The sequence below is a fragment of the Paraburkholderia sp. SECH4 genome, from assembly GCF_030511745.1.
In the GTDB taxonomy this organism is placed as follows: domain Bacteria; phylum Pseudomonadota; class Gammaproteobacteria; order Burkholderiales; family Burkholderiaceae; genus Paraburkholderia; species Paraburkholderia madseniana.
Genome location: NZ_JALOCP010000016.1, coordinates 1 through 186,684, shown reverse-complemented (window position 1 = coordinate 186,684; position 186,684 = coordinate 1). Strand labels below are relative to the sequence as shown.

General features: G+C 61.2%; 134 protein-coding genes and 5 pseudogenes. 53 read left to right on the top strand and 86 right to left on the bottom strand.

What is annotated here, in order from left to right; all coding sequences use genetic code 11:
- Positions 1 to 401 precede the first annotated feature (401 nt).
- The 3 genes from M0D67_RS22080 to M0D67_RS22070 all read right to left on the bottom strand — a co-directional run bounded on the left by M0D67_RS22080 (position 402) and on the right by M0D67_RS22070 (position 1,504).
- Positions 402 to 674, bottom strand: a complete 273-nt coding sequence (locus M0D67_RS22080; protein WP_171929366.1) for a hypothetical protein — start codon at positions 672 to 674, stop codon at positions 402 to 404.
- Positions 675 to 971: 297 nt separating this feature from the next.
- Positions 972 to 1,256 (bottom strand): H-NS family nucleoid-associated regulatory protein, encoded by a 285-nt coding sequence (locus M0D67_RS22075; protein WP_154564025.1) that lies wholly within the window; start codon positions 1,254 to 1,256, stop codon positions 972 to 974.
- A 5-nt stretch (positions 1,257 to 1,261) separates the two neighbouring features.
- Complete coding sequence (locus M0D67_RS22070; protein WP_154564023.1) at positions 1,262 to 1,504, bottom strand: hypothetical protein; 243 nt, start codon at positions 1,502 to 1,504, stop codon at positions 1,262 to 1,264.
- A 114-nt stretch (positions 1,505 to 1,618) separates the two neighbouring features.
- Between M0D67_RS22070 and M0D67_RS22065 the strand changes: the two genes are divergently transcribed.
- Positions 1,619 to 3,538 (top strand): recombinase family protein, encoded by a 1,920-nt coding sequence (locus M0D67_RS22065; RefSeq protein ID WP_266239629.1) that lies wholly within the window; start codon positions 1,619 to 1,621, stop codon positions 3,536 to 3,538.
- A 70-nt stretch (positions 3,539 to 3,608) separates the two neighbouring features.
- Positions 3,609 to 4,502: a hypothetical protein gene (locus M0D67_RS22060; RefSeq protein ID WP_154564021.1), complete on the top strand. Its 894-nt coding sequence runs from the start codon at positions 3,609 to 3,611 to the stop codon at positions 4,500 to 4,502.
- A 5-nt stretch (positions 4,503 to 4,507) separates the two neighbouring features.
- Here M0D67_RS22060 and M0D67_RS22055 read toward each other — a convergent pair whose 3' ends face one another.
- On the bottom strand, positions 4,508 to 4,870 hold the full coding sequence (locus tag M0D67_RS22055; protein WP_154564019.1) for a hypothetical protein: 363 nt from the start codon (positions 4,868 to 4,870) through the stop codon (positions 4,508 to 4,510).
- A gap of 278 nt (positions 4,871 to 5,148) precedes the next feature.
- Between M0D67_RS22055 and M0D67_RS22050 the strand changes: the two genes are divergently transcribed.
- Entirely contained in the window at positions 5,149 to 5,319 is a 171-nt protein-coding gene (locus M0D67_RS22050; protein WP_154564017.1) for a hypothetical protein, read from the top strand.
- 570 nt (positions 5,320 to 5,889) lie between these two features.
- Here M0D67_RS22050 and M0D67_RS22045 read toward each other — a convergent pair.
- The 5 genes from M0D67_RS22045 to M0D67_RS22025 all read right to left on the bottom strand — a co-directional run bounded on the left by M0D67_RS22045 (position 5,890) and on the right by M0D67_RS22025 (position 13,646).
- Entirely contained in the window at positions 5,890 to 7,542 is a 1,653-nt protein-coding gene (locus M0D67_RS22045; RefSeq protein WP_266239628.1) for an AMP-binding protein, read from the bottom strand.
- Between the two features lie 14 nt (positions 7,543 to 7,556).
- Entirely contained in the window at positions 7,557 to 8,321 is a 765-nt protein-coding gene (locus M0D67_RS22040; protein WP_154564089.1) for a nitroreductase, read from the bottom strand.
- An 82-nt stretch (positions 8,322 to 8,403) separates the two neighbouring features.
- A complete protein-coding gene (locus M0D67_RS22035; RefSeq protein ID WP_154564013.1) occupies positions 8,404 to 9,762 on the bottom strand; it encodes an aromatic acid/H+ symport family MFS transporter in 1,359 nt (452 codons plus the stop codon).
- Positions 9,763 to 10,386: 624 nt separating this feature from the next.
- Entirely contained in the window at positions 10,387 to 12,075 is a 1,689-nt protein-coding gene (locus M0D67_RS22030) for a tannase/feruloyl esterase family alpha/beta hydrolase (protein ID WP_154564011.1), read from the bottom strand.
- Positions 12,076 to 12,629: 554 nt separating this feature from the next.
- The gene (locus M0D67_RS22025; protein ID WP_154564087.1) at positions 12,630 to 13,646 is read right to left on the bottom strand and encodes an AraC family transcriptional regulator; all 1,017 of its coding nucleotides are present in this window, start codon (positions 13,644 to 13,646) and stop codon (positions 12,630 to 12,632) included.
- Between the two features lie 367 nt (positions 13,647 to 14,013).
- Here M0D67_RS22025 and M0D67_RS22020 point away from each other — a divergent pair, with 367 nt between their 5' ends.
- Positions 14,014 to 14,781, top strand: coding sequence for an SDR family NAD(P)-dependent oxidoreductase (locus M0D67_RS22020; RefSeq protein WP_168435853.1), 768 nt, complete (start codon positions 14,014 to 14,016; stop codon positions 14,779 to 14,781).
- A gap of 152 nt (positions 14,782 to 14,933) precedes the next feature.
- Positions 14,934 to 16,142, top strand: coding sequence for an acetyl-CoA C-acyltransferase (locus tag M0D67_RS22015; RefSeq protein ID WP_154564009.1), 1,209 nt, complete (start codon positions 14,934 to 14,936; stop codon positions 16,140 to 16,142).
- A gap of 746 nt (positions 16,143 to 16,888) precedes the next feature.
- Here the strand turns inward: M0D67_RS22015 and M0D67_RS22010 are convergent.
- From M0D67_RS22010 to M0D67_RS22000, 3 genes and pseudogenes are all read right to left on the bottom strand, one after another.
- Complete coding sequence (locus tag M0D67_RS22010) at positions 16,889 to 17,140, bottom strand: hypothetical protein (RefSeq protein WP_154564007.1); 252 nt, start codon at positions 17,138 to 17,140, stop codon at positions 16,889 to 16,891.
- Positions 17,141 to 17,172: 32 nt separating this feature from the next.
- Positions 17,173 to 17,372: pseudogene (locus tag M0D67_RS22005) on the bottom strand (DsbA family protein); the annotation flags it as partial.
- A gap of 356 nt (positions 17,373 to 17,728) precedes the next feature.
- Entirely contained in the window at positions 17,729 to 17,905 is a 177-nt protein-coding gene (locus M0D67_RS22000) for a hypothetical protein (RefSeq protein WP_166618250.1), read from the bottom strand.
- A 672-nt stretch (positions 17,906 to 18,577) separates the two neighbouring features.
- On the opposite strand from M0D67_RS22000, the gene M0D67_RS21995 reads away from it, so the two are divergent.
- Positions 18,578 to 19,051: a hypothetical protein gene (locus tag M0D67_RS21995; RefSeq protein WP_154564005.1), complete on the top strand. Its 474-nt coding sequence runs from the start codon at positions 18,578 to 18,580 to the stop codon at positions 19,049 to 19,051.
- Between the two features lie 122 nt (positions 19,052 to 19,173).
- Here M0D67_RS21995 and M0D67_RS21990 read toward each other — a convergent pair whose 3' ends face one another.
- The 7 genes from M0D67_RS21990 to M0D67_RS21960 all read right to left on the bottom strand — a co-directional run bounded on the left by M0D67_RS21990 (position 19,174) and on the right by M0D67_RS21960 (position 24,098).
- Positions 19,174 to 20,103, bottom strand: coding sequence for a winged helix-turn-helix domain-containing protein (locus tag M0D67_RS21990; protein WP_171929474.1), 930 nt, complete (start codon positions 20,101 to 20,103; stop codon positions 19,174 to 19,176).
- 502 nt (positions 20,104 to 20,605) lie between these two features.
- On the bottom strand, positions 20,606 to 21,097 hold the full coding sequence (locus M0D67_RS21985) for a hypothetical protein (protein ID WP_154563995.1): 492 nt from the start codon (positions 21,095 to 21,097) through the stop codon (positions 20,606 to 20,608).
- 15 nt (positions 21,098 to 21,112) lie between these two features.
- Entirely contained in the window at positions 21,113 to 22,627 is a 1,515-nt protein-coding gene (locus M0D67_RS21980; RefSeq protein WP_266239626.1) for an IS66 family transposase, read from the bottom strand.
- A gap of 59 nt (positions 22,628 to 22,686) precedes the next feature.
- On the bottom strand, positions 22,687 to 23,034 hold the full coding sequence (gene tnpB / locus M0D67_RS21975) for an IS66 family insertion sequence element accessory protein TnpB (protein ID WP_154563997.1): 348 nt from the start codon (positions 23,032 to 23,034) through the stop codon (positions 22,687 to 22,689).
- A complete protein-coding gene (locus M0D67_RS21970; protein WP_266239625.1) occupies positions 23,028 to 23,450 on the bottom strand; it encodes a hypothetical protein in 423 nt (140 codons plus the stop codon). The genes tnpB and M0D67_RS21970 overlap by 7 nt, the downstream gene beginning before the upstream one ends.
- A gap of 54 nt (positions 23,451 to 23,504) precedes the next feature.
- Entirely contained in the window at positions 23,505 to 23,789 is a 285-nt protein-coding gene (locus M0D67_RS21965) for a hypothetical protein (RefSeq protein WP_266239624.1), read from the bottom strand.
- Positions 23,790 to 23,867: 78 nt separating this feature from the next.
- Positions 23,868 to 24,098: a hypothetical protein gene (locus M0D67_RS21960; RefSeq protein ID WP_171929472.1), complete on the bottom strand. Its 231-nt coding sequence runs from the start codon at positions 24,096 to 24,098 to the stop codon at positions 23,868 to 23,870.
- Positions 24,099 to 24,208: 110 nt separating this feature from the next.
- On the opposite strand from M0D67_RS21960, the gene M0D67_RS21955 reads away from it, so the two are divergent.
- The gene (locus M0D67_RS21955; RefSeq protein ID WP_154563993.1) at positions 24,209 to 24,511 is read left to right on the top strand and encodes a hypothetical protein; all 303 of its coding nucleotides are present in this window, start codon (positions 24,209 to 24,211) and stop codon (positions 24,509 to 24,511) included.
- Between the two features lie 98 nt (positions 24,512 to 24,609).
- Here M0D67_RS21955 and M0D67_RS21950 read toward each other — a convergent pair whose 3' ends face one another.
- The 4 genes from M0D67_RS21950 to M0D67_RS21935 all read right to left on the bottom strand — a co-directional run bounded on the left by M0D67_RS21950 (position 24,610) and on the right by M0D67_RS21935 (position 29,545).
- On the bottom strand, positions 24,610 to 25,272 hold the full coding sequence (locus M0D67_RS21950) for a DUF1345 domain-containing protein (protein WP_154563991.1): 663 nt from the start codon (positions 25,270 to 25,272) through the stop codon (positions 24,610 to 24,612).
- Between the two features lie 481 nt (positions 25,273 to 25,753).
- Complete coding sequence (locus M0D67_RS21945; RefSeq protein ID WP_171929475.1) at positions 25,754 to 27,220, bottom strand: DUF4331 domain-containing protein; 1,467 nt, start codon at positions 27,218 to 27,220, stop codon at positions 25,754 to 25,756.
- Positions 27,221 to 27,236: 16 nt separating this feature from the next.
- The gene (locus tag M0D67_RS21940) at positions 27,237 to 28,376 is read right to left on the bottom strand and encodes a HupE/UreJ family protein (RefSeq protein ID WP_154563989.1); all 1,140 of its coding nucleotides are present in this window, start codon (positions 28,374 to 28,376) and stop codon (positions 27,237 to 27,239) included.
- Complete coding sequence (locus tag M0D67_RS21935; protein WP_154563987.1) at positions 28,373 to 29,545, bottom strand: tetratricopeptide repeat protein; 1,173 nt, start codon at positions 29,543 to 29,545, stop codon at positions 28,373 to 28,375. Before M0D67_RS21935 ends, M0D67_RS21940 begins: the two co-directional genes overlap by 4 nt.
- Before the next feature lie 1,234 nt (positions 29,546 to 30,779).
- On the opposite strand from M0D67_RS21935, the gene M0D67_RS21930 reads away from it, so the two are divergent.
- Positions 30,780 to 31,358 (top strand): hypothetical protein, encoded by a 579-nt coding sequence (locus M0D67_RS21930; protein ID WP_154563985.1) that lies wholly within the window; start codon positions 30,780 to 30,782, stop codon positions 31,356 to 31,358.
- Positions 31,359 to 32,080: 722 nt separating this feature from the next.
- On the top strand, positions 32,081 to 33,124 hold the full coding sequence (locus M0D67_RS21925; RefSeq protein ID WP_154563983.1) for a lyase: 1,044 nt from the start codon (positions 32,081 to 32,083) through the stop codon (positions 33,122 to 33,124).
- A gap of 71 nt (positions 33,125 to 33,195) precedes the next feature.
- Here the strand turns inward: M0D67_RS21925 and M0D67_RS21920 are convergent, their stop codons facing one another.
- Complete coding sequence (locus M0D67_RS21920) at positions 33,196 to 33,615, bottom strand: DUF1810 domain-containing protein (RefSeq protein WP_154563981.1); 420 nt, start codon at positions 33,613 to 33,615, stop codon at positions 33,196 to 33,198.
- Between the two features lie 856 nt (positions 33,616 to 34,471).
- On the opposite strand from M0D67_RS21920, the gene M0D67_RS21915 reads away from it, so the two are divergent.
- From M0D67_RS21915 to M0D67_RS21905, 3 genes and pseudogenes are all read left to right on the top strand, one after another.
- A complete protein-coding gene (locus M0D67_RS21915) occupies positions 34,472 to 35,281 on the top strand; it encodes an MOSC domain-containing protein (protein ID WP_266239623.1) in 810 nt (269 codons plus the stop codon).
- A 118-nt stretch (positions 35,282 to 35,399) separates the two neighbouring features.
- Positions 35,400 to 35,566: pseudogene (locus M0D67_RS21910) on the top strand (rubredoxin).
- A 566-nt stretch (positions 35,567 to 36,132) separates the two neighbouring features.
- Complete coding sequence (locus M0D67_RS21905; RefSeq protein WP_266239622.1) at positions 36,133 to 37,578, top strand: IS1182 family transposase; 1,446 nt, start codon at positions 36,133 to 36,135, stop codon at positions 37,576 to 37,578.
- Between the two features lie 442 nt (positions 37,579 to 38,020).
- On the opposite strand, the gene M0D67_RS21900 is transcribed toward M0D67_RS21905, so the two are convergent.
- Positions 38,021 to 39,589 (bottom strand): winged helix-turn-helix domain-containing protein, encoded by a 1,569-nt coding sequence (locus tag M0D67_RS21900; RefSeq protein ID WP_154559448.1) that lies wholly within the window; start codon positions 39,587 to 39,589, stop codon positions 38,021 to 38,023.
- Between the two features lie 267 nt (positions 39,590 to 39,856).
- Here M0D67_RS21900 and M0D67_RS21895 point away from each other — a divergent pair, with 267 nt between their 5' ends.
- Positions 39,857 to 40,777, top strand: coding sequence for a LysR family transcriptional regulator (locus tag M0D67_RS21895; protein WP_171929456.1), 921 nt, complete (start codon positions 39,857 to 39,859; stop codon positions 40,775 to 40,777).
- A gap of 266 nt (positions 40,778 to 41,043) precedes the next feature.
- On the opposite strand, the gene M0D67_RS21890 is transcribed toward M0D67_RS21895, so the two are convergent.
- From M0D67_RS21890 to M0D67_RS21870, 5 genes and pseudogenes are all read right to left on the bottom strand, one after another.
- Entirely contained in the window at positions 41,044 to 42,204 is a 1,161-nt protein-coding gene (locus M0D67_RS21890; protein WP_266239621.1) for an IS30 family transposase, read from the bottom strand.
- A 456-nt stretch (positions 42,205 to 42,660) separates the two neighbouring features.
- Complete coding sequence (locus M0D67_RS21885) at positions 42,661 to 43,830, bottom strand: IS91 family transposase (protein ID WP_266239620.1); 1,170 nt, start codon at positions 43,828 to 43,830, stop codon at positions 42,661 to 42,663.
- A 21-nt stretch (positions 43,831 to 43,851) separates the two neighbouring features.
- A pseudogene (locus tag M0D67_RS21880) lies at positions 43,852 to 44,016 on the bottom strand (tyrosine-type recombinase/integrase); the annotation flags it as partial.
- Positions 44,017 to 44,397: 381 nt separating this feature from the next.
- Complete coding sequence (locus M0D67_RS21875; protein ID WP_266239619.1) at positions 44,398 to 45,606, bottom strand: IS91 family transposase; 1,209 nt, start codon at positions 45,604 to 45,606, stop codon at positions 44,398 to 44,400.
- An 8-nt stretch (positions 45,607 to 45,614) separates the two neighbouring features.
- Positions 45,615 to 46,493 carry a site-specific integrase gene (locus tag M0D67_RS21870; RefSeq protein WP_266239618.1) on the bottom strand — a complete coding sequence of 293 codons (879 nt, stop codon included), beginning with the start codon at positions 46,491 to 46,493 and terminating at the stop codon, positions 45,615 to 45,617.
- A 392-nt stretch (positions 46,494 to 46,885) separates the two neighbouring features.
- Between M0D67_RS21870 and M0D67_RS21865 the strand changes: the two genes are divergently transcribed.
- From M0D67_RS21865 to M0D67_RS21845, 5 genes are all read left to right on the top strand, one after another.
- The gene (locus M0D67_RS21865; protein WP_154568006.1) at positions 46,886 to 48,151 is read left to right on the top strand and encodes an IS256 family transposase; all 1,266 of its coding nucleotides are present in this window, start codon (positions 46,886 to 46,888) and stop codon (positions 48,149 to 48,151) included.
- 103 nt (positions 48,152 to 48,254) lie between these two features.
- Entirely contained in the window at positions 48,255 to 48,545 is a 291-nt protein-coding gene (locus tag M0D67_RS21860) for a hypothetical protein (RefSeq protein ID WP_199203107.1), read from the top strand.
- Between the two features lie 50 nt (positions 48,546 to 48,595).
- Positions 48,596 to 49,477, top strand: a complete 882-nt coding sequence (locus M0D67_RS21855; protein ID WP_216675307.1) for a site-specific integrase — start codon at positions 48,596 to 48,598, stop codon at positions 49,475 to 49,477.
- Complete coding sequence (locus M0D67_RS21850; RefSeq protein WP_171929576.1) at positions 49,474 to 50,418, top strand: tyrosine-type recombinase/integrase; 945 nt, start codon at positions 49,474 to 49,476, stop codon at positions 50,416 to 50,418. Before M0D67_RS21855 ends, M0D67_RS21850 begins: the two co-directional genes overlap by 4 nt.
- On the top strand, positions 50,415 to 51,413 hold the full coding sequence (locus tag M0D67_RS21845; RefSeq protein ID WP_154566833.1) for a site-specific integrase: 999 nt from the start codon (positions 50,415 to 50,417) through the stop codon (positions 51,411 to 51,413). Before M0D67_RS21850 ends, M0D67_RS21845 begins: the two co-directional genes overlap by 4 nt.
- Here M0D67_RS21845 and M0D67_RS21840 read toward each other — a convergent pair.
- Together M0D67_RS21840 and M0D67_RS21835 are read right to left on the bottom strand one after the other, a co-directional pair.
- Positions 51,348 to 52,244, bottom strand: coding sequence for a site-specific integrase (locus M0D67_RS21840; protein ID WP_266239617.1), 897 nt, complete (start codon positions 52,242 to 52,244; stop codon positions 51,348 to 51,350). The genes M0D67_RS21845 and M0D67_RS21840 overlap by 66 nt on opposite strands.
- Positions 52,245 to 52,543: 299 nt before the next feature.
- Complete coding sequence (locus M0D67_RS21835; RefSeq protein ID WP_266239616.1) at positions 52,544 to 53,344, bottom strand: substrate-binding domain-containing protein; 801 nt, start codon at positions 53,342 to 53,344, stop codon at positions 52,544 to 52,546.
- Between the two features lie 247 nt (positions 53,345 to 53,591).
- On the opposite strand from M0D67_RS21835, the gene M0D67_RS21830 reads away from it, so the two are divergent.
- The gene (locus M0D67_RS21830; RefSeq protein WP_266239637.1) at positions 53,592 to 54,383 is read left to right on the top strand and encodes an IclR family transcriptional regulator; all 792 of its coding nucleotides are present in this window, start codon (positions 53,592 to 53,594) and stop codon (positions 54,381 to 54,383) included.
- Between the two features lie 19 nt (positions 54,384 to 54,402).
- On the opposite strand, the gene M0D67_RS21825 is transcribed toward M0D67_RS21830, so the two are convergent.
- Positions 54,403 to 55,737 carry an MFS transporter gene (locus tag M0D67_RS21825; protein ID WP_266239615.1) on the bottom strand — a complete coding sequence of 445 codons (1,335 nt, stop codon included), beginning with the start codon at positions 55,735 to 55,737 and terminating at the stop codon, positions 54,403 to 54,405.
- Positions 55,738 to 55,986: 249 nt separating this feature from the next.
- On the opposite strand from M0D67_RS21825, the gene M0D67_RS21820 reads away from it, so the two are divergent.
- From M0D67_RS21820 to M0D67_RS21810, 3 genes are all read left to right on the top strand, one after another.
- Positions 55,987 to 56,769 (top strand): enoyl-CoA hydratase/isomerase family protein, encoded by a 783-nt coding sequence (locus M0D67_RS21820; RefSeq protein ID WP_266239614.1) that lies wholly within the window; start codon positions 55,987 to 55,989, stop codon positions 56,767 to 56,769.
- Positions 56,770 to 56,807: 38 nt separating this feature from the next.
- Positions 56,808 to 58,898, top strand: a complete 2,091-nt coding sequence (locus M0D67_RS21815; protein ID WP_266239636.1) for an acetate--CoA ligase family protein — start codon at positions 56,808 to 56,810, stop codon at positions 58,896 to 58,898.
- Between the two features lie 466 nt (positions 58,899 to 59,364).
- Positions 59,365 to 60,693 carry an FAD-binding oxidoreductase gene (locus M0D67_RS21810; RefSeq protein ID WP_266239613.1) on the top strand — a complete coding sequence of 443 codons (1,329 nt, stop codon included), beginning with the start codon at positions 59,365 to 59,367 and terminating at the stop codon, positions 60,691 to 60,693.
- Positions 60,694 to 61,277: 584 nt separating this feature from the next.
- Here the strand turns inward: M0D67_RS21810 and M0D67_RS21805 are convergent.
- Complete coding sequence (locus M0D67_RS21805; protein ID WP_266239612.1) at positions 61,278 to 61,847, bottom strand: hypothetical protein; 570 nt, start codon at positions 61,845 to 61,847, stop codon at positions 61,278 to 61,280.
- A gap of 1,601 nt (positions 61,848 to 63,448) precedes the next feature.
- Here M0D67_RS21805 and M0D67_RS21800 point away from each other — a divergent pair.
- Positions 63,449 to 64,150, top strand: a complete 702-nt coding sequence (locus M0D67_RS21800; RefSeq protein WP_266239611.1) for a response regulator transcription factor — start codon at positions 63,449 to 63,451, stop codon at positions 64,148 to 64,150.
- A gap of 90 nt (positions 64,151 to 64,240) precedes the next feature.
- On the opposite strand, the gene M0D67_RS21795 is transcribed toward M0D67_RS21800, so the two are convergent.
- Positions 64,241 to 65,644, bottom strand: a complete 1,404-nt coding sequence (locus M0D67_RS21795) for a HAMP domain-containing sensor histidine kinase (protein ID WP_266239610.1) — start codon at positions 65,642 to 65,644, stop codon at positions 64,241 to 64,243.
- Between the two features lie 954 nt (positions 65,645 to 66,598).
- On the opposite strand from M0D67_RS21795, the gene M0D67_RS21790 reads away from it, so the two are divergent.
- Positions 66,599 to 66,913 (top strand): hypothetical protein, encoded by a 315-nt coding sequence (locus M0D67_RS21790; RefSeq protein WP_266239609.1) that lies wholly within the window; start codon positions 66,599 to 66,601, stop codon positions 66,911 to 66,913.
- Between the two features lie 401 nt (positions 66,914 to 67,314).
- On the opposite strand, the pseudogene M0D67_RS21785 reads toward M0D67_RS21790, so the two are convergent.
- Positions 67,315 to 68,116: pseudogene (locus M0D67_RS21785) on the bottom strand (transposase); the annotation flags it as partial.
- A 304-nt stretch (positions 68,117 to 68,420) separates the two neighbouring features.
- Here M0D67_RS21785 and M0D67_RS21780 point away from each other — a divergent pair.
- The gene (locus tag M0D67_RS21780; RefSeq protein ID WP_154559450.1) at positions 68,421 to 68,702 is read left to right on the top strand and encodes a hypothetical protein; all 282 of its coding nucleotides are present in this window, start codon (positions 68,421 to 68,423) and stop codon (positions 68,700 to 68,702) included.
- Between the two features lie 38 nt (positions 68,703 to 68,740).
- Positions 68,741 to 69,145, top strand: a complete 405-nt coding sequence (locus tag M0D67_RS21775; RefSeq protein ID WP_154559451.1) for a DUF2471 domain-containing protein — start codon at positions 68,741 to 68,743, stop codon at positions 69,143 to 69,145.
- A gap of 57 nt (positions 69,146 to 69,202) precedes the next feature.
- On the opposite strand, the gene M0D67_RS21770 is transcribed toward M0D67_RS21775, so the two are convergent.
- Positions 69,203 to 69,478, bottom strand: coding sequence for a hypothetical protein (locus M0D67_RS21770; protein ID WP_266239608.1), 276 nt, complete (start codon positions 69,476 to 69,478; stop codon positions 69,203 to 69,205).
- 215 nt (positions 69,479 to 69,693) lie between these two features.
- Between M0D67_RS21770 and M0D67_RS21765 the strand changes: the two genes are divergently transcribed.
- Positions 69,694 to 71,301 (top strand): methyl-accepting chemotaxis protein, encoded by a 1,608-nt coding sequence (locus M0D67_RS21765; RefSeq protein ID WP_154559454.1) that lies wholly within the window; start codon positions 69,694 to 69,696, stop codon positions 71,299 to 71,301.
- A gap of 65 nt (positions 71,302 to 71,366) precedes the next feature.
- Here M0D67_RS21765 and M0D67_RS21760 read toward each other — a convergent pair whose 3' ends face one another.
- From M0D67_RS21760 to M0D67_RS21730, 7 genes are all read right to left on the bottom strand, one after another.
- Entirely contained in the window at positions 71,367 to 72,608 is a 1,242-nt protein-coding gene (locus M0D67_RS21760) for a glycosyltransferase (RefSeq protein ID WP_154559456.1), read from the bottom strand.
- Positions 72,609 to 72,755: 147 nt separating this feature from the next.
- On the bottom strand, positions 72,756 to 73,640 hold the full coding sequence (locus M0D67_RS21755; protein WP_154559457.1) for a polysaccharide deacetylase family protein: 885 nt from the start codon (positions 73,638 to 73,640) through the stop codon (positions 72,756 to 72,758).
- Positions 73,641 to 73,749: 109 nt separating this feature from the next.
- Positions 73,750 to 75,003 (bottom strand): NAD(P)-binding domain-containing protein, encoded by a 1,254-nt coding sequence (locus tag M0D67_RS21750; RefSeq protein WP_266239607.1) that lies wholly within the window; start codon positions 75,001 to 75,003, stop codon positions 73,750 to 73,752.
- A gap of 98 nt (positions 75,004 to 75,101) precedes the next feature.
- A complete protein-coding gene (locus M0D67_RS21745; RefSeq protein WP_308112585.1) occupies positions 75,102 to 76,292 on the bottom strand; it encodes a carboxylate--amine ligase in 1,191 nt (396 codons plus the stop codon).
- A 238-nt stretch (positions 76,293 to 76,530) separates the two neighbouring features.
- On the bottom strand, positions 76,531 to 77,694 hold the full coding sequence (locus M0D67_RS21740) for a hypothetical protein (protein WP_171926951.1): 1,164 nt from the start codon (positions 77,692 to 77,694) through the stop codon (positions 76,531 to 76,533).
- Between the two features lie 114 nt (positions 77,695 to 77,808).
- Positions 77,809 to 80,154, bottom strand: a complete 2,346-nt coding sequence (locus M0D67_RS21735; RefSeq protein ID WP_171926950.1) for a polysaccharide biosynthesis tyrosine autokinase — start codon at positions 80,152 to 80,154, stop codon at positions 77,809 to 77,811.
- A gap of 307 nt (positions 80,155 to 80,461) precedes the next feature.
- Positions 80,462 to 81,679, bottom strand: coding sequence for a glycosyl hydrolase (locus M0D67_RS21730; RefSeq protein ID WP_266239606.1), 1,218 nt, complete (start codon positions 81,677 to 81,679; stop codon positions 80,462 to 80,464).
- Positions 81,680 to 82,850: 1,171 nt separating this feature from the next.
- Here M0D67_RS21730 and glf point away from each other — a divergent pair.
- The 3 genes from glf (at position 82,851) to M0D67_RS21715 (ending at position 87,006) form a co-directional block, all read left to right on the top strand.
- Entirely contained in the window at positions 82,851 to 83,942 is a 1,092-nt protein-coding gene (gene glf / locus M0D67_RS21725) for a UDP-galactopyranose mutase (RefSeq protein WP_154559527.1), read from the top strand.
- The gene (locus tag M0D67_RS21720) at positions 83,939 to 84,910 is read left to right on the top strand and encodes a glycosyltransferase family 2 protein (protein ID WP_154559463.1); all 972 of its coding nucleotides are present in this window, start codon (positions 83,939 to 83,941) and stop codon (positions 84,908 to 84,910) included. Before glf ends, M0D67_RS21720 begins: the two co-directional genes overlap by 4 nt.
- A gap of 305 nt (positions 84,911 to 85,215) precedes the next feature.
- A complete protein-coding gene (locus M0D67_RS21715) occupies positions 85,216 to 87,006 on the top strand; it encodes a PQQ-binding-like beta-propeller repeat protein (RefSeq protein WP_266239605.1) in 1,791 nt (596 codons plus the stop codon).
- Positions 87,007 to 87,164: 158 nt separating this feature from the next.
- Here the strand turns inward: M0D67_RS21715 and M0D67_RS21710 are convergent, their stop codons facing one another.
- The 4 genes from M0D67_RS21710 to M0D67_RS21695 all read right to left on the bottom strand — a co-directional run bounded on the left by M0D67_RS21710 (position 87,165) and on the right by M0D67_RS21695 (position 92,263).
- A complete protein-coding gene (locus tag M0D67_RS21710; protein WP_266239604.1) occupies positions 87,165 to 88,310 on the bottom strand; it encodes a hypothetical protein in 1,146 nt (381 codons plus the stop codon).
- Between the two features lie 36 nt (positions 88,311 to 88,346).
- A complete protein-coding gene (locus M0D67_RS21705) occupies positions 88,347 to 89,582 on the bottom strand; it encodes a flippase (protein WP_266239603.1) in 1,236 nt (411 codons plus the stop codon).
- 214 nt (positions 89,583 to 89,796) lie between these two features.
- Entirely contained in the window at positions 89,797 to 90,969 is a 1,173-nt protein-coding gene (locus tag M0D67_RS21700; protein ID WP_266239602.1) for a glycosyltransferase family 4 protein, read from the bottom strand.
- A 136-nt stretch (positions 90,970 to 91,105) separates the two neighbouring features.
- A complete protein-coding gene (locus M0D67_RS21695; protein ID WP_266239601.1) occupies positions 91,106 to 92,263 on the bottom strand; it encodes a glycosyltransferase family 1 protein in 1,158 nt (385 codons plus the stop codon).
- Positions 92,264 to 92,882: 619 nt separating this feature from the next.
- On the opposite strand from M0D67_RS21695, the gene M0D67_RS21690 reads away from it, so the two are divergent.
- Positions 92,883 to 94,544 carry a beta-glucosidase gene (locus M0D67_RS21690; protein ID WP_266239600.1) on the top strand — a complete coding sequence of 554 codons (1,662 nt, stop codon included), beginning with the start codon at positions 92,883 to 92,885 and terminating at the stop codon, positions 94,542 to 94,544.
- 52 nt (positions 94,545 to 94,596) lie between these two features.
- Here the strand turns inward: M0D67_RS21690 and wbaP are convergent, their stop codons facing one another.
- The 3 genes from wbaP to M0D67_RS21675 all read right to left on the bottom strand — a co-directional run bounded on the left by wbaP (position 94,597) and on the right by M0D67_RS21675 (position 99,016).
- On the bottom strand, positions 94,597 to 96,078 hold the full coding sequence (wbaP, locus tag M0D67_RS21685) for an undecaprenyl-phosphate galactose phosphotransferase WbaP (RefSeq protein WP_266239599.1): 1,482 nt from the start codon (positions 96,076 to 96,078) through the stop codon (positions 94,597 to 94,599).
- A 45-nt stretch (positions 96,079 to 96,123) separates the two neighbouring features.
- On the bottom strand, positions 96,124 to 97,344 hold the full coding sequence (locus M0D67_RS21680) for a glycosyltransferase family 4 protein (RefSeq protein WP_266239598.1): 1,221 nt from the start codon (positions 97,342 to 97,344) through the stop codon (positions 96,124 to 96,126).
- 184 nt (positions 97,345 to 97,528) lie between these two features.
- Positions 97,529 to 99,016 carry a lipopolysaccharide biosynthesis protein gene (locus M0D67_RS21675; protein WP_266239597.1) on the bottom strand — a complete coding sequence of 496 codons (1,488 nt, stop codon included), beginning with the start codon at positions 99,014 to 99,016 and terminating at the stop codon, positions 97,529 to 97,531.
- A 283-nt stretch (positions 99,017 to 99,299) separates the two neighbouring features.
- On the opposite strand from M0D67_RS21675, the gene M0D67_RS21670 reads away from it, so the two are divergent.
- Positions 99,300 to 99,557: a hypothetical protein gene (locus M0D67_RS21670; RefSeq protein WP_266239596.1), complete on the top strand. Its 258-nt coding sequence runs from the start codon at positions 99,300 to 99,302 to the stop codon at positions 99,555 to 99,557.
- 35 nt (positions 99,558 to 99,592) lie between these two features.
- Here the strand turns inward: M0D67_RS21670 and M0D67_RS21665 are convergent, their stop codons facing one another.
- Entirely contained in the window at positions 99,593 to 100,402 is an 810-nt protein-coding gene (locus M0D67_RS21665) for a Crp/Fnr family transcriptional regulator (protein ID WP_154559477.1), read from the bottom strand.
- Positions 100,403 to 101,116: 714 nt separating this feature from the next.
- Here M0D67_RS21665 and M0D67_RS21660 point away from each other — a divergent pair.
- A complete protein-coding gene (locus tag M0D67_RS21660; protein WP_302273501.1) occupies positions 101,117 to 102,625 on the top strand; it encodes a mannose-1-phosphate guanylyltransferase/mannose-6-phosphate isomerase in 1,509 nt (502 codons plus the stop codon).
- 5 nt (positions 102,626 to 102,630) lie between these two features.
- Here M0D67_RS21660 and M0D67_RS21655 read toward each other — a convergent pair whose 3' ends face one another.
- The gene (locus M0D67_RS21655) at positions 102,631 to 104,130 is read right to left on the bottom strand and encodes a sigma-54 dependent transcriptional regulator (RefSeq protein ID WP_266239634.1); all 1,500 of its coding nucleotides are present in this window, start codon (positions 104,128 to 104,130) and stop codon (positions 102,631 to 102,633) included.
- Between the two features lie 633 nt (positions 104,131 to 104,763).
- Here M0D67_RS21655 and M0D67_RS21650 point away from each other — a divergent pair.
- The gene (locus M0D67_RS21650; RefSeq protein WP_171926942.1) at positions 104,764 to 105,390 is read left to right on the top strand and encodes a phosphatase PAP2 family protein; all 627 of its coding nucleotides are present in this window, start codon (positions 104,764 to 104,766) and stop codon (positions 105,388 to 105,390) included.
- Positions 105,391 to 105,406: 16 nt separating this feature from the next.
- On the opposite strand, the gene M0D67_RS21645 is transcribed toward M0D67_RS21650, so the two are convergent.
- A complete protein-coding gene (locus M0D67_RS21645; RefSeq protein ID WP_266239595.1) occupies positions 105,407 to 107,293 on the bottom strand; it encodes an alpha/beta fold hydrolase in 1,887 nt (628 codons plus the stop codon).
- Positions 107,294 to 107,577: 284 nt separating this feature from the next.
- Here M0D67_RS21645 and M0D67_RS21640 point away from each other — a divergent pair.
- From M0D67_RS21640 to M0D67_RS21620, 5 genes and pseudogenes are all read left to right on the top strand, one after another.
- Positions 107,578 to 107,757: pseudogene (locus M0D67_RS21640) on the top strand (DUF2471 family protein); the annotation flags it as partial.
- Positions 107,758 to 108,058: 301 nt separating this feature from the next.
- Positions 108,059 to 109,249: a type III secretion system cytoplasmic ring protein SctQ gene (gene sctQ, locus M0D67_RS21635; protein WP_266239593.1), complete on the top strand. Its 1,191-nt coding sequence runs from the start codon at positions 108,059 to 108,061 to the stop codon at positions 109,247 to 109,249.
- Positions 109,250 to 109,252: 3 nt separating this feature from the next.
- A complete protein-coding gene (gene sctR / locus M0D67_RS21630; RefSeq protein ID WP_154559481.1) occupies positions 109,253 to 109,921 on the top strand; it encodes a type III secretion system export apparatus subunit SctR in 669 nt (222 codons plus the stop codon).
- Positions 109,918 to 110,724 (top strand): lytic transglycosylase domain-containing protein, encoded by an 807-nt coding sequence (locus tag M0D67_RS21625; protein WP_171926939.1) that lies wholly within the window; start codon positions 109,918 to 109,920, stop codon positions 110,722 to 110,724. Before sctR ends, M0D67_RS21625 begins: the two co-directional genes overlap by 4 nt.
- 221 nt (positions 110,725 to 110,945) lie before the next feature.
- On the top strand, positions 110,946 to 126,227 hold the full coding sequence (locus M0D67_RS21620; RefSeq protein ID WP_266239592.1) for an LWXIA domain-containing protein: 15,282 nt from the start codon (positions 110,946 to 110,948) through the stop codon (positions 126,225 to 126,227).
- 57 nt (positions 126,228 to 126,284) lie between these two features.
- Here M0D67_RS21620 and M0D67_RS21615 read toward each other — a convergent pair whose 3' ends face one another.
- The 14 genes from M0D67_RS21615 to M0D67_RS21550 all read right to left on the bottom strand — a co-directional run bounded on the left by M0D67_RS21615 (position 126,285) and on the right by M0D67_RS21550 (position 140,558).
- Positions 126,285 to 127,316 (bottom strand): EscU/YscU/HrcU family type III secretion system export apparatus switch protein, encoded by a 1,032-nt coding sequence (locus tag M0D67_RS21615; protein WP_266239591.1) that lies wholly within the window; start codon positions 127,314 to 127,316, stop codon positions 126,285 to 126,287.
- Positions 127,317 to 127,323: 7 nt separating this feature from the next.
- Positions 127,324 to 128,127: a type III secretion system export apparatus subunit SctT gene (gene sctT / locus M0D67_RS21610; RefSeq protein ID WP_266239590.1), complete on the bottom strand. Its 804-nt coding sequence runs from the start codon at positions 128,125 to 128,127 to the stop codon at positions 127,324 to 127,326.
- Positions 128,121 to 128,690, bottom strand: coding sequence for a hypothetical protein (locus M0D67_RS21605; RefSeq protein ID WP_266239589.1), 570 nt, complete (start codon positions 128,688 to 128,690; stop codon positions 128,121 to 128,123). The genes sctT and M0D67_RS21605 overlap by 7 nt, the downstream gene beginning before the upstream one ends.
- Positions 128,683 to 130,092 carry a FliI/YscN family ATPase gene (locus M0D67_RS21600; protein WP_171926937.1) on the bottom strand — a complete coding sequence of 470 codons (1,410 nt, stop codon included), beginning with the start codon at positions 130,090 to 130,092 and terminating at the stop codon, positions 128,683 to 128,685. Before M0D67_RS21600 ends, M0D67_RS21605 begins: the two co-directional genes overlap by 8 nt.
- Complete coding sequence (gene sctL / locus M0D67_RS21595; protein WP_154559488.1) at positions 130,089 to 130,718, bottom strand: type III secretion system stator protein SctL; 630 nt, start codon at positions 130,716 to 130,718, stop codon at positions 130,089 to 130,091. The genes M0D67_RS21600 and sctL overlap by 4 nt, the downstream gene beginning before the upstream one ends.
- Positions 130,700 to 131,389: a SctK family type III secretion system sorting platform protein gene (locus M0D67_RS21590; RefSeq protein ID WP_308112586.1), complete on the bottom strand. Its 690-nt coding sequence runs from the start codon at positions 131,387 to 131,389 to the stop codon at positions 130,700 to 130,702. The genes sctL and M0D67_RS21590 overlap by 19 nt, the downstream gene beginning before the upstream one ends.
- Positions 131,390 to 131,487: 98 nt before the next feature.
- Positions 131,488 to 132,363 carry a type III secretion system inner membrane ring lipoprotein SctJ gene (sctJ, locus tag M0D67_RS21585; RefSeq protein WP_154559490.1) on the bottom strand — a complete coding sequence of 292 codons (876 nt, stop codon included), beginning with the start codon at positions 132,361 to 132,363 and terminating at the stop codon, positions 131,488 to 131,490.
- Between the two features lie 48 nt (positions 132,364 to 132,411).
- The gene (locus M0D67_RS21580) at positions 132,412 to 132,921 is read right to left on the bottom strand and encodes a hypothetical protein (protein WP_154559491.1); all 510 of its coding nucleotides are present in this window, start codon (positions 132,919 to 132,921) and stop codon (positions 132,412 to 132,414) included.
- 100 nt (positions 132,922 to 133,021) lie between these two features.
- Positions 133,022 to 133,228, bottom strand: a complete 207-nt coding sequence (locus M0D67_RS21575; protein ID WP_154559492.1) for a hypothetical protein — start codon at positions 133,226 to 133,228, stop codon at positions 133,022 to 133,024.
- Between the two features lie 166 nt (positions 133,229 to 133,394).
- The gene (sctD, locus tag M0D67_RS21570) at positions 133,395 to 134,774 is read right to left on the bottom strand and encodes a type III secretion system inner membrane ring subunit SctD (RefSeq protein WP_266239588.1); all 1,380 of its coding nucleotides are present in this window, start codon (positions 134,772 to 134,774) and stop codon (positions 133,395 to 133,397) included.
- Entirely contained in the window at positions 134,755 to 136,797 is a 2,043-nt protein-coding gene (gene sctC, locus M0D67_RS21565) for a type III secretion system outer membrane ring subunit SctC (RefSeq protein ID WP_266239587.1), read from the bottom strand. Before sctC ends, sctD begins: the two co-directional genes overlap by 20 nt.
- On the bottom strand, positions 136,797 to 137,075 hold the full coding sequence (sctS, locus tag M0D67_RS21560) for a type III secretion system export apparatus subunit SctS (RefSeq protein WP_154559495.1): 279 nt from the start codon (positions 137,073 to 137,075) through the stop codon (positions 136,797 to 136,799). The genes sctC and sctS overlap by 1 nt, the downstream gene beginning before the upstream one ends.
- Positions 137,075 to 139,282 carry a type III secretion system export apparatus subunit SctV gene (gene sctV / locus M0D67_RS21555; protein ID WP_266239586.1) on the bottom strand — a complete coding sequence of 736 codons (2,208 nt, stop codon included), beginning with the start codon at positions 139,280 to 139,282 and terminating at the stop codon, positions 137,075 to 137,077. Before sctV ends, sctS begins: the two co-directional genes overlap by 1 nt.
- Positions 139,283 to 139,766: 484 nt before the next feature.
- On the bottom strand, positions 139,767 to 140,558 hold the full coding sequence (locus M0D67_RS21550) for an autoinducer binding domain-containing protein (RefSeq protein ID WP_266239633.1): 792 nt from the start codon (positions 140,556 to 140,558) through the stop codon (positions 139,767 to 139,769).
- Between the two features lie 302 nt (positions 140,559 to 140,860).
- Between M0D67_RS21550 and M0D67_RS21545 the strand changes: the two genes are divergently transcribed.
- Positions 140,861 to 141,724, top strand: a complete 864-nt coding sequence (locus tag M0D67_RS21545; RefSeq protein WP_233464796.1) for a LuxR family transcriptional regulator — start codon at positions 140,861 to 140,863, stop codon at positions 141,722 to 141,724.
- A gap of 106 nt (positions 141,725 to 141,830) precedes the next feature.
- Here the strand turns inward: M0D67_RS21545 and M0D67_RS21540 are convergent, their stop codons facing one another.
- Positions 141,831 to 142,736: a LysR family transcriptional regulator gene (locus tag M0D67_RS21540; RefSeq protein WP_171926935.1), complete on the bottom strand. Its 906-nt coding sequence runs from the start codon at positions 142,734 to 142,736 to the stop codon at positions 141,831 to 141,833.
- Positions 142,737 to 142,834: 98 nt separating this feature from the next.
- Here M0D67_RS21540 and M0D67_RS21535 point away from each other — a divergent pair, with 98 nt between their 5' ends.
- The 3 genes from M0D67_RS21535 (at position 142,835) to M0D67_RS21525 (ending at position 148,381) form a co-directional block, all read left to right on the top strand.
- Complete coding sequence (locus M0D67_RS21535; protein WP_266239585.1) at positions 142,835 to 146,422, top strand: indolepyruvate ferredoxin oxidoreductase family protein; 3,588 nt, start codon at positions 142,835 to 142,837, stop codon at positions 146,420 to 146,422.
- A gap of 286 nt (positions 146,423 to 146,708) precedes the next feature.
- Positions 146,709 to 147,296, top strand: a complete 588-nt coding sequence (locus M0D67_RS21530) for a hypothetical protein (protein ID WP_233464797.1) — start codon at positions 146,709 to 146,711, stop codon at positions 147,294 to 147,296.
- Between the two features lie 233 nt (positions 147,297 to 147,529).
- Positions 147,530 to 148,381 (top strand): hypothetical protein, encoded by an 852-nt coding sequence (locus tag M0D67_RS21525; RefSeq protein ID WP_266239632.1) that lies wholly within the window; start codon positions 147,530 to 147,532, stop codon positions 148,379 to 148,381.
- Positions 148,382 to 148,428: 47 nt separating this feature from the next.
- On the opposite strand, the gene M0D67_RS21520 is transcribed toward M0D67_RS21525, so the two are convergent.
- Together M0D67_RS21520 and M0D67_RS21515 are read right to left on the bottom strand one after the other, a co-directional pair.
- The gene (locus tag M0D67_RS21520) at positions 148,429 to 149,508 is read right to left on the bottom strand and encodes a glycosyltransferase (RefSeq protein ID WP_266239631.1); all 1,080 of its coding nucleotides are present in this window, start codon (positions 149,506 to 149,508) and stop codon (positions 148,429 to 148,431) included.
- Complete coding sequence (locus M0D67_RS21515; protein WP_171926932.1) at positions 149,508 to 150,761, bottom strand: oligosaccharide flippase family protein; 1,254 nt, start codon at positions 150,759 to 150,761, stop codon at positions 149,508 to 149,510. The genes M0D67_RS21520 and M0D67_RS21515 overlap by 1 nt, the downstream gene beginning before the upstream one ends.
- A gap of 349 nt (positions 150,762 to 151,110) precedes the next feature.
- Between M0D67_RS21515 and M0D67_RS21510 the strand changes: the two genes are divergently transcribed.
- Entirely contained in the window at positions 151,111 to 152,301 is a 1,191-nt protein-coding gene (locus M0D67_RS21510; protein WP_266239584.1) for a glycosyltransferase, read from the top strand.
- A gap of 72 nt (positions 152,302 to 152,373) precedes the next feature.
- On the opposite strand, the gene M0D67_RS21505 is transcribed toward M0D67_RS21510, so the two are convergent.
- Positions 152,374 to 153,528, bottom strand: coding sequence for an acyltransferase (locus M0D67_RS21505; RefSeq protein WP_266239583.1), 1,155 nt, complete (start codon positions 153,526 to 153,528; stop codon positions 152,374 to 152,376).
- A gap of 282 nt (positions 153,529 to 153,810) precedes the next feature.
- Here M0D67_RS21505 and M0D67_RS21500 point away from each other — a divergent pair, with 282 nt between their 5' ends.
- Together M0D67_RS21500 and M0D67_RS21495 are read left to right on the top strand one after the other, a co-directional pair.
- The gene (locus tag M0D67_RS21500; protein ID WP_266239582.1) at positions 153,811 to 155,304 is read left to right on the top strand and encodes an O-antigen ligase; all 1,494 of its coding nucleotides are present in this window, start codon (positions 153,811 to 153,813) and stop codon (positions 155,302 to 155,304) included.
- The gene (locus M0D67_RS21495; RefSeq protein WP_266239581.1) at positions 155,301 to 156,518 is read left to right on the top strand and encodes a glycosyltransferase; all 1,218 of its coding nucleotides are present in this window, start codon (positions 155,301 to 155,303) and stop codon (positions 156,516 to 156,518) included. The genes M0D67_RS21500 and M0D67_RS21495 overlap by 4 nt, the downstream gene beginning before the upstream one ends.
- Positions 156,519 to 156,569: 51 nt before the next feature.
- Here M0D67_RS21495 and M0D67_RS21490 read toward each other — a convergent pair whose 3' ends face one another.
- Both M0D67_RS21490 and M0D67_RS21485 read right to left on the bottom strand, forming a co-directional pair.
- Positions 156,570 to 158,312, bottom strand: a complete 1,743-nt coding sequence (locus tag M0D67_RS21490) for an FAD-dependent oxidoreductase (RefSeq protein WP_266239580.1) — start codon at positions 158,310 to 158,312, stop codon at positions 156,570 to 156,572.
- Positions 158,313 to 158,541: 229 nt separating this feature from the next.
- Complete coding sequence (locus M0D67_RS21485) at positions 158,542 to 159,162, bottom strand: putative colanic acid biosynthesis acetyltransferase (RefSeq protein ID WP_171926926.1); 621 nt, start codon at positions 159,160 to 159,162, stop codon at positions 158,542 to 158,544.
- 176 nt (positions 159,163 to 159,338) lie between these two features.
- On the opposite strand from M0D67_RS21485, the gene M0D67_RS21480 reads away from it, so the two are divergent.
- The gene (locus M0D67_RS21480) at positions 159,339 to 159,836 is read left to right on the top strand and encodes a hypothetical protein (RefSeq protein WP_171926925.1); all 498 of its coding nucleotides are present in this window, start codon (positions 159,339 to 159,341) and stop codon (positions 159,834 to 159,836) included.
- Positions 159,837 to 159,867: 31 nt separating this feature from the next.
- Here M0D67_RS21480 and M0D67_RS21475 read toward each other — a convergent pair whose 3' ends face one another.
- From M0D67_RS21475 to M0D67_RS21435, 9 genes are all read right to left on the bottom strand, one after another.
- Positions 159,868 to 161,220 carry a glycosyltransferase WbuB gene (locus M0D67_RS21475; RefSeq protein ID WP_266239579.1) on the bottom strand — a complete coding sequence of 451 codons (1,353 nt, stop codon included), beginning with the start codon at positions 161,218 to 161,220 and terminating at the stop codon, positions 159,868 to 159,870.
- 55 nt (positions 161,221 to 161,275) lie between these two features.
- Complete coding sequence (locus tag M0D67_RS21470) at positions 161,276 to 162,418, bottom strand: glycosyltransferase family 4 protein (RefSeq protein ID WP_171926923.1); 1,143 nt, start codon at positions 162,416 to 162,418, stop codon at positions 161,276 to 161,278.
- Between the two features lie 112 nt (positions 162,419 to 162,530).
- The gene (locus M0D67_RS21465; protein ID WP_154559513.1) at positions 162,531 to 163,490 is read right to left on the bottom strand and encodes a GDP-L-fucose synthase; all 960 of its coding nucleotides are present in this window, start codon (positions 163,488 to 163,490) and stop codon (positions 162,531 to 162,533) included.
- A 5-nt stretch (positions 163,491 to 163,495) separates the two neighbouring features.
- Complete coding sequence (gene gmd, locus M0D67_RS21460; protein WP_266239578.1) at positions 163,496 to 164,614, bottom strand: GDP-mannose 4,6-dehydratase; 1,119 nt, start codon at positions 164,612 to 164,614, stop codon at positions 163,496 to 163,498.
- 80 nt (positions 164,615 to 164,694) lie between these two features.
- Positions 164,695 to 166,929, bottom strand: a complete 2,235-nt coding sequence (locus tag M0D67_RS21455) for a polysaccharide biosynthesis tyrosine autokinase (RefSeq protein WP_266239577.1) — start codon at positions 166,927 to 166,929, stop codon at positions 164,695 to 164,697.
- 49 nt (positions 166,930 to 166,978) lie between these two features.
- Positions 166,979 to 168,118, bottom strand: coding sequence for a polysaccharide biosynthesis/export family protein (locus tag M0D67_RS21450; protein WP_171926920.1), 1,140 nt, complete (start codon positions 168,116 to 168,118; stop codon positions 166,979 to 166,981).
- A 73-nt stretch (positions 168,119 to 168,191) separates the two neighbouring features.
- Entirely contained in the window at positions 168,192 to 169,577 is a 1,386-nt protein-coding gene (locus tag M0D67_RS21445) for an undecaprenyl-phosphate glucose phosphotransferase (RefSeq protein ID WP_266239576.1), read from the bottom strand.
- 56 nt (positions 169,578 to 169,633) lie between these two features.
- Positions 169,634 to 171,223, bottom strand: coding sequence for a sugar phosphate nucleotidyltransferase (locus tag M0D67_RS21440; protein ID WP_266239575.1), 1,590 nt, complete (start codon positions 171,221 to 171,223; stop codon positions 169,634 to 169,636).
- 102 nt (positions 171,224 to 171,325) lie between these two features.
- Complete coding sequence (locus M0D67_RS21435) at positions 171,326 to 172,312, bottom strand: helix-turn-helix domain-containing protein (RefSeq protein ID WP_266239630.1); 987 nt, start codon at positions 172,310 to 172,312, stop codon at positions 171,326 to 171,328.
- Positions 172,313 to 173,122: 810 nt separating this feature from the next.
- Here M0D67_RS21435 and M0D67_RS21430 point away from each other — a divergent pair.
- The 4 genes from M0D67_RS21430 (at position 173,123) to M0D67_RS21415 (ending at position 178,839) form a co-directional block, all read left to right on the top strand.
- Positions 173,123 to 175,429, top strand: a complete 2,307-nt coding sequence (locus M0D67_RS21430; protein ID WP_266239574.1) for a hypothetical protein — start codon at positions 173,123 to 173,125, stop codon at positions 175,427 to 175,429.
- Positions 175,430 to 175,629: 200 nt separating this feature from the next.
- A complete protein-coding gene (locus tag M0D67_RS21425) occupies positions 175,630 to 175,776 on the top strand; it encodes a hypothetical protein (RefSeq protein ID WP_266239573.1) in 147 nt (48 codons plus the stop codon).
- A 67-nt stretch (positions 175,777 to 175,843) separates the two neighbouring features.
- Positions 175,844 to 176,296, top strand: a complete 453-nt coding sequence (locus M0D67_RS21420; protein ID WP_171926916.1) for a GDP-mannose mannosyl hydrolase — start codon at positions 175,844 to 175,846, stop codon at positions 176,294 to 176,296.
- Positions 176,297 to 176,448: 152 nt separating this feature from the next.
- The gene (locus tag M0D67_RS21415) at positions 176,449 to 178,839 is read left to right on the top strand and encodes a PIG-L family deacetylase (protein WP_266239572.1); all 2,391 of its coding nucleotides are present in this window, start codon (positions 176,449 to 176,451) and stop codon (positions 178,837 to 178,839) included.
- Between the two features lie 25 nt (positions 178,840 to 178,864).
- On the opposite strand, the gene M0D67_RS21410 is transcribed toward M0D67_RS21415, so the two are convergent.
- The gene (locus M0D67_RS21410; protein ID WP_266239571.1) at positions 178,865 to 179,950 is read right to left on the bottom strand and encodes a glycosyltransferase family 4 protein; all 1,086 of its coding nucleotides are present in this window, start codon (positions 179,948 to 179,950) and stop codon (positions 178,865 to 178,867) included.
- A gap of 853 nt (positions 179,951 to 180,803) precedes the next feature.
- On the opposite strand from M0D67_RS21410, the gene M0D67_RS21405 reads away from it, so the two are divergent.
- Positions 180,804 to 182,741, top strand: a complete 1,938-nt coding sequence (locus M0D67_RS21405; protein ID WP_171926914.1) for a hypothetical protein — start codon at positions 180,804 to 180,806, stop codon at positions 182,739 to 182,741.
- A gap of 127 nt (positions 182,742 to 182,868) precedes the next feature.
- On the opposite strand, the gene M0D67_RS21400 is transcribed toward M0D67_RS21405, so the two are convergent.
- Together M0D67_RS21400 and M0D67_RS21395 are read right to left on the bottom strand one after the other, a co-directional pair.
- Positions 182,869 to 184,407, bottom strand: a complete 1,539-nt coding sequence (locus M0D67_RS21400; RefSeq protein ID WP_154559523.1) for an amino acid permease — start codon at positions 184,405 to 184,407, stop codon at positions 182,869 to 182,871.
- A 68-nt stretch (positions 184,408 to 184,475) separates the two neighbouring features.
- The gene (locus tag M0D67_RS21395) at positions 184,476 to 185,252 is read right to left on the bottom strand and encodes an SDR family NAD(P)-dependent oxidoreductase (RefSeq protein ID WP_154559524.1); all 777 of its coding nucleotides are present in this window, start codon (positions 185,250 to 185,252) and stop codon (positions 184,476 to 184,478) included.
- A gap of 393 nt (positions 185,253 to 185,645) precedes the next feature.
- Between M0D67_RS21395 and M0D67_RS21390 the strand changes: the two genes are divergently transcribed.
- Entirely contained in the window at positions 185,646 to 186,560 is a 915-nt protein-coding gene (locus M0D67_RS21390; RefSeq protein WP_302273500.1) for a helix-turn-helix domain-containing protein, read from the top strand.
- The last annotated feature ends 124 nt before the right edge of the window (positions 186,561 to 186,684 follow it).

The following is a 186,684-nucleotide window of genomic DNA, read 5'->3' as shown; positions in this document are numbered from 1 at the left end:
CTATCGGACGAGATATTTTAGCAATTCAAAAAGGTGTTTTGACACACTCTGGGCCGGTTGTCGCCGATCATTAATTCCGGACACCTCGATGCGATCGCGGATTTAGTTCGAAGCGATTTGCCTGTACACGCGGCCCCGCTCGCGCGCGACGTCTGCATGTAGTTTGGATTCCTATCCGGTCAGCATCGTCGATGTGACGATGTTTGCATCTGTAGCGTGTTCTGCCCGATCAACGCACTCGCTGCGATCCTGCTGCCGGCACGCGTACACGCGGCGCGACTGCGCTTGTCGAGGCAGTCGCTCAGCGTAGGGGCAGACACCTCGACCGGTACGGTCGCATATGTGCGGCCGTTTTCAAGTCCTGCGCGCGGTGTGCGGACTGAATGTCTCTGATTGACTCGCTATTGAGTTGCTGTGAGCTTGAGTCCCGGCCGCGACACCTGTGAGGATTCGTGCTGACCTTTGCGCTGATCGGCTACCTGCTCAATGCCGTTTTTTATGACCTCTTCGCAAAAGGCCAGACGTGCACGGTAGTAATCTGCATGCAACTGCGCATCGAGGATTCGCTGCTCCGCCTGGAAAAGCTCCAGACGCAGGTCCCGCAACGCTTTTTCGGCCTGCTTCTCCGGGGTGAGTGCGTTGTGCACAGCCCAGTTCGCGATCCATCTCAGCATGGCGAAGTCCTCCCGTCGTTGGATGCTCGTCCTCTGCCACGACCCAAGCCTATCAAAATACGATCCAGGTGTGTGTTAAATAAAGTTTGAGCGTCGCCTGTGACAAAAACGACACACTCCTGCTTCGAAGTGTTCGTATTGCATACACGGTCCTTCGCGGCGAACGCCGTGCCCTACCTGCACCGGAAGCTCGGCGAGTAGCCCGTAAGTGCTCACTGACACGCGCCCCGGAAGAGACAGTCGACTTGCTCTATTGCAGCTACTCCCTGAGTTGCACCCGCCAAGAACGTCGAATTATTACCGACGACCGATAAGAAACTCCTTCGAGTCCTTCCCGAGCAACCAGACAGGGCGCGCGCCCCATCCAGTCCAGGTTTGCCCCGTTTCCGGATTTCGGTATCGCGGCGGTGCGGGAGTCCGTCCTCGCTTGCGTCCGACGAGTTCACTGGGCGTGATGCCGTAGTCCCTCATCAAGCCACGGATCTGCTCAATAGCTGCGACGCGTTCAGTGCGCCATGCGAATTGAATCTGTTTATCGAGCGCGGCGAGGTCAGATACAAGTTCCAGGTAAGTCTTGTTCATCGCACTTATTGCAGGTTTTTCGCGAGTTGGGCACGCAAGGTGATGGCCATCTGTTGAAGAATATCCGGGAGCAGAACCTGTGCGTCAAGCGGACCGACTACCGAGTATCCCGAGCCAGAAACACCGTCGATGACTATGACGGCAGCGCAGCGTGCGCCGGTTGACTGCCGCACGTGATTGCAGGCAGCTTCGAATTGACCCGCCGCTTCACCACCTTGCTCGACCTTTGCGTCAATGTTGCCGATCATGAGATTCTCCGCGTGTCCAGATGGGCCCGCGGAACATTCTAAGCCCACCAATCGGATTGGACGTTGCTTACGGCCACCAACAGGTGGTCCACCGGGGCACCATGCCACTGGAACGTGGCGCTAACGGATAACTGCACTGCGTTACCTTTTGGACGATTGCTCAGCGCGAACTCGTTCACCCAACGTAGTGACGCAGAGATCGGCAAGTTCCTGCCGGATGTTGGCCAGCAACTCGCCATGCTCGTTGCGACTGAGGATTCGCAGGGCTGCGAAAACCTGGCAGGTACGATTGGCAGCCAGGCATCTGATGGATTGAACTGCCGTTGCTTGCTAGACACGGCTTGCCGCACGCGTGAAACCTTATTATCGCGAGAACACCAATCAAGTGGCCTTGACTTTCAAGGCAGCATCGCTATCAATAATCATTGTTGTCAACCGGTAAGCCGAATGCCGTCCACTCAGGACCGTCGGTCCGGCTTCACCGCGCCGATACGAGCCGCGCAATACGTGCGCATGTCTACCGACCATCAGCAATGCTCGCCGATTTTCCAGAGGCAGGCGATTGCTGAGTACGCAGCCGCTCACAATATCCGCATCGTTCGGGACTATGAGGATGCCGGTATCAGTGGCCTCACGCTGCGCGAGCGCCCGGCACTCATCCGGTTGCTGGTGGACGTTGAAGATCCAGCCCGCAAATTCTCCACAATATTGGTCTACGACGTAAGCCGGTGGGGGCGATTCCAGGACGTTGATGAAGCTGCGTTCTACGAATACACCTGCCGCCGTGCCGGTGTGAAAGTGATTTACGTCGCCGAGCCATTCGAGAACGACGCCAGCCCGACAACATGCGTCATGAAAGCGCTTAAGCGCGCGATGGCGGGCGAATTCAGTCGCGAAATCTCGCGCAAGGTTTTCCTGGGTCATTGTGTCAACGTTCAGCGCGGCTACCACTCCGGCGGGCCACCTGGGTATGGTTTGCAGCGTGTGCTGGTGGACGCCCATAGCGGCACCCGCCGACCGCTGGCACCGTACCAGTACAAAAACCTACAGACCGACCGTGTGATCCTCGCGCCGGGGCCCCCGCATGAGGTCGCCATCGTGAGAAAAATGTTCGAGTGGTACGCCGCCCGTGGGACCACCGCTACGGACATAGCGCGCCGGTTGAATGACTTCGGTATCGGCAACGGCGCGGGACGGCCATGGTTGCCCCGGAACATCCTCCAGATTCTGCGCAACGAAAAGTACATCGGGACCAACGTCTACAGCCGGACGTCTTCAAAGCTGGACGCCCCATGGGTGCAATTGCCCACGGCGGAATGGATACGTGTAGCCAGTGCCTTTGAGCCCGTGGTCGGCAATCAACTCTTTGCGGCCGTTCAGCGCAAGCTCACCCGCATCAGACAGATTCCCAGCCGGGACGAAATCGTCTCAGGCCTGCGCAAGGTCGTCGAAAGGACCGGCAACCTGAACCAGGCAACGCTGCGGCGCTACCGAAGCGCACCCTCAGTTGAGCGCGTCATGCGGGAATTCGGCAGCATGTACGAAGCGTACGAGGCAGTCGGATACGCACCTCGCCTGAATCCTGAGAGATCCCGGAACAGGTATGTCGAACGACGAACGGAGCTTTCAATAGCCGATATCACGACGGAGAAGTTGCGCAGGTTGGGACATGACGTCAGATTCGAAAAGCACACCAATGTCATGTGCGTGGACAACACGCTTCGGTTTCAGCTTCTAGTGAGGAGTTCATGGCTCATCCACAGGCATTCCCCGTATTGGGTTGCGCGCTGGCCAGACTGCTTCGCCATCGACTTTCTGGTGTACGCCCGCATTGAGCGCGCGAACCCGAACCTGCTCGACTTTCACGTCTTTCCTCGGGGTAGCCTCACGCCCGGCGCGTACACCGTGATCCACAGAAACGGCGCTTCGAGATTTGAAGATTTCCGATACCCCGACCTGAAGTCGATCGTCGAGCTTTCTGAGGTGGTACCCCTCGAAGTGCTGGGTTACGCCCCACGTGCTGGTGCCACATGAATCCTCGCACCTCAAAGTCCGGCTCAGAAGACGCAGTGGCAAGAGTCTGCTCACGACATCCGGAGGCAGCGTGCACGACGAAGTAGCGGCACCTGAACGGTCTCGGGACAAGCAGGTTGAACGCAGGCCCGCTGGAATCAGAATACGGGAAGCGATCGAGGATGAGTGTGAACGACAACGTGCCGCACTCGCGCGTAAAGAAGCCGCAAACGCTCAAATGACGCTGCTTGGAAGTATTCTCGGAGAACTGTTATCTCAGGCCGACTTCGTTGCCGTGCTCAAGGTCGCGGGATTTACAGCCATACCCTGTCTCGTTCAGCAGCGCCTGCAGCCGCGATTCCCAGAATTCCGAGAAACCTGTGCTGTTCCGGCGAAACAGGACACGGGTTCAGATACCGCCCCTTTCACGCAAGGCAAGGCGGTCGATGCGCCTGAGGACGCCGCTGCGATCCTCGCGGGACAAGCGCTACCCGTAAGGACAATTCACGCACTTGACCGGATGGTGCCGGCGCGCCGGTCAGCCATCGCCAATCTGATGTCCGCCGTGGGTAACCTGACGGGAGATTTTGCCCGCGCGCTTCTGGCGGCTACACCTGAGGGCATGAGAGCAACCGTCGCGCGGTCGCAGCGAGTCGACAACAGCCATGCGAGGAGCTTCGCGAGGATTGAAAAACGACTGATGGGCTTACACACGAAAAACCAGATGCTGTCCGCCGGACACAATGACAATCTCCGCTGTCTGGCGGTCTGCGCCAGCTACGTCCGTAGCTGGACTCACAATCGTCACGTACTCGCCTGGCTACGTTTGCATTATCCGGTTCATGCCGCATCGCTTGAGCAGATCGCAGAGGAAGCAGATTGTGCAAAAGAACCGAAGCGGGCAATGAAGCTGCCTTACGCACGCGACAGGACCCCCGGTGCTACGAAGGAAATCAGGCGGCGAGTTCGTTCACGCGGGTCGTAATCACGTCAATACCAGCGGGTATGAAGGAGGTGGGTCAGGCAGTGCTGGTAGATGTCCCTTGCGATCGGCGAACGAAAATCGAGCCGCAGATTCTCGCAGAACATCGAAGTGACCTGTCCGGGATCGAAAGTGAGCGGCGATATCAGCTCCATCTGTTCGGCGATCTCGCGGGCACGACTCGCAAGCATCACACGCTGCAGGATATCGGCACCCCCGCCGTTTGCATCCAGCCAGATTTTCGTCGATTCCACAACGTGATCAGACGACAGCCATTCCCCCGTCAGCTGCCGGGCGACAAAGTGAGATGCGACCAGGTACGTAAGCAACTCGGCGCGAGCGCGAAAGTCAAGGTTAAGCGGATTGGTCAAGGTAACGTCGTCCTCGCATAAGCGACTATGCGAGTTTAACGCGCAGACGGATACGGCTAACTATTTGAGGCATGCCGGGATCATCTCTGTAACCACACACGCGACAGACACGCCGCAGTTGCGACCCGAGCACGAAACTAACTTCTACGACCAACCGGAGCGCCAGCATGCTCCCGAAGATAGGGCCGCACAGCGTGTCTTGCGGACATTCACCGTTGTGCCTTGACGTGGCGTATCGCCGACCTATGACTAAGTGCAGCGGCAGACTGGAGACGACGATGCCACAAGCCGCCGGTGCATCGACCTTTCTTGCTGGCGCGCGTGCTGCGCAGTATGTCTGCATGTCCACGGACCACCAGCAATACTCAACCGACAATCAGAAGCGGGCAATCGCCGATTTCGCCGCATCGCAGGACGTAATGGTTGTTGCCACGTACGAAGATGGCTGAGCAGGAGCGCGCCGATCCAATGCGCGGACGAACCGCCGGAGATGGTCGAACTGCTGCAGATACCGACCGTCTCAGTTCGACCCATAGGCGCCCCTCCCGCTTTCATCGTCTCAATGTCAGCTATTGGACGGGGAGCCGCCCGTCACACCGCGTTTGGCAGGTGGGGGTGTCTCGGTTTTGTGTGGCACATAGATTCGATTCGGGGTTATGCAGCCGTGTCTGTCGCCTGTCGCTTCGAACGGTATCGGCTCCCGGTTTCGTTGGCGGCTGATGATGCAAGGCCGCTATAAGATCAAACTGCGCTTGCCCTACGTCCCGAGCAGAGCGATTGCTTCTCGTGACCGGATTTGCGGGCGGCGCCATTCCGTCGCTCCGGGTCAATCTCGCGCGTCAAGAGCACCCCCCTGCTGGAATCGATGTGCGGTATTTCCTGGCGGACCGGCCGGAAATGGCACGGCGTGTACGCACTGCGCTGCTCCATGATGAACCCGCACGAATACGCGCGACTACAGCCGCACTTGACCGTAGTCACACTTTACAGCGCATGGCGCGCTCAGCGCACCAACAGCTTCATCCCGCCAACCTCGTGATCGCTACCTGGCTGCCCGCTTGCTCCCGCAGACGAAACTTCTGGATCTTGCCTGTAGCGGTCTTGGGCAATTCCCCGAAAATCACGCGGCGCGGGCATTTGAAATGCGCCAGTCGCTCCCGGCAGAACAAGATGACATCCTTCTCCGTTATGTTAGACGCATCCGGCTTCAGTTCGACAAACGCACAAGGCGTCTCGCCCCATTTGTCATCCGGCTGAGCGACCACGGCCGCGTTGAGCACGCCTGACATGCGATAAATGACCTCCTCCACCTCGACGGACGAAATGTTTTCTCCGCCCGAGATGATGACGTCCTTGGAGCGGTCCGTGATCTGGATGTAGCCATCTGGATGAACGACAGCAAGATCTCCGCTATGAAACCAGCCGCCGGCGAAAGCTTTTGCCGTTGCGTCGGCATTCTTGAAATATCCCATCATCACCGTATTCCCCCGGACGAGAACTTCGCCGCAAGACTTGCTATCGGCGGGCACTGGTTCGAGCGTCGCAAGATCGGCGACCGACATGTTCTCGAACGCTGCCGCACGTACACCTTGTCGCGCTTGCAGTTTCCCTTGCTGCTCGGGCGGCAATGTATCCCACTCGTCGTGCCAGGCACAGCTGATGGGCGTGCCGGAGATCTCGGTAATGCCAAAGACGTGGTCGACGTCGAAACCCATTGCGTCGACGGCCTCCAGAACCGCTGCCGGCGCCGGCGAGCCGGCGGTAAGAACCCGCACACGGCGCGGCAGCGGCTGCCTTTCCGATTGAGGCATGCTCGCAATGCCTGAGAGCACGATCGGCGCCGCACAAAAATGATCGACACCGTACTCGACGATGGCGGAGAGAATATTCGCGGCATTCACCTTGCGCAAACAGACGTGCGTTCCCGCCGCGGCAGTAATCGCCCATGTGAAGCACCAGCCGTTCGCGTGGAACATAGGAAGCGTCCACAGGTAAACCGGCGCACGCGGGAGCGGCCAGTTCGTCATCTGCAACAGGCTCATCAGATAGGTGCCGCGGTGGCTCGGAACGACGCCCTTCGGATCCCCGGTCGTCCCGGACGTGTAGTTCAATGCAATGGGCGTCCACTCGTCGAGCGGGCGGCGGCCCGCAAATGCCGGATCACCGCTCGCCAGCAGCGACTCATAATCAGTTTCCCCGATGGTGGGGCCATCGGGCGCTTCGTGATCGTTGATGTCGATCACACGCGGCGGATTGGGAACTGACTGCAATGCTTTCTCGACGAGCGGTGCAAATTCGCGGTCTACGAGCATGAGCTTGCATTCGCCGTGGCGCAGAATGAAGGCGACACCGTCAGCATCGAGTCGGCAATTGATGGCATTGAGAACCGCCCCCGAGAGCGGTACGCCGAAGTGGGCCTCAAGCATGGCCGGGGTGTTCGGCGCAATGATCGACACCGTGTCGCCCGGTTCGATGCCCAACTGAACGAGCGCCGACGCGAAGCGATAGCAACGCTCGCGCGTCTTCGCCCATGTCTGCCGGAAGTCGCCATGAATGACCGCGGTTCGATTCGGATAGACGTCGGCGGTTCGATCAAGGAAGGTCAAGGGCGTCAATGGAACGTGGTTTGCCGCGTTCTTCTCAAGTCCTCGAGAATAGGCCGTTGCACTCATGACTTTGTCTCCATTCATTCTTGGTAGAAAGTAGTGAAATCGCCGACCGCACTGCGCTCCGTGACCAGAGTGTTCTCGATGCAGTTGGGATCCGCATAACCCAGACTCATTCCGCACACCAACATGTGGTTGTCGGGAATGGACAGTTCGTTAGCGATGACACGGTGGAACTTGTTGAAAGCCGCCTGCGGACACGTGTCGAGGCCCCGCGCGCGGGCGGCGATCATGACGCTTTGCAGGAACATGCCCGTGTCCAGCAGACTTCCTTCACGCATGATCCGGTCAACCGTGAAAAACAGGCCCACCGGTGCATCGAAGAAGCTGTAGTTGCGACCGTGCTGGACGTGCATCCGCTCCTTGTCACCCTTCTCGATGCCCAGCAGGCCATACAGGTTCCAACCAACCTCACGCCGGCGGTCCACATACGGTGCGATCCATTCGCGCGGGTAGTAGTCATAGGGCTCGTCCAGGTCGGAGCTGCGAACGGGATCGTCATTGATCTCGTTGATGGCGGCAGACAGGCGGGACTTCATGGCGCCTGTCACGACATGCACATGCCAGGGCTGGATGTTGACGCCGGTTGCGCTGAAGCGAGCCACGTCGAGGATGGACTCGATCTGCTCGCGAGGAACCTGCGTGGGCAGGAAAGCACGGACGCTGCGCCGCGTGACGAGCGCCCAATCGACGGCTCGGTTCACGTCGGCAAACGAGCTCAAGGGAGGAGGAGATAGACGGTCCATTTCGATGCCGGGATTGAAAGTTGCGCTGCACTGAATCATGTAGCGTTTGTTGAGGGTAACGCCCGTACGAGCCGCGTTGTTCGCAAGAATCTCGGCCACGAAGCTGCATATGGCGGAAATGTCAGCGCCCCGCGCCGCCCTGAACCGCGACAACAGGCACGCTGTTTGAGCGATGCGAATCGGCACGTGTCTGGTTGATCAGCGTCACCGCCGCCGCGCCGATGAGGCCGGCCAGGCCGATTGCCATGAAATTCTGTTCCAGCGGCAACTTCAGGGAGACGAGCCAACCAATGAGCACCGGAGCCACAATCGCGCCGATCCGGCCCACGCCAGAAGCAAAGCCAACACCGGTAGACCGGATCGCATGTGGATAGAAGTCACCCGCATAAGCGTAGGCAAGCAATTGCGTACCGAGCGTCGATGCGCCGACAACGAATACGACGGCAAACAACGATACGGTCGACTTCGTGTAGCCCATCAGCGACAGCGCAACCGCCCCGACGATGTAGAACGCAATCAACACCCGCTTGATGTTGACCTTGTCGCTGAGCCAACCGCCGAAGATCGCACCGGCGATCGCGCCGACGTTGAAGACGATCACGAAGTTCAAAGCTGAACCCAGGCTATACCCAGCCATGGCCATCAGCTTGGTCAACCACGAACTGAGCGCGTAGACCATGAAGAGGCCCGTCATGAACGCGACCCATATCATCGTGGTACTGAAGCCGCGGCCATCCTGGAAGAGTCGTCGCACCGAAGCGTCGCTGGCTTTGTCTGACAAGGAACCTGCAAACTGCTCTCGACCGCTCAGCGGATAGTCGGGCACCAGCCGCTTCATGACTGTGCGCAGTTCGTCGTGCCGGCCGCTTTTGAGCAGGAAAATCATTGAATGGGGCATCGTTTTGATGATGAATGGGATCAACAGGACAGGCAGGCCCGCGGCAAAAAAGACCGATTGCCAGCCGTAGCTGTCGATAAGCTGCTTTGCAGTCAGCGCCACCAGAATCCCGCCAATCGAATAGCCTGCGAACACCAGCGTGACCAATCGGGTACGCAACGCATTGGGCGAAAACTCCGCCATCTGCGCGGTGACAATCGGCAAGACTCCGCCGATGCCCAGGCCGGCGACAAAGCGCGTCACGCTGAAACTGATTGGATCGCTCGTCAACCCGGCGGACGCCGTGAAAAGACTGAAAAGGGCCACGCAAACGCACATCATCGTTGGTCGTCCGAAACGGTCCGCCAGCGTGCCAAGGAAAATGGCCCCGAGCATGACCCCAACAAGTGTCGAACCAGCCATGATGCCCGCGCTGGTCGCGCCGATGTGCATGTCTTTCATGATCGATGGCAGCGCCGCGCCGACGACGGCAAGATCGTAGCCATCGAGTATCAACATCAAGACACACCAGAACAGGACAAGGGTATGAAAGCTATTGAATCTGGCCCGGCCGGCGAGTGAATACACGTCTATCTGGTTCATGTCGTCTCCTTGGTTTTAATCTCGTGCGTGAAATCCGCGCGAGCTGTGGGCGCCATCGATGGGGCGCCTTTATCGCGCCCCAATCAACCGCTGCTGTCGTGCTGCCACCAGTGTCAGGCGGACGCAAGTGGCAGTCCATGTCCATCAACTTCAACCTGGATGAGGTCATCGAACACCAGCGATTCCGGCGTTGCGCCGCCGGCGGTAGCCCAATCTCTGTTAGGCGAGGGCACCGATTTCCAGTTGGAGAAATCGCTTCTCGTGACGACGGATTGACGCAGTCCCTCGGACAAACCATGCCCCCGTTGCGACTGTCCGCAGCGCACTGGTTATTCGTCTGAGTACGGGCGTAAAGATGGACGCTGCGGATCAGCTCGGCGGGATAGTCGAGCCGCGCGCTATATAGCGCAGGATCCGCGAGCAGCGGATCGACGCAAAGTTCCTGCGCAACGAAATGCGGTGAGCCCGCTCAGTGTGGCCGCAAGCCGGATGCCGTTGCAGGTCGTTAACGGGGTGGGGCTTTGCATCGGGCCGGAACGTGCGCACCCAGTCGCGTCAGCGCTGGAAATTCCGGGTGGAAGGTGGCCGTCCGGCACGGCCAATGGGTGCGCACGGCGAACCGGACTAATTCGAGCACAAGAAGCTCGCCGCCAGATTCTGGTCGCCACCGATGTATTTGGGCCACTGTGGGTATTCGCACATGGGCCTGGTACGTCCGGCTGTTGTCGGAGTCAGGTCGGTGATAGTCAGATCTTTGGGCTCAATTCCTTTCGTCACCCAGTTGTCCAACGCCGTCAGACCGTCATATGAACCATTGAATTGTCCGCCGAAGCCGTGGGCCGCGCCCGGAACCAGGTAGAACTTCAGAAATTGACTAAGTGGCCCCTGCCCGAATCGGGATACCAGCCGGTTATAGTAATCAATCGACAACTGCGCCGGAATGAACTGGTCTGATTGCCCGTGCTGGAGAACGATCTTGCCGCCGCGGCTCTGGAATTGACTCAAGTCAGTGCTGGTGCTGTCCATGAGTGCGCTCACCGCCTGGACGCGCGAAGTTAATGATCCCGGGTTGGCAGAATTAAAATTCAGAATGCTTGATCCAGCGTCGCGAGCGACCGCAAACCGGAGCATGTCATTTGAAAACGTGTAATAAAATGCGCTCTTGCCGATCACCCCAGGCTCGACCATCGCATCGGCAGCGGAAGTGCCCCAGGCCAAGCTAGTGGACCAAAAATCCGCCCCGGTGAATGCGTTATATGCTGGAAATGTCTGTATTCCGCTTGCCAGATTGAAGCTAAAGTTAAGCGGTGTGCCAGCGGTGGTTAGCGTATTGATTTGTGCGTCTGACAAGCAACTGTCACCGGTGTCGCCCCCGCCGGAGCAGCGAATCACTGCTGGATCGAACGCGCATGCTGCAGGGTTACTGATAATGCCGTCAGCGACGCCATCCAGAGCGTCGCATTGCTTCATGACCGCTGCGAGAACGGCCTTGCCTTTAGCAGGCGTGACGTATCCTCCGGGTGCCAGCAGGGATTGCGAGATCCTGCCCATCTGGAGCCATAGTCCTGTTATTCCTGAAGCTGGATATGTCGAAATGATACCGTCGTAGTCTTGCGGGAACCGTTGTGCCGCAATCAAACCTTGTCGTCCGCCACTCGAACCACCAATAAAGTAGCTGTGCGCGAAGTCCGAGCCATATCTTGCCTTTGCGATGTAGGCTGCGAAGTCATGCGTCTTCTTGATGTGGTCGCCAGCATAGTTGGCGAGTGCCTCATCGTTTGTTGCGAAGGAACCGTCTAGGATGGTTCCCTCATGCCCACTGTCGCTCCCGACAGTCACATAACCCCTGCGCAACGGCGTACTGACGCCTGCGGGCTCTGCCCCGGATAAGAACCCGTCAAATGGTGAGCCCTCGGTATTGGCGATGGTGCCGTCAAATCCCCCGCCACCGAAGTGAACAGCTTTTCCGTTAAAGTTAGTCGGAAGGTCCACCTTCACCCGGATATCGGGCGCATTGAAATCGACCGGATGGATAGTTCCGAGCACTTTGCAATACTCACCATTGCTGTTAGCAGAATCAGTATCAGAAACGAGCGTCGCTGACACGACAGTGGCACCGGTTGTCGGCAACCCAATAGAGCTGGCAGGAACAGTCATACCAGCCAACGCACTACACTTCGCGGCTGGCGTCACGACAGCGGCGTTTGCCGGTGCCGCGTCATTGCCGCCGCAGCCAGATACGGTAACGGCTGATGCTGCGAATAGAACACTCACAATAGCCGGGCTTCGGCGAATTCTGAACCGGGTTCTCATTCTCGTCTCCATATATTTTTTTGCTACCGCAATGCGCTGCTCATCGAGGGCAATTTTTATTTGCCGCCGCCGATTCGGTGACGCGCTGGCGGGAAAACTGGTGCCCCAGTAAGCGATGACGCTTCACTTATTTTGCGGTAGCGATCAAGTGCGGGGCTCTTGCGGAGCCAGCTATGAATACTCTGCGCAACCGGGTGCGAGGCTTGTTCTGATTTGCCGGACGCGACTGTAGTGTCAGCCTGGCTGGGACGCCAATCCATGTCCGCCGACTTCAGTTTGCATGAGGTCTGTGGACACGTTGGGCTTTCGTTGTGCTTCATGCGTTGGCGACCCATCATCCCGAGAATTCAAGTGAGGATGAGTGCAATGCCGCTGGGGCGCTGCCCGCCTGTATGCGATTCATCGGTTGCCCGGCTTTACTTTGCCTTGCCTCGGCAGCTATGCTTTTGCGCAACGCTCGTTCGGAAACGAGGATCGAGCCGTTTCGACAGCTCAGACGTACAAGCAAGTCGGAACGCTCGAATTCCGCTATGACAACGGTACGAGTTCTAACGTTAAGAGTTGGCCTTGCCGTGGCGGTACATTCCCGGGCTGGCCCCGGTCCACTTCCTGAAAGCCCTGTGAAAAGCACTGGTTTCCTGAAAGCCAGTCCGCGCAGCGACTTCGGCGACTGTGAGAGAACTGCTGGAAAACAACTCGATTGCGATGTCACGGCGCAATTCGTCTTTCAGTTGCCGGTAGTTCGTGCCTTCGGCCAGCAGGCGGCGTTGCAGCGTGGCCGCGGATAGATTCAGTAACCGCGATAGCGCGTCGAGGTCCGGCCAGTCGTCGGGGGCCTGGTTTCTTAGTCGGCGCCTGACCTGGGCCGTAGTGCTCGATTCATTGCGATACTTGACCAGGATATTGGCTGGTGCGTTCTCCAGGAACACACGCAGGCTCGCTTCCGTGCCGGACAGTTTGAGGCCGAGGAAACTGCGATCGAACCGGATCAGGGTCTCCTCTGCGGAGAACGTCACATCCTCGCAGAAGCGCATGCGGTAGTCGCTGTCATCGATTGGTGGGGAGGCGCGAAACCGCATCTCGATCAGTGGGATCCGTCTGCGTGCGAGCCAGCATGCAAGACCGTGCACGAGGATGAACCACGTCCCGTAGGCAAAGAGCCGGCGTGTCCGCCCATCGTCATGCAGGATGATCACCGCATGCTCGCCTTCGCAGCGCAACTCCCCGTGAATGTCGTCGAGAACCGCTCGCAGGAACTTCAGCATGCGACGCAGCGCGTGTTCCAGATTGTCCGCATGCAGCACCGCGTGACACATCAGAGCGTAGCTACCCCGGCGCAGTGCGTGGCTGTCGAGGCCAAAGAACTCGTCGTCCATCAAGTCGGCCAGAGCCGCCCACAGTCGCGAAAAGGCCAACGCCGGCACACGGGCTCTCGGCGCATTCAACAATTCCGCCGCGATTCCAGCGTGCTGGAGGACGGCCGACACATCGAGATTCCGTTGTGTCGCCGCGAGGATTGCCTCGCGTACCAGGCTGATAGAGGTTGTGCCCTTGTCTTGAGTGTCATTCATAGTCAGGCGTACCCACAGAAAGTGTGGTGATGTTAATCGCTGCCGGGCGCAAGTCAAACCTGCTACCCGACTGAACGCGGGCAGTCATCGGCCGAAGAACGCTGGCGGGCGACCCATGCCCCGACCGATATGTCCGACGGGCACACGCATGAAGAGGTCTATGGGCATGTGCGTACGCTCGCCTGCCGCTTACCATGGCCGTTCAGTTCGTCGTCGCGAGTGTGGCACTGTTGGACAAGGTCATACAGCATGGCGGCCATATCACATGAACCATGCAAGCGGCATCCATGGCTTCGGAATCCAGAGCTTCCGGCGAAGCACGGGCCTGGCCGTTGCGCGTCCGGATACTTGCTTTTGGGAGACAGCGGTGCAGATTCAACACAAAGGATTCGTCATCACGGGTGGCGGCTCAGGGCTGGGCGCCGCGACGGCGCGCCGTCTGGTGGAGGGGGGCGCCTCGGTGCTGCTTGTAGACCTGGACCAGGACGCCGGCACTGCGCTGGCGGCAGAACTCGGCCGCAATGCTCACTTCGCCAAGGCTGACATATCCGACGCAACGAGCGCCGAGCGTGCGTTGAACGCGTTTTGCGACACCGTCGGCGCGTTGCATGGGCTGATCAATTGCGCGGGCGTTGCCCCCGCCGAGAAAGTGCTTGGACGCGAAGGCCCGCACCGGCTAGAGAGTTTCGCGCGCACCGTTCAGGTCAACCTGATCGGCGCTTTCAACATGGTACGGCTGGCCGCAGCCTGCATGGCCAGAAACACGCCCGAGACCGATGGCGAGCGAGGGGTGATCATCAATACTGCTTCAGTCGCCGCGTTCGATGGCCAGATTGGGCAAGCAGGCTATGCGGCCTCCAAAGGCGGTGTCGTAGCGATGACGCTGCCTATCGCGCGGGAATTGGCCCGCAATGGCATTCGCGTACTTGCGGTCGCGCCCGGAATCATGGAGACGCCGATGCTCAAAGGCATGCCCACCGAGGTACAAGACGCTCTTGGGAAGATGGTCCCCTTTCCCGCGCGCCTTGGTCGGCCAGAAGAATTCGCGGGCCTTGTGCTGCACATTCTCGAAAACACCTACCTGAACGGCGAGGTGATCCGCCTTGATGGCGCCATCCGTATGGCGGCAAGGTGAACTCGGCGCCTTGAGCGCACGTCATTGTTCCGGCTACCGCCTTGCTTGAGTTCGTCGAGTCGCCGAACCCGGAAGGGCTCAGATGACCCGTGAACTGCAAAACTTTCCGAACCCCTTGCAACGCCGCCGCGGAGCGGCGAATGGAGACTCGTATGCTTGCCTCTTCGACCTCAAATGATCCCGTCGTTATCGTCGGTGCCGCACGCACGGCGCTAGGCGGCTTCCAGGGCGACTTCGCGTCGCTCACGGCGCCGCAACTCGGCGCCAGCGCCATCCGTGCCGCATTCGATCGCGCAGGGCTGCAGCCAGAGGGGGTGGACGAGATACTCATGGGCTGCGTGCTGCCGGCGGGCCTGGGGCAGGCGCCCGCACGCCAGGCGGCGCTGAGCGCCGGTTTGCCGCTCTCTGCGGGGTGCACCACGATCAATAAGGTCTGCGGCTCGGGTATGAAGGCAACGATGCTGGCGCACGATCTGCTGTTGAGTGGGAGTCCGCAAGTGATCGTGGCCGGCGGCATGGAATCCATGAGCAACGCGCCCTACCTGTTGCCCAAGGGCCGCTCGGGCCAGCGCCTGGGACACGGCCAGGTGCTGGACCACATGTTCTTCGATGGCCTGGAGGATCACTACAGCCTCGCCTCCCGCGGCCGTCTTATGGGCACTTTCGCCGAGGACTGCGCGCGCCACTTCGGTTTCACGCGCGAGGCGCAAGACGCCTTTGCTTCCACCTCCACGCTGCGCGCGCAACAGGCGCAGCGTGACGGCCTGTTGCGGTGGGAGATTACGCCAGTTGCCGTGCCGGGCCGCAGCGGCGAGAAACTCGTCGCCGAGGACGAGGCGCCAGCGAAGGCAGAACTGGCCAGGATCCCCAGCCTCAAACCCGCCTTTGGAAAGGACGGCACAGTCACAGCGGCGAGTTCGGCCTCGATCGCCGATGGAGCAGCGGCCGTGGTGCTGATGCGCCGGTCCACCGCGCACGAGCGTGGTTTAACACCGCTGGCCGTTATCCGCGGGCACGCCACACAGTCTCAGGAGCCGGCCTGGTTTACCACTGCGCCCGTGGGTGCGATCCAGAAGCTGCTAGCCAAGATGGGGTGGCAGGCGGCCGATGTAGACCTGTGGGAAATTAACGAGGCATTTGCCGTGGTCGTCATGGCCGCCATGCGCGAACTATCGCTTCCGCACGAGCGCGTGAACGTGCATGGAGGTGCTTGCGCGCTGGGTCACCCGATCGGCGCAACGGGCGCGCGCCTGGTCGTGACGCTCCTGAGCGCACTCCGCCAGCGCGGCGAGACGCGAGGCGTCGCGAGTCTGTGCATCGGTGGTGGTGAGGCCACGGCGCTGGCAATTGAGATCGTCTAAGCAACATGATCGGCGCTTAGGGAACACCGGAAACCCACCGCTCGCGCAGCATATCGGGCTTGAATTCGCTCTCAAGATACTGACTGTCTGATCGCCGGCGAAGGTCGCTCGGATGCTTGGGCGATGCGCGGAAGCACCGGTTGTTCCGGCCGGAACGCATCGACTTCTAATGCTCAGGCGGGGCCAGCGTCGGGTGCCATCGCCGGGCGGTGCTTGCGTATCCCGGTGAAATCTTTGGTAGGAGATTTGCTCGCGGCATGGGCAGACCGCGATTGCCTCGCCATCAAGGTTATTGTGATGTTGTGGCAAAGCCAGCCGAACAGATAGCCGGGCGTCGATACAGTATGCGCTGAACCCCTGCGGTGGGCGGGCACCTCGAATAGATGCGTGGCGCCCGTTGCCACGGATCGGCAGCTTCCGCGATAGGAGCCGCCGTTCGAGCGGCCAATCAATTAACTCACGAATGGCGCCTTCTGGCCGAGGGTGTGTGAAAACGCATGCCGAGAGTGGCGTTCGAAAAAATCGACCCTTCAGATCGCGCCGTATTGGCTTGGCAGCAACTCGGGAAGGGTAAAGCGACACCCGAAAACCGAGTACTTTTGCGTTTTCACACACCCTCGGCCGGCTTCTGCCCGATGACGCCACACGCAAACTGCCGGGAGTCGAACCTCACGTGACGTAGCTGCAGGCCCCCTGGTTCCACGACAGTTGGATACGGTCGGGCGGTCGTGGCCGCGAAGCGACCTTTATGCGTGCCCCGTCACGAACTTTTTCGTCGCGTGATAGCCGTGCTTTGTTGCACCGGCAACGGCATGGCCGGCCGTCTTCGCACCGCGGCCGACCGCGTGCGTGGCATCGCGCACAGCATGCCCGCTCGTCTTTCCGGCCGTCTTGACATCGTTCTTGAACTCATGGGCACCTGTAGCCAGGCTCGCATGCGCCAGCGGGCTGAGCACGGCCAGTACGAACAGGAAGATCGAAATTCCCGTCTTCTTCATCACTCTGATTCTCCCATGCAAGAGATGCCACTCTACGCTTCGGCCAGAATCTGTTGGATAACTTGCTCGAAGGCTCCGACGGGTTGTCCGCCGCTCACCAGATAGTGACGATTTAAATGATCGCCGGCTCCGACTGGATGCCCATCGCCTGGTATCGCCGTTCTTCCGCACGACCCTCATCGGCATAGTCTCCGCTTTGCAGTACGGCACGTCCCTCCGCGGCGTCGAGTCCCTGCAAGTGATGGAAGACCACTTGCGTCCGTCGCGATGATCATCTCACTCTTCCATTCACCACGCGGACCCGGTTTGAAACACATCCACCACAACACGGGTATAAGGACGAGGCCTTAGAATATGACCTGGCCCGCTATTACCCTTGTTGCGTGAATCCTTGCCGCCGAGCGGAAAACGTTGTGCGTCGGGAAGAGCTGGACTGCCGATCGAAACTGTTCATTGCGGCGCCGATCTTTCGGTTCTCAACAATAGGTGCCCCGGTCAGGGCAGTGGATTGGAACCGTCTTAAAGAATGCCGTGCCTGTATTCGACTAGAGCGACGCGTTCGTCAACGGAGCCGGTGCCGCAACAAAGCTATCTTCGCCAGCCGTGCCCGTAACCGCCGAAACCGATGCCGACATCGACGGAAGGCGCTGCGTAGTACGCTGGCGCATATCCATAGACCGGCGCAGGCGCATAGCCGTACGGCGGAGCGACAATGCAGCCTGACAGGCTAGCCGCAAGCGCAACGACACACAAAAGTCTGATCATGGTTTTTCTCCGTGCGCAGATTGTAGATGGCGGGCGCATTCTGATTCGCAACGAAGTGTGTCCGAACGTAACCGGTCGGGCACAGACATTTGATCTGTTTGCCAATTGGCGTTTGCGTGTTCGCCTGGTTGTGACAGTTGGCATTCGTCGTGAACGCGGCATGAACTACATCACTGGGTAGACGACGCGTTCTCAGCAATGCGGAATGACCAGTAAGGTCTGGACAGCTGCCGCTCAGGTCGGGGCGCCGGTTGGTCCCTTGTGGCCGACCCGGGACGAATGGCGGCCGTCTCAGGTCGACCCTCAACAGCCGCTCAAGTACGTAAGACGTCCGTCCGATTTCGTCCAGCAAACGGCCATCCACTTTCCAGCAACTCGTGCCATTCGCAGCGTTGACGCATCTCAGGTGCCAGTCCGGCTGCACGCCTATCACAATCAGGCGTACTGCCTCGACGCGACGCACAAGAAAAGCTTCCACCGGGCCCACCCGTTCGCCTTTTTGCCGGACATGCGAAACTGATTGCGTCAACATCCTCCATCCTGACACGTTTGAAAAATGCTTTCGCACGAAGACTCGCAGTTTTGCCATTCGCTTGTACAACGTCCAAGTTCGATATTTTCTGTCGACTGCACGGGAGAGGAAATCAGAACTGTTGAGAAAGGAAGCAAGTCATGATCGCAATTCAAACCCCACGTCGCTGTCCCAGATGCGGCCAGACAAAAATCGCGGAACTGGATTTCCATCGGAAGGGGCTTGGCTACGCCTCTTACTGTAGGCCCTGTGTAACTTTATGTCAGGCGGAATGGCGAGCCGGGAACCGCGAGCGGACCAATATGACCGCGCGGCGTAGTTATGAGAAAAACCCGGATGCGAAACGGCGCTACGCCAAGGAGAACAAGGAGAAATTCAATACGGCAAAAAGGGAGCGCACCCGCCGCAGATACGAAGAACAAAGACTTACCAATCCCGATCTGCCCATTCGATTTCGCAACGGCACAGCCAAACTGAACGAAACCAAGGTGTTATTGATACGCCAGCGATTGGCGGCCGGAGAATCAGTTGCTTCGCTGGCGCATGCATTCGGAGTGCATGTCGTGACCATCTATGCAATCAAAAAAGGTGAAACCTGGAAAGACGTTACCTGACGGGTGCGGTGGCACAAGGGGCACTACCTTAACATCACGAATCCGAGACACTCCATAGGGGGCGCCGCCACGCTGCCGCTGCGGCCACACATGACGAGGCGGCCAGGGCCAGAATGAATTGATCAGCTACGGAGTTTTGTAAGCAGGTCCGCCACGCCGGCACGGGTGGCAATTTCCCAGATATATCCTCGAGAATAATCGACACCCACCCGCCGATGAAGCACGGTGCGCAATCGGCCGTTCGTCCAGTGATCAGCGTCTATGCCGTGCACTCTCGGCGACTCCTTAACCGTTGCGGCAACCCACGCCAACGTTTCATCATTGATCGTCAGGCGCTTCTTCTCCGTGCGTAGCTTCGGTGGTCGCATCCTGTGCTCCAGCCCGAGCTTCCCGACGAGCGTCCTGACGTGTCCGCTGGAGTGGTAGACGCCGAATCTCTCCTTGATCAGCTTTTGAACATCCCCGTTTCTCCAGAGTTCGGTTTCATACCCGTGGGCCATGGGGCTGCCCTCCAATGTCGCCCGTAACCATTTAAGGGCCTCGGGGCCAAGCGTGGCACTGCGCCCGGATGCCTTGATCTGCTCAACAGCCTCGACGCCGTCAGCAACCACCATTGATCTGTATTTTGTAATGGTGCGCACACTGATGTTGAGCGCTTTCGAGACGCGCTCGACACTGTCCCCATCCAGCAACATTTTCGCAGCAGTCTTTCGGCGCGCGGCATAGACGTCGCTCGGTGGTTTATGAGCGGTAGCAGGTGACGCCTTTTCTGAAGTTGAATAGGTGAGTCGATAGGCGAGGCCATAACCTCGAACGAGGTAGCCAACATGCGAAGGTGAAAACTGGACGCCGAGACGCCGCAAGATCAATTCGCGCAGTTGGCTAATGGTCCAGGTTGGCCCTGGATAGCCGTGAAGCCCTGGCGAATGCTTGATCGCGCTAACGAGCCAGCTTTGCGAAGCATCATCCAGTCTCGAGGGCCCCCCGTGGATGCGAAGGCGAGCAAGGGCGTCAGCTCCGTCCCTTTCAACCAGGTCCTTGTACTTGCTCACGGTTGGAAGACTCAGTCGAGCCTTCCTGGACACTTCGCTAATACCCTCACCATTTAACAGAAGCCTGGCGGCAAGAGCCCTACGGTGTGCGAGAGGGATATCGTCTTTCTGTTTGCCCATCGTCGTGCGCGCAAATGAATTGGTTGTTATGTCGCATTGCGGTCTCCGTATTTATACACGAATCGAGACAGATTCGGGGCGGGAGGGCCAAGCAGGCTCACGATCAGATTTGCGCTCCTATCCCAAACGAAAGTCCGACATCAGATCAACTTCGCGACGCAACCGCATGGTTACCGACCTTCTTGAATGGCCGTTAAGCAGAAGTTTTTGGGGCGTTCGATTGCTGTAGCCGGGTGTCTCTTGATGGCCGAACTCGTGCATTCGTACTGCGCACCACCAGTTCATTCGATCCTAGCCGTGCTGAAGCGTTCTCTGGACCTGAGAAAGAAGCCAGAGGACAATCGTATCCGTCAGCGGAACCCGTTGAGGCGGTCTTGCGCGGCTAAATGTCGACGATCTTTCGCAGTAGAGAGTACGAAACGCGCCAGTGACCATCGGTGTCATTAACCGCGACCGATGCGGTCTTGGCATTCAGCCTTACGACGACTCCGACGCGCTCGCTTAGGTGCTTGTCGGTGAAGCTAACTGTGTCACCGATGAAGAATTCTTCACGCTGCGTTCTCGGCGGCGGTGCCGGCTCGACGTGAGGCGGAGCACTTGATGTTTCCGGGATGATCGCTGCATAAAGCACGCCCCAACGGCGTCGAGTTGTGCTGTCTTGAACCACTGCCTGGGTCTGCCGGAGTTCAACTATGGTGCCTTTCTCCGGCGGCCCAAGCGGGTTGTCGCCGATGTAGTTGACGGCCATCCCCAGATGCAGGCGTTGACGTATTTCGAGAATACGTCGAGGGTCATCAAGCATTTTGCCGATAGCAAGATAGAGGCGATATAGCTCGGCACTGGGCGCCTGTCGAAGCGAGTCGAGAATGTCCATGGTGTTGAGGTGTTTTTAACGGGCGAGCGGCAAGAGCTCGTGCACGCGATTGACGGGATACGACGGCAGTTTCTCAAGCGTTCGTTCGAGCCACGCGTAGGGCTCGATACCGTTAAGGCGAGCCGTTCCGATGAGTGAGTACATCGTTGCGGCCGCACGGGCACCGCGTGGAGAACCCGCGAACAGCCAGTTCGACCTTCCGAGGGCAACGGGCCTGATCTGGCGCTCAAGCGCATTGTTGTCTGGCAACAGGACGCCGTTCTCTGTATATCGGACAAGCGCCTCCCAATGTCGCAACGCATAACCGAAGGCCTTGGCGAGCGGTGCTTGTGGGAGCAAACCAATGCTGTTCGCGTCTAGCCATCGACGAAACTGCGCAAGCACGGGCAACGCCTCAGTTTGCCGGGCTGCAAGTTTGATGTCGGGCGTTTGGTCTTTAACCCGCGATTCGATTGCATACAGCTTGGCGATCCACTGCACCGCCTGCGTCGCGAGCCCCGGGCCTTTCTGAGCCTTGGCAATCTCGAAGAACCGTCGACGACAATGGGCCCAGCATCCGACCTCGATAATATCGCCTCGCTCGTATAGCGCACCATGACCGCTATACGCGTCGGCCTGCAGGTACCCTTTGTATTCGCTAAGGTACAGCAGCGGATGTGCTCCCGCTCGCGACTCAGCGAACTCGAACACGACCGCCGGCGGGTGGTCGATCCAGACGCCATTCTCGTTGCGCTGGCCCGCTCCCAGGTAGCCCCATAATCGCGCTGTACGCGTTGACGGGTGGCCTCGTTCGAGCAAAGGCAGTGTCGTGTCGTCCACGTGCATTCGCGGCGCCTTCAACTGATGGGTGCGCAACCCAGGCAGCAGTACCGAGAGTAGCTCGGCCGATGCCAGCTTCCATTCGCACAGCGTCGCTCGTGGCAAGTACACGCCACGGCGCGCGTAGCGCATTTCCTGTCGATTCAACGGCAGGTGATCGACATAGGTGTTGATCAGGACATTGGCGAGCAGGCTCGCGCTCGCATTGCTCTTTGGCAGCGGCGACGGCTGAGCGCTTGCGGTCACGATGGTCGATTCGCCATCCTTCTTCGCCACGTATTTGAAGCGGATGTGCTCAATGACGGTGAGCCTGGACGGCTCGTAGTGCAGCGTCTCGCTGCGCTCTTCGCCGATCCGTTCAAGCGTATCGAACGCCATCTTCTGTTCATCACTCAGATCGTATTCGATGCGTGTACGCGGTAGGTCCTTCGGTAGCACGGGACGCCCTTTACGGGTGTGACTCCCTACGGGAATGGCGTCAACCGCAGGCGGTGCTGGGATATCCGTGGCAGCGTCAAACAGCTCAGCTTGGCCCGCCAGGCGCTCGGAGCTCACGCCAAAGCGCGCACGGTTCAACTGCGCAATCTGATGCTGGAGGATTTCCAACTGCTCCCACAACACCCGTGCAAGCCGGTTCTGTTCGAGCGCGAACGCTTGCAGCGCATCGGGCTCGACGGGAAGATCCGCGACAGTGACGGCGTTGGGTGGCATGTGCTCCATGATGCCTAACTCAAGCCACGTTTACAAGCTCGAGGCTGCGCTGGAGCACCTCACGTCACGCGCGTCACTGCCACGGTGTGGTGCGGCTCTCGCGCCGGAATCTCGATGCCTTCGAGCCATGCGTTGAGCTCCGCGAGCGTGAAGCCGCGCTGAGCGAGTAACGAGGGTGACGGGAAACGGCCTCTTTCGAGACGCTTATACCAAAGCGCGAAACCGGTCCGATCCCAATAAAGAATCTTCACTTTGGAGCGGTCTCGCGCCACGAAGACGAACAGGTTACCCGATGCCGGTTTCTGAGCAAGTAGCGGCTCAACGAGATAGGACAGCCCATCGATCGCCTTGCGCATGTCGACCGGGTCGCGACAGATGTAAGCGCGAACGTCCGAGGCAATCAGCACCGATCACCTCCGAGTTGTCCAAGCACAAATCGCACGATGCGCTCGGCGTGAACGCCGCTCAGTTCAATGCGAACGCCCGCGAGCGAGAGCGTCACTCGATCACGTGACGCCGGTGCGTCAGCCGCCGGCAGTGCGACGGCCGGCACTTGGGGCGCCAACTCGCAATCCAGATTCGAAGCGATGAATGCCGCATCCGCAGTAACCGCGAGCGGCGGCTTAATCTCTTTGACGGAACCTGAAAGCTTCTTACGCCACAGGCTGAAGGTGCTTACCGCGAGACCTTGTTCTCGGCAAAACCGCCGAGCGCCGATACCACTCGCTTTCCAGGTGGTGACCATTTCTCCCCAGAACGCTTCCCCTTGCCGTGGGCGACGTGTGCCCATCGCCGTTGCAGCCTTAATGTTCTCGTCTTCCATCGCATTGCCCTCGTTCTCACGAAGGCACTACCTTCACATTCGGGATGCCGCGATTCAAGACGGGATCCGCTGACGCTTACGGACAATCCAGATCCGCGCGAGGTACATCCAGACACGATGTTTCACGTTCGGCGCGCAGATCCAGGCTGTGCGGGTCCATGCGGCGAGCAATACGATCTCCACGACCAGCGCCGGTATCCAGATTGCGTAAGGCGTCGGCAGCGGCAGCGCGTACATGACGTAGGCGTTGATCAGGATCAGGATTGCGCACGTGGGAATCCCGAGACCCCACCAGACCTTCCAGAGTGGTTCCTTTCCGCCCCACGCATTCTTGAACATCGAAAACCCCGTGATTAATAAGTGGTTGCGGCGTTGGCGGCAGTCCGATTAACGATCGATGCCAACAACCGATGTCCGTTATTTCGGCTTCGCGCGCGCTAACTTGAATGTCGAGCTTTTGCCGCCGTTTTGGGCCAGATCAAATGCGTCGTTAGACCCGGTGAACGGACAGAACCATTGAGCGTCAACCAGCATCAGCACGATAAGTGCACGCGTCAGAATTTTCGCGTGCAAGGGCGACTCACGACCCGTTGCTGCCGGTCGAACCGTCGAAGTCCCAAGGGCCGATTTCGATTGTTCAACGGTCATTCGTGAAGATCGTGGGTGTAGCACGCAATTAGGCGAGCAGATCTGAGGCGTTTTCGCTTTCCACCTCGCGCCACAATTGATCAATATCCTCGCTATATCGGTGATTGCCCATGCCACGTCGTCATGCGAGGTATGGATTGCAGCGTGAACAGAAGAAATTCAGTTGGCGAGATATTCGTATGCAGGCGTCGACTATTGACGCGATGGAATGGCGACTGGCGACTGGCGACTGGCGGCTGGCGTCAGGTGGTCCGCGGGCGCTGGACACCACCGCGCATCGGGCGGCCGGCCCTTGCGATAAAGCGTGCATCGTCATGCTCGCTCCCGGGGGGCGGCATGGAAAATGGCCGGAGTTAGGCCTCGGCGTGTACCGGTTTTGCACGGACGGACCGACGATGCTCGAGTCCGCCTGAAGTGGACGCGCGCAGCTTGGGCGGCACCCGCGTCGCAACTCTCAGGCACGCGCGTGGCGTTCGCGTGAAAATCGTCCGACCACCGCGCAAGGGCAGTGTCATGAGCCCAGCAGCCCCGCCGCGATGTTCACGCACAAGCCGAGCACGGCGACGTTGAAGTAGAACGACAGGATCGATTGAGCGAGCGTCGCGCGGCGAATTTCGCGCGAGCGTAGCACGACGTCCGAGGTCTGCGACGCAACCGCGATCGTGAACGAGTAGTAGAGGAAGTCCCAGTAGTTCGGCAGCAAATGGTGGTCGGGGAACTTCAACGCGGTTTCCCGGGCGTCGGTGTCGTAGTAGAGCCGCGCGTAGTGGAGCGTGAAGATTGTCGGAATCAGAAACCATGCGCCCATCAACGTCAGACCGGTCAGCAGGTAGTGCGATACGATCGACGCGCCTCCCGCACCCTTCGCCGAGGCGAGCTCTAGTACGATCGCGGCGATGCTCGCGACCGTCGCGATACAGATTACGAACAGCACGACGCCCGCGTTTTCGTCGTCGCGTATCGCGTATTCGCGCACGCGGTGTTCCTCGGTGAGGGCCATATGTACCGAGATCATCAGCAGGTAGCTCCAGACGGCCGCGTCCCAACCGAGCAGTGTGCGCGTCAGCGGACTCGTATGGCCGGGAATGAGGAGCGCGACGACGACGCCGATCGCGAGGCCGATCACCGTGCGGGGACGATTGCGAAGAAGCTGCGGATAGTATTTGATGGACATGGGACTCGATGAACGATCTTTCGCAGCGGCCTTACCCGTCGCTTTCAGTAGACAGTCGGTTGCGCGGCCGCCGCGCAACCCGGGTCGTCATACCGCCATCATTGCAATCATGCATGCAACACCACGCACGCGGTGCGCGTGAATCTCCGCACGGATACTAGACCGCTTTCCGGCGCGGCTGAGTTGCCGCATTCCGTGAATACTATAAGCTATGGTCAAGACGGCCATCTATGATCAGGCGGGTTATTGGGCGTTCGAGAGCTGCCGGTGAGCACAGTGCACAATTCAGTCTTCATTGTCCTGGAACGGCCGGTGTGGACTTCCCCGGCCGCGGTCAATTGTGGGCCAGCGCGAACTCGCCGCGCGCACAATCTGATCACAGTGCCTGCCCAGGTCCCTGCTTAAGCATTGGTGACGTTTTGTGCAACTGTCGACCGCCGCGAACACCTTATGCCAAATCGCGGCGGATCTCAATTACCATTCAGCAGGGATTGGCACCCGCTTCACCGCAGTCGATGTGGCGGCGATTTCTCCCGTCGTGGGGTGTCGGCAGGTAGGGGAAGACCGTGTAGATGCCGTTCGCGGTCAAGTTGCTGCCTTCGGCACCGATGTTGAAGTTCACGCCATCACCCAGCAACAGGTTGCCCGTCGACGCGCCTGTCAGCCGGCCCGCAATGACCCGCAGCGCGATATCGGTCACGTCGTCATTCGGGCGCCGCCCATTGGGCCAGCCGGCGTTGTCCCCGGCAAGAACGGCGAGGCGACGCTGCTGCGCAGGTGGTGTCGGAGAAACACCCAGATTAAGCCGCAGAAGTTCCGAGCAATCGCGTGCGCCGCACGTCCCAGTCTGCGGTTGGGATGGATACTTGAGAAGCACGTTTACCAAATCGGTCCGGTTGGTCGTCGGAATCGTCAAGCCGAACCGGAGGTTGAGTGCGGTCGCCAGCCTGGAGTTGAGATAGAAACCCAGGAATTGCGCTTCGTTGGCCGGATTGGTCATGTTCCATTTATCTTTCGTATCGGTCCCAATGACCAGTTCGTTGACGAGTGGATTGCCCATGCGGGACACCTGCACCCAAGGTCCGGCGTTGTCCTGACCGTCGCCCATTCCGCGGCCCTCATGACGCATTGTGGACACATAGGCGCCGATTACGGCATTGGGTTTGGACGTCACCGTGCTGATTGGGACTTCGATCGCAATGGTGCTGATGTTGAAGCCGGAGAATGTGTCGTTGCCAAATGGATTCACGTGATCGTTGGCATCCTCCGCCGCCGTCAACACAGGTGGCGTGCGGCGAAGATTCACCGTGTCGAACACTGCGCCCAGGTCGATGTAGAACGTCTCACCGCGCTGGCCGGCGAAGACCTTGCCGCCGTTCGCCAGCAAGTAGATACCCTGTGCGGCTAGCGCCTCGTAATTGGGCATCGTTAGCGGTCCCACGTTGGACGGGACCGCGAACATGCTCCGGGTACCCAGGTCGGTGCGCTCGCCGTGACGCACTTGCGTCACCGTGTAGCTCTGGCGCAGGATCAGGCCGTCCGAGCCCGGTCCGTCGAGCGCAGTGATCGGCGGCAGTGCGGCGTATGACAGCGGCAGCTGTTGGTTCGCCAGGGGCCCGCGCAATTCGGTCTTGAAGCGGATTTCGTAGACCAGGTCGTCGGCCTTGCCGTTGCCATTGGTGTCGACGTTGATGCGATAAATCACGTCATCGCCGAAATTGAAATAATTCGGTCCAGCGCCAGGGTCCTGCATGGGAATCACGTTCAAAATGAAAACGACGTTGTTAGGATTCGTCCAACTCCGGAACATGTAAAAGTCGGTGTTGTCGGCGGTCGGGTCGTTCGCAATCAGGGGTGCCTCGCGGTGACTGGCAGCGTACGTTCCACTGCTCCAAAGCGCAGCGGCGCAAAGCGCGACGGCCCCCATGATGCGGGCAATAGATGTCATGATGTTCTCCTTCAGGTTATAAACGGGCGGCCAACGAGCCAAATATGGCGACGTTAAGTGCGCGCTCGACTAGCCAGATCATGGCGATGGTCGCGGTCACCGCTGAGCCGCCGGCAAGCACCACGCGCCGGTATGCCCAGGTTGCCCGCAACGAGAACGCCAGTGGCAGATAAACGAATACGATGGCGAGTTGCCCTGCTTCGACGCCAAGATTGAATCCGGCGAGCGACAGCGCAAGCGAACCGGCCGGCAAGCCGAGGTCGTGCAGCGCGCCTGCGAAGCCCAATCCGTGCAGCAGCCCGAAGCCGAACGCCGCCATCCAGCGTCCGTTCGCCATCAGCGGAAACAGGTTATTCAGCGCCGCCAGCACTACCGACAAGGCGATGCCCGATTCAACGAGACGCGAAGGCAGCACGACGATCGATAGCGCCGCGAGCGTGAGTGTGATCGAGTGCGCCACCGTAAACGCGGTCACAACCTTGGTGACATCTATGAATGCCCGGCGAAACGATGCGCCCGGCTGCCATGCATGCCCCTCACGAATCAGCACCGCAGGCAGCAGCAGCGAGAGCAGGAACAGGATGTGATCGTATCCGGTCCAGATGTGCCAGACGCCTTCGTTCAGATACATCGCGAACTGCGTCAACGGGCCGCCGGTATCGGTGCCGACAATGCGGTGCGGCACGTCAGCGCTAAATACGACGCTTCGGCTTTGGCCGTTCTCGACGAAGTTGAGAAGTCCCCGATGCTGGGGATCAAGGCCTTCGAACAGCCGGTAATCGATAGAAAGTGTTGGGCTCGCCCGCGGACATTGTCCGGTGAACGTCAGCACCGCGTAGGTGCCATCGGTGTGCGAGTCGATCAGTTGCCCGGTCGGTTCGAGCGCACAAAGCTTGCCGGCGGAGGACACCTGGAGATGTGCAAGTGCATACGCCGCGATATCGCGCTTTCGGGCACGTACTTCACCCCATGTGATGTCTCCATCGCCGTTCTCATCGAGCCCAAGCGCGTTGTCGAGATCGCGTAGCGCGATATCCCACTGACCGCGCAGGGCTTGCCCGCTGCGCTCCAGCGTGAGGTAGGCGTCGCTTGCCTTATGCGCAAACGCGGGCGCTATCAGCAACGCAAGCACAAAGGCGAGCAGGACGCGTTTCATTGCCGCACCTGCAGGAGCGTGACGATCGCCGTATCTTCGAGATGCATTGCGGCGACCCAATCGGATGCGATCTTTAGGGCATCCGCATCGCCGGCCGCACGCGCGGCTTCGATCAGAATCCGCAGGTCTGACGGCTCGCGTTGGACCAACCAGTTTTCACGCGCGAGAATGAGTGCTGCTTTGACGTCATGTTCCACTGTGAGACGAAAGCGCGCCTCCTCCCTGCGATGCAGGCTATCCCCGCGGCGACGCGCGGCGTCAAAGCGCGCCGAGAGATCCTCGCGGTGCGCAGCGAATGACGCGCGCAATTCCGGCAGCTGTTGCTCGGCCAGCACTAAACGAAGCATTAGCATGTCGTTTTTCGTAGCGTCACGCAAAAGCGGCAACAACTCTCGCGGACGACCGCGATCCAGCAGAAAATCGGCGTACGCCCCCTGCAGATAAGCGTCACCCGGGTCGAGCGCAAGTGCGTCGCGGAAATGTCGCTCGGCTGCAGCGAAGTCGCCGCGGCGAGCGGCAATTTCCGCGGCGAGCGTCAACGCCCACTCGCGCACGTCCAGATTGCCGACGCCTTGCGCAAGCACCTGCACGAGCGCCCCGTATGCGGCGGCTGCGTTGCCGGTCAGGCTCGACGATGTCGCATCGCACCCCATGACGACGATGGGTGCAACGAGTCCCTTCAGTTGCTCGCAATCGTGCCGCGCGTCCGCGTAGCGCCCGCGCACGCTGAGCACTGTGGCGCGCGTCAGTCGCGCCTGCGCGAGCGCTGGATGCGCGGCCAGCAACCTATCCAGATCGGCAAGCGAGCCTTCGAAATCATGCTGGCTTTGCTTGAGCGTCGCGCGCAGCAATAACACGGTCGGCGGCACATCCTCTGCGCCCCACCACGGCGCCAGCGCCGCCTGCGCCTGGCCGAAGAAGCGCGGATCGCCCAGCCTTCGCCCCGCTTCGAGAGCGCGACGGACGACGGACACTGCGAGGTTGAGATCGCGCGGGTTCATCATCAGCGTCGCGCGCATGCGCTTCAGTTGCGCAAGCGCCGGATCGTTTTTTTCCGGGAGGTGTTCGAGCACCACTCCGTCGCTTTCGGGTACATACGGCTTCGCCCAACTCTCGCCTGAGAGCAGGACAAGCGCGGCTACCACCGATACGAATCGCCAACCCGACATCGAACTTCCCCTTCTGCATTGGGTTATACGCGAAAGGTCCCGATCCGGATGCAGTCGGCGGTCACTGTTGCTTCCAGCGTCTTGCTTTTGGCTGCGCAATTTGCGCGTCCGCCACGTCAGCGTGGTTCAGCATGATGGGTTAGCCAGAAGTAGAGCTGGTTTCGCTTGACGTTGATGTTGGTTGCACCAGGTCAATCACAGCCTGCGACGCCGCCTGCGCGGGCGAGTGAAGAGCGAACTAATTAATGTCGATCAGGTGACGATACGGCTGCGCTATACAGCCGCTCTACCCTGAATTAGATCCGTCTGTAACGCCCTGCACATAGCGCACGCGCGAATGGGCTTTTTCAGGGTTCGAGTTGCATTTTTGGCTTTCCGGTTCGATTTATAGGCGACTTCTCAATCACATTCAACGCTTAAGATCTGTCATGAACAGTCAATACAATGATGTCCCAAGCCACAGCGCGGGGGCGCTGCTATGGCCAGAGCAGACATTCGCGCGTCAGAGCACGGGATGGCAAGCCGGGCGGTGTCCATATAAAACTGTGTCAAAACACCTAGGGGCTCCGACCATGGCGACGTTCGTCGCTTTCAAGGCCCCCATTCTCGGGAACGGAGGAGCGACTGAATAATTTGGCACCCTAGGAACCGCAGCGCCGTCAGCTGGCGGCGTTACCCCTGCAACGTCTCGATCAGCCGTTGTGAACAAGGAGCTTAATAACGCGCTTCATGTTGTAGGCAAGCACGTACAGACTCATCTCCGTGCTAACTCGCACCGTCGCCATCAAATTTACAGCAACGACCGGAGTTGGCCGCACTCCGACCGACGATGCCCTGTCGGTGCTCGGCGACGCGCGCACGGCGGGCGACCCGAAGAGGTCCTTAGCCCAACGAGAAAAAGGACGTTCACAGACCGCAGGCCCGATCGATTTCCCGCCTGATTCGTGCGATCGGCGGTAGTCGGCCTTCCGAGTCGAATGTTCTGAGCGGGTCGGTGCGGAAGTTCGCTTGGTGGCTTCAACTATTCAATCATCTGAATAAACTGACCCTGCCAGACCGAGGTTCGCTCACTCCGGAATAATCCAGCGTGCTTCATCGTTTAATCGTGAGGCAACCACGTCCTCGGCCGCGCGCCTTTTTCGCGGCGGGTTGAATTTGTGGAGCACACCGATGTGCCGGGCGACGCCGACGACTCCGCGCGTCGAAACGTGGGAGATACATGCAAGAGTCCATCATGGACAAGATACTTGGCTTTGGGGCATTACTCGTCTATGTCAGCTTTTCTGCCCCCGCGTTCGCGCAAGCATATGACGGTTTACCCATACAGGCCAACAGCACCAATTGCCGCGCGGTCGCCGGGCAGGCGAACATCGACGGTTCGATGCAACAGATCATCGGGCGCGCGTGCCTGCAAAGTGACGGGACATGGCAGTTCGAGCAGAGTTCCGACGGCAGCGTGTTGTGGTATCCGGTTGCCGCCTACCCATATCCCGACCCGTGGTGGTGGGGGCCGCCGATTTTCATCGGCGCGGGTGTGAGCTTCATCTTCGTCGATCGTTTCCATCACTTCCACCACTTCCATCACTTCAGTCATTTCCATCAGCTGGATCACAACCACTTCGGCAAGCCAGTGGGAGCGGGCCTTCACCGCGGACCTTTCCCGGGCGGCGGCATGCGCGGCTTCGGCGGCGTTCAAGCGTCCGGCGGCATGCGCGGCTTCGGCGGCATGCAAGCGTCGAGCGGCATGCGCGGCTTCGGCGGCATGCAAGCGTCCAGTGGCATGCGTGGCTTCGGCGGCATGCGACGGCGCTAGCCCCACCCGCACTTCAACTCCATAGGGTAGTTTCTTGCCCGGACCCTCTGCCTCAATATTGACCACGCAAAACTGCGTGCTGGCGTTCCCGGCCCAGTGCCCCAGCATTGTTGTTGTAGTCGCATCAGCGGGGTCCTCCCATTGGGGCTCAGGGTTCCATGTCGTTCGGACAGTCGGCACCGAGTGTGACGAGTGACAGTTTGCGGATGCTGAGCCGACGTCCGAATGTCCGACCGGCGGTACGAGCGAATGACCCTTCATGGCCGATACTGTTGAAAAAGTCGTAGCGCGTCGCCCTAACACCAGGAGTGAAAAATTCGACCTCTCAGATAGCCCCACTAACCGCTCGCGAGCATCGGTTAAGGGTAAAGCGACCCATGAAAACCGGATTAGAACGACCGTCACCGACTTTTTCAACAGCATCGGCCGAACACGGTCTCATGATTGACAGTCGCAGCCGCCTCCCGGCCACCCCTTCGTTAAGGTGCCACTCGAGAAAGGGGAACCTATCCACATGAGCTTGGACAACCGCGTTCGGCCGTGATTTGAGCCATGGCCATCGACATGATCCTCCCTTCGATGTTGACCTTCGCCACCGTGAACATGAATTGCCACCGGGGCCGGCGAGGCGAATGAGTCGGCGCAGCGACGGCTACAGATAAGTGCAACAATAAAAAGCCTTCAACGCCCTTTGAAACTCATCCTGTCACACGGAGGCGACCATGTTGGCGATCGCGAGAAAACGGGTTGTGGCAACGGTGAACAAGATTCTCGAAGCACGGCTGGCACCGTGGTTTGCGTCCGCTCTCGCGAGCGCTGCGCTCACCATCGGCTCGGCGCAGGCGCAGCCGCCGTCGTTCGAGACCTTCGCCGTCCCGACCGGCAGTGCGCCGCATGACGTCGCGCCGTCGCCGGACGGCGCCGTGTGGTACACCGCACAGGCGCTGGGCGCGGTCGGACGGCTGGACCCGCGTAGCGGCAGGATCGACAAGATTGCGCTCGGCACCGGATCGGCGCCGCACGGCGTGATCGTGGGTCCCGATCGCGCGGCGTGGGTGACTGACGGCGGCCAGAACGCGATTGTGCGCATTGATCCGAAGACCCTCGCCGTCACGCGTTTTCCGCTGCCGAAGGAGCGGCCAGACGCCAATCTGAACACCGCCGTGTTCGACAAACAAGGACATCTGTGGTTTACCGGGCAAAGCGGCATCTATGGCGAACTGGATCCGCAGCGCGCCCGCATGCGAGTCTTCGATGCGCCGCGCGGGCGCGGGCCCTACGGCATGTGCGTGACCCCGGGCGGTAGTCTGTATTTCGCGTCACTGGCGGGGAGTTATCTCGGTCGCATCGATCCTGGGAGTGGGGCGGCGCAGGTCATCGAGCCGCCAACGTCGAAGCAGGGCGCGCGCCGCGTATGGTCCGATTCGAAGGGGCACGTCTGGGTCAGCGAGTGGAACGCAGGAAAAGTCGGCGTATTCGATCCCGTGACGCATCAATGGCGCGAATGGCGATTGCCCGGCGACGATCCGCACGCGTACGCAATATTTGTAGACGACCAGGATATCGTCTGGCTCAGTGAATGGAGCGCCAACGCGCTAGTGCGCTTTGACCCGCGTGCCGAGCGGTTCGACGTGTTTCCGCTGCCGCGCCCGCACGCGAACGTACGTGAGATGATGGGCCGCCCGGGCGAAGTCTGGCTGTCCGAATCCGGCACCGATCATCTGCTGCTCTACCGCTCCCGCGCAGCTGGTGCGAGCGGGAAGTGACGACTCACTGTGCCGACAGTGAAATTCCGAAGTCCGCTCCGCCACGCGCGCTAGTCCAGCGCAAAAACGGCCTAGAGCAACTGCAGAGTTTGCGGATCGGCTTCACCACCGAAATACTTGCGCAGCGCTTCCACAAATACATCGTTGTCGCTCGTGGCGCGCGCGAACAGGCTGATCGACGATCGAAACTTCAGGTAATCCGGATATCCGAAAATTTCCTCGATGGAACGCTCTTCGACGAGGTTGACCAGTCGCGTCGATTCGCGCAGCCGTGGGCCGAGTAACGGGTGGCGCAGATAGGCTTCGGCCTCGGCCAACGACGAGATCGCGAACCGCTGCGCCATTGCGCTTGCCCCGAGGCCCTGGATTTGCGGAAACACGAACCACATCCAGTGGCTTCGCTTACGTCCATCCGTCAATTCATCGCATACCTGTGCGAACACCGGATCCTGGGCGTCGACAAAGCGCTGAAGGTCATATGGATCGTCCATTTCGTATTTCCTTGATACCGGCGTGGAAATCCAACCGTGAACCCGATTCTCGCACCTGTTTTCCACCTCGACCGCCGCCCGCCGCGGCAATTACCTGCTACCCAATACGGCATCGAGAGTTGCGCTTTTAACGATAGCGCATTGGCGGCCTTCGCGCTCCCCCACCATCGGCAGCCCGGTGCGACCTGCTGAGTTCGACCCACAACTGCCGGTCGCGCTGTCTGGGGTTCAACGGCGGTTAACTGAGTGGTCCGGTCATCCAAGCCAGCTCGCCGGGGGCAGCGGTTCGGCCAATCCGGACATTCGCACTTCTCGAGCCTATTCCGGAACGTGGGGACATGGAGCCTCGCGAATAGCCCTTATCGATCCGTTGCTTCGATAAGGGCGCCGGCGCGACGCAGCTTTTTCTAAGCGCAAATCCGACGCAACGCGGGGATACGATCGGGTTGCCGGTGACCCGGGTCGATGTGCGCGTCTCAACTCCGGAATTTCTGAACCGGCGCCTCGTTCGTCCGCGCATCGGGCGTCCGGTTCGGCACAGGACGCTGAATGGTCAGCCGATTTGACAGCCAACTGAGTTTCCGGCCTACGAAATCCGGAGTACGGCTCATGCGACTCAGGCGATCACACAAGCTCGATACAGCTTGCTTCGTCGAACTTTGCCTGGGCGACCGGTTTGTCGTTTCACGATTGTGGGCGGCCAGCGTCAAATGCAGCGCACACGACCACACATGGCAGAATTCAACGCCGGGTTGGCAGAATCCACTGCAAGCTTTTGCGCGTCGCAAAGGTGTTAAGGCAGTAGCCTGTAGTTCAGCGTGGCGCCTCGGCCGCGCAAGAACAGGAAGCGTTTGCCATGTCACCATCGCAAGCCATTGTTGCATCGATTCACCGATATCCCGTCAAGTCAATGATGGGTGAGGAACTCAACTCAGTCGCGATTACCACGCGCGGAGTGGCGGGCGATCGCGCCTACTCGCTCATCGATGTCGAGACCAATAAGCTCGTCAATGCGAAGCATCCCCAAAAGTGGCCGGAGATGTTTGCCTACCGTGCCCGCTACACGTCGCCCCCGGTTTCGCCGGAGCATGTGCCGCCGGTGTACATCGCGTTGCCCAATGGCGATGTGATCGAATCCACATCCGGCGATGCGGAGCAAACGTTGTCCGCAGCGCTGCGCAAACGCGTGCGTCTTGTGCGTCCCGATGAATCGAACCAGGGGTTCGAAGGCTTTGTGCCTACTGTCGAGGGCGTGTCCGATCGCGACTTCGTTTTCGACAAGATCTCCCCGCCAGGAACGTTTTTCGACATCGGGCTAATCCATATCCTGACGACGTCGACCATCGACGCCTTGCGAAAAACGGTGCCGCACAGCCGCATCGAAAGCCGTCGCTTTCGCCCTAACCTCGTCATCCGTACCGATGGCGCGGAAGGTTTCGTCGAGAACACATGGGTGGGTCGAACGTTGCGCATAGGCCAGGTGGTGCTGCAGGTGAAACAGCCGACGCAACGATGTGTGATGACGACGCTTGCCCAGGGAGACTTGCCCAAGGACATTTCTGTCCTGAAGGCGATCTATCAGCATAACGCGGGCACCATCGGTGTGTACGCGGAGCCGGTGCAGATCGGCACGGTGCGAGTCAACGACGCGGTCGAGTTGAATTGAATAACTGTGCACAAGCTTGACGCGCTGTACCGCCACGTCAGTCGTAACGTCTGTTGTCCCTATGCCGCGGACTACATCGAAGGATATCGATGCCGCGGTAATTCACGAGGTCCACACAATGAAGACCTGGCAGTGCGTCGTTTGCGGATTCATTTGTAAACAAGCCGAGGGTATCCCTGAGGATGGCATAGCATCCGGCACGCCGTGGGAGGATGTCCCCCCGACTGGGCCTGTCCAGAGTGTGCTGTGAGCAAAGCCGAGTTCGTAATGGTCGAGCTCGCTTGAAACATGTGAGAGGCTTTGATGGATCTGCTTATGTTTGGCCTTGTCGCGATAGGATTCGGCGCTTATTCCACTTACCTTCTGGCGACGAGTCTGCCGGACGAGGTCCTTGATGCTGCTGCGAAACACTGTCGGTTCGCCGGCGTTGGCGGCGACACCGTTCACGAAGAAGATATGGAACTGGCGATCAATCGGTTATCTGAAGGAAAGGGCAGTCGCTTGCCTCCATGCCCGGCTAGACGAGACATCTAGTGCGCCACTTTTCGCGCAGGAAGCTCAACTGAAAAACATCGCGGCCAGGTGTGGCAGAGATCCGCTTGTGGTCGATAAACTCCTATCCGCGCCGCCAGGAAGCGGACATTGCCGAACGGCCTCAACTGCGAGGAGCGAAGGTCCGGTTTGGCCGATGACGGAGCATTCATCTTCGACAATCGGATGGCCGGTTCCGAGGCGAAGCCGACGCCTGAACGTCCGACCGACGACGCATGTGAACGGCGGGTTGTGGCCGAGCCTGTGTGAAAACACACTCATCGCCTAAACTGAATCAACTCATTGAGACCGGGTGACTCATGAAGCGATTCGTTGAAGGCGATGAGCGCAAGCAGGTCGCACTACTTCCCGAATGCGTCGATGACTACATCGGCCAGGACAACCCGGTCAGAATCGTCGACGTGTTCGTAGACGAACTGGACCTCACGACGCTCGGCTTCAACGGCACCACGCCCGCAATCACCGGCCGCCCGTCCTACCACCCTGGCGTGATGCTCAAGATCTATATCTATGGGTATCTGAACCGGGTACCCTCAAGCCGGCGTCTTGAGCGCGAATGCCAGCGCAATGTCGAGATGATGTGGCTGACGGGGCATCTGGCACCGGACTTCAAGACGATCGCCGACTTTCGCCGCGACAACGGACCGGCCATCCGCAACGTATGCCGTCGTTTCGTCGAACTATGTCGCGGACTGAAGCTGTTATCCAGCGACATGGTGGCCATCGACGGCAGCAAGTTCAAGGCGGTGAACAGCCGCGACAGAAACTATACGGCCGGCAAGATCGACAAGCGTCAGCAACAGATTGAGGAAAGCGTTCAGCGATATCTCGACATGATTGAGACTGCAGACCGTACTAGCCCAACGGGTTTCGACGTGAAGACCGTGCGCCTATACGAGAAGATCGCGATATTGCGCCAGCGGATGCGTGAGCTCGAGCAGATCAAACAGCAGTTGAAGGATGAACCGGACGGACAGCTATCGCTCACTGACCCGGATTCCCGCTCCATGACCAGCGGTGGCAAGAGAACCGGAACGGTCGGCTACAACGTCCAGACAGCAGTTGATACGAAGCATCATCTTATTGTCGAACACGAGGTGACGAATATCGGAGGCGATCATGGTCAACTCAGCAAGATGGCTCTGTCGGCAAAGAACGCGATGGGCAAGCCAAAGCTGAAGGTGCTGGCTGACCGGGGCTACTTCAGTGGTCCGGACATCCGCGCGTGCGAACTGGCAGGGATCACGGCGTATGTCCCGAAACCGCTCACCTCAGCGTCAAGGAAGAAAGGGCTCTTCACCAAACGCGACTTCATCTACGTTGCAAGAAGCGATGAGTATCGATGTCCCGCCGGTGAGCGCGCAATTCTTCGATTCAAGACCGTCGAGAAAGACATGAATCTGCGCGTGTACTGGCCCAGCGCATGCCCGCGTTGCCATCTCAAGGAGCGATGTTCGCCCAGCGACTATCGCCGCATCCGACGATGGGAGCACGAACAAGTACTGGAAGTTATGCAGCGTCGACTCGACCGGAAGCCTGATGCAATGATCATCCGAAGAAGCACTGTCGAACACGTCTTCGGCACGCTGAAGCATTGGATGGGGGCCACCCACTTCCTGACCCGGACGCTGGGACACGTGAGCACGGAAATGAGTCTTCAGGTATTGGCCTACAACCTGAAGCGCGTCATGAATATACTTGGGGTTGCCGGGATGATGAAGGCGATGAGGATGACTGCAAGCTGAAGCCCCAAGGGGCTTCTTGCGCCCGCGGATGTTTGATTAGCGCAAGCGAGACGCATCTAACTTTATCGACCGACCGGCAACCTCGCCCTCAGAGCCAAAACTGAGTTTCCACACAGGCTCGGCCGAACTCAGCCCGATGATGACTCAGGGCGTGAAGCGGTGTTACGTACTCGCTGCCACGCGACGGCTGTTTCTCAGGTACAACAGTCATTCAACCAGTCGTGACAGCCGGCAAATCGTTGGCCTTGCCGTCGCTCGCGTGCACACGTTGTCCGATGTTTTGCGGTTGCAAGACGAGATCATGTCGATCGAAAGGAATTCAGAGTTGCGCCTCTCGAACGGTCGCGCTCTGACACCGTGCCGCCTTTCGTACTCGGGCGGTATAAGACCGCATTCGGAGTCAAGCACTCAGACGAGCGGGGGCATCGCGGTCCCACGCATCTCACCTGAGGGCAATATCGCCATATTGCGCAGCTGACCAGTTCAACGCGTGGTGGCCCGCAGTGGGCGACGATCGACGTACACTGCCTGGTTCGGGGTTAAGCTGGTCCGCGCCGGCCCGCCTTGGCAGGCGAACAGCGTGGTGTTCGTGTCGCATGGTGATTGTTTCTACTTCGCCTTCGTCGCGAAGCTTCTGCAGCGCATACGCACGTGTGGATTCGTACAGCCAGTACAGAGCGCGTGGCCCCTCAAATTGCACATTCAGGAGAGATTTTGCGACGAGCGCGTCGATTCCCGCGATCGCACTGCTTAGGGAAAGCGTCGCGTCATATGCCACGACGCCGAGCGCTTCTAGCGTAAAGAGACCATCGAATACGGCAGTGCGCCGGAAGAGAGTCCGCTCTGTATGATCGAGCAACGCATGGCTCCAGTCAAAGGTCGCACGCAGGCTCTGGTGGCGCGGTCGTGCGGTACGATATCCACCGGTGAGAAACGCCATGCGGTCGTCCAGACAATGCCGTGCACCGTCGAGGCCAAGGGCAGCGACGCGGGCAGCCGCTAGTTCAATCGCGAGGGGTATGCCATCCAGCCGTCGGCAAATCTCACCGACAAGCTGGAGCTGCTGGCCGTCGGCGCCCACGGTCAGCTGCATGGCGTTTGCACGCTGGAGGAACAACCTGACCGCCGAATGCCCACGGATATCGACTTGCGAGGTATACGCCGGTGGCGTTTCAAGCGGATCGACTTTGAATGTATGCTCGGGCGATATGCGCAACCGTTCCCTGCTGGTCACGACGACGCGCACGTGGTTATTTGCAGCGAGCAAGGCGTCGACTATCTCCGCCACGTGCGCGATCAGATGTTCAGCATTATCGATAAGTAGCAGCCCGCGCAGATCCGAAAGCGCGCACGCGACGCCTTTTTCAGGGACTCCAGCGCCCCCAGTCGGCCGACCGCAGCCTTTCATAATGGCATCGAGCATACCTTCCCGCGTCGTCACGCCAGATAGGTCGACGAAGTATGCGGGTTCGACCGAGTCTTCTTCAGTTCGACGCGCGACCTCGAGCGAGAGCCGCGTCTTGCCGATCCCCCCAGCGCCCACGAGCGTTATCAGGCGCGAACTTTCGAGCATCGCGAGGATCCGCTGAACGGCCGTCTCCCGCCCGACCAACGCGATGTTCGACGGCAGCTGGTTCGCGTCTCGCATCGACCCGCCCATCCAGGAAGTGAGGGCCACGTCCGTTTTTTGCACGCAAAGCTGATACCCGCGCCCAGGCACCGTGAGGACAAGATTCCGGTCGGGTCCGAGAATTTTGCGCAAGGCCGACAGATGGACATGGATGTTGTTTTCCTCGACGATCGTTTGCGGCCACACCACGCTCATTAACTCGTCTTTGGTGACAAGGCGGCCGCCAGCCGAAACAAGCACGGCCAGGATATCGAAGGCCCGGGACCCAACGGGTATTGCTACCCCGTCTCGGCGCAGTTCCCGCGTTCCGAGATCGACACGAAACCGGCCCAGTTCCATCACGCCGGTGGTGAGGTTTAGAGGACGATCGAAGGCTGCCATGTGAATGCTCGCGTGGGTCGAAGTGAAACGGAGTCTGCCGATCACAATCGCGCTTTAGGTAGGCGCGAGCAGGTAGTTGGCGCATGTCGCACCTGCTCAACCGTCGTTGTGCATCGGGACCGAATATCGCGTCCTGCCCGTCGTCGGCCGCTCTCGTCGCGAGAATCGCCCGATCAAGTGCACTTACAATGTTGTGGCAAGTGTGCCTGCTTTGCTTTTTTCGAGAAACTGGCCCATCAACGAAAGTATTTTGAAAATAGTTCAACAATGAATGTTACTTTGGATGAGCTTCAGGCCTTTTCAGCCGTTGTAGATACGGGCTCAATGACGGCCGCAGCGCACCATCTGAACCTGACGGTGTCGGCGGTAAGTCGCTTGCTCGGGCGCCTCGAGGAAAAGCTGAAAACGACACTGCTCCGCCGAAACACGCGCAAACTCGAGCTCACCGAGGAGGGACGGGTATTCCTTCAGCATGCGCGAGCGATCATCGACTCTGTCGAAACCGCAGAAGAACTGATGGTCGCACAGCGCGAAACGCCTTCGGGGCGGCTGCGGATCGACGCCGCGGCACCATTCATGCGGCATGTGATCGTGCCACTCGTGCAGGGCTACCGAGAGCGCTATCCGCATGTCACTCTGGAGCTCAACACCAACGACCGCATCATTGATCTGCTCGAAAGTCGCACCGACATAGCGATCAGAATCGCCCGCCTCAAGGATTCGACATTGCACAGCAGGCTCCTTGGAAATAGCCGGATGCGCATTCTCGCGAGTCGGGGCTACCTCGAGAAGCATGGTCAGCCGCGCAACGTTGAAGAGCTTGGCAAGCATGTGCTTCTGGGCTTCAATCAGCCGGAGTCGCTTAATGTCTGGCCACTGTTAGGCGCTGATGGTGAGCCTTATCGTATTGAGCCAGTCGCTTATTCGTCGAGCGGCGAGACACTTCGGCAACTGGCGCTTCAGGGCGTTGGAATAGTTTGCCTTTCGGACTTCATGACCGCACGGGACCGTGAGGCCGGACGGCTCGTCCAGATCCTCACTCGGGAGACGAGTGATGTTCGCCAAACGATCCATGCTGTCTATTACCGCAATACGGCCCTGTCTTCGCGGATCGCTTCCTTCGTGGATTACCTGATCGACGCCATAGGTGGCACACCCACACGGAAGGCGGTGCCTTGGGCGCAATGAGAGTAAAGCCATTTCGAGTACGCGCTGTTCGAATCGCGACCCGATTCACACGACTCGCCGGCACCCAGTGAATCGCCCGACATTTCTGTTGAGCCTCCTGCCGCTGCAACAATCGCGAGCGTGGTCGTGCCCTGCAATTTCGGTGACTTGATAAAACGAACGGGTTGCCGATTCAGTGACCGCAGAGCAGTTGCACGTCCGCTCACGACCACCCTCGACTGCCGTTCGTCACCGTGCGCCAGCAATGGCCGCTTGCAAGCTTGGATTCAACCGGTCGACGCAATACATTGATAAAACCGTTCGGCCGGTGTCTGGAAGTTTAGTGTTTTTCTTGGTCGCTCGTTGAGTCGCCTGGCAACCGCATTAAGTTTCGACTGCGAATACGTCGAAATATCCATTCCCTTTGGAAAGTACTGTCTTAGCAGCCCATTGGTGTTTTCGTTCGATCCGCGCTGCCATGGCGCATGAGGATCGCAAAAATAGACCTTGATATCCGTCGCCACAGTGAAGCGCTTGTGGCCGGCCAATTCCTTCCCACGATCCCAGGTTAGCGATTTATATAGCTCTTGCGGCAGTTTGACGGCGTGATTGATCAGAGCGTTGACGACAGTTTCGGTATCCTTCCCGGTGGTTTTTACCAGCATCACGAACCGGGTCTGGCGTTCAACAAGCGTTGCAATCTGGCTGCTCGCGTCGCCGAACAACAGATCGCCTTCCCAGTGGCCGGGAATCGCACGGTCCTCAACCGCAGCGGGGCGTTCGCTGATCGAAACTGCGTCACGAATTCTGCCGTGAGTCTCCGTCTTCATCGTGTGATGGCGTGACCGACGCATGGCACGCGAACGGCGCAAATGTTCGAGTAGCTCCTTCTTTAACGCTCCGCGTGCCTGTATGTAGAGGCTTCGATAGATGGTCTCGTGTGACACGTGATAGTCCTCGTTGACCGGGTATGCGTGTTTGAGCCATCCGGCAATCTGTTCGGGCGACCACTGCAGTTCCAGCTTGCTTGCCACAAGTCGCGCCAGCGGCCGGTTATCGACCAGCTTGCATGTCTTTGGCCGACGTGCCCGGTCCCATGCAAGCTGGTCGGCCCGATTCGCACGATAGTCCTGGCTTCCACCATTTCGCTTGATTTCCCGGCTGACGGTGGAAGGAGCGCGCCCGAGCCGGTTTGCTACCGAAACAATTGAATCGCCGGATACGACTGAGCGTGATATCTCCTCTCGCTCGGCGAGCGTCAAAGCCAGCCTCGATCGGTGCCTCTGGGCAGGTTGTATCCCGCCTGTCTCCGAAAGAATGCCCTGCACCGATGAATGGTTTCGATCGAACATCTGGGCAATCTGTTGCAGCGACTCGCCTTTGCGCCAGCGCTCCCACATTACCGCTTTCTGGCTTTCAGTGTAGTAGATCCGCCGTCTCTGCTTCATTTCAATACCTCCGCTGCTCAGGCAGCCTAGGGTATTGCGTCGACCGGTTGAATCCAAGAGGTACAACGGCCGTTCCTTTTACCCGTTTGTCAGGCCGATCGTCTTGAGGTTTGTTCGACGCCTGCCCATGTCCGCGGGCTCGGGGGCGCGCGACGGCGCGTGCGGGCAGGCGTTGAATAAACCTGAAGGGAGGAAACCGCGGAGTGCCCCGATGCAATGGGAGTCTTCGGGGCTATGGCGATTGATGGGCCGGGACGCCCAGCGGTGTTGCGGGATGCGCGGCCAGGCGGGATGCTGAATCAGCGCTGACGCAGTGACGAAGCGGCGCAGTCGCGCAATTTTGATGGCGAAGCGGACGTGCGAGGGGCTGCGTGAAGGGACGGGCGCAAACGTCCGCTCGTGGGCCGCGTTGTCGCAGAGCCGACGGTCGGGTTGCATGTCCAGGAACAGTTGCGCTCATGTCTCGCCCTGGCGCGTGGGTGGTGCGCGAATCGGTGCGGTGCGCGCAAGGACATCGATGACGATCATCGGTGCGCCGCAGTGCCGGCAGATGAAGGCGGGCCGCGTTTCGATGACGGTTTCGTGGGGTGATGCGTTGACCTTGGGCGCGACGTGCAACAGTTCACGCACCTTCGCGAGACTGGCGCGGCGCACCGGGTTGGCGAGCAGTCCGTAGTGACGGATACGATGGAAGCCGCCGGGCAGCACATGGAGCAGGAAGCGGCGCATGAACTCGCCGGCGTCTAGCGTCATGGTCTTGTAGCGGGTGCGCCCCTTCGCACGATAGTCCTTCCAGCGGAACGTCACGCCGCGCTCATCCGATGAGACGAGACGCTGGTTGGAGATCGCCACGCGGTGCGTATAGCGTGAGAGGTACGCGAGTACCGCTTCGGGTCCCGCAAAGGGGCGCTTGGCATACACGACCCATTCGCAGGCGCGCAGCGGCGCAAGCCACCGGTCAAAGACAGCCGGGTCAGCAAGCCCGGCATACTCACCAAAGAACTGCAGCTTGCCACACCGGTGTGCCTGCGCCAGCGCTTCGAGGAAGCGCCTGCGGAACAGGCGCGAGAGCACGCGCACCGGCAGGAAGAAGCCGGGCCGGCATGCAATCCACCGCTCACCATCGGGCGACAGGCCGCCACCGGGGACGATACCGTGCACGTGCGGATGATGCGTGAGCGCTGAACCCCAGGTGTGTAGCACGAGCGTGGCGCCGATGTTGGCACCCAGATGCTTCGGATCGGCGGCGATGGTGTGTAGTGTTTCGGCGGCGATGTCGAACAGCAGCCCGTAGATGACGGCCTTGTTGTACCAGGCGATCGCGCCGATCGGCGCCGGTAGCGTGAAGACGACATGGTAGTACCCGACCGGCAGCAGGTCGGCCTGACGCGCTTCGAGCCAGCGGCGCGCAGCACTGGCCTGGCACTTCGGGCAATGGCGGTTGCGGCACGAGTTGTAGGCGACCTCGATCTGTGCGCAGCCGGAACAGCGCAGCACGTGTCCCCCCAGCGCCGCGCTGCGGCACTGTTCGATGGCCGACATGACCTTCAGCTGCCCCAGGCTCAGCGACACCGTGCGTCGCCATACAGGGCCCTGGGCGCGGAAGATGTCCGCGACCTCCAGCATGGGGTACTACACTGGGCCGTGTTACTCGGAGGGCAGACGCTCCAGCGGACTGATGACTTCGCGCAGCAGGTCGGTGGCCACCTGCACGTAAAGCGCGGTGGTCTCGAGCTGCTTGTGGCCGAGGAGCACCTGGATTACGCGGATGTCGACCTTCTGTTCGAGCAGGTGCGTCGCGAAACTGTGTCGCCTATGTCTTCAAAGACATAGAGCAGAGATTTTTTTGGTTGGCGATCGCGGCTACTGACGCGTGAACAGGCCGGTCGGGGCCAGTCCGCGATCGGTAATCAAAAAAATGTTTGTGCTAAACCGCTCCGCAGGCGTTTGCTTCTATGGGCATTGAATGAACGGCGCGGTAATTCGTACTACCGGGCGGCTGGCCATTGCACGCCGGAACGAGGCGGTCTGACAGAGCCGGCCGCGCGAAGACAGCGGGAATTCGAGGGTTAACGGGCAGGTAGTGCGGAGTTTCACGGCATTGTGATGGTGCGACGACGCTAAGGCACGAGTCGGTTCGCGTTGGCCGCATGGGGGAAGACCAACGTGCTCGGGGGGGGGTGCTGATGCCGGTCAGTGCACATGGCTCGGGTCAGGTGGAGCGCGCGGCAGGATGCCAGGCACACCGCCTTCGATGCGGACCATCTGGCCCTTGCCGCACACGGGGCAGTCGCGAAGTGATTTGCCGGTGAGCCGCAGGTAACGGTCACGGTAGTCTTCCCCGATGGCGGGTGACGCAGCGGCGGGCGGCTCGACGCCGAGCAGCCGGCGGCAGGTGGCGAGGCGGTCTGCCCGATGACAGTTGGCGAGCCACCCGTAGCTGCGGATGCGCTTGAAGCCGACGGGCAGCACGTGCAGCAGGAAGCGGCGGATGAACTCGTCGGCCGTGAGCGTCATGGTCCGGTGGCGGGCTTCGTGACGGTAGTCCTTCCACTGGAACAGGACCGAATCGCCATCAAAGCGCAGCAACCGGTTGTTCGAGATGGCGACGCGATGCGTGTAGCGGCCCAGGTAATCGAGCACCTGTGCGGCGCCGCCAAACGGTGGTTTCGCGTAGACGACCCACTCCGCGTGAGCAGCGGGCGCGAGCCAGGCGGCGAACGCTCGCGGATCACGCAACGGCTCGAGCTGGCCATGGAAGCGCAGCGCGCCGGCATCGAACGCGCGGCGCAGCTGGTCGAGAAAGAGCCGCCGGAAGAGCCGCGAGAGGACCCGAACGGGCAGGAAGAAGCCTGGCCGGCAGGCGATCCAGCGTTCGCCGGCCGGGGCGATGCCGCCGCCCGGTACCACGCAATGCACGTGCGGATGGTGTAGCAGATTCTGCCCCCACGTGTGCAGGACCGTGATGAAGCCGAGTTCCGCGCCGAGGTGTTTGGGATCGGCGGCGATCGTGCGCAGCGTCTCGGCGCTGGTGCGGAAAAGCAGATCGTAGAGGGTCTTCTTGTTCTGGTACGCGAGTGCGGCGATAGGCTCGGGGAGTGTGAAGACGACGTGGAAGTACTCGACCGCGGGAAGCAGCTCTGCGCGCCGGCGTTCGAGCCATTGCGCGCGGGCAAGCGACTGGCACTTCGGACAGGCGCGATGGCGACACGAGTCGTAGGCAATGCGCTGATGGCCGCAGGCATCGCACTGCTCGACATGACCGCCGAGCGCGGCGGTGCGGCACAGCTCGATGGCGCTCATCGCGCGGCGCTGGGCACGACTGAGGGCGTCGGCATGGGTCTGCCGGTAGTGAGGGCCGCAGCGGCGGAAGATGTCCGCCACCTCGAGCGCCGGTCGCATCGCCGGCTTCAGAAGTACTCGGGCGCAGGCGGCTGGGGTGGAACGGGTGCGGGATGCGGCAGCAGGTCGAAGGGACTGGTGGTGGCGCACACGGTGCTCGTCGCCAGCTTGAGGTACCGTGCCGTGGTCGCCATGCTGCGATGTCCCATGAGCAGCTGGATCCTGCGTACATCAGCACCGGTTTCCAGCAGATGAGTGGCGAACGCGTGCCTCAAAGAATGTGGCGTAACGGGTTTCGTGATGCCGCTGCGCTCACGTGCAAGCTGGCATGCGTCGCCTACGGCATGGCGGCTGATGGGCCGCCCCGGAATGCTCCCTGGAAAGAGCCATTGTCTCGGGTGGGCGTCCTGCCAGTACAGTCGCAGGACCTCGAGCAGACGCGGCGAGAGCATTACGTAGCGATCCTTACGGCCTTTACCCTGGCAGACACGGATCATCATCCGCTGGCTGTCGATATCGGTGACCTTCAGATGCACGACTTCGGAGACACGCAGGCCGGCCGCATAGGCCGTCATCAGGATGGCGCGCTGTTTCAGGCTGGGAATCGACTCGAAGAAACGCGTGACTTCCTCGAAGCTCAGGATGACGGGCAGCTTCACGGGCCGTTTGGGCAACGGGAAATCCTCGTCACTCCAGTCCCGCCTGAGCGTGATGCGGTACAGGAAGCGCAACGAGCCTACGGCCAGTTGGACACTGGCTGGCGCGAGCTTGCGTTCGTTGGTCAGGTGGATAATCCAGGCACGGATCTCTTCGGGACCGAGCACCTCGGGTGAGTGCCGGAAGTGTCGGGCGAAACTGGAAACCTGCAGGAGATAGGTCTTCTGCGTGTTGACAGCAAGGTTGCGGATCTGCATGTCGTGCAGCATGCGTTGGCGCAGTGGCGTCATGGCGAGCCTCCTGGAAGCAGTGGGTTGAATGCCCAACCGGGCGTTCACATACTGCTCCCGGCGACACCGCTCACCACCTCGCTGGGGTCCAGCGCCAGACAACCCTCTTCATGAAACGTCAGCCATAGACCTGTGCCCACCTCCCACTACCGCGTCAGCGGTTTAGTACAGGCGCCACTATCTTCCCTTCCGGACTATGTCTTGTAAGTCCAGAATGTTCCGCTTTTTGAGGCAGATAGTCGAAACCAGATAGAGATAGTCTGGGCTCCTTCCAGAGATATGCTCGGATCTGGTGTACGGGGGAGTTGAGGCGGGAGATTGAAGGCGGTGGAGGTTTTAGCTGAGAATCTGATTGTCGAAGTCGGAAACCAGCAAACAACAAACCATCCACCATGAACAAGTTTACGGAAAAAGCGGTTGTCGGTCTATCTGAAACCGGTCTGGGTCTGGACGAATTGGTCCGTCACGGAGCCCGGCAGGTGATTCAACAGGCGATCGAAGCAGAGCTGACGGCGCTGCTGGAGCGGTTCGAAAACGTCAAGACGTTGCACGGGCAACGCGCGGTGGTGCGCAATGGCTATCTGCCGGAGCGCGAGGTGCTGACGGCGGCCGGCCCGATTGCGGTGAAGGTGCCCAAGGTTCGCGATCGTTCAGGATCAGGCGTGAAGTTCAATTCATCGATCGTGCCGCCGTATGTGAGGAAGTCGCCGCGCGTGAGTGCCGCGCTGCCGTGGCTGTATCTGAAAGGCATCTCGACGGGCGACATGAGCGAGGCGCTGAGCGTGCTGCTGGGTGACGACGCTAAAGGGCTGTCGGCCAATGTGGTGAGCCGACTGAAGGCGCAATGGGCCGATGAGCACGCCAGCTGGAGCCGGCGTGACCTGTCGAAGTCGCGGTACGTCTATTGGTGGGTCGACGGCATTCACACCGGCCTGCGTAGCGAGAACTCAGACGGCCAGTGCCTGCTGGTGATCATCGGCGTGAGGCCCGATGGGCGCAAGGAGCGTGTGGCAATCGGCGACGGGTATCGGGAGTCGAAGGCGTCCTGGCAGGAGCTGCTACTTGACCTGAAGGCGCGTGGCTTGCAGGCGGGTCCGCTGCTGGCAGTCGGCGACGGCGCGATGGGCTTCTGGGCCGCACTGGAGGAAGTGTTTCCGGCAACGCGCGGCCAGCGCTGCTGGTTCCACAAGATGGGCAACGTGCTCAATGCGCTGCCGAAGTCGCAACAGGGTCGGGCCAAGGCGGATCTGCAGGCGATCTGGATGGCAGCGACACGCGTCGAGGCGTACGCCGCCTTCGATCGTTTCGTGACGATCTATGCGGCCAAGTATCCCAAGGCCACTGAGACGCTGAAGAAGGACCGGGAAAGCCTGTTGCTGTTCTACGACTTCCCGGCCGACCACTGGCAGCACCTGAGGACAACCAACGCGATCGAGTCGACGTTCGCGACGGTGCGGCACCGTACCACGCGTACGCGCAACTGCGTGTCGCGACCGACCTTCCTGGGTCTGGCATTCAAGCTGATCGAGGAAGCCGAGAAAACCTGGCGCCGCATCAATGGCCCTGAACAGATCAAGCTGTTGCTGGAAGGCATTGCCTTCAAGGACGGAGAACCGGTGCAAGACGATCAACCCGGTCAGCAGAAACTCGCCGCCTGACGTCGCCGGTCATCAACCGCTCATACACCAGACTTGACCGTATCTCCTCCTTCCAGCTGCACCCCGACACCGGGGGAGGAGTTCATCGTGAAGTACGTCGTCAATGATCAGGCTGTACTTGCGCGACCGCCTGAAGGGCCGCTTGCGGCTTCTATCGCCTTATTTGCGAGAGCACTCAGCGAACAGGGATACAGTGCGTATTCCCTACATGTCCAAGTGCGTATCGCAGCGGACTTTAGCCGGTGGCTTAACCAGAGGCGTGTTGGAATACGGCGCATCTGCGCTGACGACGCGCGACGATATCTGCAATATCGCGCTCGATATCTTCGACCCCACCGAGAAGACCGCGCTGCACTCAGGCACCTTATCGACTTTCTGCGTCGTGAACGATTGATTGCCGCCGAGAAGGTCCCGCCGCGCCGACCGTCGTCCGCGGAATGCTGTGTGCAGGCATACGCACAATACTTACGCGAGGCACGTGCCTTGACGGAAGCGACGATCGCCAATTACGTGCCGTTCGTGCGCCGATTCCTGGACGACTGTTTCGGCAATGGGCGCGTCACGCTCTCGCGCCTGTGTGCCGGCGATATCGTGAGATTCGTTCAGCGTCAGGCGCCGCATTTGCATCCGAAGCATGCGAAGCTCATGACCACCGCACTGCGATCCTTTTTACGCTATGCATGCTATCGCGGCGACACGGCACTCGATCTCGCTGCTGCGGTTCCGATTGTCGCCAACTGGTCGATGCCGGCAATTCCTCGCGCAATCAGCCCCGAACAAACACGGGAACTGCTGGCCAGCATTGATCGGCGCAGCGGAATCGGTCGCCGCGACTACGCCATTTTGCTTCTGCTTGCACGACTGGGACTGCGTTCGGGGGAAGTCGCATTCCTCGAGCTCGGGGATATCGACTGGAACGCGGGACGCCTGACGGTTCGTGGCAGCGGTGGTCAGCGTAACGAATTGCCCTTGCCAGTAGACGTCGGCAAGGCGATCGCCGCATACCTGCGCCACGGGCGACCGGTTAGCACCTGCCGTCGGATATTTTTGCGCGTCAGGGCTCCGCTCACAGGGTTTCGCGGGTCAGGTGGAGTTAGTTCTATCGTTCGGCACTCGCTGCAGCGTGCTGGCATCGATGCACCGACTATGGGTGCACACCAGTTCCGCCATGGATTGGCTACTGAGATGTTATTCCGCGGTGCGTCGCTCGGCGAGATAGGCGAACTATTGGGACATCGTCATCCGCAGACGACAAAGATATATACGAAGGTCGATATCAAGGCACTTCGTACGTTGGCCGTACCATGGCCAGGAGGTGTGCGATGAACACACTTCGGCAGGCCGTTCAGGAGTACCTTACTTTGAGGCGGGCCTTGGGATTCAAGCTGAACGAAGCGGACAAGGGGTTGCATGACTTTGTCACCTTCATGGAGCAGAGCCGCGCGCCTTATATCACCCAGTCGCTGGCTCTCGAATGGGCCCAGCAGCGCTCAAACCTGCAACCGGCAGGGCGGGCACAACGACTGGGCTTCGTGCGGGCATTCGCACGTTATCGCAGTGCCACCGATCCACGCACCCAGATCCCCGCGCAGGGCTTGCTGCCATTCAGACCGAAGCGCGCCCGGCCGTACCTGTATTCGGATGGTGAGATTCGCAGGCTGTTGCAAGCTGCACTTCAGATGCCACACCGCTATGAAGGAGGTGCGCTGCTACCGTGGACCTATCATTGCCTGTTCGGCCTGCTGAGCGTATCCGGCATGCGTCTGGGCGAAGTGCGCAACCTCGAGCTCAAGGACGTCGATTTGACCGCGGCGGTATTGACGATCCGCGGCGCCAAGTTTGGCAAGTCCCGACTCGTGCCTTTACATGCTTCGACCTGCAAGGTGCTTGCCGACTATATCGGACGGCGCGAACGACATTGGGCTGAACGGCCGGTCTCCTCCTTTTTGTTCGTTTCAAGCCGGGGCAACCGGCTGGACAACAGCGAGATTCATCGAACTTTTTATCGACTGTCCCGCCAGATTGGTCTGCGCGGCGAATCCGACAGTCACGGCCCACGCTTGCACGATATGAGGCATGTGTTTGCCACAAGAACGCTCGTACGCTGGTATCAGTCTGGACAAGATCCCGAGCGTTGTCTGCCGATCCTGTCGGCCTACCTCGGCCACGTCCATGTCGCCGATACGCAGTGGTACCTAAGCGCCTCGCCGGAACTCATGTGCGAGTCGATGCGCCGACTCGAACGGCATTGGGAGAACCGGTCATGAACGCCTCCGCCAGCTTTGCTCCGCTTCTGGAGCGTTTCTTTATACAGCGTCTGATGCAGCAGCGCCAGGCGAGTCCTCACACCATCATCTCGTATCGCGACACGTTCCGTCAGTTTCTAAAGTTCGCCCAGCAACGCCTGCATAAGGCGCCGTCAAGCATGGACCTCGAGGAGATTGACACCCCGTTGGTCGTCGCGTTTCTGGACGACCTGGAGAAGCGCCAGGGTATCAGTATTCGCAGCCGCAATCTTCGACTCACGGCAATTCACTCGTTCTTCCGATATGCGGCACTCGAAGCCCCGGACCATTCCGCGCAGATCCAGCGTGTGCTTGCCATTCCCAGCAAGCGCTTCACTCGCACGCTCGTCAACTTCCTGACGCGTGCGGAGGTCGACGCACTCCTTGCTGCGCCAGATCAACGTACCTGGTCCGGCCGACGTGATCACGCCTTCCTGCTGGTGGCTGCGCAGACCGGCTTGCGTTTATCCGAGATGACTGGACTCAAACGCGAGGACCTCGTTCTCGGCGCCGGCGCTCATGTGCGCGTGATCGGAAAGGGCCGCAAGGAGCGCTGTACGCCGGTCACGCGGTCCACGCGCGCCGTGCTGAAATCCTGGTTGCGTGAGCCGCAACGGGGTGACGGCGACTTGCTGTTTCCGAGCGCCAGAGGGGAACGTCTCAGTGTCCACGGCGTTCAGTATCTGCTAAACAAACATCGAGAGGCGGCGTCGAGGGTGTGTCCCTCCTTGAACAGGAAGCGGGTCACTGTTCACTGCTTGAGGCATACGGTGGCCATGGACCTTCTTCAATCGGGCGTTCCTCGTTCAGTGATTGCGTTGTGGCTCGGCCACGAATCCGTAGAAACTACGCAGATCTATCTCGACGCAACGCTTGAAATGAAGGAGCAAGCCCTTGCAAAGATATCGCCATTACACGGCAAGGCGGGACACTTCCGCCCGACGGACCAGCTGCTCGCGTTTTTGAACAGTCTGTAGAGTCACGAGACTATGTTGGGTGACCCGGTCGGCACTTCTGCTCCGAAACCCCCATTCCCGGGGCCAGGATGAACTCTCGTCCATATCACCCAACATAATCCGGAAGGGAAGATAGTGGCGCAGGGTGTGCATGGTGACGCGCTTGTCGATCTGCGCGTCTTCGGCGGCAGCGTGTACGACCCGGTTTAGTTGCCGCGTGCTGAGTGGGTCGACGGGATCCATCCCGGGAAACAGCCACCCGCCATCCAGCATGCTGCCCTGGGCACGGGCGACGCGCCACCAGAGCCGCAGGCGTTCGAGCAGGACCGGCGAGAGCATCGCGTAGCGGTCCTTGCGACCCTTGCCCTGCTCGATGCGCAGCGTCATCCGCTGGCTATCGATGTCGCTGACCTTCAGCGCCACCACCTCACTCACGCGCAATCCGGCGCCATAGGCGACCGACAGCGCGGTCTGATGCTTCAGGTTCCCGGCTGCCGCGATGAGCCGCCGCACCTCGTCCGGGCTCAGTATGACGGGCAACTTACGGGGCACACGAACGGGTTGCATCCTGGCCATCAGCTGGGGCTGGCCAAGCGTGACTTCGAAGAAGAACTTCAGTGCGCTGATCGCGGCGTTGAGCGAAACCGGCGAGGTGCCGTGATCGACCAGATGCAACTGGTAGCCCCGGAGGTCCTCGACGGTGGCGGTATCAGGCGAACGCCCGAGAAACCGGGCGAACTCACGTACGGCACGCAGATAGGTGGACTGGGTCTTGGGTGCGAACTTGCGCATGCGCATGTCGTCGATCATGCGACGGCGCAGCGGGCTGACGCCCGGGTCGGAGAAGGTCATGATGGGGCTCCTGCTGGAAAACGAGGCGGATTGCCTCATTCGCCAACATAAGCAACGGCGCCACGACCCTCCCATTCGCCGCCAGAGTCGTGCCGGAGCCCCTTACCGCGCGAGCGGTTTAGTCCTCATCGGCCATTGCCGCCGTTCGAACATCTTGGCTTGCACGTCCGCTATGCGCTACTGACCGGACGCTTACAACCTAACGCCTACCAAAGTTCTGCCGAAATTCAGCGGATGCGTGCTCTCGACCCAAACGAGATAATCTTCCGGAGGCGCCGCGACGGGAGGAGCAATGCGATCTATTTCCCGGGCTCAATTGGATCAAGCCCCGTCTTTTCGAATACTGCAGACGCTGTCGGTGTTCTCAGGTAAGAAATGAGGGCTGCAGCCCCTTCCCGCTCCTGCGCGTTAGTTGATAAGGCGGCGGAAATGACGCTGGCCTTCTGGACTTCTTGCGGGAGCGGCCCGACGTACTGGATCCCCTGAATGGCGCGAAGTTCACTGATCTGTTGCAATCCAAGTTCGGCGTCGCCGCGCTCAATGGCCGTTCCGACCAGTTCCTTCCCTTTGATCTGAACACTCCTGGCTTTCATTTGATACGCGATGCCAAGCTTGGGGAACAAAGTCTCAGTAATATAGGTGCCGCTAGCTCCTTCAGAAAAGGCTACAGATTTTGCTGCGAGCAGTGCACTACGTAGTGTTTCCACAGTACTGACATCCGGCTTCGGCATGCCGACCTGGACCGCGACGCCAATTCGGGACGCAACGAGATCTGTGCGAGTGTACGGGAGAAACTTACCCTGTCTGATCTGTTCGTCTAGCGCAGGGCGGATCATGAAGCAGACGTCCATTGCTTCGCCATTCTTAATGCGCATCGGTAACGCGTCAGCGGACGTACCGTATGAAGGCCCCCACGATATGACGAGGCGATTCCCGGTCTGCCGTTCATACGCTGGTCCGAGCTCCCTAAGCGCCGCTGAGAGCGCTCCAGTTGCCAGAACATGAACGTCAGCGGCACGAACCGCATTTGAGAACAGTGACGCGGTGCAGAGTGCGGCAGACACAGTCGCGCGTCGGAGCTTTGCAATGTTGATGACCATCGGATTATCCTTTTCTCGTAAAGCTACAGTTTTTAAACCCGCAACGGCACAGCGATTCTGCGAATATCCACACGAAAATCCAGGAGGGGTACCATCTGCTGCGCAGATAAAACGTCGCCCCCTACAGGTTGCCGCTCCGGACGCCAATCGGGAGATGATCCGCAGACCTGGCCGCGGCGCTACGATGTGGTCTGATTCGGCATCGACAATTGACCTTTTCACGTTGAGCACGGCAATCCCACTGTCTATGGCGAACCACACGAATCAACAGCCGCAATCGAACGCTACCCCATCGAATCGATCGCTCGAACGCGGGCTCGAACTGCTGCGCGCGTTCGGTCCCGGTGCGACACTTCTCGGCAATGGAGAACTCGCGGAACGCACCGGCCTGCCGAAGGCAACGGTGAGCCGCCTTACGCGAACGCTCGTCGAGGCGGGTTATCTCGAGCACGATGCGGCACGCAGGGCGTACAGACTGGGCCTGCCCGTGCTCAGTCTGGCGCAGGCGTTGCGCAGCGGATCCACAGTACTGAATGCGGCAGGACCGCTAATCCGCGACACTGCCCAGGCAAAGCGCATCAATGTCGGAATCGCGGGCGCCGACCGGGAAGAGATGGTCTACCTCGAGTCCATTCGTTATAACCAGCGAGCGTCATTGCGCACGATCGTCTCGGGACAACGTGTGCCGATGGAACTGACTTCGCTCGGCCGCGCGTACCTCGCAGCGCTGCCGCAGACGGAATTCACCGACCTGATGGACGCGTTCAAGCGGCGCAAACGGAGCGGCTGGGAGCGTCTCGCGCGGGAAATCACTGAAGCTGTAGACAACGTGCACCGAAGCGGCTTCTGCGTTGCAAGCTGGCAGCCGGAAGTGATCGCACTCGCGACGCCGCTCGCCATTCCCGGACATCGTTTGCTGGTCCTCAACTTTAGCGTCCGCACGGCCGCGTCAAAAGACAGCGTTGTCAGCGAACTGGCACCGGCTCTGCTGCGTCTGCGCGACGAGATCAAAGCCGAATGCGCGCGCCTGGAAGGTTGAAGACGACAAGCTTTCTCTTTCATTCCCGGCGTTCACTGATCGCGCGCGCTGGAATACCCAGCACCACCGCAAGACCGCCGAGAATCGAGACGACCGCAACCGCATAGAGACCCATCGCGTTGCTGCCGAAGTGCGTCGATGCATAGCCGATCACCGAAGGTGCCGAAATCCCACCGAACTGACCGAGGCTGCTAATGAGGCCAATGCCACTCGCGGCGGCGGTGCTCGACAGGTACGCGGGTGGAATCGTCCAGAACAGCGATAGCATGCCCAGATAACCAGCCGTCGCGACGCAAAGAAGCGCCACCAGAATGCCTGCGTGATTCGCTGCCGCAGGCAATAGCGCGACGCCCAGCGCGGCCATCAATGCGCTTGCCATGAAGTGCCACCGCCTTTCCAGCATACGATCCGAGTTTCGGCCGAGCAGATACATCGCGACTGCGCCGACCACATACGGAATCGCGGAAAGAAGCCCAATGTGCCAGTAGTTCGACACGCCGCTTTTCTGGATCACGCTCGGAGCCCAGATATGTACGACGATGCTCGCCCACGGTACGCTGAAGTACGCAAACGTCAGGAAATAAAACTTCGGCTCCTTCAACGCGACCCAGATCGAGCCATGAGCGCGTGCGGCCTTCGTTTGCGCGTCGCGGTTAAGCTCCGCCAGCAGGAGGGCTTTCTCGTCGTCCGTAAGCCATGTCGCCTGCTCCGGCCTGTCAGTCAGATAGACATAGGCAAAGACACCGGCGATGACTGACGGAAATCCTTCTAGCAGGAACAGCCATTGCCAGCCGTTGTAGCCGAGTAAGCCCGACATGCTATTGAGTATCCATCCCGACACTGGCCCACTGATGATGCCGGATACGCAGATCGCCGTCATGAAGATTGACGTGACGCGTGCGCGGCGCGCGGCCGGAAACCAGTAGGTGAAATAGAGAATCACACCCGGGAAGAATCCTGCTTCCGCTGCGCCCAGCAATACGCGCGCGATGTAAAACTGCGTTGGCGTCTGCACGAACGCGGTGCCCGCCGAAACGATGCCCCATAGCGCCATGATCCGCATGAGCGTTTTTCTCACGCCGACTCGCGCAAGCCACAGGTTGCTCGGCACCTCGAAGAGCATGTAACCCACGTAGAAGAGTCCCACGCCCAGACCGAATGCGGCGTCAGAAAGACCGATGTCACGCGAGAACTGCAAGTGCGCGAAGCCGATATTCGCGCGATCCAGATAAGCAAAGACGTAACAAACGAAGAGGAACGGCAGCAGCCGCCAGGTGACTTTCCGGTAGACGGCCTCTGTCTGCGGTCGCGCGACGGCGCTGACGTCGATTGGATTGGAACGGGCTGCGTGCATCATGTCTCCGGGCTTGTATTGGGTCGCAGGATCGTCGTGGCAAGTGTCCTGCGTTGGAATCCATTATCGGCACCGAACGCCCGATGACAATCCGCCAATTCCATCCAGTGGAATTTCTTGGACCCTCGGATGAAACGCTCTCCGTTCCACAGAGTGGAATTAGCGGGGTGTCTTGGGTGGCAGGTGGGGCTAAGCTGCATTGGCAGATTGACCTTGCCAGTCGACTCCAATTCAACCATCGAGACACGCATGAGCACATCCACCATTCAAGTCACTATCGATTCCCAGGTCGCCATGATCGCGCTGAATCGTCCTGAAAAACGTAACGCCATCAGCAACGAAATGCGTGCCGAACTGATCGAGGCGCTGGACACCGTTTCGCGCGATCGGGGGGTGCGCGCCGTGGTGCTGACCGGCAACGGCAAGGGGTTCTGCGCTGGCGGAGACGTCAGCGGTATGGCGCAGCGCATGGAAGCGCCCGCCGGCGAGATTGCGTTCAATGGCTGGTCCCGTCAGCAACTCGTGCATCACACGGTGAATCTGCTCTACTCGATGCCCAAACCGACCATCGCCGCCGTCAACGGGGCGGCCGCGGGTCTCGGTGCCGATATGGCGCTCTCCTGCGACTTTATCCTCGCGTCACCGGAAGCGAGCTTCACGTGGAGCTACATCAAACGCGGGCTGATTCCCGACGGTGGCGGCATGTACTTATTGCCGCGTCGAGTCGGCCTCGCGCGGGCGAAGGAACTGATCTTCAGCGGGCGCAAGGTAGATGCAAAGGAAGCGCTGGAAATTGGCATCGCGGATCGCCTGAGCGACCCGGAATCGCTCATCGCCGACGCCCACGCCTGGGCCGCCGAATTGAGCCAGGGTTCGGCCACCGCGCTCGCGCTTGGCAAGAGCATCCTCAACCAGAGCTACGAACTGTCCGCGCATCAGGTGTTTTCACAAGGTAGCCAGGCACAGGCCGTCTGCTACACAAGCAGTGAACATCGCGACTCGGTGCTCGCATTCCTGAACAAAACCAAGTGAGCACGAAGGAGATCGACGTGAATGCAATTTCAAAATTGATGCGCCCGGCGAGCGTAGCCGTAATCGGCGCATCGGCGGACGCGGCCAAGACTTCAGGCCGCCCGGTGGCTTACCTCCGGAAGCACAGCTTCGACGGCGACATCTACCCTGTCAATCCGCGTTACGACTCAATCGATGGCCTGCCCTGCTATCCCGATGTAGCGTCGTTGCCGCACGCACCGGATGTCGGCATCGTGCTGCTCGGCGCCGAGCGCGCCCACGTTGCGGTGCGGGATCTGGCAAACCGCGGGACAAGCGCTGCAATCGTGCTGGCGAGCGGCTATGCAGAAATTGGCGAGGAAGGCGCGAAGCGGCAGGCGCAATTGATCGAGGCAGCAGGGTCCATGCGCCTGCTTGGCCCGAATACGATCGGACTCGTCAACCTCACCGATAGCATCACGCTGTCGGCAAGCGGGGCGCTGGAGACCGACACTTTTACAGTCGGCGGGATCGGCGTGGTATCACAAAGCGGGGGGATTCTTGGCTCGCTGTTGTCGCGGGCGGCAGCAAGCGGTATTGGCCTGTCAAAGCTGGTGTCGACGAGCAACGAAGCAGATCTCGACATGGCAGACTTCGTCGACTATCTGGTTGACGATGATTCGACTTCCGTTATCGCGCTCTACATGGAAGGGCTGCGTCATCCGGAACGATTCCGGCGTGCGGCGTTACGGGCGGCCGCCGCGGGCAAGCCGGTCGTCGTGTTCAAGATCGGACGCTCGGAATCAGGCGCACGATCGGCGGTCTCGCATACGGGCGCGCTGGCCGGTTCGGACGGCATGTATGACGCGCTTTTCAGCCAGGTCGGCGTCATTCGTGCCCAGAGGTTTTCCGATTTGCTCGACATTCCTCATGCGCTCGCTACGCATCGCAAGCTCTCCGGGCGACGGGTGGCGATTCTGACCTCGACCGGCGGTGCGGGCACGCTTGTCACCGACAGCCTCGGCATGGCGAACTTTGAGACCCCGCCTCCCGATGAAGCTACTGCTGCAAAGCTGCGCGCGCTCCAGACCGGCGATCATGCAGTGCTCGACCGCAATCCCATCGATGTGACGCTGGCGGGTCTGCAGCCGGCGCTCCTGCGTGGTGCGATCGGCACGCTACTCGAAAGTCCGACTTACGACGCGGTCGTGGTTATCGTTGGATCGTCGGGCCTCGCGATGCCTGACCTGATGGCCGACGCGATCCGCGATTCGCTGCCCGGGAGTGACAAACCCGTGATGGCATTTGTGAGCCCCCACGCGCCGGAGATCACGCGGTTGCTTAACGAGCAGGGAGTGCCGGCGTTTCCATCGCCCGAAAGCGTAACGAGCGCGCTTGCGGCGATGTGGCGGCACAGCGAATCCACGCAACGCCCTGTGAGCTTGGACGAACAGCACGCTGAAGCAGTAGTCAACGTAAGCGATCTACCCGCCGGATCACTAAACGAAGCGCAGGCGAAAGAGCTCTTTGCCCGCTTCGGTGTGACAGCAGTACGCGAGCGTGTCGTCACGAACGCAAATGAAGCCGAGAGCGCTGCTCGCGAACTGGGCGACAAAGTCGTGCTGAAACTGCTGTCGAGCACGATCACCCACAAGAGCGATGTCGGCGGCGTAGCGGTTGGGGTCACCGCCGACAGCATCGGGGCGCGCCTGAACCGTATGCGGGACGACGTTGAAACCGCGACTGGCGTATCCGCGAATGCGTTTCTCGTTCAGGAAATGGTGGCCGGCGGAACGGAACTGATTCTCGGCCTTCATCGAGACCCGTTAGGCATAGCATTGCTGCTCGGCATGGGCGGCGTCACAGCGGAACTGTTCAAGGACACGACAATGCGCCTGCTCTCCACCGAAGTGCCGCTGTCGCGCGCAGACGCGCTCGCGATGATCCACGAACTGAAAACGTGGCCCCTGCTAGACGGGTATCGTGGACGGCCGCGCGCTGATATTGATGCCCTCGTAAGCGCAATCGTCGCCTTTGCGCGAATGGCGGTGCAGCTTGGCGGGCGTATTGTCGAAGCAGAAATCAATCCGATCTTCGTGCTGCCTGCGGGCCAAGGCGTACGGGCGGCTGACGGCGTTGCTGTACTCGCATCGGAGGCTCACGACGAATGACGATGCTCTGGCCACCCTCGACGAAACATTCCCGCTTGCCTATCGTGCGCGTACCGGAAGCGAGGTGGCAAATCCCGCCCACATCGACCTCCCGATTGCCGATCGAAGGGCTCGGCGAGCGGACCATTTGCTACGTTCATTTCGACGAAGTGTGGTTCGCTCGCATTTGAAAAGTAGGTGTGCGCGCCTACCGGTAACCAGGAAGCAAGAGCGTGAGAATGTGGCCAGGCAGAAACCTGGTCTCGGCAACAGTCTGCAAGATAGCAATTCAAGATTTGCCTCAGCGCCCGGTGGATCATCGTTGTATCCCTTTCGGATACAACAGGATCGTCCTATCAGCGAAGCGGTGGAACATACCAAAATCGTAGCCAGTATCTGCGGATGATGAAATCGCGCTTCAGGTGCGCATTTCAGACGGTCTTGACTGCAGTCACGTACTAAGAAAGCGGCAACCAACGGCTATGAAATGCTAAGGATCGACGAAGTCACGGATAGCGAAGGTTTCCCCGAGCGATGCGATGTCGCGGTAATTGGCGGCGGCATTATTGGCGTCAGCACCGCGTATGAACTGGCGCGACGCGGCGTCCGGGTGGCTCTGCTCGAAAAGGGCGTCATCGGCTGCGAGCAGTCGGGGCGCAATTGGGGCTGGGTGCGTCAGCAGAACCGCGACCTCCATGAGTTGCCGCTCGCGATGCAGAGCCTCAAGCGCTGGAGCGAACTAGGCGAAGAACTGGGCGAGGACATTGGGTTTCGTAAGGCGGGCATCCTGTACGGCACGGAGCATCAATCGGACATCGCGCAGTGGGAATCGTGGCTTGCCCGCGCCCGGGAAGTCGGCTTTAACAGCGAGATCCTCAGTGCGCGCGAACTGGCAGCGCGCATTCCGTCCGGACGTGCGAAGTGGGCTGGAGGGCTGTGGTCTGGCACGGACGGCCGCGCCGAGCCGTCGAAAGCCGCGCCTGCGATTGCTCGCGGCGCGCAAGGTCTCGGCGCGATGGTGTATCAGAACTGCGCGGTACGAAGTCTTGACACGAGTGCTGGGCGCGTCTCTGGCATCTGGACGGAGCGCGGCCGGCTCGCAGCCGACACCGTCGTTCTCGCGGGAGGCGCCTGGAGCGCGTTGTTCTGCCAGCATCACGGCATCGATCTGCCCGCCATCAACGTGATGGGAACGGCGTTGCGAACCGCTGAGGCGCCGGGGGTCATCGAAGGCTGTTTCTCCGGGCCTAACTTCGCGCTGAGGAGGCGCTTGGACGGGGGCTACACCATCGCTGTTCCCGGCCACGGACGTGTGGAACTCGCGCCGCAAAACCTGCGGCATTCGGTGAAGTTCCGCACCATGTTCCGCAGCAAGCTGAAGAAAAAACTGAAGATTCGCGTCGGCGCCAGCTTCTTCCACGGACCGGAGGCAAGCGCAACCTGGCGCGACGATGAAGTCTCGCCGTTCGAAGAAACGCGGGTGCTGGATCCCCGGCCTGATACCGAATGGCTCGCACGTGCCATGCAAAATGTGTCCAGCGTGTTTCCCGAGCTGGAGGGCCTGCGGATCGCTCACGCATGGGCGGGCGCGATCGACACGACGCCGGACCTCGTTCCTGTCATCTCGAAGGTTAATGCGAAACCCGGTCTTGTGATCGCATCCGGCTTCAGCGGACATGGCTTTGGACTGGGGCCAGGTGCAGGCATGCTCGCGAGCCGGCTGGTAATGGACGAGGCGCCGCAGTTCGACATTGAACCCTACAGACTGGCCCGCTTTTCCGACGGAACGAAACTGGGCAGCCCCGAAATGATGTGAGTCGACGCCGCGGGCGAGCTATCGCGGCAGTCTGCCCCGGGAGATTGAACCTCCAGCACGATTCAACTGTATTGATTAGCGGCCGTTCCAGTTCGAAAAGCGGCCGGATATCTAGATTGGCCTCGTATGACGAAGAAGGGTCACAGTACGCATTCGCTAGCGGTGGGACCGATCATTCGCGAATGCCAACCTTCGAGTGTCAGGAAAAGGACCCATAGCGGCCAGACCGACGTCGATCCTCGAATGACGGCTAAGGCCGATGAAGGAGCGTTCGTCTTCGACAGGCGGATGGCCGGTTACGGGGCGGAGCCGACGCCTGAACGTCCGACCGACTACGCATCGGAACGGCGGCTTGTGGCCGAACTCGGGCCGACACCTGATCGGCTCAGGACGACCCGCAACGGACCGTCGGGCAGATGCGATCAGATCGGCTTTTGAAGGGTCGCGTCTGCCGCAGCTCCGATTGGCCGAACGCGCCGCTGCGCCAGCGAAAGCCGGGCGCCGGGCGGCCTGCGCACCAAAGCGGCAAGCGTCGACGTACCGATGTCGCTGCCACCTTTCCCCTGAAGCCGTGTCCCGTCCGCCTAACGGAATCCGTAGGCGAGCACCTTTTTGCCCTCGAAACTGATTTGCACCGCTTCGGAGCATGGGTTCCCACACGTGCCATCGACGGTGGGAGGCGCAGCAGCGAAGGGGACCGTCTCACTGGTCATCTCGCCGATCACCAGTGTCGCATCCGACGAGATAACGATATTCACGACGAGCACCACGCCTGCGGGACTCGCTTTCGTGCCGTAGTTGATCGTCATCGTTCCCGTGCAATCGCTGTTCACGTTGTAGGTGCCGAACTGAACGGAATTGAAGGCGCCGCCCGATTTTGGCAAGCCGCCGATATTGCCGGCATCGTTTCGCGTGAAGTTGCCGTTGGCGTCGAAGTTGACGACGGCGACATCGTTGAGCAGCAGCCGAGACTTTGCGTAGTGAACCGCACCATCCGTGCCGATGATGCCGAGTATTTCGCCTTGAGCGCTGAATCCATACAGGCCTCTCAGCGTTTCGTTGGAACAGGTGGGGCCTTTGGCATGCGCCGCACCGCTCAACGACAGAAGGGTTGCCGCAACGGCCGCCGCACAGGTCAAACTTTTGCTTTTCATGTTCATCTCCTTGTCACCGACCACGGGCGCTTCGCAGGGTGTGCGTGATGTCAAGGCGCTTGCACAGGCACAAAGCGTCCGGCAGAGGCTGGCCAGCGGCGGCGCACCACGCCGCTCACGTTGACCTGTTTCATTGTGGTCAGAAGCGCGAGCCTGTGCCATCGACAGAACATGAAGAAATCGTTAACCATGCGTCGACGGTATGTGGCAAAAGTCACGCGAAACACGCAGGGCGGCGCACATCGCCCTAGTCGCCCGCGCCAGCCCCCGACCCGCGAGTGAGGCGCGCGTGGAGACGATGGAACGCGCTTCGTCAGGTACCGGACCTGCTCGCTTGACGGCAGCACTCGTAAGTGGCCGTCATGTTTCCGCTCGGCCTCAGCCTCGTAGACGGTGCGCAAGTTTGTTCGAACATTTGGAATAGACGCGGTATCGGACGCTCGCGCTGATAATTCGAAAGGCTTATCGTGGGCCATCCCGCCTGACGCGGTCGGCCGTAGCCGACCCGTTGCGGCCCGTCGAACCACCGCGTCATCTGCGGCGGCTTTCGCGTTACAACGGCCGTTCGTCGACTCGCATAGGGAGACGGGAGTTCGGCCATTCCCGACATTCAAGCCTCATGGTTCATGAGGCAGCTTCAGGTCACCTTCCTCCCAATCGGATCCCTATAACCGCGAATGTCACGTTCACTTCCAGCGGATGCGTACTCTCAACCAGTTGCAGTCGTTCGACCCGAGGCGACCACAGCGCCGGCTTACGGGGCAGTTAATAAGGACTATTTGGAGTCGGATGCGAGTCGCGACGCGCAGCGGAGGCTGCGCGCTTGGCTTGACCGCGACAGTTTGTGGAACCCCGTGCGCGGAAGCGGGACCTCGATTGTCCGAGGTGGTCACCTGGAGGTTGCACTGCGCGAGCAACCCGCTGCCTTCCGGCGTCGGCGTCACGCCGTTGACGATTTCGATCGGCGTGCCCGCAAAGGCGATCTCCGGGACGACACAATGATGCGTTCCCGCAAACGCCGGCCAAATGTGAGTTCCGCTGACAGGGTGTTGGGGTCTCATTGTGATGTTCCTCCCTTCCAGAACGCGATGTATGCTCTTCGATATGTCGCGCCACCGGCCCGGTCGCGTAAAGCAAGAATCAGACCATCAACGAGGCGAAGCAGGCGATGACGACTCTGAAAGGTTTGCGCGATCGCGCGATGCTGTCGACGCTGCTGCGGCGCCGCCCGAGAGCGCGCCACATTAACTTACCCCTCGGCGTTCCATGCCTGGGCGTGCACGGCAAGGATGCTAAGGCGGCTACGGCACGCCAATCTACGGGGCGACGTTTATTCGAGCCTCATCGCGTGTGCCACGAAAGTACAGATACTTCAATGGGTTCCGCGTGTCCACCCTGCGTGCGAATGCAGCTCCAAACGGCCAAAACTGCCTCGATTCCGTCGACCCGAAGTCAGGGGCACGCGCATACTGCGGCGCTTGAGGCACGAATTTCGACGGTCGGAGAATGCCAGTGTTCAAGTTAGCCATCAAGCGGTGCCGCGCACAAACGTAGCGCGCAATCGATTGTTTTTCTCTGAGGTATTGAGGGGGGAAGCGGCCATGAAAATCCTATGGGTCGATGACCACGAAATTCTCTGCGTTGCTCTTTCCGAATATGTCCAAACACACGCATCGGAGTTGAGCGTAGTCCCAATCGAAGTCACACCCGTATTCACGCTTGCCAGCGCGCTTGAAGAAATGAGCAAGGCACCTCCCCCAGACCTTGTATTCCTGGATCTCAATCTGGACGGTGAGAACCGTGGCGCGACGACGCTGGAACATTTCCAGGCCGGCAATCCATCCAATGTTCCCGTGGTCGTCTGCACGGGACTCGCTCCGGGAAACGATGATGAAGTTGAAATCTTGCGAATGTGCATGCGTGACTACGCTGCTCGAGGAATCATTTTGAAGGGAGGCGCACACAAAAAAATGTTCATTGGACTGAGCAGGATTTTAGGAGGTGAACTCTGGATTCCGGAAGAAGTCTTGATGCGCTTTGCCTGCCCGACGCAAGCGCCTTCAGCTATCCGGAATCAGCATCATCTTGGACTCTCTCCACGAGAGTGGGACGTGGCGCGTTGCATTGCAGGTGGCCTGTCAGGAAAACAGATCGCAAGAGAGCTTAACGTCACCGAGGGACATGTCAGGCAGGTTTCCTGTGTTATTTACCACAAACTTCGAGTCAGAAACCGCGTTGAAGCTGCACTTAAAGTCAATGCCGAGCTGGCCGGCGGAAGTGGGCCAGCTAAGGGACTGCCGTGAAGATCTCTGCGACACCACGGCTTCGGTTCCACCGCAATCATTATCACCCGCCTTCGGTCGATATTTTGGGCTTATGTTTTGCCAGCAAGGTCAATAAGGTCTGTCCTTTTCACGATCCCTCTCGGGATTATCGACCTGTACGTAGCTTTTGAAGATATCCGCCCGTCTATCTTCAGGGATACCGATCCCGTTGTCCCAGACGCTTATCTTTACGAGGTTGCCCCGCCTTTGGCAACTCACCAGAATATGCCCCTTCTTTCCTCCCTGTTCGGAAGGCGTGTAACGGACGGCATTGGTCACCATATTTCGGACGATCCGGTCCAACGCTTGTCGATCCGTATGGGTCAGATAGGGCCGGCTATGGAGTCTTAACTTCAGCCCCTTCGCCAGGGCTAGCGGCTGCATATCCACAACTATGCCGTGTAAAAGGGAAGGCAGCCCCACCTCCTGAATTTCTACACTCCAGGTGCCGGACTCCAGGCGGCAGATATCCAGTGTGCCGTTGATCATCCCTTCCATCGCATCCACTTGCCGTTGCGCAATCGAGACGTCTTCGGCCAGTCTGGTTGATCCAATGTTCCGCTCGATATAGTTCAACTTCAAGCCGAGCGTTGTGAGCGGCTGGCGCAAATCATGGCTTATCGCAGCGATAAATTGGTTCTTTTCCGCCATTGCCGCTTCGGCCTGCGATCGCGCCTCTTCGAGAATAATCTCTTTTACACATGCGCGCTCCTGATTGTAACAAAGAAACCATGCGATGAGACAATAGCCAATTAGTTGACCCACATACCAGTCAAACCATACTGGCCGTTCAATTAACAGATAATTTCCCACGCTAAATCCGAATGGGATAGTGCCAAGCACGAGTGAACCTAAAGTTGCGCGAAGACTAGGTGCGAGCAGCAGCACAGTAAATGTATAGCTGATCAGCGTCAGCTCCAGGAAACCAATCCTGCCGGAACCAGTACCATGAAACTGGAATTGGAGGGGGATTAACCCAAAGCTACCCGCCGCCCACCACACCGATGTCAGTATGACCAATGCAGCACATGCCCCGTGCATCTGCTCGACCGCGTTGACGCCCGCGTGCTTTGGAAGCGCCATGGTCCTTTTCAGTAAATATATTGCCATGGGAGCGGCCATCCCCCACAGTCCGAAGATCCAGACCACACGGAACAAACGATAAATATCCGACGTCTTGATCCAATAGTCGGGTATTATCCAATATCCAGATTTGAGCTCGAACAAGCTTCCGAACAACGCCAACGCCATCCAATATACCGCTCGACGCGACAGTGATTCCAATAAATCGCGTTTGACGCGGAGATTCTGCTCGGCACTGAGTGCCGCAGCCGGTCCCCGAACAAGATTCACAAATTCACCGAATCTGCGGCGCCCGATTTTGTGAGCTGTTTCACTCCCGCTCAGTGATATTCTGGCCCCGGGCTTTTCGCCCACGTCAGAATCACGTCGTGTTTGAGTGCCGGACGCCATGGAAGGCCTCCTCGGAGGGTCACGTTTAGCATACGCCCCTTTGTGCTAGCGGTCTGTGCCCGCTGTGCCGGGAATTGGGTGGAAGACTGTCAAAGCTGACAATCGAGGGTAAGTGTGCGGCGGTGCGCAGTACCAGCAACCCGCAGTTGTCCTTGTGTCGCGTCGACCTGAATCCGTTACCCGGCGTGTGCCCCGCGCTCTCAAGAAGTCACTTTGACGAATAGTCGCAAAGCGACACCGAACATTTGTTCGCCCCTTAAGGAACATTTGATACCGAGCATCAAACAATCGATCTAACTACAACTGACAAGGTTACACGGCAGAACAATGCAGCATAATTCGAAATAAGGATGGTGTAATTCATCGAAAGACAATTCAGATTCTTCTCATTCTCGCATACATATTAGGAATGAAGAATTATTATCGAATGGTGAGGAACATGCAGTGCATACATAGGCACCATGTGCGATGTATTTCACGTCGGCAGCAATAGTGCGCTCTCTATTGCGCACCGGGCTTACCAGCCCACCGGCGGTCATTCAGGTGCTCCTGTCACCTCGGACGCTACGCGCGGTATTGCCGCGCATGTCGGCTGCTACGTCCTCCGCCTATGTCAAAGCGGCCGCCCTAACTGAACCTGATTTCATACTGAAGGAGTTAAGCCATGAAGACGACAATATTCGTGTCTGCAGTGCTCCTGGGCATTCTCTCGCTTGCGGGCGTAGCGCAAGCGCAGGATGCATCCGGGCAACAAGATGAGCAATCGGCATCGGCCAGTGCTAGCAATAACTCCGAGTATGGCGGGGTTTCAGGGAGCACCAGTGCAAGCGGCAGTATGGATCGCTGGGGGGCGGCTACCTGTGGTCATCAACCCCAATGCAACCCCGACAGTGGTCACTAGATAGTCACCCCTGAACAATTCTTTTCTCGTGCCGCCTGCGTCAAACCACTGCGTTGGCGGCAGTATTTCCGAACCGACAAGCCTTCGTCGATGCAGTGGCGAATGAAGGTATCTCGCCAAAGGAAGCATTCAGAAACTGTGTCTTCCCTAACGATTGCATTCGTCGCTTTGGCTCGGATCAAGTTTCGTTTGAAACGCCAACCAACGAAGACGGCATAGGCACCATGAGCCGACTTGTGAAGTCGGAAGACCCGATTCAGGGCATGGCGAAGATGAACGAGGACAACGATGCCACGTTGCTTGTAATGCGGCTGAACCCGGCGCTCCGCAACCTTGGCCCAACCATCCCGAGCGTAGAGCTACCGTAGTGGATTGTTCAACCGAGCTGCCCACCGTGAATGATCGCTTTCCGGCTGCGGACTTCTCTTCTGGGTCGCGAGAACTCATTCACTCGCATCGGCACATGACATTTGAGGCCACGACGGCGCGAGGGGCGGCAAAGCGCCCCTCAGTTGCCCATCAGTGGCCGACATTCCTACGTCCGCAATGGCCGAGGAAGGAGCATTCGTCATTGCCAATTGGATGGCCGGTTTCGGGACGGAGCCGACGCCTGAACGTCCGGCCGACGACGCGTGTGAACGGCAGGTTGTGGCCGATTCTGTTGAAAAAGTCGTGTTTTGGTTTGGGGCGCTGGTTTTGGCAGTACGTTTCGAGTTGGAGAATTCAGCGAGTCGGCGGTCTTGCAACGTGCGACGCCCCCCGTTTCCCGTCATGTGGCTGCCTGGTTTGCCTGCTTACCTTCAGGCGTGAGCCACTTGGCCATTCTTCGCAGATTTTGCGCAGTTGCTGCCATCAGAAACTCATCATGAGCACCGCTTGGACCACGCAGTCGCAAGCGATCGAGTTTGAGGATGCGCTTGAGGTGAGCGAAGAGCATTTCCACCTTCTTTCGTTGCCGGCGCGACTGTTTGTACTCCGGGGTTGCCGCGATGCGCCTCGCTTCATCGCGTGCAGCTTCATGGACGCTGCGCACGACTTTGCGAAACTGCGTATTCGGACAGCATCGATCCTTCATCGAACAGCCGTCACAGTCCATCTGGCTCGCTCGGTAGACGATGGTGTCGGCTTTCGTGACATGTGTGCGGGGATTCCTGAATGGACGCCAGTCGCTGCGTAGCGCGTTCCCCGCAGGACATCGATACTCGTTGGCCTGTTCATTCCAGATAAATTCGCTGCGCGAGAACGTATTGTCCTTGCGCGTTGTTTTATCCCAGACTGAAACGTGTGGCTCAATGCTTCTGTTCAACCATCCAGCCAAGCAGCGCTGCTGTGCCGTATGCGGTGTCACCTACCAGTCGGCGAGGCTTCAGGTCCCGTTGGTGTTCAACACGATCGATCATTGTCCTGGTTGATTCGACCTCTTGTGACCGGTTCGCCGGCGTCGCTTCAACATCCACAATGATCCCTGCCTGCAGATCAATCAGGTAATTCGTCGAATAGGCAAAGAACGCGGGACCACCCGGTGCGGCCGTCCATCGTGCAGCAGGATCGGTCAGGGATATCTTCTTTGGAGGCGTCGAAGACGCTGCTGGCTCAGACGTATCACCTTTAAATACAGCAAGTTATCCGTGCACGCTCGCCACCATCAAGTTGCGCGTTGTGCGCTCGCGGACGGCCATTCCTCAGCCTGGTGCGCGAAATATGTGCGTAATCCCTGGACCAGGGAAATCCCTTGACCCGCCGGCAATCGAGAATATTTCGCTCCAACCTGGACACGACGGCCATTCGGTTGGTGAAGTAGACCTGCGAATTGACTTGCATCCTGTTCGAATACTGTATAAATTCACAGTACTGTTTTTATATACAGGATCGGTCATGAACCAGCTTATCCGCATCTTGAACGACGGTGATCGCGAAACGCTCGCGTGGCTGCGCAAGCATGTCGGAGACGTGCGCGTGGCTGCCGCTGCACGGCATCTGGGAGGCAACGGCAAACCATATCTGTCAGCGGTGTGCCGCTATCTCGGCGTACGTCCACCAACGCCTCATCAACATAGCCGGCCTGTTGAAGACTGCACGGTCGGCGATAACTATCTTGCCCAGATCCGCCAGTTGTTGGCACAGCGAAACCAGGCGTTGTTGAAGCATCAACCTTGATGCTGCGAGTTGCCGCGAGTCCTCAGGAAGATAACAGCATGATTAACGACTCTGCTCTTGATAGGGATGTCCACGACATCAATCCTGTCGCCCTCGAACGCGCACTCCGCAGCGCGTCGCTCGACCTCCAGCAGATCATTGCCACGGTCGCAGGTCGTCACCTCGACAGTGGCCGTCGCCGTTACTCAAGCGGCGCGCGATTGCCGACCTGGCGCACGCTGCTGACAATCGACGAACAGGTCTTTGAGAATCGGGGCTTCCTGGCGAGGCACAACGAGACAGTGCGCTCGACGTTTGTCCGGTTTGAGGACAGTCGTTTGTCCGGCATGGATCTCGACGAACCCGTCGACTGGCGGCGTGACGACGACAACTTGCCAGCCGTGTACCTGCTCGTGCGCGCACTGGTACAGGCCGACGCTACTGATGTGGCCACTCAGGACTAATGCGCCAAGCCCGTATCGATCGGCGGAGATCACTCCACCGGCCTGCACTACAGACGTTCAATACCCGGTCTTGAATTTCTGCCAGAGCCGGTTGCGCAAGCGCAGAACGTCTGCCGGCAAGGGCAGTTCCGGATACATTGTGGCCAACTCAGTCTCGCGTGGGAAAATCTGTGGGTTCGCTGCGAGTTCAGGTTTGATATAGGGCTTGAACGCCAGATTTCCGTTGGGGTAGAACACCTCATTCGTGATCGCAGCATGAACTTTTGGCTGCAAGATGTAGTTGATCCATTTAAGAGCAGCGTCGGCATGAGCCGCATCGGATGGAATCGCCATCAGGCCAAACCAGATTGGCACACTCCAGGCCGAAGAAATTGATCGGGCCAGGTGAAACCCGTACCGCCCGAATCTACGTACTGCAAATCTCGAAAAAACAGTTACTTCCACTACGAGAAGCGCACTAGCATTGCCCGGCTAACAATAAACCGGCGAGCGCACGCATTCAAATACGTCAATCGACGCGCAGCCTAACGACCAAAAAAAGAACCGTCATGGCTCAAATTAATGTGTCTGCGCGACTGGCGCTTGGCTTCGGCACAGTCCTCCTACTGCTCACGGCCATTTCCGCTGTGGGGATGAGCGGTGTGGCCAGTATCCGCGGCAAACTCGACGACATCGTCGAGGTCCACGACGTCGAGACGGCTCGTGTGACTAACCTGCGGGGCGCGGTGAGCGGCATTGCCATTGCGATCCGCAATATGGCCTTGTTGACTGACGAGAAAGACGTAGCCAGCGAGCAGGCGTCCATTGCGAAGCAGGAAACGGTTTATACAGAGAACTATCAGGCGCTTGGGCGCCTGTTCAACGCGTCCCCCCTGACGACCGACGACGAGCGCCGGCTATTCACCATGCTCAGGCAGGAAGAAGCCGCAACCTTACCGCTCGTCGAAAAGGAAGCACGGAGTTGGGCGCTGTCGACTGATCAGGACGCGGCAGTGAAGGTCCTCGTGAGTGAAGTACGTCCGAAACAGGTCGTGTGGCTATCCACCCTCGACGAACTGCTTGCACTGGAACAAACCCGCAGTCGGGCCGCAGCGAACCGCGCCACTTCCACCTATGCGACCTTGCAGGTGGTCACCGCCGCCTCGGTGGCAACCGCGCTGCTGATCGGTTTGACGGCGGCGTTTCTGATTACGCGCGGCATACTCAGGCAGCTTGGTGCGGAACCCGCCGAGGCACAGCGCATCGCACGGGAGATCGCCGCCGGCAATCTTGCGGTGACAGTCAAACTGCACAAAGGCGACGCGCATAGCCTGATGGCCTCGCTCGACACGATGCGCGTGCAACTGACATCCATCGTCACGCAAATCAAGACTTCAGCAGAGTCGATCGCTGTACGTGCCGTCGAGACGGCCGAAGGCAATGTCGATCTTTCGCAGCGTACCGAGCAGCAAGCCGCCTCGCTGCAGCAGACGGCTGCCAGCATGGCGGAATTGACTACCACTGTCAGGCAGAACAGCGAGGACGCCATGCAAGCAAGCGCGATTGCGAACATCGCTTCCGACACCGCCGTCCAGGGTGGCCACGTCGTCAAACGCGTCGTCACGACCATGCAGGACATCTCCACGAGTTCTTCGAAAGTTGGGCAGATCATCAGTGTGATCGAAGGCATCGCGTTCCAGACCAATATCCTTGCACTGAACGCCGCTGTCGAAGCGGCCCGCGCCGGTAATCAAGGACGTGGATTTGCGGTTGTCGCGAGTGAGGTCCGCACGCTGGCGCAGCGCAGCGCGGGAGCGGCCAAGGAAATCAAGGCGTTGATTGAACAGTCGGCCGGGCATGTCGTAGCCGGCGCTCACCTCGTTACCGAGGCAGGCGCGACGATTGACCAGGTCATGCGATCGGTGCATCAGCTCACCGGAATCATGGGCAAGATCGCGCATGCATCGACCACGCAAACAGCGGGCATCGAGCAGGTCAACCACGCCGTTGCCGAAATGGATAAGGTCACCCAGCAGAATGCGGCACTCGTCGAGCAAGTTTCCACTGCGGCGCGATCCATGGCCAGCCGGGCAAGCGGTCTGCGCGATACAGTGGCTGTCTTCAGAATCGGCGATGCACAAGAAGCGGACGCCTCCATGCATGGCGAGGTTGTCTAACGCGCGGCACTGACGCAACCCATCCGCCGCGCTTGCAGACAGTCAGGCTCAGGCAGCGTTCGCGGCTATCGCAACACGCCAGAAGATTGGGAGCTATCTGCGGCGAACGCAGGGTATGCGGAAGGTGGCACGCCTTGGCCGATACACATGATTTCGGCAAGGCGCTCAGCATAATACTCAGGAAGATACTGGTCGACGTCGTATCTTCTCTCAGGGTTCGAAAGATGCGTGGCCAGTTGCCCAAGCGCCAGCTTCAGACTCTCCGGATCAGTGCGGAATTTGATCTTGTTGCCTACAGCGTCCGCGGTCGTCGCCATGCTTCCGCCATCGCGAACGAGCGCAGGCAGGCCGAGCATCGCCGCCTCGATGATGATGAGCGGCGCGTTTTCCGCGCACACCGACGGTACGATGACCGCGTCGGCGAAGCGCTGCAGGTCCGAGAACAACCGTTCCTGCGGCAAGCTGCCGAAAAAAATCAGCTTGCCACATTCGATGAGTGATGCGAAGCGTTGCTCGATAACCGCGCGCTCGGGACCCTCGCCATAAACACCGATAGCGTTGATATGCTCAAAATCCGCCGCTTGCGCGAGCTCGATGAACTGCGCGAGGCCTTTTTCCTGCGAGATTCTTCCAGCGAACGCAAGATTGAAACGGTCTTTGTTACGGACGGCCGAGGGAATCAGCGCAACCGGCACAGCGGACGGATTATGCAGGATCACCGTGTTGCGGATTCCGCAGCGGTGCAGTGCCTCCTGCATGAAGGCACTGGGGCAAAGAATCTGATCGAATACGCGCGACGGATGGCACGCCGCACGCACGGCATGCCAGTACGCCTTTGTCATGAGGTCATGCATGAGGCCCTTTGGCGACGAACGAAGCTTGAACGCCGTGCGCGTACTCAACATTTCAAGCGGCAGAATCAGGGGCTTGCCCTTCTCGAAGTATTGCATCATCGGGTTGTAATAGACGAGATGGTAGTCGTGGCACGTATGGTACGTGCGGTAGCCCAAATCGCGCTTGTATCGTGCGATAACGCTCAGGATCGAAGGCGAGAGAGCGTTATGGTAGTTATGCACCAGCACCCGATGCGGCCGAAACGCGAGAATTGCTTTCTCGAGCGCGTGAGCGGCAGCAACATTCCATATTCTCGACAACATGGAAGTCTGCGCGACGAATCGACTATCGTCGAAACGCTCGACCTCAACCCCGGATAGAGTACTCAGAAGCCCTGCAGATTGTTTATAGACAATCTCCGCGCCGCCCATATGCAAGAAATCGTTGATCAGCAATACCCTCCAGCGCTGCATCTCCCCGCTCCTCTTTGACTGCACAAATGGGATCACGCAAAACGTGGACGGTATAGCTGGAATTCCTCGCTCGGAAGATGCTAGCGTGTCGTACCCAACGGCTGTGTTTGCCAGGACACGTAGCGCAACAGGATGTGCAGCGCACCATCAAAACTGAGGAAATCGTCCGCTCCAACCGCCACCTTTCTTCAGGTAATGCAAGAAGAGCGGGATACCGGTCAATTGCGCCGCGAATCGCCGCGTCGACGCACTGTCGTCGACAATGATCGCGCGCAGTCGAAACGGGTCACTCTGGTGATCGTTCCAACCGACATCGCATGTGCGTGCACTCTTGTATCCCGCCGCTTCTACGAAACTGACTTCGCGATCGCCATAGTTTCCGTTCGGGTAGGCAAAGTGCTCGCAAACATTGCGCAGCAGCGCCTCGATCTCATGCTTGCTGTTGCCGATTTCGTCCGCACATTCGATATCGCTGCAACGAGTCAACACGGGATGGAATCGTGTGTGAGCCTGAAAGTCCACGTACGCCTGCATGGTTTCCATCTGCTCGATGCTAAGGCCGGTCGCCTGATTGTCGGCGTCCTGGCGGTAACCATGTGCCGCGAGTTCGGCCAGGCGTTCCGCATTCGTCATACGCTTCAGCCGTTCGTGGCCCGCCCGCACCGAGCCGGGATGCAACCACCAATGGCTGCGCGGACGGCCGACGATGCTGCTGCAGAGGAAGATCGTCGGCCGCACCTTGTGCTTGATGAAGATAGGCAGCAACGCTGCGTTGCCCGCATGCCCGTCATCGAACGTAATGGCCGCGCGTGGACGTCCCCGGCCGGGCGCAGCGACGTCTGTCAGCGGCACCAGATCACATATTTCTCGAAGATACGTGAGATGCCTGTCGAGTGTCGCCGGGTCGGGGTCGTGATAGAGCAGGACCGCCACCCGGTCGCGCCATAGCCATGCGCGCGTCGCTCGGGCAATGCCCGTCAAGACGACGAGCGCAGCAAGGATCTCTTTAAGTAATGCCTTACCCCGATTCATTTCACCTCTCCGCTCTGTGCATTTCGAAGAACCTGGTGCCGCGATAATTGCGCTGTCTTGTGCTGAATCGCGACATCAAGGAGCGGGCGGACTGCCGGAAAGCATGCGGCTACTCGCCCGTTCGCTCGAGCACATGGCCTTCGGCAGAGGACCACACGCCATCTCTCGCGTCCGCTTTCAACGAATGGGCTATATGCCGCGCCACACCGGGCGCTGCATGCCTCGCCCCGTAGACAAAACGCATGACGGGCCCAAAGCTGTGAGCGGAAGCCGGCCCGATCACATAGAGGCCACGAACCTGTGTTTCGAAGTTGGAGGTGAGTTCGGGCAGCCCACTATTGATCGAAATCGCGTCTACGATTTCTTTCGATAGAAACGCGTGCTGCCTCATATCGGTCTTGAAGCCCGTCGCGGCGATGACATGGTCGGCGGCAACGGCCGATTCCTTGTCCTCGCTTATCACGCGCAGCATGACCTGATCGTTGTCGATAGCGGCGGAGCGAACCTCGGTCCGAAACGAGATCTTCACCTTGCCGACGACGCGATCACGCAGCCACCAGGCGCCGGACGCTCCGTACGACCGCTCCATGATCTGCTTGCGCCGCCCTTGATCGAGCATGTGGAAAAGGCCCGGATACTCAGACAGGAAGAGTGAGCGCCAGCCTCGTCCCAAGCCAGCGTCAGGACGCGCCAGTCTGGATAGGATGCCGCGAGAAGCTTGAGGCCGTGGATGCCATATCACGCCCGCTTCGCGCATGAGCACGTGAACACGCGATCCTTGCTCATACAGCAGCGCGGCGAGCCCCAGCGCCGACTGTCCGCCGCCGACTATCGCGACGTCTTTGCCTTGCGCCCACGCGAGGTCCCCATAAAGCGCCGAATGAGATGCATAGCGTTCAGGCAGGCCTCGCAGTGCGACAGGGGTTTGCGCGAACCCCTTGAGTCCCAAAGCGATCACCACCTTGCGCGCGAGGAGGGAGCGGCCGTCGCTCAGCGCCAGTTGAAAATGCCCGTCGACGCGTCGCAGGTTGACAACGTCGACTGCCTGGACATCTTCGACGAGATTCGACTGAAACCAACGCGCGTAATCCACAAACGTCTCGAGCGGCAGCTCCATACCCATCGGCTGATAGCGCATACCCTTCTGGCGGTAGTAATCCTCGAGCGTGAATCCGGACAGCGGCGCATGGAGGTTCGAAGCGAACGCCTCGGAACGTAGGAGCATGCCTCGCGGCATGAAATTGATCCAGGTGCGCATCGGCTGCCCGAGAATCTGATGGACCACACCTGCGGCGCTCAGGTGTGCGGACAAAGACAACCCATACGGCCCTGCGCCAATTATTGCGGTGTCGGTGAAGGACATTGCTCATCTCCATCCAGGGACGGCACTCAGGGCTTCCAGGCGCCCACGCTCGAGGCCAGCGTCGCGAAGCGCGACACGTTGTCAAATACCAGCCCACGCTAAACTTTCACCTGCAGCAGCTTGAGTGCCATAGTCACGTTCCACGCGCGCTTCAAGCGCCGCAGCGGACTGAGCAGGCCATAAAACTGCAGCGCCGGAACGGGATCGCTCCAGCGAAAATATCCGTCAACGATCTTCGTGTGCTCGCCCAGCAGATGAGGCGGCACCCGGTCGGCAAACGTCGCGCGCCACGCGACCGGTACCCGGCACGATTGGTCAGGTATGGGCGGCAGACCGAGTTCATGCCGGTAAGCGGCAAGCGGAATATTGACGCCGCACAGCGTGGCGATTTCTTCCTGCCAGTCCGTACGGCCGACCGTCGGCTCGACCATTACGAACCGCCTGCGGTTGTCGTCCCACTTGTATTCGATGCTCCCCATGCCCTCGAAGCCGGCCCGCTCGGCGAACGACAATGTCAACGACTCGAGCACTTCGCGCGCTTCGGGTGCGGCAACGCATATGGCGGTATTGCCGATACCCGGCGGGGAACTGAGGACCTTGCGCCCAGTAAAGATGCTGATCACACTCCCGCCGCTCCCCCGATAGAAAAGCGTGAAATAGATGTTGCTGTCGGGCCCCTCGATCCACTCCTGCGCAATGATGCCGCCGGGCGTGGCAAGCATGGCGATAGCTCGCGCGCGCGCAGCGCTGAGAGAGTCGACCCGAACCGCCCGCTCCCTCTCGCCCCTCAATACATTGCGTTTGTCGTCCGGCTTCAGTACGCACGGATAGCGTAATTCCGATAGATATTCCAGGTCGGACAGTCTCTCGATAGTCACGGACCGTGGAACCGGAAAGTCGTGCTTCAGCGCGAAGTCGTGAAATCCTGCCTTGCTGCACAACATCTTGACGGTCGAGTCCGCCGGAAGGCGGAAGCGAAACCAGTTCGCAAGCGCTTCGCGATTTTCCGACACCGCGTGCACCGCCTCTTCTTCGGTCAATATAAGAACCGGGGGCTGCTTGAATTTCTTGCCGAGTTCGATCATGTCGTCCGCGAAGGCTTTTCCGATCAGGCTTTTGATGTAGTGCGCGCGTACGTAGCGGCACCACATGCCTGAGCGCGTGATTTTTGTATCGACTACGACGAGCGGAACGCGTGCACACGCGAGAGACCTCGCCACGCCGAGACCGTTCAGCGAGGCACCCACGACGACCCCTGCTATTTGATCAGAACCGTATCGGCTCACCATACTATCGATTCCTTGATCATCGGACGAACGTGAGCCTTCGAAAGCATCGCAGGAAGTCGCGCTGTCGACAGTCTCGCCGTTCCGCGGCTCGGGCCTTCTGCTCGATAACTCGAGGGGCGCGCCGCAGTCCCGCTCGATGCGCGGGCGCACAATCGCCGAAAAAAATGGGAGGACGAATCGAGACGATAACGCGTCACAGCCGGCCTCCAGCGGCAACGCGTCGCACGAGACAGCAAGACTAAGTCTTGCCGTACCGTGGCAGTGGCTCGAACTGCCGCGAAAGCTCCACGCGGTGAGCGCTGTATGCCGAAAACCGAGGCCAGTAGCAAATCACGTACGCAAGCGGAATAAAGGATGTGACAGTGGTCACGCTCACGGTGGCGCTGATGAGCAGGAAAATCAGCATGACGAAGCCGTCGCTCGCGGTAAACGCGATGACGCCAAAAAGAATCAGCGCACTGAAGATCCCCATTTCAGCGACCGTGGCAGCCAGACCGGCAAATGGCACACCGGCGTCCTCCATTTCGCCCTGGATCAAACGGATGTAGGGAAGGTACTTGTAGTGCGTGATGATGTCGTGTGCGGTGATGCCGCTGACGATATCCCCCAGCCGCGCATCGAACAGGAACGCGTAGCCGGCCAGCCGGTGGCCAAACGTTTCTGAGTCGAAGAAATCGTTCGATGCAAGGTACACCGAAATGGCCGCGGTCACCGCAAAGTACGCAACCATTGTCATCAGTGGGTGGACCGACCGCAATCTTGCACGCACGGGATAGAGCGCGGCAAAGAGGAACAGCGTCATCGACGATTTCGAGAAGCTAATGAAGAGGCCGATAAGGTAAATAGCAATGATTTTCTTATTCGGTGAATCGCTAAGCAGGTACACGATAAAAGACGTCACCAGCAGCGAAGAGAAGAATCCCGCCTCACGCGAAAATCCCGAGACGCGAGCAAAGTAAAACACCTCGAAGAAGTTCGTATAGGTACTGGTCGCATAGTTCCCCCAGATCAGTTTCGCGAGATTCGTCGGTCCGAGTTGCATCGCGAAATCACGGTCGATGTAGTACATCGCGAACTGCACGATTGCGAACAGGATGTTGATGACCATCCATGGATGAAGATAGCTGATGCGGCGTTCAGCCGTGTACATCAGGTAGCCTATGCAGATGGCAATCGAGAGGACCCGTACTGCAGCCGAAGGCGAAGTCAACCCGCTTGCCACGACCGCGATGAGCAACGGGCCGGCCCAACGACGAGCCGTGCCGCTCAGGAAGCGCGCGAACTCCGGATCGAGAAACGGGATCAAGAGATAAAAATATAACGTGATCCCGTTCACCTGCGGATTCAGAATAACGCAGGTAAAAAACATGTAGAACAGCGCGGATATCAGTCTGGAGTACATTGTTTTCTCAATGCAAAAACGCGCGGGGCAAGACGCTTACTCTTGACTCCTCCAGTCGCGCGGAATGGTCCTAGCCGGCTCATCCGGCAACTCTACACGCCCCGCCGGCGACGATCACGATTCGGCATGCTCTTGCGGGACACCCGCTGCAGAATAGGCTGCCGCATAGCCGTAGCTGCGTTTCTCGCTGCGCCGTCGCGGCATTGCATTGAAGATCATGCCGACCAGACGCGCGCCGGCGCGATCGAGACGCTGCGCGGTTTCTTCCAGTTCCCGTTCGCTCTGAGCGTTCGGACGTACCACGAGCAGCGTCGATCCCGCGACAGAGGCGATCAGATTTGCATCGCTGACTGCTAGTACCGGCGGTGTATCGATAATGATCAAGTCATACAGCTTGCCAAGATGCCCGACGAGTTGCTGCATGCGAGGTGTCGAGAGCAACTGCGACGGATTGTGTGGGAACCGGCCTGCGGCAATAAACGAAAGGCCATAAACATCGGTGTTCCGAATCACGTGATCAACGTTGACATGACCGTTCAGGACTTCGGCGAGGCCGCCGGCACCGGTCTGCTTGAAATTGGCGGCCAACTGGCCCCGGCGCATATCGCCGTCGATCAGCAATACGCGCTTGCCGGCCTGCGCATTGATGACCGCCAGATTTGACGATACAAAACTTTTCCCCGTGCCGGGTGTCGCACCCGTCACGACGAGCACGTTATTCGTCGCGTCCTGAATTTGCCGCTGCAACGACGCACATATGCCCCGCAACGCCTCAATCGGTATGTCATCGTGCCCGTCGGTCGCGAGCAGGAAGCGGCCGGTGGCCCACTCTGCGTCTCGCAAAGCAGCGCCACTATAGGCCAATCTGGGAGGCGATCCGGTTGCGCCTCCGGATACTTTCTGTTGCGCTCCACCAGTGAGGCGACCCTTCGTTGACTGCGAGTTCGAATTCAGCGCACGATCCCGTCGGGCTTGCTCATCACTGAACAGCACCTGACCAAAGACCGCCAGGTTCAGATGGCGCCCGGCCATCGTCGAGTGCTCAAGCGTGGACGACCATAGGCGCCGGACAAAGACATACAGAATCGCCGCCATCAAACCGCCGACGGCACCCACGCCTATAACCAGGGCCCGCTTCGGCTTCACGGGATCCACGGGCAACAGCGCGGTGTCGATGATGTGCACATTCCCGAGCGTGCCAGCCTGCGTCACAGCCAGCTCGTTGGACTTGTTGACCATCGCGACGTAAATGTCCTCAGCGACCTTTACGTCGCGAGTGAGATCGGCAGCCCGGCGCTCGGAGGCGGGCAACTGGTCGAAGCGCGCTTCGAACGCGCTTTTAGCTTTTTGCAGAAGCTCGATCTGGCTATCGACGGTCTGCACGTCACGTGAGGTCGGTGTGAAGTGACTGGCCAACGCCGCTCTTTGTACTTTGAGCATCGCGATCTGGCGGTCGAATTCAATGCTGCCCTGAAGGTACGACGAAGCTTCGGTACCCGCTTGCATCGAACTCGACGCGGTTCTGTACTGACTCAGTTCGGCCTCTGCATGGGTCAGGTTCGCGTGAAGCTGCGGCAATTCTCCGACGATGAACTCGCGGGTCTGGAGCGCCTCTGCGCGATGCTGTGCGATGTGGGAAGCGATGTAGCCTTGGGCGATGCCGTTGGCAATGGCCTGGGCCAGTTCTGGATCGGGGTTTTCATAAACGATCTGTACGACGCCCGTCTCCTTGCCCGACTCGCTGACCTTCAACTGGTGCAAGAGACGTTCGATTGCCTTGACGTCGCTAAAGCGCACGAGCGTGAATTGGGTTCCAGGGCGCGCTACGAGCCGCTCCATGGTGAGTGCCACGCCGTTGGCCTCAGCCGGTATGCCGGGGGCGCCCTCGAGGAGCGTGCGTCCGGCAACGGCGAGCCGGTAGCGGCCGCCGTTAAGGACGGTCAACGTTAGCGGTTTGTCTTCAAGCATGGCGGGAACGGTCAGTGAACCGACGGACGCGTCCTCTCCGCCCCATGCATAGCTTCTCAAACCGCCGAGTGCCGGCATAGGCGTGCCCGGCGTGGCGAATTGGCGGGTGATCGCGCTGATAACCGGGATGTCGTTCGCCGTAATTGAGGTGTCCCGCTTGAATTTACTGATCACCGGCACAAGCACGCTCCGGCTTTGGATGATCTGAATCTCCGCCTCGGTAGGCAGCGTGGACGGGACGACGTGGTCCAGCGCCTTCGAAGCCTCACCGAGCGCGTTGGGCTGAGGGAAATCGACCTTGACCAATGCATCCGCGGAATACATAGGCGTCGCGATAAAAGCGTACAGCGCAGACGCGCCCGTCACCAGGAGAACAATGCAGATGACCAGCCCAAGATTGTCGACTATCAGCCGCCATAGTTCGCCGCCGGAGAACGCGTCCACGTTATTCCGCAGCACAACCGGCGGATTACCGGAAACACTCGTATTCATACGTCGGACTCCTTGTGTGTTGGGACCGGAACGAATCGCTGGCTCGCGAACCGCTTTCCTCGAAAGCGCTGCGCCGACTGTAGTGCGCAAAAGACTGGATCTATGGGTCCGGCGAGCTCGCATGCGGGTGGTGTCTCGCTTCGCAGATTGTGGCGTCGCAGCAACGCGGTCTGTGCTTTACCGCACACGACTCCAAAATCGCGCCACCCATAGTGTTTCCGAAAAAAGAACAGCCTACGGCTTGCAGAAAGCACGTAGGCTGCACGGGTAGAGGCTTGTTACGCTAGCAGGCTAGCGAAATGGCGGATCAGACGGGATTCGCGGCAACGAATTGTTTGAAGCTCGTGTAAGCCGGGTTCTTCGTGACACCATCTTCTTGCACGAGGCCATAAGCCGGATCGATCAGGCAATACATCATGATCGACTGGATGTTGTATTGATCCTTGAGCGCACGATACTCCTTCAGCGCCGCGGTCGTGTAGCTGGCCGCTTGCGCTGCGCTGTCCTGGCTGCCCGACCAACCCCATTCCGTCAACCAGATCGGCACGTTAAAGGAGTCCTTCAGAACCTGCAGTACGTTCAGGCACGCGTTGTTTTGCCATCCACAGGTGATATCGCCTGAGCTTTGGTACCAGTGGTACGTCGTGTAGTCCCAGCGGACTTGCTGCTGACCCGAAACGCCGTTGGCACTGCCATCAGGCTGGATACCGGACCACAGCATCTGCAAGCCGCGGTATGCAAGCGGGATACCGACATTCACGCCACACTGAATCGACGAGTCGATCGCCTTGACTCCGTCGATCATGCCACGGATAACGCCGCGGAACGCCGGCCAGATGGCGGGGCTGTAGTTGCTCGTCAGGCTGCCGTTACCCGTGGTGATCAGGCCAGTCGCGTCGAGTTCGTTACCACACTCGATGTACTTGACGAGCCCCTTGAGCGGCTTGGTGCATGCGACCGCCAGGTTGTAGCCCAAGGTGTACGCCGCCGATTCGGAGCCATTCTTATTCCAGCCAGCCGAAATAGGATTGAGCACCGGCATAATGGCGACGCCGCTGCCGGCAAACGCACCGGTCAGTGCGTTGGCGACCGTTTGAGCCATTCCGCCATCGGCGACGTCAACGCGATAATTCGTGACGCCGAGATCCTTGAGCAATGCCAGTTGCGCGGCCGCCGACATGGTGTGGTAGATGCCGCTGGGGTAGGCAAGATGGCCGTTCATGCCGTAGAACAGCGCGCCGGAACTCGGTGCGGCGACGGTGACTGAAACAGACGTCGTGGTCTTGGTGCCGCCCGGCTGTCCGGCCGCGACGGTAAATCCCATCACGTCGAACTGATGCGAGCCTGTGGACAGTTTGGTCGTGTCAACCTTGATAGCGAACGTACCGTTGCTCGGTTTCGTGTCGGCGCCAATCTTGGCGCCGCTCGCGTGGTCGAATACGCATACGTTGACCCAATTGCTGCCCGCGGTGCCTGTCACCATGACAGAACCGGATACAGTCGCGTTGGCTGTCGGGGCGGTCACCGTAAAACTGCTTGGGGTTGCCGTGTTAGCCACCTTCGCGCTATTGGCTACCGCGCCGGGCGAGTCTGCGCCACCGCCACCGCATGCCGAAAGGGCGAAGGACCCTGCGCCCGCAACCAGGCCGGCGAGAAATTTCCTTCGAGGGACAGATGCAGTGGGAATTAAAGCGGGGACGGAATCCAGAAGATGTGTCTGATTCCTTGATCGTTTAGATAAGGTCATGAGTACAACTTACGCATTTCTGTTTGGGGATCGCAGTATATGCGTCACACTTTTTCCGATGTTGTAACTGGATGTAAAAATCCGACGAAAAGGCGATCATTCTCCATACCTAATACAAAAGGTAAATATCTGCATTACTGATACGCAAAATGAGAACGAGTGTGTGCGCGCGCACATATCTTTGTTGCATTCACGCGGTGAAAAAAAAGAATTAGTTCCGTTAATTATCTATTCACAGAAGTTTAATTTTGTGCTCGCGGCTTGCCGCCGGGCGATTCCCCGGTTTACCACGCTATCCGCCCCTTATAAAAAACCACTCGGCAATGGATTTATTCATACGAATATGCAAGCAGATCGCCCCCTCCAATTTGTATGATTAATAAATCCGGCATTCAGACAAATTGATTAAGTAGGTAATTTCCCTCATTCAGCGAATCAAATTTACGCTTTCTTCACATTAAATAATCAAAGGTGCAGTGGACTCATCAAAATCCCATGCGACCCCAATCAAACCGACTATAAATATCCGTTCGGCAGACTGAAGGTGAGGCGGTCCATGTGATTCGCTCTCCATACAAAAACATCGACCACCGCCGAAGTAGTCAACCGCAAGAAATTAGCTCGCGACACCCGAACGCGCGGTACACGACGGGATTTGCGCTGTGTGCGCAAACGTACCGAAGGCGAAATATCAAGTGGGCACCCTTCTCCTCGGTGACGTTGTCTGCACGGTCGCGTGCAAGACACCGCATTCCCGGCCCCGTCCTGCTCATGCCTGCTTTTGATTTGCAGCGCGGCCGCGTTTTTCGAAGGTGACCAGTGCCGGATCCGGCGCGTGCCCGTTCCACCGCGATGCCGTTGGGTGCCCGAGCTCTCCACGGCCGTTCATGTGCTGCTGATGACTTGAATGGCCGCCACCGTTGCGCGTTTCTCTAAAGGACTTCGAGAGATGAAATATGATGCCTTGATCGTGGGGGCCGGCTTTGCGGGCGCAGTGTGTGCTGAGCGCCTTGCCGCTGCCGGCAAGCGAGTGCTGATCATCGATAAGCGGAGTCACATCGGCGGAAACGCGTTCGATTGTCATGATGAGAACGGCGTGCTGATCCATCCATACGGTCCGCACATTTTTCACACATCCGGCAAGCGAATTTTCGAGTATCTGTCGAATTTCACCGACTGGCGGCCCTACGAGCACCGTGTACTAGCTCATGTGGACGGAGAGCTTTATCCCATCCCTATCAACCGGACGACGATCAACAGGCTATACGACCTTGATCTGGACGAGCAGGGCGTGACGGCGTACCTCGAATCCGTTCGCGAGCCCCGGGACTCTGTCGCGACGAGCGAAGACGTGGTGTTAAGCAGCGTCGGCCATGATCTCTGCGAGAAATTCTTCCGCGGCTATACGCAAAAGCAGTGGGGACTCGACCTCTCTGAACTGTCAGCGGGGGTCGCTGCACGCATACCGACCCGCGCAAACGACGACGACCGCTACTTTACCGATGCGTTCCAGTTCATGCCCGCCCAGGGTTACACATCGATGTTCGAGAAGATGCTCGAACATCCGAACATCGAGGTGCGCCTGTCAGAGGATTTTCGCGCCATCAGGTCGATCGTGGAACGCGAGCACACAATCTATACGGGGCCCATTGATGCCTATTTCGACTTTCGCTTCGGCAAGCTCCCCTACCGCAGCCTGTTCTTTCAGCATGAACATCTGGGCGAAGTAGAACGCTTCCAGCAGACCGGGACGATCAACTACCCTAACGACCAGGAATACACGCGGATAACGGAATTCAAGCATCTGACCGGCCAGCAGCATAGCGGCACGTCGATTGTGAGGGAGTATCCGCGAGCCGAAGGTGATCCGTACTATCCCATTCCTCGTCCCGAGAACGAGGCGCTTTTCAAGCGCTACCACGAACTCGCGGAGGCCACGCCCGACGTCACGTTTGTCGGAAGGCTCGCGCAATATCGTTATTACAACATGGACCAGGTTGTGGGCGCTGCGCTGAAAGCCGCCGAGGAGCTGATCGAATGAACCCCGTAAGCGCTGCCGCAATCGTTGTTTCGTACAACCGGCGAGCCTTGCTGGAAGAATGCGTCGAAGCGCTGCTTGCTCAAACGTGGCCCGTCGATGCGATTTACGTAGTCGACAACGGCAGCAACGACGGTTCGCGCGAGTATCTGGCTGCCGTTGAGGCAAAGCACGACAGGGTTTTCGTCGTTCTGTCGGAGAGCAACACCGGCGGGGCCGGCGGTTTCGCAAGGGGCATCAGCACTGCCTTTGCCAAAGGCTTCGATTGGTACTGGCTCATGGACGACGACGCAGAGCCTATGCCCGATGCGCTCGAAAAACTGCTGGTGTCCAAGGACGCCGCACGCACTGACGTTGTTGCACTGTGCGGCACGGTATTTGGCATCGATCGGCGTGTGCAGTTCTGGCATCAGGGAACGTTCGACGAACGGATGCGACTCATTGTGTCAATGCCCGAGCACCACGCGGCCGCTTCCTTCAAGACCGACTATATGTCGTTCGTTGGAGCGTGCATTCGGCACGATGCGATTCAACGCGTAGGGTTCCCCGCCCACGAGTACTTTGTGTGGAACGACGACGTCGAATATACCGCGCGCCTGAGCCGCATTGGTGAACTGCGTTGCGTAACCGCCTCCCAGATGACGCACAAGGACGGAGAAAACCGCGATATGATCCAGCGTCCGCGCTCTTTGCGCGCGTGGATCGAGACCAGGCGCATGCCGGCAGCAACGCAGTGGAAGTACGCGTGCGGGCTGCGCAACTATGTCGATATGGTGTTCAGGCATCGCGGTCCCGCACCGTTTTGGGCCGCATCGATTTTTGCAAGAAGGCTTGTTCGTATTCTCGTCTTCGGCGATCGCCGTTTTAGCGTCATCGTGCTCTATGTCCGCTACTTTGAACAGGCAGTGGGTCGAAGGCAGTTCGATACAGTCAGACCGACCGACTGGAAGAGATCGCTTGGCGATTCCTGAGCCCGACGGGGCCCGCAGCAAGCGACCTCCCTTGATAGGCCCACCGCCGCATACCCGCACATTACAGTTGAAGCGTCATTTCATCCTCGCATGGAGCGCGCTATTAATATTTATCATTCGTAAGGAGAACTGTCGTTTCGACAAAGCTTAGTCAAATAACGCCTTTTCTCGCGCTTCGGTTCTGATCGCCTCCTAGGATTGATTTCACGATTGCAACGCGCGTCCTTGTCGTAAATCGTGGTTAGAAGTCGCCTGTTTGCGGACTTCTCAACATTGCAATAACTTGATGTTCAGGAGGTGGATTTATGGCTAACGCACTAAGCAGAATCAACGCTGCTCGATTTGTTGCCGCTTTGATGCTCACCGGCATGGCCGGTTCAAGCGTACAGGCGCAAAGCTCGAACGCAGCACCAGCAGCGACGCTCGCGCCGGATCTTGGGGCAGCCGCAGCGGCGGCAGCAAAGGTACCGTTCCCGTTCCCTCATGGCCTCCACCCGTTCGGCAACGGACCGCACGTCGCGCCCGCCAGCGCGCTCGACGGATCGGAGATAGACAAACAGAACGGCGGAAACACGGTCAATCCGAATCGATTCCGCGACGATAGCGGGCCGGCCGCCGATACGCCATTCCAGGCTCCCGAACTAGCAACCGCTGCTACGTTGGCCCGGATACCGGGAGCCTCCACCGCCGCGACCTTTACAGCAACCGACTGGCCGACGTATGGCATGAACAGGCAGCGGACCGGGTATAACCCTGTCGAGACGGTGCTGAACGCGACCAACGTGAGCACGCTGAAACAACACTGGGTGTCCCCTGTTCTTGACGGCGCCATCCTGACTCAGCCGGTTTTGGCTACCGGCGTGTTGATCAACAACGTTCCGACCGATATCGTCTATGTTGCGACGGAGGGAAACACAACATGGGCGCTGAATGCCACGACGGGGGCCACCATTTGGAAGAGTGCCCCCATCCCTCAGGCAACTCTGTCGCAGGGCTGTAGCGGGCTATTCAAAGGCAAGATTGGTGTGCAGGGGACGCCCGTAATCGACCATGCCAACAACCGCCTGTTCGTCGCGAGCGGGAAAGGTTACTTGCATGCGTACGATATGGCGACCGGCGTCGATCTCCCGGGCTTCAACTTGCCTCTCCTCGACGCGGCGAATGCTTCTCCGCTAACGATGGTGTACGGCGGTTTGACGCTCAGTCCCGACGGTTCCTCAATATACGTTGCGACGGCCGGTGACCCCTGCGATACGCAGCCGTACCACGGACAGGTTATCCGCGCCTCGACCACCAACCCAGCCGCCATTCTGCAACGCTGGTTCCCCACCGGGGCAACCGGACCGAACGGGGGCGGCATATGGGGCTTTGGGGGCGTATCGATTCCACCTGACGGTACAGTCGTCTATGCACTGACGGGCAACGCATTCGCCACCCCCGAAAACGCAGGGTTCGCCGAACACGTCGTGAAGCTCACCCCAACCCTGGCGGTGGCCGCGTCGAACTCACCACTTACTCCCTCGCCCAACGCAGACATCGACTTCGGCGCTACGGCATTGCTGTTCCAGCGTCCCAACTGCCCGACGATGCTCGCTGCCTACAACAAGTCAGGCCCTCTGTTCATTTATAACCGGGCCACCATTCAGCAGGCGGGTCCCATTCAAACGATGACGATTGCTCAGAGTTCGAACGACGGCAGCAACATAGGCATGCCTGCGTTCGACCCGGTGCTCAATCAGCTTTACGTCGTGTCTCCCTCCGATTCGGGGACTTTATATAAGCACGGGCTCATTGCACTGTCCATCGGTAGCACCTGTTCCGTCAACCCCAAACCTGTGTGGCAGACGCAAGTCGGCATCAACAGCCCCAACTTCAATCCGGCTATTCCGCCGGTCGCCGCAAACGGTGTGGTCTACTACGCCGACGGGATGGGCAACGATGTGTATGCGTTCGACGCGACAACCGGAGCCATACTTTTCCACGACCACTACACGCCAGTTCAATCCGGCGAGGGTAACTTCTCGTCGCCGTCGGTCGTGAATGGGCAGGTCTTCGTCGCGGGCAGCGACCATGTGGTTCATGCCTATGGCCTTTAACTGATCAAGCTGCCCGGGGCAAGCCGTGCACGTCAACTCACGCGCGCGTCTCGGGCAGCCCTCGTCATCCACCCGTCTTCTTTCCCTTGCGTCTCTCCCGCTATCGCTAAAGCCGGATCTACTCGGCCTCCCAATTTTAAAAATGCCTTCGCGCCCGATTATCTCAGCTCCCCTGGCACGCCACGCGCGCTGCGCGCCGGCCAAAGCCAAACCAGGCGCCGCCGCACGGCACCTTTTATCCGTTTCGGCGTAAGCTTCCCAAGCCACTCCGGCCTCGGCGCGGCCGGTGCATTCAATCGATCTTCAAGCCAGCGCAATCGCGCCTCATTTTCCCGCTCACGATCAGCGTAGAGCACTAGAGGAAACGGGTGCGCAAGCCGCGGGCCATAGAGCGCGAGCGCCGTGTCCACGATGTCGCGGTTCTCCTCGCGCTGCGTGAAGTACGCAAGATGGACAAACGGTACGCGGCGCACGCAGACGATACGGAGATCGTTGCGTTCGCAATGCATGTGCATCATATGCTCGTCATCGCGGCCCCCGTCGTCGATCGCATCCCACAGCGACTTGCGAAACAGGATGCAGCCGATCGAATAGCGAGATTGCGATGGCACATCGCACTGCTCCAGCGATTGCGTCGCAGCGATGAATGCGTCAGGCTGAAGGGTGGTGCGCTCGTGCAGCCAGCGCGCGATGTGCGGATAGCCCCATATGGTGCCGTTCGTACCGGTCTCGATCTGCTCCGCCGGAATGATCCGCAGCGGAAAGCGCCCGCTGCTGCCCGACCCGACGAAATGCGGATGCGCCTGCGTGGCAAAGTACTCCTGCTCCAGATTCATCGCCTTCAGCAGCTGAGGAAAACCCCATGCGTTGTTATTGATGAGCGGCGTCACGTACGCCAGCTTCCGGCCATTTCCTCGCTCAGCGCTGTCATAGGCCTCGACCATCTGGTCGAGCCATTGATGCGCAATCGGGAATGCATCGTCGTCGACCTTGCAAACCAGGTCGATGTTTTCGAACTCCGGTTTGGACAGTAACTTCCTGATCGACCGATAGGGGTCCCCTGGCACGATGTCGTCGACGACGTTGACGACACCGGGAAACAGTCTTTCGTAGCGCCGGGCCACACCGAGGGTCCGCTCGGCGTCGTACCCGCCGCGGCAATTCTGCAGCACGTAGAACGGCACACCCGGCGGTCGGTAAGCCATTTGACTCGCAAGCGCCAACTCGAGCGCCGCATAGTCGCGACACGCAAGTATCACTACAGCCATTCTCCGTGCCTCAACGTCTGGATGCGATGTGTTCATGCGTCAACTCCTTTTAACAAACTCGTGCATTTGGCATTAATCAGTCGATGCCCTTGCCAGGAAAATCGGAACTCTTTTCTTAACCAGGTAAAGCGCCATGCAGCCGGTGACAAGCGCTTCTGTCGCAAGTATCGACATCGCTGCGCCTTGCGCCCCAAAACGAATCGAAAGCGGCACCAACAGCGCGACGTTGAACACACCGGATCCCAGCAGGATCTCGCTGAATTTTTTCTTCATGCCGAGCGGTAGCATCATCTGGAGCCCAAGCACGTTGTTTAGCGCCACCATCCATGGCACAAACGCCATCCACCGTAAAACGTCGACCACCGGCGCATATTGAGGTCCCATACCGATGCGAACGATCCATGGAGCAAGCGCCCAGAGCATCACCGATACGACGAACATGATTGTGCTCATCGCGTAAAGTGCCTTGCGCACGAGCGCATAGGCCTTCACGGTGTCCTCGGCAAACAGTGCATTGACGCGCGGATACATGGCGTTGCTGAGCGGCGCGATCAGGGACTGCGCCACGTTGCGAATCTTGTCGGCGGCACCAAAGTAACCTAGCGTTACGTTACCCGCCAGAAATCCGAGCAACACGCTGTTCGTCGTCGTATAAAGACTGATTGCAGCGGTCGCCATGAACACGTGCCATCCGTCCCTGAAGGCTCCGATGACATCGCTTACGCCCGGAAGCCAGAACGAGATCAATCTCATGCGCGCGATCAGCGTCAGTGAGATCAGCCCGGCGACGACGGTGCTCATTGATGCGATGAGCGCCGCTCGCCACGTGTCGTCGGGCGAGTGGACGAGGAGGTAGGTAGCGGGTATGACAAGCAAACGTGCGCTCAACGTTGATATGGTGACAAAGGACATCCGCTCCAAACCCTGGAAGAGCCATTGCGGAAATAACACGGTGCCGATCACCAACGGAAAGGTCGCAAATATGATGGGCCGAATCTCAATGAACTTCGGCACCAGCAAAACGCCAAGTACCAGAAGCGCAAGGCCAACGCACGCTACCAGCGTTTTGGCCACCTGCGTTTTCCAGAAAATTCTCGAAACAGCGTCGCGGTCGTTCTGCACCCTTGCAATCTCACCCGTAGCTGACCAGTTAAAGCCGTAGTCGGCCAGCAGGACCAGATAGGTCACCACCGCCTGAGCAAAAACGTAGGCGCCAAAGTGGTTGGGACCCAGCACGCGGAACAGATACGGTAACGTCGCGAGCGGCAGCACCATATTCGCCACTTGCAAGACCGACAGGGCCAGCATGTTCCGCAATATTCCGTGCGCCATAGTGGGTCAGTCCGTGGTTATTCACCGATTCTCTGAATGCAGGAGGAGATGGTGCGCGAGTTACGCGCGCATCCACCACAGAGCAGTTGCCCGATCGACTTTTCTACGCTTGGATATGCTAAATAGTTTTCGACCACCGTCACCTATGGAACCGCCTGCCATGCGTGCTGCCGGCGGTCCGTGTCTGGGTCTATGTCATCCGCATGATATGTGCCAGCCGCTCCGCATAGCACTGAGGCAAAAATGGGCTAACGTCGTAACGCCGCTCCGGCGTAGCGAGATGCGCGGCAAGCCCATCGAGCGCCGCTCGAAGACTTTCAGGGTCATCGCGATACGTTATCTTGCTGCCGACGGCATTGCCAAAATCCAACCGATGGGCGCCCTCCCGGATCAGCGTGGGCAACCCCAGCATCGCCGCCTCGACAATGACAAGCGGTGCGACTTCCATCCCCATTGACGGCAGGACGATCGCATCGGCAAAACGTCGCAGTTCCGAGAACAACCGGTCCTGCGGCAGGCTGCCGAAGAAAACAAGCTTTCCCGACTCGACCAGCGGCGCATATCGTCGCTCGATCTCGTCGCGGTCGGCACCGTCGCCGAAAACACCTATGCGCTCGATACGCGCAAAATCGATCGAGCTCGCGAGCGCGATAAATTCCGCGAGACCCTTCTCGCGTACAACGCGTCCGACAAATGCAAGGCTGAAGCGCTCCCGATCGCGCACGCTCACCGGCTTGTTCGTCACACCGACGACCGAGGGGTTGTAAAGGACCACCGTGTTGTCGATCCCTCTGCGATGCAAAGCCTCCTGCATGAAATCACTTGGACAAATTATCCGATCGAAGATGCGCTCTGGCTTGTACACCGCGCGCACTGTATGCCAGTAGGCTTTCGAAAAGATGTCGTGGATTGCGCCTTTTGCGCTGACGCGCAACATTAAGACATGCCCCGTTTGCAACGCGTCGAGCGTCAAATGCTCGATATTGCCGTTCACCATGTAGTGCAGCGTCGGGTTGTAATAGATAAGATGAAAATCGTGACATGTCATATACGCGGCGTAACCTAACTTTCGCTTGTATCGAGCGATCACGCCGAGGACCGATGCTGACAAAGCATTGTGGTAGTTGTGGACAAGAATCCTATCCGGCCGGAAGGTGCCAAGGGTTTGCTTGAGCGCGCGCGCGGCCGCCAGGTTCCACGATCTGGATAGCAACGACAAACTCCCCTGGAATCGGCTGACGTCAAAGCATTCCACTTCCACGCCGGACATTGCGCGTAGAAGGTCAGCGGACTGCCGATAGACGACCTCCGCCCCGCCCTTTTGCTCGAAATCGTTGATAACCAAGACTCTGTATTGCTGCATGCCTGCCTCTTGTCAAGCAAGCGCGGTGCGCTCCACCAAGCAAGAGTACTTGGTGGCATATGAAACGCTATGTTCGGAATCGCACCGAAGCTCAGGTTGCGGTCCTGATCCCTGGCTACCGGGCAAGCGTAACAAGTCAAAACCTTGATGCGACGGGAGGTGCGCAGACCGGGCGAGTGGCCCCGCCCGCCCCGAGCTGTTGCTCGAGAACATCCAGCAACTGACGTGCGGAGCGCTCCCACCGGAACTGGCGCGCATGCTCTCTGCCGCGTGCGCGCCAGACGTCGCGCAGCGCTGCGTCGCCCATCAACTGCGCCACTTTGTCGGCGATGTCTTCGACAGAGCGCGCGTCGCAATAGACCGCGGCATCGCCGCATATTTCCGGCAGCGATGCTTCTCGCGATACAACCACCGGACAACCGCACAACATCGCCTCGAGCGGCGGCAAGCCGAAGCCTTCATAAAGCGAGGGAAACACAAAACAGGCTGCATTTTCATACAGCGCACGCAACTCACCGTCCGATACGAAGCCGGCGGCGACGATGTTCTTCGAGAGGTCGTAGCCCACCTTGGCTTTAGGATTGAAGATCCGCAAATCGCACCCGCCGACAACCACAAACTTCCAGTCGTGACGCTCACTCAGGTGCTCGATTGCGGCAAGCACGCGGGCAAGGTTTTTTCCTACTGACAGATTGCCGACTACAAGGATATAACCGTCGTGCTGTAGATTCAGCCGTGACAAAATCAACTTGTCCGCCGCGATTCTGTCGAAATGGTCCACGCCATTCCAGACGACCGAAATACGCGACGCGTCTATCCCGAGACGCGCCATGATTCGTTTCTTCGAGAATTCCGACACCGTCACGATGTGACTGGCGCTGTGCTTCAAGATTGAAAACGCGAAGCGATACCAGAGTCTGAACTTCCAGGAATAGTTTTCCGGCAAATCGTAGACCGCCACGTCATGCATCATGACCACGTGACGACGTGCGAACAACGGCCCCATGTTGCAGAGGCTAAGCAGTGTTCGCCCGCCGGTCGCGAACGGCAGCGCAAGTTGCTCCCACGAAGAACCCTTCAACCAGCGCCCGACCGTTTTTGCTTTCGGCAGCGCGACGTCCGTGCGCGCGTCAACGGGAAGTAGCAACGGGAGGTCGGTGTCCTCGGGAAACAGTCGCTGAAACGCCATCGCCAGTTCATAGCCAACGCGTTGCACGCCAGTGATCCGCTGCGATGCGAATTTGCCGTTAATTGCAAACCCCGCAAACGGTACCGGCCAGTTGCGACTTTGCATCGCGCCAGCGTCGGTTGGCGTCGCCGTCTGAACGGAAACAACTTTCCGATGAGTGTTGGATCGCTCCGCAAACTCGTCCATCAGATATCTCCCCAGATGATCCTGAGACCGCAGCGCCGTGCGCCCAGGTTTCGCCCGCGACGTTCGAATTACGTCGCCTTCCGATTTGTCGCACCATTCCGGCGTGCCAGACGGTGCGGGTGCCGAAGCCGGTCGCCAGCCATCCCAAGGCTGCATTAAGCAATCTCGCGGGAAGCTCCCTCAGTACGGTTTCACACACAAGGCCCGGCGGCAAACGTAAGTGAGGTCCGGCGCGGGCACGCAGTACCGGACGCGCCTGGTTTGACCAGACCGGCACGGCGTTGGGCACCGAACGTCGCCCGCGAACCGGAATGTCCGCAGCAGGCAGGTGACGGAGGTGTTCACATCAGCGCACGTAAGCGCGCAGCCGACCGCTTTGAAAGTTCGATTCCGTACTGATGAGTGGAGCCGCGCACCCTATTTTGGTCTGGCCTGTCGCCTAGAAAAAGCGGCGTCCCGCGTGGCCTCTCAGCACCCGCATCTTTGCTCGTCGAACCGAACGGGCTATTTCCACGAGCGATCCAACGAGGATGATCCCATGCTGACGATTCACCTCCATCGAAGCCTTTTAAAACCATCCCTACTCCGGCGCACTACGCTGTCCGCATTCTTTTTTCTGGCTTTCTCGAGCGCCTCATATGCTCAGTTTCAGATACGCCTCGCTAGTCCGCCGGGCTCGCTAGTCATGCCGATAAACGAAAAGAAGGTCGTCCGGTTCGTCGTCGCGACGCCGGACGATACGCGCCAGGCAAAGTTAACGGTCAGCGTGTTCCCCTATGACAGCAATGGCAAATTGATGCCGGCTGCGCTCACCACGTACCAGAAAACCATCAGCGACATACCGGGAGGCAAGGCGATCGACGTCAGCATAGCCGTACCGCGCTCCGGTTTGTTCCGCGTCAACGCGACCTTCAAATCGCCGGATGGAGAAACGCTCGACAAGACAGCGACCACGCTGGCCGTCGTCACGAAACGCGACGAAGTGGGGCCTTCCGACTTCGGTGTCGTCACCCATTTTGCTCAGGGCGGCACACCGCCGCCTTCGGTACTGTTGCCGCTCGTCAAGCAGGCCGGGTTCTCGTGGATTCGAGACGAACTCTATTGGGAGGCAATCGAACGAACGCCGGGACGCTTTAACTTTCCCGCGCGTTTCGATACGTACCTTGCCGCATGTGCCCAGTTCGGCATTTCGCCTTTAGTCGTTCTCGACTACGGTAACCCGGTTGCTTACCCGGCGCTCTTTTCGCAATCGAACTTTCCGCAGTCACCCGAGGCCCGGGCGCGGTTTGCCCGATACGTTGATGCTGTGGTCGCCCGGTACGGTAGGACGGTTAAGCATTGGGAGGTTTGGAACGAGCCGGATTTCGGCAAGATCAACTACCCCACCTACCTTGCCCTTTTGAAGGACACGTTCGGCGCCATCAAGCGACGAAGTCCGGACGCATCCGTGATTTCCTGCGGCGGCGGCGGCTCGGGCGGCGGCCCGGGGGGTGATTGCATTGTTGGATTGATGAAGGGCGGAGGGCTGAACGACCAGGACGGCTTTAGCGTACATCCCTATATGCCGCCCAATACGCCAGAGAGAGGCTATCGAGCCACGGGCGCGCCGATCGATTTCGTGAGCATTCCAACGGTGTGGCCCTACCTGAAACGACTGACTGCAGACAATGTGAAAGCAGATGGGCGACCACTACAGATTTGGGTGACGGAGTTAGGCTGGCCTGTGAATCCTAAAGACCCCGGGCAAGATGAAGCAACGCAGGCGTCCAATCTCGTGCGCACCTATTTGCTGTCGCGGCGCTATGGCACGGTTAAGGTGGTGTTTTGGTACGACTTTGTCGACGATGGCACCGACGTCAACAACATCGAGCACAACTTTGGCTTGCTGCACCACGATTTGACGCCCAAACCGGCGTTCGTCGCTGCTTCGGTATTGAGCAGCACGGTCGGCAAGCGTAACTGGGCAAAGGCGCTAGTCGACGCGGAGAGCGTCAAGGCGTATCAGTACGGAACCGATGATCCAGTCGTCGTCGGCTGGACCACCGATGGCAAGGAAAGTACGGCCTCCTTACACCTGCCGGCCGGAAGATATGTTCAGCGCGACTGGCAAGGTGTCGATACGCCTGTAACGATCACGGCACAAAGCTTCGACTGGCGAGTGGGCCCGATGCCCCGTTACCTCATTGCAGATAGACAGTAACCTACGGTGTCGTCGGTCCGAGTAGCCGGCGCCGGTATCCGCATCCCGTCGATCAGTATGCGCCGTCGCGCCGGATCACCACGGCGACCGTCTTCAACATGATCATGATGTCGTACCAAAGCGACCAGTTTTTCACATACCACGCATCCAGGAAAACGCGCCGCGCGTAATCCGTATCATTGCGACCGCTCACCTGCCAGAGACCCGTCATGCCCGGCTTTGCCAAGAAATAGTAAGCGGATTCCTCTCCGTACCGGACGATCTCCTTTTCGATTACCGGGCGCGGTCCCACAAGGCTCATATCCCCGCGCAGCACGTTCCACAACTGCGGCAATTCGTCGAGGCTTGTTTTGCGCAGTAGCGCACCAATTGACGTGATCCGGACATCGTCCTTCAGTTTGAAATCCTTCTCCCATTCGGCCCTTGCGACTGGATCGCGTTCGAGCAATTCCTTCAGCACCTTCTCGGCATCAGGCACCATCGAACGGAATTTGTAGCAGTTGAACTTTTTGCCGTTTTGTCCGATACGCGTGTGCCCAAAAAACGCAGAACTACCGTCCTTGGCCACCAGGGCCGCAATGATCGCGAAGATGGGCAGCAGCATGAGTAACAGAAATCCTCCCACCACGACGTCGAAGCTCCGCTTGAGAACTCTGGCCGAAAAACGCGCGAGGTTGTTTTGCACGCGCAACATCATCACTTCGTGGCCGAAGAAGTACGATATGTCAGTACCGCATAACGGCACGCCACGCATTGATGCCATCACAGTGACGTCGCGAATGCCGTACTTCGTGAGTCCACGAACCCACATATCGCGCAAAGCGCGGTGATCGTGCTCCAGCGCTATCACAACCTGTATGCCAGGCAACGATCTGAACGTCGCGGGGGTAATGCCCTGCAGAATGGGGGCGTCCGAGACAAAGATCGCCTCTTTGTCCACAGCAGCCTGGGCGTCCGGCGCGACATAGGCGATCACGTCCACACCCAGAAACGACTGGTTCGACAGTGCCCGCCTGGCTTCCAGCGCGCTTTCCCCACACCCGACAATGAGCGTTGGCCTTTTCCACAGGTTTGCCCAGTCGAGTGCGCGCTTTGTCACCGATCGGAACACGGGCACGCAGATCAGGGCGCCGCTCCAGGTCAAGGCCCACCATCCGCGCGAAAACGTACCTTTGGCCAGCGCGGTAAGCGCCAGATGAATGACCGCGAGCACGATCAACATCCGGAAAATCTCCTGGAGCTCACGCCACATGGGCCTGCGACAGGAGTAGTGCCGCAACCTCGCCCAGAACCACACGGTTCCAATACAGGCTAGCGCCAGGTAGATCAGCATGGGCTGATGTGAAAAGATCGACCACACGCTCTTCTGCGACTCGGCGACAAAGCTGCCCAGCACGCGATTCGTCACCAGGAGTGCCACAGTAAAGCCAACAATGTCCGCGGCCGCCAGTGCGACTTTATTCGTCAGGGCAGGAAATGGAGTGACGCCCAGTTCAGGCAGTGATGCGTATTCGATTCTGATGGTTGAGTTCACTTGGCATTTCCTCGTGTTGAGCAGCCGGCAGACCTTCCAGACCGATTAGGATGGAAGCGAAGTCACGCCAAACTCCGCCGGTTCTTCTTCGACTGCCATGGCGCACACCGGCGGTCGAATTGACGCACGGAGCTTGCGCCAGACGCGAGAATTCCGGTGCGATTCCATGGCCTTCAGGACGACTGCCAGGAACCCCCGACGAAAAGCCGCCTCGGAAAACCGCTCCGCATTGGCACGACAACTGTCGGGCAAAAATTGATCGGCGCTCGCTTCAAATCTGCGTACCGCAGCTTGCACTGATTCGACTGTCTGCTCTTCGAAGAACACACCCGTCGGCAGCGGCTGTGTGTCGTCGATCACCGTTTCACACGCCCCGCCCTTACCGAACGCAATCACAGGGGTGCCGCATGCCTGTGCCTCCACAATCGAGATGCCGAAGTCTTCCTCTGCAGCGAATACAAATGCCCGCGCACGCTGCAGGTAGTCCCTGAGGACGGGGAAGGGCTGATGCCCCAGGATTACGACGTTGGGTCCCGCCTTGGAACGGATCTTTTCCATATCGGGACCGTCCCCGATCACCACCAGCGAACGTTCAGGCATGGCCGAAAAGGCCTCCACTACCAGATCCACCTTTTTGTACGGCACCATTCTGGAGACCGTGACGTAAAACGACTCCTTGTGCGTGCCTAACTCGAAAGCCTCGGTGTCTACCGGGGGGTAAACGACTGTCGCATCGCGGCGGTAAACACGATTAACACGGCGCGCAATAAAGTCCGAATTGGCAACGAACGTATCGACTCCGTTCGCCGTACGCACGTCCCACGTGCGTATGTAGTGCAGCGCGACGCGCGCGAACAACGAACGAAAGCCCTTCAGCAGATTCGCTTCCGTCAGGTACTGATGCTGCAGATCCCACGCATAGCGGATGGGCGAATGAACATAGCTGATATGAAGTTGATCGGGTCCTACCAGCACGCCCTTCGCAACGGCATGCGAACTTGAAAGAACGAGATCGTAAGCAGACAGGTCAAACTGCTCGATCGCTAGCGGAAAGAGCGGCAAATAGTTACGGTACTTGCGTTTGGCGAACGGCAGCTTTTGCACGAACGAGGTCGTCGCCCTCTTCCCTTTCAAAAAAGCACGATCATCCATGAAGTCGATCAAGCTAAAGACATCGGCTTCAGGAAAGCATTCGAGCATCTGTTCAACCACGCGTTCGGACCCGCCAAATGTCACTAACCATTCATGAACAATTGCAACCCGCATCGCGATACCTCCATGATTGAACGGTTCAGCAACCGTGGCGCGGTCATGCCGCAGTGCGCCATTACTGCCGATCCTAGGCGGCACCTTGCTACCCTTCGGTTCGGATTCGCACAGAAGGCCTTCCGGCTGAACGATGAATTTGCGACGTCACCGACGATCACGTCGAAGAGAACATGCAACGCGTTCAGTTGAAGACGAGACGCCCGGCGAGACTGCGCGCTTTGCGTTGCGAGATCGGTGAGACAGCCACGGCGGCCACCATCATTGACAGCCACATGAGGAGGAGGAAAACGAAAATCTGAGTTCTCGATGCGCGAAGCAGGGTTGTGTAGTGAAATGCGAAGCCTACTAATCCCGTCGCCACAGTGCGCGCGACCATATCCCTGTGCCACCTCATGTTGATACCTGGCAGGAATTTGCGGTGCACGATACTGACCCAGACGAGCACCCGGAACAGACCTAACGCAAGCCACGCATAAGCCACGCCGACTGCCCCATTGTTGAGCGAACCCAGGAAAACGGCCGGTACGAGAATCACCAGGAATGCGACGTTACCCTTGATCTGCAGGGACAGATTTCCTTGCGCGCATTGCACGAGGAAAGCCAACTCCGCAATAGCGGAACATGCGTTACCGATCGCATAGCACTGCAGGACACGCCAGGCTTCCGGCGTCGAGGGCGCGCTCGCTGACCACAGCCTGAGAACGAGGTCAGGCGCTATTGCAAAGATCATTGCAGCAGGAATGACCACGATCATCGTGATCTCGCTCGCGAGCAGATAGCTCGGTATGATGTTCCGGCTATCGCCCACGCCGTTGGCGGAAAAGCGCGGAATAAACGCCTGCTGGACCGGATTGGCCAGCAGCAGGATACCGCTGGCGAGAAGCGTGGCCATGCTAAATACGCCGAATGCTTGCAGAGACAGAACCTTCGACAGAATGACCTTGTCGATCTGCGTGGTGGTCGCCCACACGAGCGCGGAGAACGCGATGGACAGTGACAATCTTGCGCGCGCCGATAATGCGGCGCGCGAAAACGTTCGTGTGAGTAGCGGCGCTTTTATCACGCGGGCAAGCAGCAATCGCATGACCAGGCTTTCGCCGGCAATTGCGCCCAGTTGCCACAGGAAAAAAACGTCGATTTGCGGCCACCTCGCGATGACGGGAACAACGAGCGCAGCCCGGATGACGGCAAAGCCCACAACCACTCCGTTGAGTGTGGCTTGCCTGTCTATGCCCACCATGCCTGCTCGATAGACCGAAGAAAGCCAACGCGACGAAGCGGTTAAAACCATCAAGACAAACGCGATTTCGATTTCGTGCGCAGGCAACCCTGCCGCGTGCAACCAGTCTTTCGCAAAGAACGGTGCCACCAGCAAAGAAAGCACGAAGAGCAGCGTGCACATGGCCGCCACGAATTTTTCGAGTGACTGCAGGAGGACACTCGCCTCCTTCCTTGATGCTTCATCCTGCGCGCGCGCAAGTTCGCGACACAATGTGGGCGAAAGTCCAAGATCCAATATCTGCACCCACGCTTGCAACGCGGCATTGAGCGCGATCAGACCATACGCTTCGACGCCAAGATATCGAACGTACGCCGGCACCATGACGATGCCGAGCGCAACGGTAGCAATCTGGCCAGCATAGTTGGCGAGCAGGCTGCGTCTAAGCATCGTCGTAAGAGGAGGAGGGAATACATTGCGCAGTGACTGTAGCCGCCCCAAATCATGAGCAATGTGCGAATGCGAACACAGCCCCTTCCGGCGGCTCCGCATCAGGATCATTACAAAGTGGTTCGGATGCCGAATCGTAACCGGCCACCGCCCGATCGCAGACCACGGGCTATTCGTCGAATAGCGGCGAATATTGGCAGTTCTTTCAAAAATGCCCGGCCCTAGCCGTATGTCACACTATGACTGTCAACCCATTATTCCGCGCGACACAGCGCGACTTTTCGTGGACGCCATGCGCCTTTTGACCATCCTTGCCATACTCGAAATCGTTGCGGTAATTTTTGCCGTATCGTTATGCGTGGCGGCGCGGCGCACCGATGAACGAACGGAACGCGCGCTATCGCACGACGAAGTCGAGGCCCGACGGCAGGTTGCCGGCGTGCGTCGGCACGTGCGGCGGGCCCCGTTCCGCAAGCGCATGACGTGGCGCTGGCTGGCGGCCGTGCTGCGAACTCGCGATCATGACAAAAGCGGCAACTGACTCTGGGTGCTGCCCCGCCACGTGACTTTCAGACGTCAACGTCCGCTACAGACCACCTGGCGTTCGCGCTCCCTGTCTCTGCGGTACACGGGCGGTGGCGAGGCAATCGGTGTGGCCCCTTCTTTCTCTGCCGCACTAGCGAGCAGCAGCCGGCGGAATTCCCGTTTGACGATCCCATAGCACTCGCAGGCATGCTCTTCCAGACCTTCGCGGTCGAGTACGGTAATGTGACCCCGACGCATGCTGATGAGTCCGGCGTCCTGGAGCTTGCCCGCCGCTTCCGTCACGCCCTCGCGACGGACGCCGAGCATGGTCGCGATCAGTTGCTGGGTGACGACCAGTTCGTCCGACTTCAGCCGATCATGGGTGAGCAGGAGCCAGGAGCTCACCTGCTTGACGATGTGATGGTGCCTGTTGCAAAGCGCATTCTGAGCGATCTGGGTGAGTAACGCCTGGATGTAAAGCAGCATCAGCTTATGCACGGGGCCATGCTGCTCGAACTCGCGCTTGAATATCTGGGCGCTCATGGAGTAGGCATAGCCGCCGCTGCGCACTTCGATACGGTTGGGCATGGTCGCGCCGCCCATCAACACCGGAACGCCGATCACGCCTTCGTTACCGACAGCGGCCACCTCCGCAGTCGCGCCGTCCGCCATCAGAAAGAGCATCGACACAATCGCCGTAGTCGGGAAATACACGTGTTTGACGGTTTCGCCTGAGTCCGAGAGTAATTCACCAGCGCGTAGTCGCTGAAGCTTGAGGTGAGGAGCCATCAATGCCATCTCGGGCTCCGGTACGACGGCTAGCAGGTGATTCGCGAATGGATAGTTCGTAAAGTCGAGCATGGTCGTTTCCTGCCGGTCTTAGCACACCAAAAGGCATGCAGAGTGTGAGGGCAACGGTTTACCGCCTAAAAATTACTGCACTGCGATAGTCCACTGAAGTGCCCGGTAGAAATGCCCGAAGGCATTACCCCATGGGCATTCCTTCTTTAGCCAGAGGCGTGCCATACGTTTCAAACGACTGTTTTTAAAGGACTTTATTAATAGATGTCGATCGGGCGCCGGATTCGGTCCGCGAACCGTCTCATATCTGAACAACTTTGCGGGCTCAGCGAATTTCTGTGGCGCGGCGCAATAATTGCTGCGACGCGGTGCGTTTCGAGATAGACGTACGCCCTGCGGGCTATGGCGGAAGATAGGGTTCGCAATACGCCCCGCGAGCGCGAGAGAGGGCAGCGCCGAACACCCGAGTTCGAACCAAAAGTGTCTCAGTTCTGAACCATGCTTAAACTCCAGACATCACGTCTGGATGATTAATTCGCTATCCTGCGTTCCTCTTTCTAATCATACGAATCATCACTTTAAACGACGCGCGGATTAGCGTGGCTAACCATGCTTCGCGTATTACATAACCACGTCGCAAACCGTTAAGTTCGAATCCGCACAGAGAGGCTCTTGTTACCGACATATGGTGTCCCCGTTGCCACTTCGTTGTCTGAATCAGGGCGAGGCCCTTCGCCATGACGAAGGCTTGCCCACCTAAAACGGAGCCGCCGGATGACTATCGCATTTGCGCCTCAATCGAAACTGCTGCAGTTCACGTCCATGACTGACGAGCGACTATCGATCCAGCCGGTGATTCTGGCGGGCGGGGCCGGCACGCGACTGTGGCCCCTCTCCCGCGAGCAATATCCGAAAGAGCTCATCGAGCTGATTGGAGAGGAGTCCCTGCTGGCCACGACCGCACGACGCCTTGATGGCCTTGAAACGTTGTGGCCGGTTTCCAGCACCCTGCTTTTAGTGTGTGGCGAGAATCATTGCCACATCAGTGCGGAACAGCTAGGCGAGTGCGGCAAACCGTCTCGCATTCTGCTTGAACCGTCAGCACACAACACAGCGCCTGCGCTTACTGCGGCGGCGCTGGAGGCGGTCGCCGGGGACAAGGATGCCGTGCTCGTTGTGATGCCTGCAGATCACGTTGTCCCCGACGCACCCGCATTCCAGGACGCCGTGTCGCGCGCCGCGCACTATGCCGCCGACGGCGCCGTCGTCGCCATCGGCATCGTGCCCCGCCACGCCGAGCCGGGCTACGGATACATTCGGGTAGGCGTGCCGTTGGGAAGCGATGACGGCTTCGTCATCGACCGGTTCGTCGAAAAACCACACCGTGAGCTTGCGGAGCAGTACGTTCGGTCCGGCGAATATTGGTGGAACAGCGGCATCTTCGTTGTCCGGGCTTCGGTCTGGCTATCGGTTATCCATGAGCTGCACCCGGCGATTTACGCCGCCTGCGAGGCCGCACACCGCAACCGTTCACTGGTCGGCAAGTTCGTGCATCTCGCTGCGAGAGACTTCGACGGTTGTCCTGACGAATCGATCGATTACGGTGTCATGGAACGACTCGGTGAATGTAAGGGCACCTGCGGCGTTGTTGTGCCGATGGATTCGTCGTGGTCCGATGTCGGCTCATGGGATGCCGTCTGGCAGATGATGCCGAAGGATCCGAGTGGAAACGTGGCGCGCGGCCGGGTCATCTTCGAAGACACCGTCAACACCTTTGCGCACTCCCAAGGTCGTCTCATTGCGTGCGTTGGTTTGAACGGCGTAGTAGTCGTCGAAACAGCGGATGCGATCCTCGTCGCGGACAAGCAGAGCGCCCAGCAGATCAAGTCCGTCGTGTCACGTATTCGTGCTGAGCACGGTTCAGAAGCGAATCACCATCGCATGGTGCATAGGCCGTGGGGTTTTTACGATTCGCTGGACTCGGGCGATCGCTTTCAGGTGAAGCGTATCGTCGTCAAGCCGGGCGGCAGCCTGTCGCTGCAGATGCATCACCACCGGGCAGAGCATTGGGTTGTCGTTCGCGGGACAGCGCAGGTGACGTGCGGCGAAAAGACCTTCCTGCTGAGTGAAAATCAGTCCACCTATATTCCGCTCGGCACGGTGCATCGCCTGAGCAACCCGGGAAACACAGCGCTTGAGATGATCGAGGTGCAGTCTGGTGCGTATCTGGGCGAAGATGACATTGTCAGGTTCGAGGACAACTATGGACGCATGCATTCCTGACGCGCTCAATCTTTGCGCCGGGTGTTGCCCACTTTGGCGTAGCGATCCTCCCACGCTTCCTGTTCCGCGTCGCATGCGGCGGGGACATCCGGGCGTCGCGTGGAAGCGGCAATGCCGTCCCGATGCGCACGGCCGTCGTGGTTCGCCATTAGCCGGTAGAGTGTCGCACGCGAGATGTCGAGCTCGCGTGCTGCGTGAAGTGACCGGCCGCGATGACGACGCAGGGCCGCTGCAATGGCATTTCGTTCCGCGGCTTCGCGCACCTGGGTCAGCGTGTTGTCGCCTTCGCTCAACAGATAGTCCAGTTCCAACTCGGCCGGGCCAAGCACGCGCCTATCCGACATCACGATCGCACGACGGACGCGGTTCACGAGTTCGCGAACATTACCGGGCCAGCTATGCGCGTACATCGCCTTAATCGCTTCACCGGAGAATCCGCGGATCCGATGAGCGGCGTCGGCGCGGTATTTTTCCAGTATGTGATATGCGAGTACCTCGATGTCCTCGCCACGCTCCCTGAGCGGTGGCTCCGCTATGCGCAGCACACACAGCCGGTGATAGAGATCTTCGCGAAACGTTTGCTCGGCGACGGCCTTTTCGAGCGCGACATTAGTTGCGGAAATGATCCGCACGTCCACATCGATGGACTCCGTACTACCGAGCCGCTGAATCTTCCTGTCCTGCAGAAAACGCAGCACGATAGACTGACTTTCGAACGGCAAATCACTGATCTCGTCGAGGAACAGCGTGCCGCCGTGCGCAGCCTCGATGCGGCCAATTTTACGTTGGAACGCACCCGTGAAGGCTCCGCGTTCATACCCGAACAACTCGGATTGCACGAGATGATAGGGAAGCGCCCCGCAATTGATTGCTACCAAGGGGCCATTGCGCCGCACCGAACGCTTGTGGATGGCCACGGCCGTCAATTCCTTACCCGTACCCGACTCGCCGGAAATCAGCACGGGTGCGTCGCTGTTCGCAACTTTGGTTATGGCGCGAAACAGCTCTTTCATCGTACGACAGGTACCGACCATTTCATTGTCAACCGTGAGCGGATCTGGTTCCGTGCTGAGTACCATCATGCCATGCTCATGCCCAATGGTATCGACAAGGCTGTCGAGCTCATAAGGAACGGTGACAAACCGTGAGAAATACCGCCGGATCACACTGCGCTGAAGTTCGTTCGTTAGCTGAGGCACGGCGAGGATGCCGACCCAGCCTATCCCCCCCGTGGCGAAGCAAGATTGGAAACTGGCAAGTTCGCGTGACGAGAAGCCGCTCGCGAAGTCGAACACGCCTACGGTTGGATGGTGCGCGGCGAGATAAGCCCTGGCCGCCCGACCGGATCTCAGCGGCGCAACCTCCCAGCCACGTTGTCCGAGTTTGTCGCACAGACTCCGCTCGGGTGAACGGGACACATAAACTAACGATCGATAAGATTGGTTGTCCAAATCGGAACCTTTTCCTGTTGATGATCCTTTACCCAGGACTGCCAGGACTATCACCCCATTTGGTATGCGGATTGTTGAAATTGTCGTATGCGGATCCGTAAATAAAATCGACTTCCACGCAACAGCAATTCTTGTCGACTGGTCGGGTAGGTTGTACGTCACCAACTCAGGTGCTAACTATCAGACAAAACACGCAGCTTCCAGACTCCGTAGGAAGCTTTAATAAAATAAGACGAATTACACCTTTTTCACGCCACTTAGGGTTGTCCATTATGCGCATCAACATCCGCCAAACTATCGCTCTTATTGGCGCCGTGCGCCTGACCAACTGGGCGCGAATCACCGCATTCCTAATCAATCAACAGGAAACGCCGGGGTCGCACTGGAGATCGCGATATGCAGTTGGCAGCGCTGCAATGATGACCAGGCGCACCGAGCGAGTCGACATAGCGGGTCGGTCCCTGTGGGTTGCGTGCCGCGCGTTGCGAGTCACGCAGCCATGTTATATGGAAAAAAATTGAACGGCGTGTGACAGGCGCGAACGCTCTGGGTAGTGTGGCCGCTGAGCGCAGCATTTACCCGCTTGCGTAGCGCCGGATTGCGCGGAATGCCATTGCGCCAGGTCGCACCAAATCGCGCAATTAGTTTCTAACTAGACAAATGATCTGTCTGACATAAGGAGTTACTGTGCGGCTGCTATCTTATGTCACCAACTTCGGCGATCCTTACCTGACGTCGCTCCTCGCGGGTGTCGTCATGCTGTGGCTTGCAGCGACGCGGGCGTGGCGACCATTGCTTGCCTGGACGTGCTGTTTTAGTTTGGGAGTATTGGCCGTCGCAGCAAGCCGGATTGCCCACGCAGCCTGGGGGGTCGAAATACCCGCGCTGAACTTTGCGGTCATCAGCGGTCATTCCATGCTGGCCAGCGCGGTCTATCCAACGACTTTTGGCCTCTGCGCGACTCAGGCGAAACCACGCACTATTGCGCTGGCTTATCTTTTCGGCCTCGCTTGCGCATTAGCGATCGGCGTATCGCGGGTCCTCATGGGCTTGCATTCAACCGCCGAAGTCGTGACCGGATGGCTGCTCGGCACGCTTATCGCCGGCATGACGTGCAGCCTGATGGCTCAGTCACGTGTCCGCACCTTTTCAGTCGGGAAATTCTCGATGCACGACTCCACGCCGTTCGCCGCGGTCGCTATGGCGCTCATCGTGATTTGTCACGGCAAGGTCGTGCCCGTTTCCAGCTGGCTCGACAGCAACGCGTCCGAAGTGACGCAATGGAGCAAAGCGCAAGCGGTTGAACCGCGCTAGACAGAACTGTGTCGCGTCATGCCGAGTTTTTGGCCCGGGGAGAACTTGCTGGGACGTCCGATTCGCGACTCGCGCTTCTATTTTTTCCAGCGCCGATGCCGGCATGAGCTGGGCGCGATGCAACTGCGGCGCCGACCGCTTTCGTTGCAGGGGAGACTTTGTCGTCTGTGGCGGCGCTATGGAATACTGCGCGTAGCAGCTCCTCACATACGGCTATCACATCTTCCCGTGCAATTCGACTCAGCACCTCATGATCCATGGTGCGAACAATGAGTGCATGCGCACGCGAGAGCTTTTTCAAACGGCGACCATTCACACCAAAGTGCATATGAAGTTCGCCGAGGCTATGGTCCCGCGGGCTAAAGAGCAGGCGAATGTGAACACCGTCCGCGTCCAGTCGCTGAAACAGTTTGCGGACCTCGTGGCTTTCCGTCGCCGGGCACAGCACTTCGCCACTCCAGGCCGCCACCATGTCCTGTACATACGCAATTGCGTGTCGCCACATCGTGCGCAGGGCGGGTCCAAGCCGCGCGTGGCCGCGGATCACCTCGAGCCACTTCCCGGCGCGCATCATGGAGCGCAGATAGACTCGCGGCGACCCCGGCCTACGCTCGGCCGCGCCTTGCATCGTGCATCCGTCCGGCAGGACAAAGGCAACCGGATTGACCATAATGAGTCCACGCACCGCGCGGTTCAGTCTCGTCGCCTGCAGCGCCGCGTATGCCCCCGCGCAGATGCCGAACACTACGACGTCTCGGTAACCGCGTCCGGCAAGCCAATCCGCCGCGCGGGACAGATCCCCCCCCATCGCATCGAGAACCGTTTGGCCAGGACCGCCGGTGTGTGCCGCAGAACAACTGTCGCCAAGCCCTTCGGCGTCGATTCGCAGCGACGCGAAACCGCGCTTCGCGAGTTCCCGTCCGAGCTCCACACCAAAACGTCCGTCGCCGACGTGATGCGTGGCGGCCGTATTGGCGATTAGAAGCACGGGCGTGTGCTCACGCGCTGTGCGCCGCATGGCAGGTTCACACAGGATGCAGAAAACACGCCCGCCCGCCACGTGCACCGGGTATTCCATGGCGGATGTGCTGACGAGAACCGGGCTCGCATCAACCGACACTGCCGGCGCCCGGACGCACCGCTCACCCCCCTCCGACAGCCAGTCCGCCACCCTGTTCAACAGTGATTCCGGGAGCTCGGTCAGCCATGCGGTCTGGAGTACCTGTGTGTAGTTCTCGAAGGCTACAGACTCCACGCAGGCGCCGTTGCGTTCATAGTGGGCAATGAGTTGGTGACTGCCGTCGCGCTGGCCGCTGTGAGCGATCAGGATCCGCTGCGCGGGTACCTGTGGCTCGTTGCACAGGTCGAGGTCGCCGATTGTTTCAAGCGCCTGCACACTGACCCTATGGCCCAGGATGTCCCGCGCCCCAGGCTGCGTCTGCTCATGGTCTGCGCCAACACCTGCGGTCTGTCTCCAGGTCTGATTCAGGATGTTCATTTCGCGCCAAAAAAGACGCGTCGACCGAACCGGTGCGAGCATGGCGATCGATTCGATTTCGCGCTTGCGCGCCGCCCATGCAGCGACCGTTGCGCCCAAGCGAAACCCCGCGAGGGAAACCCGCTCTATGCCGGTGATGCTGCTCAAATAGTCGATTGCCTCGATAACTTCGTCCGCCCAATCGGTGGGACACACCAGACCTTCGCCATCAATGGAATCGCCTGTCCCCCGATAATCGAAACGCAAAACCGGAACGCCGCGTGCGGCCAGACGCTGCGCGAGTTCGCGCAGCGCTTGATGCAGCCACATTGCCTCGTGCCCGAAGGGGTTACAAAGCACCACACCCTTGTTACCGTCGGCCGGATGCAGCCAGCCAAAATGCCCATTGAAAATGACAGGTTTCATTGTTCTAAGCGCTGATAGCGGTTAACGTCTCGCGTCAGGGTTGGATTACCGAATGGCATGCTCGTTTTCTCAGACAGTACTAACGCGCCCAGTAAGCGCCGTTCCCCGCCAAAGTTAAGTGCGCTCTCACACACACGATCCGGCGCCCGAGCGATTGCCTCCTGTCCCGGCATCGGCTGCTCCGCCGCCGGCTCCGCGGTGCCCGCGCCCGAGACGACATCCGACGATTGACTTGCATCCCGATCAAATACTGTATAAATGCACAGTGCTGTTTTTATATCCTGGCGAGACACAACGAGACAGTGCGCTCGACGTTTGTCCGGTTTGAGGACAGTCGTTTGTCCGGGATGGATCTCGACGAACCCGTCGACTGGCGGCGTGACGACGACAACTTGCCAGCCGTGTATCTGCTCGTGCGCGCACTGGTACAGGCCGACGCTACCGATGTGGCCACTCAGGACTAGTCGAACGCTCCCCAAAAAAACGCCACCGCGGGCCCACCGCCACGAACTGGAGAATCGGCGCACTGCCGAACGCGCGGCGCTTCGTAGACACAATCCACACCCGCGCACCGCAGTGTCCTGAAACTACGAATTGCCGCGCCGCAGACGCCATGCACGGTCAATACAATCGACTGTCGAACCTGCTGATCCGCTACTGACGATCCGTTCTCCTTCCGCCGGCTTCCGCGATGAACAACTCGATCCTGCCGCGCGCACGCGGTCTTTCCGGTGAGCCGACCACCCCTGGTGAATGGGTTCGCTGATGCGACGCGACGCGGTCATGCCGCCCGCCGGACTCGCGACACCCTCCGCGCTCGACGCTTCGCCTCTCCTGCCGCGCCTCGCCGCGGCGGCGGCACGTGGGCTCACGCGCGCTTACACCGCGCAAGCGCCGCTTGCTGTGACGATCGGCACGACGCCGTATCAGCTCGCATGGCGCGCACATGCCGCGCCCGCTGACGACGCGCGCGCGTATCGTTTTGCTGTCGGGCCGGCGCACGGCACGCTATGGATCGACACGCTCGCGGAACACACATGGCTTGGCGACGCCGCGCACGAAGCCGTGCCCCCCGTGCTGCGCTGCGCGCTGCTGGCGGACCTGTGCGCCGGCATGATCGCAGGCTTGCAGGCACTCACGCGGCAGCACGTCGAACTACTGCCACCGCCCGTCGGCCAGCCCTTTAACGCGCCCGCTGCGGCCGCCGGCCACGAGTCCGAACCGTTTGCCGCGCGCGGCTGGCGTACGGACCCGGCCGCGCTCTGCTTCGAGTTGAGCCGCGCGCAAGACGGCTGGCGCTGTCACGGCGCCCTCACGTTCGACACGCCGGATGCGCTCGGCGTGTTTTTCGGCGGCGCACCGGCGCCGGCCGCCGGCGCGAGTATGATCTTCGCGCAACTGCCGGTGCCGCTCACGTTTGAAATCGGCCGCACCGAACTGACGGTGGCGGAACTCTCGGACGTCGTGCGCGGCGACATCATCGCGATCGAGCGATGGCGCGCGAAAGGTCAGAACCTGCTCTGCTCGGCGCGCGTACCTGGTACACCCGGATGGGAAATCGAGGGGCGCCCGACAGGCAACCGAATCGTCGTCGAACGAATCAAGGAGATGCCGTTGGAACAGTCACAATCGCCTGACAGCTCGCCCGCATCGGCCACGTCGGCGGCCGATGCGGCCGACGACGCGCCTCAGCAAGCCGGCGCGCGCCAGCTCGACACGCTCGCCATCGACCTGGGCTTCGAGCTGCCGTCCCGCTCGATGCCGCTCGCGGAACTCGGCGCGCTGCAGCCCGGCGCCGTGATCGAGATGGAACAGGGCATCAACCAGAGCGTCATCCATCTTGTCGCGAACGGCATGCTGATCGGCACGGGCACCCTGATCGCGGTCGGGCAGAAGCTCGGCGTGCGGGTCACCGCGATCAATCCGCCGGCGCCGCACAACGCACGCGAGCGCTAGGCGATGGGCAATCTGCCAAATCCCGTCGCGCTGGTCGCGGTCATCGCCGCGCTCGGCATTGCGCCGTTCGCGGCACTGATGGTGACGAGTTACACCAAGCTCGTCGTCGTGCTCGGACTGTTGCGCTCCGCGCTCGGCATCCAGCAGGTGCCGCCGAACATGGTGCTCAACGGCATCGCGTTGATCCTCTCGCTCTTCATCATGGCGCCCGTCGGCATGACGATCCGCGACGGTCTGCAACAGCAGCATTTCGATGCGTCGGGGCAACTGTCGGTCGCCGACGTGACGACGCTGGCCGATTCCGCGCTGCCGCCGATCAAGGACTTCCTCGTCTCGCACACGCGGCTGCGCGACCGCGAGTTCTTCGTCAAGACGGCGACGAGCGTCTGGCCGAAAAACCGCGCCGACGGCCTGAAAGACGACGATCTGCTGGTGCTCGTGCCGAGCTTCACGCTCGCCGAATTGACGAAGGCATTCCAGATTGGCTTCGTGATCTACATCGTATTCATCGTCGTCGATCTGCTGGTCGCCAACATCCTGCTCGCACTCGGCATGCAGATGATCTCGCCGACCACGATCTCCGTGCCGTTCAAGCTGCTGCTGTTCGTCGCGCTCGACGGCTGGTCGCTGCTGGTGCACGGTCTGGTGTTGTCGTATCGGGTGGCGGGATGAACACGGCGCCCGGCGCATGGCTGTCGCACGCGCTGCTCGCCCTCCTGTGCGCGCTGGCCGCCGCGGGTTCCGCGCCCGCGCAGAGCGTGACCAACGCCGGCGACACATTCTCGACCCTCGCCCGCGAATGTGCGCCGAACGTCGATCGTGAAACGCTTGCCGCGCTCGTGCGCACCGAATCGGGCTTCAATCCGTATGCGATCGGCGTCGTGGGCGGGCATCTGCAGCGCCAGCCGGCGACGCTCGCCGTGGCGCTCGCCACCGCACGCGAACTCGATGCGCAAGGCTTTAGCTACAGCGTCGGTCTCACGCAAGTGAACAACCGCAATTTCGCGCGCGCGGGCGAGACCGTCGAGTCGATCTTCGAGCCATGTCGCAATCTGCGCGCCGGCGCCGCCGTCCTCACCGAATGCTTTGCCCGCTCGCGTGGAACGACGCCGAACCCGCAGCATGCGCTGCGCGCGGCGCTGTCGTGTTACTACAGCGGCAATTTCACGACCGGGTTCGAAACGGGTTACGTGAGCCGCGTCGTCTCGAACGCACGGGTCCAATCAGAGGGCGGCGCCGTTCAACCGATACCCGTGGTGCGGGACGCTCCCGCTGCGCCGCGTAGCCCGGGCCTGCGAAGCGCGCCGCTTGCAATGCAAAACACAGCGCAACGTCCCGCCGGCGAAAACGGCTTGCGCACGAACCGCAACAGCACCTCCACCTGCCGTTCCCGCGCACCGGTCGTGATGACCTGCCGCGGCCTGTCCGTCGTGCAAGCGCGGGCGATGTGCGTGCGTTGCCTCGACGCGCGCTGACAGCCGCGGTCTCCCACACGCCGGCGGCTATCTTGCCGGCAATTCGGCACATTTCGTAAATCGGGCTCACTGCGCCGCCCGCACCCCGCATCACGCTACGAAACACGATACGGCCGGCCGCGTGGCGCCTCCTTACACTCGAATGAGCACTGCACGCGCGGCGCCTGGACGCGCACGCCTGTATGCGTCGCGCGGTGGCACATGGTCGATCGGAGGCTTTTATGTTGTACATAGACGGCATCGGTATGGGCGCGAACTGGCAGAACTTCCTCGCCAACGCGCTCGACACACTCGACACACTCGACAAGCCGCAACCGGTGCCCCCCGCGAACAACAGCAGCGGCTCGCAAAACCCGGTCGTAGCGCCGATCCCGGTACCGGCCGGCCCGAACGTCGACCCGAACCAGCCGACTAACGAGGAAATCAGCGCCGCCAGCAATCTGATCCAGAGCCTCGCTGACCAGTACCGCCCAAAGCCGCCCGACATCACCGTCGACGACGATCAGACCAAGGCCGCCCAGCAGGCCATACAGGGCGCGCAGACCCAGTACGACAATGCGTTCGCGAACGAGAAAGCGAAGCAAGGCGTGCTGATGATGATGCATCACGACCCGGAGACGACGTCCGCCGACCTGAAACAGGCGGAAGCCGACTACACGAGCGCCCGCGACGCGACGCAAAAGGCTCAGCGCGAGCTGAACGTGACAGCCGATGCGGGCTACATGCTTGCGTACGGAAAGCAGGCCGACGCCGATCAGGCGACGGCCGACGCAGCGAAAGGCGATGTCGCCGACAAGCTGAAAGCGCTGAAGGCACTCATTCCCGGAACGAGCACCAACGATAACTACGTTCCCAACCCGCAAGACATCAAGACCGCAGCCGACAAGCCCGCCGCCCAGGCTGCCTACGACGCATGGCAGATCGCCGACGCCAAGGAGACCGCCGCCCTGAGCGCAAGCAGCGCGGACATAGCGAATTCAAATCTCGCCTATGCGCAGCTCCAGTCGTATGCATCGAACCCGGATTACAAGGACGCCATGGTTGCCGGCGTCGGCCGGTTGAATGACGCACTCGCGCCACTCGGCCTGCAACTGAATGCGCCGGCAGCGCTCGACGATCAGCAGCAGCCCAGCGCGAACGTGAACGACGTCGCGAAGGTCGCCAATCTCGCGAACGCATGGACCAACGCAGCGGCCGACGCGCTCACGCTCGCGAACGCACAAGCGGCGAGCGATGGCGACACCGGCAAATTCGGCGGCCCGGTCATCGCGAGCGAACACATATTCGAATATGATCAGAGCGCGCTGACTCACGCGCAGGCCGCCGCGGCGACAAGCGGCAGTTACCTGCAGATGCTGGTCGCCGACGGCAATGTCGACACCGCGCGCGCCGCTGTCAGCAGTGTGCAAGGCAGGTACCTCAAGTCAGAGGCAGGCGCCGATCTCAGCACGGCGCAACAACAGGCGCAACTCGCACACGACAACTTCGTCGCGACGTTCGGCGGTTCGCTCGCGCTTCAGTATGCCGACACCACGCAGGCCATCACCGACAAGACGGCAAACAATCCGCTCAATGTCGATCCGAAAACGATGCAGTCCGTCGTGTCGGCGTTGCGCGCGGCGGACGGCCGGCTGGCCGATTCCGTCAACGAGCGGTCCGCACAGAACGCGGTCAGCGCCGCGCAATCGGACTCTGACAGCAAGAAGTTCTCGCTCTCGCTGGTCCAGGGCCAGTACGACGACTGGAACCAGCAGCACGGCCGCACGACGCAGTCCGACAACACCGACCGGCCGCCCCGCCCGGGAACTCCCGTCAATCCCTATGGGCAGGCGCTTGCGGATGCTCAAAACGCCTCCACCCAAGCGGATACCGTGCTCGGGCAAGCGAAGATCACCTCGGAACTGATGCATCAACAAGTGTTGATGGATCAGTTTCGGGCCAGCCTGCCGGACAATCTGCTGAACCCCAAGTCGGAAAGCGACCAGGCCGATTATCAGAAGAGAATCCACGACTTCTACGAGCAGCATCGCAGCGACATGTCCCAATCGCTGCTCGACTCGGTCAGTCAGAGCACGCTGAAAGGACAATCCGCCAGCTTCGGCGACACAGGTGCGAACCCGCTCACCGCAGACCAGCAGCGCAACCTGATCGGCACCGCGCTCGGCCTGCAGCCGGACGGGCCACCTGTGGACAACAGCGCGCAGTCCAGTGACCCCAACAGCCCGGCACCGATCGACAAGACGCTCCACTACAGTGGCGACGCACTTTCGGCGATCAACAAGGTGCGCGATGAAATCATGAAGGTCGGCGGCGCGAATGCCCAGGTTAGCGTGATGCCAGTCGTCTATGCGTCGCAAGACAGCGGGATGGCAACGACCTCGCTCTTCAAGGTGACCAACCCGAGTGGCTCCACGTATTACATCGACCAGGAAGGCGCGAAGTACACGAGCACCAACGACTACGTCGACAACAACCATCTGTCGGCAAGCGGCACGCTCGATATCGCGACCGGTTACGACGCGAACGGCGTGCTGCAGATAAAACAAAGCGAGGCCCATCACGAGGGTTGGCTGGAGAAGCTCGGCGCCAGCAATCTGAACCTCCTGACACTCGCCGGAGGGATGGCGCTCGACCTCGTCGGCGGGCTGCTGGACGCGTCCGTCGTGCTCGCGCCGCTGGGCGTCACGCTCGATGTCGTCGGGACAGGCATGATCTGGGGATCAGTGGGCGCCTCCGCCTTGAACGCGGGAAATGACCTCTACCAACGCGCCCAGCACGACCAGAGCATGAGCATCACCGATCCAGGCGCGCGCTCGGACTACATCAACCTGCTGCCGCTCGGCGCGGCGGGCGCGGCGAAGGGGATCAAGGTTCTCGCGGAAGGGAGCAGGATCGCGAAGCTCGCCGAAGGGGCTGCCAAGGTGTCCGCATGGGGAGGCGCAATCGACGCCGGCCGCCAGACCATCACCGATGCGGTGACCGGTCACACTGACCGCGTCGCCGGTGACGTCGGGTCGGTCCTGGAAAACGTCGTCTTGCTCAAGGGCCATGAAAAGCTGGAGGGATGGTCGCAGGGCCTCATCCGCCGCAACGTGCCGTACGGGCTGAAAGGCGATGGGGGCGCCGTCAGGGTGGACGGACAGAAACTTGGAGTGTATGCAGGTCCCAAGGCCATTGCGGCGCACAACTACCTGACGCTCGATCGCACGGCTGCGACCCTTGACGGACGGACCGTCGGCGTTGCCCGAGACGGCACGTTGATGGTCGGCCACAAGGCGATCTCCTATGACGGGATGCCGGTGCGTGTGCGCAGCCCGGGCAATCCGGACCAGGTCAAGCAGGACACTTTATTTGTCGACCAGGACGGCAACATATCGAAATACACCTACAACCGCTTCGGCCCATCGAAGACCGAGGCGACGGGGGAGAAGATCACGTTCGGCACCGACGGCTCGCTTACCCTCTCCGACAAGCTCTCGCTCGCCAGCACGAAAAATACCCTGCTGCCGAGCGCGCCCGCTCCCAAGCCGCCCGCATCCAGGCAAAACCAGAATCAGAACGCTAGTCAGAGTTCGAACCCAACCCAGAACGGCGGCAACAGCACATCCGACACGCAGGCGATCGAGGCTTCCGCCACCACCGCAGCCGAAACCGCGACCACTGCGCAGACCGTAGAGAGCCGCGTGAATCAGGGCTCAGCGCAGATTCTCGAGCAGCAACAGGAAAGCGCGATCACCCGTAACGACGACACCCGTGCCGACCAGCGTCGCAGCGATCAACAGCAAGTGCAGTTTCGCCGTGTCGTCGACCCGCACAGCAGCGCCGGCGCCGGTGCGCCCAGCGAAGCGTCACCGGTCAGCTTCAAGGCGCGCATCGTAGCGTCCGTGCTGAACGCGGACGAACCCATGCCCGTTCAGCGCAGCCTGATTGACAGCATACCCACGGGCGAGCCGCCGCAAGCAGATCCGACCGCTCTGCCCTTTGACAGCAGTCACAGTATCTATGTCGTTCGTGCGGCGGGCATGCCGGAAAGCGCGCCTCGCACTGCCGCCGTGCCGCCGCGCAATCTCTCCAGTTCCGCAGAAGCGGAGCCGCCGGTTGCAAACAGCAAAGCGCTCTCCGGCAGCGCGCCCAATGCGTCGGGACCGATCGATCTCTCCGATCATGTCGGCGAACTGGCCGGTTACACGGTGCAGATAGGCGCCGTCATCAAGCCGGCATCCACCGCAAGCTTCATGGTCTCCAAGGCGTCCGCCCCTAAGGTCCAGCAGCGTGGACCGGCGACGCAGGCCGAATTCAACAGCCTTGAGCAATGGCGCCTCCTGTCATTGCAAACGCGGACGGCGAACGGCTTGCTGAGCCCGTCCAACCGGATTGTCGCGCGCCTGACGGTACCCAACGAAATACGCGTCAACCGCGAAACCGCCTTGGAAGCGCAGGGCCTAAGCCTCGCTGACGAGGTCGCGCCGAACGAAACGAACCTCGCGGCGCCCGGCGTGTCGAGCGAGCCTGGGAACGCCGCGACATCCGAAGCCGAGCGCCACACCGGCACGCTCGTCGCCGCGGGCGCGGGGTCGCGCGCCGGCCTTCAGATGCCGCACCCCGCCATGGCCGGCGATGCCGGCGCCCCGGACGCGCCAAAGCCCCGACTGATCGAACGCATCCAGATGCGCATGGGCGGCGCGCCGCTGCCCAACGAGGTGAGCGCGCTTGCCCAGCAATCGGGCACGCTCTCACAACAACTGCGCCTGCTCAATGAGAACGGCTGGAAAGTGCGGCGCGGCAAGCCCGGCAGCGGCAGCCGGATCGACACGAAGCGGCGCCGCGTGACGATCGACGGCCGCGTGCGCGATCCTGGCGCTGCGACCTATGTGCTCGCGCATGAAACCCAGCACGCGGTTGAAGCCGCAACCGGCACGCTCGGCCTCGACTACAGCGGCAAGCGGCAATTCACCCGCAGCGCGCTGGAAGCAGAAGCGCGCGCGCAGTTGAACGCCTTCGAGTCACGCTACGAAATCTCGCTCTCGGGCGGTGGCGACATCGGCGAACATGCGGGCTTGCCCGAGTCCATCGAACGCGAATACAGCAACTGGCATGCGGGCAATCGCACCGTGCTCGCGCAGCGCCTGTCCGCGGCCTTTGCCGAGGCGCCGGTTTCCATCCAGGAAGGCAAGACCTACCAAGCGTTTTACGATGAGGTCTGGGCAAGCCAGAACGCCCGCACGATGCCCGCTCCCGACGCCACCGAAGCGCGCTTGCCGGCTACGTTCCGGGAGCGCACCGACTGGTCGCGCGAGAACGCGCAGGAGGACTCACCGTTCGAGGGCTCGCTGCTCTCCGGCAAGCACCCCGACCACTCGGTGCAGATGGGCCCGGTCTCGCTGCATCAGTACGAAGGGCAGAATCTCTACGTGGTGCGCGGCTCCGGCACAACCCAAGGCGAGCTTCACATCGGCGATGGGCCGGTGCTCTCGGGCCATGAGTTCACGGTGCGCTCACGCTATACGTTTCCCGAGCCGTACGAGATGCGCGAGCCAGTCATCCTGTCGGTGGCAAACGCGGAACTGAAATTCGCGCCGGAGCTCGCCAACGTCTGGCAGAAATCGATTTTCGTCGCGCCTGAGGGCGCGATCGGCAGCGACGGCCAATTGCGCGCAACAAATGGTTACCTGCGCATCGACCCCGCGCCGTATCAGTTGCGCGACCTCGGCCCGCTGACCGCCAACACCAACGGCATCTTCTTCGACGGCGAGGCCCACGGCCCCGTCGACCTCGCCGAGCACCTGGGCGCGCTGATCGGCTTCGGTGTCCAGAAAGGCGGCTTCGAACTGGGCGCGAACGCGGTGGTCGGCGTGTATTCGCAAGGGGGGACGACCGCAGCGGATCATGTGCAAGCGGCAACGACCGAATTCGAGAGCCTTGAGAGGCTCCGCTTCCTGGGGCTCAGGACACTGACCATGGACGGCGTGTTCAGCGTGGCCAACCGCGTCGCGGTGCTGTACCAGCCGCGCGGCGAAGTGCACAGCCACGAGGTGGAGGCCGCTTACGCGCATCTGCGCAACCAGTTCACCAGTCGCGAAGTCGCGGCCGGCAAGCTGCCTGCGAACATCCGCCGCACAACGCTGGATCAGTTCGATACGATCCGCAGGATCGTCACGCAAGAGAAGCTCGCGTTCGACTTCCAGGGTATCTACCGCGACGGCCATTTCTATTTGAGCGATCCGAACCGGATCGAATACGGGGCCGACGAATATCACGACGCGGTGCTGCAAAAGATCGACGAGCAGATCAACGCGATCGCACGCGGCATTGCCGAACGCAAGATTCTGGTCGACGGCGCACCGCTCGACATGCCGCATCCGGCGATGGCCGAAAAAGGCCCGTACAGCAGCAAGCCAGGGCTCATCGACCGCATTCGGATGCGTCTCTTCGGCGCGCCACTGCCTGACGAAGTGAGCGCTCTCGTGTCCCAGTCGAGCACGCTGTCGAACCAGTTGCGAATGCTCGACAGCAAGGGCTGGAAGGTTGTCCGCGGCAAGCCGGGCAGCGGCAGCCGGATCAGTACGAAGACGAAAACCGTGACGATCGACGGCGGATTGCGCGACGCCGGCAGCATGACCTATGTGCTCGCGCATGAAGCCCGGCACGCGGTAGAAGCGGCGACCGGCACGCTCGGCCTCGACTACGGCGGACAGGGCCGCTTCACGCGCAGTGCGCTGCAGGCGGAAGCCCGCGCGCAATTGAATGCCTTCGAGGCACGCTACCAGATCTCGCTTGCGAGCGGCGTCGATATCGCCGCGCGCACGAGCCTGCCTGAGGCGATCGAACGGGAATATGGCAACTGGGCGACGGGCGATCGCGCCGAACTCACGCAGCGCCTGTCCGAAGCCTTTGCGGAGGCGCCGGTTTCCGTCAAGGGCGGCCAGACCTATCAGACGTTCTACGACGAAGTATGGGCGCGCCAGAAGACCCACACGCCGAGCGCGATGGCGAGCCCGGATGGCATGCCCCACCCTGACGGCCAGACACAGGGCGCCGCCGGAGCTAGCGACGCGGGCGGCGTGCCCAGATCCTCCCCGGCCCTCGATCAGCCGCCCCTCTACGCCAGCGAGACGCACGACGATCTGACGGGGATACCGAAGGTCATCCATCCAGCAGACAGGATCACGAGCGCGCCGCCGCTTGCAGAGCATGGCGTGCGCAAGCTTTCGGTCGGCCATCCCGCGTTCGATTTCTCATCGACTCCGGAGAACACCTACGAGTCGGTCACGCTAAGACCCGGCTTCGCCGACGCGTTGACGAACCGGCCCGGCGTGCTGGGTGACGTCGCACGCGTGATGCGTCCTGGCGGTAGAGTGACTCTCGAGCGCCCGAGCGGCTTGCTCGAGGAGCCGGATCCCCGCGCGGCGATCGACGCGACAGCGCGTGAACTCGAAGCAGCCGGCTTCGTGAATGTGCGCACGGAGTTCGTCACGGGCGATGGCTCGACGGTCGATCTGGGCAACCTGTCCAACGACCCAGGTTCGCTCGATCCCGAGGCCGGCTATTTGCGCTTTAGCGGTGACGTGCACGCCGAGCCAGCGAATGCGCATGACGGTCTCCGCAAACTGCTCGAACAGGCGCTGGCGCAGGGTGTCGGGTCGGCAGACGATGTTTACGGGCTCTACAACAAAGTCCCTGCGCAAGAGGCTGCCCGGTTCTCGCTGAGTGCCAACCAGCAAGGCCGATATCTCGATCAGCTCCGGCAACTGGTCGGGGACCGACCCGACGGATCGGTAGAAGCCGTGCAGACCAACGCGGGAATTCATGACTCCATCGCGGATTTCCTCGCGGAAAATCCCGGTTTCGGCGGAGGCTACTACCACTTCATGCCGCCCGAAGGCGTCGGTCCGGAATACGACGATGTTCAGGAGCGCGTGTACATCAACGCTACGCCGGAACACGCACCCGACGTGATGCGATTCCTGGTCAAGGACATCATGGACCGCCCGGAAGATTTTCCGGGCGTCTATAGCGCGAAGATCGCGGGCCCGAAATCGGCGCCCGGACGCTCGGAAAATATCGTCGTCTACATCACGGACGCGCACGACCGTCAACCGGTTGTCGACGCACTTGCAGCGTATCAGCAAGCTCATCCGGACCACTTCCGCAGCGACGTGCCGCATATGACGGAGGGCGCGCTGCGCGGTGTTTCGACCGCCGCCGAAGTCAGCGCAGACATGAAAACGAAGGCTCGCGAAGCCATCGCGAGTGCGCGTGGCGTCGACGTATCCGAAGTACAGGACGACTTCAGTTTCGGTGAGCAACGAGCCGAAGCGATCTGGCTCGCGCTGCGCGATACGCGCGCCCGGCAGAACGAAGCGGGCCCGAATTTCGACGCAACCGCCTATCTGCGCGCACGTACTGGGCAGCGGCTAGCGCAGTTCGGCGTGGACCCGAGCAATCCCGCGCGCAATCTTGCGCCAGCCGACTACGTTTCCGTCGACGCCCATGCCGTGGACGAGCGAACGGTCAGGCTGACAACGGTGGACGGCCACGCAGTCGATGTGCGCGTGTACGGCGGAGCGAGAGGCGCACGGCCAACGCGGCTCGCCGATATTCGCATGCCCGGTCAGCCCGACAGCCGGCAACCCTTCGAACTCCTGCACGATCCCGAGACGGGTGAGCCGGCAATCATCCGGCGCATCATGGGCGCAGCCGAAAGTCCCGAGCCGCAGCCCACGCCCGCCGCGACGCCGTCCGTGCGGCCGGTTGACACTGTCCTCGATCAGGTGGAGACCCTTGCGGAGGGCAAGCGCGTGGTCGTATTCGGCGGCTATTCCGGGCTCGGCTACCGGGACGTCGATGCGCTCAAGGCGCACATCGCGTCGACGCTGAACGCTGAAGTGGCCGCGCACGGCGCGGAGAACCTGCTGGTGGTTGCGGGCGCAACGAGTGACGGCATAGGCGTTGCGTACGAAGTCGCGAAGAGCCACGGCCTGGCGACGGCCGGCATCGTCTCGGAAGCGGCACGCGAATTCGGCGCCTCGCCGTATTGCGACCAGGTCATCTACGTGCCGGACCCGCATGAAAACTGGCAGGTGATGGCGCCCGACGGCCGCTCGTACATGCTTTCGATCGCGCAGGACAACGGCATCTACTACGCGTTCGGCGGCGGCGACGTGACCGTCGCCGAATTGGCCGAAGCGCGCGAGCGCAACATCCCGACCGAGGTCGACGCGTCTTTCGAGCCCGATCAGGACAAGCTGAACAAACGTCTGGAGCGCGCCCCCGACACCAACCCGACGCCGGTGCGCACATGGCTCGCTGCCGGCGTGCGCCACGCCGGCACGCCCCCCGTGCCCGCCGATAGCTCGGAACGCTTGCCGTCGAGCTTCGATGAACGCGTCGCCTACAGCCTCGCCCACGCGCGACCGGAGTCGCCGTTCGCGGGCGGCCAAGCCCCCGATGCCGCCTCGCTCGGCCGGCGCATGGGCGCCACCACGCTCGTCCCCGGTCATCAACTCATCGTCCTGCACGCGGAGGGCTCCCCCGACGGCAGACTGATGCTCGGCGGCCAGCCGGTGCCCACCCACGACTACCTGCTCGATACGCGCGAGACCCCGCGCGACGTCGATTTCGGCTGGATTCTCTCAGCCCGCTACGCCGACGTGCGAAGCGCCGCCGAAATGGCGAACATCTGGCAGATGCCGATCTACGCCCCGCACACCGAAGCGGTTCAGGCGGACGGCACGCTTCTCCACGCCGACGCGATGCGCCGCTACGATCCCGCGCCATACGCGCTGCCCGACCTGGGGCGGCTCGCCGTCGATCGCCAGGGCGTGCACGCGGCGGACGACCCGACGAAACGCATCGACGTGGAGCGCTACCTGGGCGCGATGCTCGGAATCGGCAGCGAAAAAGCCGTGTACGAACTGAGCGTCGACACGGTCGTCGGGCTGTACGACAAAGCGCCTTTCACACGGCGCGCCAACCTGGAAGCCGCGCGCAACGAGTGGGACGGCCTCGTCATGCTGCGCAAACTCGGCCTGCGCACGGTGGCGATGCTAGGGCCATTTTCGGTCGCCAACCGCCTCGCCGTGCTCTACCGGCCGCGCGCGGTACTCGATAGTTTCGAAGTGATCGAAAACGGCACGCTGCCCAAGCGCGTCACGCAGGCTACGATCGATCATCTCACGCAGATCCGCGCAACCGTCGAACGGGAAAAACTCAGACTCGACCTGCAAGGGCTCTTTACCGAGAACGGACATTTCTACCTGAGCGATCCGGGCAAGGTCGTCGCTGGAAGCGACGGCTATCGCGAGTCGCTCGACCGCGCCGACAGGTTGCTCAAGAAACTGTTGCAAGGGCTCAAGAGAGGCGACATCGAACTCGCGCACCCGGCAATGACCGAAGACCTCGGCCCGGGCGGCGACTATGCCCCCCGCCCGTCGCTGATAACGCGCATCCTGATGCTCTTTCGGGGCGTGCCGGTTTCAGGCGACGTCAGTGCGCTCGCGCAGCACTCGAGCCTGCTTTCCGAACACATGCGCCTGCTGAGCGATCATGGCTGGCAGGTCAAGATGGGCCACGTAGGCGGCGGCAGCAAGATCAACGAGCGCAGGAAGCAGATCGTGATCGACGGCGGCCTGCGTCGCACCGGCAGCATTGTCTATTCGCTCGCGCACGAGGTCGGTCACGCGGTCGATGCCGTCAACGGCACACTCGGACTCGACGGCAGCGGCAAAGAGGCGTTCGTCGAGAGCGCGCTCGAGGCCGAGGCGCGCGCGCAGGCGGTCGCCTTCCGGGTGCGCGACGAAATCAAGGCGGCCCAAGAGATCGATATTGCTGAACACGTCCGCCTGCCGGATGCAATCGAACGTGAAGCCGGCCGCGCCCGCGCCGACGACCCCGCCTCGCTCGAACGGCTCGCTGCCGCCTTCGCCGATGCGCCGACTTCGCTCAAAGGCAACCGTACGTATCGGCAACACTACGAAGCGGCATGGGCGAAGCAGCGGATGCGCTGGCACACCGCGGACGGCATTGAGATGCCTGCTCCGACCACGCCGAACCCACCGGCTGTGCCGGGCGGCTCGGCGCCCGCGGAACGCGCGGCGCGGTGGCTCGACGCACGCGGGTTGCGCAAGCTGCAGCGGGTGGAAGGTGCACGCGTGTCGAACCTCGCGGACCTCGCGGTAGAAGCAGGCCCCGGCGCCCATGTGCTGATCGCGGAGCGCAGCGCACGCCGCGCCGGCGAGCAGCCGACGTTCATCGCGCACACGCAGCTCGACGAACACGGCGTACCCGGCGTACCCGGCGAAATCCACCCAACAGCGCCCGGCGGCAAGTTGCCGCCGGTGGTGAAGCGCGCCCTCAGCCACCTGGACACGTCGAACAAGAGCGTCAAGGCGCGCGGCAAGCTCGATTTCTATATCTCACCGGTGCCGCTCGAGACGCTGAACGCGTTCGGCGGCGCAGCCGAGATCGCCGAAACGGGCGTGCCGGAGACGGAGAAGCTGCCGGTCGCCGCGACAAGCGTCAGCCAGCAAGTCGAGGAAACCATCGGCAAGCTGGCTGGCGTCCAGCATTTCGCCAGCGCCAGGCAGGCCGCAAACCATGCCGTCCACGATACCGACACGATCTATGCGGTCGATGCGAAGACCGGTGTCCCGTTAGGCCACGCGCGCAAAATCGACGACGCCTGGCAATACACGGAGAATGCACCGGTTGCCGGAACCCGTGTCGCGCCGGCGAAGCTGAAGAGCGCGTTCCGCGAGCACGCGGGCCGCGTGCCGATGCCGTGGACGTCGCGAAAAGGTGTGCGCTTCGTGATTAGCGACCAGTCGCCCGAAACGGTCGAGGCGTTCGGCGGCTTCGACCCGATGCTATCGAAGCGCGCCGCGCGCAAGGCGGAAAAGCCAGCCAGGGATCCGCACCGCAGCGGCGCCGATCTGACGTTGCTCGGCATCTACAAAGGCCGGGCCGGACTGCACGCGCTCGCGCGACTGCGCGAAGCTCAGCGCGCGGCGCACCGAACGGAAGCGGCCGCACGGAAAGTGAGCCCGGTAACGCGAGGCATCGCGCCAAACCTGCTGCCGGAACAGCCCCTCCACGCGGTCAATTTTCGCGGCATCAACTTCGTGCATTTGCTGCGAGCCTCGGAACTCGGCGCGATCAAAGAGGGCAAGCACCATATCTATGTGTACGACAGTGAAGGCGACATCGCACACATGACGAACAATGCGCGCGGCCGCCTCGAAATGCGCGGCAAGGAACTGCGCTGGTTCGGCGACTGGAAGCATCACGACGCGAACGCGCCCGGAGTATCGATCGACGAATCGCCGATCGGCCGCGGTCCGCACGGCGCCAACATGCAGTTCCTGTTGACCGAGCTCGACCCCAAGGCACTGGAAGCGCATGCCAAAGTCAACAAGGGCACCGGTCTGCTCGGCGCGCGCAGGAGGACCACCGATATCGAGATCAAGCCGTACCAGCCGGCACTCTCGAGCGCGACGGTCACCGAATTGATCGCACGCTACGGCAAGATCAAGGAATCGTGGCTGTTCCCGCAGCTCGCGGCCCTCAAGGAATATGCGAGCCGCAAGCGCAACGCCTCCGCTACGCCAGTCGAACTCACCGATGCCGCAGTCGACCGGGTGCCCGACGTCGTGGTGGCCGACGCGACCCAGTGGAAAGCACTTCACCTGCCGCTGCACGTCGCACGCGACGACTCGCCCAACGGCTTGTCGCAGTTTTCGGCGCTGCCGACGAGGCGCGCTGCCAGGCTTCTGGACACGGCAACCGGTTGGCAAGCCAGGCTGCTTCGCAACTACGTGCGCGCGGGCAGACGTCTGAGCGTGGCGACGGTCAGCGATACGAAACTCATACGGCACTTTCTCGCCGCGGACCCTGCGGTTCAGGATCGCGTCGCGCCGATGGGACGGGCGTTTACGCTGCTCGACAATCCCGAGCAGGCTGTCGAGAGAGTCAAGCGCACCGGCGGGGCGATGCCCGTCGTCACGCTCGTGGTCGATCCGAATACGCTGAACGCGGCGCAGGGCAAGAAGCATGATCCCCAGTTCGTCGCGGCGGTCAAAAGGCTCGGTGCGTTGAAAGGGGCGACTGTCGACTATGAAAACGGCGTGATCCGCGGCGCCAACAATGAGGTTCTGCCGCTCGACCATCTCAACGAGAAAACGCTCTTCGCCTGGCTCGATGCGGCGCGGGAGGCCGGCTTCGCGCTGCGTCTCGAAACGGCGCCGTCGCGTCATCTGGTCTCGGCGCACGACAAGGCGATCCAGGCCGGCACCAACGACAGCTACCACGACTACGTCCGCACCTTCTCCCTGCTCGAAGACTGGGCGAAGCGCAATGCCGGCACGCGCGCCCCCCAGGTGATGGTCACCTTCCACGGCTGGGATACGGTGCTGGAATCGGTGCCGGGCGGCGGTCACGCGAAACTGGTGGAAGCGGTACTCGATCGTCAGACGCTGAACTGGGTGCATATGGGTCTTGGGTACGGTACGCACGGCTCCGATTCGATCGCCAATGAAGAGCTGACCACCGCGCTCGCCCGTCTGATCGTCAAGTATGCGGGGCAGCCGGAGAAGCTCGCACGGATTCACGGCGACGATGCGCTGACCCGCGTGTTCGATCGCCCCGCCGCGTCGCTCCTTGTCGAGCAGCAGCGGCCGTTGCTCATCGAACTCGATCGGGTGGGCCGTGAAGACGGTTTGCCGCCCGCTGCGATTGCCCGCATCCGTGAACGTATCTATCAGCGCAATACGACCGACTTCGTCAACCAGGCCAGACTCGCCGAGACGACCTACGCACAGCGCCATTGGAACCCGTCGGGCAACGGGAAGGCGCAGGCCTACGCACGGCGCTGGATGACCGACGTCGGCAGCCATCTGCAGAATCCCGGCAACCGCACGCTGCCATCCGCCCCCGGGAAGCTCACCCCGTGGGCCCAAATCGTCAGCGATCCGGCGTTGAAGAACGACGCAAAGAAAGCTGTCAGCGAGAGCCGCGAGACCGCCGCGCAACTGGGTCAGGACGAGATTGCGAAGGACGAACAGGCGCTCGCCGAACTCACCGCGCTGCACCTCGCGCCGATCGAGAAAAACTGGCGCACGCGGTTCCTGACCGGCGCGACGATCGTCGGGCTGGGCGGCGTCGCGACCGTGCTCGGCACCAACCAGTTCAACCTGTTCGATACGCTTGGCCTTGCCAACCTGAAGACCGCCACGCCGCATCTGCTGACCGCGACGCGGATCGCCCGCATGTTCCAGGCGGCGCACCAGGCCTCCGTCAGAAGCCTGCAAAACGGCGATCCGCGCGTCTTCGACAAGGTGGCCGATACGCTGGTCGAACGCCTGTCGAGCCAGTTGCCGAATTACGACCGGACGAGCAAGCGCAGCGCCCAGTTGCAACTGCTGGCCGACGAAGGCAAAGCCAACGTCGCGCGCATCCGCTGGCTGCACAAGGAACATGGCTTGAGCTATACCGACGCGGTCGAGCAGACGCAGATTATCGTGGGCGACATGCTCGGGCAGATGCAAGGCGCCTTCACCGGCACGGCGCTGAAACAGATCCACCAGGGCAATCCGCGGCACTGGCTCGGCACCGCCGCGCGCATCTCGGCGCTGGCGGGCTACACCGGCACGCTGGCGATGGATATCCATGCGCTCGCCGGCAACGACCCGTGGCTGACCGTGCTGCCGACCGCCGGCGTTTTGCTGTCAGGCACGTATACGGGCATGGTCCTGCTGGGTCGCCGCCAGGGCGTGAACGTCGACCAGCGCAGCCGCGTTGCGCGCTTCGCCGACTCCGCCAGCGACGCGTTCACGGCCTCCGGCGGCCTCCTCGGCGCGACCTCGCAACTGATCGAGAACCACTGGTTCGCAGGCGGCACGGCGGCCGCGTCGTCGCTGATTCTGTCGGCGGGCTGGCTCAATGCCCGCTTTCCAAACGCCACGCCGAAGGTCAGCAAGGTGCCGATCTGGCTCGCACTCCTGCCCATCGGGATCTTCATCGGCAATCAGATCGCGCCGCTCTTCATGAATGGCAGTAATAGCAGCGGCAGCGGCAACACGGGCCCTCAACCGCCTGCGTCGACGAACACACCGAGCCCGAGCGCGAGCGCAAGTCCCTCGCCCGGCGTCAGCGCGAGCCCGACCACGGGCGCGAGTGCGTCGCCAGCTCCATCAGCGTCGCCCTCAACCCCGGCGACGCCCGGTGCATCACCCTCACCGAGCCAGCCGGGGCAACCCGTACAGACGCCGCAACCGACACCCACCGTCCAGCGCTATCTCGTTGCCGAGGGCGATTCGTTATGGGTGATCGCCGACCATAACCGCAAAACGCTACTCAACGCCGCGCACGTGTCCGCGGCCGATCAGCAAGGAATGTCGGAAGGCGAGCAGGACGCGCGCGCATTACAGGAGATTTTCCAGCTCAATCCACAGTTGGCCGGAGGTGATGCGAATCTCGTGTACCCGGGGCAGCAGATCGTGATCGGGTGAGGGGTGCAAGGGACGGCGCAGACGAAGCTTCAGTCGCCCGCCGCACGGCGCGCCCTTTCATCCCGCCCCGCGCGCCCACTTCAATAGCCGCGCCACTTCATCGAAATGGCGCTGCGCAATCGTGCCGTTCTCCGGCGTCGATTCATACAACGCATGCGCCAGCCCGACATTGGCAAGCGTCGGGCGCAGCGCCGCGTGCGCGAGCTTCACGATGCGCTCGGCGACCTCGCCTTCGCCGCGCGCGAGCACCCAGGGCAACGTGCCGAGTCCCGAGTAGTAAAGCGCAACCGCGACGCGCGACGAATACACCACCACCGCCGCATACTCGATCCGGTCGCCGAGCGAGCGCAACTGCACCTCGCGCGCGAGTTGCCGGCGCATCGCCTGCACGTGCGGGTCGCCCTCTTCTTCCTTGTATTCGCGCCGCACTTCCTCGATCGACATCTTCATCTTCTGGTTGTGCTCGTGCCGCTGGTGCACGATGTCGATCAGCGCCATCACGATGTAGATCAGCGCCGCCCAGCCGAGCAGCAGCAACAGCAGGTGCATGACGAGTACGAGGATCGACAGCGGCCGCGTGAAGCCCGACTGCACGGCCGGATCGAGCGACGCATAGATCAGCCAGCCGAGCGTCGCGCCAAGCAGCAGGGTCTTCACCGCCATCTTCGCCAGGTTGACGAGATTGCGCATCGACCACATGTTCTTGAGGCCTTCGGCAGGATTGAGCCGCCCAAGCGACGGCACGAGCTTGCTCCACGCCATCACGCCGCCCACTTGCACGAGGCCCGCGAGGACCGCGAGCAGCACGCCCGCGAGCACGATCTCGATCGAGGCGATCATCCAGTCGCGCGCCGCCGCGTGGCCGAGCGCCACCATCCGCACGCCCGGATCGGGCGCCCCCACCGCGTCGAAAACGAGCGCAAAGAGGCGCTGCACGCGCCCGAACAGATCGCCTAAGCCTCCCGCCACCGCCGCGCCCACGCCGATGAACATCGCGGTCGAAATCGTCTCGGCGCTCTTCGGCACGTCGCCGCGTTCGCGGGCTTCGCGCTGGCGCTTCGCGGTGGGCTGCTGGGTCTTTTCCGCCATCGCGTGCTCAGTGCGGATTGGCCATCAAGCTCTGCAGCAGTTCGAGCATGCCGTTCTCCGGACTCAGCAGGCCATGCAGCGAGGTGTACACGAGCGGCAGGAACAGCACCATCATCAGGAAGGCCAGCGTGCTCTTCAACGGCTGCGAAAACACGAACACGTTCAGTTGCGGCACCGCGCGCCCAATCAGACCGATACCGAATTCGACCAGCACCAGCACGATCACGATCGGCGCGGCGAGCTTCACCAGCCACGTAAAGATGGCGTCGGTCTGACGCACCACGAAGGTGGACAACACAGCAGACCAGTCCGGTCCGAGTGCGCCGATCGGCCACCACACATACGACTGCGCGAACAGCCGCACGAGCGACTGCAGCCCGCCCGCCGTCACGAACAGCGTCAGCGCGACGAAGTTCAGAAAACCCGACGTGGGTCCCCCCTCATGGCCGCCCATTGGATCGAAGAACGAAGCGTTGCCGCTACCCGTCTGGAAGTCGATCAGGTAGCCGACGCTCTGGATCGCGAACAGCACGGCGCTGAATGCGCCCGCGAGCAGCACGCCGACCACCGCCTCCTTGGCGACGAGCATGCACCACAGCAGGAACGGCATGCTGACAATCTGTGCCGCGTCGATCGCCGGCGCGACGAACGCGGCGATCACGACCGCAAGGCCGTTGCGCACGAGGCCCGTCACGATCTCCTCGTTGAACACGGGCACGATCAGCATGATCGGCAAGAGACGCGGCATCACGTACATGAGCGGCCGCAGGCTGCCGGCGATATCGTTGAAATCCTGCACCTGCGCTAGCATCGGCCACCCGGGCGCGGATAGGGAGCGGGGGCGCCGTTGTCGTTGGCCTCTGCTTCGTCCTGCTCGAGCGCGTGCTGCGCGCCGAAGCGGCGCACCGCGAAGCCGTCGGCGACTTCGTCCGCGAGCTGTTCGGTGCGCGCAGCAAGCGAGCGCGTATGGCGCTCGCCGGCTTTCTCCAGCTTGTCCTCAGCGGCTTTCGCGCGGCGCGCCGCATGCTGCAGTTGCGCGAGCTGCACTTCGTTGCCGTCGTGATGTGTCCTCGCGTCGGCGAGCGAGCGGTTGGCCGCGCCGATCTGCACGTTCGCCGACCGCGCATCGACAGCCGCATCCTGCAAGGTGCGCGCCGACGCTTCGCGCGCGCCGACAGCCGCGAGCCGCTGCTGGATCGCGGCCTTCTCCTCGATTTGCCGAGTCAGGCCGTCTTGCGCCTGTACGAGCGCGCGCCGGCTCTCTGCCGCGATGCCCTGCTGCCTGGCCGCCGCGACGCGCGCAAGCTGGCTGCGCATTTCGCGCACCCGGCGCAGCCGCGCGAGCGTGGTCAGGATTTCCTGGTCGTCAGGCATGGTCGTTCGCCAGTTTGATGAGCCTCGCGAGGGTCTCCTCGAAACGGATGTCCTCGCTCCCCGTCTGCATGCAGAACGCGCCGAGCAGGTCGCGCGCGCGCAACGCCAGATCGCCTAGACGGTCGCTGCCTTCGCGGTATTCGCCGATCTGCACGAGCAGTTCGATCTCCTGATATTTCGCGAGCAGTTCGCGCACACGCGCCGCGCCCATCTGATGCGCGCGCGACGCGACGAGCGGCATCACGCGCGACAGGCTCGCAAGCACGTCGATCGCCGGATAGCGGTTGGCGAGCGCGATCTTGCGCGACAGCACGATATGACCGTCGAGGATCGAGCGCACTTCCTCGGCGATCGGATCGGACTCCTCGTCGCCTTCGACAAGCACCGTATACAGCGCCGTGATCGAGCCGCGCTCGCCCTGCCCCGCACGCTCGAGCAGACGCGGCAACACGGCGAAGGTGGAGGGCGGAAAACTGCGCCGCGTCGGCGGCTCGCCGGACGCGAGGCCGACTTCGCGCTGCGCGCGCGCAAAGCGCGTGAGCGAATCGACGAGCAGCAGCACGCGCTGGCCCTCGTCGCGAAAGTACTCGGCGATCGCGGTGGCGACAAGCGCCGACTTGACACGTTCCATCGCGGGCCGGTCGGAAGTCGACACGACGACGATCGAGCGCGCGCGCACCTCCGACGAAAGGCTGTGTTCGATGAATTCGCGCACCTCCCGCCCGCGCTCGCCGACCAGCGCGATCACGTTCACGTCCGCTTGCGCGCCCCGCGCGATCATCCCCAGGAGCGTGCTCTTGCCGACACCGGACGGCGCGAAGATGCCGACCCGCTGGCCGACGCCGAGCGTCATCAGGCCGTCGATCACGCGCACGCCGGTCGCGAACGGCGTGTCGATCATCTGCCGCGCGAGCGGATTCGGCGGATTCTGCTGCGTCGATACCCAGACGGCGCCGGCCACGGGTCCGCGGCCGTCGAGCGGCTGGCCGAGCCCGTCGAGCACGCGCCCGAACAGCCCCCGGCCCACCGCGAACACATGCTCGCGGCCGGACGGCACGACCGTTGTCTCGGGCGACAAACCGGCCACCTCGCCAAGCGGCGTGAGCAAAGTCGTCTGCCTGGAGAAGCCGACCACCTCGGCGAGCAAGGTCGGCTGGTTCGGCGTGCGCAGCTCGCAAATTTCACCGAGCCGCGCGCGGATGCCGGTCGCGTTCAGAATCTGCCCGACCGCGTGATTCACCCGCCCTTGCACCGAAACCGGCGAGAAAAACGCGAGCCCCGCATCCAGCTCGCCGACCAACCGGCCGCGATCGAGCGCTTCGCCGCCTGCCGACGGGTCGGCTTCGTCGACGGGGTCATCGACGTCCGGCCGTGGCGCAGCGCCGAAGCGGAATTCGCTCATCGCGCGGCGCCCCCGAGCGGCTCGCGGCGAATCGCCTGGCGTAGCGCATCGATCTGCAATTCGAGGCTCGCGTCGATACGTCCGGAGGGCGTTTCGACCATGCACGCCGCGCTCGCCAGATCCTTGTCTTCGACAATGCGGATTTTCTGCGTGCGCTCGTGGCCGGCAAAGGCGCTCGCCAGCGCTTCTTCCATCTCGTCGTGGCGGCCGGGCGCCACATGCACGATCAGAAACGGCTCGTCGCGCACCAGCGGCGCGATCCGTTCGAGCGCCGCCGCATGGAGGCGCGCCACCGGCATCTCGCCGACGATCGCGCGCACCGCCTTCACGACGATCTCGGCCATCGCGTCTTTCATGGATTCCATGGTCTGCGCGGCGGCGAGCGCCTGGCTATACGACTGCGCCGCGGACGCCTTCTGCGCGCGGCGCACGCCTTCCTCATAGCCGGCGGCCTGCCGCGCTTCATATTCGCGCTGCGCAGCCGCGACGATGCGCTCGGCCTCCGTGCGCGCCGTGGCGATGACCGCGGACGCATCGAGGAGCGTCGCGTATTCGCGCTCTTTCAGCACCTTGCGCTCGGACAACAATTGCAGGTTGTCGCTCGTAATCAGAAAAGCCAGTCCCATGCGTTAAGCCTCTCGGGAATCAGGAACAGAAACACCAGTTCGCCGACCATGTCGCGCTGCGCGTGATTCAGCAGATACGGCGCCTGGCTGTCGATCGCACGATTGAATTTCAGGCGCGCCCGGGCGTCTACCGGCACGCCTGCCGCGGCAATGAAATCGGCGAGCAGGCGACCGCCGCGCGCGCGGATCGTCGGCGGCAGCGCGGCGGGGTCGGCGCGCCAGGGTTCGAGCGTTTCGCCGAGCGCATCGAACGCGGGTGCGCGTTCGAGCGTCAGGTCGAGCGCGTCCGCACCGAATCGCGCCGCCACCTCGGCACGCACGCGGCGCACGCTCAGCGCCTCGCGCAACCACGCACGATGCAGCAGCAAGCCCGCGTAGGCGGCCAGTTGTTCGAGCGCCGCGCCCGGCAACAGCGCAAGCCGCGCCACCGGGCTCGCCACGTTGAAGTCGTAGTGCCCGGCCACGCCGGCCGCGTCGAGCAGATGCCGCGCGATCAGCCGGCGCCCGGCAACGCCGAACGCCGTCAGTTGGCGATACGCGGCCGGCCATGCATCGGGCACGCGCGTGACGTGTAGATAGGTGTCCGGACGCAGGTTGAATTCGCAGACCATCCGATAGAACGGCACGCGCTGCGGCGGCGCAGGCGCGTCGAGCATCTGCGTCCATGGCATGGCACTGGCGGCGGCGAAATCCATCAGTGTTTCGCCTCACACGAGCGGCGCCTGATAGCGAGCGGCGGCAATGCGCGCGGGCGTTTCATGATTCAGCCTCAGGTGCCGGACTCTCGCGTGCCGTCCGACGCGCGAACGCGAGCGGCAGTGCCGCGCGCTGCGCCGGCCCGCGCGACGCCGCCGCCCAGCAGCGATGCCAGCCCGCGACCGAATGCACCGCGCCGCGCGCCAACGAGCACCACCATCGCGAGCGTCAGCAGGATCAGCGCGAACACGAGCCAGCCGAGCGGCGAGCGCAGCCGCACGATGTCGTTGAGCGCGCTGCCGACGCCGTCAGCGCGTACCGGCCGCGCATCGGCCGGCTGCAGGAACAGCGACACGTTGTCGTATTGCAGCCCTTCAATGCTGTGCGCGACCAGATCCTTGACCATGGGCGCCATCGCGCGCAGATCGACCCCGGATTTATAGCGGATGTACACCGCCGCCGACGAAGGCTTGATCTTGTCGGCCAGCGGATCGTTCTCCGGAATCACGACCTGCACGTGCGCGACCACCACGCCCTCAATATCCTGCAGCGTGCGCGACAGATCCTGCGACACGCCGTATAGATAGCGCACGCGTTCCTCGGCAGGCGTGGAAACCAGCCCCTGCTTCTGGAACAGCTCGCCGAGACTCGCATAGTTCGGCTTCGGCAAGCCTTGCGCGTGCAGCACCGTCAGCGCGGCATGCAGATCGCCGTCGTCGACAGTGAGCTGCCAGGCCTGCTTATCCGAAGCGTCGCGCGCGTCGTTTTCCTTCTCTGCCGGAATACCCGCATCGCCCAGCACCGACAGCATCTGGTTGGCATCGGCTTCGGAAAGCCCGGAATATAGTTCGCGCTGGCAGCCCGCGAGCAGCAGGACCGCGCACACGAGCACAAGCCGGGCAAGCGGACGCGCCGCGCGAGTCCGCCGGGTCGGTTGGAAATTCGTCATCGCTTGGCTGGGCTCATCGAGCCGCTGTCATGGGTGATGTGTCATTCGTCATTCCTGATTCTTCAGAATCGAATGCGAAAAGCCGTTCGCCGCCTGCGCGACCGACATGCTCAGTTGATACTCGGCGATCGTGGTAGACGCGGACCACTGGAAGTCCATCATCTGCGCCATCTCCATCAGCGGGTCCTGACCGAGCTTCGGCATCGACGTCAGCATCTGTTCGCGATGCTTCTCGATGCCCGCGTAGCGCTGATCGAGATCGTTGCCGTACGTGCGCAGGCGCTCCGCGAGCGACGAGCGGCTCGCTTCGGCAGGCCTCATCTGCACGCCGGGGAGTGCATTCGACGCGCTGTGCAGTTGCACCGACTGGATCGCGGAGGCCGGTTGTGTTGCCGCCGGCGATGTCGGTGAGACCGGCGAGCTTGCCGCCTGCGACTGCTCGGGTTTCCCCATCAGCGTGTCGAAATGTTTCACGTGAGCCGGGTCGCCCGCGCCGTTCGTCTGCGTGGCGCTGGTGAGCGCCGCCGCACCCGGCGGCGCGACCCCTGGGACTGTCATGATCTGCTCCTTCAAGAAATCACTGCGCGCTGCGGGCAAGCCAGCCGCCTCGTGCGTGCGCACGCACGCTGGTCGTCGGACCGGCGGCCGGCGCCCGCTTTCATGCGCGACCGGCCGAGCCGATGTGCTGCGCAGCTTGCGCGGCTGCGGTGCCGGCCTGTGCGGTCACAGCCGTCGAGGTCTGGAACGTGGCTGTCGATTGCTGCACCTGGAAGTTGATTTCGGTCAGCTTCGTTTGCTCGTCCATGAGCTGGTTGGCCTGGTTCTGGACATCGCCGGTCGAAACCGGATTGCTAGACGTACCCATTTGCTGCTCCTTCACTCGGTAGTTGAAAACACCGGCCACCGACATGTGTCGGCGCACCGGTCCCGCCTGCCGTCGCGACGAATGCGGCGGCCTGCGTCCTGGTGAGCCCGGCTGTGCGGGGCACACTGCCCCTGACACACCGTGCCATGCAAAAAATGCGTTGCTGCTACCTGGCCGGCGACGCCGCCGGCACCGCTGCCGATGCCGATGCCGATGCCGACAACTCGCCCGGACCGGCGGAATACGTCGCCGCTGCAGCCACCGAAGCCGAAGCCGGCGCCTGCCCCGCCACCGGCACCGCGATGCCCGCCGCCGCACCGCTCGCGGCAACCGCGGACGGTGGCGCGTCGGCCGCGCTGCCGCTGCCGTTGCCGCCGGCGGTGAGCGGTACCGTGATGCGCCGCCCATCGCGCTCGAACACCACGGCCTCGGGACCGATCGACGTCACGGTCAAGCCGTCCTTCATCCGCGCGCCTTCGAAATAGCGGCTGCCGTCCACTGTTTCGATGAAACGCTGATCGTCGTCCCCGGCAAATACAGTGGCGATCTCCGGCACGCCGCCCGTCCCGCCGAGCGTTGCCGTGCGGTTGTCGTGCTCGTCCGCGTAGTTAACGTGATCGACGACTTCGAGCGCGGGCCGTGCGTCCTTCACGTAGTTCTGGATGCGCTGCGCGATCTGCGCGCGCGGCGCCTCGCCAGTCACTTCGATCCGCCCGCGTCCGAGATACGACACTTTCAGCGGCGTATCACTGAAATAGGTCTGCGCAGTCGCGATCAGGTCGCCCACGATGTACACGGTGCCGAGCGCCGCGTTATCGACGCCCGCCACGATTTGCGCGACCCGGTCGCGCTCGGCCGCGCTCTTCACATAGCCGGACACGAGTTCGCCGTCGTCGCGCGCTGCGACGGCGAGCTCCGGGTACGCTCGCAGTGCCTGCTGCAAGCGGTGCACGCGGCCGAGCGGCGATTCGTGCTGCCACGGCAGGCTGCCGGACAGCGCGACGAGTCCATAGCCGAGCGCGCCGAGCAGCACGCCGACCCACAGCGCGACCAGCACCAGCACGGAGCGCCGGCTGCCGAGCCGCCGCAGCGCCTTCGCCGCCCAGCCGAGCCAGGCGGCATCGCGCGCGGGGCGCGCCTCCTCCCCGTCCGCAGGCAGCGGCACGGCGGCCTGCCCGTTGCTGGCGATACCCAGCTTGATCGAACCCACCGTCACCACGTCACCCGGCATGAACGAACGGCGCCCGGCGAGCGGCTCGTCGTTGAACAGCACAGGCGCACTGTCCGCGCCGCCGTGGTTCTGCACCGTCACCGCAAGCGCGCCGACTTGCAGGCATACCTGGCGCGCGCCGATCTCGCGATCGGGCAGGATCACTTCGCAATCCGCCGCCGTGCCGACCCAGTTGGCGCCACGCACCAGCGACATCGTGCGGCCGTACATCGGCCCACTCAGGAAGCACAGGTTCCACGGTGAGGCCACCGCGTCCTGGGGCGCCGCGCGCAGCCCTGCCGCGCCGGCATGCGCATCAAGGGTGCTCGTTTGCATTCGGCGGTCCTGCGATCGGCTTCGGCGCCTCGACGGCGGGGTCCCTCGGCGGCGGTGGTGGCGGCGGCAGCGGCGCGCCGAGCAGCGTGCCCGGCAGCGGCTTCGGCGCGAGCGGCACGATGCTGTCGTTATCCGGCGCGCGGTACATGGCAAGACCGCTCGCGTCGGGCACGCTGTCGAAACTGGGATTGACCGGCGAGCCATCGGGCGCATACATGGTCGCGTTGCTGACGATGCGCGGCGTGAGCAGATAGAAGCGTTCCGTGTGCTGGCCGTTCTTGTCCGTGTACTTGAACAGGCTGCCGATCAGCGGAATGTCCGACAGCCACGGCACGCCGCTCTTGTTGAGCTGCACCTGGTCGTTGTTGAAGCCGGCGATCAGGAGGCTCTTGCCTTCGTCGATCATCGTCTTCGTCACGATGTTGCGCTGCTGGATCACCGGCACGTTCGACACGCTCTGGTTCGGCACGATGTTGCCGTCCTGAATGTCGAGCGACATCATCACGCTTTGCGCGCTCGCGCCGCTCGCGTCATGCGTGCGGTCGTCGACGATCATCGGCGTCACCTTGATGCTCGTGCCGGTCGTCACGCTGTAGAGCGACGAATCCTGATAGCCCTGCACCTGCACGTAGAACTGCGTGAGGTTTTCGAGGATCGCCTCGGTATTGTCGAGCGCGAGCACCTTCGGCTTCGAATGCAGCTCGGCGTGGCCGGTCTGCTCCAGCGCATTGACGCGCGTGAGCAGATAGTTGCGCAGCGCGCCGCCGATCGATGCGGTCAGCGCAATGCCCGTCGGCATGAAGATGCCGGTCTGCCCGGCTTCGGTCGTGCCGGTGCCGAACGTGAGCGGCGGGTTGCCGCTGGTGCCGTACTGCGTGTTGCCGTTGAGCGGATTCTCGCCGTTGCCGATCTGGATATCGCCGTGCGTGGTATGCAGGCGCCAGTCGATGCCGAGGCTGTCGAGCGAGTTCTCGTCGATGTCGATGATTGTCACGTTGATCTCGACGATGCGCGGACGCACGTCAAGTTGATCGATCAGCACCTGATAGCGGTGCATGTTCTCAGGCAGGTCGCGCACGACGACCGCGTTGATCGCCGCGTCCGCTTCGATCTGCGGCAGCGTGTCGCCGCCGCCCGCATCGCGCAGCAGCGGCGAGCCTTCTGCGCCGCTTCCGCCTGCCGCTCCGTAGCTGCCAGAACGCACGCCGCCAGCGACATCCGGGAATTCGATGCGTGGCACGTCGATCGTCAGGCCCGAGCCGAGTTTGACCTGCCGCGCGGCTTGCCCAAGCGGCGCACCCGCGCTGCTGGCGCTCGTCCCGCCCGTCTTGCCGAAGAGCCGCCGCATCATCGTCGCCACGCCCGGGATCACGACTTCCTTGCCCGAGCGGTTGATCGTGAAGTCCGAGGCCCAGCCGTATTTCAGGCGAAACGCGCGGATGTCCGCGTTCTGACCGTTCGACGCGGGGTCGCCCACCGTGCTGACCGCCTGCCGCACCAACTCGACATAGCGACGCGGCCCAGATACGTAGACGCTGTTCGCGCGGTCGTTGATGACGAGCGCAAAGCGCTTGTCGACGATCTGCATGGTTTGCAGCGCCTGGCCGACCGCGCTCGCCGACTGCGGAGGAATCGGGATCACCTGCGTCTGTGACTGGTCGGCGGGATCGATGTAGAGAAACGAACCGTCGTAGTACCAGGTCAGGCCATAGGTCGCGCAGACGGTGTCGAGCGTTTGCTGCGGCGAGCCGGAGAAACGCCCGCTGATGGTGCCGTCGATCTTCGCATCCACGATCGCCGTGACACCTTGCGACGACGCCAGTTCGCGGATGAAATCGGCGATCCGCTTGCCGTTCGCGACGATCGTGAACGGCCGGTTGCGCCAGCGCAGGTCGGCCGCGCGCGCGGGTTGCGCAAGCGCCATGAAAAGCGAGACCGACAACAGCACGGACGCGACGAACACCGTTGCGGCGGTCTGTGCACGCCGTCGTTCGAACGATCGCGAAGCTGCACGAACGTGCATCAGGACACTCCCATGGAAAACACGAATCCCCGTTCCAGCGCCTGCTGAGCAAAGCGCAGCACCTCGCCGCCCAACCAGCCCGACAACAGCACGAGCGCGACCATCACCGCGATCAACCTCACCGCGATGCCGATGCTCGCGTCCTGCACCTGCGTCACCGCCTGCAGAATCGCCACGACGAGCCCCGTGACCGTCGCGATCGCGACGATCGGCAGTGACAGCAGCAGCACGAGCATCAGCGCCTGACGCGTGAGATCCAGAATCGTCGAGCTGGCCATCAACTGCTCCCCCGCACTTGCGCGCCTGCGCCGGCGATGCCGTTATCCGGCGGGTTCTTGACCCAGCCGACCGTATGCAATTGCACGTCCTCCTCGATCTCCTGATACGAGAGCACGGGCAGGTCCGGCAGCACCGGCTCCAGAATCGTCTTCACGTAGCGCCGCGCGCCAAGCGCAACCATGACCGCGAGACGCGCGCCTGGCTGTGTGCCCGCGGGTGTGCCGGCTTGCGTGCCCGTCAGGCCGGCCAGACTCGCGATGCCGCGCACCTGCTCGCAGATGTCCTCTTTCACATCGCTCGGCAGCGCGAGGAAGTTGCCCTGCTTCGTGCGCATCACCGCGCCCTCGACGCGCTCCTGCAGGTTCTGCTCGAACAACACCACGCGTAACTGGCGGCCCACGCCCGCGTAGCGGTCGGTGATCATGCGCCGCAGGTCGATACGCACCAGTTCCACGAGCGCGATCACGTCGTCCGGTTCGTTCGGCGCCCATGTGATGAGGCTTTCGAAAATCACCCGCAGGTTGCGGATCGGCACCTGTTCGCCAAGCAGGCGCCGCAGCACTTCGGTCACGCGCTGCAGCGGCACGAGGCGCGTCAACTCGCCGATCAGCTCCGGATGGTCGCGCCGCACCAGATGCACGAGCGCCTGCGTTTCCTGGATGCCGAGCAACTCGTCCGCGTGCTGGCGCACGATCTGCTCGACGTGCGCCGCCAGCACGGCTTCGTTGTCGAGATACCGGCCTTCGGGCGGTTCGCCGTCGGCGGTACGAATCCAGAGCGCCGTGGTGAACGGGCCGAAGGCTTCCGCGGCCTGCCGCTCGGCATCTTTGGGCAAGGGCGAGACGCCGTCCCACAGGAGCCAGCCCGGCTTCACCGCGCCGCTCGAAGCCAGCACGTCCTGCAAATAGATGCGGTAGCTCGCGGCGGGCGCCGCCTCGTCGTAGTTCAGCGTCATGCGCGGAAATACCGTGCCGACGTCGGCATCGACGCGCGCCTTCGCGCTGGCAAGCGCCGCCTGCAGGCGTGCGAGATTCAGCTCCGCGCGCAAGTCCTCTGCAAGCGTCACCGCGATCAGCGACGTCACGCCCGCATGCTGCGTGCTCTCGCTGCCGCCCGCCTCGGCCGCCTCTCCCACGCGCCCCGCGATGCTGATGAGGTTGAAGGCGGGCAGCGTCGTCTTGCGCCGCAGTTGCAGCACGGCAAAGGTCCCGAGCGCGAACGCCAGCAGCGCGAACGACCACTTCGGAAAACCTGGCACGGCGAGGAAACCGAGCAGCACGAGCGCGGCGATCAGCAGCGCGCGCGGATGTGCGCCGAGCTGCTCGCCCAGTTGTTCGCCGAGCTGGCGCTCGCGCGCATCGCGTGTGGCGACACGGGTCGTCACGATGCCGGCCGCGATCGACACCAGCAGCGACGGAATCTGCGACGCCATGCCGTCGCCGACCGTCAGGATCGCGTAACGTTGAAGCGCTTCGCCGATGCTCATGTCGTGCATCAGCGTGCCGACCGCGAGTCCGGCGACGATATTGATGAACGCGATGACAAGCCCGGCGATCGCATCGCCTTTGACGAACTTCATCGCGCCGTCCATTGCGCCATGCAGTTGCGACTCCTGCTCGAGCCGCTCGCGGCGATGCTTCGCTTCGTCGGCATTGATGATGCCGGCGCGCAGGTCCGCGTCGATACTCATCTGCTTGCCCGGCATCGCATCGAGGGAGAAACGCGCACCGACTTCGGCGACCCGCTCCGAGCCTTTGGCGATCACGATGAACTGCACGACCGCGATGACCAGAAACACGACGCCGCCGACCACCACGTTGTTGCCGACGACGAGCCGCCCGAATGCATCGATCACATGGCCCGCGTTCGCATGCAGCAGAATCAGCTTGCACGATGCGATGTTCAGCGCGAGCCGGAACAGCGTGGTGAACAGCAGCAATGCCGGAAACGACGAGAAGCTCACGGCCGAGGGCACGTAGGTTGAGACGGTCAGCAGCACGACGCTCACGGCGAGATTGAGCGAGATCATGCCGTCGAGCGCGACCTGGGGCAGCGGCAGGATGAAGAGTGCGACGACAGAAACGATGAAGGCCGCGAGAAACAGGTCGGCACGCGGCGACGCAGCGGCAAGCCGCTTGCCGGACATGCCGCGGCCAGCAGTCAACATCCGCTGCCAATCGCGCGGAAGCGCCTTCGGATAGGCCATCGTTTCTAATCGACTCCCTGTACGTATGCTGGTCGGCCGCTCAGAAACGGCGTGCCGGTGAGAGGCTGGTGCTGGGGGAATGCTTGCCTTGGCGCGTGTTTAGCATTGCTATTCGCGCATAGCCGCGGACTCTTTCTGCAGACGAGTTTACTGGGCCGGTAATCGCTATGAATACGCTCGCCTCGTAGGCGAAGTCAGTCAGCGCAACCCTTTACTACACGTTCACTACGAAACGGCGCGTGAGCTGGAAGGTTCACGTGGCCTGGTATTTGCCCACTCGTTTTTTTGTTGCTCTTTTTCTGGTCGGCCGATTTATCTACGTTATTTCGTAGTGGCCAATTAACAATGCGTCGGCCAATAGCGCATTGCGCTTTTTACGAACTCATCGGAAATAAATGACATCGGTGCAACGCAATTAACACGCTGACCGGGAATAAATGACCGAATACCCGTTTAAAAAATCAATGCCGACCGGTAAACCCCGCTATTCATCCGGGGCCCAACGCGCCGCCATATAAGCTAATTGAGCGCGATTTTCGACATTGAAAGCATTTTGCAAGATTTTAATGTGGTAATTGACCTTGTGCAGCGAGGTTTGCAGTGCGGTCGCGATCTCCTGATCCGATAGGCCTTTGACGAGCCGGTCGAGCACGGCCAGTTGCTCGTCGACCAGCGTGACGTCGCGCGCGCTACGCGAACGCGCCTCGATATAGGGCAGCGCGAACCGATGCACGGTCAGGCTGACAGCAAGCGCTGCGCCCATCACGCGGTCGTCGATCCAGTCGGTATCGTGCGCCTCCGACGTGAGACTCACCGCGACCCGCAAGTCCCTGCGCGGCGCCGACAAGCCGAAGATCACGCCGCTATTCATCCCGTGCGCGCGTAAGCTTGCTGAAAGCACGGCCACCTGACGATCCGCTCCGGCGGCCATTTCCGCTTCGAACCGGTCCACCCGCCAGGCGACCGGAAAACCGCTTTGCCGCACAGCCATGAAACGTGGATCGACTTCGTAGAGGAGGTCTTCCATGTACGGTTGAATGAACGAAGCCGGCGTCAGTTCGCGCATCAGGTACGCGCGCAATACGCGCCTGCCGATCATTTCGAACGCTATGTAATTCAAAGTGCTGAAGCCCACCTGTCTGAGCCGGTGATGGCATCCGGCAAGATCGGCTGCGCGGCTTCCGGCATCCGCCTTGGCGTCGTGCTGTTGAGAATATGCAAGCAGGTCGGCCTGTGAAAACCATTCAAGCGCCGGGAATCCGTCATTCGGTGTCATTGGGGTTTTGCCTCGATGTATTGCCTCGTACAAGGACCCCGTACTCACGTTTTTCAGTAAGCGCCTATTCAGTCGTTTTTCTTTCGTATTATTATTACCCAATATTACTCGGGCGAACGCGATTCTGTACAATCCTTCGTTCGCTTCGTGGATGACTGCATTCTGTTGTTGTATTCGCGTCGCACGGCATCGAAAGCCATGGCTTATTCGCCACTTGCTTATTTCATGTTCGTCGCGCGCGGGATATCGATCAGAGGCCTTATATGTATAGCGTCGAAATCCGCGAGGACGAGCCAGTCGCCATGCCTCGTTCCTGTTCGTCTCATCGATTGCAGGAGATCGCGCCCGCTCGCGAGCGCCTGATCGAAGTCGTCTGGTGCAACGACCCCAAGCAGGCTGTCGTCGCGCAAAAGCACGCGCCGCGGCTTGGGGTGGCCACAGCGCTCGCCAGCGCGCAAAGCGCGGCCGAGCGCAACCGCATGGTCACGAGCCTGCTCAACCTCACAGGCTTTTCCACCTTCGCCTACTTCGCCCTCGAAATCACACGCGAGCGTGTCGAACGGCTCTTCCTGCACGAAGCATTCGTGCCCGTGACCTATCGCGGCGACTATGTTCGCGAGCGTCATCACGAGATCGATCCGCGCACGCTCGGCGCACGTCTGTGCAACGTACCGATGGTGTGGGATCTGCAGAATCTGCGCCGCCAACGCGACGCGTCGGAACGCGAGGCCGCGTCGCGTGCAGCGCTCGACGGTTTCCTGCAGACCATGCAGGAAGACGGCATGTGCAGCGGCATCATGTTCGCGATGGCGATTCCCGGCACCCGCCTGCACGCGTTCATGAGCTTCACCGCGCCGCGCCGCAACCGCGACTGGATCCTCTCGACAACCATCGAACAGGCGCTGTCGATCGGGCTCTCGGTGCACAAGTTCGCCTCGCCGCAACTGATTGCGGCGGCGCGCGAGCACGCGACCGATTGGCTCACCTCGTTCGAGCGCGAACTGCTGACGGGGATCGCCGAAGGCGCCTCCGACAAGGAAATCGGCCGCCGCCTCGACACCAGCACCCACAACGTGGACTACCACTTGCGCAAGTTGCGCAAGCGCTTCGGCGTCGCGAATCGAATCGAACTCACCTACCTCACGTCGAAGCTGGAGTTGATCTAGGCGAGCCGCCGAACGACCTGGCCGTGGTGCACATAGCAACGCGGCAAAAACCGGACAGATCGGAAGGATGCGCTGGCAGGTATGCGATAAACGGATAAGCGTCCGCTTAGCTGCCGCACGCATGGATCAGGAACTGCTGGAACGCCAAAGCCGGCGCATCCAGCGTCGCGCCCTTGCGCCACAACATCCCCGCATCCATCTGCGGGATCGCATTGAGAATCGGCCGGGCATCGATCCGCTTGCCTTCCAGCGACCAGGGCCGAAACACCATGTCCGACAGGATTGTCACGCCAAAGCCATGCGCCACCAGCCCACGTAACGCCTCCATTGAACTCGTGCGAAATGCGATATTCGGCTCGACGCCGTTTTCTTTCCAGTAACGCAGCGTCGCTCGTTCGCTCTCGTCGACGGTGATGAGGATATACGGATACGCCGCAATGTCCGCGAGCGACGGTGCATTTACCTGTGCCAGCGGATGGCTCGGCGCGGTCCACAACTGACGCCGTGAACGAATCAGCACGTGATGCTGAAACCGCTTGAGATGATCCACATTCGACAGCAACGCCACGCCCAGATCGATGTCGCCGTCGAGTACGGCCTGCTCGATCTCGGGACGATCGGCGTCGCGCAGATCCAGTTCGACGTGCGGGTAGGTCGCGCGAAACCGCCCCAACAGTTCCGGCAGGAAATAACCGAGCAAGGTGTACGAGGCAGCAATACGCACCGTGCCCTTAAGGTCGTGTGAGCGAAACGGCGCCTTGTAGATCGCGTCGCGCACCGAATCGAGGATGTGACGCGCGTGATTGAGAAAGTCCTGCCCATCCGGCGTCAGCGCGACACCCTGTGGAAGGCGTTCGAAAAGCCGGGTTCCCAGCGTCTCCTCCAGCGCAAGTACCGCATTGGTAATCGCGGATTGCGACACGTGTTCGGTCGCCGCCGCCATCGAAAACTGCCCGTTTTGCGCGGCCGCAACGAAGTAACGCATCTGCCGCAACGTGACGTCTTTTGACATGTGTTTTTCGCATAGCAGGGTTCGGTATTTGTGATTTTACGATGGGAATTCGGCTTCCTATACTCGCCAGGACAATAAAGCTCCCGGAGACGCCGCCCATGAACGCCCCCCTATCGCCCCCGCTGCACGACGCGCTTGCCACCGTTTCACTCGACGACAAATACACGCTTGAGAAAGGCCGCGTTTACATGAGCGGCACCCAGGCGCTGGTCCGCTTGCCGATGCTGCAGAAAGAACGGGATCGTCGCGCGGGACTGAACACGGCGGGTTACGTATCGGGCTATCGCGGCTCTCCGCTCGGGGCGTTCGACCAGGCGCTGTGGAAAGCGAAGAAGCATCTGAAGGAACACGACGTCGTGTTCCAACCTGGGGTTAACGAGGACCTCGCCGCCACCGCGGTGTGGGGCACGCAGCAACTCAATCTGTGGCCCGACGCGAAAGTCGATGGCGTATTCGGCATGTGGTACGGCAAGGGACCGGGTGTCGATCGCACCGGCGACGTCTTCAAGCATGCCAACTCGGCAGGCAGCGATCCGCATGGTGGCGTGCTGGTGCTTGCGGGCGACGATCACGCGGCGAAGTCGTCGACCGTTGCGCACCAGTCCGAACATATGTTCGTCGCGAGCGGCATTCCGGTGCTCTATCCGGCGAGCGTGCAGGAATATCTCGACTATGGCCTGCACGGCTGGGCCATGAGCCGTTATTCCGGTCTGTGGGTCGCGATGAAATGCGTGACGGACGTCGTAGAAGCCAGCGCGTCGATCGACATCGATCCTGACCGCTTGCAGATCGTGTTGCCGAATGACTTCGAAATGCCCGAAGGCGGCTTGAACATCCGCTGGCCCGATCCGCCGCTTGCGCAGGAAGCGCGTCTGCTCAACCACAAGTGGTATGCGGCGCTCGCCTATGTGCGCGCGAACAAACTGAACCGCGTGGTGATCGATAGCCCGACGCCGCGTCTGGGCATCATGACCGCGGGCAAAGCCTATCTCGACGTGCGCCAGGCGCTGGCGGACCTGTCGCTCGACGACGACACCTGCGCACGGATCGGCATTCGCGTGCTCAAGGTCGGTTGCGTATGGCCGCTCGATGCGCAGAACGCGCGCGACTTTGCTACGGGACTCGACGAGATTCTGGTGGTCGAGGAGAAACGCCAGATCCTCGAATACGCACTGAAGGAAGAGCTTTACAACTGGCGCGACGACGTGCGCCCGAAGGTATTCGGCAAGTTCGATCAACGCGATGACGCCGGCGGCGAGTGGTCGGTCCCGCGTGGTCAGGCGCTGTTGCCGATGCAATACGAACTGTCGCCGGCGCTGATCGCGAAGGCGATCGCGCGGCGTCTCGCGAAAGCCGATTTGCCTGCGGACGTACGCGCCCGGATCGAAGCACGCATTGCCATCATCGAAGCGAAGGAACGCGACGCCGCCACACCGCGCACCGTCACCGAACGGCAACCGTGGTTCTGCTCGGGTTGCCCGCACAATACGTCGACGCGCGTCCCCGAAGGCTCACGCGCGCTGGCCGGCATCGGCTGTCACTACATGACCATATGGATGGACCGCAACACGGAAACCTTCAGCCAGATGGGCGGCGAAGGTGTCGCGTGGACCGGCCAGATGCACTTCACCAATGAACGTCACGTGTTCGCGAATCTGGGCGACGGTACGTACTTTCACTCGGGTTTGCTGGCGATCCGCGCCTCGATCGCGGCCGGTGCGAATATCACCTACAAGATTCTTTATAACGATGCGGTCGCGATGACCGGCGGCCAGCCCATCGACGGCGTGCTGACGGTGCCTCAGATCGCGTTCCAGGTAACGACCGAAGGTGCGAAGCAGGTGCTCGTCGTCACCGACCAACCCGAAAAATACGCTACGGGCGTACGCTTGCCGGAAGGCGTGAAGGTGTATCACCGCGACGAGCTCGATCGTCTGCAACGCGAGTTGCGCGAGGTCGCGGGCACCACGATCCTGATCTACGACCAGACCTGTGCGACCGAAAAGCGCCGGCGCCGCAAGCGCGGCACCTATCCGGATCCGGCCAAGCGGGCGTTCATTAACGACGCCGTCTGCGAAGGCTGCGGCGACTGCTCGGTGAAATCGAATTGCCTGTCTGTCGAACCGCTGCAAACGCCGCAAGGCACCAAGCGCAAGATCAATCAATCGTCGTGCAACAAAGACTTCTCGTGCGTGAACGGCTTTTGCCCGAGCTTCGTCACTGCTGAAGGCGCGCAGTTGAAGAAGCCGGCAAAGACGGCCAGTGGGACCGCGCTTCCGGACTTCACCGCGCTGCCGCGCCCAGAGATCGCAGGTCTTGCAAAGCCCTATGGCGTGCTCGTAACGGGTGTCGGCGGCACCGGCGTCGTGACGATCGGCGGCCTGCTCGGCATGGCAGCGCATCTCGAGAACAAAGGCGTCAGCGTGCTCGACATGGCGGGCCTCGCGCAAAAAGGCGGCGCTGTACTGAGCCACGTACAGATCGCAGCAACGCCGCACGAATTGCACGCAACCCGCATTGCGACCGGCGAAGCGCGCCTGATTCTGGGCTGCGACGCGATCGTGTCAGCGTCCGCCGAAGTGCTGGCGCGCACGCAACGCGGTGTCACCAAGGCGGCGATCAATAGCGGTGCAACGCCGACCGCGCAATTCGTGCGCGATCCGCAGTGGGCCTTTCCCGGCGATCAGATCCAGGGCGACCTGCGCGACAGCATCGGCGAGGACTGCGACTTCATCGACGCCAATCGCCTCGCGCTCGCGTTGCTTGGCGACACGCTGTACGCGAATCCGCTGCTGCTGGGTTTCGCATGGCAACGCGGTTGGTTGCCGGTCAGCTACGAAAGCCTCGACCGTGCCATCGAACTGAATGGGGTCGCGGTCGACAAGAATCGCCTCGCGTTCGAATGGGGCCGCTTTGTCGCGCAGCATGGCGAGGCAGCGGCCGATGCATTCGCGCCGCGTACCAATCAGCAACAGGCAATCGTCGTGCACATGCCGGAGTCGCTGGAGCGGCTCATCGAGCGTAACGTCGAACTGCTGGGCCTCTACCAGAATGAACAGTATGCCGCGCGCTATCGAGCGGTAATCGAACAGATGCGAGCCAAGGAAACCGCGCTCGCCGCGGGCGCGAAGCTACGCCTCACGCCAGTGGTCGCGCGCAATCTGGCCAAGCTGATGACCTACAAGGACGAATACGAGGTTGCGCGTCTCTATGCCGACCCGGCGTACTTCGACAAACTGCGGGCGCAGTTCGAAGGCGAACCTGGCCGCGACTACAAGCTCGGCTTTTACCTCGCACCGCCCTTGCTGGCGAAACGCGACGAACACGGTCACCTGAAAAAGCAACGCTTCGGGCAACGGACACTCCCGATGTTCCGCGTGCTCGCGAAGCTCAAATTCCTGCGCGGCGGTGCGTTCGACGTGTTCGGCAAGACCGCCGAGCGGCGCGGTGAACGCGCCCTGATCGATCAGTACATCGCCTTGATCGACGAGTTCTGTCGCACGCTGGACAACAACCGTCTGGACGTCGCGATGCGGCTTGCCAATCTCCCCGACGAGATTCGCGGTTTCGGCCACGTCAAGGAACGCAACGTCTTGGCTGCTGCGACGAAACACGAGAAATGGCTGGCGGAATATCGCAACGCGGCTGACCAGGTGGACTTCCAACCGGTGAGAAAGGCAATCTGACAACCGGGTCACTCAGTCAGCGTGGCGGCACGCGGCGTCCAGGGAATTCCCCTGGATTTTCGCCGCGTTTGCCGCCCTTTCACGCCGGAGTGTCTTGATTCGACTGCAGGATGGCGTTTTCGTACGCTATAAGGCGCCTTGTGTCGACAGTGCCCGGTGTTAGGCTCAAGAAAGCAGCCTTCGCGGCAGTGAGCCGCCGTTCAGCGGCAAAATCAGCAGCCACGAGAACATACCGCGAAGCGCGATTGCCGGCGAACGGCGAAACATCGCTGCGGGAGCGACTGCGATGAGAATCAGAACATATACGGCATTGACGCTATCGGTGCTTAGCAGTGCTGCTTTCGCATGGCAGCCGCTCATCTATCCCATCCGAAGTCAAAGCGCTTATCAGCGCAGCATCGACACCGCGATGTGCTACGCCACTGCCAACAAGCAGACCAAGATCAACATCGCGCACGAATCGCAGCTTCCACCGCGCAAACCTGCGGCAACCAAAACGTCGTCGACGGGGGCCCCGTCGCGGCCACCCTTGCCCTCCAGCAGTTTTTCAGCGACCCCGCCTGGCGCCAGCATGCCCGCAGCCGCAGCCGCACCAGCCGCAAGCGGAGCCGGCGTGAGCACGGCAACGACCGCTGCAGCGACAAAGACAGCAAGTTCAACCACGGCAACCGCGACGACCGCGGCCGCCACGCCGGCATCGGCAACCAGCGCGGATAACGGCGCCTCGGGGACGGCAGCAGCCGGCGCGGCACAAACGGCCGCGGCATCCGGCGTGAAGCTGCCGCCGCTGCCGGCGCCTGAACCGCCAATGACACAGTATTGGGCCGCGTATGGCGCGTGCATGCAAGCGCGGGGTTACGTCGTCGCACAGTAATCCCGACTGCAAGCCTCGCTGCCGTGCCTGGTTCTTCCTGATTGTGGCGCCGGCATTCGACGCCCGTTTGCGAAACGGCAATGCTTAGCGACTTTACTTCCGATCAGCATGATTACCCCCAATGCGAGCACTGCGGTGCGTCGCTAGCCGGTCGCTTTACGCCGTGCGCCGAGTGCGGCGCGCGTCCAGTCGATTCGCCCGGCACGCGCCGACCGCTGCCTCCCCCCTTGAAAATGCCGCTGGGCGATACCCAGCCGATGCTGGTGACCCGGCTGATGACGCCGCGAATCTGGCGCCCGTCTTCGCGAGAGCTAACCGATCCGTATTCCGTCACCAGCGAGACACCGGTCGCCGCCCCCGTCGTGCACAAACTACGCCAGCCCGTCGTGCTCGGCGTCTCGATGCTGGTTGTCGCGTCCGCCGTGTACCTGGGGTTCATTCACAGCAACGACTCGGACGACGGCACCCCTATCGCGGTGTCCGGCAAAGTGAAGACCCAGAACGTGAAACCGCCGATTGCCCTCGCTCAGCGGTCCGCGCCGGTCTTCGTTGCTCAACGGCCCGTGAAGCCCGTGCCCGTGCGATCGCTTCCTGTCCCGGCACCGGTTGCGCCGCCGCCGGCTCCGCGGCGCATGATGACGGCATCGGCCGAGGCGAAGCACAACCCGGGCGGCCAGACCGACAACCCGCCCGTCAAACCTCCCGTAGACGCCTCGAAGCAGATCAGGTCCGCCCGCGCCAATCTGCAGCAGAACAATCTGTCGGCGACGAAAGCGCGCCTGGCGGCAGCCATCGCGGCCCAGCCGGACAACCCCGACGCACTGCGCATGCGCGACACCGTGACCGCGCGTGAACAAGAGCGGGACGCTCTTTTGAGCGTGGCGCGAGGTTGCGGCTATGTCGCACGCTGGGCGTGCGTCTGGCACAAAGCCGGCGATGCGCTGCAGGTCGATTCGAGCAGCAAGGAAGCCCAGCGCCTGCTGACCCTCGCGATGCGCGAGTCCGAACTGGCGAGCGCGTGGCCGTCGACGCCCGCACCCGAGACGACATCCGACGACCGCAGCTCCGCCATCAGCCACCATTGAACGTCAGGTGTCCCGGCGCAAGCCATAGGCAGGGTCCAGCCGAAGAACTAACGGGCCGGCACGGCGAGATGGCTACTGACCTGATGCGCAATCGCCCGATAGCGAGCCGCCGTATCGCTAAGCGTCAGACCGGCAAGCGAGCGTTGCGCCCGCGCCTGCCCTAGCGCCGCGACCACGGCATCCGCATAGCACGGCACATCGTCCGTATCGACTAACTGCACACCGGGAAAGCCGTTCGCGAAGGCAAACGACGGAATCCTGCTCGCGACGATCGGGATACCGGAAGCCAACGCTTCAAGAAACGCCACGCTGTGTGCCTCGGAACGCGAGGGCATGACGAACACGTTCGACTCCGACAGCACGCTCGCCACATCGGTGCGCGGACCCGCCACCACGACGCGGTGCGCGATCCCCAACTCCTGCACGAGACCAATGACGGTGCGCTGATAATCCGGATCTTCGACCACGCCGTACAGCACGAGGCGCGCGTCCGTCACCTGCTCGAGCACCTGGCCAAAGGCGCGCACCGTCAGAAGCTGATTCTTCACCGACGCATACCGCCCGATCTGCACGACCTGGGGCGCCCGGCCACTATATCCGGCACCGTCGGTGAACGTGAAGCGGCCGAGGTCGACCCCGTTGGGCACCACGGTCATCGAAGGATGCGGTCCGATGGCCTGCACGTAATCGGTCATGCCTTGTTGCGATACGCTGATCACGACCCGGGCACGTCCGGACAGGATGTGCTCGACGCGCCGGAACAGCGGCCGCTCGAAATCGTTGGCGGCCGAATGCATGACGTAGACGACCGGCACCCGTATTGGCAACGCGCGCGCATAAAACGAAGGAATCGTGGCGTGCGCGAAAATCACGTCCGGTTGAAATCGCCGCACCGTGAAGAACAGATTCGACAGTTTGCCCGCGACGCGCCTGCGCCGCGAAGGAAACCAGCACTGCACACCGTGCCGCTGCAGTTCGTCCTGCAAGGGCAGGAATTCGGCGTGCACGGGCAACAGCGAGGCCACACACACGGCCATGCCTCCGGCGCTTTGATCGATAGCGAGGTCCTTGGCGAGGACTTCGGCGCCCGACAAACGCGGCGCCAGAACCAGATGTAAGACGCGCATCATGAAGTCCTTGCAGTCAACGTTCTGAACAGCATCCACGCCGCGGCGCAGCCAAGGCCAAGGGTCATGGACCAGGCAATACCCGTCACGCCCCACCAATGAACCGCCGCAGGCACGCTCGCCAGCAGCACGACAACCTGAATCAGCGACGCATGCACCGTCGCCTTCGCGTCACCCACCGCGCGCAGATAAGCAACCAGCACGGCAATCAACGCGCCGATCGCCATATTGATCACCAGAATTCTGAACAGCGGCACCGCAGGCAACCAGGCCGCGCCGAGAATCAGCGAGAAGAGCGGCTCGGCGATCAGCCTCAGCACCGCGACGAACCCCGCCAGCCCGATCGCGATCACGAGCAGATAAATCTTGATCAGCCGCGATGCGGCCTGCGGACTCCGGCGATGACGTGCCGCGAAGGTGGGAAAGAGGTATTGCGACATGGCGATCGCGGCGTCGGCGAGCAGCATCTGCGCGAGCCGCGACGACATCTGATAGCCACCCAGTTGCGCCGGGCCGAGCAGTTTGCCGACCACGACCTTGTCGAACTGGTTGAGCAGCAGGTTGATCACACTGCTCGCCCAGATCCAGCGACTGAAGCCGACGTAGTGACCAATGCCCGACCACACGGCGCGCATCGGCGGACGCGGTTTCATCGTCGCCCAGGTCAGGATGCTTTTCAGGCTCTCGCCGGCCACGAGGCCGAGCAGCACCGAGGCCGCACCGGCGCCGAAATACGCGAGCCCCAGTCCGACCGAACAATCGACAAATGCCGCCCCGACCTCGACGCCGGCAATATGCTGGAAGCGCCGCTCGCGCTGCACGAGGTAGTAAGTGGGCGATGCGAGACCGCGTAACAGAGGCAGCAACGCGGCAAGCTGAATCAGCACCAGTGAACCGTTCAGATGAAACTGACTGCTCAGCAATGGTGCAAGCGCGACCAGCAGCAGCGAGATGAGCACGCCGCGCGCGGTCAGCGTCGTCCACACCGCGCCGAGTTGCGTACGCGACGGTGGATGTTCGCCTTGAATGACCGCCTGCGCGAGACCCGTGTCCGACAACGCCTCGGCAATCGCCACCGCGAGCAAGGCCACGCTCACGCTGCCGATCGCCGCCGGCCCGAGCATCCGGCCAATCGCAAGAAATTTGATGGCTACGAGTCCACGCACGGCGAACTGCTGCAATAGCACCCATGTCGCCGCGCTCGCGCCGAAGCTGGCCGCTATCGAGAGCGCCGGAAGCCTGATCGCCCGCAAGCTGTTTCTCCGTCGAATCGGAGCGCCGTTGACTCGGCCATAAGCAGCGATTCAATGCATCGCTGCGAAACGCCGCCGGCGCATAAATTGTTAGATTGCACCAGCAAGCTGGCGAGTTTTTTCATCGAATCCCATATACGACCTTACAGCGAGACAATCGGCAACAACCGCCATCAGCTAGGTCAGTTCAGCCGAAGCCATTGCGCTCTAGTACGTTTACCCACAGAACGGGTCAAATAGACGGATTCACTGACGCCGCCGATGCTAACGTTGTTCAGCTAGCGCCTCAGACAGCCGGCGCAAGGGTGCTTTTCCACAACGCATTCGACCACTGAAGACCACTGCATCGATGGAACAAGACTACGTCCTGATTGTGGAACCCAACCTCACCGGCCACCGCTGGCGTTATGTCGAATGGACCATGCAGGCCTGCACGGAAGCCGGCTATCCCTGCATCCTCGCAACGGAATCCGCCAACGAAGACCATCGGCTCGCCAGACAGATCGTCGCCGCGAACCGCGCGGATCTGCAGATCGCCTTCGTCGACCCCGAGGAGCGGCCCCGCGGGCTGTTGCGCCAGTCGAACCAGTATTCACGCTTTCACCGCTATTTCAAGCGCGTGCATCGCATCGTCAGCCACGCGCAGCCGATCAGGCTGGTGGTTGTGCCCTATGTGGATTACTTCCTCTACGCGTTGCCGTTTCTCGGTTCGCCTTTTCGCAAGACACCCTGGATCGGCATCACGATGCGCTCGACCTTCCATCATCACAAGGTCGGCATCAAGTCGCCCGACCGACCGATTGTGAATGCGGTCAAGGCGCTGCTTTTCAAGCGTGCAATTCGCTCCGTCGGGCTGCGCACACTGCTGACGATCGACCCGACTCTGCCGGAATGGTCCGCGCACAACGCCTCGAAAAACAGCGCGGCCGTCGCCTATGTCGCGGACCCGTTTCCGGACGAGCACGCGGAAAATCCAGTGCTGGCCCGTGAGCGTCTCGGACTGAACCCCACGCAGCGTTATCTGCTGGTGTACGGCTCGATCACCGAACGCAAGGGCATCTACGAACTGGTCCACGCGTTGACGCGTCTGGAGCATGCGCCCACGCTGATCGTCGCGGGCGAGCAGGATGCGGGCACGCGCCATTTCATGCGCAATCATGTGCGCAACCTCACGCCTGCGCCGCTGGTGCTCGACTCCTTCATTGCGAACGACGTCGAGCGCGATCTGTTCTCCGCCTGCGACGCAGTCTGGCTAGGCTACAAGGGACACTACGGCATGAGCGGCGTGCTCGTGCAGGCGTACCGCTTCGGCAAGCCCGTGATTGCAACGGAAGATGGCCTGATCGGCTGGTTCAGCCGGCGCTGCGAACTGGGACCGATTCTGAAGGACTTGAGTTCCGCCTCGATCGGCAAGGCGATCACCGAGACCATGACCTCGTGGCCGCACGAGCCCGAGGCCGTTCCGGCGGCACGCGAAGATCTGCTGTCACGGCATACGCTCGGGCAATTCAAGCAGACCTTGCTTCAGCAGATGGCCTGACCCGGCAACACGCCTTCTTCGACACACCCTCACCTCGGTAGAGACTCAGAGAGTCTGGCGCGATGCGCTATGTCATCGCGCGGCAGCCTGGCCGCCGGCAACCGGCACTTCCTCGCGCACCGAGCTGTTGCGCTTTGCCGGGAACAGCGCGTTGCGCATCAGCAGGAACGGATACTCGATCGCGCGCGTGGTCACGTAGCCGATCGCAATCGCGAAAGCGAACTGCGCGGTAAGCGCCACGATCCAGATTACGCTCGGCGCGAGACCCATGGCGGTCGCTTTGCGAATCAGCATGTCGCCCGGAGCGAGCGCAAGCGAATGCCACAGGTAAATGCCGTACGAATAGAGGCCGATCCAGGCAATCCCGCGATACACCCACGACGTCTTGAACGATCCCGAATACTCCAGCACGAACACGATCAGCGCGGCAAAACCGAGCGCCTGAATCGTATAGCCGATGCTTTCGTCAAGCGCGATGTGTTTCGTCGCAAGGGCGAGCCACGCACACAGAATCACGATGCTGGCGACCAGCAGCCATTTGCGCTTTGCGATCTGATGATAGACGCCCGGTTTCATCCAGTAGATCGCGGACAGAATCACGCCGACCAGCAAACTGTCGATGCGATATTGCGTGTACGCGAATGCCCCTTCCAGGTTGCCGCCCGCCACAGCGAAGCAGCGCGCGGTGAACACCACCGCGCAGATTCCGGTGAGCACGCCGACAATCGTCCATGCGCCAAGGCGCCAGCGCGCGAACAGCAACAGCAGCGCCGGCAGGACGAGATAAAAGTGTTCTTCGACCGCGAGGCTCCAGGTCTGGGTAATCGAGGTGCCCAGATAGTTCTGCAGGTGGGTCAGGTTCTGCACCAGAAACGTATTCCACGGATGGCGACCGGCCAGCACATGAAACGCGATCAGCACGTAATACGCAGGCCAGATGCGGAAAATCCGCCGGACGATAAAGCGCTTCGCGTCGACATTACCTGATTCGGCGTACTGTCGAAGCAGCAGGCCGCCAACCAGAAATCCGCTCAGCGTAAAGAACAGGTTGACGCCTTCCCGCCCGAAATTCTTCAGGGGGTACTCGATGATCTCAATGAGGATGTTGCCGGTCTGAACGACATGAAAGTGAAAGCCCATCACCATGATAATGGCGATGCCGCGCACGAAATCCAGCTCGATGGCCCGCCCGGCTGTTACGGATTTCGCCCCGCCGAATAATTTCATGTTGTTCTCCCCTGTCACCATTCTTGGGCGCGTGTCCCTTTTTGCATCTTCGGTGGCGGCACGCGTGCGCGCGCGCCAACATCAAGGCATTGGCCGACAACATCAGCAAGTGTGCGCGCGTCTTGCAGGGACCGCCCTTGCCACTGTCGCCAGAACCCAGGCAATGGGCGACGAAACTGGCCAGGTGGAACGGCCACATGGGGATATTCCCGCACAATGACCCGATGCGAGACCGTCCGCTATAGACCAACGGCGGATCGACAGCACGGGGAGGGATTAGCAATGCGCCATCAGTATGCGACGCTCTGGATATGGTTATTTCTGTTACCGCTTGCACTGGACTATAAAGCGCCCGACGCCAACGTAGGCCACTTTATCCAGTTCGTTTTCGTCATCCCCGTGATCGCCTCGGGACTCGCTCTCGCGCTGATCGCGCCGCGCTTTCACAACGGCTCGCGGCTGCGCTCGGTGATCACCTTCAGCGTGCTGCTGTGCGTGCTCGGCAGCATCGTCGCCCAGTTTGTTCAGGATAACGACACCGGCAACTATCTGCGCGTTCTCCTGCCGTTCGTGCTGTTTCTGCTGGGCTACCTCGTGGCCTGCCGTCCGTGGAGCGAATACAGAATCTCGCAGTTCGAGAAAGCCCTGTTCGTCTCCAACGTGATCTGTCTCCTGTTCACCTTCGCCTATGGCCTCGCCACGAGCGGCGACCTCGAAGATGCGCGCTTTCGTATCATCTCCGTGACGTTGCTGGGGCTACAAGCCGTGCTACTGCACGAATTCGTCGTCGCCAGACGCTTTTCGTTTTTCACCATCGCGGTGTTCGCGGTCAGCGTGATCGTCGAGTTGCTGAGCGTGACGCGCAGTTTGATGATCGGCACGGTCTTCCTGTTCCTGTTCGCGATGGCACTGAGCGCACCGTCGATCCAGCTTGTCTGGCGCACGGCCGCCCGCAGCGTAATGACCGGCGCGGTGCTGGCCGGCGTGGTCGGCATCGTGGCAGTCACTTTCCCGACCGTCACCGAACACTGGACGCAGCGCATTTTCGCGTCCGAGGAAACCGTCACCGGCAAGGATCCCACCACGATCACCCGTCTCGCCGAGATGCGCGATCAGTACGACCAGGTGACAGCGTCGCCGGAAACGCTGCTGTTCGGCGAAGGCTACGGGCACTACTACCGTTATTCCCCCGTTTACCTGCCAGACCTTGCCGGCCAGATCAGCGAGAAAGACTTCTACGCGATCAACGAATGGCCGGCGGGCCATAATTTCTGGGTCTATCAGCTCTTCGCGGGCGGACTGCTGTTCGGCATCGCCATGCCTTTGGCGACCCTGGCCGCGCTGGCAATCTGCTTTTTCTCGTACCGCTACTGGCGCGTGGTGGTTCCCGACGCGCCCATGCTTCCGGTGTTAGGCCGCGCCATCATGCTGTTCGCCGCGCTGCCGGCTACGTCGATCGGTGGCAATCCGCTCGGGCCGCGTTTCTCCGGACTGATATTCGGCGTTGCCCTCGGCCTGATGATCGCCACGCACGCGCGATTGCAGCGCGCACTGCCAGCGCGGATGAAACGCCCGCCTACGCCCCCGCATTTGCACCCAGCCGCCATGCCTGAATTGCCGGGCAGAATCCAGCCCGGCATGGGTCGCGCGGATCTCGCGACGACCCTCGGCATCTCGCACGCGGCAAGCACCGCGCCCGGCTCCAGCCAGTTCGGCGCCCTCGTGTCGCGCACCACGTCGACGCAAAACGCCAATCGACGGAATATCGTCCGATGAAAATTCTCCATTTGCTTGCAAGCGTCGATCCCCGCGCGGGCGGCCCGGTTGAAGGCGTTCGCCGCAGCGGCGCGGCGATGCAGGACGCCGGGCACGAAATCGAAGTGGCCACCTGCGATGCGCCCGGCGACGCCTACCTCGCGTCCTTTCCGTTTCCGGTCCACGCATTCGGCCCCGTCAACAGCCGCTATAGCTACAGCGCGCCACTCGCGCCGTGGCTCGCCGCCAACGCGAAGCGCTTCGACGCGGTCATCGTGCACGGCTTGTGGCAGTACCACGGCTTCGCAGCATGGAAAGCGCTGCGCCAAAGCGACGTGCCCTACTACGTGTACGTACATGGCATGCTCGACCCCTGGTTCAAACAGGCTTACCCGCTCAAGCATCTGAAGAAGTGGTTGTACTGGCCTTGGGCCGAATACCGGGTACTGCGCGATGCACGCGCCGTCATCTTTACGACGGAGGAAGAACGTGCGCGCGCCCGTCAATCGTTCTGGCTGTACCGGGCGCATGAGCGGATCGTGCCGTACGGCGCGACCGTGCCGCCGCTCGACATAGAGCCTCTGCGCGAAGCGTTCCTGCAAGCCGTGCCCGGCTTGCGCGGCAAACGCATCGTGCTGTTTCTCGGCCGCGTGCACGCGAAGAAAGGCTGTGATCTGCTGATCGATGCGTTTGCGCGGATCGCCGGCCGCGACCCGTCGCTGCATCTCATGATTGCGGGTCCCGACGAGACCGGCTGGGTGGCCAGCTTGCGCGCCCAGGCTCAGGCAGCCGGCATCGCGCACCGCCTCAGCCTGCCGGGCATGCTGCAAGGTGATCTCAAGTGGGGCGCGTTCCATGCAAGCGACGTGTTCGTTCTGCCCTCGCATCAGGAGAACTTCGGCGTAGCGGTTGCCGAAGCGCTCGGCTGCGGACTGCCGGCGCTGATCTCCGACAAAGTCAACGTGTGGCGCGAGATCGAAGCGGACGGTGCGGGAATGGTGGCTGCCGACACAGTAGACGGTACGGAAAAGAATCTCGTGCGCTGGCTCGAGCTCGACGACACCGCACGCGCCGCCATGCGCGCTCAGGCAACTCGCACTTTCGAAGCACGTTTCCGGGTCGAAACCATGGTCAGCGCGTTGACCGCGCTGCTGGAAACGAAAGGCAGCATCGGCGAAACGCGCGAAAACACGCTCACCACGCTGCGCGAAGCCACGACTCAACCGAGCCGGTGACGTTGGGATAACAGCGCGCGCCGCGAGGCGCGCACTGTCACCGGCTGTTCTTCACTGCTCCTTCATCAACGGCGTCAAGGTCGAGGCTGCGATCGGCAGGGTTTCGACTTGAGGCTGCTGCGTCTGAATCGATATCAGGGAACTGTTGGCGGCGTCGCCCCGCGTATCGCCGACGATATCCGGGACATCGAGTTGCCGCACCAGATGACCCGCGAGGCGTAGCGCAAGCGCGGCGATCGTGATGGTCGGAAAGTTGGCGCCGACGGTTGGAAACACCGAGCTGCCCGCCACATAAAAATTGCTCATCCCGTGCACCTTGCAATCGCGATCCACCACGCCTTCACGTGGCGAATCGTGCATGCGCGTGGTGCCCATGTGATGCCACGTGCCCTCCAGCTTCGCCGGCCAACTACGGCCTTCGAGCGGTACGTCGAGTTCGACGTCCGCGATGCCCGCCATCTGCAACTCCTGCGCGAGCAACGCGAAGGTTTTGTCGAAGGTGCGTTGCACCTGTTCGCCCAGACGCCACTCCACCTTCACCCGCGGCATGCCGAACCGGTCGCGTTTATCGGCCGACAACGTGACCCGGCTATCGGGGTCGGGCACCGCTTCGACGATCGCCTGCAAGGTCACGTCCGTGATCAACGCCGGCCATTGCAAAAGCCGCGTCAAACCGTAGCCGACGGTGTGCAGCGGATGCGCGATCATCGTCGCGACATCGGTTTTCAGGCTGCGGCCCGGCTGGTCCTTCTGCAACAGCGCTTCCTTGCAGTGGATCAGGGCCTCGGATCCTGCCGTTCCTTCACCGTACCAGCGCGAATAAAGCCACACGCGCGAGTTCAGCAGCTTCTCGCGTTCCATCAACTCCTGCTTCGGCGCGAACTGTGAGGATATCTTCGTGCCGTGCGCCGACACCGCGGCATTCTGATAGTGATACTTGATGTCATACAGCTTATTGCGCGCGTTGCCCGGACGAAAACGCACTTTGCCGGACATCATCCGCGGATGATCCATGAAGTAACGGCCCACCAGATCGTTGGCATTGCCGAGTCCCGCCGCCTGCACGTTGTTCGAAGCGAGTAGAAGCCGCGCATTCTCGATGCCGCCCGTGGCGAGCACGAAAATCCTCGCGGTCACCGTCATTTTGCGTCCACTGATGGTCGCCACCTGAAGCCGCGCAACAGACGTGCCCTCAGCATCGGCGTCGATATTCTGCACATTCGCATGCAGAAACACGCGCACCCGCGCCGAACGCGACAGCTCGTCGCGATAGGCCTTGCCGAAACGCACAGGAGGGCTGAATTGCGCGACGGTATCGCGCATGTCGCCGGTCGCAAGCGGTATGCGGCGCACGTCATGGCGCCCGATCTCGCGCTCCCAGTAGGCAGGGTCGAAATTCTGCGGGCCGAGCTTCAGCAGTTCATGCGTACGCGCGTAGTACGGCGCCAGTTCGTCGAGACCGAACGGCCAGCCGCTGTGCGGGATCCAGTCGCGCTTGTCGAAGTCCCACGGATCGAGCGGACGGCACCAGCCGCCCCAGCAGTTGCTGCTGCCGCCGAAGTAACGGCTGCGCGAGCCGTCCGCGAACGAATAGGGAAGCCCGGCGTTCTCGCCGCGATAGAGGTCGCGGGTTTCGTCATCCGGCCCGAAGCCCCCGCTTTCGAGCATGCAGGTGTCGACCCCCGCCCTCGACATCTCCAGCGCAAGCGTAATCCCGGCGACTCCTCCGCCGATGATGCAGACCGTCGTTTCAATGACCGTGTTGTGTTCAACAGTGCGAGTATCGATGAACATCCCTACTCCCCATCTTCTTCATGCATGTCTGAGTGCGTCAAACCGGCTACTCATCCAACCGGGGCTGACAAGCAAACCACGCACACGTCGTTGCCGAACGCATCACCGGCGTCGCCGCAGGTGTCGATCAAGGGCATCGATCGACAATCCGATTGCGGTCGCCGACATTCCGGCTTGTCAACGACCTGGCCTCCTCAGCGTATAAACGCTGCGGTTCTCTCTCTGTGCTTCAGGTCACGGAATCGAAACGGTTCCGGATAAAACGACATGGATTGCCGCCGTACACGCCCTCTGGATCGAGCGAACGATGCACGACGGACAAGGGTGTCACCACGGCGGACCGGCCGATCGTCACACCCATCTGCACAACGCATTTCGACGTGATCCAGACGCCGTCCTCGATGACGATCGGCGCGACGCGCAGATCCATCGTCGTGCTCATATCGTGAGAGCCGGCACTGAGGAACGTCCCTTGGGAAATGCAGACATTCGAGCCGATGCGGATCAGCGCCTGGTTGTAGATCCAGACGTCGACGCCGAACCAGCAGTTATCCCCCACCTCCAGGTTCCACGGCGACTTCACGCGCAATGGATGCACGAAGCGGCAACCCGTGCCGATCTTCGCGCCGAACAGGCGTAACAACGCAACCCTGACCGACGAGAGCGGAAGCAGCTTGTTGTTGATCACACAGGCTTCCGTGACAAACCAGATGAGCTCGATCAGGGCACCGCGCTTCGCGCGATAGTTCCCCTTTCCAGCCAGACTGAGATCGATGACACGGCCATCCTCGCGAACGCCTTCGACTTCCGGCATACGCCCGATCTGCGGATCGTCGGCGGCGTTACCCATCAGATTTCTCCAGACCACGAACGGGAATCGACATACCCCTGCGTCACACTCACATTATGTTGCGACTCCTTACTGAAGCCGGCTTCATGGCCGTACGAGCAAGCGTTTTGGCGGCTGCACGCGTACTGGTTGGCGCACGATAGCGCTATTGCGACCGCATCTTCCTGGGGCATGCGATGACCATCTCGTTTCGGCACATAACACCCCCGCTGGTTCTCGCCATCGCGACCTATGCCGTACCGGCGCTCGCGCAGAACGCAGCAGCGCCCGCGCCCGCTGCGCCGGCCCTTGCCGCTACGGCTGCGACCAGCTACGGCACCCCCGCCCCCGCAGCGCGCGCCAACCCGGGTGCGGCGCATCGCAACAGCGAAGCGCAGTTGCTCGGCGCCCCACGCGACTACGGCTCGCCAGACGCGCAGCAAGGCAATACCGCCGACGCCCAGCAGGCGGCCCTGCTCGACGAACAACGCATGACGGTGCTGGGCGGAGCGCAGCCTGCCGTGCGCAAGCAGCCCAACAAGGCGCAGGCCGCCGGCAACGGCAAGGTGCGCGCGGCCGGTCAGCCAGGCGGTCCGAACGCGGCCGCCCGTCTGATGCCCGACGGCGCAGCGAAAACCACTTACGCCGATCCGTTCGATGCGGGCAAGCACGCCGTCTACAAATCCCCGTGGTGATATCGCATTCATGAGATGGCCGCGTACCGGATCAATCCGGCGCGGCTTCCTCCGTTGTAGCCGGCTTGCGCCGCCGGGTCGGGGAGGTTGAAGACCTCGGAACACCGAAATACGGCGTCTCCCCATTTGCATGCGTGCCACTTAAGCCACGTGAACCACGCGCGCCATGAACCAGCGTCGCGAGCCGCGCTTCGAACGTGCCGATCGTCGACTCCGGCGATAGCGCGCGCTCCGCATAATTGCGGGCCGCCTTACCCAGCGCCGCACGGCGTTCGGGATCTCTTGCCAGTACCGTGATCGCCGCCGCCAAAGCCTTGACGTTATCCGGCGGCACGATCACGCCGCGCGGTGCCACCGCGTCGTAGAGACCCGTGCCGCGCCGCGCCATGGCCACCACCGCGCGCCCGCTTGCGAACATGCCGGTGAGCTTCGAGGGCATCACCAGATCCGCCGCATCGCCGCGTTGCGGCAGGACATGAATGTCGGCGAGATTGAGCAGTTCGTTCAGACGTTCCATGGGTTGCAGCGGAATGAACACGCAGTTCGTCAATCCTGCGCAGCGCTGGAGCAAACTCTCTTTCGCCGCGCCGCTGCCGCAGAAAACGAAGGTGAGGTCGGTACGTGCGGCGAGCGATGCCGCCGCATCGGCGAGCGTTTCGATGCCCTGTTTCGCGCCCATGTTGCCGGAGTACAGCACCACCTTCTGGCCGGGCGGAATGCCCAACAGGCGCCGGTAGTCGCTCGCGCGCGTCAGCGGAAAGATGGTCGACACGTCGACCCAGTTCGGCAGGCACACAACCCGCGAAGGCTCGACGCCCTTGACCGCCGCGCGCAAACCCATCTGCGGCGTAATCGACGATACGGTATCGAAGCGGCGCAGCAGTGTGCTTTCGATCCAGCGCGCCACGCGCGCTGCGAGCGAGCTTTTCAGAAGACCCAGATCGAAGGCCGCATCGACCTCGAAGTCCTGAATATGCAGCCACGCACTCGCGCCCGCAAGACGCGCGAGCGCCAGCGTAGCTGGCGCGCACATCAGGGTCGGCGCGATCAGCATCGCGGCATCGGGGCGCCATAGCACCTGCCGGGCGAGCAGCGGCAACGAACTCGCCGCGAAGCTCGCCAGATGCAGCATCCGCTTCAGCCCGCTCGGACGCGCCGGCACCCACAGCGGCGCGCGCCAGATCGTCACACCGTCGCGCGTTTCGCGCTGATACCGCCATGACACATAGTTCGCCGCCACGCGCCACTCAGGGTAATAAGGCGGCGCGCACACCACGCGAACCTCGTGGCCGCGTCTGGCCAGAAGCACAGCCATTTCCGCGGTGTACTTACCCACCCCCGTCAGTTCAGGCGCGTAATTGATGCCGTAGATCAGAATCTTCATTGTGGCTGCCAGGACGGGTTAGAGCTTCGCATGGGCGACGGGACCGCGAGGCGCCTCAGTCGCTCAGCATCATGGCGCAGCCACGCGCGATATTGGCGGCGGCAGAAGGCGGATCGAAACGGCGAATCACATCCATGCAGCGGCGCGCCGTGCCGCCGGCGTCGGCGAATGCCTCCATCGCCTTGAGCATCGTGCGCTGCAGTCCGGCGACATCGCCCGCCGTGAATGCATAGCCGCTCACGCCATCGATCACCAGTTCCGGCACACAGCCGCAACTCTCGCTGACCACCGCGGGGCAACCATGCGCGAGCGCCTCGTTGACGACGAGTCCCCACGGCTCGCTATAGCTGGGCAACACCATGCAGGTCGCGCCGTAGTATTCCCGGGTGAGCGGCTCGTCCTGCAAACTGCCGGCGAAAGCTACCGCGTCGCCCAGTTCGAGATCGGCCACCTTCGCGTGCAGCGCGTCCGCCATCGGTCCCGTGCCGACAATGCGCAACTTCGCCGCCGGAATGCGGCGCCGCAAGCCGGCGAACGCCTCGATCAGCGTGCCGATGCCCTTCTCTTCCGAGAGACGGCCCACGTACAGAAACACCGGCGGATTGCCGGCGCGCGCCGCAACCCGCTCGACCAGCGCGCGCTCCGGCGCAAACGATCCAGGCATTGCCGCGGCCTGGCACGGCACGAAAATCTTGTCGCGCTTCGCGCCGAGTGACTCCAGATACTCGCGGCTACGTTCACCGAAACCGAAATAGCCGTCGCAGAGCGAAAAGAACACACGCTTCGGAATCGACGTCAGCAGTTTTTTGGGCCGGTCGCGCGCGGTCGAATCGCAGAACACCGCGCGCCGCTTGCCGGTCACGATGCACGCCAGCAGCATCGCCCAGTATTCCGGACGGTGGTAACCCGGCAGAACGATCAGATCCGACTTGGTCCGCAACACTTCCCAGGTGAGCCGCGCGATCATCTTCATCGTCGGCACATCTTCGTAGCAACCGTCGAACAGCTTATGCATCGGATAGCGATGGTACGAATAGTCGACGTCCGAAAAACCAATACGGTCGTGCTCCGTATCCGCAATCTGCACCATCGAATAGCGAATCGCGCCGGATGCCGAGATGTTATGCAAGGCGGAGAACACGACACCCTTGTGACGCGACCATACGACGTTGTGGAAGATCGTGACTGACGCAGTCATTTTTATGCCACTCCTCGAAAATCGTCCCTGTGTGCGTTGCACGCTATTCATGCGAACGCTCCACGCGCTCCCTCATTGCCGGAATCGCGCCCAGCAGCCCTTCAATGCGCGCCTAAACGTGCATGACGGCGGCGGCGGTCGAGCCGGCGTGTAATTCAACGAATTCCCGATACGTGGACGTGATGCCCTCTTCGAGGCCGATGGTCGCGTGCCAACCCATTTGCGCGAGCCGCGAGACGTCCAGCAGCTTGCGCGGCGTGCCGTCGGGTTTGGACGCGTCGAACACGAGCTCACCCTCGAAGCCGGCCACCTTGCAGATACATTCGGCCAGTTCGCGAATCGACAGGTCTTCACCCACCCCGACGTTGAACAGGCCTTCTGTCACGTTGTGTTCGAGCACGAAGAGCGTCGCCGCGGCGAGATCGTCGACGTGCAGAAACTCGCGGCGTGGCGTGCCCGAGCCCCACACCGTCAAGGTCGCGGAGCCGTCCACCTTCGCTTCGTGCGCCTTCCTGAGCAGAGCCGGCAAAACATGGCTGCTGTTCAGGTCGTAGTTGTCGTTGGGGCCGTACAGATTGGTCGGCATCAACGAGACGTACTGTGTGTTGTATTCGCGGTTGTATGCCTCGCACAGCTTGAGGCCGGCGATCTTCGCAATCGCGTAGGCGTCGTTGGTCGGCTCGAGCGGCGAGGTCAATAGATACTCCTCGCGGATCGGCTGCGGACATTGCTTCGGATAAATGCACGACGAACCGAAGAACACCAGCCGCTCCACCTGCGCGCGATACGCGGCGTGAATCACGTTGGTTTCGATCACCAGATTTTCATAGATGAACTCGCCCGGCTGCGACGCATTGGCGAGAATGCCGCCCACGCGCGCGGCCGCGAGCAGCACCACGTCGATCTTTTCCCGCTCGAAGAAGCCGTTCACGGCAGTCTGATCCGTGAGGTCGAGTTCCGCTCTCGAACGTGTGACGACGTTTTGATAGCCCTCGGCATTGAGCCGCCGGACCAGCGCGGAGCCGACCATGCCACGGTGGCCCGCCACGAAGATGCGTGCTTGTTTGTTCATCGCCGTTACTCGTGATGTTCCAGCGCCGTGAAACCGGCCAGCGTGACAAGCGCGTCACGTCTCGCAATCTGATAGTCCGAGCGCACCATTTCCTTGACGAGCGCGCTGAACGGCGTAGTCGGCTTCCAGCCGAGCTGCGCATGGGCTTTCGACGGATCGCCCAGCAGCGTCTCGACTTCGGCAGGCCGGAAGTAGCGCGGATCGACACGCACGATCACATCGCCGGGCGACATCTTGATTTCGCGCCCTTCCACCTTTTCTACGATGCCGACTTCATCCACACCGGTGCCTTCGAAACGCACCGTGACGCCTAATTCAGCGGCGGCATGCTGAACGAACTCGCGCACGCTGTACTGCACGCCAGTGGCGATGACGTAATCCTCCGGCCGTTCCTGCTGCAGCATGCGCCATTGCATCTCGACGTAGTCGCGTGCATGGCCCCAGTCGCGCAACGCCGACAGATTGCCGAGATACAAGGTCTTCTGCATGCCCACCGCGATGCGCGCCACGGCGCGCGTGATCTTGCGCGTCACGAAGGTCTCGCCACGCACCGGCGATTCGTGATTGAACAGAATCCCGTTGCAGGCATAGAGCCCATACGCCTCGCGGTAATTGACCGTGGTCCAGTACGCAAACAGCTTGGCGACCGCATACGGGCTGCGCGGATAGAACGGCGTGGTCTCGGACTGCGGCACCTGTTGCACGAGGCCGTACAGTTCCGAGGTCGAGGCCTGATAGAAACGCGTCTTGTGCTGAAGCCCCAGAATGCGGATCGCTTCGAGAATCCGCAACGCGCCGAGGCCGTCCGCGTTAGCGGTGTATTCCGGTTCCTCGAACGAAACCGCCACGTGGCTCTGCGCCGCGAGGTTGTAGATCTCATCGGGTTCCACACGCTGAATCACGCGCAGAATGCTGGTCGAGTCGGTCAGGTCGGCGTGATGCAGGAAGAGTCGCTGGTCCGGGTCGTGCGGGTCGCGATAGAGATGATCGATCCGGTCCGTATTGAACAGCGATGACCTTCGTTTGATGCCGTGTACGTCGTAACCCTTGGCGAGCAGCAGCTCGGCGAGATACGACCCGTCCTGTCCAGTAATGCCGGTGATCAGCGCGACCTTGCGTTTCATGAACCCCTCCCCTCGTTGAACTTTGAGATCCCAGTGCAACACCACGATCGAATGGCCGGCCCCGTCATGGGGCCGCCATTTCAACCCGCAATGCTGTCGTATCCGTAATAACCGCCTTGATAGCCGGAACCGAGGAATGCCCCTTCCTGAGGCACATCGGTCAACAGCACGCCTTTGAGCGATACGCCGCCGTTGAGCAGCCGCTTGGCCGTCTCGGCAATCTCGTTCAGCGGATGGCGGCCGTGGCGCACCACCAGCAGCGTCGTGCCGGCGTACTTGCCGATCACCGTCGAGTCGGTCACGGCAAGCACCGGCGGTGTGTCGACGATCACGATGTCGTAGTGCGACTTCAACTCGTCGAGCATCGTTTGGAAACGCTTGCTCATCAGCAATTCAGACGGATGCGAGGGCAGCGTGCCCTTGGCGAGCACGTCGAGTCCGGGCAGCACGTCGCGCTGGACCATCGACGCGAGATCGCCACCGCTCAGCACGTCCGAGAGCCCCGGCTGATGGGCGATGCCGAAATGCGAATGGACGTCGCCGCGCCGCATGTCGCCGTCGATAATCAGCACCCGCTTGTTCGCCGACGCCACCAGCGCCGCCAGATTCACCGACAGGAACGACTTGCCGGTGTCGGGCCGCGAACCCGTGATCATCACGACGTTGTTCTCGGCGTGATCGAGCGACAACTGCAACGAGGTCCGCAGATTGCGCACGCCTTCCACGGCGATGTCTTCCGGCGCCTGCTGCGCGAGGACATGCAGCCCGCGCCGGCGCAGCATGACGTTTTCCTGCAAACGCAGCTGCGTCTGGCTGCGCGGCACGATCGCGAACACCGGCACGCCGAGCACCGCTTCGAGTTCGTCCGGACGTTCCACGCCGCCGTACATCGCGCGCTTGAAGAAGGTCAGCATGATGCCGATCAGCAAGCCGCCGCCGAGCGAGATCAGGATCGCCAGCACGCGCTTCGGGCGCACCGGCTCGTCAGGCGTTTCGGCGAAGTCCACCACCCGCACGTTGCCCACCTGGCCGGCTTTCGCCACCCGGAGTTGCTGCGCGCTGTTCAACAGATTGGTATAGAGCTCCGTATCGACGTGCACGTCGCGCAGCAGGCGCAACGCGGTCTGCTCGGTATCCGGCATCACAGCCACGCTGCGATTCATGGTGGCTGCCGCGCCCTGCAACGCCGCGATCTGTGCATCGAGCGCGGCTACCGCCGGGTGATTCGCCGTGAAGCGCTGCGACATCTCCGCGCGTTGCTGTTGCAGATCGAGCAGCTTCGTCTTGTTGTCCACGACCTGTTGGAGCAACAGGCGGCTTTCTTCACCGAGATCGACCGTGCCGTGCGCGTTGCGGAATTTGTTGTAGCGTTGCTCGGCGTCGTCGAGTTCCTTGCGCAAGCCGGGCAGTTGCTGGTCGAGGAAGGCCAGCATGTGCTCCGCTTCGGTCGAACGGCTTTCCACGTCCTGACGCACGAATTCGCGCGCCATGCTGTTGACGATCGCCGCGGTCAGCGCGGGGTCGCCGCCTTCGAGGCTCGTGCGAATCACACCGGACTGCAGCGTGGTTTCGGCCACCACGAGCGCCTTTTGCAAACGGTCCACGGTGCCTAGCGTCGAGGCCCGCTGCAGTTCGAAACGCGCGCCAGGCTCGCCGACCAGCTTGTCGACACGCAACGCGATCGGGCCGTCGGCGGTGTCGGTTTCCACGGTCTCGCCGACGCGGCCGGAGAGAATCGCGATACCGTTCTTGTCGCGCAGCACGTACGAACCCCCATCGCCCGCAATCAGCGTGAAGGACGTGTCGTAAAAGTCCTTCGACGTGTCAAAGCGCGACACGGCAATGCTCTCGTTACCCCATGCGAAGCCCGACAGGTTGATGAAAGAAGGCAACTTGAAGCCCCAATGTCCGTTCACCAGGCCCGCGATCATCCCGCCGATAAACGGCATATAACGCGGCGAAGCTGAAATGTCGAGGTGCAGGTTCTTGACCGTTTCCTCGGTGACGAGACGCGACTTCAGCAACTCGATCTCCGCCGCCGTCGAGGGCTTGGTGTCGAACATGCCGGTGAGCGGCGGCAAGGAATCCTTGCCGTTCGCGTTGGCGTTGGCCGTCTTGTCCTCGACGTGGAACAGCACATCCGCGCGATACGTCGGCGGCGCAAGGAACGCATACGCGCACCCCAGCGCGAGTGCGATCAGCGTCACCGTCACGATCGTGCGCCAACCTCTCACGATCGTGCGCAGATAGTCCGACAGGTGCAGCTCGTCCGGTCCGGACACGTCGGTATAGCGGTTTTCGAAATTAATTGCCATTTTGTTCACCCAACAAAGCCCGGCGGTTCAAGGTCACGTTGCACGGTTGTTATTTCGCAAGAACGGCACCCGTTACAGCCGCATTGATCGCCGGCAGCAGCAGGTTCAGCACACGGTTGAAGCGGACCAGTCCGCCTTGACCGACATACACGACGTCCTTCGGTTGAAGCTCGAACTGATTGGCGAGGATCATGGACACCGGCGAGGTCGCATCGAGGTGGTAGACCTGCGGTGCTTCGCTGGTCGAATTGCGGATCACGAACAACTGTCTGGCCGCCGCCGTGTTCGAGTCGAAGCTGCCGCTGTCGGAAATGGCCTGCGAAAGCGTCAGCGTGCCGTTACGCATCGGCAGGATGGTCGCCGGCTTGTTGACCTCGCCCATCACATACACGCCGCTGTCTTCGCGCGAAGCCACCCGCACGATGTCGCCGGCCTGGAGGTAGATGTCCGACGGATTGCGGCCGCGCTTGATCAGGTCGTCCACGTTGAGCGGGTACGTCACGCCGTTGCGGATCAGCTCAACGCGGCTGCGATCCGCATTTGCGCTGAAGCCGCCGCCCTGGTTGATCACGCTCGTCAACGACAACGGAATGTCCGTGACCGACTGCGCGCCAGGGGTGCGTACTTCACCGTCGACATAGACCTGCGCGTTCCGGAACGAGGCCACCCGCACCGTCACCTCAGGCTTCTGATACACGTTGCTCAGGCGCTTGTGCAGCTCCTTCTGGATCGCCCCGACGTCTTTGCCGGCCACGTGCACCGTGCCCGCATACGGAAACTGCACGTCGCCGTTTTCGTCGATCAGAAAACCGGGCGCGGCATCCGTCGTTTTCGCGTTCTGCGCGGGCTGGCCCAGCGCGGCGGCGAGTTCCGGGTGATCCCACACAACGATCTGCAGCACGTCGCCCGGGCCGACCTTGTATGCGGTCGGTTTGCCGAACAGCGCGGTCGTCTCCGGCGGCAGCGTCGCGGACGTCCGCGTCGTGTTCATCTTGCGCAGCAGCGCGAGGTTGATATCGGTAATCGGAATCTGCTGTTGCTGCGATGCTTCCGTGCTGTAGTCCCCACCCGTGTCCTGAACCGCGGCTGGGGTAATCATCTGTTGACCCGGTACGATTCCGCATCCGGAAAGCAGTGCTGTAACTGTGAAAATCACGAGACTTCCCGTGCGTATGCCAAGCGAGCTCATGGTGTTTCCTCCTTGCGCCAGGGACTGTCCTCGGGGGAGGTAGAGCCCAGCGTGCTTGTTAACTACTTAGTACTCAGTAGGCGTTTCGATGCGCCAGTCCGGCAACGATCGTCGCGCCGATAATCCGCATGTCGAGTGCGAACGACCAATGCCCCAGGTAGTACAGGTCATGTTCGACGCGACGCTCCATCTTCTCGATGCGGTCGGTTTCGCCACGAAAGCCGTTGATCTGCGCCCAGCCTGTAATGCCCGGCTTGATCCGATAGCGATTGATGTAGCCGGCGACCACTTTCTGATAGAGATCGTCGTGCTCGAGTGCATGGGGACGCGGTCCGACGACCGACATGTCGCCACGCAACACGTTGAAGAATTGCGGCAGCTCGTCGAGGCTTGTGCGGCGTAGAAATGCGCCGACGCGCGTAACGCGCGGATCGTCGCGCGTCGCCTGTTTGAGCGTGCCCTTCGGCTCGTGATGCAGTCGCATCGAGCGGAATTTGTAGATCGTGAATACGCGGCCGTCCGCGCCTTTACGCTTCTGCTTGAAGAGAACCGGGCCGCGCGACGAGAGCTTCACCGCGATCGCAATGGCGAGCAGGATCGGTGCGAGGCCGATCAACGCCGTGGCGGCGAACAGGCGGTCGAAGATTTCCTTCTTCAACATCGAACTTGCCGACAGCGGCGAGGCGACCAGGTTGATTGCCGGCACGCCGAGCAGATCGATCACGCCGCTGCCATCGAACAACGCAATGCTGCGTACGTCCGGCATGAAGCGGATATTCACCAGATCGTCGCGAAACTCGCTGATCAGCTTGCAGATCAGGGGCTCTTCGGCGAGCGACAACATCAGCCAAAGCTCGTGCACGTCGTTGGTGCGAATGTAGTCGGCAAGCGCATCCACCGTCTCGCAGACAGGAACCCGCGTGCTGGTCACAGCAGACACGTCAGGGCGCGTGTTGTAGACGGCCGTCGCGCGAAAGCCTGTGCCGGGCGCCGAATCGATCCTGCGGATGATCGCGTCGCACTGCGAGCCGCTGCCGACGATCGCGACCTGATGCAGATTCAGACCGGCACTGCGCGCACGCGCCAGCACCGCATGCGTGATCAGCCGGTAAGCGATCAGCAGGCCGCCCGTCACCGCGGTCCAATACGAGAACCACAGCCGCGAGACGAAGTCGATGCGGTGCAGCGAATACATCAGCACCAGCGCACTGCCCTGCACCATCAACCACGCGAGCGACACCTGCCCGGCCAGCGAGAGCTTGGAGCGGCCGCGCCATGATTCATACACGCCGAACGCTGGAAAGATGGCCAGCGCAAAGGCGGCGGAAAACATCACGAGCGCCCAATAGAACCCGGATTGAGCGAGGTAATCGAAGCGAATCTGCGACGCCACCGCCGCACCCACTAGTACCAACGCGACATCGAAAACTCGCGCGAGCAAATCCTGAAACTTGCGCATTTTGCTTACCTCGTTCTTGCCGTTCGTTCTTTTCCGCACATGATTCCGGGGCGCTGTTAGGAGCAGCGGCCGTAGTTGTCGTTGAACCTCACAATGTCGTCTTCACCGAGATAGGTGCCTGACTGGATTTCAATGATTTCGAGCGGTACTTTCCCCGGGTTTTCGAGCCGGTGACGTGTACCGAGCGGAATGTAGGTCGATTCGTTTTCGCTCAGCAGGAACTGCTCTTCGCCGCGCGTGACGAGCGCCGTGCCGCGCACGACGACCCAGTGTTCGGCACGGTGGTGATGCAGTTGCAGCGAAAGCTTCGCGCCCGGCGTGACGACGATGCGCTTCACCTGGAAGCGTTCGCCGTGGTCGATGGAATCGTAGAAACCCCACGGGCGCCGCACCTTGCGATGCGCATCGGCCTCGGGTGCGTGTTGCGCCTTGATGCGCGACACCAGGCCCTTGACGTCCTGCACATGCGAGCGGTCGACCACCAGCACGGCGTCGGCCGTTTCGACGACCACGACATTGGTCGTGCCGACACAGGCGACGAGCCGGCCTTCGGAATGGGCATAACTCGACACCGCGCCTTCGAACGTCACGCGGCCGCGCCCGGCGTTGCCGTTGGCGTCCTTATCCATTGCAGCCCAGACGGCGTCCCAGGAACCGAGATCCGACCAGCCCGCATCGAGCCGCACGACGACGCCGGACGGATTCGCGCTGGACTCCTGCGGGTCGGTGACGTGGGTCGCGGCCGTTTCATCCGTGACGCTCGCGTCACTCGCATCGTCCACGTCCGTGAGACGCTCCATCACGGCATAGTCGATCGAGTCAGCGGGCGAACTCAGGAAAGCGTCCACCAGCGGACGGAAATACGCGCCTTCGGTGCGGCCGTTCGCGAATGCGCGTTCGCAGGCCGCGTGCATCTCAGGCTGCAGACGTTTCAGCGTATCGAGCCACACACGTGCCCGCACGACGAAGATCCCGGCGTTCCACCAATACGTGCCCGCAGCGACGTACTGCGCGGCAATTTCCTCGGCGGGCTTCTCGACAAAGCCGTCGATCGCATGACCGCCGTCGGGCAATTCCGCGCCGATGCGGATATAGCCGAAGCCCGTATCGGGGCGCGTGGGCGGCACGCCCAGCGTGGCGATCGAGCCCCGTTCCGCGTACCTGGCCGCACGTTCCAGCGCGCCTTGCAACGCAGGCACATCCGCAATCGAATGGTCGGCCGGCATCACGATGAGAATCGCGTCGTTGCCGTCCGCGCACGCGAGCGACGCCGCGAGCGTCAACGCCGGCGCCGTATCGCGCCGCGCAGGCTCGACGATCAGACGCGCGTCCACGCCGTTTTCCAGAAGCTGCTCGGAGATCACAAACCGGTGTTCTTCGCCGCACACGATGATCGGCGACACGTCCACGTTCCATCCGGCGGGAAAGCCGTCCATACGCCGCGCGGTCGCCTGCAGCAACGAGTCGGAACCGACCACGTCGATCAGTTGCTTCGGATAGTTTTCGCGCGACACCGGCCACAGCCGAGTGCCCGAGCCACCCGCAAGAATGACCGGGACGATGCGCGCGCAATGCGCACCGGCGGTCCCGGCACTGGCGCCGTCCGGGTTCGCCGACGCAGCGCTCACAAATCCCTTAGTCAACATATTCGGAATCCTTATAATTCTTTGAGATCAAGGAAATACTTACCGAAGCACGGTACGAAACGACTGCGTGTTGGGCGCGCTCAGCGCGGTTCGCGGCGCGCGCTATCCGCCGACCATGCGGCGGCTTTGAATCCGGAACTCAGTCGGGGAAATCCTCATCCGCTTGCGGAAGACCTTCGCGAGGCGGTCACCGTTACCCATGCCGGTGCGCCGGGCAATCTTGTCCACCGGCAATTCCGACTCGGTCAGCAGGCTGCAGGTCACCGCAAGGCGCTCATGCAACAGGAAACTGGAGGGCGTGATGCCCATTTCCATCTTGAAGCGGCGCAGGAAGTTGCGCTCGCTCATCGCGGCGAACTGAGCCGCATCGGCAATCGAAATCGATTGCTGGCAATTCTCTTGCAGCCAGCGGGCCGCCGCGCGCACTTTGTCGCCGGGGCTCAAACCGCCGTCTTCACCAAGCAGCGGTGCGAGGTTCGAGCACGAATCGGCAAGCAGACGCTCGGCCACCGTGCGGGCGGTCGCGCCGCCGAGATCGCGCTTGATCATGGCGAGCGCGCTTCTCATCGATTCAAGCCGGTCACCCGCATCGCCGTTCTGTTCGGACTGGCGCGAAGACATCGACTGCGGCTGGTGCAATTCGCCGCTTTCCTTGATGTCCGGCACATACGCTGCCTCGAGCAGCGCGCGCCCTTCCGCGATCGGCCGGATCATGCCGGTGTTGCGGCGCACGCGCCGTAACCAGGCGATCAGCCGCTCGTCGCCGGCTGCGGCGAAAGCGCCTTTGCCACCGGCTACATACAACGCGTCGAAGCCGCCGTAATGCCGCGCGTCGAGCCCGTCGGTCCAGACCCGCAGTGCCGATGACGAGGTCACCATGCCGCCGTCGGCCGACAGGAAGGAAACGTCATACAACCAGCCACCCGAGCCGGACGATGCCAGTTCGTTGGCAGCCTGAAACACCTCGGCAACCACGCCCGCGCCCTGCAGCGAGCAGTCGTTGAACATCAGGATTGCGATGCGACGCATACCTTTGTTCGGTGCGTGCACCCAGCGCAGCATTGCAGACTCGAGACTCGCGCAGGTCATAGTCATCCTCTCAACAGAATACGGATCTACTTTTCAACCTTGAACGCCTACACAGACGAATGTTCTGTGCAGTGCATCATAGTCATCCCCAATCAAGCATTTAGCCGCCATGACCGAAAGTGCAGACATGTTGGCGTTTCGATCTGGTGGCCAGCCAGTGATTTTCGGAACAAGCACTCCACTACTATTTTTCCAATGAATTAAAAGCCGATTCTGCATATGAATGAATTCACATTCTGCGAATCTTAATGCTAATTTAATGTGATTTTTTGTGCGTTGACGCACATACAATCGCTACTCGAAATGCTTGAGTTGCAATTTGATCCGCCCAACATTTCGCGGATTTGAAGTGACTTCTTTCCATCACGTCGTCAGAATGAGCGCAGCCGCCTTGCTTGCACCACTCATTGCTCTTACCAGATGCCCGATGAGGTTTCTTCTGACGATATATTCGGTCAGCGGAGACATGTAAAGCAGGTTCTAATATAAGCACTTTTCGAGAGACAAAATTATTTAATTCGCTGTTATAGGATCTGGAGAATATAAACACGACGATTAATGTTTCAAACGTGAAACACTGCAATAAGACAACTTTAGCCCGCCCGGCAATAGACGGGCCAATGGCGGATTCTGTCGGATGAGAGCCGGTATGTTTCCGCCATCGAATTGCGGAAATAGCCTATGCGGTTTCCGCAACACATTGCGACACGAGGTAACCTGAGGCGGGTATGGCCTGGTCAACTAGCCATCCGGTGACGCCTTATCGTTGGAACATGCCGGAACCTATGCGTCGAACGACACGGGGAACACATGTCTGATGTATGCGAATATCGCGCGCTGCAACCACGCTTCGGCGCCTGTGCCGCCCATGCGTTAGTGCTGCGCGTTGCCGCCTGGGCGGCGGTGTTTATCCTGCTGGGCATCGTGGCCTCCTCGTGTAGTGCGGCAGCGGCTTCAGCCGGTCCTGACAGCGCAAGCAATGCCGATCTGACGGTCGACGGCAGAAAGTGGACAGCATGCGCGGCGGAATATGGAACCTGCCGGTTCAGCGGTACGCGCGACGTGCTGTACGGCACGGTCGAGCAACATGTCATCAAGACGTTCACGACCAGCGCCGATTGCAATAACGGTGTGTTCGGCGATCCTGCACCCGGTGTGGAGAAGCGCTGCGCGGTTGCGGTCACTGCGGCTGATTCGAGTACGGCGGCCAAGGCCGAGGCCGCGGTCTCGGCGCAAAAAGACGCAGCGCCCGCCGCCGCGACGGAATCTGCAGCCACGGTGCCCACTTCATTGAAGGCGCCGCCCGGGCAGGGTCTGCGCTGCGCCACGCCCGCCTCGCAGGTGCGCGCTGCCGCAAACGGCGATCTGCTGGAAGCGGACACGCCGAGCGACGGCACGCGCCTGTTCGCAGCGGACAAACCTTTCGCGCTCGTCTTCACGACACGACCTACGCAAAACGACACGCTCAACTGGCAGATCCGCGATAGCTGGAATGCCGTGCGGGCCAGCGGCCGCTTCCCCGTTGCGGCGGGCGCCACGCTGTCGACCCTCAGTTGCGCCTCGTCCGTTGCCGGCTACTTCGCCGTTTCCGCTTCGCTGGAACGCGCACCCGGCCAGCTCGAATCGCGCGGCACACGTCCTGCAGGGATCGCCACTTTCGGCGTACTGCCTGACACCTCCACTGCCTTACCCGCCGTACGCTTTCCGTATGAAGATCTGCATCGATTCGGCGGACAGGGCACCGCCTACCTGGCGCCTCTACAGCATTGTTGCGACGGCGACGGCTATCGCCCGGCCTATACCGCGCTCGGCCTTTCGTGGGCGAACGACAATCGCAACTGGTATATGGAAGAGCCAAAAAACGCGGGCACGTTCGATCCCGCGAGCAAGCAGTTGCTTCCCTACTTCCGGCGCGGCGACATCATGCGTCTGATCCAGCTCGACGGTATTCCTCAGTGGGTAAGTCCGACCGGCAAGGAGACGCACAGCTATGCGCCGACCTCGCTCGCGCAAATGAAGGACTACATGGCCAAAGTCGGCACCGAGTCCAACCGCACGCGGATGACCTACTTCCCCAAACAGCGCGACAACTACTATCAGGTGACGTGGGAACCGGACGCCGACGGCGGCCTGCCGTGGCGCGATACCGACGCGAATTTCGTCGCGATGTACAAGGCCGTCTGGGAGGGCATTCATCAGACGGACCCGCATGCCGTGGTGATGGGTGTGACGTATGCCTCGGTGCAAGTCAATGTCGAGAAGATGCGCCGTCTCGGTCCACTCGGGATCGGCCGCTATATGGATGGCATGATCATTCACGGCTATTACGACATCGGCACGACACCGTCGCACCCTCCCGAGCGCGTCGCCGACCCAGGCAACCAGGGCACCGTGCCGGGCGCGCTTCCCGCCGCAATGCGCGCGCTGCGTCACGAGTTGCGTCAATACCTGAAACCCGGTGCGCCGCTGTTCGTCACGGAAACCGGCATCAGCTACGACATTGGTGCTGCGTATGGCAAGAACTATCCGGGCTCAAACGTGCTGTATGCGCAAGCCGCGGTCGTGGCGCGCACGCATCTCATCCTGCTCGGCGAAGGCGCGGACATGACCTACGTGTTCTACCTCGCGGACATGCCGGACGCCGCGCCCGGCTATGGTGTTTTCTTCGAACTCGATCATCCGAATGGCGCCTACGGCGCCGCTCGCATCAGCCCCAAACCTGCCGCCCTCGCGGTGGCGGCGATGACGCGGATCATCGACGGAACGGATACGCTCGGGCCCCTCAAAGGTCTGCCCAAAGGCGTCTACGCGTACGCGTTCCGCCGGCTCGGCGGCGGCAAGGTCGTGACGGCGCTGTGGACGCATGACAACGACGCGTGGAATGCCAAAACCGGCTTCAGCGCGAGCCAGAGCGCGGACTATCTTCTGCGTGTCGACGCGCCCGGCACGTCGGGCGAAGTGACCGTGTTCGACATGATGGGCAACCCATCGAGCTTGCCGTATCGCGACGGTGTCGCGAGCCTCAAGCTGTCGCCGACGCCTATCTATGTGGTGTCCGCCAACGCCGGCGTGTTCAAGGACGCGGTCACGACTCCGGAGGGTTACGTGCCTCGCTAGATGTGCCGCGCGGGGTGCGGGGTGCGGGGTGCGGGGTGCGGGGTGCGCGTAGCGGCCGCCGTGGATCCTTCGATACGCAACGCTTGCTGTCGAGACGCGACGATACTTCGGCGTGAAGTGACAGGGCAGGTCGTTTCTTACACCCGTAAAATCCAGACGGAGACTACGTCGCATGCATATCAACGCGCTGGAGCCGAGAAATGAACGGCCTCGCATGGACAATGCTGGTGCTGGCCGGGATGGTCGGGGCGTTTCTCTTCGCCACGATCGGCGCGATTCTGGTCGCACTGCTGCTGGCGAATGTCTCAAACCGTCTCACCCGGGATGATGAACACCATGGCGACTAATAGCGCTTTCAGCATCGCCACACGATCACCACGCGTTCAACGCGACGCGCGCCCTGCAGGAGATGGAATGCTGACCGAGATCGATTTCCTGGACGTGGTGCGTCTGACGCCGCTGGTCGCGATCGATCTGATCGTCAGCGACGCCGAGGGCCGCGTGTTGATCGGCCACCGGCGCAATCGCCCTGCCCGCGGCACATGGTTCGTTCCCGGCGGGCGCATTCATAAGGACGAAACGCTCGACGCAGCGTTCACCCGCATTGCCGACGCCGAATTGGGCATCGGCAAGCTGAAGCGCTCGACCGCACGCTTCGAGGGCGTTTTCGAGCACCACTACAAAGACAATTTCGCCGCCGAGCCTGACGTGTCGACGCACTACATCGTGCTCGCCTATGCGCTGCAGTTCACCAGCACCATCTCGGTCGGCCGGCTCGACCAGCACAGCGACTATCTCTGGCTAGCACCTTCGGAGCTGCTTGCACGCGCCGATGTTCACGAGAACACCAAGGCTTACTTCCGTTAGCGGCAGAGTTAGGGCCACCGCTCGCGCCAACAGCCCCGCCATCCGCACGATCCATTGCCGGCACGCAAAGTGCTGCCTACTGTGAGTTCGCCAACGTGGCGGCCCACGCCGGTACAGTATGATCGAGCTCACCGTCAGGGTTCGAATCAAACATGCGATCATCGGCAGCCAGGCTCGTTCGCGATTCATCCATTGTTTTTCTAGCGCTACTTTTTTTCACTCTCTTTTCCGGTGCGGCGCGCGCGGCAGATTGCGGCGCCGGGACGCTGGTCACGGTCGTCGCCCACCTCGATGACGATCTGCTCTTTGTGGACCCCGCCATCAGCGAACGGCTCGACGCCGGCTGGTGCATCACCACGGTACATCTGATCGGCGGCGCCAACGGTGCGGATTTCGCTTACGTGCAGACCCGCGAGCGGGCCTCGCGGCTCGCGTATGCGCGCATGGCGGGGGTGCCTGACGAATGGATCGAAACGAATATTCCGATCGCCGGCAAGCTCGTGCATCAAATGGTGCTGAAGGCGAAGCCGCAAGTGCGTCTGCTCGAATTCCGCCTGCCCGGCGGCGCCGTGCGCGGCGGCCGCGAACCGCTCGGCCTCCTGTGGGAACAGCACGCCACGCTTTCCACCTATCCGATGAATGCCGACGGTTCCGTGCGTGTGCAATACGATCGGGCCTCGCTGTCGGCCACACTGAAAGTGATACTCGCCGGGGCGTCGCAGATTTACACGCTCAATCCGGACACCGTACCGTTTCTCGAGCATCCCGATCACATCTACGCAGCGCGCATCACGCGTCACGTCGCCCAGACGCTGAATAAAAGCGTGCCGATCGAATACCACATCACCTATCCGACCGGCGACTGGCCCGGCAATGTGCCGGCGGCTGAGGTTCAGCGCAAGCGCGACATCGTCGCCAGCTATTTTTCTGTCGACGGTAGCGAGTTTTCGCACGTATTCGGCGAGTTTCAGTGGGACGGTAACTGGGTCGCGCGCCGCTATGCCTTCGCCGACCGCAGCGATCGCCGCATCGCGGATTTCCAATCGCATCCCATTCAGCTCTTCAACGCAGCGGCGAGCCGTTGTCTAACTTCCGCAGGCAGCGGCCAGGCGCCGACACTCGCCGCGTGCACAGGCTCATCCACGCAACAATGGCGCTGGGATCCTGTGACTGTCTATCCCGGCAATCCGCGCAACGCCGCGCTCGTCAGCGTCGCGACTTCGCAATGCATCGCCGAACGCGACGGCTATCTGATCTCCGAAACCTGCGATCAATGGGACATGGCGCAGCGCTGGACGCCGTGGGACTTCGGCCTCGTCTACACGCCGCTGCGGCACTGTCTTGGCGAAAACGACGGCAAACTCACCATGCGCGGCTGCACTCTGCTCACCACACGCTACCGTTGGGCGACCACGCAACGCACTCAGGCGACCGATTTACGGCTCGCAACCGCGATGGTCGGCGACATCGGCGGCACGGGGGAGCAAGCCGCGGTCTATGTGCAGCGACAACACGACGGACCCGGCTTCAACGTGTACGCGGCGTCGCTCGTGAAAGCGTCGCCCCCCGCCCTCTGGTACGCCGGCACTGTCCCTTTCGATCCTCGCGCCACGGCGCCCAGTTGCGCGGATGACAAGCTGTGTTTCGATAGCGCGCGCTTCCTGCTCGGCGATTTCGACGGCGACGGCAAGGCGGACCTGATGGTCATCACCGCGCGCCAGGGTGGCACCGCGTTCTGGTTGCTCCGCAGCACAAGCGAGCGCTTCGAGGCCCCACGTCTCTGGCTTCAGACCAGCCGTGAGTTCAGGCCTGCGTTGACGCAACAATATGTGGCGGCGGACTTCGGCGGAACTGGACGTGCCGGCGTGCTGATCGCACAGAAACGCGCCGATAGCGGGCTCGACCTCTGGATGGCGTCTTCCACGGGCTCAGCGGGCTCAGTGGCCTCAGCGCCGACGCTCATGGCACAAGCAAAAAACCTGCGGCAAAACGCCAATCTTCTGCCAGTCCAGACGGCAGGATCACGCGCGTCACTGGTCGCGGTGGAGGGTGCGGACGGCCGGCTCGCGCTCACGCCAATCGCCAACGACGGCACGCGCATGACCGTCGGCGAACGCAAGCTATTGCCGGCGAGTTTCCAGCCCGACTTCGTCAAAGTGACGGTCGGGGCCGTGCACGGCAAAGCGAGCAATACGCTGATTCTTCTGACACCGCATCTCGACGGAACGAACGAGGACGCGGTCGTCGACATTGCCACGCTCGACACAGCGGATGCAAACGCCGTGCCGGTCCAGGCGGCGGCCTTGCGCGGCATGTCGTGGTCGGATGTCTTTCCGGCTTTCGTGCGTGACAAGCGCAATGCGGCACTCGTGCTCTATCGAAGAACCGACGCGACGCTCGGCGATTTCTATTTCACCGGCGGCGCACCGGCGCTGACGCGCTATCCGGTAGGCGATGGTTTCGCCCTGGGCCCGGCCGAGGATCTCGGCGAACTGCCGGGGCTGTTCTCGGAGACGGTGCGGATCGACCGGTTGACGCAGTAGCGCGAGCCGATCGACCCGACGCGGTTCAGGTCGAAACGCGCAGCGGCTGAACGAACTGCCGCGCGATCGTCATGTAGCGGTCTGCCGTGTCGCACAATGTGTATCCCGCCAGTTGCCGGTTCGCTCGCGGCATGTCGAGCGCCTTGAGCAATGCGCGGCCATAGGCCTCCGGATCGGCCGTGTCGACGAGATTGACGCCGGCAAATCCGCTGGCGAAGCCGAACGACGGAATCCGGCTCGCCACGACAGGAATACCCGAGGCGAGCGCCTCCAGAAAGCCAATGCTCTGCGCTTCGAAACGCGAAGGCATGGCAAAGACACGCGAGGAGCGAAGAATCGCGGCGACATCCAGGCGCGGCCCGCATACCGTCACGCGGCTGTCCAGGCCAAGCTGATGAACCAGCGACACCACCGCCTCGTAATAGGGGATCTCCTCGATGACTCCGCACAGCAGCAGGCGCGCTTCAGGCTCGCTCTGCACGACACGCTCGAACGCGCGAATCGTGTCCAACTGGCTCTTCCCTTCTATATAGCGGCCTAGCTGAACAATCTGCTTCGCAGGCACTGAGATATCCGGCGCGGATGGGTTGTTGTCTTCGGCGAACAGCGACGCGTCCACGCCATTCGGGATCACAACCATCGCCGGATGCTTGCCGATCTCTCGCAGGTAGTCGTCGATATTTTTCTGCGACACGCCGATGATCGCTCTCGCCCGCCGTGACAGCAGGCGCTCGGCCTGCTTGAGCGCGCCGTTCTCGAAGTCGTTGACGCCGGAGTGCATCACCCAGGCGATCGGTGTGTGCACGGGCAGAAGCCGGACATAGAGTGCGGCGAGCGTGGCATGCGCCACGATGAAGTCGGGGCGGAACTGGCGTACCACGCGATACAGGTGCAGCAATTTGCCCACCCTGCCGTGGGGGCTGCTCGGGAACAGACAGGTGACACCCGCGGCTTCCAGCTCGGCACGAATGCCGACGAAATCGTCCTGCTGGGGAAGCAGCGACGTAATACAGACCTCATGGCCGCCGCGCTGATGCTGAATCGCGAGCCCCTTTACAAGTACTTCCGCCCCGGATAGTCGCGGTGCGTGAACCAACTGAAGAATTCTCACGATTTATCTCTCTGGATAACCGCCTTTTTTGCGCAGCGGATGGACAAGCCGAGCAGCAAGTACCGGTCCCGAAAAAATGTCGGCATCCATCGTCGTTTATCTGGCGCGTCCCTTTCGCGGGACGCAGCCTCGTCTCCGTAAAACAGCGACAGTTCCGCCGCGAAGTCACTATCGCGAGGAAACGTTACACCGAAGGCCCAGCACTTTTCCGCCATCTCCAAGACTCAATCGGCTATGGAATGAGGGCTATCACCCATTTCTCCGCGGTTTATCCCGATTCGTATAGTTAGGCATCCGTTCCAAATCTTTTCGACCCCACTTTCACATGGCGGATAAAGACTGATCCCCTCATACCTATTTTTTGATGCGATCACTGCAATTAGTACTGCATCAATGTTCATACGTAACGACTCGTTACTTCTTTTAAACATACTAATGCGTATTGTTGCTGTCGATTCTTCCCATCAGAGCCTTTCTTGCTTACAGGACAGTAAAAAGTTCATCGAATGGCGCGATGGACTCAAGCACTTCGATGTGGATTGCGCTGTTCCTCAAGACGTTCGTTGTTTTCGTCACACCTTCCCCGGTCGTCCGATTCCGCCAGATCCGCCATGACGAGTGGCATGGATTCGTACGATAAGAATTTCTCTGCAGAGAAATGCGTTCGGGGCCGACAACCCGGGAAGGCATCACACCTTCGCGCGAACGAATGGTTTGCGCATCCAGGACGGCCAGTGTCGAAGCCTCGGTTATCGGCTGGCTTGCAATTGAACCCCGATGTTCGTTCCGTCTCCCAACGCGCTTTGCGCGAAGAGCCCAACGAATGTTCAGAAAACGCATTGGTTAGAGATTGATGAAATCACAACTACTCCTACTCTCGACACTTTCTCTCGCGCTAGCGGGCTGCGGTGGTGGCGGCGGCGGTAACGGCGCCAGCAACAACGCGACAACCCAGCTCAACGGCTCGTCCAACTCGACGGCGGCCGGCAACAGCAGCACCGGCGGCACCGCCACGGTGAACGGCGCGGGCAACACCGTCGCGACACTCAGTTGCACGTCGCCGGCCGTCTCGGCGGGCTCCGGCAGCGCCACCATTTCCGCCGACACGCCCAGCGCGGATGGCACACGCATCTTCGCTTCCGGCAGCGCGTTCCAGCTCGCCTTCAGCACCAACGTACCGAACGCCGACACGCTGAACTGGGCCGTCACGGACACCATCGGTCGAGTGGCGGCGAGCGGCAGCACCGCCGTCCCGAGCGGTTCGAAGACCATCACGCTCAACTGCACCTCGACGCTCGCCGGCTATTTCGCCGCAACGGGCACGCTGGCGCAGAACGGCGGTCAACTGCCACAGGCCGGCACGCGCCCGGTCGGCATCGCGACCTTCGGTGTGCTGCCGAACCTGTCCCAGGTCGTGCCTGCGGTCACCTACGCGCATCAGGAACAGCACCGTTTCGGCATGCAGGGCGCGAACGACAACGGCGCCCTGCTGGCCGACCTCGGCATCTCGTCGACGATCGACGACCGCCAGCTCTCGACGATGGAACCGAACGGAGCGAACACTTTCAATCCGTCAGCGAACAATCTCGATCCGTTCTACAAGACCGGCAACGTGATGCGCCTGATCCGTCTTGACGGCATCCCTGCCTGGGCGAGCAGCACCGGTGCGTTCCAGGACGACACGAGCGTGCCGAGCAGCCTTTCGTATTACCAGAGCTACATGAGCCGCGTCGGCACGGAATCGAGCGCGATTCGCGCGGCGTACTTCCCGACCCAGTCGGCGAACTACTATCAGGTGACGTGGGAGCCCAACCAGTTCTGGACCGACACCGACGCCAACTTCATCGCGCTGTATCAGTCCGTCTATCAAGGCATCCATTCGACCGATTCGAGCGCGGTGGTGATGGGCCCGGCCGACGCGTTCCCGAGCCTGACCACGACGCGTCTGAAGCGCCTCGCGCCGCTCGGCTTCGGCAAATACATCGACGCGGTGTCAACGCACGGCTACTACGACGCGGGCACTTCGCCGTCGCATCCGCCGGAGCGCTACGACAGTGACCCGTCGACCGCCTCAGGTTCGCTGCGCGGCCAGATGCGCGCTCTGCGCTCTGAAATGGCCACCGACTACCGTCCGGGCATGAAGCTGTTCTCGACGGAAGCCGGCATCAGCTACGACCTCGGCACCTCGTACGGTCCGAACTATCCGAGCGCGAACGTGCTGTACGCGCAAGCGGCGGTCGCGGCACGCATGCACATCATCACGCTGGGTGAAGGCGCGGATCAGACCTACGTGTTCTACGGTGCGGACTATCCGGGCGAAGTCGGCTACGGCACGTTCTTCGACCTGAACGACGCGCAAGGCGCATTCGGCGCGACGAACATCAGTCCGAAGCCGGTTGCGATGGCGATCAGCGCGATGACGCACACGCTCGATGGCACGCACACGCTCGGAGCGGTGAACGGCACGCCGACCGGCGTCTACGCCTACGCGTTCCAGCAGGTGGGCAACGGCGCGGTGATCACCGCCTTGTGGGCGCACAACAATAGCGTGTGGGACGCCAGCGTCGGCTTCAGCTCGACCTATAGCGTGCCGTATAGCCTCACGGTGGATGCGCCGGGCACGAGCGGCACGGTGAAGGTGGTCGACATGATGGGCAATGCGTCGAGCGCAAATTACAGCAACGGTACGCTCACGCTCAACCTGACCGAATCGCCGGTGTATGTGGTGTCGAACAACGCGTCGGTTGCCAAATCCAACGCGACGGTGCCGGTGGGATACGTCGGTATCTAATTAGCAACTGCCACATCATGCGGTAGATGTAATAAAAACGTCAGCCGGCTTCAGGGCCGGCTGACGTTATTTTTTCAGACATGGGTAGCGGCGTCTGGCCGCGCACTCGCAGAGCTTCAGCCTTCCTTCAGCTTTCCCCCAGTCGCCCCTCCATCCCGCTCAACTCCTGCTCGCGCTCCTTCGACACCTTGCCGATCGGCGGGCCCGCAAAGCTCTTGCGCACACCCGCGCCGTACCAGATCGCCAGCAGTATCGCGAGCAAACCGACAATCACGTACACCACTTTCTGGTTAGGCGGCTGCATGCCGACATAGGCGAGCACGAGTGCGCCGAACACCGCTGCAACAGCGAATGGCTTCGACAGCATGCCCAACTGGAACGGCCCTTTTTCCTTCCACGTGCGCCCTTCGGCGAAAATACCGGCTGCAATCGGCATAGCGTAAGAGATGAACAGGAACACCGCGCTCCCCGCGCTCAGCACCGTGAACGCATCACCGTACAACGTCACCACGATCGCCAGCACTGCCGAGGTCCAGATCGCAGCGCCCGGCGTGCGGTGTGCCGCATTCACCTTGCGCAGCCACTTCGAGCCGGGCAAGCCACCGTCGCGGGCAAACGCGAACATCATGCGCGAGGTCGACGTAACGGCTGCGAGGCCGCATACGTAGTTGATGAAGAACATCAGCAATTCGATCAGGATGCGCAGCGGTCCCGGAATCGGTGCAAGAATCGCTTCGAAGAATCCGGTGCCCTGCTTCACCCCCGCAGTGATATCCGGCATCACCAGCACGAACGCGCACACCATCACGTAGCCGAAGGTGGTCGACCAGAACACGGAGCCAACGATGCCGCGCGGCACATTGCGCGCCGCCTGATGCGTCTCCTCCGAGGTATGCGCGGAAGCGTCGAAGCCCGTGATCGTATAAGCGGTCAGCAGCAGGCCGGACAGAAACGCCATGGCGATGGTTTGCTTGGGCCATGCGCCGCCATCGATACCCGTGAAGTTGGTGAACGTATAGAGCCGCGACAGATCGATCTTGACCGGCGAATACACCAGCAGGGACACCACCAGCATGACCGTCACCACGAAGATCAGATAACCCGACAGGTCCGTGATCTTGCTGGTGATGCGAATGCCGCGATGATTCAGGAATGCTTGCGAAGCGGTGATCACGGTCAGAAAGAGCGTCTGCTGCCACCAGCCGAGCGAATCCGGACTCACACCGAACATCGGCGCGATCAGCGTGCGAAAGAACGGATCATAGGTACCGTAGTTGATCGCGGCGACGACGAACACGAGACCGAGCAGATTCAGCCACGCGGTGAGCCAGCCCCACATTTTGCCGCCGAGAATCGAACTCCAGTGATAGAGGCCGCCTGCTGTCGGATACGACGATGCGATCTGCGCCATCGCCGCCGCCACGACCAACGCGAACAGCGAGCCGAGCGGCCAGCCGAGTCCGATCGACGCCCCGCCCGCCGCCGACAAGCCCATCTGGAACGACGTGATGCCGCCCGACAGAATGCAGATCAGCGAGAACGACACCGCGAAGTTCGAGAACGCCCCCATGCGCCGGGACAGTTCCTGCGCGTAGCCCATCTTGTGCAACAGCTTGACGTCGTTGTCGGCGGGGTCCGCCGACGGCACGGCCGTGTTGATGTCCATGACGCGATCCTTTGAACAGGGTTATGACGAAGCGGCAAACTGGCGTGACCGCGCGACGAAGGACCGGCTCACGCAGCCGTAAAGCAGTTATCCACGTACAGGTGTGCGCCGTTGACGAAACTGGCGTCGTCGCTGGCGAGAAAGAGCGCGGCGCGTGCGACTTCTTCCGGCGCGCACAGACGGCCCTGCTGCACCGACAGCGCCGCTTCGCTCGCATCGAAGCCATACTTCGCGAGCGCGCTGATTTCGCGACGCCCATGCGGCGTATCGATGAAACCGGGGCATACGGCGTTGCAGCGAATGCCACGGTCGCGATACTCGACGGCAATCGAACGCGCGAACATGGCGCATGCGCCTTTGGTCGTGCAGTACAGCACTTCGAGCGGCGTGGCCGCGACCGACGAGATCGACGCGGTGCACACGATCGATCCGCCGCCCGCGGCGAGCATGTGCGGCAGCACCGCGCGGGTCATCATGAACATGCTTTTCACGTTGACGTTCATGAGCCAGTCGTAGTCTTCGTCGGTGGTATCGACGAACGGTTTTACGACGATGCTGCCGGCGTGGTTGAACAGCACGTCGATACGGCCGAAGCGCGCCATGATGTTTGCCACGGCGGCGTCCACGGCTGCGCGCTTCGATACATCGGCGGCAAACAGTTCGGCTGTGCCGCCTGCCGCGCGAATTCGCGTCACGAGTTCCTCGCCCGCATCGGTATTGATATCGACTACGGCGACCTGCGCGCCCTCCTGCGCGAACAGCAGCGACGCCGCGCCGCCCGCGCCGGTCGCGCCGCCTGACACGATTGCGATCTTGCCTTCCAGCCTGCCTGCCGATCTGCTCATGCGTGACTCCCGTTCCAGTGTCCAGTGCGTTGTGTTGCATTGCGTTGTGCACAAAGTAGGGGCGGCAAAAAGCGGCGACTATCCAAAATTGGCAAAAACGTAAAAATCCCGTAAAAATCCGGATTTCTGACAAATTCATTACATCTGAACCTGAATGCTTGCCGTATCTGGCGGTCGCCGTGTTCGTGATCTGCGCGGACATGGCGCAGGAAGCCGCATGAGCGGCCCGGATGGGTCGCTCCAACACTGCGACGTAAATTTTTTTTCGCATACACTGACCGGCACGAGGCTTTTCGGGGAGCGCCAGTAGAATCGGGAGAAGCTATGCAGCCGGTCAATCAGACAAGCAGCGCCGTCGAGATTCGCTGTTGCCGGAACATCGACGAGCAGGCGATGTTGCTCGACGCGTGGAACCAAAGCTATTGCCAGATTTCGCGCGGCGCCTTCGACGGCTCGGTGAGTTCGTTCGCCGCGGGCGGCGTGCGGGTGTTGGTGGAGCGGCTGAACCGCACGGTCTATCAGCGCGGCCAGGTGGCGCGGTCCAAGCTCGCCGTGGGCATTCCATTTCAACTCGAAGGGCATGCGCTGCTGTGCGGGCAGACGAGTCACCGTGACGGCCTGCATGTGTTTTCCGGCGATGGCGGGTTTGAGTTTTTATCGCCCGACACGCATCTGGTGGTGAATCTGGAGATCGAGCCTGGCGCGATTGGCGATCGTTTACTGCGCTCGCAGCTCGATGAAATTGGGTTGCGGCTGGGCGCGAGGCCTGGCGTATTGAATGTCGATCCTGTCCGCTTGCAGGGCTTTCGCGAGGTGCTGAAGCAATTGCTTGACGCCGTGGCTGCGACGCCGACGTTGCTCGATGATGGCGGCGTGGCGGCGGCGTTCGAGAAGTCGGTGATATTTGGTCTTGGCGAGGTATTGCAAGGAGTGCGGGATGCGGATCCACATGGGAATGTCGAAGCGCGTACCGCGCGGAACTGGCAACTTGTGCGCAGCGTTCGTGAGCTGGTGGAAGAGTCGCCGGATTGCCCGCTGTCAGTGGCCGAGCTATGTGCTCGGTTTCGCGCGAGTCGGCGCACTTTGCAGTATGCGTTTGAGGATACGCTTGGGGTGAATCCTTCAGCGTATATACGGGCTGTTCGGCTCGATCACGTGCGGCGTGAGTTGCGAGGTTCTGCTTCGGTGACTGAAGTCGCTACGCGGTGGGGGTTTTGGCATTTTGGGAATTTCTCGAACGAGTATCGGGGGCAGTTTGAGGAATTGCCGTCGGAGACCTGGCGGCGCAGTAGGGGGCGTGCGGGTTGAAAATGGCGTTTTTTTGCCTGTGCGGCGCTTTTTGTCAGTGGTCCTAGGGTGTTGGCCTTTCCTTGATCTGGCTTTAGGGAAGGTCTGCACAACCCGTTTCCTGCACGTCGCGCGGTTTGCTGCC

Coding starts and splice junctions, on each gene's coding strand:
- M0D67_RS22080 (WP_171929366.1), bottom strand. CDS start 674: ATGCTGAGATGGATCGCGAACTGGGCTGTGCACAACGCACTCACCCCG.
- M0D67_RS22075 (WP_154564025.1), bottom strand. CDS start 1,256: ATGAACAAGACTTACCTGGAACTTGTATCTGACCTCGCCGCGCTCGAT.
- M0D67_RS22070 (WP_154564023.1), bottom strand. CDS start 1,504: ATGATCGGCAACATTGACGCAAAGGTCGAGCAAGGTGGTGAAGCGGCG.
- M0D67_RS22050 (WP_154564017.1), top strand. CDS start 5,149: ATGCCACAAGCCGCCGGTGCATCGACCTTTCTTGCTGGCGCGCGTGCT.
- M0D67_RS22045 (WP_266239628.1), bottom strand. CDS start 7,542: ATGAGTGCAACGGCCTATTCTCGAGGACTTGAGAAGAACGCGGCAAAC.
- M0D67_RS22040 (WP_154564089.1), bottom strand. CDS start 8,321: ATGATTCAGTGCAGCGCAACTTTCAATCCCGGCATCGAAATGGACCGT.
- M0D67_RS22035 (WP_154564013.1), bottom strand. CDS start 9,762: ATGAACCAGATAGACGTGTATTCACTCGCCGGCCGGGCCAGATTCAAT.
- M0D67_RS22030 (WP_154564011.1), bottom strand. CDS start 12,075: ATGAGAACCCGGTTCAGAATTCGCCGAAGCCCGGCTATTGTGAGTGTT.
- M0D67_RS22025 (WP_154564087.1), bottom strand. CDS start 13,646: ATGAATGACACTCAAGACAAGGGCACAACCTCTATCAGCCTGGTACGC.
- M0D67_RS22015 (WP_154564009.1), top strand. CDS start 14,934: ATGCTTGCCTCTTCGACCTCAAATGATCCCGTCGTTATCGTCGGTGCC.
- M0D67_RS22010 (WP_154564007.1), bottom strand. CDS start 17,140: ATGAAGAAGACGGGAATTTCGATCTTCCTGTTCGTACTGGCCGTGCTC.
- M0D67_RS22000 (WP_166618250.1), bottom strand. CDS start 17,905: ATGATCAGACTTTTGTGTGTCGTTGCGCTTGCGGCTAGCCTGTCAGGC.
- M0D67_RS21995 (WP_154564005.1), top strand. CDS start 18,578: ATGATCGCAATTCAAACCCCACGTCGCTGTCCCAGATGCGGCCAGACA.
- M0D67_RS21985 (WP_154563995.1), bottom strand. CDS start 21,097: ATGGACATTCTCGACTCGCTTCGACAGGCGCCCAGTGCCGAGCTATAT.
- M0D67_RS21980 (WP_266239626.1), bottom strand. CDS start 22,627: ATGCCACCCAACGCCGTCACTGTCGCGGATCTTCCCGTCGAGCCCGAT.
- M0D67_RS21970 (WP_266239625.1), bottom strand. CDS start 23,450: ATGGAAGACGAGAACATTAAGGCTGCAACGGCGATGGGCACACGTCGC.
- M0D67_RS21965 (WP_266239624.1), bottom strand. CDS start 23,789: ATGTTCAAGAATGCGTGGGGCGGAAAGGAACCACTCTGGAAGGTCTGG.
- M0D67_RS21960 (WP_171929472.1), bottom strand. CDS start 24,098: ATGACCGTTGAACAATCGAAATCGGCCCTTGGGACTTCGACGGTTCGA.
- M0D67_RS21955 (WP_154563993.1), top strand. CDS start 24,209: ATGCCACGTCGTCATGCGAGGTATGGATTGCAGCGTGAACAGAAGAAA.
- M0D67_RS21950 (WP_154563991.1), bottom strand. CDS start 25,272: ATGTCCATCAAATACTATCCGCAGCTTCTTCGCAATCGTCCCCGCACG.
- M0D67_RS21945 (WP_171929475.1), bottom strand. CDS start 27,220: ATGACATCTATTGCCCGCATCATGGGGGCCGTCGCGCTTTGCGCCGCT.
- M0D67_RS21940 (WP_154563989.1), bottom strand. CDS start 28,376: ATGAAACGCGTCCTGCTCGCCTTTGTGCTTGCGTTGCTGATAGCGCCC.
- M0D67_RS21935 (WP_154563987.1), bottom strand. CDS start 29,545: ATGTCGGGTTGGCGATTCGTATCGGTGGTAGCCGCGCTTGTCCTGCTC.
- M0D67_RS21930 (WP_154563985.1), top strand. CDS start 30,780: ATGGACAAGATACTTGGCTTTGGGGCATTACTCGTCTATGTCAGCTTT.
- M0D67_RS21925 (WP_154563983.1), top strand. CDS start 32,081: ATGTTGGCGATCGCGAGAAAACGGGTTGTGGCAACGGTGAACAAGATT.
- M0D67_RS21920 (WP_154563981.1), bottom strand. CDS start 33,615: ATGGACGATCCATATGACCTTCAGCGCTTTGTCGACGCCCAGGATCCG.
- M0D67_RS21915 (WP_266239623.1), top strand. CDS start 34,472: ATGTCACCATCGCAAGCCATTGTTGCATCGATTCACCGATATCCCGTC.
- M0D67_RS21905 (WP_266239622.1), top strand. CDS start 36,133: ATGAAGCGATTCGTTGAAGGCGATGAGCGCAAGCAGGTCGCACTACTT.
- M0D67_RS21900 (WP_154559448.1), bottom strand. CDS start 39,589: ATGGCAGCCTTCGATCGTCCTCTAAACCTCACCACCGGCGTGATGGAA.
- M0D67_RS21895 (WP_171929456.1), top strand. CDS start 39,857: ATGAATGTTACTTTGGATGAGCTTCAGGCCTTTTCAGCCGTTGTAGAT.
- M0D67_RS21890 (WP_266239621.1), bottom strand. CDS start 42,204: ATGAAGCAGAGACGGCGGATCTACTACACTGAAAGCCAGAAAGCGGTA.
- M0D67_RS21885 (WP_266239620.1), bottom strand. CDS start 43,830: ATGCTGGAGGTCGCGGACATCTTCCGCGCCCAGGGCCCTGTATGGCGA.
- M0D67_RS21875 (WP_266239619.1), bottom strand. CDS start 45,606: ATGCGACCGGCGCTCGAGGTGGCGGACATCTTCCGCCGCTGCGGCCCT.
- M0D67_RS21870 (WP_266239618.1), bottom strand. CDS start 46,493: ATGACGCCACTGCGCCAACGCATGCTGCACGACATGCAGATCCGCAAC.
- M0D67_RS21865 (WP_154568006.1), top strand. CDS start 46,886: ATGAACAAGTTTACGGAAAAAGCGGTTGTCGGTCTATCTGAAACCGGT.
- M0D67_RS21860 (WP_199203107.1), top strand. CDS start 48,255: ATGATCAGGCTGTACTTGCGCGACCGCCTGAAGGGCCGCTTGCGGCTT.
- M0D67_RS21850 (WP_171929576.1), top strand. CDS start 49,474: ATGAACACACTTCGGCAGGCCGTTCAGGAGTACCTTACTTTGAGGCGG.
- M0D67_RS21845 (WP_154566833.1), top strand. CDS start 50,415: ATGAACGCCTCCGCCAGCTTTGCTCCGCTTCTGGAGCGTTTCTTTATA.
- M0D67_RS21840 (WP_266239617.1), bottom strand. CDS start 52,244: ATGACCTTCTCCGACCCGGGCGTCAGCCCGCTGCGCCGTCGCATGATC.
- M0D67_RS21835 (WP_266239616.1), bottom strand. CDS start 53,344: ATGGTCATCAACATTGCAAAGCTCCGACGCGCGACTGTGTCTGCCGCA.
- M0D67_RS21830 (WP_266239637.1), top strand. CDS start 53,592: ATGGCGAACCACACGAATCAACAGCCGCAATCGAACGCTACCCCATCG.
- M0D67_RS21825 (WP_266239615.1), bottom strand. CDS start 55,737: ATGCACGCAGCCCGTTCCAATCCAATCGACGTCAGCGCCGTCGCGCGA.
- M0D67_RS21820 (WP_266239614.1), top strand. CDS start 55,987: ATGAGCACATCCACCATTCAAGTCACTATCGATTCCCAGGTCGCCATG.
- M0D67_RS21815 (WP_266239636.1), top strand. CDS start 56,808: ATGCGCCCGGCGAGCGTAGCCGTAATCGGCGCATCGGCGGACGCGGCC.
- M0D67_RS21810 (WP_266239613.1), top strand. CDS start 59,365: ATGCTAAGGATCGACGAAGTCACGGATAGCGAAGGTTTCCCCGAGCGA.
- M0D67_RS21805 (WP_266239612.1), bottom strand. CDS start 61,847: ATGAAAAGCAAAAGTTTGACCTGTGCGGCGGCCGTTGCGGCAACCCTT.
- M0D67_RS21800 (WP_266239611.1), top strand. CDS start 63,449: ATGAAAATCCTATGGGTCGATGACCACGAAATTCTCTGCGTTGCTCTT.
- M0D67_RS21795 (WP_266239610.1), bottom strand. CDS start 65,644: ATGGCGTCCGGCACTCAAACACGACGTGATTCTGACGTGGGCGAAAAG.
- M0D67_RS21780 (WP_154559450.1), top strand. CDS start 68,421: ATGAACCAGCTTATCCGCATCTTGAACGACGGTGATCGCGAAACGCTC.
- M0D67_RS21775 (WP_154559451.1), top strand. CDS start 68,741: ATGATTAACGACTCTGCTCTTGATAGGGATGTCCACGACATCAATCCT.
- M0D67_RS21770 (WP_266239608.1), bottom strand. CDS start 69,478: ATGGCGATTCCATCCGATGCGGCTCATGCCGACGCTGCTCTTAAATGG.
- M0D67_RS21765 (WP_154559454.1), top strand. CDS start 69,694: ATGGCTCAAATTAATGTGTCTGCGCGACTGGCGCTTGGCTTCGGCACA.
- M0D67_RS21760 (WP_154559456.1), bottom strand. CDS start 72,608: ATGCAGCGCTGGAGGGTATTGCTGATCAACGATTTCTTGCATATGGGC.
- M0D67_RS21755 (WP_154559457.1), bottom strand. CDS start 73,640: ATGAATCGGGGTAAGGCATTACTTAAAGAGATCCTTGCTGCGCTCGTC.
- M0D67_RS21750 (WP_266239607.1), bottom strand. CDS start 75,003: ATGTCCTTCACCGACACCGCAATAATTGGCGCAGGGCCGTATGGGTTG.
- M0D67_RS21745 (WP_308112585.1), bottom strand. CDS start 76,292: ATGGTGAGCCGATACGGTTCTGATCAAATAGCAGGGGTCGTCGTGGGT.
- M0D67_RS21740 (WP_171926951.1), bottom strand. CDS start 77,694: ATGTACTCCAGACTGATATCCGCGCTGTTCTACATGTTTTTTACCTGC.
- M0D67_RS21735 (WP_171926950.1), bottom strand. CDS start 80,154: ATGAATACGAGTGTTTCCGGTAATCCGCCGGTTGTGCTGCGGAATAAC.
- glf (WP_154559527.1), top strand. CDS start 82,851: ATGAAATATGATGCCTTGATCGTGGGGGCCGGCTTTGCGGGCGCAGTG.
- M0D67_RS21720 (WP_154559463.1), top strand. CDS start 83,939: ATGAACCCCGTAAGCGCTGCCGCAATCGTTGTTTCGTACAACCGGCGA.
- M0D67_RS21715 (WP_266239605.1), top strand. CDS start 85,216: ATGGCTAACGCACTAAGCAGAATCAACGCTGCTCGATTTGTTGCCGCT.
- M0D67_RS21710 (WP_266239604.1), bottom strand. CDS start 88,310: ATGAACACATCGCATCCAGACGTTGAGGCACGGAGAATGGCTGTAGTG.
- M0D67_RS21705 (WP_266239603.1), bottom strand. CDS start 89,582: ATGCTGGCCCTGTCGGTCTTGCAAGTGGCGAATATGGTGCTGCCGCTC.
- M0D67_RS21700 (WP_266239602.1), bottom strand. CDS start 90,969: ATGCAGCAATACAGAGTCTTGGTTATCAACGATTTCGAGCAAAAGGGC.
- M0D67_RS21695 (WP_266239601.1), bottom strand. CDS start 92,263: ATGCAAAGTCGCAACTGGCCGGTACCGTTTGCGGGGTTTGCAATTAAC.
- M0D67_RS21690 (WP_266239600.1), top strand. CDS start 92,883: ATGCTGACGATTCACCTCCATCGAAGCCTTTTAAAACCATCCCTACTC.
- M0D67_RS21680 (WP_266239598.1), bottom strand. CDS start 97,344: ATGCGGGTTGCAATTGTTCATGAATGGTTAGTGACATTTGGCGGGTCC.
- M0D67_RS21675 (WP_266239597.1), bottom strand. CDS start 99,016: ATGCTTAGACGCAGCCTGCTCGCCAACTATGCTGGCCAGATTGCTACC.
- M0D67_RS21665 (WP_154559477.1), bottom strand. CDS start 100,402: ATGCTCGACTTTACGAACTATCCATTCGCGAATCACCTGCTAGCCGTC.
- M0D67_RS21660 (WP_302273501.1), top strand. CDS start 101,117: ATGACTATCGCATTTGCGCCTCAATCGAAACTGCTGCAGTTCACGTCC.
- M0D67_RS21645 (WP_266239595.1), bottom strand. CDS start 107,293: ATGAAACCTGTCATTTTCAATGGGCATTTTGGCTGGCTGCATCCGGCC.
- sctQ (WP_266239593.1), top strand. CDS start 108,059: ATGCGACGCGACGCGGTCATGCCGCCCGCCGGACTCGCGACACCCTCC.
- sctR (WP_154559481.1), top strand. CDS start 109,253: ATGGGCAATCTGCCAAATCCCGTCGCGCTGGTCGCGGTCATCGCCGCG.
- M0D67_RS21625 (WP_171926939.1), top strand. CDS start 109,918: ATGAACACGGCGCCCGGCGCATGGCTGTCGCACGCGCTGCTCGCCCTC.
- M0D67_RS21620 (WP_266239592.1), top strand. CDS start 110,946: ATGTTGTACATAGACGGCATCGGTATGGGCGCGAACTGGCAGAACTTC.
- M0D67_RS21615 (WP_266239591.1), bottom strand. CDS start 127,316: ATGGCGGAAAAGACCCAGCAGCCCACCGCGAAGCGCCAGCGCGAAGCC.
- sctT (WP_266239590.1), bottom strand. CDS start 128,127: ATGCTAGCGCAGGTGCAGGATTTCAACGATATCGCCGGCAGCCTGCGG.
- M0D67_RS21605 (WP_266239589.1), bottom strand. CDS start 128,690: ATGCCTGACGACCAGGAAATCCTGACCACGCTCGCGCGGCTGCGCCGG.
- M0D67_RS21600 (WP_171926937.1), bottom strand. CDS start 130,092: ATGAGCGAATTCCGCTTCGGCGCTGCGCCACGGCCGGACGTCGATGAC.
- sctL (WP_154559488.1), bottom strand. CDS start 130,718: ATGGGACTGGCTTTTCTGATTACGAGCGACAACCTGCAATTGTTGTCC.
- M0D67_RS21590 (WP_308112586.1), bottom strand. CDS start 131,389: ATGCCATGGACGCAGATGCTCGACGCGCCTGCGCCGCCGCAGCGCGTG.
- sctJ (WP_154559490.1), bottom strand. CDS start 132,363: ATGACGAATTTCCAACCGACCCGGCGGACTCGCGCGGCGCGTCCGCTT.
- M0D67_RS21580 (WP_154559491.1), bottom strand. CDS start 132,921: ATGACAGTCCCAGGGGTCGCGCCGCCGGGTGCGGCGGCGCTCACCAGC.
- M0D67_RS21575 (WP_154559492.1), bottom strand. CDS start 133,228: ATGGGTACGTCTAGCAATCCGGTTTCGACCGGCGATGTCCAGAACCAG.
- sctD (WP_266239588.1), bottom strand. CDS start 134,774: ATGCAAACGAGCACCCTTGATGCGCATGCCGGCGCGGCAGGGCTGCGC.
- sctC (WP_266239587.1), bottom strand. CDS start 136,797: ATGCACGTTCGTGCAGCTTCGCGATCGTTCGAACGACGGCGTGCACAG.
- sctS (WP_154559495.1), bottom strand. CDS start 137,075: ATGGCCAGCTCGACGATTCTGGATCTCACGCGTCAGGCGCTGATGCTC.
- sctV (WP_266239586.1), bottom strand. CDS start 139,282: ATGGCCTATCCGAAGGCGCTTCCGCGCGATTGGCAGCGGATGTTGACT.
- M0D67_RS21550 (WP_266239633.1), bottom strand. CDS start 140,558: ATGACACCGAATGACGGATTCCCGGCGCTTGAATGGTTTTCACAGGCC.
- M0D67_RS21545 (WP_233464796.1), top strand. CDS start 140,861: ATGCCTCGTTCCTGTTCGTCTCATCGATTGCAGGAGATCGCGCCCGCT.
- M0D67_RS21540 (WP_171926935.1), bottom strand. CDS start 142,736: ATGTCAAAAGACGTCACGTTGCGGCAGATGCGTTACTTCGTTGCGGCC.
- M0D67_RS21535 (WP_266239585.1), top strand. CDS start 142,835: ATGAACGCCCCCCTATCGCCCCCGCTGCACGACGCGCTTGCCACCGTT.
- M0D67_RS21530 (WP_233464797.1), top strand. CDS start 146,709: ATGAGAATCAGAACATATACGGCATTGACGCTATCGGTGCTTAGCAGT.
- M0D67_RS21525 (WP_266239632.1), top strand. CDS start 147,530: ATGCCGCTGGGCGATACCCAGCCGATGCTGGTGACCCGGCTGATGACG.
- M0D67_RS21520 (WP_266239631.1), bottom strand. CDS start 149,508: ATGCGCGTCTTACATCTGGTTCTGGCGCCGCGTTTGTCGGGCGCCGAA.
- M0D67_RS21510 (WP_266239584.1), top strand. CDS start 151,111: ATGGAACAAGACTACGTCCTGATTGTGGAACCCAACCTCACCGGCCAC.
- M0D67_RS21505 (WP_266239583.1), bottom strand. CDS start 153,528: ATGAAATTATTCGGCGGGGCGAAATCCGTAACAGCCGGGCGGGCCATC.
- M0D67_RS21500 (WP_266239582.1), top strand. CDS start 153,811: ATGCGCCATCAGTATGCGACGCTCTGGATATGGTTATTTCTGTTACCG.
- M0D67_RS21495 (WP_266239581.1), top strand. CDS start 155,301: ATGAAAATTCTCCATTTGCTTGCAAGCGTCGATCCCCGCGCGGGCGGC.
- M0D67_RS21490 (WP_266239580.1), bottom strand. CDS start 158,312: ATGTTCATCGATACTCGCACTGTTGAACACAACACGGTCATTGAAACG.
- M0D67_RS21485 (WP_171926926.1), bottom strand. CDS start 159,162: ATGGGTAACGCCGCCGACGATCCGCAGATCGGGCGTATGCCGGAAGTC.
- M0D67_RS21480 (WP_171926925.1), top strand. CDS start 159,339: ATGACCATCTCGTTTCGGCACATAACACCCCCGCTGGTTCTCGCCATC.
- M0D67_RS21475 (WP_266239579.1), bottom strand. CDS start 161,220: ATGAAGATTCTGATCTACGGCATCAATTACGCGCCTGAACTGACGGGG.
- M0D67_RS21470 (WP_171926923.1), bottom strand. CDS start 162,418: ATGACTGCGTCAGTCACGATCTTCCACAACGTCGTATGGTCGCGTCAC.
- M0D67_RS21465 (WP_154559513.1), bottom strand. CDS start 163,490: ATGAACAAACAAGCACGCATCTTCGTGGCGGGCCACCGTGGCATGGTC.
- gmd (WP_266239578.1), bottom strand. CDS start 164,614: ATGAAACGCAAGGTCGCGCTGATCACCGGCATTACTGGACAGGACGGG.
- M0D67_RS21455 (WP_266239577.1), bottom strand. CDS start 166,929: ATGGCAATTAATTTCGAAAACCGCTATACCGACGTGTCCGGACCGGAC.
- M0D67_RS21450 (WP_171926920.1), bottom strand. CDS start 168,118: ATGAGCTCGCTTGGCATACGCACGGGAAGTCTCGTGATTTTCACAGTT.
- M0D67_RS21445 (WP_266239576.1), bottom strand. CDS start 169,577: ATGCGCAAGTTTCAGGATTTGCTCGCGCGAGTTTTCGATGTCGCGTTG.
- M0D67_RS21440 (WP_266239575.1), bottom strand. CDS start 171,223: ATGTTGACTAAGGGATTTGTGAGCGCTGCGTCGGCGAACCCGGACGGC.
- M0D67_RS21435 (WP_266239630.1), bottom strand. CDS start 172,312: ATGACCTGCGCGAGTCTCGAGTCTGCAATGCTGCGCTGGGTGCACGCA.
- M0D67_RS21430 (WP_266239574.1), top strand. CDS start 173,123: ATGTCTGATGTATGCGAATATCGCGCGCTGCAACCACGCTTCGGCGCC.
- M0D67_RS21425 (WP_266239573.1), top strand. CDS start 175,630: ATGAACGGCCTCGCATGGACAATGCTGGTGCTGGCCGGGATGGTCGGG.
- M0D67_RS21420 (WP_171926916.1), top strand. CDS start 175,844: ATGCTGACCGAGATCGATTTCCTGGACGTGGTGCGTCTGACGCCGCTG.
- M0D67_RS21415 (WP_266239572.1), top strand. CDS start 176,449: ATGCGATCATCGGCAGCCAGGCTCGTTCGCGATTCATCCATTGTTTTT.
- M0D67_RS21405 (WP_171926914.1), top strand. CDS start 180,804: ATGAAATCACAACTACTCCTACTCTCGACACTTTCTCTCGCGCTAGCG.
- M0D67_RS21400 (WP_154559523.1), bottom strand. CDS start 184,407: ATGGACATCAACACGGCCGTGCCGTCGGCGGACCCCGCCGACAACGAC.
- M0D67_RS21395 (WP_154559524.1), bottom strand. CDS start 185,252: ATGAGCAGATCGGCAGGCAGGCTGGAAGGCAAGATCGCAATCGTGTCA.
- M0D67_RS21390 (WP_302273500.1), top strand. CDS start 185,646: ATGTTGCTCGACGCGTGGAACCAAAGCTATTGCCAGATTTCGCGCGGC.